The sequence below is a fragment of the Pandoraea apista genome, from assembly GCF_001465595.2.
Classification (GTDB): domain Bacteria; phylum Pseudomonadota; class Gammaproteobacteria; order Burkholderiales; family Burkholderiaceae; genus Pandoraea; species Pandoraea apista.
Genome location: NZ_CP013481.2, coordinates 1145493 through 1376178 on the forward strand (window position 1 = coordinate 1145493; position 230686 = coordinate 1376178).

Annotated in this window: 201 protein-coding genes, 1 tRNA gene, 5 pseudogenes and 1 riboswitch (2 of these 208 only partly in view); of the genes and pseudogenes, 95 read left to right on the forward strand and 112 right to left on the reverse strand. The window is 63.2% G+C overall.

All coding sequences use genetic code 11. The features are described 5' to 3' along the window. Nucleotides 1–197, forward strand: the 3' end of a protein-coding gene (garD, locus tag AT395_RS05340; RefSeq protein WP_048627935.1) for a galactarate dehydratase. The gene continues 1336 nt to the left of window position 1, outside the view; only the last 197 of its 1533 coding nucleotides appear in the window; its start codon lies beyond the left edge, outside the window; the stop codon is at nt 195–197. A gap of 38 nt (nt 198–235) precedes the next feature. Here the strand turns inward: garD and AT395_RS05345 are convergent, their stop codons facing one another. Together AT395_RS05345 and AT395_RS05350 are read right to left on the reverse strand one after the other, a co-directional pair. Beyond that, a complete protein-coding gene (locus AT395_RS05345; protein ID WP_042117328.1) occupies nt 236–712 on the reverse strand; it encodes a nitrate reductase associated protein in 477 nt (158 codons plus the stop codon). A 69-nt stretch (nt 713–781) separates the two neighbouring features. Continuing rightward, the gene (locus AT395_RS05350) at nt 782–2386 is read right to left on the reverse strand and encodes an AbgT family transporter (RefSeq protein ID WP_048627893.1); all 1605 of its coding nucleotides are present in this window, start codon (nt 2384–2386) and stop codon (nt 782–784) included. A 525-nt stretch (nt 2387–2911) separates the two neighbouring features. On the opposite strand from AT395_RS05350, the gene AT395_RS05355 reads away from it, so the two are divergent. The 3 genes from AT395_RS05355 to AT395_RS05365 all read left to right on the forward strand — a co-directional run bounded on the left by AT395_RS05355 (nt 2912) and on the right by AT395_RS05365 (nt 5207). Continuing rightward, nucleotides 2912–3205: a hypothetical protein gene (locus AT395_RS05355; RefSeq protein ID WP_048627892.1), complete on the forward strand. Its 294-nt coding sequence runs from the start codon at nt 2912–2914 to the stop codon at nt 3203–3205. 80 nt (nt 3206–3285) lie between these two features. Continuing rightward, entirely contained in the window at nt 3286–4212 is a 927-nt protein-coding gene (locus AT395_RS05360; RefSeq protein ID WP_058375293.1) for a hypothetical protein, read from the forward strand. Nucleotides 4213–4313: 101 nt separating this feature from the next. Next, nucleotides 4314–5207, forward strand: a complete 894-nt coding sequence (locus AT395_RS05365) for a DMT family transporter (protein ID WP_042112773.1) — start codon at nt 4314–4316, stop codon at nt 5205–5207. Between the two features lie 35 nt (nt 5208–5242). Here AT395_RS05365 and AT395_RS05370 read toward each other — a convergent pair whose 3' ends face one another. From AT395_RS05370 to AT395_RS05395, 6 genes are all read right to left on the reverse strand, one after another. After that, nucleotides 5243–6070: a DUF4088 family protein gene (locus AT395_RS05370; RefSeq protein WP_042117326.1), complete on the reverse strand. Its 828-nt coding sequence runs from the start codon at nt 6068–6070 to the stop codon at nt 5243–5245. A 556-nt stretch (nt 6071–6626) separates the two neighbouring features. Then, entirely contained in the window at nt 6627–7610 is a 984-nt protein-coding gene (egtD, locus tag AT395_RS05375; RefSeq protein ID WP_042112772.1) for an L-histidine N(alpha)-methyltransferase, read from the reverse strand. Continuing rightward, complete coding sequence (gene egtB / locus AT395_RS05380; protein WP_082164652.1) at nt 7610–8950, reverse strand: ergothioneine biosynthesis protein EgtB; 1341 nt, start codon at nt 8948–8950, stop codon at nt 7610–7612. Before egtB ends, egtD begins: the two co-directional genes overlap by 1 nt. Nucleotides 8951–9083: 133 nt before the next feature. Continuing rightward, nucleotides 9084–9608, reverse strand: coding sequence for a chromate transporter (locus tag AT395_RS05385; RefSeq protein WP_042112771.1), 525 nt, complete (start codon nt 9606–9608; stop codon nt 9084–9086). Further along, the gene (locus tag AT395_RS05390) at nt 9605–10183 is read right to left on the reverse strand and encodes a chromate transporter (protein ID WP_048627890.1); all 579 of its coding nucleotides are present in this window, start codon (nt 10181–10183) and stop codon (nt 9605–9607) included. The genes AT395_RS05385 and AT395_RS05390 overlap by 4 nt, the downstream gene beginning before the upstream one ends. 201 nt (nt 10184–10384) lie before the next feature. Beyond that, nucleotides 10385–10582: a hypothetical protein gene (locus AT395_RS05395; RefSeq protein WP_042112769.1), complete on the reverse strand. Its 198-nt coding sequence runs from the start codon at nt 10580–10582 to the stop codon at nt 10385–10387. Between the two features lie 92 nt (nt 10583–10674). On the opposite strand from AT395_RS05395, the gene AT395_RS05400 reads away from it, so the two are divergent. Next, nucleotides 10675–10759: transfer RNA gene (locus AT395_RS05400), tRNA-Leu, on the forward strand. A gap of 150 nt (nt 10760–10909) precedes the next feature. Here AT395_RS05400 and AT395_RS05405 read toward each other — a convergent pair. Next, the gene (locus tag AT395_RS05405; RefSeq protein ID WP_042112768.1) at nt 10910–11785 is read right to left on the reverse strand and encodes a cation diffusion facilitator family transporter; all 876 of its coding nucleotides are present in this window, start codon (nt 11783–11785) and stop codon (nt 10910–10912) included. 211 nt (nt 11786–11996) lie between these two features. Between AT395_RS05405 and AT395_RS05410 the strand changes: the two genes are divergently transcribed. Beyond that, entirely contained in the window at nt 11997–12554 is a 558-nt protein-coding gene (locus AT395_RS05410; protein ID WP_042112766.1) for a cytochrome b, read from the forward strand. A 386-nt stretch (nt 12555–12940) separates the two neighbouring features. On the opposite strand, the gene AT395_RS05415 is transcribed toward AT395_RS05410, so the two are convergent. Both AT395_RS05415 and AT395_RS05420 read right to left on the reverse strand, forming a co-directional pair. Further along, on the reverse strand, nt 12941–13852 hold the full coding sequence (locus tag AT395_RS05415; RefSeq protein WP_042112765.1) for an alpha/beta fold hydrolase: 912 nt from the start codon (nt 13850–13852) through the stop codon (nt 12941–12943). Between the two features lie 180 nt (nt 13853–14032). Then, complete coding sequence (locus AT395_RS05420) at nt 14033–14377, reverse strand: c-type cytochrome (RefSeq protein WP_231606051.1); 345 nt, start codon at nt 14375–14377, stop codon at nt 14033–14035. Nucleotides 14378–14744: 367 nt separating this feature from the next. On the opposite strand from AT395_RS05420, the gene AT395_RS05425 reads away from it, so the two are divergent. Then, a complete protein-coding gene (locus AT395_RS05425; RefSeq protein ID WP_048627889.1) occupies nt 14745–15266 on the forward strand; it encodes a DUF6622 family protein in 522 nt (173 codons plus the stop codon). A 123-nt stretch (nt 15267–15389) separates the two neighbouring features. Here AT395_RS05425 and AT395_RS05430 read toward each other — a convergent pair whose 3' ends face one another. Genes AT395_RS05430 through AT395_RS05445 form a run of 4 tightly spaced genes read right to left on the reverse strand, consistent with a single transcriptional unit; the run spans nt 15390 to nt 18389 of the window. Continuing rightward, nucleotides 15390–16196: a transporter substrate-binding domain-containing protein gene (locus tag AT395_RS05430; RefSeq protein ID WP_042112764.1), complete on the reverse strand. Its 807-nt coding sequence runs from the start codon at nt 16194–16196 to the stop codon at nt 15390–15392. 42 nt (nt 16197–16238) lie between these two features. Then, a complete protein-coding gene (locus AT395_RS05435) occupies nt 16239–16967 on the reverse strand; it encodes an amino acid ABC transporter ATP-binding protein (RefSeq protein WP_042112762.1) in 729 nt (242 codons plus the stop codon). Further along, nucleotides 16951–17604, reverse strand: coding sequence for an amino acid ABC transporter permease (locus tag AT395_RS05440; RefSeq protein ID WP_042112760.1), 654 nt, complete (start codon nt 17602–17604; stop codon nt 16951–16953). Before AT395_RS05440 ends, AT395_RS05435 begins: the two co-directional genes overlap by 17 nt. Next, nucleotides 17601–18389, reverse strand: a complete 789-nt coding sequence (locus AT395_RS05445) for an amino acid ABC transporter permease (RefSeq protein WP_048627888.1) — start codon at nt 18387–18389, stop codon at nt 17601–17603. Before AT395_RS05445 ends, AT395_RS05440 begins: the two co-directional genes overlap by 4 nt. A gap of 526 nt (nt 18390–18915) precedes the next feature. Here AT395_RS05445 and AT395_RS05450 point away from each other — a divergent pair. The 6 genes from AT395_RS05450 to ubiA all read left to right on the forward strand — a co-directional run bounded on the left by AT395_RS05450 (nt 18916) and on the right by ubiA (nt 24041). After that, the gene (locus tag AT395_RS05450) at nt 18916–19377 is read left to right on the forward strand and encodes an Lrp/AsnC family transcriptional regulator (RefSeq protein WP_039367097.1); all 462 of its coding nucleotides are present in this window, start codon (nt 18916–18918) and stop codon (nt 19375–19377) included. A 213-nt stretch (nt 19378–19590) separates the two neighbouring features. Further along, nucleotides 19591–20214, forward strand: coding sequence for an iron transporter (locus AT395_RS05455; RefSeq protein ID WP_042112756.1), 624 nt, complete (start codon nt 19591–19593; stop codon nt 20212–20214). A 64-nt stretch (nt 20215–20278) separates the two neighbouring features. Then, entirely contained in the window at nt 20279–20635 is a 357-nt protein-coding gene (locus AT395_RS05460) for a cupredoxin domain-containing protein (protein ID WP_094069172.1), read from the forward strand. Nucleotides 20636–20694: 59 nt separating this feature from the next. Further along, nucleotides 20695–21531 (forward strand): FTR1 family iron permease, encoded by an 837-nt coding sequence (locus AT395_RS05465; RefSeq protein WP_042112755.1) that lies wholly within the window; start codon nt 20695–20697, stop codon nt 21529–21531. 152 nt (nt 21532–21683) lie between these two features. Then, nucleotides 21684–23078, forward strand: coding sequence for a 4Fe-4S binding protein (locus AT395_RS05470; protein ID WP_174554638.1), 1395 nt, complete (start codon nt 21684–21686; stop codon nt 23076–23078). Between the two features lie 96 nt (nt 23079–23174). Next, nucleotides 23175–24041 (forward strand): 4-hydroxybenzoate octaprenyltransferase, encoded by an 867-nt coding sequence (ubiA, locus tag AT395_RS05475; protein WP_048627886.1) that lies wholly within the window; start codon nt 23175–23177, stop codon nt 24039–24041. Nucleotides 24042–24148: 107 nt separating this feature from the next. Here ubiA and proC read toward each other — a convergent pair whose 3' ends face one another. Further along, on the reverse strand, nt 24149–24961 hold the full coding sequence (proC, locus tag AT395_RS05480; protein WP_042112752.1) for a pyrroline-5-carboxylate reductase: 813 nt from the start codon (nt 24959–24961) through the stop codon (nt 24149–24151). A gap of 82 nt (nt 24962–25043) precedes the next feature. Continuing rightward, entirely contained in the window at nt 25044–25757 is a 714-nt protein-coding gene (locus AT395_RS05485; protein WP_048627885.1) for a YggS family pyridoxal phosphate-dependent enzyme, read from the reverse strand. Nucleotides 25758–25987: 230 nt separating this feature from the next. Between AT395_RS05485 and AT395_RS05490 the strand changes: the two genes are divergently transcribed. Then, entirely contained in the window at nt 25988–26485 is a 498-nt protein-coding gene (locus AT395_RS05490) for a glutathione peroxidase (protein WP_042112750.1), read from the forward strand. Between the two features lie 49 nt (nt 26486–26534). Here the strand turns inward: AT395_RS05490 and AT395_RS05495 are convergent, their stop codons facing one another. Then, nucleotides 26535–26999, reverse strand: coding sequence for a hypothetical protein (locus tag AT395_RS05495; RefSeq protein ID WP_048627884.1), 465 nt, complete (start codon nt 26997–26999; stop codon nt 26535–26537). Nucleotides 27000–27157: 158 nt separating this feature from the next. Here AT395_RS05495 and AT395_RS05500 point away from each other — a divergent pair, with 158 nt between their 5' ends. Next, nucleotides 27158–28714, forward strand: a complete 1557-nt coding sequence (locus AT395_RS05500; RefSeq protein WP_224787412.1) for an aminotransferase-like domain-containing protein — start codon at nt 27158–27160, stop codon at nt 28712–28714. A gap of 10 nt (nt 28715–28724) precedes the next feature. Here the strand turns inward: AT395_RS05500 and glcE are convergent, their stop codons facing one another. Genes glcE through AT395_RS05520 form a run of 4 tightly spaced genes read right to left on the reverse strand, consistent with a single transcriptional unit; the run spans nt 28725 to nt 33642 of the window. After that, nucleotides 28725–29807, reverse strand: coding sequence for a glycolate oxidase subunit GlcE (glcE, locus tag AT395_RS05505; protein ID WP_048627883.1), 1083 nt, complete (start codon nt 29805–29807; stop codon nt 28725–28727). Further along, the gene (locus AT395_RS05510) at nt 29807–30676 is read right to left on the reverse strand and encodes an ion transporter (RefSeq protein WP_042112748.1); all 870 of its coding nucleotides are present in this window, start codon (nt 30674–30676) and stop codon (nt 29807–29809) included. Before AT395_RS05510 ends, glcE begins: the two co-directional genes overlap by 1 nt. A gap of 1 nt (nt 30677) precedes the next feature. Continuing rightward, a complete protein-coding gene (locus AT395_RS05515) occupies nt 30678–32213 on the reverse strand; it encodes an FAD-linked oxidase C-terminal domain-containing protein (RefSeq protein ID WP_224787413.1) in 1536 nt (511 codons plus the stop codon). Nucleotides 32214–32220: 7 nt separating this feature from the next. Then, a complete protein-coding gene (locus tag AT395_RS05520; protein WP_042112747.1) occupies nt 32221–33642 on the reverse strand; it encodes an FAD-binding oxidoreductase in 1422 nt (473 codons plus the stop codon). Between the two features lie 341 nt (nt 33643–33983). Between AT395_RS05520 and AT395_RS05525 the strand changes: the two genes are divergently transcribed. After that, nucleotides 33984–34547 carry a cob(I)yrinic acid a,c-diamide adenosyltransferase gene (locus AT395_RS05525; RefSeq protein WP_058375294.1) on the forward strand — a complete coding sequence of 188 codons (564 nt, stop codon included), beginning with the start codon at nt 33984–33986 and terminating at the stop codon, nt 34545–34547. Between the two features lie 137 nt (nt 34548–34684). On the opposite strand, the gene aroG is transcribed toward AT395_RS05525, so the two are convergent. Then, nucleotides 34685–35758 (reverse strand): 3-deoxy-7-phosphoheptulonate synthase AroG, encoded by a 1074-nt coding sequence (gene aroG, locus AT395_RS05530; protein WP_042112744.1) that lies wholly within the window; start codon nt 35756–35758, stop codon nt 34685–34687. Between aroG and AT395_RS25495 the strand changes: the two genes are divergently transcribed. Next, nucleotides 35757–36227, forward strand: coding sequence for a hypothetical protein (locus tag AT395_RS25495; protein ID WP_156219652.1), 471 nt, complete (start codon nt 35757–35759; stop codon nt 36225–36227). The genes aroG and AT395_RS25495 overlap by 2 nt on opposite strands. 33 nt (nt 36228–36260) lie before the next feature. On the opposite strand, the gene tldD is transcribed toward AT395_RS25495, so the two are convergent. The 3 genes from tldD to AT395_RS05545 all read right to left on the reverse strand — a co-directional run bounded on the left by tldD (nt 36261) and on the right by AT395_RS05545 (nt 43156). Then, complete coding sequence (tldD, locus tag AT395_RS05535) at nt 36261–37721, reverse strand: metalloprotease TldD (protein WP_042112742.1); 1461 nt, start codon at nt 37719–37721, stop codon at nt 36261–36263. A gap of 53 nt (nt 37722–37774) precedes the next feature. Beyond that, the gene (locus AT395_RS05540) at nt 37775–38557 is read right to left on the reverse strand and encodes a carbon-nitrogen hydrolase family protein (protein WP_048627881.1); all 783 of its coding nucleotides are present in this window, start codon (nt 38555–38557) and stop codon (nt 37775–37777) included. Nucleotides 38558–38734: 177 nt separating this feature from the next. Further along, complete coding sequence (locus AT395_RS05545; protein WP_048627880.1) at nt 38735–43156, reverse strand: YhdP family phospholipid transporter; 4422 nt, start codon at nt 43154–43156, stop codon at nt 38735–38737. 240 nt (nt 43157–43396) lie between these two features. Here AT395_RS05545 and glnE point away from each other — a divergent pair, with 240 nt between their 5' ends. Next, a complete protein-coding gene (gene glnE / locus AT395_RS05550) occupies nt 43397–46213 on the forward strand; it encodes a bifunctional [glutamate--ammonia ligase]-adenylyl-L-tyrosine phosphorylase/[glutamate--ammonia-ligase] adenylyltransferase (RefSeq protein WP_048627932.1) in 2817 nt (938 codons plus the stop codon). A gap of 147 nt (nt 46214–46360) precedes the next feature. Here glnE and recN read toward each other — a convergent pair whose 3' ends face one another. Continuing rightward, entirely contained in the window at nt 46361–48025 is a 1665-nt protein-coding gene (gene recN / locus AT395_RS05555) for a DNA repair protein RecN (RefSeq protein ID WP_048627879.1), read from the reverse strand. A gap of 23 nt (nt 48026–48048) precedes the next feature. Then, a complete protein-coding gene (locus AT395_RS05560) occupies nt 48049–48999 on the reverse strand; it encodes an NAD kinase (protein ID WP_224787414.1) in 951 nt (316 codons plus the stop codon). Between the two features lie 75 nt (nt 49000–49074). On the opposite strand from AT395_RS05560, the gene hrcA reads away from it, so the two are divergent. The 4 genes and pseudogenes from hrcA (at nt 49075) to AT395_RS05580 (ending at nt 54426) form a co-directional block, all read left to right on the forward strand. Further along, nucleotides 49075–50106 (forward strand): heat-inducible transcriptional repressor HrcA, encoded by a 1032-nt coding sequence (hrcA, locus tag AT395_RS05565; protein WP_042112736.1) that lies wholly within the window; start codon nt 49075–49077, stop codon nt 50104–50106. Nucleotides 50107–50324: 218 nt separating this feature from the next. Further along, nucleotides 50325–52727 carry a DUF6600 domain-containing protein gene (locus AT395_RS05570; RefSeq protein ID WP_156219650.1) on the forward strand — a complete coding sequence of 801 codons (2403 nt, stop codon included), beginning with the start codon at nt 50325–50327 and terminating at the stop codon, nt 52725–52727. A 110-nt stretch (nt 52728–52837) separates the two neighbouring features. Further along, nucleotides 52838–53869 (forward strand): annotated as a pseudogene (gene hemH / locus AT395_RS05575) (ferrochelatase); the annotation flags it as partial. A 161-nt stretch (nt 53870–54030) separates the two neighbouring features. Next, entirely contained in the window at nt 54031–54426 is a 396-nt protein-coding gene (locus tag AT395_RS05580) for an RNA-binding S4 domain-containing protein (protein ID WP_042117302.1), read from the forward strand. Between the two features lie 192 nt (nt 54427–54618). On the opposite strand, the gene AT395_RS05585 is transcribed toward AT395_RS05580, so the two are convergent. Next, nucleotides 54619–54807 (reverse strand): hypothetical protein, encoded by a 189-nt coding sequence (locus AT395_RS05585; RefSeq protein ID WP_269156039.1) that lies wholly within the window; start codon nt 54805–54807, stop codon nt 54619–54621. Nucleotides 54808–55106: 299 nt separating this feature from the next. On the opposite strand from AT395_RS05585, the gene grpE reads away from it, so the two are divergent. From grpE to AT395_RS05635, 10 genes are all read left to right on the forward strand, one after another. Continuing rightward, entirely contained in the window at nt 55107–55652 is a 546-nt protein-coding gene (gene grpE / locus AT395_RS05590) for a nucleotide exchange factor GrpE (protein WP_072632783.1), read from the forward strand. Between the two features lie 143 nt (nt 55653–55795). Then, nucleotides 55796–56224 (forward strand): thioredoxin family protein, encoded by a 429-nt coding sequence (locus tag AT395_RS05595; RefSeq protein ID WP_231606048.1) that lies wholly within the window; start codon nt 55796–55798, stop codon nt 56222–56224. Nucleotides 56225–56320: 96 nt separating this feature from the next. Beyond that, on the forward strand, nt 56321–58246 hold the full coding sequence (gene dnaK / locus AT395_RS05600; protein ID WP_042112734.1) for a molecular chaperone DnaK: 1926 nt from the start codon (nt 56321–56323) through the stop codon (nt 58244–58246). Between the two features lie 127 nt (nt 58247–58373). Next, a complete protein-coding gene (gene dnaJ, locus AT395_RS05605; RefSeq protein WP_042112732.1) occupies nt 58374–59519 on the forward strand; it encodes a molecular chaperone DnaJ in 1146 nt (381 codons plus the stop codon). Nucleotides 59520–59523: 4 nt separating this feature from the next. Continuing rightward, a complete protein-coding gene (locus tag AT395_RS05610) occupies nt 59524–61467 on the forward strand; it encodes a chorismate-binding protein (RefSeq protein ID WP_048627877.1) in 1944 nt (647 codons plus the stop codon). 351 nt (nt 61468–61818) lie between these two features. Beyond that, a complete protein-coding gene (locus AT395_RS05615; protein WP_197685668.1) occupies nt 61819–62889 on the forward strand; it encodes a collagen-like domain-containing protein in 1071 nt (356 codons plus the stop codon). A 158-nt stretch (nt 62890–63047) separates the two neighbouring features. Then, nucleotides 63048–64043, forward strand: coding sequence for an adenine nucleotide alpha hydrolase family protein (locus AT395_RS05620; RefSeq protein ID WP_042112729.1), 996 nt, complete (start codon nt 63048–63050; stop codon nt 64041–64043). Nucleotides 64044–64048: 5 nt separating this feature from the next. Further along, nucleotides 64049–64606 carry a DUF6445 family protein gene (locus AT395_RS05625; RefSeq protein WP_048627876.1) on the forward strand — a complete coding sequence of 186 codons (558 nt, stop codon included), beginning with the start codon at nt 64049–64051 and terminating at the stop codon, nt 64604–64606. A gap of 32 nt (nt 64607–64638) precedes the next feature. Continuing rightward, nucleotides 64639–65001 (forward strand): hypothetical protein, encoded by a 363-nt coding sequence (locus AT395_RS05630; RefSeq protein WP_048627875.1) that lies wholly within the window; start codon nt 64639–64641, stop codon nt 64999–65001. Nucleotides 65002–65019: 18 nt separating this feature from the next. Then, a complete protein-coding gene (locus AT395_RS05635) occupies nt 65020–66180 on the forward strand; it encodes a radical SAM protein (protein ID WP_042112724.1) in 1161 nt (386 codons plus the stop codon). Nucleotides 66181–66236: 56 nt separating this feature from the next. Here the strand turns inward: AT395_RS05635 and AT395_RS05640 are convergent, their stop codons facing one another. The 3 genes from AT395_RS05640 to AT395_RS05650 all read right to left on the reverse strand — a co-directional run bounded on the left by AT395_RS05640 (nt 66237) and on the right by AT395_RS05650 (nt 69076). Next, nucleotides 66237–67265, reverse strand: a complete 1029-nt coding sequence (locus AT395_RS05640) for an ABC transporter substrate-binding protein (RefSeq protein ID WP_042112723.1) — start codon at nt 67263–67265, stop codon at nt 66237–66239. A 91-nt stretch (nt 67266–67356) separates the two neighbouring features. Then, nucleotides 67357–68265, reverse strand: a complete 909-nt coding sequence (locus tag AT395_RS05645) for an ABC transporter permease (protein WP_231606039.1) — start codon at nt 68263–68265, stop codon at nt 67357–67359. 10 nt (nt 68266–68275) lie between these two features. Further along, nucleotides 68276–69076, reverse strand: a complete 801-nt coding sequence (locus AT395_RS05650; RefSeq protein ID WP_042112722.1) for an ABC transporter ATP-binding protein — start codon at nt 69074–69076, stop codon at nt 68276–68278. Between the two features lie 228 nt (nt 69077–69304). On the opposite strand from AT395_RS05650, the gene AT395_RS05655 reads away from it, so the two are divergent. Both AT395_RS05655 and AT395_RS05660 read left to right on the forward strand, forming a co-directional pair. Next, nucleotides 69305–69967 (forward strand): response regulator transcription factor, encoded by a 663-nt coding sequence (locus AT395_RS05655; RefSeq protein WP_039367175.1) that lies wholly within the window; start codon nt 69305–69307, stop codon nt 69965–69967. Further along, nucleotides 69964–71334, forward strand: coding sequence for a sensor histidine kinase (locus AT395_RS05660; protein ID WP_048627874.1), 1371 nt, complete (start codon nt 69964–69966; stop codon nt 71332–71334). The genes AT395_RS05655 and AT395_RS05660 overlap by 4 nt, the downstream gene beginning before the upstream one ends. A 135-nt stretch (nt 71335–71469) precedes the next feature. On the opposite strand, the gene panB is transcribed toward AT395_RS05660, so the two are convergent. The 6 genes from panB to hda are packed head-to-tail and all read right to left on the reverse strand — an operon-like array spanning nt 71470 to nt 76458. Next, nucleotides 71470–72288 carry a 3-methyl-2-oxobutanoate hydroxymethyltransferase gene (panB, locus tag AT395_RS05665; RefSeq protein WP_042112718.1) on the reverse strand — a complete coding sequence of 273 codons (819 nt, stop codon included), beginning with the start codon at nt 72286–72288 and terminating at the stop codon, nt 71470–71472. Between the two features lie 53 nt (nt 72289–72341). Then, entirely contained in the window at nt 72342–72998 is a 657-nt protein-coding gene (locus tag AT395_RS05670) for a deoxynucleoside kinase (RefSeq protein WP_042117293.1), read from the reverse strand. Beyond that, complete coding sequence (gene folK / locus AT395_RS05675; RefSeq protein WP_042112716.1) at nt 72995–73507, reverse strand: 2-amino-4-hydroxy-6-hydroxymethyldihydropteridine diphosphokinase; 513 nt, start codon at nt 73505–73507, stop codon at nt 72995–72997. Before folK ends, AT395_RS05670 begins: the two co-directional genes overlap by 4 nt. Beyond that, nucleotides 73504–75039, reverse strand: a complete 1536-nt coding sequence (gene pcnB / locus AT395_RS05680; protein WP_048627873.1) for a polynucleotide adenylyltransferase PcnB — start codon at nt 75037–75039, stop codon at nt 73504–73506. Before pcnB ends, folK begins: the two co-directional genes overlap by 4 nt. Then, nucleotides 75036–75716, reverse strand: coding sequence for a histidinol-phosphatase (locus AT395_RS05685; protein ID WP_042112714.1), 681 nt, complete (start codon nt 75714–75716; stop codon nt 75036–75038). Before AT395_RS05685 ends, pcnB begins: the two co-directional genes overlap by 4 nt. Before the next feature lie 31 nt (nt 75717–75747). Beyond that, the gene (gene hda, locus AT395_RS05690; protein WP_042117292.1) at nt 75748–76458 is read right to left on the reverse strand and encodes a DnaA regulatory inactivator Hda; all 711 of its coding nucleotides are present in this window, start codon (nt 76456–76458) and stop codon (nt 75748–75750) included. A gap of 146 nt (nt 76459–76604) precedes the next feature. Here hda and purM point away from each other — a divergent pair, with 146 nt between their 5' ends. After that, complete coding sequence (purM, locus tag AT395_RS05695; protein WP_042112712.1) at nt 76605–77651, forward strand: phosphoribosylformylglycinamidine cyclo-ligase; 1047 nt, start codon at nt 76605–76607, stop codon at nt 77649–77651. Between the two features lie 171 nt (nt 77652–77822). Here the strand turns inward: purM and AT395_RS05700 are convergent, their stop codons facing one another. The 9 genes from AT395_RS05700 to mutL form a co-directional block, all read right to left on the reverse strand. Further along, nucleotides 77823–78740, reverse strand: coding sequence for a LysR substrate-binding domain-containing protein (locus tag AT395_RS05700; protein WP_048627872.1), 918 nt, complete (start codon nt 78738–78740; stop codon nt 77823–77825). A 39-nt stretch (nt 78741–78779) separates the two neighbouring features. Further along, nucleotides 78780–80021: a metal-dependent hydrolase family protein gene (locus tag AT395_RS05705; RefSeq protein WP_042112708.1), complete on the reverse strand. Its 1242-nt coding sequence runs from the start codon at nt 80019–80021 to the stop codon at nt 78780–78782. Between the two features lie 67 nt (nt 80022–80088). Beyond that, a complete protein-coding gene (locus AT395_RS05710; protein WP_048627927.1) occupies nt 80089–81285 on the reverse strand; it encodes a M24 family metallopeptidase in 1197 nt (398 codons plus the stop codon). A gap of 112 nt (nt 81286–81397) precedes the next feature. Further along, nucleotides 81398–82318, reverse strand: coding sequence for an ABC transporter permease (locus AT395_RS05715; RefSeq protein ID WP_042117289.1), 921 nt, complete (start codon nt 82316–82318; stop codon nt 81398–81400). A gap of 26 nt (nt 82319–82344) precedes the next feature. After that, nucleotides 82345–83409, reverse strand: a complete 1065-nt coding sequence (locus AT395_RS05720; protein ID WP_042117288.1) for an extracellular solute-binding protein — start codon at nt 83407–83409, stop codon at nt 82345–82347. 71 nt (nt 83410–83480) lie between these two features. After that, nucleotides 83481–84533, reverse strand: coding sequence for an ABC transporter ATP-binding protein (locus AT395_RS05725; RefSeq protein ID WP_042112707.1), 1053 nt, complete (start codon nt 84531–84533; stop codon nt 83481–83483). Between the two features lies 1 nt (nt 84534). Then, complete coding sequence (locus tag AT395_RS05730) at nt 84535–85392, reverse strand: ABC transporter permease (protein ID WP_048627871.1); 858 nt, start codon at nt 85390–85392, stop codon at nt 84535–84537. 224 nt (nt 85393–85616) lie between these two features. Then, nucleotides 85617–86564 (reverse strand): tRNA (adenosine(37)-N6)-dimethylallyltransferase MiaA, encoded by a 948-nt coding sequence (gene miaA, locus AT395_RS05735; protein ID WP_048627870.1) that lies wholly within the window; start codon nt 86562–86564, stop codon nt 85617–85619. Between the two features lie 7 nt (nt 86565–86571). Then, complete coding sequence (mutL, locus tag AT395_RS05740) at nt 86572–88650, reverse strand: DNA mismatch repair endonuclease MutL (protein ID WP_414813075.1); 2079 nt, start codon at nt 88648–88650, stop codon at nt 86572–86574. 237 nt (nt 88651–88887) lie between these two features. On the opposite strand from mutL, the gene AT395_RS05745 reads away from it, so the two are divergent. Further along, complete coding sequence (locus AT395_RS05745) at nt 88888–89556, forward strand: VTT domain-containing protein (protein WP_042112702.1); 669 nt, start codon at nt 88888–88890, stop codon at nt 89554–89556. 86 nt (nt 89557–89642) lie between these two features. On the opposite strand, the gene AT395_RS05750 is transcribed toward AT395_RS05745, so the two are convergent. Both AT395_RS05750 and tsaE read right to left on the reverse strand, forming a co-directional pair. Further along, entirely contained in the window at nt 89643–91115 is a 1473-nt protein-coding gene (locus AT395_RS05750; protein ID WP_042112700.1) for an N-acetylmuramoyl-L-alanine amidase, read from the reverse strand. Next, nucleotides 91109–91633 (reverse strand): tRNA (adenosine(37)-N6)-threonylcarbamoyltransferase complex ATPase subunit type 1 TsaE, encoded by a 525-nt coding sequence (gene tsaE / locus AT395_RS05755; protein ID WP_048627868.1) that lies wholly within the window; start codon nt 91631–91633, stop codon nt 91109–91111. Before tsaE ends, AT395_RS05750 begins: the two co-directional genes overlap by 7 nt. 8 nt (nt 91634–91641) lie before the next feature. On the opposite strand from tsaE, the gene queG reads away from it, so the two are divergent. Both queG and xerD read left to right on the forward strand, forming a co-directional pair. After that, nucleotides 91642–92925 carry a tRNA epoxyqueuosine(34) reductase QueG gene (gene queG / locus AT395_RS05760; RefSeq protein WP_082117640.1) on the forward strand — a complete coding sequence of 428 codons (1284 nt, stop codon included), beginning with the start codon at nt 91642–91644 and terminating at the stop codon, nt 92923–92925. Between the two features lie 182 nt (nt 92926–93107). Beyond that, nucleotides 93108–94001: a site-specific tyrosine recombinase XerD gene (gene xerD, locus AT395_RS05765; protein ID WP_042117284.1), complete on the forward strand. Its 894-nt coding sequence runs from the start codon at nt 93108–93110 to the stop codon at nt 93999–94001. Between the two features lie 28 nt (nt 94002–94029). Here xerD and AT395_RS05770 read toward each other — a convergent pair whose 3' ends face one another. After that, nucleotides 94030–95595: a class I adenylate-forming enzyme family protein gene (locus AT395_RS05770; RefSeq protein ID WP_042112698.1), complete on the reverse strand. Its 1566-nt coding sequence runs from the start codon at nt 95593–95595 to the stop codon at nt 94030–94032. 111 nt (nt 95596–95706) lie between these two features. Here AT395_RS05770 and ybaK point away from each other — a divergent pair, with 111 nt between their 5' ends. Continuing rightward, the gene (gene ybaK / locus AT395_RS05775) at nt 95707–96201 is read left to right on the forward strand and encodes a Cys-tRNA(Pro) deacylase (protein ID WP_042112696.1); all 495 of its coding nucleotides are present in this window, start codon (nt 95707–95709) and stop codon (nt 96199–96201) included. A 150-nt stretch (nt 96202–96351) separates the two neighbouring features. Beyond that, nucleotides 96352–96954, forward strand: a complete 603-nt coding sequence (gene plsY, locus AT395_RS05780) for a glycerol-3-phosphate 1-O-acyltransferase PlsY (protein WP_042112695.1) — start codon at nt 96352–96354, stop codon at nt 96952–96954. A 104-nt stretch (nt 96955–97058) separates the two neighbouring features. On the opposite strand, the gene AT395_RS05785 is transcribed toward plsY, so the two are convergent. Further along, nucleotides 97059–97544, reverse strand: coding sequence for a YajQ family cyclic di-GMP-binding protein (locus AT395_RS05785; RefSeq protein WP_042112694.1), 486 nt, complete (start codon nt 97542–97544; stop codon nt 97059–97061). Between the two features lie 233 nt (nt 97545–97777). On the opposite strand from AT395_RS05785, the gene murB reads away from it, so the two are divergent. Continuing rightward, entirely contained in the window at nt 97778–98794 is a 1017-nt protein-coding gene (gene murB, locus AT395_RS05790) for a UDP-N-acetylmuramate dehydrogenase (protein WP_042112693.1), read from the forward strand. Here the strand turns inward: murB and AT395_RS05795 are convergent. The 3 genes from AT395_RS05795 to argF form a co-directional block, all read right to left on the reverse strand. Then, on the reverse strand, nt 98784–100217 hold the full coding sequence (locus tag AT395_RS05795; RefSeq protein WP_104927882.1) for a patatin-like phospholipase family protein: 1434 nt from the start codon (nt 100215–100217) through the stop codon (nt 98784–98786). The genes murB and AT395_RS05795 overlap by 11 nt on opposite strands. A gap of 87 nt (nt 100218–100304) precedes the next feature. Further along, nucleotides 100305–100628 (reverse strand): pyrimidine/purine nucleoside phosphorylase, encoded by a 324-nt coding sequence (gene ppnP / locus AT395_RS05800; protein ID WP_042112691.1) that lies wholly within the window; start codon nt 100626–100628, stop codon nt 100305–100307. A 412-nt stretch (nt 100629–101040) separates the two neighbouring features. Next, a complete protein-coding gene (gene argF / locus AT395_RS05805; protein WP_048627867.1) occupies nt 101041–101967 on the reverse strand; it encodes an ornithine carbamoyltransferase in 927 nt (308 codons plus the stop codon). A 352-nt stretch (nt 101968–102319) separates the two neighbouring features. On the opposite strand from argF, the gene AT395_RS05810 reads away from it, so the two are divergent. Together AT395_RS05810 and AT395_RS05815 are read left to right on the forward strand one after the other, a co-directional pair. Then, nucleotides 102320–102634, forward strand: a complete 315-nt coding sequence (locus AT395_RS05810; protein WP_010807145.1) for a DUF3579 domain-containing protein — start codon at nt 102320–102322, stop codon at nt 102632–102634. A 342-nt stretch (nt 102635–102976) separates the two neighbouring features. Further along, nucleotides 102977–103621 carry an outer membrane beta-barrel protein gene (locus tag AT395_RS05815; protein WP_048627866.1) on the forward strand — a complete coding sequence of 215 codons (645 nt, stop codon included), beginning with the start codon at nt 102977–102979 and terminating at the stop codon, nt 103619–103621. A gap of 108 nt (nt 103622–103729) precedes the next feature. Here AT395_RS05815 and rpsT read toward each other — a convergent pair whose 3' ends face one another. Continuing rightward, a complete protein-coding gene (gene rpsT / locus AT395_RS05820) occupies nt 103730–104002 on the reverse strand; it encodes a 30S ribosomal protein S20 (protein WP_010807144.1) in 273 nt (90 codons plus the stop codon). A gap of 179 nt (nt 104003–104181) precedes the next feature. Between rpsT and murJ the strand changes: the two genes are divergently transcribed. Continuing rightward, nucleotides 104182–105732 carry a murein biosynthesis integral membrane protein MurJ gene (murJ, locus tag AT395_RS05825; protein ID WP_042117282.1) on the forward strand — a complete coding sequence of 517 codons (1551 nt, stop codon included), beginning with the start codon at nt 104182–104184 and terminating at the stop codon, nt 105730–105732. A gap of 46 nt (nt 105733–105778) precedes the next feature. After that, entirely contained in the window at nt 105779–106645 is an 867-nt protein-coding gene (locus AT395_RS05830; RefSeq protein WP_042112686.1) for a SirB1 family protein, read from the forward strand. Between the two features lie 129 nt (nt 106646–106774). On the opposite strand, the gene AT395_RS05835 is transcribed toward AT395_RS05830, so the two are convergent. The 8 genes from AT395_RS05835 to AT395_RS05870 all read right to left on the reverse strand — a co-directional run bounded on the left by AT395_RS05835 (nt 106775) and on the right by AT395_RS05870 (nt 112444). Beyond that, nucleotides 106775–107269: an Mpo1 family 2-hydroxy fatty acid dioxygenase gene (locus AT395_RS05835; RefSeq protein WP_042112685.1), complete on the reverse strand. Its 495-nt coding sequence runs from the start codon at nt 107267–107269 to the stop codon at nt 106775–106777. A 180-nt stretch (nt 107270–107449) separates the two neighbouring features. After that, nucleotides 107450–108208, reverse strand: a complete 759-nt coding sequence (locus tag AT395_RS05840) for an SDR family NAD(P)-dependent oxidoreductase (RefSeq protein ID WP_042112684.1) — start codon at nt 108206–108208, stop codon at nt 107450–107452. Nucleotides 108209–108336: 128 nt separating this feature from the next. Continuing rightward, entirely contained in the window at nt 108337–109002 is a 666-nt protein-coding gene (gene adk, locus AT395_RS05845; protein ID WP_042112682.1) for an adenylate kinase, read from the reverse strand. A gap of 305 nt (nt 109003–109307) precedes the next feature. Further along, nucleotides 109308–110099 (reverse strand): 3-deoxy-manno-octulosonate cytidylyltransferase, encoded by a 792-nt coding sequence (gene kdsB / locus AT395_RS05850; RefSeq protein ID WP_125347919.1) that lies wholly within the window; start codon nt 110097–110099, stop codon nt 109308–109310. Further along, nucleotides 110096–110302, reverse strand: coding sequence for a Trm112 family protein (locus AT395_RS05855; protein WP_010807137.1), 207 nt, complete (start codon nt 110300–110302; stop codon nt 110096–110098). Before AT395_RS05855 ends, kdsB begins: the two co-directional genes overlap by 4 nt. Further along, complete coding sequence (gene lpxK, locus AT395_RS05860) at nt 110283–111356, reverse strand: tetraacyldisaccharide 4'-kinase (RefSeq protein ID WP_231606037.1); 1074 nt, start codon at nt 111354–111356, stop codon at nt 110283–110285. The genes AT395_RS05855 and lpxK overlap by 20 nt, the downstream gene beginning before the upstream one ends. Further along, nucleotides 111353–111814 carry an ExbD/TolR family protein gene (locus AT395_RS05865; protein WP_048627865.1) on the reverse strand — a complete coding sequence of 154 codons (462 nt, stop codon included), beginning with the start codon at nt 111812–111814 and terminating at the stop codon, nt 111353–111355. Before AT395_RS05865 ends, lpxK begins: the two co-directional genes overlap by 4 nt. Before the next feature lie 15 nt (nt 111815–111829). Further along, nucleotides 111830–112444 carry a MotA/TolQ/ExbB proton channel family protein gene (locus tag AT395_RS05870; protein WP_042112680.1) on the reverse strand — a complete coding sequence of 205 codons (615 nt, stop codon included), beginning with the start codon at nt 112442–112444 and terminating at the stop codon, nt 111830–111832. Nucleotides 112445–112891: 447 nt separating this feature from the next. Between AT395_RS05870 and xseA the strand changes: the two genes are divergently transcribed. From xseA to AT395_RS05885, 3 genes are all read left to right on the forward strand, one after another. Next, complete coding sequence (gene xseA / locus AT395_RS05875) at nt 112892–114265, forward strand: exodeoxyribonuclease VII large subunit (protein ID WP_042112679.1); 1374 nt, start codon at nt 112892–112894, stop codon at nt 114263–114265. Nucleotides 114266–114468: 203 nt separating this feature from the next. Then, nucleotides 114469–115047 (forward strand): superoxide dismutase [Fe], encoded by a 579-nt coding sequence (gene sodB / locus AT395_RS05880; RefSeq protein ID WP_042112677.1) that lies wholly within the window; start codon nt 114469–114471, stop codon nt 115045–115047. Between the two features lie 241 nt (nt 115048–115288). After that, nucleotides 115289–116074 (forward strand): HD-GYP domain-containing protein, encoded by a 786-nt coding sequence (locus tag AT395_RS05885; protein WP_048627864.1) that lies wholly within the window; start codon nt 115289–115291, stop codon nt 116072–116074. A gap of 47 nt (nt 116075–116121) precedes the next feature. Here AT395_RS05885 and AT395_RS05890 read toward each other — a convergent pair whose 3' ends face one another. The 4 genes from AT395_RS05890 to AT395_RS05905 all read right to left on the reverse strand — a co-directional run bounded on the left by AT395_RS05890 (nt 116122) and on the right by AT395_RS05905 (nt 117941). Further along, nucleotides 116122–116601, reverse strand: a complete 480-nt coding sequence (locus AT395_RS05890) for a DUF192 domain-containing protein (protein WP_125347921.1) — start codon at nt 116599–116601, stop codon at nt 116122–116124. A 135-nt stretch (nt 116602–116736) separates the two neighbouring features. Next, complete coding sequence (locus AT395_RS05895) at nt 116737–116943, reverse strand: hypothetical protein (protein ID WP_042112676.1); 207 nt, start codon at nt 116941–116943, stop codon at nt 116737–116739. Nucleotides 116944–117070: 127 nt separating this feature from the next. Further along, nucleotides 117071–117298, reverse strand: coding sequence for a hypothetical protein (locus AT395_RS05900; RefSeq protein WP_042112675.1), 228 nt, complete (start codon nt 117296–117298; stop codon nt 117071–117073). Nucleotides 117299–117350: 52 nt separating this feature from the next. Beyond that, nucleotides 117351–117941 carry a pseudouridine synthase gene (locus AT395_RS05905; protein WP_048627863.1) on the reverse strand — a complete coding sequence of 197 codons (591 nt, stop codon included), beginning with the start codon at nt 117939–117941 and terminating at the stop codon, nt 117351–117353. 284 nt (nt 117942–118225) lie between these two features. Between AT395_RS05905 and icd the strand changes: the two genes are divergently transcribed. Then, nucleotides 118226–119479, forward strand: coding sequence for an NADP-dependent isocitrate dehydrogenase (icd, locus tag AT395_RS05910; protein ID WP_042112673.1), 1254 nt, complete (start codon nt 118226–118228; stop codon nt 119477–119479). Nucleotides 119480–119571: 92 nt separating this feature from the next. On the opposite strand, the gene AT395_RS05915 is transcribed toward icd, so the two are convergent. Further along, nucleotides 119572–120000: a hypothetical protein gene (locus AT395_RS05915; protein WP_048627862.1), complete on the reverse strand. Its 429-nt coding sequence runs from the start codon at nt 119998–120000 to the stop codon at nt 119572–119574. A 184-nt stretch (nt 120001–120184) separates the two neighbouring features. On the opposite strand from AT395_RS05915, the gene AT395_RS05920 reads away from it, so the two are divergent. Next, the gene (locus tag AT395_RS05920; RefSeq protein WP_048627861.1) at nt 120185–120544 is read left to right on the forward strand and encodes a VOC family protein; all 360 of its coding nucleotides are present in this window, start codon (nt 120185–120187) and stop codon (nt 120542–120544) included. 88 nt (nt 120545–120632) lie between these two features. Here the strand turns inward: AT395_RS05920 and AT395_RS05925 are convergent, their stop codons facing one another. Next, nucleotides 120633–121556: a LysR family transcriptional regulator gene (locus AT395_RS05925; protein ID WP_042112670.1), complete on the reverse strand. Its 924-nt coding sequence runs from the start codon at nt 121554–121556 to the stop codon at nt 120633–120635. A 105-nt stretch (nt 121557–121661) separates the two neighbouring features. Here AT395_RS05925 and AT395_RS05930 point away from each other — a divergent pair, with 105 nt between their 5' ends. Beyond that, nucleotides 121662–122405, forward strand: coding sequence for an SDR family oxidoreductase (locus AT395_RS05930; protein WP_048627860.1), 744 nt, complete (start codon nt 121662–121664; stop codon nt 122403–122405). A gap of 286 nt (nt 122406–122691) precedes the next feature. After that, nucleotides 122692–123807: a glycosyltransferase family protein gene (locus tag AT395_RS05935; RefSeq protein WP_042112668.1), complete on the forward strand. Its 1116-nt coding sequence runs from the start codon at nt 122692–122694 to the stop codon at nt 123805–123807. A gap of 17 nt (nt 123808–123824) precedes the next feature. Here the strand turns inward: AT395_RS05935 and AT395_RS05940 are convergent, their stop codons facing one another. Then, entirely contained in the window at nt 123825–124736 is a 912-nt protein-coding gene (locus tag AT395_RS05940) for a LysR family transcriptional regulator (protein WP_048627859.1), read from the reverse strand. Nucleotides 124737–124898: 162 nt separating this feature from the next. Between AT395_RS05940 and AT395_RS05945 the strand changes: the two genes are divergently transcribed. The 4 genes from AT395_RS05945 (at nt 124899) to AT395_RS05960 (ending at nt 128113) form a co-directional block, all read left to right on the forward strand. After that, complete coding sequence (locus tag AT395_RS05945) at nt 124899–125912, forward strand: 2Fe-2S iron-sulfur cluster-binding protein (protein WP_048627858.1); 1014 nt, start codon at nt 124899–124901, stop codon at nt 125910–125912. 190 nt (nt 125913–126102) lie between these two features. After that, entirely contained in the window at nt 126103–127299 is a 1197-nt protein-coding gene (locus tag AT395_RS05950; protein WP_048627923.1) for an aromatic ring-hydroxylating dioxygenase subunit alpha, read from the forward strand. A 12-nt stretch (nt 127300–127311) separates the two neighbouring features. Continuing rightward, nucleotides 127312–127785 carry an aromatic-ring-hydroxylating dioxygenase subunit beta gene (locus tag AT395_RS05955; protein ID WP_042112663.1) on the forward strand — a complete coding sequence of 158 codons (474 nt, stop codon included), beginning with the start codon at nt 127312–127314 and terminating at the stop codon, nt 127783–127785. 13 nt (nt 127786–127798) lie between these two features. Continuing rightward, the gene (locus AT395_RS05960) at nt 127799–128113 is read left to right on the forward strand and encodes a non-heme iron oxygenase ferredoxin subunit (protein ID WP_042112662.1); all 315 of its coding nucleotides are present in this window, start codon (nt 127799–127801) and stop codon (nt 128111–128113) included. 571 nt (nt 128114–128684) lie between these two features. Here AT395_RS05960 and cspD read toward each other — a convergent pair. Then, nucleotides 128685–128891: a cold shock domain-containing protein CspD gene (cspD, locus tag AT395_RS05965; protein ID WP_010807119.1), complete on the reverse strand. Its 207-nt coding sequence runs from the start codon at nt 128889–128891 to the stop codon at nt 128685–128687. A gap of 441 nt (nt 128892–129332) precedes the next feature. On the opposite strand from cspD, the gene clpS reads away from it, so the two are divergent. Together clpS and clpA are read left to right on the forward strand one after the other, a co-directional pair. Beyond that, nucleotides 129333–129647, forward strand: a complete 315-nt coding sequence (gene clpS, locus AT395_RS05970) for an ATP-dependent Clp protease adapter ClpS (protein WP_010807118.1) — start codon at nt 129333–129335, stop codon at nt 129645–129647. Beyond that, the gene (gene clpA, locus AT395_RS05975) at nt 129644–131941 is read left to right on the forward strand and encodes an ATP-dependent Clp protease ATP-binding subunit ClpA (RefSeq protein WP_048627848.1); all 2298 of its coding nucleotides are present in this window, start codon (nt 129644–129646) and stop codon (nt 131939–131941) included. Before clpS ends, clpA begins: the two co-directional genes overlap by 4 nt. 103 nt (nt 131942–132044) lie before the next feature. Here the strand turns inward: clpA and dut are convergent, their stop codons facing one another. The 7 genes from dut to AT395_RS06010 all read right to left on the reverse strand — a co-directional run bounded on the left by dut (nt 132045) and on the right by AT395_RS06010 (nt 140976). After that, complete coding sequence (gene dut / locus AT395_RS05980; protein WP_042112658.1) at nt 132045–132491, reverse strand: dUTP diphosphatase; 447 nt, start codon at nt 132489–132491, stop codon at nt 132045–132047. A 69-nt stretch (nt 132492–132560) separates the two neighbouring features. After that, nucleotides 132561–133601, reverse strand: coding sequence for an LLM class flavin-dependent oxidoreductase (locus AT395_RS05985; protein ID WP_048627847.1), 1041 nt, complete (start codon nt 133599–133601; stop codon nt 132561–132563). A gap of 54 nt (nt 133602–133655) precedes the next feature. Next, nucleotides 133656–134876: an MFS transporter gene (locus AT395_RS05990; protein ID WP_072632784.1), complete on the reverse strand. Its 1221-nt coding sequence runs from the start codon at nt 134874–134876 to the stop codon at nt 133656–133658. A 220-nt stretch (nt 134877–135096) separates the two neighbouring features. Further along, nucleotides 135097–136308: a bifunctional phosphopantothenoylcysteine decarboxylase/phosphopantothenate--cysteine ligase CoaBC gene (gene coaBC / locus AT395_RS05995; protein ID WP_058375296.1), complete on the reverse strand. Its 1212-nt coding sequence runs from the start codon at nt 136306–136308 to the stop codon at nt 135097–135099. A gap of 136 nt (nt 136309–136444) precedes the next feature. Next, complete coding sequence (gene lspA, locus AT395_RS06000) at nt 136445–136987, reverse strand: signal peptidase II (RefSeq protein WP_048627844.1); 543 nt, start codon at nt 136985–136987, stop codon at nt 136445–136447. After that, on the reverse strand, nt 136987–139824 hold the full coding sequence (gene ileS, locus AT395_RS06005; RefSeq protein WP_048627843.1) for an isoleucine--tRNA ligase: 2838 nt from the start codon (nt 139822–139824) through the stop codon (nt 136987–136989). The genes lspA and ileS overlap by 1 nt, the downstream gene beginning before the upstream one ends. A 159-nt stretch (nt 139825–139983) precedes the next feature. Beyond that, nucleotides 139984–140976 (reverse strand): bifunctional riboflavin kinase/FAD synthetase, encoded by a 993-nt coding sequence (locus tag AT395_RS06010; protein ID WP_042112648.1) that lies wholly within the window; start codon nt 140974–140976, stop codon nt 139984–139986. 220 nt (nt 140977–141196) lie between these two features. On the opposite strand from AT395_RS06010, the gene purN reads away from it, so the two are divergent. The 6 genes from purN to nadC all read left to right on the forward strand — a co-directional run bounded on the left by purN (nt 141197) and on the right by nadC (nt 148382). After that, nucleotides 141197–141847 carry a phosphoribosylglycinamide formyltransferase gene (gene purN, locus AT395_RS06015; RefSeq protein ID WP_042112647.1) on the forward strand — a complete coding sequence of 217 codons (651 nt, stop codon included), beginning with the start codon at nt 141197–141199 and terminating at the stop codon, nt 141845–141847. Between the two features lie 194 nt (nt 141848–142041). After that, nucleotides 142042–143313: an RsmB/NOP family class I SAM-dependent RNA methyltransferase gene (locus tag AT395_RS06020; RefSeq protein ID WP_042112645.1), complete on the forward strand. Its 1272-nt coding sequence runs from the start codon at nt 142042–142044 to the stop codon at nt 143311–143313. Nucleotides 143314–143355: 42 nt separating this feature from the next. Continuing rightward, complete coding sequence (locus AT395_RS06025; RefSeq protein ID WP_072632785.1) at nt 143356–144750, forward strand: mechanosensitive ion channel family protein; 1395 nt, start codon at nt 143356–143358, stop codon at nt 144748–144750. Nucleotides 144751–145054: 304 nt separating this feature from the next. Further along, nucleotides 145055–146251: a DesA family fatty acid desaturase gene (locus AT395_RS06030; RefSeq protein ID WP_042112644.1), complete on the forward strand. Its 1197-nt coding sequence runs from the start codon at nt 145055–145057 to the stop codon at nt 146249–146251. 95 nt (nt 146252–146346) lie between these two features. Next, nucleotides 146347–147480 carry a quinolinate synthase NadA gene (gene nadA / locus AT395_RS06035; protein ID WP_048627842.1) on the forward strand — a complete coding sequence of 378 codons (1134 nt, stop codon included), beginning with the start codon at nt 146347–146349 and terminating at the stop codon, nt 147478–147480. After that, nucleotides 147480–148382 (forward strand): carboxylating nicotinate-nucleotide diphosphorylase, encoded by a 903-nt coding sequence (nadC, locus tag AT395_RS06040; protein ID WP_042112641.1) that lies wholly within the window; start codon nt 147480–147482, stop codon nt 148380–148382. The genes nadA and nadC overlap by 1 nt, the downstream gene beginning before the upstream one ends. Before the next feature lie 116 nt (nt 148383–148498). Here nadC and nadB read toward each other — a convergent pair whose 3' ends face one another. From nadB to radC, 4 genes are all read right to left on the reverse strand, one after another. Further along, nucleotides 148499–150103: an L-aspartate oxidase gene (nadB, locus tag AT395_RS06045; RefSeq protein ID WP_042112639.1), complete on the reverse strand. Its 1605-nt coding sequence runs from the start codon at nt 150101–150103 to the stop codon at nt 148499–148501. Nucleotides 150104–150343: 240 nt separating this feature from the next. After that, nucleotides 150344–150511 carry a 50S ribosomal protein L33 gene (rpmG, locus tag AT395_RS06050; protein ID WP_010807102.1) on the reverse strand — a complete coding sequence of 56 codons (168 nt, stop codon included), beginning with the start codon at nt 150509–150511 and terminating at the stop codon, nt 150344–150346. A 15-nt stretch (nt 150512–150526) separates the two neighbouring features. Beyond that, the gene (gene rpmB / locus AT395_RS06055) at nt 150527–150760 is read right to left on the reverse strand and encodes a 50S ribosomal protein L28 (RefSeq protein WP_010807101.1); all 234 of its coding nucleotides are present in this window, start codon (nt 150758–150760) and stop codon (nt 150527–150529) included. A 225-nt stretch (nt 150761–150985) separates the two neighbouring features. Continuing rightward, nucleotides 150986–151660 carry a RadC family protein gene (gene radC / locus AT395_RS06060; RefSeq protein WP_048627841.1) on the reverse strand — a complete coding sequence of 225 codons (675 nt, stop codon included), beginning with the start codon at nt 151658–151660 and terminating at the stop codon, nt 150986–150988. A 159-nt stretch (nt 151661–151819) separates the two neighbouring features. Between radC and AT395_RS06065 the strand changes: the two genes are divergently transcribed. The 7 genes from AT395_RS06065 (at nt 151820) to AT395_RS06095 (ending at nt 159009) form a co-directional block, all read left to right on the forward strand. Beyond that, nucleotides 151820–152275, forward strand: a complete 456-nt coding sequence (locus AT395_RS06065) for an FKBP-type peptidyl-prolyl cis-trans isomerase (protein ID WP_042112635.1) — start codon at nt 151820–151822, stop codon at nt 152273–152275. Nucleotides 152276–152283: 8 nt separating this feature from the next. Continuing rightward, nucleotides 152284–153258, forward strand: a complete 975-nt coding sequence (gene ispH / locus AT395_RS06070) for a 4-hydroxy-3-methylbut-2-enyl diphosphate reductase (RefSeq protein WP_042112634.1) — start codon at nt 152284–152286, stop codon at nt 153256–153258. Nucleotides 153259–153978: 720 nt separating this feature from the next. Then, nucleotides 153979–155187, forward strand: coding sequence for a branched-chain amino acid ABC transporter substrate-binding protein (locus AT395_RS06075; RefSeq protein WP_042112633.1), 1209 nt, complete (start codon nt 153979–153981; stop codon nt 155185–155187). A 211-nt stretch (nt 155188–155398) separates the two neighbouring features. Beyond that, on the forward strand, nt 155399–156349 hold the full coding sequence (locus AT395_RS06080; RefSeq protein WP_042112632.1) for a branched-chain amino acid ABC transporter permease: 951 nt from the start codon (nt 155399–155401) through the stop codon (nt 156347–156349). Between the two features lie 18 nt (nt 156350–156367). Beyond that, nucleotides 156368–157501 carry an ABC transporter permease subunit gene (locus AT395_RS06085; RefSeq protein ID WP_042112630.1) on the forward strand — a complete coding sequence of 378 codons (1134 nt, stop codon included), beginning with the start codon at nt 156368–156370 and terminating at the stop codon, nt 157499–157501. Nucleotides 157502–157522: 21 nt separating this feature from the next. Next, nucleotides 157523–158296, forward strand: a complete 774-nt coding sequence (locus AT395_RS06090; protein ID WP_039367441.1) for an ABC transporter ATP-binding protein — start codon at nt 157523–157525, stop codon at nt 158294–158296. Continuing rightward, on the forward strand, nt 158296–159009 hold the full coding sequence (locus AT395_RS06095; RefSeq protein WP_042112628.1) for an ABC transporter ATP-binding protein: 714 nt from the start codon (nt 158296–158298) through the stop codon (nt 159007–159009). Before AT395_RS06090 ends, AT395_RS06095 begins: the two co-directional genes overlap by 1 nt. A 151-nt stretch (nt 159010–159160) precedes the next feature. Here AT395_RS06095 and AT395_RS06100 read toward each other — a convergent pair whose 3' ends face one another. The 4 genes from AT395_RS06100 to AT395_RS06115 all read right to left on the reverse strand — a co-directional run bounded on the left by AT395_RS06100 (nt 159161) and on the right by AT395_RS06115 (nt 162825). Further along, nucleotides 159161–159640, reverse strand: a complete 480-nt coding sequence (locus AT395_RS06100) for a GNAT family acetyltransferase (protein ID WP_048627840.1) — start codon at nt 159638–159640, stop codon at nt 159161–159163. Beyond that, the gene (locus AT395_RS06105; RefSeq protein WP_042112626.1) at nt 159637–160134 is read right to left on the reverse strand and encodes a GNAT family N-acetyltransferase; all 498 of its coding nucleotides are present in this window, start codon (nt 160132–160134) and stop codon (nt 159637–159639) included. The genes AT395_RS06100 and AT395_RS06105 overlap by 4 nt, the downstream gene beginning before the upstream one ends. Before the next feature lie 106 nt (nt 160135–160240). Then, on the reverse strand, nt 160241–161509 hold the full coding sequence (locus tag AT395_RS06110; protein ID WP_224787418.1) for an acetylornithine transaminase: 1269 nt from the start codon (nt 161507–161509) through the stop codon (nt 160241–160243). A 281-nt stretch (nt 161510–161790) separates the two neighbouring features. Continuing rightward, complete coding sequence (locus AT395_RS06115) at nt 161791–162825, reverse strand: CDP-6-deoxy-delta-3,4-glucoseen reductase (RefSeq protein WP_042112624.1); 1035 nt, start codon at nt 162823–162825, stop codon at nt 161791–161793. 15 nt (nt 162826–162840) lie between these two features. On the opposite strand from AT395_RS06115, the gene AT395_RS06120 reads away from it, so the two are divergent. Further along, nucleotides 162841–163935 (forward strand): Rossmann-fold NAD(P)-binding domain-containing protein, encoded by a 1095-nt coding sequence (locus AT395_RS06120; protein ID WP_048627839.1) that lies wholly within the window; start codon nt 162841–162843, stop codon nt 163933–163935. 23 nt (nt 163936–163958) lie between these two features. On the opposite strand, the gene AT395_RS06125 is transcribed toward AT395_RS06120, so the two are convergent. From AT395_RS06125 to AT395_RS06140, 4 genes are all read right to left on the reverse strand, one after another. Beyond that, a complete protein-coding gene (locus AT395_RS06125) occupies nt 163959–165440 on the reverse strand; it encodes an efflux transporter outer membrane subunit (RefSeq protein ID WP_167370717.1) in 1482 nt (493 codons plus the stop codon). 107 nt (nt 165441–165547) lie between these two features. Then, the gene (locus tag AT395_RS06130; protein ID WP_048627837.1) at nt 165548–167620 is read right to left on the reverse strand and encodes a MacB family efflux pump subunit; all 2073 of its coding nucleotides are present in this window, start codon (nt 167618–167620) and stop codon (nt 165548–165550) included. Next, nucleotides 167617–168777, reverse strand: a complete 1161-nt coding sequence (macA, locus tag AT395_RS06135) for a macrolide transporter subunit MacA (protein ID WP_042112620.1) — start codon at nt 168775–168777, stop codon at nt 167617–167619. The genes AT395_RS06130 and macA overlap by 4 nt, the downstream gene beginning before the upstream one ends. Nucleotides 168778–168900: 123 nt before the next feature. Next, nucleotides 168901–169395 carry a hypothetical protein gene (locus AT395_RS06140; RefSeq protein ID WP_052765406.1) on the reverse strand — a complete coding sequence of 165 codons (495 nt, stop codon included), beginning with the start codon at nt 169393–169395 and terminating at the stop codon, nt 168901–168903. 417 nt (nt 169396–169812) lie between these two features. On the opposite strand from AT395_RS06140, the gene AT395_RS06145 reads away from it, so the two are divergent. The 3 genes and pseudogenes from AT395_RS06145 to AT395_RS06155 all read left to right on the forward strand — a co-directional run bounded on the left by AT395_RS06145 (nt 169813) and on the right by AT395_RS06155 (nt 172252). Then, nucleotides 169813–170034, forward strand: coding sequence for a hypothetical protein (locus AT395_RS06145; RefSeq protein WP_048627836.1), 222 nt, complete (start codon nt 169813–169815; stop codon nt 170032–170034). A 17-nt stretch (nt 170035–170051) separates the two neighbouring features. Next, nucleotides 170052–170780, forward strand: a pseudogene (locus tag AT395_RS06150) (response regulator); the annotation flags it as partial. Nucleotides 170781–170908: 128 nt separating this feature from the next. Next, on the forward strand, nt 170909–172252 hold the full coding sequence (locus tag AT395_RS06155) for an ATP-binding protein (protein ID WP_048627835.1): 1344 nt from the start codon (nt 170909–170911) through the stop codon (nt 172250–172252). 103 nt (nt 172253–172355) lie between these two features. Here the strand turns inward: AT395_RS06155 and ppk2 are convergent, their stop codons facing one another. Next, nucleotides 172356–173276 carry a polyphosphate kinase 2 gene (gene ppk2, locus AT395_RS06160; RefSeq protein WP_048627834.1) on the reverse strand — a complete coding sequence of 307 codons (921 nt, stop codon included), beginning with the start codon at nt 173274–173276 and terminating at the stop codon, nt 172356–172358. Between the two features lie 323 nt (nt 173277–173599). Here ppk2 and AT395_RS06165 point away from each other — a divergent pair, with 323 nt between their 5' ends. Beyond that, complete coding sequence (locus tag AT395_RS06165; protein ID WP_048627833.1) at nt 173600–174616, forward strand: transporter; 1017 nt, start codon at nt 173600–173602, stop codon at nt 174614–174616. 40 nt (nt 174617–174656) lie between these two features. Here the strand turns inward: AT395_RS06165 and AT395_RS26070 are convergent. From AT395_RS26070 to AT395_RS06180, 3 genes and pseudogenes are all read right to left on the reverse strand, one after another. Next, nucleotides 174657–174752, reverse strand: a pseudogene (locus AT395_RS26070) (VOC family protein); the annotation flags it as partial. Further along, entirely contained in the window at nt 174737–175999 is a 1263-nt protein-coding gene (locus tag AT395_RS06175) for an autotransporter strand-loop-strand O-heptosyltransferase (RefSeq protein WP_048627832.1), read from the reverse strand. The pseudogene AT395_RS26070 and the gene AT395_RS06175, both read right to left, overlap by 16 nt. 131 nt (nt 176000–176130) lie before the next feature. Beyond that, nucleotides 176131–177093, reverse strand: coding sequence for a LysR family transcriptional regulator (locus AT395_RS06180; RefSeq protein WP_042117263.1), 963 nt, complete (start codon nt 177091–177093; stop codon nt 176131–176133). Between the two features lie 205 nt (nt 177094–177298). Here AT395_RS06180 and AT395_RS06185 point away from each other — a divergent pair, with 205 nt between their 5' ends. Next, nucleotides 177299–179587: an NADP-dependent malic enzyme gene (locus tag AT395_RS06185; protein ID WP_048627831.1), complete on the forward strand. Its 2289-nt coding sequence runs from the start codon at nt 177299–177301 to the stop codon at nt 179585–179587. A 148-nt stretch (nt 179588–179735) separates the two neighbouring features. Here the strand turns inward: AT395_RS06185 and AT395_RS06190 are convergent. The 5 genes and pseudogenes from AT395_RS06190 to AT395_RS06210 form a co-directional block, all read right to left on the reverse strand. Further along, nucleotides 179736–180455, reverse strand: a pseudogene (locus AT395_RS06190) (amino acid ABC transporter permease); the annotation flags it as partial. Between the two features lie 36 nt (nt 180456–180491). After that, complete coding sequence (locus AT395_RS06195) at nt 180492–181214, reverse strand: amino acid ABC transporter permease (protein WP_048627830.1); 723 nt, start codon at nt 181212–181214, stop codon at nt 180492–180494. A gap of 80 nt (nt 181215–181294) precedes the next feature. Next, nucleotides 181295–182140, reverse strand: coding sequence for an ABC transporter substrate-binding protein (locus AT395_RS06200; RefSeq protein ID WP_042112610.1), 846 nt, complete (start codon nt 182138–182140; stop codon nt 181295–181297). 221 nt (nt 182141–182361) lie between these two features. Then, the gene (locus tag AT395_RS06205; protein WP_042117260.1) at nt 182362–182730 is read right to left on the reverse strand and encodes a YXWGXW repeat-containing protein; all 369 of its coding nucleotides are present in this window, start codon (nt 182728–182730) and stop codon (nt 182362–182364) included. Between the two features lie 193 nt (nt 182731–182923). Further along, complete coding sequence (locus tag AT395_RS06210) at nt 182924–183325, reverse strand: tautomerase family protein (protein WP_048627829.1); 402 nt, start codon at nt 183323–183325, stop codon at nt 182924–182926. Between the two features lie 124 nt (nt 183326–183449). Between AT395_RS06210 and AT395_RS06215 the strand changes: the two genes are divergently transcribed. Then, on the forward strand, nt 183450–184334 hold the full coding sequence (locus AT395_RS06215) for a LysR family transcriptional regulator (RefSeq protein ID WP_048627856.1): 885 nt from the start codon (nt 183450–183452) through the stop codon (nt 184332–184334). Here the strand turns inward: AT395_RS06215 and AT395_RS06220 are convergent. Then, the gene (locus AT395_RS06220) at nt 184321–185190 is read right to left on the reverse strand and encodes an MBL fold metallo-hydrolase (protein ID WP_042112608.1); all 870 of its coding nucleotides are present in this window, start codon (nt 185188–185190) and stop codon (nt 184321–184323) included. The two genes, AT395_RS06215 and AT395_RS06220, sit on opposite strands and share 14 nt — an antisense overlap. Before the next feature lie 123 nt (nt 185191–185313). Here AT395_RS06220 and AT395_RS06225 point away from each other — a divergent pair. The 3 genes and pseudogenes from AT395_RS06225 (at nt 185314) to AT395_RS06235 (ending at nt 186666) form a co-directional block, all read left to right on the forward strand. Then, nucleotides 185314–185676: pseudogene (locus AT395_RS06225) on the forward strand (ArsR/SmtB family transcription factor). Between the two features lie 124 nt (nt 185677–185800). Continuing rightward, a complete protein-coding gene (locus tag AT395_RS06230) occupies nt 185801–186247 on the forward strand; it encodes a YeeE/YedE family protein (RefSeq protein ID WP_042112606.1) in 447 nt (148 codons plus the stop codon). After that, the gene (locus AT395_RS06235; RefSeq protein ID WP_048627828.1) at nt 186244–186666 is read left to right on the forward strand and encodes a DUF6691 family protein; all 423 of its coding nucleotides are present in this window, start codon (nt 186244–186246) and stop codon (nt 186664–186666) included. Before AT395_RS06230 ends, AT395_RS06235 begins: the two co-directional genes overlap by 4 nt. Nucleotides 186667–186743: 77 nt before the next feature. On the opposite strand, the gene AT395_RS06240 is transcribed toward AT395_RS06235, so the two are convergent. Next, nucleotides 186744–188078 (reverse strand): MFS transporter, encoded by a 1335-nt coding sequence (locus AT395_RS06240; protein ID WP_048627855.1) that lies wholly within the window; start codon nt 188076–188078, stop codon nt 186744–186746. A gap of 124 nt (nt 188079–188202) precedes the next feature. Continuing rightward, nucleotides 188203–188811 carry a GNAT family N-acetyltransferase gene (locus AT395_RS06245; RefSeq protein ID WP_082164648.1) on the reverse strand — a complete coding sequence of 203 codons (609 nt, stop codon included), beginning with the start codon at nt 188809–188811 and terminating at the stop codon, nt 188203–188205. Nucleotides 188812–189692: 881 nt separating this feature from the next. Here AT395_RS06245 and AT395_RS06250 point away from each other — a divergent pair. Next, complete coding sequence (locus AT395_RS06250; RefSeq protein ID WP_042112604.1) at nt 189693–189983, forward strand: H-NS histone family protein; 291 nt, start codon at nt 189693–189695, stop codon at nt 189981–189983. A gap of 392 nt (nt 189984–190375) precedes the next feature. Here the strand turns inward: AT395_RS06250 and AT395_RS06255 are convergent, their stop codons facing one another. Both AT395_RS06255 and AT395_RS06260 read right to left on the reverse strand, forming a co-directional pair. After that, nucleotides 190376–191650: an ATP-binding protein gene (locus tag AT395_RS06255; RefSeq protein WP_042112603.1), complete on the reverse strand. Its 1275-nt coding sequence runs from the start codon at nt 191648–191650 to the stop codon at nt 190376–190378. Nucleotides 191651–191771: 121 nt separating this feature from the next. Further along, nucleotides 191772–192491: a response regulator gene (locus AT395_RS06260; protein ID WP_036663232.1), complete on the reverse strand. Its 720-nt coding sequence runs from the start codon at nt 192489–192491 to the stop codon at nt 191772–191774. A 592-nt stretch (nt 192492–193083) separates the two neighbouring features. On the opposite strand from AT395_RS06260, the gene AT395_RS06270 reads away from it, so the two are divergent. From AT395_RS06270 to AT395_RS06290, 5 genes are all read left to right on the forward strand, one after another. Next, nucleotides 193084–194442: an MdtA/MuxA family multidrug efflux RND transporter periplasmic adaptor subunit gene (locus tag AT395_RS06270; protein ID WP_231586139.1), complete on the forward strand. Its 1359-nt coding sequence runs from the start codon at nt 193084–193086 to the stop codon at nt 194440–194442. A 79-nt stretch (nt 194443–194521) separates the two neighbouring features. Then, entirely contained in the window at nt 194522–197698 is a 3177-nt protein-coding gene (locus AT395_RS06275; RefSeq protein ID WP_048627827.1) for an MdtB/MuxB family multidrug efflux RND transporter permease subunit, read from the forward strand. Continuing rightward, nucleotides 197695–200859: a multidrug efflux RND transporter permease subunit gene (locus AT395_RS06280; protein WP_042112597.1), complete on the forward strand. Its 3165-nt coding sequence runs from the start codon at nt 197695–197697 to the stop codon at nt 200857–200859. Before AT395_RS06275 ends, AT395_RS06280 begins: the two co-directional genes overlap by 4 nt. 124 nt (nt 200860–200983) lie before the next feature. After that, the gene (locus AT395_RS06285) at nt 200984–202594 is read left to right on the forward strand and encodes an efflux transporter outer membrane subunit (protein ID WP_414813074.1); all 1611 of its coding nucleotides are present in this window, start codon (nt 200984–200986) and stop codon (nt 202592–202594) included. Between the two features lie 505 nt (nt 202595–203099). Next, nucleotides 203100–203738, forward strand: a complete 639-nt coding sequence (locus AT395_RS06290; protein ID WP_042112595.1) for a response regulator — start codon at nt 203100–203102, stop codon at nt 203736–203738. A gap of 50 nt (nt 203739–203788) precedes the next feature. Here the strand turns inward: AT395_RS06290 and AT395_RS06295 are convergent, their stop codons facing one another. Then, nucleotides 203789–206011: an FUSC family protein gene (locus tag AT395_RS06295; protein WP_042112593.1), complete on the reverse strand. Its 2223-nt coding sequence runs from the start codon at nt 206009–206011 to the stop codon at nt 203789–203791. 255 nt (nt 206012–206266) lie between these two features. On the opposite strand from AT395_RS06295, the gene recC reads away from it, so the two are divergent. Genes recC through recD form a run of 3 tightly spaced genes read left to right on the forward strand, consistent with a single transcriptional unit; the run spans nt 206267 to nt 215657 of the window. After that, entirely contained in the window at nt 206267–209689 is a 3423-nt protein-coding gene (gene recC, locus AT395_RS06300) for an exodeoxyribonuclease V subunit gamma (RefSeq protein ID WP_048627824.1), read from the forward strand. Continuing rightward, nucleotides 209686–213531 (forward strand): exodeoxyribonuclease V subunit beta, encoded by a 3846-nt coding sequence (gene recB, locus AT395_RS06305; protein WP_072632787.1) that lies wholly within the window; start codon nt 209686–209688, stop codon nt 213529–213531. The genes recC and recB overlap by 4 nt, the downstream gene beginning before the upstream one ends. Continuing rightward, nucleotides 213528–215657, forward strand: a complete 2130-nt coding sequence (recD, locus tag AT395_RS06310; RefSeq protein ID WP_048627823.1) for an exodeoxyribonuclease V subunit alpha — start codon at nt 213528–213530, stop codon at nt 215655–215657. Before recB ends, recD begins: the two co-directional genes overlap by 4 nt. Here recD and paeA read toward each other — a convergent pair. Beyond that, nucleotides 215629–216966 (reverse strand): polyamine export protein PaeA, encoded by a 1338-nt coding sequence (gene paeA, locus AT395_RS06315; protein ID WP_042112589.1) that lies wholly within the window; start codon nt 216964–216966, stop codon nt 215629–215631. The genes recD and paeA overlap by 29 nt on opposite strands. 443 nt (nt 216967–217409) lie before the next feature. Here paeA and AT395_RS06320 point away from each other — a divergent pair, with 443 nt between their 5' ends. Continuing rightward, nucleotides 217410–218558: a hypothetical protein gene (locus tag AT395_RS06320; protein WP_048627822.1), complete on the forward strand. Its 1149-nt coding sequence runs from the start codon at nt 217410–217412 to the stop codon at nt 218556–218558. 143 nt (nt 218559–218701) lie between these two features. Here AT395_RS06320 and thiC read toward each other — a convergent pair whose 3' ends face one another. Then, nucleotides 218702–220618, reverse strand: a complete 1917-nt coding sequence (gene thiC / locus AT395_RS06325; RefSeq protein WP_042112587.1) for a phosphomethylpyrimidine synthase ThiC — start codon at nt 220616–220618, stop codon at nt 218702–218704. Nucleotides 220619–220691: 73 nt separating this feature from the next. Continuing rightward, a riboswitch (TPP riboswitch) is annotated at nt 220692–220790 on the reverse strand. A 123-nt stretch (nt 220791–220913) separates the two neighbouring features. After that, a complete protein-coding gene (gene pdxR, locus AT395_RS06330) occupies nt 220914–222455 on the reverse strand; it encodes a MocR-like pyridoxine biosynthesis transcription factor PdxR (protein WP_082164647.1) in 1542 nt (513 codons plus the stop codon). A 251-nt stretch (nt 222456–222706) separates the two neighbouring features. Between pdxR and AT395_RS06335 the strand changes: the two genes are divergently transcribed. After that, nucleotides 222707–223162: a carboxymuconolactone decarboxylase family protein gene (locus tag AT395_RS06335; protein ID WP_052765404.1), complete on the forward strand. Its 456-nt coding sequence runs from the start codon at nt 222707–222709 to the stop codon at nt 223160–223162. A 54-nt stretch (nt 223163–223216) separates the two neighbouring features. On the opposite strand, the gene AT395_RS06340 is transcribed toward AT395_RS06335, so the two are convergent. Then, entirely contained in the window at nt 223217–224887 is a 1671-nt protein-coding gene (locus tag AT395_RS06340) for a hypothetical protein (protein WP_048627820.1), read from the reverse strand. Between the two features lie 231 nt (nt 224888–225118). Here AT395_RS06340 and AT395_RS06345 point away from each other — a divergent pair, with 231 nt between their 5' ends. Next, the gene (locus AT395_RS06345; RefSeq protein WP_048627819.1) at nt 225119–225988 is read left to right on the forward strand and encodes an OXA-62 family carbapenem-hydrolyzing class D beta-lactamase OXA-153; all 870 of its coding nucleotides are present in this window, start codon (nt 225119–225121) and stop codon (nt 225986–225988) included. Nucleotides 225989–226109: 121 nt separating this feature from the next. Here AT395_RS06345 and wrbA read toward each other — a convergent pair whose 3' ends face one another. From wrbA to AT395_RS06360, 3 genes are all read right to left on the reverse strand, one after another. Then, the gene (wrbA, locus tag AT395_RS06350) at nt 226110–226742 is read right to left on the reverse strand and encodes an NAD(P)H:quinone oxidoreductase (protein WP_048627818.1); all 633 of its coding nucleotides are present in this window, start codon (nt 226740–226742) and stop codon (nt 226110–226112) included. A gap of 222 nt (nt 226743–226964) precedes the next feature. Continuing rightward, nucleotides 226965–227258 (reverse strand): hypothetical protein, encoded by a 294-nt coding sequence (locus tag AT395_RS06355; protein ID WP_048627817.1) that lies wholly within the window; start codon nt 227256–227258, stop codon nt 226965–226967. A 232-nt stretch (nt 227259–227490) separates the two neighbouring features. After that, nucleotides 227491–228432, reverse strand: a complete 942-nt coding sequence (locus AT395_RS06360) for a LysR family transcriptional regulator (protein ID WP_048627816.1) — start codon at nt 228430–228432, stop codon at nt 227491–227493. A 211-nt stretch (nt 228433–228643) separates the two neighbouring features. Between AT395_RS06360 and AT395_RS06365 the strand changes: the two genes are divergently transcribed. Both AT395_RS06365 and AT395_RS06370 read left to right on the forward strand, forming a co-directional pair. After that, complete coding sequence (locus AT395_RS06365) at nt 228644–229711, forward strand: bile acid:sodium symporter family protein (protein ID WP_042112583.1); 1068 nt, start codon at nt 228644–228646, stop codon at nt 229709–229711. 266 nt (nt 229712–229977) lie between these two features. Continuing rightward, nucleotides 229978–230686 carry the 5' portion of a DEAD/DEAH box helicase gene (locus tag AT395_RS06370; protein WP_042112581.1) on the forward strand. Its footprint extends 782 nt past the window's final position, so 709 of the gene's 1491 nt are visible here — the first part of the coding sequence; its start codon is at nt 229978–229980; the stop codon falls past the right edge of the window.

Below are 230686 nucleotides of genomic sequence, written 5' to 3' on the forward strand. Positions count from 1 at the left end.
CCGATCTGGCACGCCGCTGGCACGATCTGATGGATGTCGACGCGGGCCGCATTGCCACGGGCGACGCCACGATCGAAGACATCGGCTGGCAACTCTTTCACCTGATGCTCGCCGTGGCGAGCGGTGAGAAGACCTGGGCCGAGCGATGGGGGCTGCACAATGCGCTAACGCTGTTCAACCCGGCGCCGGTGACCTGATGCCGTGACGCCGGCCACTGCCACTGGCGGCGTGTGCTTCAGAGTTCGGCTTGCGTTTGCGCCAGTCCGAACTCGAGCATGGCGGGCACGAAGCAGTGATTGAGCGTATCGCGTCGCGAGAGCTTCGCGAGCACATAGCGACGAAATGGCGTGAGCGTGGCCCAGTCGCCGACATCGGGCGGGAGCAGGTCGGCCAACTCGCATTGCCGGAGCAATCCCGGCGGTAGCGCATTCACGTCTTGCCAGGCGGTGGACGCGGGATCGACGCTGCGCTCGACCGCTTGCCCGAGATGGTCGCGGGCAATCTCGTCGAGACGCGCCGAGAAATCGTCGTCGCCCGGCATGCACGACGCCAGCGTTTCACGCGCTTCCTGCGGCAGCCGCTGCCAATCGGCCAGCGACACATGCTGGCCGTTGCGATCCAGGTTGAAGCGAATCGCCATCGTGATGAACTTCAGGTTTTCGCAGGCTTCGATCTCGAAAACGAAGATAGGCAGACGCTGATAGAGATGCATGAGAGTCGCTCCCGGGAGCACCATCGGAAACATTGATGGTACTTCAAGTGAGCGACCTCATCGCGGCATTCATGGGGTCGTGTAACGAAGCTGTGCGTTTGGCCCGACCGGCAACTCCAGACCGAAGACCCAGAGACAGAAGAATGCCGTCCACGCAATGGTGAATACGATCGCGTAGGGCAACATCAACGCGAGCAACGTGCCTACGCCGGCATCGCGTTGGTAGCGTGTCGCTACCGCGAGAATGAGCGCGAAATAGCTCAACATCGGCGTGACGATGTTCGAGACCGAATCGCCGATCCGGTAAGCGGCCTGCACGACTTCCGGCGCATAGCCGAGCAACATCATCATCGGTACGACGATAGGGGCCATGAGCGCCCATTGCGCCATGCCGGAACTGATCATGAGATTCACTGCGGCGCATAGCAAGATGAGTCCGATAAACAGCAGCGGCCCGTTTTCCGCTACGCCGCCAAGCCAGCCTGCGCCCTTGATCGCGAGTATGGTGCCCAATCCGCTGCGTCCGAACAGGGCGACGAACTGCGAAGCGAAAAACACGAGCACGAGATATTGGCCGAGGCTGCCCAAGGTCTTCGACATGGCGGCGATCACGTCGCGATCGTTTCGGTACGTACCGGTCATTGCGCCGTAGACCAATCCGGGCAGCGCGAAGAAGATCACGATGAATGCCACCACACTGGCGAATAGCGGCGCGCGGCTGCCATATTCGCCGTTTGCGTCGCGAAGCGGCGATGCGTCGGGCCACGCGATCGCGAACAGGGCGACACCGAATACCAGCATGCAGCCGAGTGCGGCCCACAAGGCGCGCCGCTCCGCAGACGCGATGGGGCGATGCGTGTGTGTGTCCGGCGACAGTGCCTCGGGGTCGCCGTCTTGCGGATGCCACGCCCCCAGGCGCGGTTCGATGACACGCTCGGTGACCCATGTGGCGGCCAGTATGACGAGTACCGAACTGGCGGCCATGAAGTACCAGTTGGCGACGGCGCTGACGCTATATTCCGGCGCGAGCAGCTGCGCGGCTCCTTGCGTAATGCCGCCCAGCAATGGGTCGGAGGTGCTTAGCAGCAGATTCGCACCGTAACCGCCGGATACGCCTGCGAAGGCCGCCGACAGCCCGGCGAGGGGATGCCGCCCCATTGTCGCGAAGAGCATGGCGGCCAGCGGCAGCACCACGACATAGCCAAGATCGGAGGCCACGTTCGAGATCACGGCGGCGAAAACGATCGCCATCGTGATGCACCGGCGCGGCGCCGCAACCACCAGCGCCCGGAGCGCAGACGACAGCAAGCCGGAATGCTCTGCGATCGAAATGCCGAGCAGGGCGACGAGGACCGTGCCCAACGGGGCGTAGCTCGTGAAGTTGGTAGTCACGGTGCTGGCCCAGCGCACGAGCTCAGTGCCGGTCAGCAGGTTTGTTACGCGCATGACGTCGCCCGCATTGGCCGGACGCGGGTCGGCCGCCGAAATACCGATCCATGCACTGATCGACGACAGGACGACAACCGTCATCGTCATGAGCGCAAAGAGCGTGACCGGGTGCGGCAGTGCGTTGCCCAGCCATTCAACCAGGCCGAGGGCGCCGCGAAGGCGGGTTTTGGCATGAGGCCTGGCGGTGCCGGGCGCTTTTGCCGAGTTGGGAGTGGCGTCGGGCATACGTAACATCTCTGCGTCTGAACTCGGAATGCCCTAGCGTAGGTGCGATTTCGGGTGGGGGTACTCAACGAGGCACATTTTTGGGGTAACCCTTGGTTCACTTTGCGCCTCGGGCTGAAGGTCCGAGGCTCGCGTGCTTCAGCGCGGATACGAGAAGCGCGTCCTGGCGTTGTCGCGTATCGCCGCCGTGATGCTTCTGGTTCTTGGGAATAGTCTCAAAATCGCTCGTCGGAGCGCGAATGTGGGCATTTGCCGTTCACGATGGCGACCGAAGCTGAACGTTCGCCATCTCTCGGGGCGCTACCGGTGGTCGCTGTCAAGCGGGCGCGATGACGGAGTCCGATATGACAACGTTATGACAACGCTATCCGCGTGCTTCTCGAAACGGCGCTCGTTTTCGACCCCGTGGGGGATTCCTAATGTAGATGTTTGACCCGCAGGTGTCTGCGTTCATGCCCGGCATGGCGTGCGCGGCCTGCGCGGCAGTCTTTGCACCCCGTTATGCGTATTTCGAAAGGAGCCGACATGCCGTCCAATGCGCCGCCGTCACCTTTTCCTTTTCTCCCCGTCGTGCTTGAGTCGCCGACAGGCACGCAAGGTCGCGCACGGCCCATCGCCAAGCGCATGGGCCGTTCCTCCGACACGACGCCACGCGAGTTGTCGCGCGGCAAAGGCCGTGCCACATGCCGCAGTAGTGCCGGCGTCGTGCAGAGCGTGCCCGGTTTGTCTCTTGACGACGGAGCGGCGGCGCTTCGCGTGGAGATCGTGCGACGCATCGATCCCGCGTGGGTGACGTTGCTCGGGGCCATCGTCCGATGAGTGCGTCGCTTATGTCATCGGTCGCTTCCCCGTCTTCCGCCACGTCCCCCACGTCCCCCACTTCCCCCTTGCAAACGCCCGTGCTGGATGCCTCGTCCAAAGCGGTATGGGTCATCTTGTCGCCGCACGGGCGATGGGCGAACGATGCGCAGGCTGTCACCGTCTCGTCGCACGAGGTGTCGTGCACGTTGCACGGCGCGCCGGCGGACATTGCCGTCTGGCTCGACCGTCTGCGGCATGGTTTGTTGCTCGCCGAAGCACCGGTGCCGGGCACCTGGCTTGCAACGCTCGTGGACGAATCGCTCGCGCATGTGCTGCCGGCGACACGTCCCGATATCGTCCCGGCATTCGGAAAAATCTGCGACGACTGGGTGCGCGGCATTTTCGCGGCGCCGTTCTGGGCCCGCTTTCTGGCGGGCGAGTCGAGTGACATTCAGGTGCTGGCGTTTCTGGCGCAGCATTACCATCGCGCCGCCGGGGCAGACGTTCACAATCGCATCGCCGTCGAGCGGTGCACCGACGCGGCGCTGCGGCCGCTGCTGCTGCGTCAGTATCGCGAACAGCGCGGGCAGGCGACGATGCTTGCCGCCGGATTGTTGCGTTGCGGCCCGACGGCACGCACGTTCCTCGACAGCGGCGCGTTCGACGCAACCCATGCATTGATCGATTTCATCATCGACGCCGCGGGCGACATGCCGACTTACGTCGGTTGTTGTGCGCTCAGTCAGGCGCCGGCAACGGTGCGTGCCGCCAGCGAGATCGAAGCGCAATTCGACGCCATGGCGAAGCGCTATCCGTCGGCAGCCGAAGGGTTTGCGGCGGTTTGTGCTCATGCGCGGCACGATGCGAGTGTTTGCGGTGGCACGTCGCTACTCTCGCAATGGGTGGAGGAGGCCGGCGAGCCCGACGTTGCGGCTCGCTTGCGCATGCTGCGTGGGGCCTATGGGGTGGCGGCAGCCTACCGCGTCATGTTCGACGCGTTGCATCGTCTGGACGAAGATTTCTGAAGTCTGCGCCCGGGCCGTGCCCCCGAATGGGGCATGTGACTCGTATAATGGCGTCCCAACGGCGGGGGCGGTTGCGGCCCCGCGCCGTCCGCCCCCAGACCATGACAACCCAACTCGCTTACCTCGCCGCGCTCGGCGCCGCCCTTTGCTGGGCCTGTAGCGGCATGATCGCCATTACGCCTGTGCGCCAGGCGGGTTCTTTCCCCTTCAATTACGCCCGCATGTTGCTTGTCTTCGCGATGCTGCTCGTCGCGCTGGCGGTGTTGCGCGGTTGGCCGTCGCTGACACTGGAGCAATGGCTGCGGCTTACGGCGTCGGGGCTGATCGGCATTCTCGTGGGCGACACGATTCTCTACACGTCGCTGGGCCGTCTCGGGCCGCGCCGAAACTCCATCATCTTCGCAACGAATGCGCCGATGACCGCCGTGCTCGGTTACTTCTGGCTGGGCGAGGCGCTGGGTTGGCGTGCCGTGGCCGGCGTAGCCCTCGTAACGGCAGGCGTGGCGCTGGCCATCGCATTTGGGGGGCGTCGAGAGGACGCGCACCACTGGGAGTCCGTGCGCGGCGACGTGCGTGTGGGTATCGCCATTGGCCTGACGGCGGCGTTGTGTCATTCCATTGGCACATTGATCGCCAAGCCGGTCATGGCGGCCGGTGTCGATCCGGTGGGGGCGTCGGCCGTGCGGGTAGGGGTGTCGGCGCTAGGGCTCACGCTGGTGGCCGCACGGCGCGGGCGCGCCATCTTCTCGGCATTCACGCCGGGCACGCTGGCCCTCACGGCCGCGTCCGGCTTTGTTGGCGTAGCGGTCGGCATGACCCTGCTGCTCTACGGCATGGGGCACGGCAACACGGGCGTCATCGCGACGCTTTCGGCGACCACACCGGTCATGGTGCTGCCCTTGTTGTGGCTGCGCACCCGGCAGCGTCCGGCAGCTGGGGCCTGGTGGGGCGCGTTGATCGCGAGCGCGGGTGTCGCGCTCATCTTCAACCGGTAAGTGTTGCGTGGGAGGACAGCCGGGCGGCCCGGCCGTCAGCGCGTGAGCGGCGGTTGCAGGGTGTCGGCGTTCGGATGCGAAGCATCGACGCTCGCACTAGGCGAGGGGGCTTCCTGCACGACTGCCGGGCGCGGCATGGCCGGTGTCAGCAGACGTCGCAGCCACGCGGCAAATCGCTCGAGCACACTCGGATCGTCGTTGAACAACTCGGGACGCAGCACGCGCAGATAGTCCAGAATCTGTTCGGCCTCCTGAGCACCGACGGAACCATAGATCACCGCGAGATCGAGGAGTGCGCGCAACTCGCCGAGCCGTTCGCGCGCTTGCAATGACCGTGCCGTCTCCACGCTGCGCTTGGCGTCGAATACGCGCTCGCGCAGCACCGACGCGGTGCGCCATGCCGGTGTCTGCAAGGTCGCTTCGAGCGTGCGCAGGTCTTGCGCCGAACTGACGATCTGTCCGGCGAGCGACTCCACGATACGTTCTTCACCCTTCGCTTCGCGCACAATGCCTTCCGCCCAGCGGCTCGCCTGACGCGACATATCCTCGCGCGTCCATTCGGGGCGGGACACGAAATAGAACCCATGCTGACGCGCCTGATTCAGGATGATCGAGACGACATCCGGAAACTGCTTGTCGAACGTGCGCTTGGCCCATGCGTAGTGACCGCCCGCGAGCAACTGCGCCACGGCGGCCTCGGTCAGCGGCACGGTGCTGTCGAGCAGGCGGGCGCGCAGGAAGTCGTCGAAGGGTGGGGGCGTGAAGTGACGATCGACGGCGGCGGAGATTCGCACGAAGGCGTCGAAGTCCTTTTGCAGGTCCGCCAGTGCGGTGTCGGAGAGGGTTAGCGAAATGCGGCTCATCGTGGCGGGCTCCCAGGCATGACGACGATGGCGCGAAGCCACGGCGCGTGCGAGCACACGCCTGCCAGTCGAGCGTCTGTGCGAGTGCGGCGAGCTGCGGGCGTTACCGCCGAAGCTCGTGCCACGTGCATCCCCATTGCGCGTGAAGTCATGTGCAGCGATACGTCGTGTCAACGGTGCGCTGCGGTCGTGGCCGCGCGCTGTGAAGATTGCCCGGACGGACCCTGCGCCGGCGCGCTTGATCCTCTGGCGTTTATGGCGGCGATTCTAGCGTATCCATTGCCAGGGAATCACCGCGCCGCCGCCGCGCCCGACAGAATTCACATTTCACTGGGCGGACAGCAGGACTCTGCATGCACCAACGGCACGACGGTGCAAAAACTTTAGCCGCACCGGCCAAAAATCCTTATTTCCGCGAAAGGCGGACGGCGCACCGGCATGGGGCGTGAGACGAAGCTGCGGCCCCGCGGTCACGCGCGGACGACGTCAGGCATAGCCAACGTCGTCCGTGCAGCGGGTGATGAGGTAGGAGGCAAGGCAGGTGAGGCGGCTTGGGTCAGCCGCCGACGGCGGGGCGCAGCAGGTAGACGGCGAAACGCGAGCGCGCATCGAGCCAGATGCGCTCGACGTCCCATCCGGCGGAACTTGCCAGGGCACGGAATTCCGCCTGACCGTACTTGTAGGAATTCTCGGTATGGATGGACTCGCCCGTCATGAACGTGAATCGATGGTCGAGCACGCTCGCCTGAAAGGCACGCTGCGCGACCAGATGCATCTCGATACGGCTCGCCGCCGCGTTGAAGCGGGCTTCGTGGCGGAAGGCGTCGAGCGGCAGGTCGCCGTCGAGTTCGCGGTTGATGCGTGCGAGTACGTTCAGATCGAACTGTGCGGTCACGCCGCGCGCGTCGTCATAGGCGGGCAACAGCACTGCGGGGTCTTTACATGCGTCGACGCCAACGACCATGCGCCGGCGCGGGCCAAGCATCTTGCCGACGTGCGCGAGAAACGCGGCGGCTTGTCCGGGGGCGAAGTTCCCGATCGTCGAGCCGGGGAAGAAGCCGAGACGCGGCCCCTGCGTAGCTTGTAATTGCGGCGGCAGGCGGAATGGCCGGGTGAAGTCGGCGCGCACCGGCAACATGGGAATACCGGGACAGCGTTGTGCCAGCGCCGCGACGGCATCGTCGAGGAAGTCGCCGGCAATGTCGACCGGCACGTAAGCGCGTGGGGTGACGAGAGCGTCGAGCAGCAGCGGCGTCTTGCGGCTGGAGCCGCTGCCAAATTCGACGACGACGGCGTCCGGGCCGACGACATCGGCAATCGCTGCGGCGCACTCGCCGAGCAGCGCCGTTTCGGTGCGTGTCTGGTAGTACTCGTCGAGGCCGGTGATCTCTTCGAACAGTTCGCTGCCGCGCTGATCGTAGAGCCAGACACTGGGGAGCGACTTCGGGGTGTGGCCGAGGCCGGCGAGCACATCGGTGGCGAAAGCGTTTTCCGGCAGTGACGGACAAACGAACGCCGAGGCTTGGGTAGCTTGCGACATCAGCGGTCCTCCGCGAGTCTCAGGCCGCAGAATTGCCAGCGCTGATGCGGGTAGAAGAAGTTGCGATACGTAGCGCGTGCGTGACCCGGCGGCGTGGCGAGCGATCCGCCGCGCAGCACGAACTGTCCGCACATGAACTTGCCGTTGTATTCGCCGACAGCCCCCGCTGCCGTCCGGAATCCGGGATAGGCGACGTACGGACTTGCCGTCCATTGCCAGACCGGGCCATAGCATTGCGTCATGGCATGCTGCGTTGGCGAGGCAGCGCTTGCCGCCACCTCCCACTCTTGTTCTGTCGGCAGTCGCTTACCTGCCCAGCGAGCAAAGGCGTCGGCTTCGAAATAGCTGACGTGCCGCACGGGCGCGTTGTCGTCAACGGGCTGCATGCCGGCGAGCGTCATCGACTGCCATTCGCCGTCGTGCAACTCCCAGTACAGCGGATGCCCCCAGCCCTCGCGTTGCACCGTTGCCCAGCCGTCGGACAGCCAGAGGCCCGCCATGCGATAACCGCCGTCTTCAATGAATGCCCGCCACTCGCCGTTCGTCACCACGCGCGACGCGATCGCAAAGGGGCGCAGCAACACATCGTGCGCGGGCGTTTCGCAGTCGAACGCGAAATGCCCGTTGGCATCGCCCGATTCGTCGGAGTCGCCGGAGTGCCCGATGCGATGCTGCCCGCCGTCGTGCGCTATCCAGTGCAGTGGCGCGGCAATTTCACGGGCAGACGATGGCGGCGCTCGCCGATGTGCCGGGCGAAGCGGATTCTGCGCAAAAAGATGCAACAGGTCGGTGTGCATCAGCTCTTGATGCTGCTCTTCGTGATGCAGCCCGAGAGTGACGAGTGCATGGACGTCTGCCGGCAGATCGGCGTGCAACAGGCATTCGTGCATGGCGGCGTCGACGTGCTGACGATAGCGCAGCACGTCGTCGAGCGTGGGCCGCGTGAGCAAGCCGCGTTGCGGGCGTGGATGGCGCGGGCCGGCGGCTTCGTAATACGAATTGAAAAGATAGGCGAAGCGCGGGTCGAAGGGGCGGTAGCGTCTGCCGGACAGGGTGCCTGACTCACCGAGCAGAAACGTCTCGAAAAACCAGGTGGTGTGGGCGAGATGCCACTTGATGGGGCTCGCGTCGGGCATCGACTGCACGGTGGCGTCGGCGTCCGAGAGGCCCTGCGCGAAGGCAACCGACGCCGCGCGCACAGTGTCGTAGCGGGCAGGCAGCGCTTGCGGCGCTGCCGGTACGTGAGGCGGCGGGCCATCGCGTGCGGTGCGCGAGCGAGGGGTGTTCTGAGAGGTGCCGGAGGGCGCCTCGGCTTGCGACGTACAACAGGGGAGGGTCATGGGACACACCGTGTTGTGAAACGTGCCGCCTATTGTAGACCCGTTGTCCGGCGGCGTCTGTGACGGTTCGTAACCGTGGCCGGACGGCCGGAATTCAGGGTAAGACGCCGGGGCGAGACGTCCTGATTGTGCGCTACATCAGCCAGCCGGTGAGCCCGAGCAGGCTGCCGGCGGCGATGAGCCACAGCGGGTTCCAGCGGGTGCGCAAGGTGACGGCAACGGCCACGAGCGTTACGAGCCCTCGTGCAACGTTGACGTCGATTTCGCGCGCGAGCAAAGCGCTGCTGGCGGCGAGCAGCCCGACGGTGATCGGTGCCAGTCCCCGCCGAACGGCGCGCACCCACGGGGATTGTTCGTGCCGGTCGACCCATCCGCCGACAAGATAGGCGAGCAGCGAGCTTGGCGCACATTTGGCGAATGTCGAGGTCAGCGCGCCGGGCAGCCCTGCGGCTTGCAGTCCGATCAGCGTAACGGCCATGCCGTTGGGCCCCGGGGCAGCCTGAGCGAGTGAAAAGAAGGTGACGAACTGGGCGTCGGTGATCCAGTGGCGGGTCTCGACGGCGTAACGGTGAATATCCGCCAGTGTGACGTTGGTGCCACCCACGGCCAACAGCGACCAGAGCGAGCCGTGCAGGAACAGGTCGATGAGTGTGTTCATGGGGTGGGTCGTTCCAGACGCGCCAATCGGTAGGCGGAGAGAATCGCGCAGGGGCCGAGCACGCCGAGCACGAGCAGCAGGGGCAGGCCGAACACGAAACTGCCGATGAAGGTTGCGGCGGCGAAGGCCAGGGTGGTCCAGTGGCGTTGCAGCCCGGCCAGCAGACGCAGCGCCGTGGCGATCACCAGCCCGGTGGCAGCCGGCATGAGGCCGGAGAGCAGATGCTGGACGAGAGCGGTTTGTCCCCATCGGGCATAAGCAAAGCCGATCAGAATGATGACGATGGTGGGGCAGAAGTAGAGGCCGGCGACGGCGGCGGCGGCGCCGCGCGGTCCACGGAAGCGGCGTCCCAGAACGGTGGCGATGTTGGCGACATTCGGCCCGGGCAGCAGTTGGGCGAGCGGCAATAGTTCGGCGAATTCACGGTCGGTGAGCCAGCGGCGTTGATCGACCACCATACGACGCGCCCATGGCAGCACGCCGCCGAAGCCTGTCGCACCCACGGTGCCGAAGGCCACGGCCAGTTGCCAGCAGGTGGGCCGATGTCCGGGGGACGCGACATCCGGGGATGCCATGGCGTCATCGGGAGCGTGAGGTGCCGAACTGGCGTGACTGGCATGACGAGGGGGATCGGCGGACATGGAGACTAGCGCGAGGCAGAGCCGGTGGAGTCGGTGTGGTGCACATTATGCGTGCATCGCAGCGTCACGGCGACAACGTCCGGCGGGGCGGCACGTGAACGTGTTTCATCGGGGGCGCCGGATAGGGCGCCGCGATTACCCGTTGGCGAGAGGGCCGTGGAGTTCGTGTTCGAGACGCACGACTTCCTGCGCGACGAGCGCGATGGCGTTGCGAATTTCCATGAGCGCGGTGTACAGGGCCTGCGCGGTCTGGGGGGATTGCAGGGCAACGTCGCGGGCGGCGGTTTCGATGGCGTCAAGCGACATCGCGATACGGTCGAGATTCTCCAGCATGAATCGATCTCCGTTGTTGCGCGCAGTGCGTGCATACTCCCATGATACCCAACTGACGTATTTCGGTGGGGGATGTTAGAATGCGTGCCCCTGCCGGGGTGATGAAATTGGTAAACATAGCGGACTTAAAATCCGCCGCCTTCGGGCTTGCCGGTTCAAGTCCGGTCCCCGGTACCACTAGCGCTCCTTCTGCTGTCGCAGTGGGCGCTGTTCTTGCCTTGCGCTGCCGCATCGGCCCCGTTGCAGACAACTGGGAGCTGGGAAGCGCATCTTCGATGAGATTGCCGGTGCTCACGGCACCCTTGAGAGCAATAGCCCCCCGTTCGTCTACCGAGTGAGCACCGGCACCGGGTCTACGTGCGTCATCACGTCGAGCACCTTGGGGATGGTTTTGACTTTGCGCTGGACCGATTCCGCGATCTGGTGTCCTTCTTTGACCGACAGCGATTCGTCCACCTCGATGTGGATATCGACCAGAACAAAATCGCCCACCGTGCGTGTACGAAGATCGTGGAATCCCTGCACCCCGCTCACGCCTGCGACAGCCAGTTCGATTGCCGAGATCTCCTCATCGCCTGCCGCGTGATCCATCAGATCGCTCATCGCCGACCAACCAATGCTCGCGCCCATGCGCGCAACGAGCGCGGCAACGATCAGCGAAGCGATGGGGTCACCGATCGGAAACCCAAGCGAATTCGCGGCAATACCGACTAGCACGACGAGCGACGAAGCCGCGTCCGATCGTGCGTGCCATGCATTTGCCACCAGCATTCCGGAACCGACTCGGCGACCCACGCCGAGCATGTAACGGAAGAGCAATTCTTTCGCGACTAATGCAAGTGCGGCCGTCCATACGGCTGAGGCGTGCACGACAGGAATCGAGGCGACATCCGACAAACGGACAATGGCGTTCCAGCCGATGCCGGCCGACACCGCGAGCATCAATAGGCCGAGAAACAGCGACGCCGCCGTTTCAAATCGATAATGACCGTACGGGTGATTGGCATCGGGCGCCAGCCGGCTTTGGCGATTGGCGGCAATGACGACAAAGTCGGATATCAGGTCGGAAAGCGAGTGAATGCCGTCCGCCACCAATGCCTGCGATCGGGCTAGAAGCCCGACTGCAATTTGAGCGATCGATAGACAAAAATTAACCCAAACGCTGACTAGCGCACTGTGCCTTGCGGCGGCATGACGATCCATGATTACCCCTCTTCCGGGGCTGGCTTCAACGTTGGCTACACGCCCGGTGACGCGAACGTTATTTTAAAATTGCATGCTCTGCAAGCATTTAATGTTGAAACATATACGATATTAATAATCATTATTGATACGGTTCTCATAACGGAATTATCGGATTAATCTAATTCCGTGCTAATTAAAGCGAGTCCATAATTCTCCATCGAACTGTTTAATGGATGGTATGGTGAAAAAACGGACGGAATTTGACCTTGTTGCCAAGGCGTTTCATTGGGGCATGGCCTTGCTCCTCGTGGTTCAGTACACGGTAGCCTGGACCATGCCGCACATTGGCAAGGGAACACTGCCGGTTGGACTGGTGGCGTGGCACTTGTCCATTGGTACCGCATTGCTGGCGATGTTGCTGGCCCGATTATTGTGGCGTTTGTCGCACCCGGTGAATCACGTATCGACATCACCCCTGCTGAACGCACTTGCGGGGGCGGGCCACATTTCACTCTATTTATTGTTGCTAGCCGTGCCCGTCATGGGATGGGTCAACGCTTCGTCGCGAGGGTACGACGCGCGCCTGTTCGGCAGTGTTCCGCTCCCTTCTCTGTCGACGACAGGGTCGGCTCTCGGCCACTCTATGGGAGACATCCACGTTTATGCGTCGTATGCGCTGATCGGGTTCGTTGCCCTTCATGTACTCGCGGCCTTGTACCACCATTGGGTGTTGAAGGACGGCGTCTTGCAACGCATGCTCCCGCTGCGTCGTTCAGGACAGCGGTAACGGCAACGGTAAGGGTAACGGTCGCGATCTCCGTCACGGCTGACGGAGATCCGGTTGTGAGAGGGTGCACGACTTGCCGAACTGAGCTACGGGGGCTCCGAACAGCCCTGGGGCGACGCTATCCAAAATGGTTCGAGTTTGCGGCAGCAAATTGCGCACACCGTCACGCAGTCATGCTGACAGGCACTGTCGATGGACGTCGAGGTACGTAAGATTCGCTGCCGCAGTTAGCACGAACCCGGCACCTGGCCGGCGCCGTGCCGCTTTACCATCATGCTCGAAGCGTTTGCATGTTATCGCACGCGGGACACCTCGTCGCTTACATCGCATGACGATGCTATCCGGTCATCCGCGCAATCCGCGGGGATCGTCACCGGCGATGTCAATTACTGAAGGAACGCCATAATGGCAGCCATGGTTGCTTGCGGTTGTTCTTCCATTAACCAGTGGCCGGCATTCGGAACTACAACGCCTTGCACGTTGCTCGCCGCCGCTTGGGCGACCGTCTCCATCATCGTGCCAAACGATTTCTCCCCTCCGATAGCGAGTACCGGCATTGGCAACGGTCCTTTGGTCAGGAACGCCCGATTGTCGATCGTGTCCTGATCGAAGGCGTGAAACTGCTCGAAGCCGGAATGCATGGCGCCGGGCAGCGCATAGAACTGTGTGTAATGCCGACGCGAAGCTTCATTGAAATGCTTCGGATCTGCCGAAAACTCGTTCCAGAAACGGTCGAGGTAAATTCGCTCGCGTCCCTTGACCAGCCGCTCCATATCCGGGCCGCCGAAACGGAAGTGCCAGAGCAACGGGCTCTTCAGGATTTCCTCCCAGGGGCCAACGCCGGGAATGGGTGCGTCCATGAGCACGAGCTTTGTCACGCGCTCAGGCTGCTCTGCGGCAAAGGCGTAGGCCACCATGTTGCCGATGTCGTGGGCCACCACATCGACCTTACCGATTTGCAGGGTATCCAGCACGCCGGCAATATCGCGTGCCTCGTTCCTCTTGTCGTAGCCCGCGGGGGGATGGTCGGAAAGCCCCATGCCGCGAAGATCGGGGACAACGACCGTGTGATTCGCAGCGAGCTTTGCAGCAAGTGGCGCCCACATGTCGCCGGTCTCCCCATAACCGTGCAGCAAGACAACTGCGGGTCCGTGACCGCCGACGCGCACATAAATATTGGCGCCATTGGTCGCGATGGTCTGATGTTTGAAATCGGCGGGGAATGAAAACGCGTCGGCCGCCGCCGGGAGCGCGTGAAGAGAGACGATCAACAAGAGAAACGAGAGAAGCTTCCGCATTTCCGACCCCCAAGGGTTGATCAAACCGATCTGTCTACCGCGCGGATAATCTCACCTTGATGCAAAAAAACAAAGCGCAACATTGACAGGCCGCCGGTGCGCGTCGAAGCCGCCCGCGCTTTGGCAGATCGCCCACCGATCGTACACCTGCACTCAAATACATCGCCGCGCCGCCGTGTCTTACTTGAACGTGTGCAAGTAAGCGATCAGATCGGCGACTTTGCGTTCGTTGCCAATCCCCCAGAAGCGCATTTTCGTACCGGGTACCGTCTTGCCGGGATTCGCAATGAAGGCGGCAAGCGTTTTGTCGTCCCATACAAGGCCAGACTGCTTCATCTCCTTCGAGTATTCGAAGTCCGCAAGACTGCCAGCGCGCCGGTTGGCCAGGCCGTTGAGCTGCGGCCCGAATCCCGACGCTGCCATCGGCCCGACCGAATGGCACGACGCACAACGCGACGCGAACAGCGCTTTTCCCGCCTCAATGTCCGGTGCGGCGACGACCGGTGCGACGAGCGTTGCGAGCACTAACGTCAGCGCGCCGATTCGGGCGCGTGCGGCGGGAGCAAAAGAATGAGCCGATACGAATAGGGGGAGAGAACGGGCAGTCATCGATGAGTGGGACGTCGGGGGCGTTTTGATGGCAAGCCACTAACTTACCGCTTTCCGCCGGGCACGGCCAGTGGTTCCCGCCAGCAGCGGTGCGGCATCCTGTCGCGAGCGTGCCAACGCCGTACCCGCATCGCCCGATGTCGATGCGGGTGGCCGCCTACTCCGCGGCGATCGCGGTTCACGCCGCTCAGCCACCGTTCGTCGCAGACCGCTCGCGCACCCGGGCGCACCGCGCGATGCTTCGGGCGTCGCATGCTTGCATGCCGGTTCACGGAGCCCAACCATGTCGTTTGCCTTTGTCTCTCACGTTCCCCTTTGGGTCTGGTGGCTGTTTATCGTGCTGGTCGCACTCGGACTGGCCGCGACACGCACGCAGCAAAAGCCGCTGTGGGCGGCACTCGCAATGCCGCTGGTCATGACGGGGGTGTCTGCCTACGGCGCGGCCACCACGTTCACGACGGCCTTGCCGGCATCGATCGCATGGGTGAGTGCCGTCGCCATTGCCGTCGCACTGCGCGCAGCGCTGGGGTGGCGGGGGAGCGTGAGTTGGATCCCGGCGACACGTCGCGTGCGAATGCCGGGCAGTTGGCTGCCGCTAGTCTGGATGCTGGCGATTTTCGTGTTGAAGTTCGCTGTCGCCGTCTCGATGGCGATTCATCCCGACCTGAAGTCGAACGGCGGATTCGCTGCGTGGATTTGCTTGTGGTATGGCGCGTTCAGCGGCATTTTCCTCGGACGTGTGCTGGCGATCCGGCGTGCAATACGCAACGCTAGCGTTGCCGGCGAGGCGTCGCTGGCGGTGTGAGTCGCATGTGGGGCACGCGGTCGTCACGGCAGGCCGTCAACGTCGCTCGCGTCGACGGCCCGATGGCCATCCGCGCTCGACGATCGCACGGCCTCGCCCGTGAGCGATCGCGTGATCAAGTGCTTACGCTGCACCCTTCGTCACGCTATCCGGCAGATCGCGGCCGTGGTACTTCTTGTAGATCGCGTTGAGCTTGCCGTTCTTCAGATTGGTCTTCACCCAGTTGTTGATCCAGTCCTTGAGTGCCGGCTGATTCTTGTTGAGTGCGATACCCAGATCGAATTCCTTCTGTGCAAACTTCAGTTCGAGGTTCTTTTCCGGAGCGCGTTTGATCATCTCGCCAAGGTTCGACGGCGTGCTCGAGAAGATGTCGACCTGCCCGGTCACCATCGAGGTAATCAGTGTGGCATCGTCTTCATAGCGGACGATCTGCGCGCCTTTCGCGTTCTGCGTCGTGAGCGTGTCGTTGACCGTCGCACGCGTGAGGCCGATGCGTTTGCCGTTGAGGTCTTCATAGCCCTTGATGTTCATGCTCTTGGGCCCGCCGACGATGATCGAAATGACTGCGTACGGAATCGAGAAGTCGATCACCTGCGCACGTTCCGGTGTGATCGAGAGGTCGGCCACTACGATATCGGCACGGTTCGCTTGCAGTGTGGGCACGCGCGCGGCGTTCGTCACGGACACGATGTCGAGCTTCACCCCGAGATCTTGCGCCAGCAGCTTGGCCGTATCGACGTCCGAACCTGCCGGTTGCAGATTGGCATCGGCAAACGAGTACAGCGGCGTGCCCATGGCGATCGCCACGCGAATCTTGCCCGCCTTCCTGATGTCGTCGAGCTGATCGGCAAAGGCGGCGTGCGCCATGGCGCCGAGCAGGACTGCGGCGCAGGTCTGGGTAAACAACGCCTTGAACGTCTTGAGTTTCATGCAATGGTCTCCTTGGAGTGATTTGTTGTCGCGACTTCGGGCTTACAACCCGTTGGCGAGGAACGCGCGCAGTTCCGGCGTTTGCGGGTTGTCGAGCATCTCGCCCGGACCGACTTCCCACACCTTGCCCTGATGCATGTAGATGATCTGATCGGCCACGCGTTTGGCAAACGCCATCTCGTGCGTGACAAGCAACATCGTCATACCGTCGGCGGCCAGGTCTTCCATCACGCGCAACACTTCGCCGGTGAGTTGGGGATCGAGTGCCGATGTGACTTCGTCGAACAGCATGACTTTCGGCGACATGGCGAGCGATCGCGCGATCGCCACGCGTTGTTGCTGGCCGCCCGAGAGTTGCTCGGGATAACTGTCGGCCTTGTCGGAGAGACCGACTTGCGCGAGCACTCGCTTAGCCACTTCCTCCGCTTCGCTGCGCGCGAGGCGCTTCACATGCCGCAGCGCAAGCATGATGTTCTCGCGCACGCTCAGGTGAGGAAACAGGTTGTAGCTCTGGAAGACGATGCCCACCTCGCGGCGCAGTTGGTGAAGGTCGATTTTCGGATCTTCCACGCGAATGCCGCACACCTCGATCGTGCCTTCGTCGATGGTCTCAAGGCGGTCGATGCAGCGCAGCGCGGTGCTCTTGCCCGAGCCGCTGGCACCGATGATGGCGACCATCTTGCCGCGCTCCACTTCGAACGACACGCCCTTGAGCACCGGGTTGTCGCCGAAGCGCTTGTGAATCTGGTTGACCTTAACGATTGCCGACATTGAGCCTGTCCTCCAGTGATGCGCTCCAGCGCGAGAGCGGGTAGCACAGCACGAAATAAAACACCCCTACCAGCGAGAACACGAGGAAGGGCTGGAAAATCGAGTTGTTGATGATCTGACCGGCGCGGGTCAGTTCCACGAAGCCAATCACCGACGCGAGCGACGTCATCTTGATGATCTGCACGAGAAAGCCGATGGTCGGCGGCAGCGACAGGCGCACGGCTTGCGGAATGATGACCAGACGCAGGGTCTGCCAGCGCGAGAGCGACAGGCACTCGGCGGCTTCCCACTGCGCGCGCGGCATGGCTTCGACGCACCCGCGCCAGATGTCGCCCAGATAGGCGCTGGTGTAGACCATCAGCGCGAGGGCGGCAGCCACGATCGCGGGCAATTCGAAGCCGTACACGGACAGACCGAAATAGACAATGAACAGCAGAATCAGCAGCGGTATGCCCTGAATCGCTTCGATGAACACCTGTGAGGGCAAGCGCAGCCAACGGCGCGGTGAAATGCGCGCGAGCATCACGAGAAAGCCGCCGGCACTGCCCAGCACGAACGCGATCAGCGACAGCACCAGTGTCCAGCCGATGGACTGCACCAGATATCCGAAATAGGTCCAGGAAAAGTTGCCGATCATGAGACGCTCCGTTGTGCGGTGTTGCCGCCCGAGCTGCCTGTCACGTTCGCGTTGGCCGCACGCGAAGCGGCGGCGCGGCGACGCGAGGCTTGTGCTGTTTGCGCGGCGGCACGTCGCACGACGCGGCGGCGCTTGAAGAAGTACTCGCCGGCAGCCCACGCCACGAGCTTCACCAGCAGCGACAGGCCGAGGTAGAGCGCGGCGACCACAATGTACGTCTCAAGCGAGCGGAATGTGTCCGACTGCACGGTGTTGGCGACGGCGGTGAGTTCTTCGGCGGAAATCTGCGAGGCCATGGCTGAGGCCTGCATCATCAGAATGAACTGGGTGGTGAGCGCGGGGTACACCTTCTCGATGGACGGTTGCAGCATCACATGCCACGCAATGCGCCACTTCGACAGCCCCAGACACTCGGCAGCCTCGATCTGACCGCGCGGCACCGACTCCAGCCCGGCGCGGATGATCTCCGCCGCGTAGGCGCCGATATTGATCACCATCGCGATCACCGCGGCGGCGAACGTCGGCATGTGTACTCCCAGGCTGGCGAGTCCGAAATACAACAGGAAGATCTGAACGAGGAACGGGGTGTTTCGCACCGACTCGATATAGATACTGCAAAGGCGAACGAGCCAGCGATGGCGGCTGCGCTTGGCGAAGGCGACCAGCGTGCCGGCAGCGGTGCCGATCACAACCGAGAGCGCGGTCATCTTGAGCGTGAGCCACGCACCTTCGAGAAAAACTGGCCAGTAAGGAAGCAGCGGGGCGAAATTCAACGAGAAATGCATGGCTGACGCCTGTCTCCGGTGACGTTCGGGGCCGACGCGCCAGGCAGCTTCCATTGCGGTGATGACTTCCGCAGTCGCCGTGGTGGGTCTTTCTTGTACGTCGTCATATAAGTGATGCGATTTTGCGCATCGGCAATCGGCATTGTCAATAGCCGGCCCTTGGGGGGATACCCTTGGCTATAGCCTTGGTAGCACAGGGGTTAAAAGGGCTGTGAGCCATGGGGCCGGGGCACTGCAGGGTGGGTGATGCGGCCTCAACGCCGGGTTGACGACGGCAAGTTCTCACCTGTGTCATCGTATCTCTTGTTGGGAGAAAGAGTGGGCCGCCGGGCGCAACGGCGTGGTTTTATAATCGCGCTTGGCCGACGCTGCGCTCGCTCGGTATTCGTATCTCTCGATGGAAGACCATGCAACAGATCAACGACTGCGGCGTGCGCGCGATATCGCACGATCCTGACATGCGGCATTGGCGCATTGACTGGCGCCCGGCCGGCGGAGCGAGCGACGACTTGCGAGGCAACGCCCGATGACGTTGTCCACGACAGCGCTCGACGAACTCGACCGTAACCTGCTTGCGTTGCTGCGCGTGAATGCGCGCGAGAGTACTGCCAATCTGGCGCGTCGCCTCGGCGTGGCGCGCACGACCGTGGTGGCCCGCATCGGCCGGCTGGAGCAGGCCGGGGTGATCGCCGGCTACACCGTGCGACTCGGGCAGGATGCGGCGGGAGGCGGGTTGCAGGCTTGTGTCGGCATCAGCGTGCAGCCGCGCTCCGGACGCGACGTGATGCGGCGTCTGAACAAGATGCCGGAGATTCACCTGTTGTGTACGGTCAGCGGCGAGTTCGATTACGTGGCCTGGTTGCATGCCGCGTCGCCTGACCAACTCGACGGGCTGCTCGACACCATCGGCGAGATCGACGGCGTGACCCGCACCACGACATCGGTGGTGCTGGCCCGGAAGATCGACCGGGGCGGTGTGCTGCCCTGAGCGCTCTGGGCAAATCGCACCATTCGGCTGCCGGTAATTTTCCGTAACTGGCAGCTAAGAATGGTTGCGCACCCGCACCGGTGCTCGCGGAAGCTGCAATTTTCCCGTTTATCCCCTTGCTGCCTTGACTTCGCGTGTTTGTCTGGCTGTGGCGAAGGTGCTAAACTTATTGAGAATTGTTTGCATTAACTTCTTCATCAATCTGGAGTGCGTATGCGCGTGAAATCCCTCGTGGCAGCGGTGTTGCTTGCCGGTGCGGCCACTATGGCTCAGGCCGCCGAGTTTCCTATCGGTAAACCGCTGAATGTGGCGGGCATGGAAATCAACACGGTGTATCTCCAGCCGATCACGATGGAGCCGGCCGGCATGATGCGCGATGCCGCCAAGTCGGACATTCACCTCGAGGCGGATATTCACGCGATCGCCAAGAACCCGAACGGCTACGCCGAAGGCGACTGGATTCCGGGTCTGGAAATCACGTACAAGCTGCAAAAGATGAAGAGCGACGGCAAGACCGCCGATGGCGCTGCCATTGAAGGTCTGATGATGCCGATGGTCGCGAGCGATGGTCCGCACTACGGCGACAACGTCAAGCTGGCGGGCGTTGGCAAGTACAAGCTGACGATGGTGGTCAACGCGCCGGGCACGCTGCCGGAATTCGGTTGCAAGATGGGCGGTACGCCGGCCGCCGGTGCGCACGCCGCGCATGGCGGCATGGGCCCGTGGTGCTTCGGTCGTCACGTGGATAAGGAAACGGGCGTGGGCCCGTGGTTCAAGCCGATCACGAAGGAAGTCGATTTCACTTTCTCGGGCGTTGGCAAGAAGGGTGGCTACTAAGCCCGCATAACTTTGATGCAGCGTTGGCCGATGAGCCAGCGCTGTTTTCGTTTGGAGCAGAAGGATGAATCAGCGCATCGCGCGCCTGTTGGCCACGATGGCGGCCTCGGTGGTGACTTTGTTGGCTTTGGGCGCAGCGCCGCTCGCGCGTGCCGACGACTTGCCCACCTTCAAGCTGGAAATGAATAACGGCAAACTCAACCCGGCGCGCATCGAGGTGCCGGCCGGCAAACGCATCAAGATCGAGGTGCACAACACCGGAACGAATGCCGTCGAGTTTGAAAGTCTGCAACTGCGCAAGGAAAAGGTGCTGGCACCGGGGGCGCAGTCGTTTGTGGTCATCGCACCGTTGCAGCCGGGCGAGTACAAGTTTTTCGACGATTTTCATCAGCAGGCGCAAGGCGTGATCGTCGCCAAGTAAGCCACGCGGAAGTCGGTTCAGTCACACGGTAAGACAGGCATCACGAGAGGAATCACACGATGGGTCAGGTCATGTTCATCGTCTGGCGCGAAAGCGTCGAGGCATTGCTGGTCGTAGGCATTCTCCATGCCTGGCTGGCCAACCCCGAGCACGGCGCCAAGCGCGGCCTTCCCTACCTTTGGGCCGGTGTCGTGCTGGGGATCGCCGCCGCAGTGGCGCTGGGTGCCGCGCTGGTCGGCTTCACCGAAGTGCTGTCGGGCGACGCACAGGATTACTTCCAGACCGCCATGGTACTGATAGCCAGCGTGCTGATCGTGCAAATGGTCTTCTGGATGAAGCGTCACGGGCGAACGCTCAAGCGCGACATGGAATCGTCGCTACAGAAAAATCAGGACCGGGGCACGTGGTGGGGCGTGCTTGTGCTGGTGGCGCTGGCGATTGCCCGCGAAGGCAGCGAGACGGCCATTTTTCTGTACGGCATCGGTTTCGGCCAGCAAGGCAGCGTGCCGTTATCGATGTGGCTCGCCGTGCTGATCGGCTTCGTGCTGGCGCTCGTCACGTTCTGGCTGTTGCAGTTGGGCGGAAAGATCTTCTCGTGGCGCCTGTTCTTCCGCGTCACTGAAATCATGCTGCTGTTTCTGGCGGCCGGGCTGCTTGAGTCGGGATTGGATCGCCTTATCTCGCTGGAGCTTGTGCCTACGTTGGTCGACCAACTGTGGGATACTTCCGCGATTCTCGACGACGCCAGCCCGTTTGGCAGCCTCGTTGCGACCCTGACCGGGTATCGCGCGCACCCGGCCGGTATGAATCTGCTGGTGTACGCCGTGTACTGGATTTTCATGTGGGCGCTGCTCAAGCGAGCGGGCGCTCCGGCAAAGCAGGTCAAGCCCGCCTGAGCGGGCTGTACGCACCGGCAGGGAATGCGTGTCCTTGCCGCTGCACATAACGGACTGAGCGGACGCGCCCGGCAGGATTCGCAAGATCCCGCCATATCGATAACGATAAGCGCCGTCAGCCGGAAGGTAATCCCCCGACGTACGAGTTGAGCATGAGCATCGCCATACCTGTCCCGAACCGACTGGCCCGAGTGGGCCTTTGGATGCAACGCCACGGCAAGTTGATACGTGGCGTGCAGTGGGGCGTCGTGCTGGTTTATGCGTTCCTCATCTGCGTACCGGTCATGATGCCGTTGCCCGACGAGACGGCGCACATTCTCGATAACCTCACTGTCTTTGCCCAGTTCACGTTCTGGGGCATCTGGTGGCCGTTCGTGCTCATCAGCATGGTGCTCATGGGCCGTGTCTGGTGCGGAGTCCTGTGTCCGGAAGGCACGCTTTCGGAATTCGCGAGCCGCCACGGACGCGGGCGTGCCATTCCCCGCTGGATGCGCTGGGGCGGCTGGCCGTTCGTCGCCTTCGCCGGCACCACGCTGTACGGGCAGATGGTCAGCGTCTACCAATACCCGAAGGCGGTGCTGCTGGTGCTCGGCGGCTCGACCATCGGCGCCATGGTGATCGGTTACTTCTACGGGCGCGACAAGCGTGTGTGGTGCAAGTATCTGTGCCCGGTCAACGGCGTGTTCTCGTTGCTCTCGCGCCTCGCACCGTTCCACTTCAAGGTCAACGAAGACGCCTGGCGCCGCTCGTATCACACCAACGGCCACAAGGTCATTCCGATCAATTGCGCACCGATCGTGCCGCTACGCAACATGAAGGGCGGGGCGCAGTGCCACATGTGCGGCCGTTGTGCCGGGCATCGCGACGCTATCGAACTCGCGGGCCGCTCGCCCAGCGAGGAGATCGTGAAGTTCGGGGCGACCGAGAACAACAGCGTGTGGGACAGCGTGCTCGTCATGTACGGCCTGCTCGGTGTGGCGATCGGCGCGTTCCACTGGACGGTGAATCCGTGGTTCGTCGCCACCAAGACCGTGCTGGCGACGTGGCTCATCGATCACAACATCATGTGGCCGTTCGAGACGAACGCGCCGTGGTACGTGTTCACCAACTATCCCGAGCAGAGCGACGTTTTCACCTGGCTCGACGGTGGCATGGTCGTCACGTACATTCTTGGCAACGGCCTGTTGCTGGGGCTGGCGTTCACGATCATTTTCGCGCTGGCCAACCGGGCGATGGGACCGTGGCAGACGTCACGATTCAACCATCTGGTGCAGTCGCTGATTCCGATTGCCGGGGCTGGTGTGTTCATCGGTCTGTCGGCCACGACGATCAGCCTGCTGCGTGCCGAGCATCTGCCGGTGTATTGGGCAAACGACGTTCGCGCGACCATTCTCGCCGCGACCACGCTGTGGAGTCTGTGGCTGGGTTGGCGAGTCACGGGGCGTCATGCCCAATCGTTGGGACGGCGACTGGCCGGCATGGCCGGTGTGGTGGCGGCGCTGGCGCTGGTCAACTGGCTCTGGCTGCTGATGTTCTGGATCTGGTGACCCCGAGGGGCGTCTGCGGTATTCGAGGCGCCCCGATTGGCGAGCATCCGGCGCGTGGCCTACAATGTCGCCACAAGTCTTTCTGTGTGACGCCCCATGTTGCTCGCTCAACGCCTTCCCCTGTATTTCCGCCTGGTTCGCCTCGACAAGCCGATCGGTACCGTGCTGCTGCTTTGGCCCACGCTCGCGGCGCTGTGGATTGCGTCGAACGGGCATCCCGATCCGTTACTGCTCGTGATCTTCACACTAGGCACGTTCCTGATGCGCTCGGCGGGGTGCGCCATCAACGATTACGCTGACCGCGACTTCGACAAGTTCGTCAAACGCACGAAAGAGCGTCCGATCACGTCGGGACGCATTCGCGCCTGGGAGGCGGTCGCCGTGGCCGCAACGCTCGCCTTGGTGAGCTTCCTGCTGATTCTGCCGCTCAACGCGCTGACCAAGTGGCTGTCGATTCCGGCGCTGTTCGTGGCCGGCACCTATCCGTTCACCAAGCGTTTTCTGGCGATTCCGCAAGCCTATCTCGGCGTGGCGTTCGGCTTCGGCATTCCGATGGCTTTCGCCGCTGTGCAGGATCAGGTGCCGGTGATCGCTTGGGTGCTGCTGCTCTCGAACGTGTTCTGGTCGGTGGCGTACGACACCGAATACGCGATGGTCGATCGCGACGACGACCTGAAGATCGGTATCAAGACGTCTGCCATCACGTTCGGACGTTTCGACGTGCTGGCGGTCATGCTTTGCTATGTGGCTGCGCTCGGCATTCAGGCGGGCGTCGGCGTGTATCTGGGTTTCGGCTGGCCGTTCTGGCTGGGGATAGCGGTAGCGGCGAGCTGCGCGATTTATCACTACTTCCTGATTCGCAGACGCGAGCGCATGCCGTGCTTCGCGGCGTTCCGTCACAACAACTGGCTGGGCGCGGCCGTGTTTGCGGGCATTGCCGGACACTATCTGCTGAGCGCCTGACTGACTGTGGCATCGCGCGTTCGCGTCTGATCGACGACGCCAAACAAAACGGCCCGCTTGCGGGCCGTTTGTCGTTAGTCGGTGCGCCGAAGGGCGTCTATCCGCTATCAGGCGTCGCCTAACTCGTCGCCAAGTTCCCTGGCGCGGAGGTTCGCCGCATGCACGCCGCGCACGATGGCGGCTTTGATCGCGTCGCGATCGAACGAGCTGAGGGCGGCAAACGTTGTACCGCCCTTGGACGTCACACGCTCACGCAACACGCTTGCCGGCTCGCTCGACTGCGCGGCCAGTTGCGATGCGCCGGTGAACGTGGCGATAGCCAACTGGCGGCCCTGCTCGGGCGTGAAGCCCAGTTCCTGAGCGGCTTGCTCCAGGGCTTCGATGAAATAGAACACGTACGCCGGGCCACTGCCCGAGATTGCCGTCACACCGTCGAGCTGGCTTTCCTTCTCGACCCAGACGATCTGGCCCGCAGCGCCCAGTACGTTCTCGGCACGCTTGCGCTGGTCAGAATCGACGCCCGAGAGCGCGGCCAGACCGGTGATGCCCATGCCGATCAGCGCGGGCGTATTCGGCATGCAGCGCACGATCTGGTTGTGGCCGCCGAGCCAACGCGCCAGGTCGGACGCACGAATGCCCGCTGCGATGCTGATGACCAACTGGCCGTTCAGATGTGGTTGCAGAGCCTGCGCGACATCCTTGAGGACTTGCGGTTTGACGGCCAGCACGAGCGTGTCGTAATCGCGCAGGCGATCGTTGGGCGCGCTGGCTGTCTCGACACCGTACTGCTTGACGAGGCCGTCGCGGGTCGATTCGTTGACGTCGATGGCGAGAATGTCGCGCGGGGCCGTGCCGCGCTTGACGAGTCCGCCGATCAAGGCGTTGGCCATGTTGCCGCCGCCGATGAATGCAATTCTCATAACCATCCTTTGCGTTGCGTATGTCATTACCTCTTGCTGCGGCGAGATACCACGAGGCGCTCGCCGCCGGGACACGCCGCGATTACGCCCGGGGGCCGTAATCGCGCGCGCCGAAAATCGCGGTGCCAATGCGCACCATTGTCGCACCCTCGGCAATCGCTGCCTCCAGATCGCCCGACATCCCCATCGAGAGCGTGTCGAGCGCCAATCCGTCGGCGCGCAGCGCATCGAACAACTCGCGCACTGCCCTGAACGGCGCACGCTGGCGCGCGGGATCGTCTTCGGGTTCGGGAATCGCCATCAGGCCGCGCAATTTCAGATTCGGCAGCCCGGCGACAGCTCGTGCGACGGCCGGTACGTCCGCAGGCGCGACGCCGCTCTTGCTCGCCTCGCCGCTGATGTTCACTTGCAGGCAGACCTGAAGCGGCGGGAGGTCTGCCGGGCGTTGGGCACTCAGACGCTCGGCGATCTTCAGTCGATCGACCGAATGCACCCAGTCGAAATGCGCCGCCACCGGCCGTGTCTTGTTGCTCTGTAATGGCCCGATGAAGTGCCATTCCAACGGTGCGCCGCCGACCGTCTCGCCGGTCAGTGCGGCGATCTTGTCCAGCGACTCCTGCACGTAATTCTCGCCGAAGGCCCGCTGCCCGGCGGCGATCGCCTCGCGCACGGCGTCGGCGCCGAACGTCTTCGAGACGGCCAGCAGATGCACGCTACCCGCCGGACGGCCGGCGTTGGCAGTGGCACGGGCAATCCGGGAGAGGACGTCGTCGAGATGTGCGGCAATGGTCGACATGAGGCGGGTTCGGGGGCGTCGGTCAGGCGGTGCCATTGCGCGCAGGACGTTGCAATGGCAGTGATTGGTCAACGATTATAGCCGTGCCCGTACGCGAGGTGCTACCCCGGAAAATACGAAGGTGCTACCCGTGCCAGTTGTGCCGTCAGACGGGCCCAACGTGCACCGAACGCTCATGTGGCGTGGCTTGTGGCAGACTTCGCGGTGCCAACATCCAAAGGGAGTCCGAGATGAGCGCAAATTCGCGGCAGGTGTACGACTTTTCAGTTCAGACGCTGTCAGGCGAGACCGTCAGTCTGTCGCAGTACCGCGGCAAGGTGCTGCTGATCGTCAACACGGCGAGCGAGTGTGGTTTCACACCGCAATACGCTGGTTTGCAGACGCTCTACGAACAACTCGGCCCGCGCGGCTTCGAGGTGCTTGCGTTTCCCTGTAATCAGTTCGGCAAGCAGGAGCCGGGGGACGCCGAGGCCATTCGCAGCTTCTGCGATCTGCGCTTTCACGTGACGTTTCCGATGTTCGCAAAGATCGACGTGAAAGGGCCCGATGCGGCTCCGCTCTACACCTACCTCACGCAGGAAAAGCGCGGAGTGCTGGGCACGAAGGCGATCAAATGGAATTTCACGAAATTTCTCGTCGACGCGCAAGGAAACGTGGTGGCGCGATACGCGCCGACGGCGAAGCCCGACGCCATCCGCGCCGACATCGAAGCGTTGTTGCCCGCCTGAACGAGAGACGCCACCGTTCGTCCCGGACCAGGCTGACGGGCGCAGCGACTCAGGATTCCAGCGATGCGCGAACGATCTGCCACAAACGGGCGGCGTACGAGCGCAGACCGAAAGAACGGTGCATTTCGGCGACGCCGTCACGCAAGGTGAGGCGTGCGCCCGCCTCTGCGCTCAGCGTGAGCCAGCCCGACGTTTGAGTGACGTAGACCTGCCCGGCCGTCAGCAAAACGGTGTTTCGCCAGAAGCTCGCCGCCAGCCAGCGCGGTGCGGTGGTGAGCACCACGCTCCCGCGTTCGATATGGATCACCGTGCCGCGGCAGGCATAGGCATGAAACGATTGCCCGCAGGCCAGCGTGAGGTGTGACGACAACAGGGCGGGCATGCCGCCTTCGGGCCGGGCAAGCAAGGCCGTGGCTCGCGGGCTTGCCCGCCGCTCATCGAGGCGTGTCGCATCGCAGGTGTCGCGTGTCAGTATCGAATCGGGCGGCAGGAGGGGCGAAAGGGGCTTTGCCATGACAGACTCCGGGGCGTTGAACAGATGGGGACAGCGTATCGGCCGCCCGCATCTCCCGGTAGGCACACAGATGTGCTGTTTCGCCAATAACAGAGCCGCTTACGGTGATCTGTTACGATGCCGATTCAACGAATCTGTATCTGTTATGGTCTTGCCCAATGCCCGATCATCTGCGCATGGACGCCGTCACTCCCACTCTCGCTGCCCGTGAGACCGCGCCGCTCGCTGCGGCCGACTCGCAAGTCTCTTCCGCCGCCCCAGCGGCCCCGGAGGAACGCACGCCGCTTTACCGTCAGCTTGCCGATCATTATCGTCACGCCATCGAGGCCGGCACGCTCGCGCCGGGCGATCGCATGCCGAGCGTGCGCACGTTGATGGAGCGGCATCAGGTGAGTCTGTCGACAGCCTTGCAGACCTGTCGTCATCTGGAGGCGCAGGGGATTCTGGAGGCGCGTCCGCGTTCGGGCTACTTCGTGCGCACGCCCGCCCGGGCGAGCCTTGTGCCTGTGGACGAGCCGCGTCCGTGGGTGCCCGACCTGAAGCAATACGTGGGCATCAATCAGCGCGTGTCGTCGATCCTTGCCAGAGGGCTCCAGGCGAACGTCAAAGTCAATTTAGCGGTCGCGCATGGCGCTCCGTCGCTCTACCCCGTCAACGAACTGCGGCAGGCCACCCTCCGGGCGTTGCGCGAGAACCCGTTGCTTTACGGCACGCCGCCGCCCGGTGGCGGCGAGGCGCGTTTCCGCTCGGCGATCGCCCGCCGGGCGCTCGAAGCGCGTATGAATATCAATCCCGACGAGATCGTTGTCACACACGGTTGTATCGAGGCGATCAATCTGGCGCTGCGGGCAGTCGCGTCTGCGGGCGACGTGGTCGCAGTCGAATCGCCGACGTATTACGCGTTGCTGCAAACGCTGGAGAGCATGGGCATGCGGGCGCTCGAAATTCCCACGAGTCCGCAGACCGGGATTTCGCTTGAGGCGCTGCAACTGGCGAGCGAGACTTACGACAACATCAAGGCAGTCATCGTTGTGCCGCACTTCCAGAATCCGCTCGGGTCGGTGATGCCGGATTCCCACAAGGCGCAGCTCGTGAGGTGGGCAGAGTCGCGCGGCATTGCGATCATTGAAGACGACACTTACTCGGCGCTCGGCGATGACGGCAACATTCCTGCTGCCATTCGCTCCTGGGACACGACGGGTAACGTGATCCACTGCGCATCGCTGCATAAAACGCTGGCGCCGGGCATGCGGCTCGGCTGGATTGCGGGTGGCAAATGGCAGGGGCGAGTCGAGATGTTGAAGTACGCGCAGACGCGTCCGAACGAAGCGCTCGCCCAGATTGCGATGGGCGAGTTCATGGATTCTCCCCGTTACGATCGGCATTTGCGCCGTTTGCGCACGCAGTTACGCGAGCATCGCGCAGCAATGGCCGAAGCGATCGCGACCCATTTCCCGGCAGGCACCCGTTTGACACTGCCCGCGGGCGGCTTGAGTCTGTGGGTGGAGATGCCGGGCAGTGTCAGCTCGGAGCAATTGTTCGATGCGGCGCTTGCGAAAGGAATTCGTGTTGCGCCGGGCAGTCTGTTCTCGAACTCGTCGCGCTACGATCACTTCCTGCGTATCAACGGCGGACAACCGTTCACGCGAGACGTCGAGAAGTCAGTACGCGTACTGGCTACGGAAGTGTTGCGCTTGCTCGACACGACCGGCTGAGCGACGGCGATCAGAATTCGGGATACATCCGTCCAGGATTGAAAATTCCCGCCGGATCGAACACCGACTTCAGGTTGCGATGGATGCGCATGAGTGGCGCGGGCAGAGGAGTGAAGACACCCACGCCGGGCTCACCATAGCGGAAAAGCGTGGCATGTCCGCCGTCTTGCCGTGCCGCCGAGCGTACGATTTGCGCATCGGCGTCGGTAATCCACCAACGCTGTGCACCGCCCCACTCGATAAGCTGCTTGCCCGGCAGGCGATGCGGTTCGGCGGTCGACGGTACGGCCAAACGCCATAGCGCCTGCCCCGGCCCTGCATCGGCGAAGAAGTTGTCCGTCTGTTCGCGGATCGCATGCCAGAATTTGGCAGCGTGAATCGCATCGACCAACTCCCCCCCCATCTTCACGCGTGCGGCCTTGATGGCCGCCGACGCGCCCGCCAGACGAATCACCAGCAAATCGCTACGCCACGCGCTCCCCGTGATCGGCAGCGGTTGGCCGCCCCATTCGTTGAGTTTGCGCACGGCATCGACGGCGTTCATTTCGAATTGCAGCGTTAGCTCGGCAAACGGTTGCGGCAACACCTTGATCGACACTTCAAGCACCAGACCCAGCGTGCCAAGCGAGCCGGCGAGCATGCGCGAGACATCGTAACCGGCGACATTCTTCATGACCTGACCGCCGAAGTTCAGCACATGTCCGCGTCCGTCCATCAACTTGGCGCCAAGCACGAAGTCGCGTACGGCGCCCACGGCACTGCGGCGAGGGCCGGCGAGGCCGGCAGCCACTGCACCGCCGATCGTGGCGGCGGGTCCGAAGTAGGGCGGCTCGAATGGCAGCAGTTGATTCCGCTCGGCGAGTGCGGTCTCGATATCGGCCAGCGACGTGCCGCAGCGCGCCGTGATGACCAGCTCCGCCGGGTCGTAAGCCACGATGCCGTTGTAGGCGCGGGTGTCGAGTACGTCGCCCACGCGTTGCTGGCCGTACCACGCCTTGGTGCCGCCGCCACGAAGCTGGAGCGGCGAACGGCGTGCCGTGGCATGTTCGATGACGGCGCGGAAGTTCTCGAGAGTGTCGTTCGTGTCGGTCATCAGCTCGGTTCTGGCGGCGGTGTCGTGTCGGATTGATAAGGCGCAAGCTCACTGCCGCAATGTTTGCAGTAGGCCGCATCGGCGTCGTGCCCTTCGGTGAGGCATTGATGACAGGTGCGCGTAGTGACGGGCTTCGTGCGCATGGCCAAATGAATTTCCGCACCCATGATGCCCGTGGGGATCGCAATCACGCTGTAGCCCAGCAGCATCACGAAGCCGGTGATCGCTTTACCGAGTCCGGTGACGGGCACCACGTCGCCATAGCCGGTCGTCGTGAGTGTGACGATGGCCCAATAGATGCCCACCGGAATGCTCGTGAAGCCGTGCTCCGGCCCCTCGATAATGTGCATGAGCGTGCCGAAGATCACCACGATGATCGAGATGAACCCGAGGAACACGAGGATCTTCCGCCGCGCATTGTAGAGCGCAATGCTGAGCACGCCCGCTTCGTTCACATAGGCGGTGAGCTTGAGAATCCGGAACGCACGCATGAGGCGCAGCAGCCGCACGTCGATTAACCCGTGCAGTTCGGGCACGAGTATCGCAAGATACGTCGGCAGAATGGCGAGCAGATCGATAATGCCGTAGAACGACAGCGCGTAGCGCAATGGCCGATGTGCGCTCAGCAGTCGCGCAATGTACTCGGCCGTAAAGAGCAGCGTGAAGAACCACTCGAGGATCGCCATCGGCACGGGGGCCGCGGCCTGTACGGCAGGCACGCTGGAGACCACCACCGTGAGCACTGACAATACGATGGCGACGAGCAGCGCAATGTCGAACAGCCGCCCTTCGCGCGTATCGGCCTCGAAGATGATGATGTACAGCCGCTGCCGCCAATCGTGCGGCATCCAATCTGACAGCGGACGCATATCAGAACCTCGGCAGATCGGGATGCGGTAACAGGCCGCCGCGTACGTGCAGCTTGCCGTATTCTGCGCAACGCGCTCGCGTGGGAATTCCCTTGTCCGGATTGAGCAACCCGACCGGATCGAACGCGCGCTTTACGCCGAAGAAGGCATCGCGCTCTTCGGCCGAGAACTGCACGCACATCGAGTTGATCTTTTCGATGCCCACACCGTGCTCGCCCGTGATCGTGCCGCCAAGTTCGACGCACGCTTCGAGAATGTCGCAGCCGAACGCTTCGGCGCGGTGCCACTCGTCGAGGTCGTTGCCGTTGAAAAGAATGAGCGGATGCATGTTGCCGTCTCCCGCGTGAAAGACGTTAATACAGCGCAATCCGTACTGTTGTTCCAGACCTTCGATGCGTTTGAGTAACGTCCCAATCGCCCGGCGAGGAATCGTACCATCCATGCAGTAATAGTCCGGCGAAATACGTCCGGCTGCCGGAAACGCATTTTTGCGCCCCGACCAGAAACGCAGACGCTCTTCTTCGCTGCGGGAGATTTGCAGCCGTGTCGCGCCCGACGTGCGCAGCACGTGGGAAATTCGCATGACTTCCTCGGCGACTTCTTCCGGTGTGCCGTCCGATTCGCACAGCAGAATCGCGGCCGCCTCCAGGTCGTAACCGGCATGAACGAATTCCTCGACGGCTTGCGTGGCCGGCTTGTCCATCATTTCCAGCCCGGCGGGGATGATGCCCGCGGCGATGATCGCGGCCACGGCGTTGCCGCCGGTTTCTACGTCGTCGAAGCTCGCCATGATGACCTGTGCCGTCTGTGCCTTGGGCACCAGCTTGACGGTGATTTCCGTCACCACGCCGAACATTCCCTCACTGCCGATGAAGACCGACAGCAGATCGAGTCCGGGGGCGTCGGGGCCGAGCGAGCCGAATTCGATCGCTTCGCCCGACATCGTGATGGCGCGCACACGCAGCACGTTGTGCACCGTCAACCCGTACTTCAGGCAGTGCACCCCGCCCGAGTTCTCCGCCACGTTGCCGCCAATGGTGCAGGCGATCTGCGACGACGGGTCGGGGGCGTAATACAGCCCATAGGGCGCCGCCGCTTCCGAGATCGCGAGATTGCGAACGCCGGGCTGCACGGTTGCCGTACGCGCATACGGGTCGACTTCGATAATCTTCTTGAACTTGGCAAGTGAGAGCACCAGTCCGTCGGAGATGGGCATTGCACCGCCTGACAGGCTTGTGCCGGCACCCCGTGGCACGACCGGAATGCCTAACTGATGGCATGCCTGGAGAATGCGCTGCACTTGCGATTCGGACTCGGGCAGCACAACGGCGAGGGGCACGCGGCGATAGGCGGCGAGGCCATCGCACTCGTAGGGCGTGGTGTCTTCGCGGCGATGCAGAATGCAATGCGGCGGCAGGATCTGGGCGAGCGCGTCGAGCAATTGACGCTGACGCGCCAGGAGAGCGTCGGCGCCATCGGGCGCGACGCCTGCCTGGGGCGGGCCGGATTGACCTTGCGGGGTGACGGGCGCGTTCATGCGGCGCTCAGCCCGCCGAGCGCAACCGGAAAATCTTGCCCGGATTGAGCAGGTTGTGCGGATCGAGTGAGGTCTTGATCGCGCGCATCACATCGATGGCGTCTTCCCCGTGTTCGGTCACCAGGAACCCCATCTTGTGCAGGCCCACGCCGTGCTCGCCGGTACACGTGCCGCCCATGCGGATCGCGCGCTCGACAATGCGCTCGTTGAGCTGCTCGGCCTCTTCGATCTCTTCGGGCTTGGCCGGATCGATCAGGATTGCCACGTGGAAGTTACCATCGCCCACGTGTCCCACGATCGGGCACGGCAGGCTCGACGCCCGCAAGTCCTCTTCGGTCTCGCTCACACATTCGGCCAGACGCGAGATCGGCACGCAGACGTCTGTCGTGACTGCGCGGCAGCCCGGCTTGAGCTGGAGCATCGCAAAGTACGCGCTGTGACGCGCGCCCCACAGCCGGTTGCGATCTTCAGTGCGCGTGGCCCATTCGAATCCCGTGCCCCCGTTTTCCTTGGCCAGTTCCTCAACCGTTTCCGCCTGCTCTTTCACGCCGGCATCGCTGCCATGGAATTCGAAGAACAACGTTTGCGTCTCGGGCAGTTCCATCTTCGAATGTTTGTTGATGGCACGCACAGCCAGCGCATCGACGAATTCAACGCGCGCCACCGGCACGCCCAACTGAATCGTCTGGATAACGCAGTTCACGGCATCCGTCATGCTGGGGAACGAGCAGATTGCGGCCGACACGGCCTCCGGCTGCGGATACAGACGTACGGTCGCTTCGGTGATAATGCCCAGCGTGCCTTCGCTGCCGACGAACAGGCGCGTGAGGTCGTAGCCGGCGGAAGACTTGCGTGCACGCGTGCCGGTGTGAATCACACGGCCGTCGGCGAGTACCACGGTAAGCGCCAGCACATTTTCGCGCATGGTGCCGTAACGCACGGCATTGGTACCCGAGGCCCGCGTGGCGCACATGCCGCCGATGCTGGCGTCGGCGCCCGGGTCGATCGGGAAGAATAGGCCGGTGTCGCGCAGCGCTTCGTTGAGCGCCTTGCGGGAGATACCCGGTTGTGTGGTGACGGTCAGATCTTCCGCGTTGATCGCGACGACCTGATTCATCTCCGAAAGATCGAGCGACAGACCGCCCTCGACGGCCAGCAGATGGCCTTCGAGCGACGAGCCTGCACCATAAGGAATGATGGGAACGTCATATTTGGCGCACAGCTTGACGATCTGCGACACTTCCTCGGTGCTGTGCGCGAAGGCGACGGCGTCAGGCAGCATGGGGTCGAACGGAGACTCGTCCCGGCCGTGATGTTCGCGCAGCGCCTCCTTCGTGCTCACGCGCTCGCCCAGCAGGGCTTGCAACTCGGTGAGCAGGGCGTCCGGAAACGGACGCTTGGCGGCGAACGGCAGATGGGGGTGATTCACGGCTTTCTCCTTCGGGTCTCCGGGCGGCCAGCGCCGGCAGGCGATGACTGACTCCATATCGGGGTGGGGTCTCGGGCATGAGCCGACAAGTCCGAACGCGCAATGGTCCGGCGGCGCACTCCCTGACACCTCATGAGCGGGGATTTTACGCTGTGACGGCGTTTTTCCCCACCCTTTGCGTCATATCATACGGACTTGCCGCCACGGAGCGCCATCGGAATTGCCCGAAAAACGGGCCGCGAGGGCGAAGGCGGTCAATTTCAATCTAAGAAGGCAGGTCGTCCGGCAGCCGAACGAGGCGCCGGTGGGCAAGATGTGCCGCAAGGGGTAGGTGTCAGAAGATGGGTAATCGTTTGAGCAAAATCGTTACACGTACGGGCGACGGCGGTAAAACCGGCCTCGGGGACGGCGCGCGCGTCGACAAATTCAGCCTGCGTATCGTCGCCATCGGTGAGATCGACGAAACCAATTCGCACATCGGGGTATTGCTGTGCGAAGACCTGCCGCCGGACGTGCGCGCGCTGCTGCTCGACATTCAGCACGATTTGTTCGATCTCGGCGGGGAACTGAGCATGCCGCGCCACACGTTGCTCGGCGACGCTCAGGTCGCCAAGCTCGACGACTGGCTGGCGCGCTACAACGCGGATCTGCCTCCTCTGAAGGAGTTCATCCTGCCGGGCGGCACGCGCGCGGCGGCGCTGGCGCATGTGGTGCGCAGCGTGTCGCGCCGGGCCGAGCGCGCCATGGTGGCGCTGGGCGCCGAAGAGACGGTAGCCCCCGCGCCGCGGCAGTACGTCAACCGCCTGTCCGACCTGATGTTCGTGCTCGCCCGGGTACTGAACCGTGCGGGCGGCGGAACCGATGTGCTGTGGCAGCGCAATCGCGCCGAGGGCGGGGCGCAATAACGTCGTAAGTCACGTCGCACGTCACGTCGCAATCTTGCCGCTTTGTTCCGCAAGGGAGGAGCGTCGGCGTGCGGGCCGCTGGCCTTGCTGCGGCCCCGCCGTGGAAAAGTCGGGGCGGCCTCGCGCCGCCCCCGACATCAGTTGCCAGCGCCGCGAGCCAGACGGCGTGCACGTACGGCATCGGCCAGCGTGTCGAGCACCTTCAGGCTGTCTTCCCAGTCGATGCAGGCATCGGTGATGCTCTGACCGTAGGTCAGCGGCTTGCCCGGCACATGATCCTGACGGCCTGCCACCAGATGCGACTCGACCATCACGCCAATGATGCGGTCGTCGCCACCAGCGATCTGGCGCGCGATGTCCTCGCACACCGGGATCTGGTTCTCATGCTTCTTCTGGCTGTTGGCATGCGACGCGTCGATCATCACGCGTGCGGCCAAACCCGACTTGGCGATGTCGTCGCAGGCGGCCTGCACGCTGGCAGCATCGTAGTTCGGTGTCTTGCCGCCGCGCAGAATCAGATGGCAGTCTTCGTTGCCCGATGTCGACACGATGGCCGAGTGGCCGCCCTTGGTCACCGACAGGAAATGGTGCGGTTGCGACGCGGCCTTGATGGCGTCGACGGCGATCTTCACATTGCCGTCGGTACCGTTCTTGAAGCCGACCGGGCACGATAACCCCGAAGCCAGTTCGCGGTGCACCTGCGATTCGGTGGTGCGCGCGCCAATGGCGCCCCATGACACGAGATCGGCAATGTACTGCGGGCTGATCATGTCGAGGTATTCCGTACCGGCGGGCAGTCCCAGCGCGTTGATCTGGGCGAGCAGCTCTCGCGCCAGGCGCAGGCCGTCGTTGATCTTGAAGCTATTGTCCATGTGCGGGTCGTTGATGAGACCCTTCCAGCCCACGGTCGTGCGTGGCTTCTCGAAGTACACGCGCATCACGATCTCGAGTTCGCCCTTCAGACGTTCGCGCTGTTCGACCAGCCGTGCAGCATATTCCAGTGCTGCTTTCGTGTCGTGAATTGAGCACGGGCCGATGATGACGACGAGACGGTCTTCCATGCCGTGCAGCACGCGGTGAATGGCGCCGCGCGAGCGATGGATGAGGTCCGCGCTCTGCTCGGAGCAGGGGTATTCGCGAATCAGATGCGCCGGCGGCGTCAGTTCCTTGAGTTCACGAATACGGACGTCATCGGTGTTGTGGGGAGGCATGGTTTTTCTCCTGGGCAGTTCGGACTGCGGTTCGATTCTCGGGATGCGGGTCAAAAAAAAACCGCCAGATTCTCTGGCGGTTTTTCAGGATTCGTTTCGGTGCTTACTGCTGCAACTGCCCCTCTCCTTCCGCCAGCGGTGTGAGATTCGCAAAAAAGTAAAAATAAAACTTATTGGCGGTCATGAGGGATGTCATCGATATTGCATTGCAGGCGTTCGCCGTGCACAGAAACCACTTTATACGCCTAATCGAATGACGCTGCAACCGTGCGAGACCGCTGAATGGCGGGAAAACGCGCGGAAACAGTGCATTTTTTCATTTTGTTTTGCGCTAAAAATACGTGGTTTTGGAAATTCATGCGAAAACGCCCGGTTTGCGCCGGGCGTTTTGCTATGCTTTACGCATTTTTTTGCGGTGCGCCATCCAACGTGTGACGCTCGACGGTGCCGTTTGCCAACCATCGCCTGAGAACTTTGCCGGCCCCGACCGGCGTTACCGTTTTCAGGCCGTACCGCCGACGGTCATGTTTTCCATGCGCAGCGTCGGCTGGCCAACGCCCACGGGCACGCTCTGGCCTTCCTTGCCACACACGCCAACGCCCGAATCCAGGGCCATGTCGTTGCCGATCATCGTCACGTCCTTGAGCGATTCCGGTCCGTTGCCAATCAGCGTGGCACCCTTGACCGGGTACGTGATCTTGCCGTCTTCGATCATGTAAGCCTCGGACATCGAGAACACGAACTTGCCGTTGGTAATGTCGACCTGACCGCCGCCGAAGTTCACGGCGTAGAGGCCGCGCTTGACCGATGCGATGATTTCCTCGGGGTCTTTGTCGCCACCCAGCATGTAAGTGTTGGTCATGCGGGGCATCGGCAGTGCGGCGTAAGACTCGCGACGGCCGTTACCTGTGACCGGCATCTTCATCAGGCGGGCATTCAGGCTGTCCTGCATGTAGCCCTTGAGAATCCCGTCTTCGATAAGCGTGGTGCATTGCGTGGCATTGCCTTCGTCGTCGATGTTCAACGAACCGCGGCGGCCCGACAGCGTGCCGTCGTCGACCACAGTGACACCCTTGGCCGCCACCCGCTCGCCGAGGCGGCCGGAAAAGGCCGACGAGCCCTTGCGGTTGAAGTCGCCTTCCAGGCCGTGGCCGACGGCTTCGTGCAAGAGCACGCCGGGCCAGCCCGGGCCAAGAACCACAGTCATTGCGCCAGCCGGCGCCGGGCGGGCGTCGAGCTTGACGATGGCGCCGTCGACCGCTTCCTTCACGTACTTTTCGAGCAGATCGTCTGTGAAGTAGGCGTAGTCGAGGCGGGCACCGCCGCCACTGTTGCCGACTTCGCGGCGACCGTTGGATTCGACGATGACGGTGACCGATACGCGAACGAGCGGGCGTACGTCGGCGGCGATCACGCCGTCGCTACGTGCCACCAACACGACATCGTACTCACCGGCCAGACCGGCCATGACTTGTTGCACGCGCGGATCGCGCGCACGGGCGAGTTTTTCGATGCGCTCGAGCAACGCCACTTTGCCGTTGGCGTCGAGCGAGGCCAGCGGATCGGCCGGCAGATAGAGTCCGTGACCGGTCGCATTGGCGAGTTTGTTGCCGACTTTCACACGTCCGCGCCCGGCCGTGGCGATGCTGCGAGTGGCAGCGGCCGCGTCCTTCAGTGCAATCTCGGAGATGTCGTCGGAGTAGGCAAACGCGGTGCGGTCGCCCACGATGGCGCGCACCCCGACGCCCTGATCGATCGAGAACGAACCCGATTTGACGATGCCTTCCTCGAGGCTCCACGCTTCGCTGCGCGTGTACTGGAAGTACAGGTCGGCGTAGTCCACGCGGTGCGTAAAGATGTCGCCGAGTGCGCGTTGAAGGTGGCTTTCGTCGAGGCCATACGGCGTGAGCAGTAGTTCGCGGGCCGTAGCCAGGTTCTCGATGCCGGTGTCGATGATTTTCATGCGGTGTCAGGCCAAGGAAATGTATTCGGTAGATGAGGGCGAATTCGTGTAAATCAACCTTGCAGCACGCGATGCCGCCACGCGGGCAGGCTCTGACGCACGGCGGCCAGCCGGGCCGGGTCGATGTCGCCGATGACCACGCCGGCGCCTTCCGCTTCTCGCTGGGCGACGATATCGCCCCATGGGTCGATCAGCATGGAATGCCCCCAGGTGCGCCGCCCGTTTTCGTGATGTCCGCCCTGCGCGGACGCCAGGACATAACACTGGTTCTCGACGGCTCGCGCACGCAACAGCAGTTCCCAATGCGCGCGGCCCGTGGTGTAGGTGAAGGCGGCGGGTACGACCATGAGCGTACAGTCGCCCATGGCACGGTACAACTCGGGAAAACGCAGATCGTAGCAAACTGACAGGCCCACACGTCCAAACGGCGCTTCAAACGTGCGTACGGCATCGCCGGGGCGAATGGTGCGCGCTTCGTCGTAGGCTTCTTCCCCTTTGACAAAGTTGAACAGGTGAATTTTATCGTAGCGTGCGGCCAGCGTGCCGTCGGGGCCGAACACCAGCGTGGTATTGAGCACGCGTTCCGGCTCGGGCGCCGCCAGCGGTAGCGTGCCGCCGATCAGCCACACGCCGTGACGGTGGGCCGTCTCGGCGAGAAAGTCCTGAATCGGGCCATGGCCCGGGGTCTCTCGCAAAGCCAGCTTGTCGGTATCGCGCTGGCCCATGTAGCAGAAATACTCGGGTAACAGCACCAGCTGCGCACCGTTCTGCGCCGCCTCGGCGATCAGGCGGCCCGCCTCGCGGAGATTGCGCTCGACGTCGGGGGCACTCACCATCTGGACCGCCGCAACCCGCACCGGGCCGTCGGTGGGCGTAGTGAGAGTCGTGGGGGCGGGGGAGGCCGATACGGCGGCTGGCTTTGTGTCGGGACTCGTCATGTAATGGCTGGATTCGGAGCGGATTACCGGGTCGGGCTGCGTTTCAAGCGAAGCGTTTCGGAAGCGCCCATGCGCTCAATTGCCGCGCATGCCGACTGGCGGGACGCTATTTTGCGCCTCGGGGCGATCAACCGGGGATGCATTGATCTTACTCTTATTGTCGTTGCCCTGTCCGATGACCGGATTGTCCCAGGAGCCGGTCACATGGTAGGTCGTCGAGAGCGTGCGCGAGAGCTGTTCGCCCAGCGCCAACTGCGCGAAGAAACTGCCGATGCCCAGCGCCGGGTTGACGATGGCCCACGCGAGCGACGCCGACGCGGCGTTGATTTTCGGCAGCACCAGCACATTCAGGTCCTGGGTCTCGCGGGCGAGATCGGTATGGCCGTCGATCTTGATCGTCGCCGTGCTGGAGTTGATCGTCAGATCGTTGGTGTTTGCCACACCGGCTTGCATGGTGGCGTTTCCTTCGATGCTGTCGAATGGCAGACCGCTGCCGATCACGCTATTGAAGTCGAACGTCAGAATCTTTGCGAGGGTCTGCACCGACAGAATCCCCAGCAGCTTGGCCAGTCCCGGGTCGGCTTTCAGGATCTGACCGCGCTTGAGGTCGACCGCGACCTTGCCGCCAAGCGTCGGGTAATCGATGGCATCGGGGCCGCCGCGCCAGCCGAAGCGGCCCGAGATCGTGCCCGAGCCGTCTTTGAGGGTTTTGGGCTGGCCCAGACGATCGAGCAGTCCGCCTGCGTCCTTCACGTCGAGATTGAAGTCGAGCACGGTGCGTCGCGGCACGTCGTCGGCGCCGCCTGCCACGGCTGCGGCTGCCGCGCGGCGGCGCGACGTGCGCCAGTTGCCCTTCACGTCGAGTGTGGCCGCGCTGTTGCTGAGTTCCAGTTTGGTCAGTTGCCATACCGGCACGCCGTCTTCGACGTCGTTGTGCGCATTTAACTGCAAGCGGCCCAGTGGTTTGTCGCGCAGCACGAAATCGTTGGCGACCACATCGATGGCAGGGAATTCGTCGCTCGGCTCGTCGAGGACTTGCGTGAGCACATCGCTGCCGTGGTCTTCGCGCGGGATCACGAGTTTCGCCAGACGTGCGCGAATGGTGCCCGACGGGTTTTTCGCGTCCGGCGCATGCCATTCGGCGAAACCGGAGACCAGGTCGGACGCCAGACTCACTTGCCAGTCGCGGTCGTTGCGCTGCGCCCCCACGACCAGCTCCGGCCACTGCCGCGACATCAGCCGCACCTGCTTCGCATGCAACGCCAGACGCGTTGGCAGGTAGGGCGTCAGCGCGCCGAACTCGTCGCGCGCGGCGGCCGCCGGAGCGGGCGGGGTGCCCGGGGCGCCGGGCGTGACGGGCGCGATGGGCGTGACGGGCGTGACGGCGTCGCTGCTCAGCGATGCGATTACGCCGCGCCAGGCGTCCACGTCGAGCGTGTCGAACATGGCGGCGGCTTGCACGCCTTCGCGCGGTGCCGGCACCGGCTGGTTAATGCCGATGCCGCCGCGCAGCACGTCGATGTGGCCGCCGTTGCCGGCCGCGTGCTGCTGTACGTAATTGCCCTGCACACTGCCGATGGCGAAGTCGAGCGTATCGATGCGTCGGCCCCCCGGATTCGCCTGAGGGCGCAGCGTGAAACGCGCGGGCAACGACGTCTCGGCGCTCTTGCCGAGCGGGGCGGGCAAGTTCACGCCAAGCCCGGCGAGTGTGGATTGCACCGCCACGTCGGTCATCTCCTGATGCACCGTGACCGTTGCCGTGTAGGGGGTGCTGCCTGTCATACGCTTGGCCAGTTGTGCGAGCGTGGCGTTTTCACGGTTTTCGCGCAGTCCCTGCGCACTCATCGTGCCGTTGATGTTCAGGGCGATGGTGCCGTCGTCGCGGCTGCCGCCCGAGGCGCGCACGTCGCCGCCAAGGAACGTGCCGCGCAGATTGTCGAGCGAGATGCCGCGTTCCGTGAACGCCAGTTCGCCATCTACCGCACCGAAGGTGGGCAATCCGCTCAGCAGTGTGACGTCGTTACGCAGGAAGCGCGCGCGTCCCGTGACCTTGGAGCGGTCGGTGTGCTCGAGCGGCATGGCCAATTGCAGGGCCAACTGCGTGGTGCCGTTCGCGCGCGTTTCCTGCGTGAAGTCGCCGATCCAGTGCCCCACCGGGCTGCTGTTCAGGTACTTGACAAAGTCGGCGGCCGGGCCGCGGGCGTCGCCCTTGAGGGTGAGCACGGAACTGTCCTGGCCGATGTCATTGATGTCGCCCAGCACTTGTGTGAGCGTCACGCCGAAGATCGACCCGCTGTCGATGGCGATGTGCAGCTTGTCGGCGTCGAAGCGCAGATTGCCGCGCACTTTCTCAAAGGCGGGCCAGACCTCGGTGTGACCCGGGCGCAACGGCGAAGGGTTGAACGTCACGTCCGCAAGCGGGATATCGATGCGGAACTTGCCGCCGCCCTTGCCGTACGGGAAATCTTCGAGATCGCCCTGCACGGCGAACGGGGCGTTCTGCACGGTGCCCGCGATCAGGGCGCGTTGCAGATAGTCGCGCACGCTCGCGCCGATATCGGTGGGCAGATAACGCGGCACCGAATTGGCGTTCGCCCGCACGATGCTGCCCTTCAGATCGACGATGCCGTTGCCCTTGCCGCCGCTACGCCACGTGCCGTTCACATCGCCCGTCAGCTCGGCGTTTTGCAGATGCAGGGCGTCGACATGCACCTGCACGTTTGCCGGGGCGTCCGGCTTGGTCACGGCGTGGGAGACACGCCACGACGTGCGTGCCGTGAGGGTGTCGAGGTCGATACGCGGCTGGTCGAAGCGGCCGGGGAAGTCGAGCGTGGCGTTCCTGGCGTCCAGTGTCAGGCTGCCGCGCGACTGATCGGCGTCGACGTGGCCGTTCAGGTTGGCGAAGCCGGGGCGTCCCGCATTGGGAGAGCCGGCATGCGCCGGCGGATGCTGGCTCGGCGCGCTGTCGACGCCCAGCGCTTCGAAGTCGGCCACGACCCGGTAGCGGTCGCGCTCGGGCGGAAGTTGCTTGATGCCGGGCAGATCGCGCCAGTTGCCCGGGCGCCGGGGCGTCGGGGCCTGATAGTTGATGTCGAAATTGGCCAGACGGCCGCGCGGACGAAAACTCGCGAGCGTGTCGCGCGTTTGCGAATCGATGGGTAGTGCCGGCACGAGCGCCATGGCGGCGCCGATGTCGAAGCGCGGGCCGGAGAGCGCCACATGCAGCCCTTGCGTCTGGGTGCCGGGGGTGTACGTGCCGCGCAGATCGGGGACATCGAGCGTTGGACGCCCCGCGGCCAGCAACGTCAGATCGCGGGCGCGCAGATTCCAGCCGGCGTCGGGTTGCGCCCCGATGCGTGTGACGTCGATTCGACCCTGAGTCGCGTCGAAGGTCAGCGGGGGCAGGTCGTCGGCCAACTGTACCGAGGTGTTTTCGCCGGCGGTGCGCAGCGTGGCGCCTGTGAGCACACCGCTGTCGAAGTCGACCCAGGCGCGGGCGGCAACACGGCCACGAGACTCCTTGCCCGGCAGATCGACGTAGCGGGCCAGTTCGGTGAGATCGAGCGTACCGACGTCGGCGTAGATCTGACCTCGCCAGCGTTTGACTTCGCCGGGCCGGGCGAACAGCGGATTGGTGAAGCGCGCGCGAATGTCGAGCGGCGCGACGATGCCCTGCGGTGGCGTCGCCTGCAGGCCGAACCGGTGCTCGAAGCCGCGATTGCGCAGCATGGCGTTGACCTGAGAGACAACGACTTCGGGCGCATTACGGGTGGTGTCGCGCCAGCGCACGGTGCCATTGCGAATGACGATACGGGCCTGCCGCATCAGCCAGTCGGCCCCCGTGGTATCCGTGGCGCCACTGTTGCCGGCGACCGGTATGCCTGCAACGAGGACCGTGCCGTCGGCGAGTCGCTCGACTGTGAGGTCCGGTTCATACAGGGTGAGGCTCGACAGACGCAGATCGAAATGGATCAGGCTGGTCCACGAGAGTACGGCATCGAGACGGTGAAGTGTCAGGCCGGTTTCGGCGGGCAACGGCGCGCCGGGCGGCGCGTAACTCACTGCCGGGGGATTGTCGGATGCCGCAGACGCCGATGCCCCCGATGCTGCGGACGGTGTGGTCTGCCGTTCGGCCTTCACCGCGGCGACCACCCGGGCAACCGTGGAGGCTTTGGGGTTCGCGCTGGGCGTGGCGCGCATAATGCGCACGTCTTCGAGCGTAAGGTAAGGGTGCCAGCCGCGCCAGACGGCGTCGACGTGGCCGATGGTGACGGGCAGACCGATGGCGCGCGTCGCTGCCGCTTCGATTTGCGGGCGATAATCCGAGACACGCGGCAAAACGATGTACCGGGTCGCGAGAACAACGGCACCCAGTCCGAAATAACCGATGACGATAAGCGCCAGCAGCCATTCCAGGCCTAGGCGCAAGCCACGCGGCAGTGACGAGAACCAGGACCGGGTCGCAGTCGGCGAGGCGGGCGGCTTACGGTCGGTCATGCTGCGCGTCTACGAGGGAATGTGGTAGTTTCTGTGGCAAAGACTGTAACACAAGCCCACGACCCTCCGATGGCCCGGCCGTAGGAGAAATAGACATGTGATCCGGCGTTTGATCGCGCATCGGTAAGCATGCGAAAGTCTCCTCATTCTTCTTCATTCTCATTGCTGACCGGAACCCCGCCAGTGAGTTCACCCGAAAATCCGATCGAAATCTCATCGTACTCGCGCTACGCAGCGCGTATGCTCGCCAGCCGTCCGGCGCTTGCCGAGGCGTTGCCTGAACTGGCGGCGCACCCTGTCGATGCACGCTGGCTCGCCCGTCGCTTCGAAGCGATTACCGGCACCGTACTCTCGCCGCCCGAGCAGGCTTCGGGGGTGTCGGGCGTTGACGAAGCGGGCCTCGCACGCGCATTGCGAGTGTTGCGGATCGAAGCGCTGTGCGCTGTCATGCAGCGCGATCTGGACGGTCGTGCCGAGTTGTCCGAGGTCACGGAGGCCATGACTGCGCTGGCCGAATTCGCCGTGCAGGCGGGCATTGCAGTGCTGTCGCGCGAACTCGAAGCCATTCACGGCGTGCCGCGCAATGCCGAAGGCGAGCGTCAGACGCTGGGCGTGGTGGGCATGGGCAAGCTTGGCGGGCGCGAGCTGAACGTCTCGTCGGACATCGATCTGATCTTCCTCTATGAAGACGACGGCGACACGTCGGCCCCCGACGGTGCCGATCCGGCCGCCGCGAGCCATCTGCGCCTGTTGTCGAATCACGAGTTCTTCACCAAGCTTGGCCGTAAGCTGATCGGCCTGATTTCCGAACTCACGTCGGACGGTTATGTGTTCCGCGTGGACATGCGCCTGCGCCCCAACGGCGATTCGGGACCGCTTGTTTGCAGCCTGCCGATGCTCGAAGAGTATTTCTACGTGCAGGGGCGCGAGTGGGAGCGCTACGCGTGGATCAAGGGGCGTCTGGTCTCCGAATTGGCAAGCGAGCCCGGCAAGCGCATCGAGCGGTTGCTGAGCGCGCTGGTTCAGCCGTTCGTGTTCCGTCGCTATCTGGATTACGGCGTGATCGGTGCGATTCGGGCACTCCACGAACAGATTCGCCACGAGGCGGAGCGCCGCGCCCGGGCCAAGCCCGCTCGCATCAACGACATCAAGCTCGGCCGTGGCGGGATTCGAGAGGTCGAGTTCTCGGCGCAGGTGTTCCAGTTGATCCGTGGCGGTCAGGAGCCGGAACTGCGCGTGCGCCCGACGTTGGCCGTGCTGGGCGTGGCGGCGCGGCGCGGCTGGCTTGCGCAGAACGTTGCCGACGAACTGGCGAACGCCTACGTCTTTCTGCGCAAGCTCGAACACCGGATTCAGTATCTGGACGATGCGCAAACGCATATCCTGCCGGGGCCCGGCGAGGATCGTCTTGCGGTTGCGCGGGCGATGGGTTTCCCGGACGAAGCGAGTTTCATGACGGTGCTCGACGAGCACCGGGAATTCGTGGCGGCGCAGTTCGACGAGATTTTTGCCGACAAGGCGGGCGGTAACGGACAGAAGGGCGGGAAGAAAGGGGCGTCCGGCGCGGGCGACTGCGAGTGCCCGCCGGAGTTGTGGAGCGAATGTCTGGCCGACGAGGCGCAGACGGGCGACCTCGGCAATCAGCTCACGCGACTGGGCTTCTCCGACGCCGAAGGCGCGCTCGACCGCCTGCGCGCGGTGTGGACGTCGTCACGCTACAAGGCGCTGGGCGAGATCAGCCGGCGGCGCTTCGATCAACTCGTGCAGCGCGCGGTGGAAGGCGCAGCAGGCACCGGTGAAGCCGACGCCGTGCTCGCGCGCATGCTCGATCTGCTTTCGACCATCAGCCGCCGCAGTTCGTATCTGGCGCTCCTCACCGAGTATCCGCGTGCGCTGGAGCGTGTCGTCAAGGTGCTGGCCGGCTCGCGCTGGGCGGCCGGCTATCTGATCAGTCACCCGCAACTGCTCGACGAATTGCTCGACGACGAAGCGCTCGCCGCGCCGTTCGATTGGCCGGCGTTCAAAACGCAATTGCTGCTGAGCCTGAACGCCGCAGGTGCGTCGGGTAATGTTGAAGTGCAGATGGATATTCTGCGGCGCGCGCATCACGCCGAGGTGTTCCGTATCCTGCTGCTCGATTTGCAGGGCACGCTGTCGGTCGAAGCGATTGGCGACCGGCTCTCCGAGTTGGCGGACATCATCGTCGACGTGACGATCTCGACGGTCTGGCCGCACGTGGCGACACGCCACCGCGAGGTGCCGCGGTTCGCCGTCATCGCCTATGGAAAGCTCGGTGGCAAGGAACTGGGCTACGCGTCCGACCTCGACCTGATCTTTCTCTATGACGATGACGACGACCGTGCGCCCGACGCTTATGCCGCGCTGGCCCGGCGGTTCGTGACGTGGCTCACCACGCACACGGGCGCGGGTATGCTCTTCGACGTCGATCTGCGGCTGCGGCCCAACGGCTTGTCGGGGCTGCTGGTAACGAACATCGAGAGCTTTCGTCAGTATCAGTTCCGCGAGGGCAATGCGAATACTGCGTGGGTCTGGGAGCATCAGGCGCTCACCCGGGCGCGCTTTTGCGCCGGTGACGAGACCATTGGCGCGGCGTTCGAGACCATTCGCGCGCAGGTGCTCGCCACGCCGCGCGAGGCGCTGCCGCTCGCGCAGGAAATCGTGGCCATGCGACGCAAGGTGCTTGAAGGGCACCCGAATCCCGGCAAGCTCTTCGACCTGAAGCATGACCGGGGCGGCATGGTCGACATCGAGTTCACCGTGCAGTATCTGGTGCTGCTGTATTCGGGCGCGCATCCGGCGCTGCTGCGCAATGCGGGCAATATCGCGCTGCTGCGCGAAGCGGCCCAACTCGGCCTGATCGACGCGAAGCTTGCCGACGATGCCGCCGCGGCGTATCGCACGTATCGCAAGCGTCAGCACAAGTTGCGGCTCGACGGTGTGGAAGCCGCGCGCGTGCCTGCGGCCGATATCGCGGCTGAGCGCGAGGCCGTGACGGCGTTGTGGGATTCGGTGTTTTCAGACGCGGGACCGGTCTGATATCGGCCCGCGGATGAGCTCGGGCGGTCGATGGTGCGCCGCCCGTGCGACGACTGTTTGTGACGGAGACGATGGACGCAACACGTCGTGCATTGCGCGGGCAGGGCGGGCTGGGCGGCCCCTGGAAGGCTAGGCAGCCTCAGCGCCTCAGAGGGCGAGCATCTCCCGCGCGTGCTTGCGTGTCGTTGCGGTAATCTCGACACCTCCCAGCATCCGCGCAATCTCCTCGACACGCTCCGTGCGGCCAAGCGGCTCGATTTCACTCATCGTCGTATCGCCGTCGCTGCGCTTCTTCACGCGCAGATGCTGGTGGCCGAGCGCCGCGACCTGCGGCAAGTGGGTGACGCACAACACCTGCCGTCCCTGACCGAGTTCGCGCAGCAGACGGCCGACCACTTCGGCCACCGCGCCGCCGATACCGGAATCCACTTCGTCGAAAATCAGCGTCGGGGTGAGGCTGGCGCTGCTGGCAATGACCTGCAAGGCGAGACTGATACGCGCCAGTTCGCCCCCCGATGCCACTTTAGCCAGGGGCCGCGTCGGCACCCCCGGATGGCCGGCCACGAGAAACTCTACCGTTTCCAGACCAAACGATTGCGGCTCCGACGTTGCGCTGAGCGTGACTTCGAAGCGTCCGCCCGGCATGGACAGATCCTGCATGGCGCGCGTGACTTCGCGTGAGAGCGACGCCGCAGCTTTCGCGCGTGCCTTCGACAACTCCTTTGCCAGCTTGTGGTAGGTGGCGTGGGCAGCGTCGGCGGCAGCCTGCATGGCGGCGGTGTCTTGCGATGCCGTCAACTCTTCGAGCTGGGCGCGTCGTTCGGCATGCTCGGCAGGCAGTTGCTCCGGCGTGACACGGAATTTGCGCGCCGCCGAATGCAGCGCGTCGAGCCGCTGCTCGACCACGGCAAGACGTTCCGGATCGAGGTCGACCCGTTGCGCGTAGTGCGTGAGCGAATGCACGGCCTCGCGCAACTGAATCTCCGCAGGCTCCAGCGCGGCCAGCGTGTCCGCGAGTCCGGCGTCGATCTCGGCCAGTTCGCGAATTTGATGCACGACGTGGCCCAACGACGGAACGATGGCGCCGTCGGCTTCCGCGAGCGTATCGAGGGCGCCTTGCACCCCGTTGATGAGGCTGGCGGCGTGCGAGAGACGCCGATGTTCGGCACTCACTTCGTCCCATTCCCCTTCCTGGGGATTGAGCTTGTCGAGTTCCGACGTCTGCCATTCCAGGCGTTCGCGCTCCAACTGCAATTCGCGGTCGCGGCCATGTGCTTCTTCACATCGTTTGACGAGGCGCCGCCATTCCTTGTGGGCCGCGGCAGTGTCGGCGCTAAGCTGCGTAGCGCCGGCATGCGAGTCGAGCAGACGGCGTTGCGCGTCGGGACGCAGCAATTGCTGATGCGCGTGCTGGCCGTGAATATCGACGAGCATCTCGCCGAGTTCGCGCAATTGAGCGAGGGTGGCGGGTGTGCCGTTGATGAAGGCGCGCGAGCGCCCGCCCGAGTCGAGCACGCGGCGAAGCAACACGCCGCCGTGCTCTTCGAGCGTGAGCGCCTGCGCCTGCAACCAGGCTTCGAGATCGGGACGCGCTTCGGCGTCGGCGGCGAATTCAGCGGTAATGTCGGCCCGCGCCTGGCCATTGCGCACCATACTGGTGTCGCCGCGCTCGCCCATTGCCAGCGCCAGCGCATCGATCAGGATCGATTTGCCTGCGCCGGTTTCCCCCGAAAACACGGTGAAACCGGCGGAGAATTCCAGGTCGAGACGATCGACGATTACGAAATCGCGAATCGAGAGACTGCGTAGCATGGGATATCGGGTGAGGCTTGAAGTCAGTTCTGGGGCGTATCTTCGTCGGAGATATGCTCGTTCCAGTGCAGTTTGCGGCGCAGCGTCGCGTAGTAGTTGTAGCCCACCGGATGCAGGAACGTCACCTGATGTGCGGAGCGGCTCACCAGAATCCGGTCGCCCTGACGCAGTTCGGCAAACGACTGCATGTCGAAGTTGGCGCCGACTTCGCGTCCGCCGGTAATCGTGATGACGATATCGCTCGAATCGGGCAACACAATCGGGCGGTTCGAGAGGGCGTGCGGCGCGATCGGCACGAGCACCACTCCGCCAAGGCGCGGGTGCAGGATCGGGCCGGAGGCCGAGAGTGCATACGCGGTGGAACCGGTCGGCGTGGCGACGATCAGGCCGTCCGAGCGCTGCTTGTACATGAAGCGGCCGTCGACATCGACGCGCAACTCGACCATGCCCGAGATCCCCGAGCGGTTCACGACGACGTCGTTGAACGCGAGCGTTTCGAAGAGCGTCTGGCCGTCGCGCTCGATGCGGGCGGCCAGCAGCGTGCGCTGCTCGCCTTCGAAATGTCCTTCGAGCATGGCCGGCACGACCTGGCGCATCTCGTCGAGCGGAATATCGGTGATGAAACCGACGCGTCCGTGGTTCACGCCGATCAGCGGCACCTTCGACGCCGCAAGCTGGCGGCCGACGCCAAGCATCGTCCCGTCGCCCCCAACGACGACGGCCACATCGACCTGCGTGGCGATTTCCTGGATATCGAGGGTCCGGTACGGATCGGCCGCAGCGCCGATGTTGTGCGCCGTGTCGCGCTCGAAGACGACGTGATGCCCGCGCTGGGCAATACATGCCGCCAGCGTGAGCAGAGGTTCGGCAACGCCGTCGGCATGATATTTCCCGACGAGCGCTACGGTCTTGAAAGGGCTCCCTGTTTTCATGCCGCCATTACACCATAAGTCGATGACAGCAACCATCGGCATCCGCCGCCTGATGCGGTTCTCGCCTCGGGGTTTGCCGCACGCCGCGTATGCACATTTCGCGTTACAATTTTTGCCATGCTAGATCAACGTGCGCAAGCTCTCCTCAAAACCCTGATCGAACGGTACATCGCCGATGGCCAACCGGTCGGTTCGCGCACGCTTTCCCGGTACTCGGGGCTCGACCTCTCCTCGGCGACGATCCGCAACGTGATGGCCGATCTCGAGGCACTCGGCTTTGTGTCCAGCCCCCATACGTCTGCCGGTCGCGTGCCTACCCCGCGTGCTTACCGTCTGTTCGTCGACACCATGCTGACGGTGCGTCCCCTTGAGAAAGAGGCCGCCAATCTTCTCGCGTCGCATGTGCAGAACCGGTTACAACCGGCAGGGCCGCAGCAACTCGTTGCCTCGGCGGCACAGGTGCTCTCGAACCTCTCGCAATTCGCGGGCGTGGTGCTCACCCCGCGTCGCAGCCAGACCTTCCGTCAAATCGAGTTCCTGCGGCTGTCGGACAAGCGAGTGTTACTCATCATCGTCACGCCCGACGGCGACGTGCAGAACCGCATCATCCTGACGGAAAAAGACTATTCACCGGCGCAACTGGTCGAAGCGGCGAACTATCTGAACGCCCATTTCGGCGGCCATAGCTTCGACGACGTACGTGCTTACTTGCGCGGTGAACTCGATGCCCTGCGCTCCGACATGAGCGCCTTGATGCAGGCCGCCGTTCAGGCAGGCAGCGACGCCATGGCCGACAACACACGCGAGAGCGTGCTGATTTCGGGCGAGCGGAACCTGCTGGGTGTGGAAGATCTGTCATCGAACATGGAACGCCTGCGCAGGTTGTTCGACGTGTTCGAGTCCAAGACCGGCCTTTTGCAACTGCTCGACGTGTCGAGTCGCGCGCAGGGCGTGCAGATCTTCATCGGCGGCGAATCGAGTCTCGTGCCGATCGAGGAGATGACGGTCGTGACGGCACCGTACGAAGTCGACGGCGAGGTTGTTGGCACACTGGGCGTGATCGGCCCGACACGCATGGCTTACGAGCGCGTGATTCCGATCGTCGACATCACGGCCAAGCTGCTTTCCAACGCGCTCAGCCAGCATTGACCTGCGCTCGCGCTGCCCGCGTGCTATCGCTTCGCCTGCTTTACGTTACAACTCCGTAGCATTCCTTTACACGCTGTCACATACGGCAGGCTTACGCTCGAAGTGTCACTTATGGCGAAGTTGCGAGCATCGCCTTCGTCAAAGGATTCGGACAGAACGACACGGTAACGCACCCGGCGCAGCGGTGGGTGCGTGAACCTGAAGGGCCCGGAGTGTCTATGAAATCCCTGATTTCCTGGCGGACGATGGTCCGTTATCTCGGCGTCGGGCTTGCGCTCGGCGCGTTAGGCGCCGTGGGCTTACCCGCGCTGGCGCAGGCGCAAAGCGCCGATCCGCCGGGCCGGGTGGCCCGGTTGAACGAATTCGACGGCACCGTTACGTACGCACCCGCAGGCACTGGCGACTGGCGCTACGCCGACCGCAACCGGCCGCTGACCACCGGCGACGCCCTCTGGGTCGATCGCAACAGCCGCGCCGAGATGCATGTCGGCGGCACGGCGGTTCGCATGGGGGCGTCCACGAGTGTCGCGCTGTCTGCCGTGACCGATCAGAACGTGCAACTGAACGTAACGCAGGGCACCGTCGGCCTCCGGCTGCGAACCTACGATCCGAATCAGCCGTACGAGATCGATACGCCGAACCTGGCGTTCGTGCCGCAGCAGGCAGGGGAGTACCGTGTCGATGTCGATCCGAATGGCGTGACGACGGTCAGCATCTGGCGCGGCGCGGCCACCGTGTATGGGCAGGGCGCCTCGGTGCCGCTGCAACAGGGGCACCGCGTGGCGTTCGTCGGTCAGAATCTGACGCAGCAGCCAACGAGCCCGCTCGTGGCGGACGCATTTGACCAATGGGTACGCCAGCGCGACGCCCGCGAGGACGCCTCGGTGTCCGCCCGCTACGTGCCGCGCGACATGACCGGCTTTGAAAGTCTGGACGATTACGGTACGTGGCAGGAAACGCCGAACTACGGCGCCGTATGGGTGCCGTCGAGCGTGCCGTCGGGCTGGGCGCCGTATCGCACTGGCCACTGGGTCTGGGTCGATCCGTGGGGCTGGACGTGGGTTGACGACGCACCGTGGGGCTTCGCGCCTTATCACTATGGCCGGTGGGCCTATGTCGATGCGCGCTGGTGCTGGGTGCCGGGGCCGGTTGCCGTACGGCCGGTGTACGCACCGGCGTTGGTCGGCTGGGTGAGCGGCAGCAGTGGCGGCAATCAGTGGGGCATTTCGTTCGCGGCAGGCGGGGTGGGCCTCGCGTGGTTCGCGCTCGGCCCGCATGACCCGTATCGTCCGGCATATCGCGCCAGTTCGTCGTACGTCACGAACATCAATCGGTCGACGGTGATTCAGACGACCAACATCACCAACATCAACAATGTGTACGTGAATCGCAATGTGCGGGGCGCCGTATCGACGATGCCGGCACAGTCGTTCGTGCAAGGGCGTCCGGTGGGTGCGCCGGTGGCCTTGGCGGCGCCGCGCGCGGGGCAGTCGTGGCGAGTGGCGAATACGCCGGGTGTGGCGCCGGTGCAGCAGAGCGTGTTCGGCAATAGCCGTCCGGCGGCCGGGGCGCCGCCGACGGGTGTGTTCAGCCGGCAGGTGCTCGCAACGCGCGCACCCGCAGCCCGGGCTATGCCGTCGCGTGAGCTGACCAGTCAGTTGCACCCGGTGCCGAACGCCGGCGGCGCGCCGTTGGCTTTCGTTCAGAATGCGCAACAAGTCCAGAATACGCGGCCGGGAGCCTCGAACTCGCAGGGGCGCGTGCAGCCGCGTGTGACGGTCGTGAGTACACACGGACCGGTCGGTGCGCCGATTGGAGTGAATGGCGCAACGCCCGCACGGCCTGCGATGGGCGCGGCCGGTGCGGTGGGCGCTACCCCGGCGCACGGTGCGCTGCCGCCGACGGGCGCTGTGCCTCCGATGCATGGTGCGCCGGGCGTCCCCGGTCAGCCGGGGGTGCCAGGGGTTCCGGGAGCGCCGGGGCGGCCGGGCGTGCCGGGGGAACCCGGTGTGCCGGGTGAGCCGGGCTATGGCGGGCGTGGCGTTTATCAGAATCGTCCGGGGCAAACCGCGCCGCAAGCCCAACCGTCGGGGCGTGGCGAACAAGGGGCGCCGTCCGGTGTCCCGCATCCGCCGGGCGTGAGCGCGGCGGGGCAGCCCGCTTTGCGCGGCGAGGGGCAGCAGGCAGTGCCGCAGCCCGGGCACGACGCCGCACAGCGCGATATGCAGATGCGCCGCCCGTCGCCGCCGGAGACACGAAATGCGCCCCCGGCTCCGCAGCGTGGTCAGCCGGAAGACGGTGAAGCCGCCCGTCGGCCGCAGCAGTGGCAGTCCCACGCACAGCCTCAGGTGCCGCAAGCCCAGCCGCGCCCGCAACCGCAGGTCGAGCGTCCTCAGCCGCGCCCGGAGCCGCAGGCCGAGCGGCAGCCGATGGCGCCGAGACCTCAGCCCGCGCAAGAGCGCCCGCAGACGGTGCCCCATCCGCAACCGCAGGAGCATTCGCACCCGCAAACGGCGCCGCGGGAGAACAAACCGGAAGGCGCCCGCGCACCGTCGCACGAGGCGGAGCATCCGAGCGCAGCGCATCGCCCGCAGAAGGAAGACGAGCATCCGCACGGCTGAGCGTTGACTCGCCCGCCCCTGCGTCAATCGTGGCTGACGCAGGGGCGGGCGGGGAGTCATGCCGCCTGCCCTCGCCGGATGTCGGCCAGGTTTGCGGTAAAGTACGATCCATGCGCTTCGATCCTGAACCCATTTCGCATGGCCAGTCCGGCAAGACAGCCGTTCTGCTGATCAACCTTGGCACGCCCGACGAGCCGCGTCCTGCGGCCGTGCGTCGCTATTTGCGCGAGTTCCTGTCGGACCCGCGCGTCGTGGAAATCCCCTCGTTCGTGTGGCAGCCGTTGCTGCGGCTGGTGATTCTGCCGTTTCGCTCGCGTCAGTCCGCGCAGAAATACGCGACGGTCTGGACCCGCGAAGGCTCGCCGCTCAAAGTGAACACCGAGCAACAGACGAACGCTTTGCGCGCCTTGCTGCATGCGAACGACTACGACGTGGTCGTCGACTACGCCATGCGCTACGGGAATCCGTCGATTCCCGAACGTATTCGCGCGCTGCGGCAAAACGGCGTGGAGCGTATTCTCGTCCTGCCGCTTTATCCGCAATACTCGAGCAGCACGACTGCCACGGCCAGCGACGCCGTGTTCCGGGTGCTCGGCCGCCTGCGCAATCAGCCTGATGTGCGCACGGTGCGCGACTACCACGATCATCCCGCCTATATCGAGGCGCTGCGTCAGCAGGTCGAGGGCTATTGGCAGCAGCACGGCCGACCGGATTTTGCGGCCGGCGAACGGTTGCTGCTGAGCTTTCATGGTGTGCCGCGCCGCACGCTCGATCTGGGCGATCCCTACCACGATCAGTGCGTGAAGACAGCGCGCTTGCTGGCGGCCGCGCTGGGTCTCGACGAAACGACCTGCCGTCTTACGTTCCAGTCGCGTTTCGGCAAGGCGGAATGGCTTCAGCCCTACACGGCTCCGACGCTCGAAGAACTGGGCCGTGGCGGCACGCCGCGTGTCGATGTCTTCTGCCCCGGTTTCACGTCCGATTGTCTCGAGACGCTCGAAGAAATCAATATGGAAGGCCGCCACGCCTATCTGTCCGCAGGCGGCAAGGCGTTCCACTTCATTCCCTGTCTGAACGGCGCGGGCGCCTGGATTACGGCGCTGGGCGAGATTGCGGCGCGTCACCTGCAAGGGTGGCCGGTACTCTCGCCGGAGGGCACGGCGCAGGCGTCGGCGGCAGCGGTGGCGTCGACCCGTCAGCGGCAGGTCGCTGCCATGGCGGCATTTGACGAGGCGAGTGCGGCGGCTGCCGCCACCGCCGCCGCAGCGGCCGAGCAAAACCGGTCGGGAGCGAGCACGTGACGATCAAGGTCGACGATTCGCCGCAGGCCGCCACGCGCATCGACAAATGGCTGTGGGCCGCGCGCTTCTTCAAGACACGCTCGCTCGCGACCCAGGCGGTCGATCGCGGCCGCGTGCTGTGCAACGACGCTCGCGTGAAACCGGCGCGCGACGTGCGCCCGGGCGACATCGTGACGGTGGATAACGGCAGCACGCGCTGGGAAGTGCGGGTGAAGGCCATTGCGGAAGTCCGGGGGTCGGCGCCCGTCGCACAATCGCTGTACGACGAGACAGAAGCCAGTATTCGCGCTCGTGCTGACGAGAGTGAGCGCCGACGTCTATTCCAGGAGCCCGCCGCGCAGATGCACGGGCGCCCGACGAAACGGGACCGGCGGCGTCTCGGCGGCGTTGGCGAGTAGACTTACCGGTTGACGATCCCGATAAGCCGCTCATTTGCGGCTTTTTTCAACGCCTGAATGAACGCCGCCGCTGGCGAAATGCGCAGCGGCGGACGTGAGGTGGAGCGGAGTTTAGCTGTCCCGCGAGACGCGAAACGAACCGGGAGAGCGGCTTCGCGCGCGACGGCAGCGTGTCGCGCGCACCCGGGGCGATCAGCGCGAAGGGATTCCGGTGTTGGACGAATGCACCGGCACGCCCGGCATTTCCACGAAGTGATGCAGCACGGCCCGCACGCCACCATATTCGGTGTCGCGCCGCGTGACTGCGCCGGACAAGCAGATCGTAATCGTTACCGTCGTCACCAACGCAAGGATGAAGACAACAGCCAGTGGCAGCTTCATGATGCGCTCCTGAAAGAACACTACGCCAGACGGGGGGTGTCCGGCGAGCGGCCGGGTCCAGCACGGCACATCCATCAACTGGACCGTAATTCATGTTAGGTCGCAGCAACGGCCGATACAATAGAGGACTCGTAACGCGTGTAACCGGATATTTGCCGGCACGCCGCGCGCACCGACATGGCGCACAGAATGCCCGCCAGCTCTTGAAATCGGTGTGAACGCCCTTACTATCCAAAGGGATTTGAACCGGCGGCGCATCGTCGTGGTGCGCTGCAAGAACCTTTTGACGACTCAAGCTCATGACTGAACAGCAAAACACCCCCGACCAGCCGATTCCGTCTCAGGCCGAAGCGGCCCCGAACGACGCTGCGCTCGAGAACGAAGCGCTGCCCTCGGTCGAGGCGCAGCTTCTGGCGGCACAGGCCGAAGCGGCCAGCCTGCGCGACGACGCGCTGCGTGCCCGCGCCGAGATGGAGAACGTGCGCCGCCGCGCGGAAGACGAAGTGGCCAAGGCTCGCAAATTTGCCGTGGAAAGCTTCGCGGAGAACCTGTTGCCGGTGATCGACAGCCTGGAGGCTGCGGCGGCCGACAAGAGCGGCGACGTAGCCAAGTTGCAGGAAGGCGTTGCCCTGACCCTGCGCCAGTTGGTCTCGGCGCTCGAGCGCAGCAAGGTGACGGTCATCGACCCCGCTGGCGCGAAGTTTGATCCGCATCAGCATCAGGCGATCTCCATGGTGCCGGCCGAGCAGGAGCCGAATACGGTGGTATCGGTGCTGCAGAAGGGGTACCTGATCGCCGATCGCGTGCTGCGCCCGGCGCTGGTGACGGTAGCCGCCGGCAAGTAAACGTGTTGCCATGACATCATGGCAAGCTTAGGTGATTTCAACGACGCAATGGTGGGCGTGCAAGACGTGGAAAGCTGCCGACGTCGGCATCGACGGGGCGGCCGGGTAACGGCAAGCGCAGGATCAGGCAAGGATCAGCGACCATGGCAGGCGAACTTCCGGGCATGACGGCAGTAGACGGCACGGCATTCGAGGTGTTTTCGATGCGCGAGCTAACGACCGAAACGTTCGATGAAGGCCTTCGCGAGGCAGGCGACGCGCTGGCGGTAGTGTTTTTCTGGGGCGTCGATTGTTTCAACTGCGACGTCGCCAAGAAAACCATGCTTGCGCAGCGCGAGGCCATTGAGGCGTTGGGGCTGCGCTGGTTTCATGCCAACGTGTATGCCGATACGGCGCTGGGCAAGCGCTTCGGGCTGCACGGCGTACCCACGTTTTTCTTCTTCCACGAAGGCAAGAAACTGGGCCGGGCGACCGGCTGGCAGGGCCTGCCCCAGTTCCGGCTGGCGGTGGCCGCCGCCCGCGAGAAAATCGCGGCGGCGGGGGGCAAAACCGGACGGCAAGAAGGGTCTTGAAATGCACCGGGCTGCACCCATATGTCGTGCAGATCAATGAGTTGAATGGGCCTCGGGCCCGACAGAAAGACGCAAAGGACGCTAGGAGAAATTCAAATGGGCAAAATTATCGGTATTGACTTGGGCACCACGAACTCGTGCGTGGCCGTCATGGAAGGCAATCAGGTCAAGATCATCGAAAACGCGGAAGGTGCGCGCACCACGCCGTCGATCATCGCCTACATGGACGATGGCGAAATCCTGGTCGGCGCACCGGCCAAGCGCCAGGCCGTGACCAACCCCAAGAACACGCTGTACGCTGTCAAGCGCCTGATCGGCCGTCGCTTCGACGAAAAGGAAGTGCAGAAGGACATCGGCCTGATGCCGTACAAGATCGTCAAGGCTGGCAACGGTGACGCCTGGGTGGAAGTGCGCGACCAGAAACTGGCCCCGCCGCAGATTTCCGCCGAAGTGCTGCGCAAGATGAAGAAGACCGCCGAAGACTATCTGGGCGAGCCGGTCACGGAAGCCGTGATCACGGTGCCGGCATACTTCAACGACAGCCAGCGTCAGGCCACCAAGGATGCCGGCCGCATCGCCGGTCTGGAAGTCAAGCGCATCATCAACGAGCCGACCGCTGCCGCACTGGCTTTCGGTCTGGACAAGAAGGAAGGCGGCGACCGCAAGATCGCGGTGTATGACCTGGGTGGCGGCACGTTCGACATCTCGATCATCGAAATCGCGGATGTGGAAGGCGAGCACCAGTTCGAAGTGTTGTCGACCAACGGCGACACGTTCCTGGGCGGCGAAGACTTCGACCAGCGCATCATCGACTACATCATCGCCGAGTTCAAGAAGGAACAAGGCGTCGATCTGTCGAAGGACGTGCTCGCGCTGCAACGCCTGAAGGAAGCTGCCGAAAAGGCCAAGATCGAGCTGTCGTCGAGCCAGCAGACCGAAATCAACCTGCCGTACATCACGGCCGACGCCTCGGGTCCGAAGCACTTGAACCTGAAGATCACGCGCGCCAAGCTCGAAGCCCTGGTCGAAGAGCTGATCGAGCGCACGATCGAGCCCTGCCGCCTGGCCATCAAGGATGCCGGCGTGAAGGTGAGCGAGATCGACGACGTGATTCTGGTCGGCGGTATGACCCGCATGCCGAAGGTGCAGGAGAAGGTCAAGGAGTTCTTCGGCAAGGAACCGCGCAAGGACGTGAACCCGGATGAAGCCGTGGCCGCAGGTGCCTCGATTCAGGGTTCGGTGCTCTCGGGCGACCGCAAGGACGTGCTGCTGCTCGACGTGACCCCGCTCTCGCTCGGTATTGAAACGCTGGGCGGCGTGATGACGAAGATGATCGCGAAGAACACCACGATTCCGACGAAGCACTCGCAAGTGTTCTCGACGGCGGACGACAACCAGCCGGCCGTGACGATCAAGGTGTATCAGGGCGAGCGCGAGATGGCCGCCGGCAACAAGTCGCTGGGCGAGTTCAACCTCGAGGGCATTCCGCCCGCCGCACGCGGCACGCCGCAGATCGAAGTGACCTTCGACATCGACGCCAACGGTATTTTGCACGTGGGCGCGAAGGACAAGGCGACGGGCAAGGAAAACAAGATTGTCATCAAGGCGAACTCGGGCCTGTCGGACGCCGAGATCGAGCAAATGGTGAAGGACGCCGAGCTCAACGCCGAAGAAGACAAGAAGGCCCGCGAGCTGGCCGACGCCCGTAACCAGGGCGATGCGCTGGTGCACAGCACCCGCAAGGCGCTGACCGAGTACGGCGACAAGATCGAAGCTTCCGAGAAGGCATCGATCGAGGCAGCGATCACGGCGCTGGAAGACGCACTGCGCGGTTCGGACAAGGCAGATATCGATGCCAAGGTCGAAGCGCTGGGTACCGCGAGCCAGAAGCTCGGCGAGAAGATGTACGCCGACATGCAGGCGCAAGCCGGTGCTGCGGGTGCCGCAGGTGCCGAGCAGAGCAAGCCGCATGACGATAACGTCGTCGACGCCGAAGTGAAGGAAGTGGGCGACAAGAAGTAAGGTGTGCATGGCGCGCGGTGCACACCGATGTGCGCCGCGTGTAGGCCGGGTATCGAAGTTCTCTGCGAAGGGAATCTCGACCCGGCTTTTTGCCTGATGGCGACATGCGCCAACATTGGAAAGACTTATGGCCAAACGTGATTACTACGAAGTCCTTGGCGTCGCCAAGAACGCCACCGACGATGAAATCAAGAAGGCGTACCGCAAGCTGGCGATGAAGTACCATCCGGACCGCAATCCGGACAGCAAGGACGCCGAAGAGAAGTTCAAGGAAGTCAAGGAAGCCTACGAGATGCTCTCCGAGGCGGAGAAGCGCGCTGCGTATGACCAGTACGGTCATGCAGGCGTCGACCCGAACATGGGCGGCTTCGGCGGTGCGGGCGGTCAGGGCTTCGGTGGCTTCGCAGATGCGTTCGGCGACATCTTCGGCGACATCTTCGGTCAGGGCGGCCCCGGTGGCGGGCGCGGTGGCCGGGCGGGCCCGCAGGTGTATCGCGGCGCGGATCTTCGCTACAACATGGAGATCACGCTGGAGCAGGCGGCGAACGGCTTCGACACGCAGATTCGCGTGCCGAGCTGGGAAGAGTGCGAAGTCTGCCACGGCAACGGTGCGAAGCCGGGCACGAAGCCCGAAACCTGCCCGACCTGTAACGGTTCGGGTTCGGTGCGCATGTCGCAGGGTTTCTTCAGCATTCAGCAGACCTGTCCGAAGTGCCATGGCACCGGCTCGTACATTCCCGAGCCCTGCACGAACTGCCACGGCTCGGGCAAGATCAAGAAGACCAAGACGCTGGAGATCAAGATCCCGGCAGGTATCGAAGACGGCATGCGTATCCGTTCGTCCGGCAACGGCGAACCGGGTGTGAATGGCGGCCCGGCGGGCGACCTGTATGTGGAAATCCACATCAAGGCGCACAACGTGTTCGAGCGCGACGGCGACGATCTGCATTGCCAGATGCCGATTTCGTTTGCGACAGCGGCCCTTGGCGGCGACATCGATGCCCCTACGTTGCACGGCAAGGCGACCTTCGAGGTACCGGAAGGCACGCAAACGGGCAAGACGTTCCGCTTGCGCGGCAAGGGCATCAAGGGCTTGCGCGCGAGCTATCCGGGCGATCTGTACGTGCATGTGCAGGTGGAAACGCCGGTCAAGCTCAACGACACGCAAAAGCAAATGCTGCGTGACTTCGATGCATCCCTCAAGGAAGGCGGCGCGCGTCACAGCCCGCAGTCGAAGGGCTGGTTCGATCGCGTGAAGCAGTTCTTCGAGTAATTTCATGCAAAGTGAAGCGCCCTTGGCCGCATTCGCGCTGTTGGACGACAGCGCGGACCCGGCCGGCGGGGCGCGTCTGTATACCGGGCTCGTACGCGAGGTGACTTGCGACGAGCCCGGTGTGCTTTCCGACGCGCTTCGCGAAGTGGAAGATGCCACGCGTCACGGTCTGCATGCCGTGCTGCTGACCGACTACGAATTCGGCGTGCGTCTGGGGGGCGTGCATACGGTGACGACGCGTCGCGCGCCGGGCCAGTTTCGTGCACTGCTGTTCCGTGAGTTGCAGCGGCTTGACGCCACGCAGACACAGGTGTGGTTGTCGCAACAGGAAGCCGCATGTGCCGGGGAGGGGGCGTTGGCTGCGAGTGCGACGCGCGTGCCAGGCGGCAGCAGCAACGGCATTCGCCCGCCCGGCGTTGCCGGCGTGGCGGCGCTGCAAAGCGATGTCAGCGACGCCGCATTCGACGACGCCATCGCCCGGATTCACGAGTGGCTCTCGCAGGGCGAGTGCTACCAGATCAACTACACGTACCGCCTGAATTTCGACGCCTTCGGCTCGCCCGTCGCGTTGTATCGCCGTTTGCGCGCGCGTCAGCCGGTGCCGTACGGTGCCCTCGTGATGTTGCCCGGTGCCCGGAACGTGGCGGGCCGCGCCATCCTCTCGCTTTCCCCTGAGCTGTTTCTGCGTCATTCTCGCGGACGAATCGAAGCGCGGCCGATGAAGGGTACGGCCCCGGCCTGTGGCGACGCGTCGGAAGACGCCAAACGTAGCGCTGCGCTCGCTGCCGATGAGAAGAATCGCGCCGAGAATCTGATGATCGTCGATCTGTTGCGCAACGATCTCGGTCGTATTGCGACATCGGGTTCGGTCAAGGTGCCGAAGCTCTTCGAGGTGACGCGCTTCGCGAGCGTGTTGCAGATGACGTCGACCGTCACGGCGATGCTGCCGTCGGCAACGTCGTTGGCCGACGTTCTGCGCGCGCTGTACCCCTGTGGCTCGATCACCGGCGCGCCGAAGCACCGCACCATGCAACTGATCGGCGAACTTGAATCGTCGCCGCGCGGGTTGTACACGGGCGCTATCGGCTGGCTCGATGCGCGTGAAGACGACCCGCAAGCGCTTGGCGACTTCTGTCTGTCCGTCGCCATTCGAACGCTGGAACTCGATGCTCCCGGGGCCGGAGGACTGCGGCGCGGCCGACTCGGTGTCGGCGCAGGGATCGTACTCGACAGTAAAGCCGAAGAGGAGCGCGAAGAGTGCAAGCTCAAGGCACGGTTCCTGAGCGCGCTGGATCCGGGCTTCGAACTCTTCGAGACGATGCAGGCGACGCGTGGCGGCGGTGTGGCACATCTCGAGCGTCATCTCGCACGTCTGGCAGCCTCGGCGACGTATTTCGGCTTCCGTTTCGACGGCGCGGCGTTACGCGCACAACTCGATGCCGTTCTCGCCGCCCTTGTGGATGACACCGTTTACCGGGTGCGTTTGGCGCTTTCGCACGATGGCACGGCGGCCATTACGCATGCCGTATTGGCGCCGCTGCCGCATGCAAGCGTGACCGTGCTGCTCGCCGACGATGCCAGTGTCACGCGAGCGGCAGCTTTGTTCCTGCGTCACAAGACCACCGTGCGTGCGCAATACGACGCCGCGTGGCGTGAGGCAGAAACGAAGGGCGCCTTCGACGTGCTGTTCTTCAACGAGCGGGGTGAGTTGACCGAGGGCGGGCGCAGCAACGTATTCGTCAAGCGCGGCGGAATCTGGATGACGCCGCCATTGTCGTCCGGCGTGTTGCCGGGGGTGATGCGCGGTGTGATCCTCGACGATCCGGCATGGGCGGCGGTGGAGACTGTGCTGACGCGAGACGATGTCGCGAACGCGCAGGCGATTGTCGTGTGCAACGCTTTGCGAGGCGCACTTCCTGCGATCGTCGCGCCGGCCGCAGACGCATAACGCCGGTCAGGTACGAGCGTCAGTCATCTTCCCGGAGGGAAACCGCGCCACGCGGTTTGTGCATTGGACCGCACAGCGCTCCATTGGGAAAATTCTCAATGGAGCGTACTTCTACCCCTCCGCGTCATGCGGGGTTTTTCACGTCTTTCGCCATCGGTCGTGGTTGCCTGAGCGGCCCGTATTTCACAGATTTGCGTGGCAGTCTTGCCGGGAAAATAGATCCCTCTCAAGTGAAAGTCGACTTCCTTCCACAGTCATTGGCGCGTCGGGGAGTCGGCGTGACCACCCATTTTTCGCACAGAATCCTTTGAGCCGGCGTCCGATGTTTGTTTGACTCTAGGAGCGAAAAACATGAACGAGAACGATCTGGAACTGCAGCTTAACGAAGACCAGATTCGCCATATTCAGGCGATGACCGGACAGCGTATCGGGGCGATTCGAGTGGTGTCGAATTTCCCGGGACTTCAAGGAATACAGGGTGCGCAGGGCGTGCAAGGTGTTCAGGGCATGCAAGGCGCGCAAGGTATGCAGCCTCAGGGTGTGCAAGGCCCGCAGGGCGTGCAGGGGGTTCAGGGGATGCAAGGCCCGCACGGTATGCAGGGTGCTCAGGGCATGCAAGGGCCCCAGGGATATCAGCACGCGCAAGGCATGCAAGGCGTTCAAGGCATGCAGGGTCCGCAGGGATACCAGAACGCCCAAGGTGTGCAAGGCCCGCAAGGCATGCAAGGCGTTCAAGGCATGCAGGGCCCGCAGGGATACCAGCACGCCCAAGGTGTGCAAGGCCCGCAAGGCATGCAAGGCGTTCAAGGCATGCAGGGTCCGCAGGGCTATCAGCACGCCCAAGGAGTGCAAGGCCCGCAAGGCATGCAAGGGGTTCAAGGCATGCAGGGTCCGCAGGGATATCAGCACGCCCAAGGAGTGCAAGGCCCGCAAGGCATGCAAGGCGTTCAAGGCATGCAGGGTCCGCAGGGATATCAGCACGCCCAAGGAGTGCAAGGCCCGCAAGGCATGCAAGGCGTTCAAGGCATGCAGGGTCCGCAGGGATATCAGCACGCCCAAGGAGTGCAAGGCCCGCAAGGCATGCAAGGCGTTCAAGGCATGCAGGGTCCGCAGGGATATCAGCACGCCCAAGGAGTGCAAGGCCCGCAGGGCATGCAAGGGGCTCAAGGCATGCAGGGCCCGCAGGGATACCAGCACGCCCAAGGTGTGCAAGGCCCGCAGGGCATGCAAGGCGTTCAAGGCATGCAGGGTCCGCAGGGATACCAGCACGCCCAAGGTGTGCAAGGCCCGCAAGGCATGCAAGGGGTTCAAGGCATGCAGGGCCCGCAGGGATACCAGCACGCCCAAGGCGTGCAAGGCCCGCAAGGTGTTCAGGGCCCGGAGCAGGTTCAGGGCATTCAAGGCGCCCAGGGACTGCATTGATCGTAATGCCGCCGTCTGCGGCGCGAGAGTGTGTAGAGGGTTTGCGCGCGCTCGCGGCCGTTGACTAATGGTGCGGCTCGGCGGTCGATTCGCCGGGCCGCAAATCCCATGATCCTGATGAGGTATCGCTTTCGATAGCTCGTACTGGAGTTGCGATCATGTCGTCAACCCTCATGAACCTGTCGGCGGAGCAACGCGCAAAGCTGTTCGACGCCACAGGCGCGCCATTGCGCAGACTTCGTATCGATGCGGTTAGCGGCACTGCGCAGGCGATCGACGGCCATTGCCACCGGTGTCTGCTCACCGAGGACTTGCCTGGCGTTCATATCGCCCCGGACGGCATCTGCGATGCTTGTCACGCGTTCGCAGAGGAATCCGCGCGCGGCGATTACACGCAGCGCAAACTGCTCGATGTGGTGGCCGCATGCCGGGGCTCGGGCACACCGGATTGCGTGCTGGCGTACTCGGGAGGAAAGGACAGCGCTCTGACGTTACTGCTTGCCGTGAAGGAGCTGGGCCTGCACCCGATTGCCGTGCTCGTCGACAACGGATTCATCCCCGATGAAGTCAAGACCAATGCGTCGTCGTTCTGTGCTCAGTTCGGCGTCTCGCTCGTGATCGAACGGATCGATATTCGCAGGATTGCCCGCGAATCGCTTCAGTCGAGTTCAGGGCGTATTCCCTGTTCCTCGTGTATCAGCGGAGTCTTTGCCGCGATGGCGAAAACCTGCCGGTCGCTCAATCTCCGCCTCATTCTCAGCGGGCATCGATTCCCGCCGCTTGCCTATCCCGTAAGTGGTTTCACGAAGCGCGAAGCGGACAACGGCTTCATCTGCGCTTCGCCGCTGCTCGCCAGACAACTCACTGAAGCAGAGCAAATGCAATGGATTCGGGAGGCGGGCTGGAAACCGGTAGCGATGGCCGGCAACACGTCGAACTGCAAGCTGATCGGTGTGGTGGAGCAGCATCTCTACGACGTCCAGGGCTTTAATCCGCACATCTACGAGGTTTCGAAGGAAATTCGAGCCGGCTTCTATGACCGCCGTGTGGGTTTCGGGAAAGTCGAACGTCCGGAGATCACGCCGGAGCATCGGCAATGGGTGCTTGACCGGATGCAAGCCGATACCCCAGAGGTCTCTGATAAACCAGAGTGAGTCACATGCACGATTCCATCATTGTTACCGACAACTTCTATCGCGACCCGAACGATGTCCGGACGTTTGCACTGGATCAGGCGTTCACGGTAAAGGGAAACTATCCCGGCGCCCGCACTGGGCCATTCCTGCATGACGGCGTGATGGACGCTATCCAGCATATCGTCAAGTCGCCGATTACGTATTGGCCGCCGGACACGTACAACGGCGCGTTTCAATACAGCGTCAAGCAGGACACGACATGGGTGCATGCGGATCACACCACCGTATGGTCCGGCGTGGTCTACCTTACACCGGACGCCCCCCCTCAGGCCGGAACAGCGTTCTACCAGCATAACGAAACGGGCTTCGATCTCTACCCAGACGACGAAAGGCAGCGCGCGTCGTGCGATGCCGACGCCACCGCCTGGGAGCGCTGGACGGTGACCGACCGGATTGCCAACCGCTTCAATCGCCTGATCTTGTTTCGGGGGCGTCGCTTCCATGCGAGTCAGGGACATTTCGGCGACTGCAAGGAGAACGGTCGTTTGTTTCAGACATTCTTTTTCAACACGCACTCCTAATTCGTATCTTCCCACCTGAAGGAGGCAATGAGATGGCAGCTTCGGAACTGTTTTTCCCAGTGGGGTCGCTCGGTCTGAGCAAGGAGCAATCGGCGAAGATCAAGACGGCGTTCGGACATGAGGTCGAGAGCGTGCCGTTGTATCGCGTGGTGCCTGTGTCATCCGAAGACCGCTTCGTGCCGTTGGCCGACGTGCCGGGATTGCCGGGCATACTCGTTCATTACGGCAACGCGGCGGCACCGGCCGGCACCAACATCATTGCGTCGGTGATTTCGGATATGGCAAGGGGAACCGATGACTCGGCGGTATTCGCCGCGCATACAAAGCTCATGGCGCCGCATCCGGACGACGGTGTCGCCAAAGCGCGCGCGCCTGCGGCCGGTAAAGCGAAGTGAATTGACGCCCCCGTCTCGATGACCACGCACAGTGGCGATAAGGACGATGTCGCGTCAGGCGGTGCGGGCGATCTTCTGGTGATGGTCAAGGTCGCCGAGCGCTGCAATATCGATTGCGACTATTGCTACATGTACCGGGGTGTTGATCAAGGTTGGCGGCAGCGCCCCAAATTCCTGAGCGAACCTCATCTCGACCAGTTGGTCGAGCGTCTGATCGAGCACCGCCACGCGTTCCCCGCGGCAAGAATGACGTTGGAGATTCACGGAGGAGAGCCGCTGTTGCTCGGCAAACGCCGCACGGCCCGATTCTTCGAACATTTGCGAAATCGATTGACCGAAGCCGAGTTGGCCATCGTGACGCAAAGCAACGGTGTGTTAATAGACACGGCCTGGCTGGATCTGTATGCCGAGTTTGGCGCCACACTCGGAATCAGCTGCGATGGCCCTCCCGCGCTGCATGATCGGCATCGATACGATTTCGAGAAGCAAGGAACTGGGGCGCGTGTCGAGCAGGCGATTCGCCTGTGCCTCTCCTACCCGCAGTCGCGGCGCGTGTTCAATGGCGTGCTGGCTGTCATCGATCCCAACAACGATCCGGTCAGAATCCTCGACTACTTTCGCGCATTGGGGTTGAGCGACGTGGACTTTCTCTTGCCCGATGCCAACTTTGCCGCCCCTCCACGGCACATTCAGGCGTATACGCACGCGCGTCTGCTGGCTTTCCTGTGTCGAGGGTTCGACGCGTGGTGGGCTCTCGACGACCCGGCGTTTCACGTGCGCATCTTTGAAACGTTCATCCGGGGGGTACTGGGCCGTCGTTCCGAACTCGATGCATTTGGTGGCGCGTTGGCGCCGATCGCCGTGGTCGAGAGTGACGGCGGATATCGGTTGCTGGACGTACTTTCCATCTGCAAGACCGATGCGAGTTACACGGGACTGGGTCTCGAGACGCATGCGCTTCAGGACTTCGTCGACCTCGCGCGCACTCGCTATCCAGAGGTTCACGCGGCCTGTCGTCAGTGTGATGCGTTTGTCGCGTGCGGTGGCGGCTACGTCGCCCATCGCTTCGATGGCGAAAGTTACGACAATCCCAGCTTCTATTGCAACGCGTTAGTCGGCTTCTATCGACATGTGCGTGCACGCGTGAACAACCTCTCGAAAGCAACGCGGCTCAAATAAGCCGGGGACATTCAACGACGGGCGCGACATCCACGCGCCCGCGATGTGCCGAATTTTCAGCTTCCCTGGCGCGCCGCCATCTGCGGCACGAACAGATCGCTCCACTTTGCCGGACGCGTCTTGATCGTGCCCGCACGGCCCATGAACTCCACGTACTGCATCAAGCCGTTCGGGGTTGTGGTGAATTGCAGGCCCGGATCGGCGAGCATCTGCTCGATCTCGGCTTGCGGCAGATTCATCTTCGATACCCGCAGGAACGTCTTCGCCGCGCCCACGCGATCTTTCGCGATGTAGGCGGCCGCCTCTTCCTGTGCATCCAGAATCGCCTGTACCAGCTTCGGATTCTGCACGGTGAACTGCTTCGGCGCGAAGACCACGTCGATGGTGATATTGCCGAGCACATCGGTGGAATTCAGCACGCGCTTGATCCGCGGGTCCTTCAGTTCCTGATACGAGAACGGCGGCGAGGTGAAGTGCGCGGTGATTTCCGTTTTGCCCGAGAGCAACGCGCTCAGGGCTTCCGGGTGGCTCAGGCTAACCGTCTGAGGATCGAGTTTTGCGTAGTTCTCGATGCCGAACGTCTTCGCCACGGCCATTTGCAGCAGCACCGCAGAGAGCGACGTCTTGATGCCCGGAATCGCGATCTTGTCCTTCGGCGTGAAGTCCTTGAGCGACTTGATGTTCGGGTTGTTCGTATTGAGCCAGAGCGGGCCAGTCGAGAGCGCCGACAGCCCGATCACTTCCGAGCGCGGAATGCCATGCGCCTTCGACCAAAGCGTGACGAAGCCCGGCGCGCCCGTACCGGCGACATCGAGATTGCCGGCGAGCATTGCGTCGTTGATCACGTTGCCGCCGTCGAGAATCGTCCACGTGGTCTTCACGTCGCCCAGCCCCAGCGCCTTCGCATGCTTCTCGACGAGTTGCTGGTCGCGCATGACCATCAGCGGCAGATAGAGAATGCCGTAGCCATGCGAGAGGCGCACAGTGTTGGCTTCGGCGTGGGCGGTGTTGCCGAGCGTGGTGAGGGCCGTGGTGGCGGCGAGCGTGAGGGCACTTGCCCAGCGAGCAAAATGGCGTCGGTTCATGGTGTTGTCGTCTCCGGATAGTTCGAATTATTCATGCCCCCGCAGGGGCGTCAATCAGACGCGGCCGCAAATTTGCGCGTCAGCGCGGCGATCAGTGCTGCATTCCCCAGCGATGCAGCGTGCGTTTCTCGATGCGGGCGAACAGCAGATTCTCGACGGCAAGCCCGATCAGAATCACGAAGAACAGTCCCGCGAAGACGTTGGCCGTCTCCAGCGAGTTGCGGTTCTCGAAGATGTACCAGCCGAGGCCACCCGAGCCCGAGGACACCCCGAACACGAGTTCTGCCGCGATCAGCGTGCGCCACGCAAAAGCCCAGCCCACTTTCAGGCCGGTGAGAATGCTCGGGAACGCGGCCGGAATGAGCACATGCTGAACCAGGGCGAAGCGCTTGAGCCCGTAGTTCTGACCGACCATGCGCAGCGTTTTCGACACGCCGCGAAAGCCGCTGTGCGTGTTGAGCGCCACGGCCCACAGGACCGAATGCACGAGTACGAAGATCACGCTGCCGTTGCCGAGCCCGAACCAGATCAGGGCGAGCGGCAGCAGCGCAATGGCCGGCAGCGGGTTGAACATGGCGGTCAGCGTCTCGAGCAAGTCGTTGCCGATTTTCGAGCTGATGGCCACGGTGGTGAGCACCGCGGCGAGTGCAATGCCAATGCCGTAGCCGACGAGCAGTGTCTTGAGCGAGATCGCGGCACGCAGCAGCAGCACACTGCTTGTCAGGCCGCTCGCGAATGCGCCAACGGTGTCGGTGAAGCTCGGGAACAGCAGCGCGTTGTCGAGCCAGCGGCCGTAAATTTCCCAGATGATGGCGAGCACGCACAGAATCACGGTCTTGCGCAGCCAGCTAAGACGGTAGAGCGTTTCGAAGGTCGAGAGCGGACGCTGGATCGACGACAGTTCGGCAGGCGTGGGCTCCAGTACGATTTCTGGCCGGTACACTGGCTCGATGGGCGCTTGCGCAGACGACGTAGGGTGTTGCGAGGCGATGGCGTTCATGAGCGTCTCCTCAGTGGGCCGCGAACAGCAGTTGATCGATGCGCGTCTCGAGCGCGCTCTGGTGGGCCGTGCCGAGCTGCTCGGGCGAAATGCTGTTGAGTTCGGCCTTGACCTGACCGGGATGGGGCGAGAGCAGCAGAATGCGCGTGCCGATACGGATCGCTTCGTCGATACCGTGCGTGACAAACAGCACGGTAAAGCGCGTGTCGTCCCACAGGCGAAGCAGTTCGTCCTGCATCTTGCGGCGCGTGAGGGCATCCAGAGCAGCGAAAGGCTCGTCCATGAGCAGGACATCGGGCTCCATCGCCATGCCTCGCGCGATGGACACACGTTGCTTCATGCCGCCGGAGAGCGTATGCGGATAACTGTCGATGAATTTCGCCAGCCCGACTTTCTCGATGTAATGGGCGGCACGCTCGGCAGCGTCACGCCCCTTCAGGCGGCCGCTCGCGGTGAGTGCGAATTCCACGTTCTGACGCACGGTCTTCCACGGCAGCAACTGATCGAACTCCTGAAAGACCATCATGCGATCGGGGCCAGGCTCGGTGATCGTGCGGCCCTTGAGGCGGATCTCGCCGTGCACCGGGGGCAAATATCCGCCGATAGCCTTGAGCAAGGTGGATTTGCCGCAGCCGGACGGGCCAAGCAGCACGAACCGGTCGCCCGGGTAGACATTGAAACTCACTTGCTGCGCGGCGGTGACGAGGTAGTCGTCGGTCTTGTATTGCAGCGTGACGTGGTCGATTTCGAGCAATGGCGGCACTGCGGGCGCAATTGTCCCGGCAGCGCCCGCAAGGGGGGCGTTTTGCATTGCGTGTCTCCTGATGGATGCTTTTATAATCGGCTCGATACTAAGCAGCGAAGCTGTAACGAAGCTGACACGCTGCTCAGGTGGCCCCCCAATTCAGGGGAAACACCGAGGAAGTTGCCGGCGATTTCCGAGAGAATCGCGGGCAGGCGCCGGGAAATTCGCGGCGGTGCGGTGTACGGGGAAAACGCCTCGCGTCCGGCGACAGGCGAAGAAGGAGACTCAGGAACCATGCGCATCATGCTGGTGGAAGACACCGCCGATGTCGCCGAAGCGATTGCCACCCAGTTGCGCAGGCTTGGCCATGCGCTCGATTGCGAGTCGGACGGTGCGGCTGCGGCGGCACGCATCGGTGACGATTACGACCTGCTGATCCTCGACGTCATGCTGCCGCACGTCGATGGTTTCGAGTTGCTCAAACGTGTGCGTGAGCGCGGCCTGTCGACTCGCGTGCTGATGCTTACGGCTTGCGCCGAGATCGAAGAGCGCGTGCGCGCGCTCGATCTCGGGGCAGACGATTACCTTACCAAACCCTTCGACTTCCGCGAGTTGGAAGCGCGCGTGCGTGCGCTCATGCGCCGCACCGGGCAAGACGCGACGAACCGGCTGACATGCGCCAATCTCTCGCTCGATCGCAAGAGTCGCGGCGTTGAAATCGACGGACAACCGATCGAACTCACGCGCCGCGAAGTCACCCTGCTGGAGATCCTCGCGGCGCGACCGGGGCGCATCTTCGGCAAGGACGAACTCATGGATCGCCTCTACGGCGACGAGCCCGCGCCGAACGCAAACGCCATCGAGCAATATGTCGCCCGGCTGCGCAAGAAGCTCGCGGCAGCGCAATTCCAGATTCGCACGTTGCGCGGGCTGGGCTACCAACTCGTGCTGTCATGATCGTTCCCGGCCGGTCACTGTATCTGCGGCTGGTGGTGCGCATGGGCGCCGTGCTGGCGTTCGCGGTGGCGGCGGTGTTGCTCGGTATCTGGTTCTCGACACGCTCGGCCGTCGACCGGGCGTATGACCGCTGGCTGCTCGGCAGCGCGCTGCAAGTGGCGGAGAACACCTGGTATCAGAATGGCGAAGTGAATGTCGACGTGCCGCTCGCGGCGTTTTCCGCACTCGCGCCGGGCGATCAGATCTTCTACACCGTGCTCGATCCGAATGGCCGGTCGGTGGCTGGCGATTCCGAATTCCGTCCGGTTATTCCCTGGGACAAACTGGCCGATGGCCCTGTCGTTGTCGACGGTACGTATCAGGAGATGCCGATCCGCATCGCCATCGTCGGACGTCGCATGCCGGTGGCCGCCCCGCATCCGTGGGCCGTGGTGGCGCTTGCGCATACCCAGAACGCCCGGGTGCGATTCACGCGCGGGCTGGCCGACAATACGCTACTCATCACCATTGCCACCGGGGGGCTGACAATGCTCGCTGCACTATGGACGCTGCGTCAGGCGCTGCTGCCGCTCAAGCAGATCGAGGCGGCGCTTCGGGCGCGCGACTCGAACGATCTTGCGCCACTGGCGGTGACCGTGCCCGCCGAAACGCTGGCACTCGTGGGGGCGATCAACGACTTCATGCATCGGCTCGCGGCATCGCGCGCGCTGATGCGTCGCGTGATCGGCGACGCGGCCCATCAACTGCGCACGCCCGTGACGGCGCTTACCGCGCAGGCGGAAATGCTGACGCAGACGCAGGATGAAACCGCCCGCGAGATACACCTTGCACGTATTCAGAAGCAGGCGCGCGGGCTTGGCGGCCTTATTCATCAACTGATCAATCACGCGATGGTGCAGCACCGTGCCGACAGCGTGGCGCCTGTACCGGTCGATCTGAACGAGTTGTTGCAGGCCGCGATGCGTGAGACGCTTTCCTACGCGACGCGCGATATCGATGTCGCCCTGAATGCGCCGGACACGCCTTGTATGATCCTGGGCGATCCGCTGAGCCTGCGCGAAGCGATCAAGAACGTGCTGGTCAATGCGCTGGCCTATGGCGCGCCGCATCGGCTTCATGTCGACGTGACGAGTGCGGAAGATCGATGGCGTTTGCGCTTTTTCGATGACGGGCCGGGCATTCCGGAGGCGGAGTGGCAGCGCGTACGCACCCCTTTCTCTTCTCGCGCGGACGGTCGCGAAGGAGCAAGTCTGGGGTTGGCGATGGTTGCCGAAGTGATTCATGCGCACGGCGGCAAGATGGGGTTCGAGCGCGTGGAAGGCGAAGGCTTTGCCGTGGTGCTGACCCTGCCGATGGCAGCAGGCTGACCGCTCGACGAGCGGCTCGCAGGGACCTGCGCGGATTTCACGGTGTCGCGAGACGGGACTGAGCCCACTCACCAATGAAAAAGCGGTTCGTCTCCGAACCGCTTTTTTGTCACCGCACGGTGTTCAGCGCAACGCTCAGAACGAATGCTCCTGCGTCGGGAACGTGCGGTGCTTGACTGCCTGAACATACGCTTCGATGGCCGCAGCAATGCTCGGCTGGCCGTCCATGAAGTTCATCGAGAACTTCGGCGACTTGCCCGGGAACACGCCCAGCATGTCCTGCAACACGAGCACTTGTCCATCGCACTCGGGACCGGCGCCGATGCCGATGGTCGGCATTGTCGGCAATTCGGGTGTCACGCGAGCCGCGAGGGCGGCCGGAATCGCTTCGAGCACGACCAACTGCGCGCCGGCCGCTTGCAGCGCACGCGCGTCGTCGAGCAAACGCGCCTGTGCGGCGTCTTCCCGTGCCTGAACCTTGAAGCCGCCGAACGCGTGCACCGATTGCGGCGTGAGCCCGAGGTGGGCGCACACGGGAATGCTGCGTTCGACCAGAAAGCGCACGGTCTCCGCGAGCCATTCGCCGCCTTCGATCTTCACCATTTGCGCACCGGCCTGCATGACGGACACGGCGCTCTGATAGGCCTGTTCCTTCGTGCCGTACGTGCCAAACGGCAAATCGGCGAGCACCACCGCCTTGTTGACGCTGCGCGCCACGCACTCGGTGTGATAGCAGATGTCTCGCAGCGTGACGGGCAGCGTGGTGCGCTGGCCCTGAATCACGTTGCCGAGCGAGTCGCCAACGAGAATGGCATCGACGCCCACACGGTCGAGCAGTGCGGCGAAACTCGCGTCGTAAGCGGTGAGCATGGCGATCTTCTCGCCACGTTCGCGCATCTGGGCAAGTCCGGGAACGGTCACGGCCTTGCGATTGGATTCTTGCAGATAACTCATGTCAGCCTCGGTTCAGGAGGGTCCGCTGGCGCAACGTGCGTGGCCAGAGATGGTCAGGGGCGCGCACCCTTGACGAAGACTTCCTTGCGTCCGCGCATCTGATCGATGCGTTCGACCAGCAAGGCGAAGTCGCTGTCGTTGTGTGCCGGGTCGAATTGTTCCGTGTCGACAGTCAATACCGGCGCAGCGGCGTAATGATAGAAGAATTCACCGTAGATGTCGCACAGTGCGCGAAGATAGGTGTCGGGAATCTGTTGTTCCATCGGGATCGCGCGCTTCTGAATGCGCGCGAACAACGTCTCTGGACTCGCTTGCAGATGAATCACGAGATCGGGCGCACGGTGCGGCCGCTCGATATGCGCGACGAGCTTGTGGTACAAGGCCAGTTCGTCGGCGGCGAGCGTAAGTCGTGCAAACAGCCCGTCCTTCTCGGGAAGGAAGTCGGTGAAGATCGGCTTGCCGTCGATATCGCGTCGCGCGATTTCCGTTGCCTCGTCTACGCGTTGCAGGCAGAAGGACAACTGCGCGGGCAGCGCAAAGCGCGCACTGTCGCGATAGAAACGTTCGAGAAAGGGATTGAGTGCCGGCTGCTCGAGCATCAGATCGGCGCCGGCGGCATCGGCCAGGCGACGCGCGAGCGATGTTTTGCCAACCCCGATCGGACCTTCGACGGCCAGATAGCGGAAACGCCCGAGAACGGGCGATCTCATGAGGCGTAGGCCCGCTTCGTCGGGCAGCAGCACTGCTCGACACGCTCGATGCGCTGGTCGGCGACATCGGCCAGCAGAGCGCTCACGCGCCCCACGCCGGGAATTTCAAGGTCGGGAGCAAGATCCGCGAGCGGGCGCAGCACGAAGGCGCGCAGCGCAATGCGCGGATGCGGCACAACCAAATCGGGCTCTGCAATGCACTCGTTACCATATAGCAGCAGATCGAGGTCGAGAGTGCGCGGCGCATTTTTATATGGCCGCTCACGCCCGAAATGCAGTTCGATCTTCAGACACAGCGTGAGCAATTGGCGGGCGCTCAGACTCGTCTCGACGGCGACGGCGCAGTTGAGATAGTCGTCACCGCTCGACTCGACGGGGGCGGTGCGATACAAGTCGGATTTGGCCGTGATAGTGACGCCAATCTGCTGTGCGAGACAGACAATGGCGTCCTTGATCGCTTGGCGGGCGTCGCCGAGATTTGCGCCGAGCCCGATATAGGCAACAGTCATGAAGCACCTTCGGAACCATGCTGTCGCGATGATACCCGCTTGCCCTGATTCTCGCTGGTAGCGTTCTCATTACCGCCACCGCCGTCTCCACGTTCGCCGCCCGAACCTTCACCGCTGCCGCCGCTACCCGACGGTTTGCGACGACGCCGACGGCGCTTCGCGGCCGGCGTGGTGCTGCCCGAGCCGCTGCCCTGCGTGAGCAGTGCGTCGCGCGTGGCGCCGTCGCCTTCGAGGAAGTCCGTCCACCACTGACCGACTTCGGCCGGGACTTCACCCGACTCGCAACGCAGCAGCAGAAAGTCGTAACCGGCGCGCAGGCGCGGGTGCTCCAGCAGACGCAGCGGCGTGCGGCCCACGCGCTTGTCCAGCCGCACCTGCAAGCCCCAGATTTCCTTCATGTCGGCGACGAAACGGCGCTGGATCGCCAGCTTGCCGGTTTGCGCGTCGAGCACGTCGTCCATTGCAAGATGCAACGCCGGAATCGGGTACTCGCCCGCACTTTGATAGGCCTGCCACTTTTCCAGCACCAGATGCCACAGGAGTGCGGCGAACAGGAAACCCGGCGAAACCGGTTTGCCTGCGCGGATGCGTGCGTCGGTGTTGGCGAGCGCCAGCGTGACGAACTTCTCGCCCAGCGGTTGCTCCAGCACCACGTCGAGCAACGGAAGCAAGCCGTGATGCAGCCCCTGCGTGCGCAGTTGCTGCACACATGCCCAGGCATGGCCCGAGAGCAGCAGCTTGAGCATTTCGTCGAACAGACGCGCCGCCGGCACGTTGTCGATGAGCGGCGCCAATTGCGGAATCGGTGCTGCCGTAGCGTCGTCGATCTTGAAGCCGAGCTTGGCCGCGAAACGCACCACGCGCAGCATGCGCACAGGGTCTTCGCGGTAGCGCGTGGCCGGATCGCCGATCATGCGCAGCACGCGCTTCTGAATGTCTTCCCAGCCGTGGTGATAGTCGTGCACCGTCTGGGCCGCCGGGTCGTAGTACATGGCGTTGACGGTGAAGTCGCGCCGCGCCGCGTCTTCGTCCTGCTCACCCCAGACGTTGTCGCGCAGCACACGGCCTGATTCGTCGGTCACGTGCGTCTTGCGGTCGAGTTCGCCTTTTTTCGGACGACGTGTGCCGATCTGCTCGCTGTCGACCGCTTCGACCAACGCCCGGAACGTGGAGGTCTCGATGATCTCCTGTCCGAACTGCACATGCACGATCTGGAAGCGGCGGCCGATGATGCGCGCGCGGCGGAACAGGCGCTGGACCTGTTCGGGCGTGGCGCTCGTCGCGACGTCGAAGTCCTTCGGGGCGATGCCCAGCAGCAGGTCGCGTACGGCGCCGCCAACGATGAAGGCCTTGAAGCCGGCTTGCTGGAGTGTGTCGGTCACGCGAACGGCATTCTTCGAGAGCAGGCTCGGATCGATGCCGTGGACCTTGACGGGAATGACGACCGGCACACCGGTGGCGGGCGGGTTGCCCGCACCGCTATCGGTCTGGCCGTCTTTGCCCAGCAGTTTCTTGATGAGTTTGCGGATCACTGGAACAACTCGAGAATGGGCCAGCGACGCGACAGCGCGATGCCGCGCAGCGCCTCATCGGGGTTCGTTGCCACCGGATGGTTCACTTTCTCCATCAGGGGGACGTCGTTGGCGGAATCGCTATAGAAAAATGCGTGGTCGAAATCGCTCCACGTCTTGCCCAGGCTTGCAAGCCAGGCTTCGGTGCGTGTGATCTTGCCCTCGCGGAAGCTCGGTGTGCCGACGTATTCGCCGGTATAACGCGCGTTCGGATCGCCGCCGGCAGTGGCCGGTTCGGTGCCGATCAGGTGATCGATACCGAACGCCCTGGCGATCGGGCGTGTGACGAACGTGTTGGTCGCCGTCACGATGGCGCACAGGTCGCCCGCGTTGCGGTGCACGTCGAGCAGTTCGAGCGCTTCGGGACGGATATGCGGCAGGATCGACTCTTCCATGTACTGCGCATGCCACGCATCGAGCTGGTCGCGCGGGTAGCGTGCGAGCGGCGCGAGACAGAAACGCAGATAGGCCGGCATATCGAGCCGGCCTGCACGGTAGTCCTGATAGAAGGCCTCGTTGGCCTGCGCGTACGAGTCACGCTCGACCGCGCCCTGGCGCACGAGGAAACGGCCCCATTCTTTGTCGCTGTCGGTAGGCAGCAGGGTGTGGTCGAGATCAAAGAGAGCTAAATTGGTCATTGCGCGAATTTTACCTGAAGCCAGGGGTTGCCTAGTTTTTACCGTCGGGGGTGGCAGGATCGGTGTGGGTGAGCATCTGGCGCAGCAACGGTAAGGTGACCGCGCGCTTTTGCTCCATCGAAAAGCGGTCCAGGCGGTCGAGCAATGCCATCAGACTCGACATGTCGCGCTGGAAGTGAGTGAGCAGGTAAGCCGGCACGTCGGCCGCCAACTGCAAGCCGCGCTCACGGGCGGCGTTCTGCAACGCCTGTTTCTTGCCGTCGTCGTCGAGTCCCACAATGTGAAATACGAGACCCCAACCGAGTCGGGTGCGCAAATCTTCGCGCAGCGGCATGTCGACCGGAGGCTGCGAACCCGCCGCCACGAAGGCGCAATGCGGGCGGGCGCGTGTCTCGTTGAACAGGTTGAACGCGGCAATCTGTTGCGTGGGCGAGAGATTGTCGCAATCGTCGACGCAATAGACCGTACTCGCTTCGTCGAACGTGAAGGCTGCCAGCGGGCTGTTCGGACGCAGATAGCGGGCGCTTGGGCCGACGGCATGGCACAGCGCCTCCATCAGGTGGGTTCGGCCGGACCCGGCAGCCCCCCAGAGGTAGATGCCGCGGTCGCGTGCCGTGCCGGCCGAGAGTTCGGCATTCAGGCCGGCGAGCGTCATCGCCGGCTCGCGATTCGGCCCGACAATGAAATTGTCGAACGTGGCGGGCGGCGGTGTGCCGAGGTCGAGATACAGTTGCTGGATCACGAACGAAGAAAGCCGGCGGAAGGCCGGCACAGAACGGTTTGCAGGGCACGACGGCCTTCGCCGGCGTCCGATATCCGGTTTGCGTGCCGAAAGGACACGCGCATCGGGTAAAATCGCATTTTACCGAACCTTGATGCATTCCCGTCATGTCACACCCTAACGAAACTTCCGGCCTTTCCTATCGCGACGCTGGCGTCGACATCGAAGCGGGCGACGCATTGGTCGAAGCGATCAAGCCGTTTGCCAAGAAAACCCTGCGCGACGGCGTGCTGGGCGGCATTGGCGGCTTTGGCGCACTGTTCGAAGTGCCCAAGCGCTACAAGGAGCCGGTACTCGTTTCGGGCACCGATGGCGTGGGCACCAAGCTCAAGCTGGCCTTCACGCTGAACAAACACGACACGGTCGGCCAGGATCTGGTGGCCATGAGCGTGAACGATATTCTGGTGCAGGGCGCCGAGCCGCTGTTCTTCCTCGACTACTTCGCCTGCGGCAAGCTGGATGTGGCCACGGCTGCCACCGTCGTCAAGGGCATTGCCCAGGGCTGCGAGCTGGCCGGTTGCGCTCTGATCGGCGGCGAAACGGCGGAAATGCCGAGCATGTATCCGGACGGCGAGTACGATCTGGCCGGTTTCGCGGTCGGTGCGGTCGAAAAGAGCAAGATCATCGACGGCACGACCATCGTGCCGGGTGACATCGTGCTGGGTCTGGCCTCGTCGGGCGCCCACTCGAACGGCTATTCGCTGGTGCGCAAGATCATTGAAGTTGCCAAGCCGGATCTGGACGCCGATTTCCACGGCCAACCGCTGCGCGACGTGCTGATGGCGCCCACGCGCATTTACGTCAAGCCGCTGCTGGCGCTGATGGCGACGCTGCCGGTCAAGGGGATGGCGCACATCACCGGCGGCGGTATCGTCGAGAACATTCCGCGCGTGCTGCAAGACCACCTGACGGCCGATATCTCGAAGGACGCCTGGACGCTGCCGCCGCTGTTCCAGTGGCTGCAAGCGCACGGCAAGGTGGCCGACGCCGAAATGCACCGCGTGTTCAACTGCGGTATCGGCATGGCGGTCATCGTGTCTGCCGCTGACGCCGATGCGGCCGTCAAGCACCTCGAAGCGTCGGGCGAGACGGTCTACCGTCTGGGCAAGATCCGCGAGCGCAAGGAAGGCGAGGCGCAAACGATCGTGTCGTAAGACAGGGGAGGGCGCGGCCCTCCCGGCGCAAGGAATGCAAGCAAAGCCCGCCGGGGATTCCCTCGGCGGGCTTTGCTTTTTGGCCAGCGCCGGCGATTCAGGGAAAGGCGGGGCCGGTTGACGGCAGAGACCGCGTCGGCTCATCACGTTTCATGGCGATGTGTGCGGCTTTCATGCGGCTTTCATGCGGGTCTCGACGGCACGCATGACATCCTCAAGCGTGGTCTCCATCACCCGCACGAGATCGTCGAGTTGTGCGCTGGGTGCGGCGGCGCGCGGCGTGATGCGCAGGGTGTGGAACGGCATCGAGGGTTCGAAGCGGCGCAATACGAGATCGGAGTCGAGAAAATCGTAGGCAGACACGGGATGCAGCAACCCGATGCCGACATTCTCCTTGACCATCGTGCCGATGTTGACGGAATAGCGGGCCGTGGCGACAACCTGCTGATGCAGATTTCCCTCGGCGAAGAGCTGATCCATGCCCCAGCGCACCATGTCGGTGGGCTCGTAGGAGAGGATCGGCTGTCCCTTCAGATCGGCCAGACGGATCATCTTCTTGCGAGCGAGCGCGTGGCCCGACGGCAGAGCGCAGATCGCGTCGAGCTTGGCGAACGAGACGGCGTCGGTCGCGGCCACATCGATGGTGTCGGTCACGAGACCCAGCGCGAGTTGATGCGTGACGACCTGATCGCGAATCAGATCCGAGGCCCCCGTGGTCAGCGCCAGTTGGACGCTGGGGTGCAACGCCCGGTAGCCGGCCATCACCCGCGCGAAGAACCCGAGGCCGAACGACACCACGGACCCCACACGAACGACGGCCTTGTCCGGGTTGCGCAGATTGAGCGCAAATTCACGGATGTTATCGAGCCCGGCGTAGCGGCGCTCCACTTCTTCGAAGAGCGCGAACGCCTCGGCCGTAGGCTCGAGACGGCCGCGCGCGCGGTCGAACAGCGTGAGACGCGTCGAGCGTTCGAGATCGGCCACAAGACGGCTGACCGCAGACTGCGACGTGCCGAGCACCTGCGCCGCTTTGGTGGTCGTGCGCGTAAGCATCAGCGCACGAAAGGCGTCGACGTGCCGAAAATCCATCGATTCTCCACGGAAGGGTTTGCGCGTGCGGCACTCGCCTTACAGCGCGAAAGCGTGGATTCTACCGCCCTTCATCACCATCGGAATGCGCTCCCCCTGACCAAGCAGACAGTCGATGGACGCGAGCGGATTGCCGTCGACGATCAGCACGTCGGCGTGCGCGCCGGGCACGATTTCCCCCAACTGTCCCGACTGACCGAGCACTTCGGCACCGATGACCGTGGCACTTCGCAGAATCTCTGCCGGGGAAAGCACTTCGGCACGCAAACGGAATTCGTCGCTTTGCAGGCGCTGCGATTCGCCCAGCAGATCCGAGCCGTAACCCATCTTCACGCCTGCCTCGCGGAAGATCTCCAGCGAGCGCAAACCGGCCGCGTGCACGTCGGCGATCTTTGCGACGCTGTCGTCGGGCAGGCCGAGCGACTTGCCTTCGTTGGCCAGCGCGTCGTAAGTCACCAGCGTGGGCACGGCGTAAGCGCCCTGATCGGCCATATAGCGAGCAGTGGCGGCGTCGACGAGATTGCCATGCTCGATAGTGCGCACACCGCAACGCACGGCTCGCTCGATCGCCTGTGCCGTGTAGGCGTGGGCGAGCACGTAGGTGCCGCGTGCGCGTGCTTCGGCGACGATGGCGCGGATCTCGTCCTCGGAGTAGCCCCACGCGCCCACGGGATCGGTGGGCGAGGCCACGCCGCCCGAGGCCATGATCTTGATCTGATCGGCCCCCATCTGCAATTCTTCGCGCACGGCACGACGCACTTCGTCAACACCGTCGGCCACGCGCGACAGCGCACCGACGCGCACACAGCATGGGCACGGGCCGTCGGTGCCGATGTAATCGGTGCGCGCGCGTCCGTCGCCGTGTCCGCCGGTCTGGCTGATCGCGCGGCCCGACACGAACAGGCGCGGCCCTTCGGCGAGCCCGCTGTCCACCGCCTGTTTGATGGCGTATCCGGCACCGCCCGCGTCGCGCACGGTGGTGAAGCCGCGACGCAGCATGCCCTGCAAAATGGGTACCGACTTGAGCGTGACGAGCACGTTCGGCAGATGCGCCTGCGCTGACAGATTGAGTTGCGTCGCGTGAACGTGCACATGCAAATCGATCAGCCCCGGCATGACCGTGCGCCCGCGCGCGTCGATCTCTCGCGCGGACTGCACGCGAATCGGCTTATCGGAGACTTCCTTGATGCGCCCGTCCTCGATCAGGACGGCGTGGTCTTCGCGCAACTCGCCCTTGACCGGGTCGAGCAACGCGCAATTCGACAGCAGAATCGACTCCATGACCTCTCCTCCGGGATGATACGTCTGGTGTTCTATGCCGGCCGTTCCGACATCGCGTGCCGCGTGTTCAATTGATCGTGGCGTGAGCGAGCGTGCGGGGCGTGTTGGTGAGCATCACGGGGGTGTCGCCGGTCACGACCGAGTCGTCCAGCCGGAAGCCGCCGAGGCCGTAGACGTAGATCCCCGGCTCCGCCGAATAGACCTCGTTGGCGAGCAGCGGCCGGTGGCTGAACGCCATGTCGTCCGGGTATTCGTGGCCGATGATGCCCATGCCGTGTCCCGTGCGGTGACGGATGTACTCGCCGCAACCGGCTTTCTCGATGACGGCTTGCGCCGCGGCGTCGATGCCCGACACCGGTTTGCCCGTGACGGCGGCGTTCACGGCGGCCTCGTTGGCCGCGCGCGCGACTTCGTAGAAGCGCGCCTGCTCGCTCGACGGTTTGCCGCAGAACCAGGTGCGCTCATTCTCGATGACGAGGCCGTTCAGGCGCGGAATCACGATGTTGACCATGCCGTCGCCCTCGCTGATGCGCGCGCCGCACGAGGCGCCATCGCCGTGGGGCGAGGCCGATGCGGGGCCCGAGAGTGTCCAGCAGCGCATCACTTCGAGGTTCTCGCCGGGGAAGCGCTTCGCGCCTTCGGTGACCATCAACGCGGCCATCGAGTAATCGAGTTCCTGCACGAGACGCCCCGGACGGATATTCTCGCGATAGCGATCCTGCACCCAGTCCGCCAGTTCGGCGGCGGCGCGCATGATGGCGATTTCTTCGTCGTGCTTCACCCAGCGCAACGCGCGCATCTCGGCAAGCATCGGCACGAGCTTTGCATCGGGCAGCAATGCGCCGGCTCTCGCCAACGGACCACCGGCGGCGTCGACACCAATGCGCGAACCCGCAAGACCGGCCGTGCGCATCGTGTCGGCGATCAGCGCAGGAACTTCGGCGAGCAGCGGCTGGCGTTGCGTCACGCGCGGATGCTCGGCATAAAGCGTGACACGATCGAGATCGAGCCACAGATGACCACGCTCTCGCGCCATCATCAGGTGATGCGTGGACAACTCGTTCATGACCGCGAAAGGCTCCCCGTTACGCGGCACGCAAATGGCGATCGGGCGCTCCCACGTCTGCACATCGACGTGAAAGTTGGTGGCCCACTGAAAGAAGTCGGCGGCGGTGAACACGAGCGCGTCGACACGCGTGCGGTCCATCAGGTCGTTCATCAGATTGCGGCGGTACTGCCGTGTGGCATGAGAGAGGGTCGGCATGGCGAAATCCTTATCGGCAAAAATGTTGCGCAATGTCAGGAAGCGCAGGCGCGGCGCACGGCACGGCATGACACGGGCAGACCGGACGGGGCGGCAAGCGCAGTCGGGGAACTCAGGTCATCATCGTCTTCGCATAACGGCGGTGAATGACCCAGTGCGAGGCGATGGCCAGCGCGAACGTCACGACCATCGACACAATGGAGAGCACCGCGCCGAACGGCCAGTTATTCGCTTTCGCGATCTGGTCGTAGATCGTGGGCGTCATCATCGTGATGCCGGTGCCGCCGAGCAGCACGGGGGTGGCGTAGGCGTTCATGCAGAGAATGAACACGAGCATGGTGCCCGCCGCGATACCCGGCGCCGCCATTGGCAGGATCACTCGCGTGAGTGTCTGACGGAACGTGGCGCCCAGATTGCGTGCGGCTTCCTCGACGGAGAAGTCCATGCCTTCGAGCACGCTCTGTAACGTGAGAATCATGTACGGCAGCACCACCGCCGTCGTGCCCACAACGACAGCGAACGGCGTATAGAGCAGTCGAACCGGTTGCGGCACGATACCCAGCGACACGAGCAGCGAATTGACGAAACCGGCGTTGCCGAGCATCACCATCCAGCCTGCCGCGCGCACGACATTTCCCACGAGCAGCGGGAAGACCAGCAACATCACGAGCAGGCTCTTGAAGCGGCTTTGCGTGCGGGCGAGCACGTACGCCACGGGAAAGCCGAACACGAGCGCGAGCACAGTACACAACGAGGCGACCTTGATCGTCGTCCACAACACCGAGAGGTAGTACGGATCGGTGAAGAACTTGAGATAGTTTGCGCCGGTCAGTGCCGCCTGCATCATGTCGACGGGGTCGTACCGGTTGAAGCTGTAGCGCACCAGTTGCAGCCCGGGGAACACGATGACGAAGAGCACGACGAGCGTGGCGGGCGCGGCGAGCGAGCCGCCGGTGAACGCGCGGCGAACCGCACGCGCGGTGGCGGCCCGCGAGGCGTGAGTCGCTTGAGCGGGCGGCGGGCGCGAGGTCATGGTGGGCTCCGGCGTGTCGGCAACGTTCACAGCCCCACCTTGAATTCCTTGTTCCAGAAGTCGAGCAGCGCGGGCTTGTCGGCAGTGAATTTCGCGTAGTCGAGTTTCACCATCCGGTCGAGTTCGGCATTGGTAAAGCCCACGCTCTGTTGCAGCGACGGCGGCAGGTTGGCGTTCTTCACGGTTGGCGCATAGCCCATGGTTTCCGCAAAGCCGATCTGCGCACGCGGGTCGAGCATAGCGTTCAGATAGTTGAAGCCGCACGGCTTGGACTGCGAGTTCTTCGGCACGGCGGCTTCGAAGGTCACCGGCACGGCGCCTTCCTTGGGCACCACGTAGTCGATGGGCACACCGGCCTTCTTCCACTGAAGCGCGCGCGCCTTCCACATGCAGGTGAACCAGATGTCGCCGCTCTTGAGCGCGGAGGCCACGGCCTCGTTCGACGGATAGACCTTCGGCTGCTGCGACTTGCGCAACTCGCGCAGAAACTGCATGCCACCGGCGGTATCGCCATCCTTATGACCCGCGGCGAGCGAACTGCTCACGACGTTGAAGTTGTAGAGAATGTCGGAGAAGCCGACCTTGCCCTTGAGCTTCGGGTCGAGGGCAGCCGAAAACGAGTCGGGCTTCGTGCCGAGCTTTTCCGGGTTGTACACGATCACCATCGCGCTGAAGATGTGCGGAATCGAATACGGACGGCGCAGCGCTTCGAGCGTGTTGCCGAGGTTGGGCACGAGCTTCGCATCGACGGCTTCGAGAATGCCCGAGCGGTTGATGTCGTACATATCGAGATCGGCCAGACACGCGACGTCGAGCGAGCCACGGCGCGACGCTTTCTCCGCGCGCAGTTTGGTCATGCGAGCGACCTGATCGGCCGAGTCGTACGTGACCTTGCCGCCCGCCGCTTCGATGATCGGCTTGCCGATATTCTGTTCGAGCAGGTTCAGGTAGTCGCCGCCCCAGGTGCCGACAACCACGTTCGGGCAAGCATCGGCCGCGTACGCCGAAAGCGCGTCGAGGCCTAGCGCGGGAGCGATCACCAGACCGGAAGCGGTCTTCAGAAACAGGCGGCGGTTCAGGGCGTGCGTCATGTCGTCATCCTTCAAAACGTTGGCCACGAGGGTGGCCGATACATGGGCCGAAGCGAGGGGGTAAGGCGTCGTCAGGCGTTAAAAAACAGACAGTCGGTACTGGCGAAACAGGCGTTGAGTGCACGGCCTGGCGCATAGCGGCCGGCGTCGTCGCGTGCGGTGTTTTGCACGTGCGCCACGAGCATCTCACCTTGCGCGCTCTTCAGGCGAAGTTCGAGCGTGGAGCCCAGATAGATCGTCTGATCGACCGTGACCGGTAGCGCTGTTTCGTCGCGCGCCGGGGTGTCTGTCAGGCGCAGGCGCTCGGGGCGGATACCGAGTGTCGTGGCGTCCGGCGACGCGGCGGGCAAGGCCAGGCGCTCTCCTCTGGCGGTCACGAAATGGCCATCCGTCATTCGGCCCGCGAGGAAATTCATCTTGCCGAGGAAGTTCGCGACGAACGGATTGGCGGGACGTTCGTACAGCGTGTCGGCGGTGCCGATCTGTTGCACGCAACCGTCGTGCATCACGGCCAGACGGTCGGCAATCGCCAGCGCCTCTTCCTGGTCGTGGGTGACGAAAATCGTTGTGAGTCCGAGCCGGCGCTGCAATGCGCGGATCTCTTCGCGCACTTCGGTGCGCAGCTTGGCGTCGAGATTGGAGAGCGGTTCGTCGAGCAGGAAGACGTCGGGACGAATGGCGAGTGCGCGGGCAATCGCCACGCGTTGCTGCTGACCGCCGGAGAGTTGGCGCGGGTACCGATCCGCCAGCGCCGTGAGACGCACCATATCGAGGGCTTCGCGAATGCGCGTGGCGCGATCGGCGCTCGATACGTGTCGCATTTCAAGGCCGAACGCCACGTTCTCGGCCACGGTCATGTGCGGAAAGAGCGCATAGCGCTGGAACACCATGCCGGTATTGCGACGGTTCGGCGGCAAGCGCGAGACTTCTTTGCCGCCGATCCAGATTTCACCGGCCGTCGGCTCGACGAAACCAGCGACCATGCGCAGCGTGGTTGTCTTGCCGCAGCCGCTCGGGCCCAGAAACGCCACGAGTTCGCCCTCGGCGATCTCCAGCGAGAAGTCCGCCACGGCAGCGGCGTTGCCATATTGCTTACGCAGTCCGCGAAGGGATACGTTGGCCATGTCAGATCACCTGGCTGAGTTTGACGAAGCGATCGGTGATCAGCATGACGATGCCGAGCAGCACGATCTGCGCAGCGGAGACGGCTGCAATCGTCGGGTCGAGGTTGAATTCGAGGTACTGCATGATCGCGATGGGGAGCGTGGTCTTGCCGGGTCCCACGAGCGGCAACGTGAGTTCGAGGTTCTCGAACGACACGATGAAGCTGAACAAGACAGACGCCACAATGGCCGGGCGCAGCATCGGCAATGTCACGCGCCACAGTGTTCGCCACGGACCTGCGCCGAGGTTGCGCGCGGCCTCTTCGATGGTGTCGTCGATCTGCGCGAGACTCGCGCCGACGAGGCGCATCGTCCACGGAATGGTCAGACAGATATGCGCGACGACAAGGCCGCCGAAGGTGCCCACGATGTCCACGTCGAGCGTGTTTTCGGCGCGCAGATAGAAGAGGTACGTGGCAATGCCCGCGACGATGCCCGGCACCACCAGCGGCAGCAGCAGAACGTTGCCCAGCGTGCGGCGGCCCGGAAAGCGATAGCGCGCGAGGGCGAGCGAGGCGGCCACGCCGAGGATCACGCCGCCGATGGCCGCACAGGCGGCGAGTTGCAAGGAGAGGAGGAAGCCGTTGGCGAATGCGGCATTACGCCACGCATTCAGATACCACGACACGGTGTAGCCGCTCGGCGGGAACGTGATGATCGCGTCTTTGAAGAAGCTCAGCCAGACAACGAAGATCAGCGGGCTGAGCATGAACAGATAGATCAGCGTGACCCCTGTGCGTACCGCCCATTTGGCGACCGGTGCCGGCAGCCGCAGCACATCGCCCGTCACCCCACTTGGCTCCATCGAAGTCTGCGTCATTGGCGTCCTTCCCGGTATCGTGGATTCGATGCAATTTTGCATTGATCGAAACGTTGATATGCAAATTAGCATATCAAAATCGTCATGCAAACCGGAAAGCTGTCAGGGTTTGAACGGAGGCGGGCGCGGCACTTGTGACCGGCTCGGCGCGGCGCGTGTGGCCAGGGGGGAGGGACAACAACGCTTCGCTGCCTTGGCGGCGAAGCGTCGGGCATCGGCAGGGCTCAGCTCTGCCAGAGCGTGCGTACAGTGGCGAGCGCCCGTTGCGGGGCGTCGGCCGCAGCGCAGTCTACGATGTGGCGCTCCGGCATCGAACGCAGCCACGTGAGCTGACGCTTGCACAACTGACGGGTGGCGAAGATGCCCTTGTCTCGCATGGTGTCGTAGTCGGTCTCGCCGTCGAGGTATTCCCACACCTGCCGGTAGCCCACACAGCGCATCGACGGCAGCCCGGGGTCGAGATCGCCCCGTGCGCGCAGACGTTCGACTTCTTCGATGAAACCGGCCGCGAGCATCAGACGAAAACGTTCGGCAATGCGCGCATGGAGCACCGATCGGTCGCCGGGCTCCAGTGCGACGGGCACGAAAGTGTGTGTCGATGGCGTGTCCGGAGTCTGTGCCTGCTCGGCCAGCCATTGCGACATGGGCTTGCCCGACAGTTCGAAAATTTCGAGGGCGCGCTGAATGCGCTGCGAGTCGTTCGGCGCGAGGCGGGCGGCCGTCGCGGGATCGACGCCGGCGAGTCGAGCATGCATCGCAGGCCAACCGTTGCGAGCGGCGTCTGCGTCGAGTCTGGCGCGCACCTCGGCGTTGGCGGATGGCAGCGGCGAGAGGCCCTGCGTGAGCGCCTTGTAATACAGCATGGTGCCGCCAACGAGCAGCGGACGTCGCCCGCGCGCGGTGATTTCGTCGATAAGTCGCAGCGTGTCGTGACGAAATTGTGCGGCCGAGTAGGCATCGCGCGGATCGATGATGTCGATCAGGTGATGCGGCACGGCGGCCAATTCGGCGGCGCTGGGCTTGGCCGTGCCGATATCCATCTCGCGATAGACGAGGGCGGAATCGACGCTGATGATCTCGAGCGGTGTGTCCTGTGCCAGCGCGAGAGCCGCGGCGGTCTTGCCGGAAGCCGTCGGGCCCAGCAGACAGACGATCGGGGGATTTGCCTTCATGAACCGCTCAACGTCCGCGCATGAACAATTTGTCGAGGTCGCCGAGCGTGAGCTGGTACCAGGTGGGCCGTCCGTGGTTGCATTGATCGGCGCGCTCGGTCGCTTCCATCTGACGCAGCAATGCGTTCATTTCCTCATGCGTCAGGCGACGGTTGGCACGTACCGCCGTGTGGCAGGCGAGCGTGCCCAGCAGTTCGTGCTGACGTTCCGTGAGCACGCGCGACCCGCCGTACTGACGCAGATCGGCCAGCACGGCGCGCGCGAGTGCCTGCGCATCGGCACCGTCGAGCAGCGCAGGAATGGCGCGCACGGCGAGCGTGGTCGGCGACATGACCGCGAGGTCGAAACCGAGGGCGGTGAGCGTTTCCTGATGCTCTTCGGTCGTGCCGATCTCCACCGGGTCGGCGAAGAACGTCACCGGAATGAGCAGCGGCTGCACCGGCACGCTGCGCTCGACCAGCGCCTGCTTGAAGCGCTCGTACAGAATGCGCTCGTGCGCCGCGTGCATATCGACCAGCACGAGACCGTGAGCGTTCTGAGAGAGGATGTAGATGCCGTGTAACTGGCCCAGCGCAAAGCCCAACGGATGCTCGAGGGACATAGCGCCGGCGTTGCCGCTGGCGCCTGCGGGCAATGCGTCGAATCCGGTGGCAAGCGCCGCGCCGTCCTGGGGGGCGCCAGTGTTGCCGTAAGCAGGCGAGGGCGCGTCGGTCACGCCCGGCTGACCGTAGGGGCGAGGGGCGGGCGGTGCGGTGCGTCCGAACAGATTGTCGTAGACGGACATCGGCTGCACCATCGGCAGCGAGCCTTGCTGCATGCGCGGGTTCCAACTGCTACCGCCCGGCGTGCCGAAACCGGCGGCCGGACGTGCTGCCATGAGGCCGTTCCCGTTTCCATTTGCCCCGCCAGCGGCAGCCCCCGGCCCGGCGGCGAGACCGCCGCTATCGGTCAGGTGTGCCGAGTGCGTGGCGCCGCCGCTGCCCGCCGCGCGTGCCAGCGCACGCTGCACGACGTGGAACACGAACTGGTGGACGCTGCGGGCATCGCGGAACCGCACTTCGATCTTCGACGGGTGAACGTTCACGTCGACCAACTGCGGCGGCAATTCGAAATACAGCACGTAAGCGGGGTAGCGGTCGCCGTGGAGCACATCTTCGTACGCGGCGCGAACCGCGTGGGTGAGAAGCTTGTCGCGCACGAAACGCCCGTTCACGAAGAAGAACTGCTGGTCGGCGCGGCCCCGGCTGGCGGTCGGCAAGCCGACGAAACCGGACAGGCGCAGCTCGGCTGCGCCTTCGTCGAGCGCGAGATGGGCGCCGGCGAAATCGTTGCCGAGCACGCGCGAGACGCGCGTGGCGGCGTCAGACGCGTTCCAGTGCTCAACCGCACGGTTGTTGTGCAGGATCGAGAAGCCGACATCCGGGCGCGCGAGCGCACTGCGCCGGATGACGTCCATGCAGTGACCGAATTCGGTTTGCTCGGTCTTCAGGAATTTGCGGCGCGCGGGGGTATTGAAATACAGATCGCGCACGTCGACCGTCGTGCCCACAGGGCCGGCTGCGGGTGTCAGGGTTCCGGTGTTGCCGTCGATCGCCGTGGCATGCGGCGCGTCGGCCTGCCGGCTCGACAAGGTGAGCTGCGCGACGGACGCGATAGAGGCCAGCGCTTCGCCCCGGAACCCGAGCGTGAGTACCGACTCCAGTTCGTCGAGCGTACGAATCTTGCTCGTGGCGTGACGTGTTAGAGCAAGTGGCAATTGCTCGGCAGACATGCCGCCGCCGTCGTCGGTAATCGCAATGCGGCGCACGCCGCCTTCCTCAAGCTTGATCTGGAGCGCACGCGCGCCGGCGTCGAGCGCATTTTCGAGCAATTCCTTGACGACGGACGCCGGGCGTTCAACGACCTCGCCAGCGGCAATCTGACTAATCAACTGATCCGGGAGGACCTGAATGGCGCGAGCCGGCGCGAGGCCTGCCGGCATAGGGCCGGGGCGGCGCTCGGGGGCGTGGGTGCTGGCGCTGCCGGGCAAGGCGCCCGGGTCTTGCGCCTCGGAGGCGGAGGTCGGGGTGGCAGACATGGGAACCATTATAAAGGTTGCCCTCAAAGACATAGATCGATCGACGTTTCAGCCCGCAATACCCATGAGAGCGCAGCCGCTTCCCATGATGGGAATGGCCGGGGCGAGAGGCGGCGACCGATGCTCCTGGCAAGTCGGCGCCGACTGTCACGGGGACTTAACGACGCCCGATGGTTGCGCTGGTATGATGCGACACGTCGCGCGCCCGCAGGGACGGGCCGGCGTCCTTCATCTTGAGGAATCGTCTTGGATACTTTGTTGCAATTGCTGGAGATGGTGCTCCACATCGATAAACATCTGGGGGTGTTCATCGATCAGTACGGAAACTGGGTGTATCTGTTCCTGTTCACGATCGTGTTCGTGGAAACAGGATTGGTGCTCTTTCCGTTCCTTCCGGGCGATTCCCTGTTGTTCATCGGCGGCGCTTTCGCCGCGACCGGGGCTATGGATCCCTGGCTGCTCGGCGTGCTGTTGTTCATCGCTGCCGTGACCGGTAACACGCTCAACTACTGGATCGGCTCGAAGATCGGCACGCGCGTGTACGAGAAGAACTGGCGTTTTCTCGATCGCGACGCCTTGCGCAAGACCCATGATTTCTACGAACACCATGGTGGCAAGACGATCGTGATGGCGCGCTTCGTGCCGGTTGTGCGTACGTTCGCGCCGTTCGTGGCGGGCGTATCGGCCATGTCGTGGACGCGCTTCCAGCTCTACAACGTGATCGGTGCGCTGATCTGGGTGGTGCTGCTCGTGGGCGGCGGCTACCTGTTCGGCAACTTGCCGATCGTCAAGCAGTACCTGAACGTGATTGTGCTGGTCGGGATCTCGGCGGCCGTGGTGCCGATCGCCCTCGGCGCCGTGTGGAAGCTCTTCTCGCGGGGTCGCCGTCGCGTAGCGCCGGGTCAGAGCGAGTAAGCTCCACCTCGTCAGGTAATGAAAAATGGCGCGTCCCGTGATCGGGGCGCGCCATTTTCATTGGTCGCGTTATCGGCTGCTGGCGATCAGGCCGTGCGATTCTTCGCGAGCGGGGGATTCTTGGCGAAGTAAGCCTTGATGCCCTTGAGCAGTGCGTTGGCGAGGCGGTCCTGATAGGCCGGATCGTTCAGGGACTGCTCTTCCTTGGGGTTGCTGATGAACGCCGTCTCGACCAGCACCGACGGAATGTCCGGTGCCTTGAGCACCGCGAAGGCAGCCTGTTCGACGTTCTTGCTGTGCAGCCGGTCGGCAACCGTGCCGATCTCGGCAAGCAGTGCCGATCCGAACACCTTGCTGTCGCGGATCTGCGCGGTCGTCGACATATCGAGCAGTGCATGCGCCACGGCACGGTCGTTGGTTTTGATGTTGACGCCGCCGATCAGATCCGACGCGTTTTGTGTCTTTTCCAGCAAACGGGCCGTCGCGCTCGTGGCGCCTCGCTCGGACAACGCGAATACCGACGCACCGTTTGCCGATGGCGAGGTGAACGCGTCCGCGTGAATCGACATGAACAGATCGGCATCCACGCGGCGAGCCTTCTGCACGCGCACGCCGAGCGGCACGAAGAAGTCGGCGTCGCGAGTCATCATCGCGCGCATATTGGGCTGCGCATCGATCTTCTCGCGCAGCCGCTTGGCGATCTGCAACACCACCACTTTTTCATACGTGCCGCTGCTGCCGATGGCGCCCGGGTCTTCTCCGCCGTGGCCGGGGTCGAGCGCAATGGTCAGCAGGCGGGCCGTTTTCGGGCCGCGCGAGGGCAGCGGCGAGGACAGGCCGTCGTCATCGTCGCCTTTGCGCTGGGCAAGCGGCGGTGTCTTGTCGGGGGCCGGTGTCGGTGTGGGAGATGGCCGCGAGGGACGCGGCCCTTGCTCACGCTGTGCATAACGCTGGAAGAACGCCTCGCTTTCTTCCGTACTCGGCGTGCCCGTGCCCGGCGAGGGCGAAGCCGGTGACGGGGGCGGGGTGTTTTGCGCCAACGCCTCGGCCTTGTGCCCGGACTTGGCGAGCAGTTCCATGAGCGGATCGGGTTCGACGGCGGGATACAGATCGAACACCGTGCGGTACTTGTAGCCCGCGACCGGCGGCAACGTGAAGGACTGCGGCTTTACGCCGGCCTTCAGGTCGAAGACCATGCGTACAACGCCGGGTTTGAACTGTCCCACGCGCACTTGCATGATCTGCGGGTCGTTCGGCTGAATCTTCGAGACGAGGTCGCGCAGCGCGGGGTTCAGATCCACTTCATCGAGATCGATGACGAAGCGGTTCGGGCTCTCCATCAGTTGCTGCTGGAATTTGACCGGATTGTCGGTCTCGAGCGTGACGCGAGTGTAGTCCCTGGCCGGCCAGACACGCACCGCCACAATGGCGTTGGCGAATGCGAAGCGGGGGCCTGTGAGGGCGAGAATCAGTGTCGATGCACCTGCGCGCAGTGCGCGGCGGCGGCCGGCATTGGGCGATGAGGCGTCGTCGGTACGGGCGAAGCGTTTGATCAGCATGAGTTCAGGCAGGCAAGACCGGCAGGCGTGTAGGCGCTCGTCGTCAGACGGCGGCTATCGCCCACAGGTTCCAGCCAAAGGCTCAAATCGGGGGTGCCCAGGAGACCTTCGGCCTTCTCCGGCCACTCGACGAGGCACAGGGCGTTGCCTGCAAAGTGCTCGCGAAAGCCCGTGTCGTGCCATTCGGCCGGATCGGCAAAGCGGTACAGGTCGAAATGATAGACCGGCAACACGCCCTGTGGTGTGTCGATGTTGTATGGTTCACACAGTGCGTAAGTGGGGCTTTTGACGCGCCCTGTGTGCCCGAGTGCGCGCAGCAGCGCACGCACGAGCGTGGTTTTGCCCGCGCCGAGGTCGCCCGAGAGCTGAACATGCAGCCCCGCGTGCGCAGCATCGGTATGTGCCATACGTTCCACAATGGCGCGCGCAAGCGCTGCGGCGAAGGCGCCGGTGGCGTCTTCGTCCGGCAGCGCGAAGATGCGCTCGCCCAGCGGTGATGGCGTCGATGGATCGGGCATTGCGTAAAATGGAGTCGATGAAAGCTTCCGTGATTTTCCCCGCTACCGCCGCACAAGTCGAGCTATCGACAGGTCCGAATCCTTCGGAAGTGTCGCCCTCGCGCGACAAAGCGACACTTCAGACGCTCGACCCCGAGCGCCTGAACGCGCTTGCGCGTCAGATCCGGGAGTGGGCGAGCGAGCTGGGTTTCGGTCGCGTTGGCATTACCGATACCGATCTCTCGCACGCCGAAGCGGGCTTACAGCAATGGCTCGACGACGGCTGCCACGGCGATATGGACTATATGGCCGCGCACGGAATGAAGCGCGCGCGGCCTGCGGAACTGGTTCCGGGCACGGTGCGCGTCATCAGTGCGCGCATGAACTATCTCCCCCGTGACACCGATATGGCGAGTTGGCGTCAGCGCGAAGCGGCGCGCGTGGCAATGCCCGCGGAGGCGGTCGTCTCGCTCTATGCGCGCGGACGCGACTATCACAAGGTCATGCGCAATCGGTTGCAGCAATTGGCCGATCGCATTACGCAGGCGATCGGGCCCTTCGGCTATCGCGCGTTCACCGATTCGGCCCCGGTGCTCGAAGTTGAACTCGCGCAGAAGGCCGGGCTGGGCTGGCGAGGCAAGCATACGTTGCTGCTTTCGCGCGACGCCGGTTCGCTCTTCTTTCTCGGCGAGATCTTTGTCGACCTGCCGCTGCCGGTGGATATCGATGCAGGGACTGCGACCGATACTGGCACTGAACCCACGCCGGACGCCGTCGCAGCACGCGGCATGCAACGTGGCGAGCACTGCGGACAATGCCAGCGATGCCGGGATGTCTGTCCCACGGGCGCGATCACCGAAGCCTTTCGTGTCGACGCGCGGCTGTGCATCTCGTATCTGACAATCGAGCACAAGGGGGCGATTCCCGAGGCGCTGCGTGCAAAGATGGGCAATCGCATCTATGGGTGCGACGATTGCCAGCTTTACTGCCCGTGGAACAAATTCGCTCAGCCATCGCCGCTCACCGATTTCGCGCCGCGCAACCGGCTCGACTGCGCCTCGCTTGTCGAACTCTTCGCATGGAGCGAGGCGGATTTCATGGACAAGCTGGCAGGGAGCCCGATTCGGCGCATCGGCCACGAACGGTGGCTGCGCAATCTGGCTGTCGGGCTCGGCAATGCACTGCGCGAAACGGTGGACGCCGCCGCACGCAAGCCACTGCGCGACGCCTTGCTGGCACAACGCGACCATCCCTCCGCGCTGGTGCGCGAGCACGTCGAGTGGGCGTTAGCCCAGGAAGGAGTTACGGTTTGAGTACGCGCGCACGCAAGACTTCCGGCAACGACGCGTCGCAGGATGAGTTCGACAAGTTAAGCGAGACCATCGACGGTTGCGACGACGCCGACGAGCCATTCGAACAGGCCGCACTCGATGCGGTTCATGACGACGCCCGCCAGGATCCGTCGGTCCCGCTCGCGTTCGATCCCGAGAGCTCGGTGTTCGTGCGCAGCGCCACCCTCATCGACCAGTTCTGCGACACGATCTGGCTCGAAGACGGGCTCTCGCGCAACACGCTCGACGCTTACCGTCGCGATCTGCGCCTGTTTGCAGAGTGGCTTGCGGCCAAGCGCGAGATTGCTCTGGATGGTGTGAACGAGGCGGCGCTCTCCGCCTACCTGGCGTGGCGTCGAGACAGTCTGGCGAGCAGCGTGAACCGCCGTCTCTCCGTCTTCAAGCGCTTCTACCAATGGGCGCTGCGCGAGCATGTCGTGCAGCAGGACCCGTGCTTGCGCATTGCCTCGGCCAAGCGCGCGCAACGATTGCCTTCGACCTTGTCCGAAGCGCAAGTCGAAGCGCTGCTCGCCGCTCCCGACCTGACGCAGCCGCTCGGGCTGCGCGATCGCGCCATGCTCGAATTGATGTACGCGAGCGGCTTGCGCGTGTCGGAACTGGTCGCGCTCAAGACCATCGAAGTGGGATTGAACGAAGGCGTGCTGCGCATTTTCGGCAAGGGCGCAAAGGAGCGGCTGGTGCCATTCGGCGAAGAGGCCAATGGCTGGCTTGCACGCTATCTGGCCGAGAGCCGGGGAGTGTTGCTGAACGGCCGCGCCTGCGACACGTTGTTCGTCACGCAACGCGGCGAGGGCATGACGCGCCAGGCGTTCTGGTATCTGATCAAACGCTATGCGTTGCAGGCCGATATTCGTGCGCCGCTCTCGCCGCACACGCTTCGCCATGCGTTCGCAACTCATTTGATCAATCACGGCGCCGATCTGCGCGTGGTGCAGTTGCTGCTCGGACACTCCGATATTTCCACCACACAGATTTACACGCACGTCGCACGCGAGCGTCTCAAATCGCTGCATGCGCAGCATCATCCGCGCGGGTGATCGTTCTGCGCGGCGATGCGCTGCGCCTTCAGAGCAGTGCTTTCAGCTTGTGTTTGAGTACCTTGCCGGTCGACGCGGCGGGCAGGGTGTCCAGCACACGAATCTGTGCCGGTCGTTTGTAGGGGGCGAGGCGTGTCGCCGCCCAGGCGGCCAGCGACGGCACATCGATGGTGTGACCGGGGCGCGCCTCCACAAATGCGACAACCTGCTCGTTACCTTCTTCGGCACGGCCGAGAACGGCGGCCTGAAGCACATCCGGATGGCTCGTCAGCGCTTGCTCGACTTCGAGCGGGTAGACGTTGAAACCGGAGTGAATGATGAGTTCCTTGGCACGTCCGGCAAGGAAGAGCGCGCCGTCCGGCGCGCGACGGGCGAGATCGCCCGTGCGTAACCAGCCGTCTGCCGTCACGGTTGCCGCAGTGAGGTCGGGCGCCCGGTAGTAGCCGAGCATCACATTCGGGCCGCGTACCCAGAGTTCGCCCACTTCGCCGTCGGGTACATCCTGTGCGTCGTGGCCTACGATACGCACCGCCACGCCGGGAATTGGCGGGCCGACGGCGCAATCGTCGCGCGGTGCATCGAGCAGCGTTTGCGAGACGGTCGGGCTGCTCTCCGTCAGTCCGTAGCCGTTGTGGATCGGCAGTCCGTAGAACGCTTCGACACGGGCCTTGAGCGCGGCGTCGAGCGGCGAGCCTCCCGAGTAGACGAACCGAAGACGCGGCGCGACGAGCGTTGCCCCGTGCGTTGCGACGTAAGCCATCAGGCGCGCGTGCATGGCAGGCACGCCTTGCAGGATCGTCAGCCCGTCGTGGGCGAGCGAATCGAGCACGGCCTCGGGGGTGAAGCGCGCGGCGAGTCGCAGCGTGGCGCCGGCATACAGCGTTCCGAGGCACACCGACGTCAGGCCGTAGACGTGAGAGATCGGCAGGACACCGTAGGCGATATCGTCGGCACCGACATGGCGCAGCGTGCTGGAGACTGCCGCAATGAACATCAGATTGCGATGCGAGAGCTGAACGCCTTTGGGCGTGCCAGTCGTGCCGGTGGTGTAGATGAGCGCCGCGCATTGCGCCGCCGGATCGGTCTGCACGGGTTCGGCGAGACTGCCGGGATCGATGTCGGACGCCGCAATGGCCCCCAGCGCAAGTTCGGTCCAGACAACTTTGGCGGCGTCTGCACGCGCATGGGCGGCGGCGTCGGGCGAGGTGTCGACCGTGTAGATCGTGCAGCGTGGCCGTGCATGGTCGCGGATAACGCCCAACTCCGTTGGCGAGAGCCGCGCGTTGCACAGCAGCGGCCAGGCGTCGAGCGACGCCGCGGCGAGCAGCAGCACCACATAGGCGATGCCGTTCTCGCCCACGATCATCACGCGGTCGCCCCCTCGCACGCCATGCGTGCGCAGGCGCTCGGCGCAGGCGGAGACGGCACCGGCCAGCTCGCCATAGGTCAGACGGCGGAAATCGTCGATCAGCGCGATGCGGGCGGGCGTTTGCGCGGCAATACGCGCGGGCAGGGTGTCGATGCGTGCGGGCAGATTCGCCAGCAAGGTGGCGGCGAAAGTGTCCGTGCGAGAAGTATCGGTAGGGGAAGACATGGCCGCATTGTAATGCGCGCGCCGTTCAAAGGCAGCCGACTGGCGTGCCGGTGCGGCCCGGCGCGCATTCCGGGACCGCAGCGCAGGGGTGTTTCATTACAATAGGCGCCCATGAGCAAGTCCAAACACGTCTCGGAAACGCCGGCCACGCAGTTTCTGAAGCAAAAGAAAGTGGCCTTTACGGAACATGTCTACGAGTACGTCGATCATGGCGGCACCGGCGAATCGGCACGCCAGTTGGGCGTAGACGAGCATGCCGTCGTCAAGACCCTCGTTATGGAAGACGAAAAGGCCCGGCCGTTGATCGTGCTCATGCACGGCGACCGGACCGTCTCGACGAAGAATCTGGCGCGTCAGATCGGCGCCAAGCGCGTGGAGCCCTGCAAGCCGGAGGTCGCCCAGCGTCACTCCGGCTATATGGTGGGCGGCACGTCGCCGTTCGGCACCAAACGGGCGATGACGGTGTATGTCGAGGCGTCGATTCTCGATCTGCCGCAGATTTTCATCAATGGCGGCCGGCGCGGCTACCTCATCGGCATCGCCCCGTCCGTACTGCTCAATACGTTGGCGGCCAAGCCGGTGTCGTGCGCATTGAGCGACGAGTAACACCCGTCATCCCACCGGTCGAATGGCCGCTTGCCCGGCACTTTGCGCCCCGGCGCAACCCCGTGTTTGCCAGAATGGGGTGACCGGGCCGCTCAAGTAGAATGGCGGCCAACGCAAATCCTGCTCATCAACGAAGTTCTTGGGAAGTTCATGGCCACACTGGTTTTTATCGTTCTCGCGTATCTGATCGGCTCGGTGCCGTTTGCGGTGATTGTCAGCCGTACGATGGGGCTTGCCGATCCACGCAGCTATGGCTCGGGTAATCCGGGCGCCACGAACGTGCTGCGCTCCGGCAACAAGAAGGCCGCCGTGCTCACGCTGATTGGCGACGCCTTCAAGGGCTGGTTCGCGGTATTCCTGGCAGAACGCTTTGCCGACGCCTGGGGCGTGGGCGACTTCGGGCTGGCGGCCGTGGCGCTCGCGGTCTTCGTCGGCCATCTGTACCCGATCTTCCTGCGCTTCAAGGGCGGGAAGGGCGTGGCGACGGCGGCCGGCGTGCTGCTCGCCATCGATCCGATTCTGGGGCTGGCCGTGCTCGCCACGTGGCTCATCATCGCGATCTTCTTCCGCTATTCGTCGCTTGCGGCATTGGTGGCTGCGGTGTTCGCGCCGCTTTACTACGTGTTCATGTTCGGCTTTGGTTTTTATGCGCCGGCGGTGATCGTCATGGCGATTCTGCTGATCTACCGGCATCGCGCGAACATCGGCAAGCTGATTGCCGGCAAGGAAAGCCGCATCGGGCAGAAGAAGTAAGGCCCGGCCGGCAGCCATATCGGCCCGGTACGGGCCTGAGAGCCGGCGTCGGAAAATAAAAAACCCGCAGCGAGTCTGCGGGTTTTTTGTGCCTGCCGCGCGTATCAGTCGCGGAAGTTGTTGAAGTCGAGCGGGGTGTCGGTCACATCCTTACGCAGCAGCGCCATGGCGCTTTGCAGATCGTCGCGCTTCGCGCCCGAGACGCGAACGCTGTCGCCCTGAATGCTCGCCTGCACCTTCATCTTGCTGTCTTTGATCAGACGCACGATCTTCTTGGCCAGATCGCCTTCGACACCCTTCTTCACCTTGACGACCTGCTTGACCTTGTCTCCGCTGATCTTCTCGACCTTGCCGTAGTCAAGGAAACGCACGTCCACGTTGCGCTTGGCCATCTTGCTGACGAGTACCTGCGTGACTTGTTCGAGCTTGAAGTTATCGTCGGCGAAAAGTGTGAGTTCCTGATCCTTGTGCTCGACACGCGAGTCCGATCCCTTGAAGTCGAATCGCGTCGAGATTTCCTTGTTGGCCTGCTCGATGGCGTTCTTGACCTCTACCATGTTGGCTTCGCTAACCACGTCAAACGATGGCATCTGGCTCTCCTGAAATGCAAAGGGTTCGTGAAAATGGCACGCCGGGCGTGCCGGGGTGATTCGGCGGCGGTGGCGCGTTCGTCCGGGGCTACCGAACGGCGCGGAGTACGGCCGCGCGGCCGGTATAATGATGCGCAAAATTCTTTCGCCCGACATTGTAATTCAGCCGTCGGTCCCGCGTCCCTTCCAGACGACGCCCGGCACGGCGGCGCCCACTGACTTCTCCCTATTCCATGCTCCAGTTGCAACGCAACGTCAGTCTACGCGACCTCAATACCTTCGGCCTGCCGGCGACGGCACGCTTCGTCGTGACGATCGACAGCGAGGCGGCACTGATCGAGGCGCTCGCCATGCCGGCGCTGGCAGGATTGCCGCGTCTGGTGCTCGGTGGCGGAAGCAATGTAGTGCTCACGCGTGACTTCGACGGCGTTGTGTTTCGCATGGCCATTCGCGGGCGCGAGCGGCTTGCCGACGATGCCCACGCCCGCTACGTGCGAGGCGGTGCGGGCGAGGTCTGGCACGATTTCGTCGACTGGACACTGACGCAGGACTGTCCCGGTCTGGAGAACCTCGCGCTGATTCCGGGTACGCTTGGTGCGGCGCCGATTCAGAACATCGGGGCCTACGGGCTGGAACTGGCCGAACGCTTCGCCGAAGTGCGGGCGCTCGATACGGCCACGGGCTCGTTCGTCACGCTCACCCGTGAGGCTTGCGCGTTCGGCTATCGCGATTCGCTGTTCAAGCGTGAGCCGGGGCGTTACATCATCGTTGCCGTCACGTTACGCCTGCCGCAGCCTTGGCAGCCTGTTACCGGCTACGCCGACGTGTCGCGTACGCTCGCTGAGGCGGGCATCGATCGGCCGGACGCCCGGCAGATCTTCGACGCGGTGGCGGACATTCGCCGTCGCAAACTGCCCGATCCGCTCGAACTCGGCAACGCGGGGAGTTTCTTCAAGAATCCCGTGGTGGACGGCGCAACGTTTAACGCGCTGCGCGAGCGCTTTCCGCAGACGGTCGGTTACGCCCAGCCGGACGGCTCGTGGAAGGTCGCGGCCGGCTGGTTGATCGACCAATGCGGGTGGCGCGGCAAGTCGCTCGGCCAGGCGGGCGTGCATGAACGTCAGGCGCTGGTGTTGGTGAATCGCGGCGGTGCGAGCGGTGCCGATATCGTGGCGCTCGCGCGCGCCGTGCAAGCCAGCGTGCAGGCGCGCTTCGGCGTGACGCTCGAACCCGAACCGCTTATGCTTTGATTGCGGTGGCGTCGGGGAGCCGCTGCAAGTAGTCGCGTCGCAGGTCGACGGTGGAGCGCACGCCGACGTCTGCGAAATGGGCGTCCAGCCATCGGCTCGCCGCGTCGCGGCCACGGTCTCGCAGCGTTGTGAGGAAATTCCAGTCGGTGACGAATTTCGTCGACGAGGACAAGTCGTATAGCTCCTTGTCCGCACGAATCGAGTGAATCAGCGGGTACTTCAGGCGTTTGCGAAACTCCGGCTTGAGCCAGCCCTCGTCGAGCAGTTTATGCACGAACGAGATGGCGCGGAATTCACGCTGCAGCGACGCGTTGAATGTGATTTCATTCACGCGGTTCATGATCTGCCCCGGCAATACCGGCTTTTCCTTGCGCTCGATCGGGTTGATGTGAACGATCAGAATGTCGCTCGTGAGCGTTTCGTAATAGAACGGATAAAGCGCAGGGTTACCCAGATACCCGCCGTCCCAGTAGAAGTCCTCGTCGATCTTCACCGGTTTGAACAGCCACGGCAGACAGGCCGACGCCATTGCCACGTCGAGCGTGATTTCGTGCGTGCGGAAGATGCGGATGTTGCCCGTACGGATATTGGTTGCCGATACGAACAGGTGCGTTGCCGTGCTCTCGCGCAGGCGCTCGAAATCGACCTGCGCTTCGAGTACGGTACGCAGCGGGTTGATCTCGGCCGTCGGCTGCGAGAACGGCATCATCCATTGCTGCATGCTCTGCATCCAGTCATGCCAGACCGGATACTCGGTCGGACGGCCGTTGAGCCAACTGAAGACCGTCTGCGCCCACGCCGTGGCCGACGAACCCGCCTGGGACACGCCGAGCCAGAAGCTGTGCAGGGATTCACGCGCTTTCTCGCGCGGATCGACGCCCGGGCGGTCGAGCAGGCCGTGTGCGAGCACCACGGCGTTCATCGTTCCGGCTGAGGCACCACTGATGCCTTCGAACTCAAGGCGTCCGTCTTCGAGCAATTTGTCGAGCACTCCCCACGTGTACGCGCCATGCGCGCCACCACCTTGCAGACCGAGATCGATGCCTTTTCGCTTCGCATCGCCACGGCGATTGCGTGCGGATTTCGTGGCTTTGCCGGAAGCGGGTGGGCGAGTGTCTTCGGAGGACGCTGTGCTGCCTTTGGCGGCAACGGTGTCGTCGGCGTTGGCGTCGGTGCGTTTGCGGGCGCGAGGTGTGGTGGTTTTTCCCGATGCCTTGCCGGATTTCGCGGGCCGGGTGAGGCCGTCGGGGGGGAGCAGTGGTACGTCCGTTGGCTCGAGATCCGTACTTGAGCCGTTTTCCTGCGCGGCGTCGGCGTCGGACGCCATTAGTGAGCGCTGGAGGGTGGCCCGCTCGTCGGCAGGCGTTGCAGAAGGGATGTCACCGGCAGCATCGCCGGCAGATTCGGGGGGCAGACGCGACATAGTGAGTAGCGGCGCCGGGCCGCGCTGAACCGGCCGAGAGGGCGATGGCGCGGGAGATACCGCGCCGTCGCGATGCAGGCCAGTCGGTTAGCCGTAGTGGCAGACGTAATCGAGCGTCTCGACGACCTCGATATCGAACTTGCTATTGCCCGGCACGGAGAACTGCTGACCGGCGGCATATTCTTGCCATTCGGTCTGATCCGCCAGGCGGATGCGGCAACGGCCGCCGGTGACTTCCATGATTTCCGGTGCATCGGTACCGAACTGAAGCGTGGCCGGGAAGATCACGCCCAGTGTCTTGCGCGTGCCGTCCGGGAACAGCACGGTGTGCGAAACACACTTGCCGTCGAAATAGGTGTTGGCGCGCTTGATTACGGAAACGTTGTCGAACTGCGTTGCGTTTTGCGTCATGACCGAATGCGGTGTCGAATGCGATGGAAAGTCGCGATGGAAGGTCGATATGCCCGCCCCTGACAGGGCCGGCGTGAATTCATGCTAGCACGTTTCGGGCGTCCACCCAGAGCACTTTTGTGCGATGCACAACGAATTTGCCCCGATATGGTGCAAATTGCGAAATGTTCTGACGGACGATCCGAACTGCGGCGTGCCGCTATGAAACGCGCGTCAATGAGCGACGGCGGCGCGTCAGCGATGATAGCGGAACGTTGATCGCGGTGGGCGACCGCAGTGTCGAGGGGAGCTGGGGGAGCTAGGGGAGTCGGCGGAGCAGGAAGGGCGAAGCAGGTACGGCGCGAGAGGTGCCGCCCGGGACGACGTTGCGCTTGGCGCTTGACGTTGCCCGGGCGTGGCTGAGCTTGCGGTATTACACGCGGCCCAGCATCAGGTACTCCATGAGCGCCTTTTGCACATGCAGACGGTTCTCGGCTTCGTCCCAGACGACGCTTTGCGCGCCATCGATCACATCTGCCGAGACTTCCTCGCCGCGGTGAGCGGGCAGGCAGTGCATGAACAGGGCGTCGGCCTTGGCTTGTTGCATCAGGTCGGCGTTCACACACCATTGAGCGAAAGCGGCCTTACGCGCTTCGTTTTCCGCTTCGTAACCCATGCTTGTCCACACGTCGGTCGACACGAGATCGGCGCCTTTGCAGGCCTCGCGCGGATCGTCAAACTCACGCACGAACGGGCGGCTCGATTCGGCCACCATTGCCTGATCGAGGCGGTAGCCTGGCGGTGTCGAGATGTGGAACTGGAAGCCGAAAATCTCGGCGGCCTGAATCCACGTGTACGACATGTTGTTCGCGTCGCCGATCCACGTCACGGTCTTGCCCTTGATCGGGCCGCGATGCTCGTAGTAGGTGAAGATGTCGGCCAGCACCTGACAGGGGTGGTACTCGTTGGTCAGGCCATTGATCACAGGCACGCGCGAGTGTTGCGCGAAGCGCTCGATGATCTCCTGACCGAACGTGCGGATCATGATGATGTCGGTCATGCGCGAGATGACCTGAGCGGCATCCTCGATCGGCTCGCCGCGGCCGAGCTGCGTGTCGCGCGTGTTCAGGAACACGGCGTGGCCGCCCAATTGGTGAATCCCGGCTTCGAACGACAGACGCGTGCGAGTCGAGCTTTTCTCGAAAATCATCGCAAGCGTGCGGTCGTGCAGCGGATGGTAGGTCTCGTAGTTCTTGAATTTCTTCTTGAGGATGCGGGTACGTTCGAGCACGTAGTCGTACTCGTCGAGCGTCAGATCCGAGAACTGCAGGTAATGCTTGATGGGTTTGGCGGTGGTCATTTGGATGTTCTGCTGGAGGCCGATATCGCGGGAATTCCACGGGAACTCGCTCGCTTACGGCACGACGAACAAGCCTTGAGGCCTGTCCCCCGGTCAGGCTCGTGAAGGTGTTCTACCGGTTGCTGGCTTCAGGGGAACAGGTCCTAGTCTACCAAATCGTTTCGGCGTCACATGAAAAGCGTATGATCGAGCCCGCTGCTGCACAGCCGGAAATGGCTGGCAAGACCGAAAAAAACATCTGCAGCAATGGAGGGGGACGGGTTTGAGTCTTATATAAGATATAATACTGTCTCTGTCGGCTGCGCTACCCGCGGTATGGCCGTCCAGGTGTTTTTTGAGGTGATTGAGCGATATGACCGACCAGGTTTCCGCGCGCGAGTATTTCATCCAGGGGCTCACCCGGGGTGGCAAGAAGTTCCGGCCGAGCGATTGGGCCGAACGTCTGTGCGGCGCCGTGTCGTTCTGCGGCCGGAGCGATACCGGCCCGAACGCATACATGCAGTACTCCCCCTATGTGCGCCCGATTATGGTAGGGGACATCAAGTGCGTCGTGGTTGACGAGCGACTGCGCGACATCGAGCCGATGGCTTTCGATTTCGTGATGAATTTTGCCCGCGACAACGATTTGCAGTTGACCGAAGCCTGCTTCGTCCCCGACGTCAAGTAATCCCCCTTGGCCGTTTTCGGCCAGACGTGAGTGCCGGGCCTTTGGCCCTGACTCACCGTCCATCGCTCGACCTCCTTTCGTACCTCTCCGAAGTTCCCCCCCCCAGCGTTTTTCCAGACTCGCGACTGTGTTGTTACGACACCACGTCACGTTGTTTAGACGCTGCGAATGCGTGTTCGCGATCGACCGCTGAGCCCCTCATGACAAGGGGTTCGAGGAAATGAGTGATTGCCTTGACGCTTATGTGAATACGCTTGCATCGGACGATCCCCTCTTGCTTCAAGCTGTTTCAGGCCGCGCGATGGCGTTGGCATAACCGCTCTAAATGAACTGAGGGAATCGATGAAGCAAGCATTATTGCGTGTGGCGAAGGGCGCACTGGGATCGTTATGTCTGATGGGCGTATCTGCCGGCGTGTCGGCTAACACGGGCGTTTATATCTATGGCGATTTGAGTGCCAATGTGGCGCCGGTGAGCGGTGGCGAGCCAGCGGGCGGTAACTGGACAACGACGGCAGACAACGTGAATTTGCCCTCCGGAACGGAATTTGGTGTCGGATACCGTGCGGGACCGAATCTCGGTTTCGAACTGGGCTATTCGTATCTGGGACGTTCCGGAAACCGTTGGATCGAGCGTCAGAGCGCGGGTGCGACGGGCGAGTTGGCGACGGGGGCGAGAAATGTACGGATGCAGGGGGTTCGTCTCGCGGTGCTCGGTATCTATCCCATCTCGAATCGATTCGAACTCTTCGGCTCGGTGGGCCTTTTCGGAGTGTCGTACCGTGCGGATTCGGCGGGCAACAATAGGGCGTTCAAAGTGCGTCCGGCCGTGGGAGCCGGGGCGACGTACCGCATCACAAACGCGTTTCACGTGCGTGGGCAATATCAATACACCAACACCAAGCTAGCCAGACCGGCAAAGTCTGTCGATGCGTGGGGAATCGGCAATACACATGCGGTTCGTGTCGGCCTCGTCTACGCGTTTTGACCGGATCGGTGCGACAAAAGAAAAAAGCCCGCATGAAGCGGGCTTTTTAGTGTTCCGACCGGAGTCGGAACCGGCAAGCAACTTGTTCTGCCAGCAGCTTCTGCTGTCTTAGGCAGCAGCCGACATCGCCTTGATAGCGGCCGACAGGCGGCTCTTTTGACGAGCAGCGGTGTTCTTGTGAACGATCTTCTTGTCAGCGATGATGTCGATCGTCTTGGCCGACGTGCGCAGGACTTCCTTCGCAGCGGCTTGGTCGCCCGTGGCGATTGCCTTGCGAACGGCCTTCACAGCCGTGCGCAGGCGCGAACGCAGCGCCGAGTTGTGAGCGTTGATCTTAACGGTTTGACGCGCGCGCTTGCGTGCTTGTGCTGTATTTGCCATGTTCGGTGAATTCCTTGAATTGCTCCGCCTGATGCGGCTTCTATGCAGTTTGGCTCGGCTCCCTGGGAGACACGGTGGCCAGGAAGCAATCCATTGACTTCGAAACCGTCGATTATAGCCGAAGGCCAACGGAAATTGCAACTTCTTTGCTGCAATGCTGTGCGTATAATACGCGCAACATGAATTTGCTCAAAGCTCTCGCTACGGTCAGCGGTTTTACGATGCTTTCGCGCATCACCGGTCTGGTCCGTGAAATTCTTATCGCGCGCATGTTTGGCGCCGGTCCCATGACCGACGCCTATAACGTCGCGTTCCGCATTCCCAACCTGCTACGCCGCTTGTCCGCCGAAGGGGCATTTTCGCAGGCATTCGTGCCAATTCTGGCCGAATTCAAAACCCAGCGTAGCGAAGAGGAGACGAAAACCCTCGTCGATTCGGTCACGACGGTCCTGTTCTGGGGCCTGCTGTCGATCACGATTGCCGGGGTGCTCGGGGCGTCTGGCGTGGTCTACGCCGTGGCCACCGGTCTCGCGCATGAGAACGGCACGTTCGACGCAGCGGTCTTCATGACCCGTGTGATGTTCCCGTACATCACGCTTATTTCCATCACCACGCTTGCCGCGGGCGTGCTCAACACCTGGCGTCAGTTCTCGATGCCCGCGTTCGCACCGGTACTGCTCAACGTCAGCTCGATCATCGCGTCGCTGTGGGTCGCCCCGCATCTGGAAACGCCGGTGTACGCGCTGGCCTATGCCGTGATCGTTGGCGGCGTGCTGCAACTGGTGATTCAACTCCCGGCACTCGCGCGAATCGGCATGATCCCGCGCATCACGATCAATGTTGCGGCAGCCTTGCGCAACGCCGGGGTGAAGCGGGTGTTGGCAAAGATGGTGCCGGCAACCCTTGCGGTGTCTGTTGCGCAGGTGAGTCTGATCATCAACACCAATATCGCGTCGCGTCTGGCACAGGGCAGCGTGTCCTGGCTGGCGTACGCCGACCGATTGATGGAGTTTCCGACGGCATTGCTGGGCGTGGCGCTGGGGACGATCCTGCTGCCGAGCCTGTCGCGAGCGAATGCCGACGGTGACGCCGCAGAATATTCGGCGTTGCTGGACTGGGGGCTGCGTCTGACGTTTCTGCTCGCAATGCCAAGCGCCGTGGGGCTCTTCGTCTACGCCGAGCCGCTGACCGCCACGCTTTATCAATATGGCCGCTTCGATGCGACCGACGTCACGATGACAGCCCACGCTCTCACCGCCTATGGCGTGGGGCTGGTCGGCCTGATTCTTATCAAGATTCTGGCGCCGGGGTTCTACGCCAAGCAGGACATCAAGACGCCGGTGAAGATTGCCATTGTCGTGCTGATTGCCACGCAGCTCTCCAACCTGCTTTTCGTGCGCTGGTTCGCCCATGCAGGACTGTCGCTGTCGATCGGCGTCGGAGCGTGCATGAATGCAGCGCTCCTGTTCGCCGGGCTTTACAAGCGCGGCATTTATCGACCGGCGCCGGGCTGGCGCCTGTTCTTCGTGCAATTGCTGGCCGCCTGCCTGATTCTGGCTGGCGTGCTGTTGTGGTTCACCCAGAGTTTCGACTGGGTCGCGCTCGGCGAGCGTCCGCTCTCGCGCATTGCCCTGCTTGGCGCCAGTCTGGTGCTATGCGCCGTGGTGTATTTCGGGGCATTATTCCTCATGGGTTTCAACTTCTCGTTCTTCCGTCGACGCACTCGCTAGGCTTTCATCGGCGAGCCACCGACACGGCTGGATTCACGGATACCGCATGGCAAATCGAATTCTCGAGTATTTTGCTGCGCTGGTTGCGTCCGACGATGGTCTGCCGCTGACCGAAGCGGCAATCGCAATCGCGCAAGACGTCTATCCGGATCTCGACGTGCAGGACACGCTGACCCAGATCGATGCGCTTGCCGCACGTCTGGCCAAGCGCCTGCCGCCAGACGCCGGGCCGCTGCAAAAGCTCCAACTGCTCGACCATTACTTCTTCCGCGAACTCGGGTTTTCCGTCAATCAGAACGACTATTACGATCCGGACAACAGCCATCTGCATGTTGTGCTGGATCGTCGTCGCGGTATTCCCATCTCGCTGGCGGTGCTTTGCATGGAAATCGGTCATCAGATCGGCCTGCCGTTGCGCGGCTTGTCGTTTCCCGGACATTTCCTGCTGCGGCTTGCCGTGCCGGCTGGCGACGTCGTCATCGATCCGCTCTCCGGTAACTCGCTCTCGCCGCAACGCTTGCTCGAAATGGTCGAGCCCTATCTGAAGCACTATCGCGACGAGAGCGCCGAGCCGATTCAGGAACTGGCGTTGTGGGCGCTGTTGCATCCGTTTCTGGAGCCCGCGACCCCGCGAGAAATCCTCGCCCGGATGCTACGAAACCTGCGTGCGATCTACACACAGAGTGAGCGATGGGAGCGTTTGCTCGCGGTGCAGGAGCGCATGGTGCTGCTCTTGCCCGACCAGCCTGTCGAGAGGCGGGATCGCGGGCTGGCATACGCCCGTCTCGGACTCGTGCGGCCGGCGCAGGACGATCTCGAACTCTATCTGGGCAAGCGCCCCGATGCGGACGACGCAGACGCTATCCGGCAGGTGCTCGACGATCTTAGCCGTCGTCCGGGTAGCCACGGATAGCCACGGGTAGCAAGAGGCGCCACCGCGCCTACCGGCCAATGGGCCCTGCCGGGTTCGTTGGATAACAAAACGCCAGCCCTCCCGGCTGGCGTTTTGATTTTCGTGCCGATGACCGTTGCGCTTCAACGCTCACACCGACTGCGCGGCAAGCTCTTGAACACGTCGCTGCAAGCCCGGTTTGTAACCGAAATGGAAGAACACTTCGGCCATCAGGAACATCGGTGCGATGAATATCTGGAACAGGTTGTCGAGCAGAGCAGGCTTACGGCCCTCGAAATGATGCCCGATCAGTTGAACGATCCAGCCGCCGACGAACAGCACGCCAAAGACGGTCAGCGCCCAAGGCCACGGCAGTCTGGCCAGATGCTGCGTCACGGCCAGCAATGCGGCGAAAAACGCGGTCATGGCCAGCGCCAACGGGACATCGAGCAGGAAGTAATACATCAGCAGCACCAGCACGATCACATGCGTGGCATTCAGCCCGCTGGGGCCGAGCGGTACCCACGAGAATGCTTGCATCACGGCAAGAATGATCATGGGAACGCCAAAGAAATGGGTGAGACGATTCTTGGGACTGCGGTGATAGCGCTGGTAAAACGACATCTGTTGCGCCAGTGATTTCATGCCAGCCTCCTGCCTCGGGGACGGGGACACTGCTTGGGCGCCGGTGACGGAACCGGCGTCTGAGCCGACCGCAGGTTGCGGTCGGCATTCCATTGTAGTCACAGTCGGAGTGACATTTTGTTGCGCCGCGTCAAAGTGACTCGCATGCCGCGCAAATCACTCTCCGACGGTCGGTCAGTCCTATTTCGGCTGCATACGAATCGCGCCGTCGAGCCGGATGACTTCGCCATTGAGCATCGGGTTACGGAGAATCTGTTCCACGAGCATGGCGTATTCCGCCGGTTTTCCCAGCCGGGGCGGGAACGGCACCATTTGCCCGAGCGACGCCTGCACTTCGGCCGGCATCGCGAGCATCATGGGTGTCTCGAAAATGCCCGGTGCGATGGTCATCACGCGGATTCCGCTGCGCGACAGATCGCGTGCCACCGGCAATGTCAGGCTCGCAACACCGCCTTTTGAGGCCGCGTACGCGGCCTGTCCCATCTGACCGTCGTATGCGGCGACCGAGGCGGTGTTGACGATCACGCCGCGCTCGCCTTCGCCGTTCGGCTCGCCCTGACTCATCGCCGTAGCGGCGAGTCGAATCATGTTGAACGTGCCGATCAGGTTGATCTGAATCACGCGGGAGAAAGTGTCCAGGGGATGCGGCCCGTCCCGGCCAACAGTCTTGCTGCCAATCGCGATGCCCGCGCAATTGACCAGGCCGCGCAGTGTGCCGAGCGCGCTTGCCGCTGCTACCGCAGCCTTGCCGTCGTCTTCGCGTGTGACGTCGCATTTGACGAATTTGCCACCGAGTTTCTCGGCGAGCGCTTCGCCCTCATCGACATTCACGTCGGCGAGCACGACCTTCGCGCCGAGTCCGGCAAGCCAGCGCGCGGCGGCCGCGCCCAGGCCCGAGGCGCCACCGGTGATCAGAAACACATTGCCCTGAATTTCCATGCGTCATCCTCCTTTGGCAAAAAAGGCGGCACAGTGTGAACTGGCCGCCTTTTTCTAAAGCGTCATGAATGTCGGCGGGACCCAGCGCACGCGCGTGCCGCCGGGTCATGCGCGCGACACTCGCGTGCTTACTTCAGTGCTTCGAACACGCGCGCGCGGATTTCGTCCACGCTGCCCTGGCCCGAGATCTTGCGATACTGCGGCGCTTCGACGATCGCGCCCGGGCTGCCGTGCTTTGCCCAATCCGAATAGTAGGCGACCAGCGGCTTGGTTTGCGATTCGTACACGGCGAGGCGCTTCTTGACGGTTTCTTCCTTGTCGTCTTCGCGTTGCACCAGCGGCTCGCCGGTCACGTCGTCCTTGCCGTCGACCTTGGGCGGATTGAACTTGACGTGATACGTACGGCCCGACGCCGGGTGCGTACGACGACCGCTCATGCGGGTAATGATCTCGTCGAACGGCACATCGATTTCGAGCACGAAGTCGATTGCGACACCGGCGTCTTTCATGGCTTCCGCCTGAGCGATCGTGCGCGGGAAACCGTCGAACAGATAGCCGTTCTTGCAATCGTCGGCGGTCAGGCGCTCACGCACCATGCCGATGATGACGCCATCCGGCACGAGGTCGCCTGCGTCCATGAAGCGCTTGGCTTCGAGGCCGAGTTGGGTGCCTTCCTTGATCGCGGCGCGCAGCATGTCGCCGGTCGAAATTTGCGGGATGCCGAATTTTTCTTTGATGAAAGTGGCTTGGGTGCCCTTACCGGCCCCGGGTGCCCCCAACAAAATCAGACGCATTGATGACTCCTGAAAGTTTGTGATTTGTGAATGCTGTGCGTGCGGCAGGCAGGTGTGTCTCCGGCAATCTGCGGCGGTTGCGGGTCCTGTGACCGGCCAACCGTGCTGCGCGCAGACGACGCGCTCGGCAGGGCGCGACGCGCGCGACCGGGGGTCTGCTCGCGAGAATCAGAGCGATTATGCCACGACGTGCCCGCCCGGCGGCGTTTTGCCGAGTTGCGAGAATCGTGGCGTTGCGATTTCCGGGACGCCCCAATGCGCCTGCCGCTAACGCACCGGCCTCGCACTATGCCGGGTATGGGACGTCAGTTTTGCAGCAGTGCGCGAACGCGTTCGAGATCTTCGGCGGTGTCGACACCCGGTAGTGGCGCGTCGTCGGTCACCAGCACCGCGATGCGTTCGCCGTGCCAGAGCGCGCGAAGTTGCTCAAGCGATTCGGCGGTCTCGATCGGGGCTTGCGGCAGGCTCGGATAGCTACGCAGAAACTTGGCTCGATAGGCGTAAAGCCCAATGTGACGGAAGATCGGTGTCGTGGCTGCCGGCAGGGACGCCATATTGACAAGCCCGGCGGACCACGCGTCGCGCGACCACGGGATAGGCGCGCGCGAGAAGTAAAGTGCCCGGCTGTACACGTCGAGCACGACCTTAACGACATTCGGAGAGAAGATCTCCGCGTTGTCGGTGATCGGGTGTGCGGCCGTCGAGAGCGCGCATTCCGGATGCTCCGCCAGATGTGCGGCGACAGCGTGCACGAGACGTGGATCGATGAGCGGTTCGTCGCCCTGCACGTTGACGACGATAGTGTCGTCGGTCCACTGCTGCTGAACGGCCACCTCGGCCAGCCGGTCGGTTCCCGTCGGGTGATCGGCGCGCGTCAGCATGACATCGAAGCCGTGCGCCGAGACGGCGTCTACCACGCTCTGCGCGTCGGTCGCGACTACGACCTGGCGCGCACCCGACTCACGCGCGCGCTCGGCCACGCGCACCACCATGGGCTTGCCGCCAATATCGGCGAGCGGTTTGTTGGGCAGACGCGTCGACGCGAGGCGCGCAGGCACCACCGCGACGAAGTCGACGGTACGGATCGAATCGCTCACGATGCGGACTTGTCGTCGTTCAGCGGGACGGGCGTACCCTCGACGGACTGGCGTGCTTCATCGGCCAGCATGACGGGAATGCCGTCGCGAATCGGATAGGCGAGCTTGTCTGCGTGGCAAATCAGCTCCTGGGCTTTCTTGTCGTACTCCAGGGGGCCCTTGCACAACGGGCAGACGAGAATCTCAAACAGTCGGTTGTCCACGCAATTTCTCCACTACCAGTGATACGAGGCGCGCATCGAGCGCTGCCTCGGCAGGTACGGCCCACACTCGCGGGTCGGACCAGGTGACGCATTTTACTGCATCCTTTTCGGTGATCAGGATGGCGTCGGCCGCAACGCCGTCGAACGGATTCGTCGCAAAGTCGTAATGATCGGGCAATGCCAGCGTCTCGATTTGCAGGCCGGCAGCCCGCAGCGCCGCGAAGAAACGCTCAGGTGCGCCAATGCCTGCCGCCGCCAGCACGCGCTTGCCGGCGAAATGCGAAAGCGTTCGGGTGAGGGCTGGCTGGCTGACACACCATGCATCGCCCAGTGCGAGCGTCAGCCGCCAAGTGTGCGACCACTCGGGCAGCGTTCTGCCGTACGGATCGTTGATGAGATTGGCGTCGCGCGCGCGCGAAAGCGGCTCGCGCAACGGCCCGGCAGGCAGCAGGAATCCGTTGCCGCCCAATCGATGGTCGAAGACGGCGATCTCGACATCACGTGAGAGCGCGTAGTGCTGGAGACCATCATCGCAGACGATGACGTCACACGCCGGATGGGCGGCGAGCAGCGCACGGCCACCCTCGACCCGCGACGGCCACACCCACACCGGGGCACCCGTGCGTTTGGCGATCAGCAGCGGTTCGTCGCCAACGTCTTCCGGCCGTGAGGCATCGCCGACTTCGGTTGGACGAGACAGGGTTGCACCGTACCCGCGCGAGAGGACGCCGGGTGTATAGCCGTGCGCACGCAGTGCACCCACGAGCGCGATGACGGTCGGCGTCTTGCCTGTGCCGCCTACGGTGAGATTGCCAACCACGACCACCGGCACCGGCAAACGTGTAGATGTTCTCCAGCCTTGGCGAAAGGCGAGACGCCGCCACGCGGCAACGGCCCCGAAAACCCACGACAGTGGCCATAACAGCCACGCAACGAGTCCTCGCCGTTGCCATTGCGCACTCACCCAATGCACGAGTGAGCCCGACAAGCGTGGCACCAGTGCGCGAGAACGCGCGCCGTCGGTCTGGCCGGAACGTGACGAGGGCGTCGTCATCGAGAGCGAGGCGCCGCCTCACCATGGGCGGCAGTCGAGCGGGCAGCGAAGGTCAGTCGCGACAGACCGGCCTCGCGGGCAGCCTCCATCACGTTAATGACCGCCTGGTGAGTACTCTTGGCGTCGGCGTTGATGATAATGACCGGAGACTCGGCGCCGCTATTGGCAGGGCCCGCAGCCTGACGCAACGCTGCCGTAAGACTGGCGACATCGCGCTGCCCGAGCGCATGCCGGTCAATGGCATAACTGCCGTCCGCACCGACGGAAACCACGATCTGACGCGGCGGTACGACCGCCTTTTCGGCATCGGCCGTTGGCAGATTGACCTTGAGCGCGGTGTAACGCGTATAGGTCGTAGTGACCATCAGGAAGATCAGGATCACGAGCAGCACGTCGATGAGCGGGATCAGATTGATCTCCGGCTCGTCGCGTGTGGAGAGGCCTCGACGGAAATTCATCGTGCGTCTCTCGGATCAGTGCCGCGGGAGCGTGGCATCGAGAAAGTGGACCGCTTGCGTCTCAAGTTCGACCAGAAACGCATCGACGCGCGTGCGGTAGTAGCGATAGAAGATCATCGCGGGAATCGCGATCATCAGACCGAAGCCGGTGTTGTACAGCGCCACGGAAATGCCATGCGCCAGTTGCGCCGGGTCGGTGCCCGTGGCGTCTTGTGCACCAAAGATCTCGATCATGCCGATGACCGTGCCGAACAGTCCCATTAGCGGGGCGACGGAGGCAATGGTTCCGAGTGCCGGCAGAAATCGCTCAAGTTCGTGGGCGACGGCCCGCCCGGTTTCTTCGAGCGCTTCCTTGGCGCTTTCGCGTGGCCCTTGCGGGTTGTGTGCAACGAAACGAACGCCGGTCGCAAGCACGCGCCCGAGCATCGAGCCACGCGCCAAGGCGTCGGTGGCGTCTTGCTTGGCCGAGCCTCGGCGAGCCAGTGTGATCGCGTTTTCGAGGACACCGCTCGGGAGTACGCGCGCGCGACGCAGCGACAGGGCGCGCTCGACGATCAGGGCGAGGGCGATAACGGAAGCGATGAGAAGTGGCCAGATGGGCCAGCCGGCGGCCTGGATGACGGCGAACAAAGACGACCTCTTGCTTGTTGCGGGGATGGGCAAACGAGTCCGAACTGTAGCGTGCAGGGGGGGGATGGGCAAGCACCGTTTTCCACACCATCCGAGCACAAGGATGTGGACAACCTTGGGATACGTTCGGCAACTCTTTGACCCGACGGTACTTTTTAGTTCGTGATGAAAAAATAAGCAATCCGGTGTTTCAGAAATGAACACCGCCGCAAGCTCACAATTCCCACGAAATCCCGCGTTGCCTGTGGATAACTATGTGCACATGTCGCCGCCGGAGCATATATCTTGGCGATACGCTGGGAATGGCCTTGCGACATGCCTGCGACGACGCCTGCAAAGCCTGATAAATCAAGGGTTTGGCGTCTCGATGCAGGAAATATAGGGCGCCCGGGCGCGAAAACCCTTAAATTAGCGGGCCTGTGGACAGTTTTTCGCCAGCGAACACGCATGAATCTATCTTTCGACGACGCCCGTCCCACCGGTGGTGCGGATCGCGTGCTAAGTGTTTCGGATTTGAACAAAGCCGTTGCCGGTGTGTTGGAGCGGAGCTTTCCGCTGGCGTGGGTCAGCGGCGAAATCTCGAACTTCACGCGCGCGGCAAGTGGCCATTGGTATTTCTCGATCAAGGATGCACAAGCGCAAATGCGCTGCGTGATGTTTCGCGGCCGTGCGCAGCACGCCGATTTCTCGCCTAAAGAGGGAGATCGCGTCGAAGTTCGTGCGTTGCTCTCCATGTATGTACCTCGCGGGGAGGTTCAGCTCAATGTCGAGGCGATCCGCCGCGCAGGGCAGGGCAATCTGTACGAAGCGTTCCTGAAACTCAAGGAAAAGCTCGCCGCCGCAGGGTTGTTCGACCCTCAGCGCAAGCGTGCCTTGCCGAGATACGCCCGCCGTGTGGGCGTTGTCACGTCGTTGCAGGCAGCGGCGCTGCGCGACGTGCTGACCACGCTCGCCCGGCGTGCGCCACACGTCTCGGTGGTCGTCTATCCGGCGCCCGTGCAAGGGGCCGACGCCGCTACCCGGCTGGCGGCGGCGCTCGATGCGGCCAACGCCCGTCGCGAGGTCGACGCCATTCTGCTATGCCGGGGCGGTGGTTCCATCGAAGACCTGTGGGCGTTCAACGAGGAAGTCCTCGCCCATGCCATTGCGCGCAGCGAGCTACCCGTTGTCTCCGGCGTGGGGCATGAAACCGATTTCACGATTGCCGATTTTGTGGCCGACGTGCGCGCGCCCACGCCGACCGCGGCCGCCGAACTGATCAGCGCGGCCCGCGACGAGTGTCTGCGCGAGGTCGACCGCGAGCGTCAGCGGCTGAGCCGCGCGATGTGGCGCATGCTGGAGCAGCGAGGCCAGCAGCTCGACAGCCTGTCGCGCGGCCTGGTGTCGCCTCGTGAGCGTTTGGCGCGTCAGCGCGGCGAGCTGGCACACCTGAGCGACCGCATGCGTCATGCGCTGGAACGACCGCTGGCCCAGCGCCGCGGACGATTCGAAATGTTGCGCCTTCGTCTGGCACGCGCCGTGCCCGATGTCGCGTCGCAGCACGAACGCGTGTCGCTACTCTCGCAGCGCATGCAAAACATCATGTCGCGCCGCGCGGAGCGCGCCGGCGAGCGACTCGCCGATGCCACGGCCCAACTCGAGTTGCTCAATCCGCGTCGCACGTTACAGCGCGGCTATGCCGCAGTGCTCGACGGGAAAGGCCAGCCGGTTCGCGACCCGAGAAAATTGCAGCGAGGCCAGCAAGTGACGATGCATTTGGCCGAAGGCGCCGCGGACATCGGCATTGGTGATGTTCAGGTTAGGCTTGACGATACTTTTTAGCGGGGTCCGGGTCTGCAATCCTGACAAATCGCAGGCATCGTGCGTCGATTAGCCGGGATTAGCAAACAATCGTCACATGAATATCGGATAGTGCGGTAAATCAAGTAACCGTGCGGTTTGCGGGGTTTTCGCATCTGCCCTAGAATCGATGGCTCCGGATAATGCAAAATCGGGTTCCCCTCAGAGCACAAAGGACAATTGCCATGGAACACAAGCTCCCTGAACTGCCGTACGCCATCGATGCACTGGCGCCGACCATCTCCAAAGAAACGATGGAGTATCACTACGGCAAGCATCACCAAGCCTATGTGACCAACTTGAACAACCTGATCAAGGGCACCGAATTCGAAAACGCCAGCCTCGAAGACATCATCAAGAAGTCGTCGGGCGGCGTGTTCAACAATGCAGCACAGGTTTGGAACCACACGTTCTTCTGGAACACCCTGTCGCCGAAGGGCGGTGGTGCTCCGTCGGGCGATCTGGCCAAGGCCATCGACGCCAAGTTCGGTTCGTTCGACGCTTTCAAGGAAACGTTCTCGAAGTCGGCCGTGGGCAACTTCGGTTCGGGCTGGACGTGGCTCGTGAAGAAGGCCGACGGTTCGGTCGACATCGTGAACACCAGCAACGCTGCCACGCCGCTCACGGGCGCCGACAAGCCGCTGATCACCATCGACGTGTGGGAACACGCCTACTACATCGACTACCGCAATGCTCGTCCGAAGTTTGTCGAGGCATTCTGGAATCTGGTTAACTGGGAATTCGCTGCGAAGAACTTCGCGTAATCGAGCCTCCCGGAATTTGCTGGCCGATCATATCGACTTCGGCGGCGTTTGCCGAAGAGAACGTCAGGTGCCTAACCCGAGCGTCTGACGTTGCCGCAAAACAAGAAACCCACCGCATGCGGTGGGTTTCTTGTTTTCAGCAGTTACAGGACTGTCGCCTTCTGCGTGTCCGTTGATTAACGTCAACATTTTCGTGCGTTCCCGTCGTTAGAGTGAACGCTTCTCATTGAACGGACAACGTATGCCTGACCCTGCGCCATCGCGCGATATCCGCGCCGCGACCCTTTCTTTCGCCCCGGGCGCCTTGCGCCATGCCGGTACCCCCGAAGTTTGTCGCGATACCGCCCACACTTCTGAGGCGCCCGGCAGCACCGACTCCGTCGACGGCCGTGCCGGTTTCTCTCACCGCTACGGGCTCGCCGACGCCCGACTGATGCGCAGTCTGCCACCGGCCACGTGGACACTCTTTCGCCTGGCCGAGCACAAGCGCGGCGGTACGGCCACACACATGTGGCGTGTCGGCACGCTGGCCTGGCGTTTCGCGCAGGCGCTCGGCATGCCCGCCGTCGAGGCGCAGGCGCTCGGGTGGGCGGCGGCCTTGCACGACACCGGTAAGTTGTGTATTTCGAACGCGATACTGGAGAAGCCGGGCAGGCTGACACCCGATGAGATGGGTGTCATGCGCATGCATCCGCAGGTGGGGGCCGATATGTTGAATGCCATCGGCGGTGCAGCATGCGAGTTGGCGGCAATCGTCGCCTGCACGCACCATGAACGTTATGACGGCGGCGGCTATCCTTACGGGCTTTCAGGCAATCGCATTCCATTGGCGGGACGGATCGTCGCTCTGGTCGACGTATTCGATGCGCTGGCAAGCCACCGTCCGTATCGTGCGGCGCTCAGTCCGGCGCAGATCGTGGGGGCGATGCTCGCCGAGCGCGGACGACACTTCGATCCGTGGTTGCTGGATCGCTTTCTCGAACGTTCGCTGGGGCCTGCGTTGGAGATATCGAGCGGCGCGCGCTGAGCGAACGCCGTCGCAGGCCGCAAAGCCGGAGGGCTGACGGCGGAGGGTCAGCGCGGCAAGCCTGAAATCTTGGCGCCCGGGCCGATGTTCTTGCTCTTGAACCAACCCTGATTCATTTCCAGGGCATACCGCACTGCCGCGCGCGGGCAGTGGTTGTCTTCGGTTTGCGGCGCCATCTCTTCGATGTTTACAATCGTACCGTCGTCGGCGAGAAACGCGATGGACAACGGAAGATTGGTGTTTTTCATCCAAAAGCAGTGACCGGCTTTATCTTCGAACACGAAGAGCATGCCAGCGTTGGCGGGCATCGTTGTGCGATACATCAAGCCTTGCTCGCGGTCGGCTTCATTGGCAGCGACTTCGGCCTTGATGAGGTACATGCCGGCGGAGAGCTGGACGGTCGGAAACTGCCCGGGCTGCTTGATTTGTGCAGTAGCGCTCGCTGGCACGAGTGCCACGACGGCTGCGGCGGCAGCAAACGTGGCGCTGGCGGCGAGCGCGGTCAGTTGACGTGAAATCCGGATCACAAACGGCTCCTGAGAAGATCGGGGGAACGTCAGATAAGTGGCGGATCATTGTAGCCGCCGGACGAAAAAAAAGCAGGTTGCATAAGCAACCTGCCTATTACCGTACGTTGCGCGGCGAGCCGCGCAGCGCGGTACTTACTTGCTGGCAGCGGCCGGCGCTTCAGCAGCCGAAGCCTTCTTAGCCGACTTCTTGGCCGACTTCTTGTGCGACGACTTCTTCTTGGCAGCCGGCTTGCTAGCAGCGGCCGGAGCGGCAGCAGCGTCCGTGGCCGGAGCAGCAGCTTGAGCGAACACGCCAGTTGCGAAAAGGCCAGCGACCAGGGCAGCGATCAGTTTTTTCATGAGATTCCTCGTTGAAGCTCGATGTTGGGGTGGTGTACTCGTTGACCCGCGAAGTGAGTCATCTCCTTTAACGTCCGTTCAGGACATCGGTTGACAACCCATCCGCGGTTTTTTTGCAAAGCAAGTATTACGGCTTGTTACCGACGGGCGGCTGGCTCATCGCCTTCTTGCCCGACTTCTTGTGATGATGATGCTTCTTGTGGCTGGCCTTCTTCGCCGGGGCAGCATGGTCAGCAGGCGCTGCTGCTGCAGGCGCCGCCGGGGCGACAGGCGCCGTAGCCGGCGCCGATTGTTGGGCCATCGCGGCGCCGGACACAATCAGGCCGGCGGTCAGTGCGAGCAGCAGTTTGTTCATGACTTGGTTTCCTCGATTCAGTTAGTGGTGCGTATGTTGCGCACCTGTTCCCTCAACGAGGTGGACGACCGCGCGGTTGACCCGAAAGTGTAAGTAATTGTTGCGGTAACTCGCACCACTGGCCCGGCGAGAGGTTCAATGAAAAGACGTCGACCGGGCCGATGGCGACACGTACCAGCCGCAGTGTGGGCTTGCCCACGGCGGCGGTCATGCGTCTGACCTGGCGATTCTTGCCTTCCACGAGGGTGATCTCGAGCCAATGTGTCGGGATGCTCGCCCGAAAGCGAATTGGCGGATGGCGCGGCCAGAGGTGCGCCGGCTCGGGGATCTCCCGCGCTTCGCACGGCAGCGTGACGAAATCGCCCAGATCGAGGCCGCTCCGCAGCCGTGCTACGGCCGTTTCATCGTATGGACCTTCCACCTGCGCCCAATAGGTCTTCGGCAGTTTCCTTTCGGGCTCCGCAATGCGCGCTTGCAGGCGGCCATCGTCGGTCAGCAGCAGGAGCCCTTCGCTGTCCGCGTCGAGGCGTCCCGCCGGATAGACGTCCGGAAGGTGCACGCACTCGGCAAGCGTGGGGCGCGTCGGATGTGGCGAAAACTGGCAAATCGTACCGAAGGGTTTGTTGAGGGCGAGAAGTGTCATACCGGGGGAAGAAAATCGGAAATTGCCGAGGCAGCGGTGCGCGATATTGCGTGGCGCCGCCGAATACGTGAACGCATGACGCGGTGACCCACTCTGCTGTCCTCTGTTCAGCCTCGTCATGTTAATGCATAATCGAAAGCATTGGTCTTATGTCTTATATAAGACTAAATTCGGGTCACGCGCACTCTCTGGCGCTGTGACTACAATAGGGCGGAAATGCGTCGAGCGGTCATCCCTCATCCGGCTCGATGCGCGCAGTCCGATCCATCCATTGGAGCCCCACCATGTCGTATCAGCACATCAAGGTCCCGGCAGGCGAGAAGATCACCGTCAACAAGGATTTCTCACTGAACGTGCCGGACAATCCGATCATCCCGTACATCGAAGGCGACGGCACGGGCGTGGATATTACGCCGGTGATGCTCAAGGTCGTCGATGCTGCCGTGGAAAAGGCATACGGTGGCAAGCGCAAGATCCGCTGGATGGAAATCTATGCGGGCGAGAAGTCGACCCGTATTTACGGCCCGGACGTGTGGCTGCCCGACGAGACACTTCAGGTCGTGAAGGACTACGTCGTGTCGATCAAGGGTCCGCTGACGACGCCGGTGGGCGGCGGCATTCGCTCGCTCAACGTGGCGTTGCGTCAGCAACTCGACCTGTACGTTTGTCTGCGTCCGGTGCAGTACTTCAAGGGCGTGCCGTCGCCGGTGCGCCAGCCCGAGAAGATCAACATGGTGATCTTCCGCGAGAACTCCGAAGACATCTATGCAGGGATCGAGTGGGAGGCGGAGTCGGCGGGCGCGAAGAAGCTGATCGCGTTCCTGCAAAACGAGATGGGCGTGAGCAAGATCCGTTTCCCGGAGACGTCGGGCATTGGCGTCAAGCCGGTGTCGCGCGAGGGCACGGAGCGGCTGGTGCGCAAGGCGATTCAGTACGCGATCGACAACAATCGCGATACGGTCACGCTCGTGCACAAGGGCAACATCATGAAGTTCACGGAAGGGGCGTTCCGCGATTGGGGCTATGCGCTCGCCAGGAACGAATTCGGCGCGACGGAGATCGACGGCGGTCCGTGGTGCAAGGTGAAGAACCCCAAGACGGGCAAAGACATCATCGTCAAGGACTCGATTGCCGACGCCTTCCTGCAACAGATCCTGCTGCGTCCGGCCGAGTACGACGTGATCGCCACGCTCAACCTGAACGGTGACTACATCTCCGATGCACTCGCGGCACAAGTGGGCGGTATCGGTATCGCACCGGGCGCGAATTTGTCCGATTCGGTAGCAATGTTCGAAGCGACGCACGGTACCGCACCGAAGTATGCGGGCAAGGACTACGTGAATCCGGGGTCGGAAATTCTCTCGGCAGAGATGATGCTGCGACACATGGGCTGGACGGAAGCGGCGGACCTGATCATCGCGTCGATGGAAAAGTCGATTCTGTCGAAGAAGGTGACTTACGACTTTGCGCGCCTGATGGAAGGCGCCACGCAGGTGTCCTGTTCCGGCTTCGGTAGCGTGATGATCGAGAACATGTAAATCACTACGGCTTTCGCGCCGGATGTCTCTAGTCGTCATCCTGCCCCGGGGTAGCGAAGCTCCCCGGGGCTTTCCATTGCCGGGGGTCTCCGCTATCGCACCACGATGATCGTGGTTACCCGATGGTCTCCCGAGCTTGGCACACGGCTGGTGAGTTCGCGCGGGAATCCGACCGTCCAGACGACGATATCGGTGCCCGGTGCCTGCCCCGCCTGATACCAGATGATGAGGCCGGGAAAACGCATGGTCTCGCAGCGCTGGCCGTCGGGCACCGTGTAATCGATCCATTCCGGCGAGACTTCGCCGAGCGCAGGTGCCGAATCGAGTTGGAATGTCGGCTGGCCCAGCGAGCGGCAAAGCACGCTGTAGTTAGGCTGCACCCAGATCGCCACCTTCTGGCCCACGGCGACACTGATCTGAAGGGTCGGTGGAGGGTATGCCGGTTGCGCCTGTGCGGCGCCCGCACTCAGCACGCACGCAATGAACGCCATCGTGCGCCGCGCGATTCCTGTGGTGTCCATGACGGACCTCCCGCCCCCTCTGGCGGCCGACGCAACAGCCTTCTCCAGGCCCGAACAAGCCATCGGCACGACGCTTTCATTACAGTGCATGCGCAGGGACAACGCAAGGCGCCGGCGCGTGAGTCCGACGTGCTACGCTTGGCCGCGTTTATCTGGCTCACATGTCATACGCGGGAGGAGGCAAATGAAGGTCAATCGCATCGTTGCCAACATCGCGGCACCGACCGCGCAAGCGTTGCAGGCGGCGCAACGCTTTTACGGGGAGCTGCTCGGGCTGGATCTGCTGATGGATCATGGCTGGATTGCCACCTACGGCAATGCGTCGAAGATGAGTGTGCAGGTCAGCGTTGCCACGGAGGGCGGCAACGGCACGCCCGTACCGGATCTTTCGATCGAGGTGGACGACGTGGACAGCGCACTCGCACGCATGCAAGACGCCGGCGTTGCCATTGAGTACGGGATTGCCGACGAACCGTGGGGCGTGAGGCGCTTCTATGTGCGCGACCCGTTCGGGCGTTTGCTCAATATCCTCTCGCACCGGTAGACGCTGTGCACCGGTCGCCAATCTGCGATGGTGTGCGCTGCTCCGTCGCGCCGTCAAAGTGCAATCACGGTGCAATCACGGTGCCCTATCAACGTCCGTCGAAACAGGCCGCGAGGCGCTGCTGTTCGAACGCCTGGACAACGTGATCCACGAACACGCGCGTTCGCAGCGGCAGCAAAGTCTTGTTCGAGTAGTAGATGGACACGCCGCCATATTCCTCGAACCACCCGGGCAGCAAACGTTGAATTCGGCCATCTGCCAGCAGCGGCGCAGCATGGGGCATGGGTAGCAACGCCACGCCGTAGCCCAGCGCAACGGCGTGTGCCATGGCTTCCGGATCGTCGAAAATCATGCGGGTTCGCGCTTCGATGTTCACGCGTTCGCCAATGGCGTTGCGCAAGTCCCATGCGCGCAGACGCCCTGATGTGCCGGAGCGCCGGATCACGGCGTCGTAGGAGGCCAGCTCAGAAGGATGCTTCGGCACTTTGCGCCCGGCCATATAGCCGGGCGATGCGCAAATCACGGCATAGGTCGGCGCAAGCCGCCGTGCGATCAGGCCGGGCGTGAGTTCTATCCCGCCGCCGATCGCCGCGTCGAAGCCTTCGGCCACCACATCCACGCTTCGGTTGTCGAATCGCCAGTCCGGCACGATGTCCGGATACCTTGCAAGGAAATCACCGAGTAACGGCACGAGGTACTGACGGCCGAACGCATGCGCCACGCTAACTCTCAGCACTCCGGACGGCTTGCCTTCACCTTCGGCGGCGCGCGAGAAGGCGTCGGTCAGCGCTGCGAACGGCCCGTCGACGTCGAGCAGGAATCGCTCTCCGCCCGCTGTGAGCGTGAGGCTCCGGGTGCTCCGGTGGAACAGGCGCAAGCCGAGCTTCGCCTCCAGACGAGCCACATTCTTGCTGACTGCCGCAGGCGTCATCCCCAGTCGCCGCGCAGCTGCCGAAAAACTCCCAGCACGTGCGCTGAGGACGAAGGACTCGATCAGAGGCAGCGCGTCCATTTCATCTGTTCCATTGAGTTGAAATTGATGATCGATATTATGGTCTAGTTGCGATGTAATTCGGCGCCGATACTAGTTTCACTTCTTAACCAGTGGAACAACATCATGGCAACGAGTTTTCAAGGCAAAGTGGCATTCGTGACGGGCGGCTCGCGCGGTATCGGCGCCGCCATCGTGCAGCGACTGGCCGACGACGGCGCGACGGTCGCCTTCACTTACAAAGGCTCGAAGGCGGCAGCGGAGGTGCTTGTCGCGCGCATTCAGGCGTCGGGTGGTCGCGCCATGGCGCTGCTCGCCGACGCGAGCGATGCCACCGCGCTGACCCGGGCGGTGAACGACGCCGCACAGCAATTCGGCAAGATCGACATTCTCGTGAACAACGCCGGCGTGTTCACGCTGGGCTCGGTGGCCGATCTCGCGCTGGAAGACTTCGACCGCATGCTCAACGTGAACGTACGCGCCGTGTTCGTCGCGTCGAAAGCCGCGCTCGCTCACATGGGCGAAGGCGGGCGCATCATCAACATCGGCTCGTGCAACGCGGAACGCATTCCCTTCGAGGGCGGCGCGACTTACGCCATGAGCAAGGCGGCGCTGGTCGGGCTCGTCAAGGGCATGGCTCGCGATGTCGGTCCGCGAGGTATTACCGTCAACAATGTTCAGCCGGGACCGACGAACACCGATATGAATCCGGCCGAGGGCGATTTCGCCAAGTCGATGCATGACCTGATGGCGCTCAAGTACCACGCTCGCCCGGAGGACATTGCCGCGATGGTCGCCTACGTCGCCAGCGAGGAAGCCAGCTTCGTGACCGGTGCGAGCCTGACCATCGACGGAGGCTACAGCGCTTAAGCTTCGTCTGAATTCGTGACGAACGCGGTGTGACCGCAATCGTAAGAAATGCAACGGGGCGAGGGGGCGAATACGATGGCGCCGAGAGGCTTGTGACGTTGGCAAGCTCAGGCAAGGCGCCCGATCTCCCGCGCCGTTGCTGCATGACGGGCATTTCGCGTCATCCCGAGTTATCTCGCAGACGCGGCCGACATTGCCATGCGGCGTATTACCGGCGTAACGCCGTGTAAGGCGCGCGTCGTGCTCGTGTCTACCCGCGCGCAATGCTGCGGCATAGACTGCGCGGATGAAGGTCGTTCACCTCTCCCATACGCCGGTGGCCGGCAGCCCGGGCAACATTGTCTCGGCGCTTAACCGGCATACCGATATCGCGGCGCGGCATGTCGTCTGCAACGCGGCGGCGTATGCATCGCGCACCTTCGCCGTCGACCTCGACTGGCAACGTCATCGCGAAGAGGCCCTCGATGTCATCGCGCAGGCCGACGTCATCCACATCCATCAGGTGTTCTCGTTCGAGGACACGTTTGGCGCCGACCTTCTGAGCCGCTTCGGTAAGAAGCGCTTGATCCGCCAGTTTCATTCCGCACCGGAGTTATGGTGTCGCGAGAATGCCGCCATGCGCGAGCGCATCGTCAACGACCCCATGCCTCAGTTGGTCATCGGCCAGGGCCCCGAGCGCTTCTACCCCTTCGCGCGCGTGGTGCCGAACATTGTGCCGATCGACGACGAGCGTTATCTGCCGCAACCCGAAACCCCGGGCGAGACCGGGCGTCCTGTAGTCGTGTTTTCGCCGAGTGGCGGATCGTCCGGCTGGCGCAAGCGCTGGGAGACGAAGGGGGCGCCACAGACATTGCGCTTGTTACGTCGGCTGGAGCGGCGCGGGCTGTGCGAAGTGCGCCTCATCATGGGCGTGCCGCACGACGAGTGTTTGCGATTGAAGCAACGCGCTGCCGTTGCACTGGACGAATGCGTGACAGGCAACTATCACCTCTCGGGACTCGAAGCGCTATCGCAAGGCAAGCCGACACTCGGTCACCTTGACAATCGCGTGCAGGCGCAACTTCGTCGCCTGACCGGTGCTTGCGAACTTCCCTGGGTCGACGTACCGCTGGAGGCGGCCGAGGCGCCGTTGGTGGCGTTGCTGGAGAATGCGCCGCTACGCGCGCAGATCGGCGCTGCGTCGCGCCGCTGGATGGAGACTCACTATCGCGATTCGGCAATGGTGCAGTACTACCGGCAAGCCTATCTGGACCTCTTCAACGCACCGTACCGTTTTGGCGAGCGGCGCATCGACGCCGCCGAGCAGTGGCTTGCAGTCTCGCTGCCGAATCTGCGCTGGCGTGCGCGTCGCAACGCCAACGCGTTCTGGCGGGGGCTATGGGAAACGTGGCACGGGCGCTGAGCGGGCAGCGGCGAGCGTTACTCCGAAAACAGATCGAATAGCAGCGTGCGCATCCACTGACTCGCCGGTTCCTGGTGATAGCGTGCGTGCCAGAACAGATTGATCTGCACGTCCGGCAAATCCAGAGGATGGTCGACGTAGCGCAATCCGAAGTGCTGCGCACTACGCTGGGCGAACTTTTCGGTGACGGTCGCAATGAGATCCGTGGCGTGCAGAATGTCGGCGAGCGCCACGAAATGGGGTACGCGTAGTCGGACATTGCGTTGCACGTGAGCGCGCGCCATGAAGTCGTCGACCTGTCCATGCCCCGTGCCGGCAGCGATTACCATGACCTGTTCCGCCTGCTCGAAATCCTCGCGCGCCATGCGCGTCTTCTTCGGTCTGTCGAGCGGATGCCCCGGACGAAACATGCACACATACTTCTGCCGGAACAGCCGTCGCTGGAAAAACTCGGCTGTGAGATCGGGCAGATGCCCGACGGCAAGATCCACCTGACCCGCCGCCATCTCCTCGCGCAAATTGACAGCCGTGTTGCGCACCGTACTGACCGTAATGCCCGGTGCTTGCTCGCCGAGGGCGTGCATCAGCTTCGGCAGAAAGTGCACTTCGCCGATATCCGTCATGGCGATCTGAAACGCGCGCTGACTCGTGGCCGGATCGAAGGCGAGCTGACGATTGAATACGCCGTGCAAGGCGTCTAGCGCACTTGCGACCGGTTCGGCCAGTTCGATCGCCATCGGCGTTGGCAGCATGCCCCGTGAAGTGCGGATGAATAGCTCATCGTTGAACAACTTGCGCAGGCGCGCGAGCGAATTGCTCACAGCGGGCTGTGTCACACCCAGCGCTTCGGCGACGCGGGAAACGCGTCTCGCGTTGTACAGGTGCTGGAAGACCACCAGCAGGTTCAGGTCGACGGAATGCAGGTCCATGAGTGACGCGTCTCGGCGATCAGTGAAATCACTAGAATTTATGGTCGATATAAATAAGATTCTATTGGTTTATATCGCGGGTTGCGCGATGCTTCTTGCAAACGGCGTCTGAACGCCAGAGGCAGTGCCCGGCGGGCTGCTGTCATCACGGAGACAATCCCCATGCAAGTTCATGTGCAGCCACTTGGCGAGCGCCTGGAGGTCGCGCCCGGCGATAACCTGCTGAAAGCGCTCACCGATCGTCAGATCCCGGTTTCGTACAGTTGCCTGTCCGGGCGCTGTGGCACTTGCCGCTGCCGGGTGATTTCCGGGGACGTGCAGGAAGCCGCAGGCGTCGAATATCGTCATCACGACGACGACACCGGCCCGGCGCGATATGTGCTCGCTTGCCAGTCCACCGTGCAGGGCGACTGCGAGATCGAATTGCCGGAGATGGACGAAGTCGTCGTGCACCCGGCCAGGATCCTCAAGGCGACGGTGCTTGCCATCGAGCCGCTCACGCACGACATCAAGCGTCTGGTGCTCAAGCCCGCGAAGCCGCTCAGCTTCTCGCCGGGTCAATACGCCACGCTGCAATTCACGCCCGAACACATTCGCCCGTATTCGATGGCCGGACTGGACGCTGACGACACGCTCGAGTTTCACATCCGTCGAGTGCCGGGCGGCGCCGTGACTGGTTACGTTGACGCGCAGCTCAAGGTCGGCGACACCGTGCGTGTGTCCGGGCCGCTCGGCACGTCTTACCTGCGCACGCGTCATGACGGCCCGATGCTTTGCGTGGCGGGCGGGACCGGGCTCGCGCCAGTGCTGTCGATCGTGCGCGGCGCACTCGCTCGTGGCATGCGCAATCCGATCGATATCTATGTCGGCGCACGCTCGCCGGCGGACGTATATGGCCTGGCGTGGCTACGCGAGCTCGCGTTGCAGCATGACGGTATTCGTCTGCATGTCGTGACCACAACCGATGCGTCGGGGCACACGCCAGACGCGTTCCGCGTCGGACACGTCACAGAAGCCCTCGCCGCGGACTACACCGCCCCCGATGCACTCGTTGGCTGGCGCGCGTATCTGTGCGGCGCACCGCCGATGGTCGAGGCCGCCACGCGATTGCTGCGCGCGCGCGGCATTGACGGCGCGCATATCTACGCCGACGCGTTTTACGCGAAGGCCGCCTGACGAAACGGGTTTTCCCGTGCGCCGGTGCGCTTGCCGCTCGCTTGTATCCCGCATTGCCCGCATTCCCAGAGTTCCCCGCATTCCCCCTCAGGAGACGACCGTGAGTACAACACCGCAGACCGGCTTCGACCCGGCGCAGTCCGCCGGCGCTGAACCGTCGAACCTTTGGCCCGCCGAGGGCTCCAGCCGGATTCCCTTTCGCGTCTATACCGACGAGCAACTCTATCGGCGCGAGCTGGACGAGTGCTTCTATCGCCGTCATTGGAACTACGTCGGGCTGGAGGCCGAAGTGCCGGCGCCGGGCGACTTCAAACGTACGGTGATTGGCGAGCGCTCCGTCATTGTGACGCGCGATACGTCGGGCGGCATCAATGTCGTCGAGAACGTCTGTGCCCATCGCGGCATGAAATTCTGTCGCGAAAAGCGGGGCAATCGCACGGACTTCCATTGCCCGTATCACCAGTGGAACTACGACCTCAAGGGCAATCTGCAAGGGGTGCCGTTCCGCCGCGGAGTGAAGCAGGACGGCAAGGTCAACGGGGGGATGCCGAAGGACTTCAGGCCGGAAGATCACGGCCTTACCCAATTGAAGGTCGCCACGCGCGGCGGAGTGATCTTCGCGTCGTTCGATCACGAAATCGAATCGCTCGAGGCCTTTCTCGGACCGGAGATTTGCGCGTACTTCGACCGCTTGTTCGATGGCCGCAAGCTCAAACTCCTCGGCTACAACAAGCAGCGCATTCCGGGGAACTGGAAGCTGATGCAGGAGAACATCAAGGACCCGTATCACCCAGGCCTGCTGCATACGTGGTTCGTCACGTTCGGCTTGTGGCGTGCGGATAACAAATCGCGCCTGGTGATGGACGAACACGGGCGTCACGCCGCGATGATTTCCACGCGAGGGCAGGGCGGTGGCGGGGAGGTGACGTCGGGCGTATCGAGCTTTAAGGAATCGATGTCGCTCAATGACGCGCGCTTTCTCGACATCGTGCAGGAAGATTGGTGGAACGGGCCTACGGCCGTGCTCATGACGCTCTTCCCCAGCGTGATCCTGCAACAGCAGGTCAATTCCGTGTCGACGCGTCATATCCAGCCGCGCGGGCCCGATTCGTTCGATTTTGTCTGGACACATTTCGGCTTCGAAGACGACACCGAAGACATGACGCAGCGCCGGTTGCGTCAGGCGAACCTGTTCGGCCCGGCCGGTTTCGTGTCGGCGGACGACGGTGAAGCCATCGAGTGCTCGCAGGAGGGGTTCACCCAAAAGCCGTGGCACCGCGTGATCGCCGAATTGGGCGGCACCGGCGTGGAAAACACCGAACACATGGTGACGGAAACCTTGATTCGCGGCATGTACGCCTACTGGCGCCGCGTGATGGGCGTTTGAGGAGACAACACGATGGTGGATTTTGCAACGTTTCAGGCCGTAGTCGAACTTAACGCGGCCTATGCGGCGGCGCTCGATACGCAGCAATGGGACGCCTGGCCCGAGTTTTTCCTCGAAGCGTGCGTCTACCGCATTCAGCCGCGCGAGAATTTCGAGATGGGGCTGCCGCTGGCCACGCTGTCCTTCGAAAGCCGCGGCATGCTGCGCGATCGCATCTACGGGATTCGCGACACGCTGTTTCACGATCCGTATTACCAGCGCCATGTGATCGGACTGCCTGCTATCCGGCAACTCGACCACGACACGCTGCACGTGGAAGCCAACTACGCCGTGTTTCGCACGAAGCCGGATCAACTCACTGACATTCTGTCGGTCGGGCGCTATCTGGACATTTTGAAACGCACCGGCGAGGGGTGGAAGTTCGCCTCGCGCCAATGCATTTTCGACAGCGAGATGATTCCCAACTCGCTGATCTACCCGATCTGAAGCGAGGAACATCATGAGCGGTAACTGGATTGAGGCGGCGTCGCGCGACGCGATTCCCGAGGACGACGTGATCGGCCTGATCGTGGGCGGCCGCGATATTGCCTTGTATGGCGTAGATGGCGAGGTTTTCGCGACCGATAACGCATGTACTCACGGAAACGCGCGCCTGTGCGACGGGTTTCTGGAGGGGCACGAGATCGAGTGCCCGCTGCATCAGGGCAAATTCGACGTCCGTACGGGGGCCGCCATGTGCGCGCCGCTCACCGAGGCGGTCAGAACCTATCCCATCCGGATCGAGGCCGGCAAAGTGTACGTGGATCTGGGGTGACGGCGCTCCCACTTTAGGAGGTGTCATCCAAACGGGCTACCTGACGGGCGATAGGTCGCCCGTCGCATTTCGGCGACAGGAACGCCCGCCTGGGAGGGGGCTCGCCAAGGGGCGCCTTCGGGGCTTTGAAGGGGGCGGAGCAGCCGCATCATCTGGGCGCCGGATGAAACAAATGATCTACTCTCGCATGTCCCTGAGCGGCGTCGGCTTCGCTTTAGGAATCGTTAAAAACCTGTTTCTTTCCGAAGCTTGACGAATGATTTCGGCATGCCGAATGAACATGGAGCTGCGTAGGAATACTTAGTCAATTAAGGAAGTTGCGTAATTGATTTCCGCAGTCGGGAGTTCCGGAGTTATTTTAATAACTGAGTGGAATATTGCGGTAAAGGAAACTTTATAAGAGATTAAACGCAGTTAAATTTCGAGAAGCTTCGCACCCGGAGTGGAAAGTTGCGTTATCTTTTGCATTCAAAAAAGGATCCAAAATGTTTCACTATGGTGCGTGTATTGTTGCGGCGCAATAAAAAACCCGGCCGAAGCCGGGTTTCCAATGCGTCGAACGGCGCTACTCTCAGGCAGCCGCCTGGATGTTCGAAGCCTGCTTGCCCTTCGGGCCTTGAACGACCTCGAACTGCACCTTCTGACCTTCCTTGAGGGTCTTGAAACCGTTCATCTGGATCGCCGAGAAGTGAGCGAACAGATCTTCGCCACCCTCATCCGGCGTGATGAAACCAAAACCCTTGGCATCGTTAAACCATTTGACCGTACCGGTTGCCATACAAACTTCCCCTAAACAATTACGACTACTACATATCACCGCAACAACGAGCACATCTGAAAAACCCGCCGGCTGGCGGCGGCTTCTTAGGCTCACCCAGGCATCTTTTCTTTTAAAACACTTATAGAGGAAAAGCGCCACGATGATTGTTTTCGCTAACTGCCAATAGTGTCAAGCCCTTTTTGAACGATAGAAGTTGTGTTCGATCAGGTTTTACCCTTATATCTCGGAGGGTATAAGGGGTGCTGAGACACGCTCTTGAAATTTGGGTTAAGCTGACTCATATGGGTGTGGCACCCCCGATGGTCGGGGCTGCGGCGCCTTGCTGGACAACGCACGCGCTAAACGACGAGTGTTGGCATTCCGGTGGAGAACCGGACGGCAGGCGGCAATAGGGGCTCCGATTGCTTCCTGCACCCGGGAGTTGTTTAGAATCCACGTATGGCAACCTTACCGACAACGCATGACGACACCGTACAGGAGCGGCAAGAGCAGCAGCTCAAGCCGCCATCGATGTACAAGGTGGTACTGTTGAACGACGATTTCACCCCGATGGAATTCGTGGTGATGGTCATTCAGGAATATTTTAATAAGGACCGGGAGTCTGCAACGCAGATCATGCTCAAGGTTCACCGTGAGGGCAGGGGAGTTTGTGGGGTCTTTACGCGCGACGTCGCGGCGACCAAAGTTGAGCAAGTTGTTAGCCATGCAAGGCAGTCCGGGCACCCGCTGCAGTGCGTGATGGAGGAAGCATGATTGCCCAGGAATTGGAAGTCAGCCTGCACATGGCGTTTATGGAAGCGCGCCAGGCACGACATGAATTCATTACGGTCGAGCACCTGCTGCTGGCCCTTTTGGATAACCCGACCGCTGCCGAAGTGCTGCGCGCCTGCGCGGCAAATCTCGACGATTTGCGGCAGAACCTGCGCAACTTCATCGCCGACAATACGCCGACGGTGCCAGGTAGCGACGAGGTCGACACACAGCCCACGCTCGGTTTCCAGCGTGTGATTCAACGTGCCATCATGCATGTGCAATCCACTTCCAACGGCAAGAAGGAAGTCACGGGTGCTAACGTGCTGGTCGCCATTTTTGGCGAGAAGGACTCCCATGCCGTCTACTACCTGCAACAGCAGGGCGTGACGCGTCTGGACGTTGTCAATTTCATCTCTCACGGCATTACCAAGACCGGTGCGTCCGGCGAGTCGGCCAAGGCCGGCGAGGGCAGTGCCGAGGGCGAAGAGGGCGCCAACACCAAGGAAAGCCCGCTCGCGCAGTACACGCAGAACCTCAACCAGATGGCGCGCGACGGCAAGATCGATCCGCTCATCGGGCGCGAGTCGGAAGTCGAGCGCGTGGTGCAGGTGCTGTGCCGCCGCCGTAAGAACAATCCGCTGCTCGTCGGCGAAGCCGGCGTGGGCAAGACGGCCATCGCCGAGGGGCTCGCCTGGCGCGTTACGCGCGGCGAAGTGCCCGAGATTCTGCAAGACGCCACGGTCTACTCGCTGGACATGGGCGCGCTGCTCGCCGGTACCAAGTATCGCGGTGACTTCGAGCAACGCCTGAAGGCCGTGCTCAAGGAACTCAAGGAGCGCAACAACGCGATCCTGTTCATCGACGAAATTCACACGCTCATCGGAGCGGGTGCAGCGTCGGGCGGCACGCTCGATGCCTCGAACCTGCTCAAGCCGGCGTTGTCGTCGGGGCAGCTCAAGTGCATTGGCGCCACGACCTTCACCGAGTATCGCGGCATCTTCGAAAAGGATGCCGCCCTGTCGCGCCGCTTCCAGAAGATCGACGTGAACGAGCCGACCGTCGAGCAGACGGTGCAGATCCTGCGCGGTCTGAAGTCGCGTTTCGAAGAGCACCACGGCGTGAAGTACTCGTCGAGCGCGCTCTCGGCAGCGGCCGAGCTGTCGGCGAAGTTCATTACCGACCGTCACCTGCCGGACAAGGCGATCGACGTGATCGACGAAGCCGGTGCCGCTCAGCGCATTCTGCCGAAGTCCAAGCAGAAGAAGACGATCGGCAAGGGCGAGATCGAAGAGATCGTCTCGAAGATTGCCCGTATTCCGGCGCAAAGCGTGTCGGCAGACGATCGCGGCAAGCTTCAGACACTCGACCGCGACCTCAAGAGCGTGGTGTTCGGGCAAGACCCGGCCATCGACGCGCTGTCCGCCGCGATCAAGATGTCGCGTGCCGGGCTGGGCAAGACGGACAAGCCGATCGGCGCGTTCCTCTTCTCGGGACCGACCGGTGTCGGCAAGACCGAAGTTGCCAAGCAACTCGCGTTCACGCTGGGCATCGAACTGATTCGCTTCGACATGTCGGAGTACATGGAGCGCCACGCGGTAAGCCGTTTGATTGGCGCGCCGCCGGGCTATGTCGGTTTCGATCAGGGCGGTTTGCTGACCGAGGCCATCACGAAGAAGCCGCACTGCGTGCTGTTGCTCGACGAAATCGAGAAGGCGCATCCGGACATCTTCAACGTGCTGCTTCAGGTGATGGACCACGGCACGCTAACCGACAACAACGGTCGCAAGGCAGATTTCCGTAACGTCATCATCATCATGACGACCAACGCGGGCGCCGAAACGATCAACCGTGCGAGCATCGGCTTCACGAACGAGCGTCAGGCCGGCGATGAAATGGCCGACATTAAGCGCATGTTTACGCCGGAGTTCCGCAACCGCCTGGACTCGATCATCAGCTTCAAGCCGCTCGACGAGCAGATCATCCTGCGCGTGGTCGACAAGTTCCTCATCCAGTTGGAAGACCAACTGCACGAGAAGAAGGTCGAAGTGGTCTTCAGCGACAAGCTGCGCGCTTTCCTGGCGAAGCGAGGCTTCGATCCGCTCATGGGCGCGCGTCCGATGCAGCGTCTGATTCAGGACACGATTCGTCGTGCACTGGCCGACGAATTGCTGTTCGGCCGTCTGACCAGCGGTGGCCGTGTCACGGTGGATCTGGACGAGAACGATCAGGTGCAACTGTCCTTCCCCGAGGACGGCAATACCCGCGCGCAGCCGGAAGCTGCCGAAGTCGAGTAAGCGTCGGGACATCTCGTTGTCCCAATGTCTCGCTGCAATAAAAAAGCGCCGCTTCATGCGGCGCTTTTTTCATGGGGGTGGGTGTTGAACCCGCCGGGTGACCTCAGTGCTTGCCGGTGCTGCCGAACCCGCCTGCACCACGATCGCTTTCGGGGAATTCATCCACGACATTGAATTCGGCTTGCACGACCGGCACGATCACCAATTGGGCGAGCCGCTCGAACGGGTTCAGCACGAAGGGCTCGTTGCCGCGGTTCCAGGTCGAGACCATCAACTGGCCCTGATAATCCGAGTCGATCAGCCCGACCAGATTGCCCAGCACGATGCCATGCTTGTGACCCAGGCCCGAGCGCGGCAGGATCAGCGCGGCGTAGCCCGAATCGGCCAGGTGGATCGCCAACCCCGTGGGTACGAGCACGGTCTGGCCCGGTGCGATGGTCAGCGGTGCGTCGAGGCACGCGCGCAGATCGAGCCCGGCGCTGCCCGGCGTGGCGTAGGCGGGCAACTGCGAGCGCAGGCGTTCGTCGAGAATCTTGACGTCGAGTTTCATGGCGTTATGGCGTTGGAAAGGGCGTAATCGGTCGAAAATTCGGTCAGGTATGCAGGAAGTCCGGCGCGCTCAGGCGCTATCGTCGGCGCGCAGCGAGAACGCCTGCGCGAGTAATTCGTGGGAACGCAAACGGGCGCGGTAGCTGCCGGCCACCGTCAACACGACGATTTCGTCGGCCTCGAACTGTTCCTGCAATGCCATCACGCGCTCGGTGACGCGCTCCGGGGTGCCGATGATACTACGCGGCTTCTCGCGCGCAATGACCGACAACTCCCGCTCGCGATACTGTGGCTTCGCCTCGGCACCCTGTTCGATGCTCGGGATCGGCTCGTTCATACCGTATGCCATCTGCACGCGGCGTAAATCGACACCGGCCTCGAGCGCTTCGGCCTCGGCATCGGTATCGGCGCAGATGACGAAGAGCGCCACCGAGCAGTAGGGCTTCTCCAACTGGCCCGGCGTGAAGCGCTCGCGATACGCCTGCGTGACCCGATGGCCGTAATGCGCGTTGATGAAGTGAGCAAAGCAGTAGCGCAGGCCAAGCTGCGCGGCGAGCAGGCCGCCGAACTCGCTCGAACCCAGCACCCACAACTCCGGACGCGTTTGTACTGCCGGTTGCAGCAGCACGCCGCGATACGGATGATCGTCGGCCAGCGTGTCGCCAAAGAGTCCCGCCAATTCGGCGACTTGTTGCGGGAAGTGCTCGCCGGCGTCGTAAGGCCCTTTCGCGACGGCGCGTGCCGTGCGCATGTCACCGCCGGGGGCGCGGCCGACACCGAGGTCGATGCGATTCGGAAACAGCGCTTCGAGCATCAGGAATTGTTCGGCCAGCTTGAACGGGCTGTAGTACGGCAGCATCACGCCCCCAGAGCCGACCCGCAGGCGCTTTGTTACGCTGGCCAGCCGTGCAATCATCACTTCCGGCGCGGGGTTCGCCACACCGCGCAAGCCGTGGTGCTCGGCGCACCAGTAGCGCGTATAGCCGAGATCGTCGGCGGCTTGTGCCAGCTCAACGGTTGCCGCGATGGCGTCTGCCACGCTATGGCCGTGAATCACTGGCGTCTGATCGAGGACAGACAGTTTGATGCGTGCAGAAGACGTTTGCGCCATGAGTGCAATGCTCCAGATCGACGATGACCTTCCGTCGACACATAGTCTTGAAAATCAGTGGCCGCTTCCGGCAGACGTGTCTGCCGGTGCTGTGCCCGGGCCTGCATGCGGCAGGCGCGCAATCATCAGAATGGCCACGATGCCGCCTAGCGCACCACACAGGAAGATCGAGGCATAGCCAAAAAAGTTGGCGACGAGTCCGGCCATCGGCCCGATCAGCCCGAGCGCCAGATCGAAGAACGCCGAGTAAGCGGCCAGCGCCGCGCCGCGATTCTGCGGCGGCACCTGTCGCAGTGCCTCCACGCCCAGGGCGGGGAAGACGAGAGAGAAGCCCACGCCGGTCAGCCCCGCGCCGGCGAGGGCCATCTGCGGGCTTATCGCACCCCACAGCAGGAATTGCCCCATGGCGCTGAAGACCAGCGAACACATGGCGACGCGGCGTCCACCGAAGCGATCGACCGCATGCGCGAGCAAAATCCGCATGCCGATGAAGCAGGCGCTGTAAAGCGTGAGCGCATACGCGGCACCCGTCCAGCCGTGACTCGCATAGTAAAGCGTGATGAACGCTGCGATGACAGCGTAGCCGATGCTTCCCAGCGTCATGGCCAGACCCGGACGCCACACCAGGCCCACCACGCGCAGGAACGGCAGACGATGCCCGCCCACCGGGGCGGCTGCCGGCAGACGCAGCGCAATCGCAAACGCCACGGCGGGCAGGCCGATGTTCACGAGCGAGACAACGGTAAAACCCGCCGATTCCAGCAAGTAGGCGCCGAACGGGGCGCCGGTGGCGAGCGCGGTGTACATCGACACGCCCTGCCACGAAATGGCCTTGCTCGCGTGCTTGGCACCGAGCAGCCCAATGCCCCACGACATGCCGCCGGTGAGCATCAGGCTTTCGCCGAAGCCGAGCACCACACGCCCGGCGATGAGGATGCCCAGTGCGAGTGTAGGGTCAGGCACCATCGACGCCACGAGATACAGCACACCTGCCGCAGCGCAGCCGCAAAGGCCGGAGAGCACTGCGCGGCGCGGGCCACGCGTGTCGACGGTGCGCCCGGCGTAGGAGCGCAGCAACAGCGTGACGACCGATTGGATACCAATGGTCACACCGACCACGAAAGACCCGAAGCCGAGCGTTTCATGGACGTAGACCGGCAGCACGGGCAGTGGCATACCGATCGTCATGAAACCGAAGAACATGATCGCCGCGAGCATGCTCAGTGTTCCGTAGACACTGACGGCCGGCCGGGCGGTCGTAGGAGGTTGCGTCATCTTGATTGTTATCGTGTGCGATGGCCCAAGGGCCGAAAGGCTGAAGGCGCCGGGTCATGACGCCGTGATGCCGTGATGCTTCGATGCTGTGAGGCCGCTACGCGCCGATTCGGTCGGGTAGCGAATCGGCCATTCCAGTCATTCCTGCCAGTCTGCCAGCGTTGCCGGACAACAACGATGACAGACGGAACGCCGAGGGGGCTATGTGCCGCAGCGTGTGTCAGCCGGGCGCACGCGAGGGGAGCCGCGCGGCGATTTCGACGATCAGGCTGCGGGCGAGCGATTGCTTGTCGGCGCGTGGCAGACGTTTCTGTCCGGCAGCGTCGAAGAGAATGACTTCGTTGTCGTCTTGCCCGAAGGTGGCGGGACCGAGATTGCCGACGAGCAGCGGCACTTGTTTGCGCTGGCGCTTTTGCGCACCGTGCGTTTCCAGATCGCCCGACTCGGCGGCAAAGCCCACGCAATACGGCGGCTTCGGCAACTGGGCCACGGCGGCAAGAATGTCGGGATTCTGCACGAACGCCAGCGTCGGCACGTCGGCGTCGCCGGTCTTCTTGATCTTGTCGCGCGCCACTTCGCGCACACGCCAGTCGGCCACGGCGGCCACCGCGATAAAGATGTCGTTGTGCGCCACGTCGGCCATCACGGCGTCGTACATCTGCTGCGCCGTCTGCACGTTGCTGCGCGTCACGCCGTAGGGCGTGGCGAGCGATGTCGGGCCAGCAACCAGATGTACGTCGGCACCCGCCTGCGCGGCGGCACGCGCGAGCGCGAAACCCATCTTGCCGCTGGAAAGATTGGTCAGGCCGCGCACCGGGTCGATCGGCTCGAAGGTCGGGCCGGCGGTGATCAGCACACGGCGTCCGGCGAGACGTTTCGGTTGGAAGAAGCCTGCGAGGGCTTCGAAGAGATCTTCCGGCTCGAGCATGCGCCCGTCGCCGATTTCGCCACACGCTTGGTCGCCGCTGTCGGGGCCGAGGATCGTGACACCGTCGCCGCGCAGCGTTGCGGCATTGCGCTGGGTCGCCGGGTTGGCCCACATCTGACGGTTCATCGCGGGTGCCACCAGCAGCGGACAGTCGCGTGCCACACACAGGGTGGAGAGCAGGTCGTCGGCCATGCCGTGCGCGAGCTTGGCGAGGAAGTCGGTGGAGGCGGGCGCGATGACGATGGCGTCGGCCTCGCGCGAGAGGTCGATGTGCGCCATGTTGTTATCGACGCGATTGTCCCACTGGCTCGTGAACACCGGCCGCCCCGAGAGCGCCTGCATCGTGAGCGGCGTGATGAATTGCGTGGCGGCCTCGGTCATGACGACCTGCACCGTCGCGCCGGCTTTGATGAGCAAGCGCGTGAGTTCAGCCGACTTGTAGCAGGCGATGCCGCCCGTCAGGCCCAGAACGATGGTCTTGCCCGCCAGTTCACCGCGTTCCATAGGGAAATGCCTCCTCCAAAGTACCGCGCGGCGCCTCAGGGGCGCCGCGACGGTGTGTGCCTGCGAATTCGCAACACGCGCCGTGGCAGCGTGGGGCGAATCGCGCCGCAGATGCTGCGGCCGGTTGCCGGGTGCGCTATTTACCGCGCCGCACGCGTCGCAGCTCGTCGATCACCAGCAGCACCGCGCCCACACAAATGGCCGAGTCGGCCACGTTGAACGCCGGCCAATGCCAGCCGCCGACGTGAAAGTCCAGAAAGTCGACCACGTGACCGTAGATCACCCGATCGATCACGTTGCCCAGCGCGCCGCCGAGAATCAGCGACAGCGACAGGCAGAACATCTTCTGGCCGTTATGACGCTTGAGCAGCCAGATGATGACGGTTGCCGCGACAATGCCAAGCAGCGTGAAGAACCAGCGCTGCCAGCCGCCTGCGGCCGCCAGAAAGCTGAACGCCGCGCCCTTGTTGTACACCAGCACCAGATTGAAGAACGAAGTCAGCGGACGGAATTCGCCGTACTGGAACGTCTTCAGAATCGTGAGCTTGGTGACCTGATCCAGCAGGATTGCAACGATCGCGATCCCGAGCCACGGCGTCAGGCCGTATGCGGCGCCCCCGCGAGCGCCGCCGTTGTTGCTGCGTCGTGCGCCCGTACGGGCGCCTGCTTTGCTTGCCATTATGCCGCGCTCCGGTGTTCGCCGCTGCCGAACAGATTCGACACGCAGCGCCCGCAAAGGGTCGGGTGGGCGGGGTCTGCACCCACGTCCTCACGATAGTGCCAGCAGCGCTCGCACTTCTGATGCGACGACGGGGTGACGACCACGCCTTCCTCGGCCTCGGTTGCGACTTGCGTGACCTTGGCCGCCGACGTGATCAGCACGAAGCGCAGATCGTCGCCGAGGCTTGCCAGCACGTCGAACTTGCGGCCGGAGACACGCACGTCGACTTCCGCCTGCAACGACGAGCCGATCTGTTCGGCGGCCCGTGCCTCTTCGAGCGCCTTGGTGACGTCGCCGCGCACCGCGCGCAGCAGATACCACTTCTCGAGCAAACGCGTGCCTTGCGCAACCTCCGGATAGGCGTAGTACGTCTCGGTGAAGATCGTGTCGTTGCCCGGCTGGAACACTTGCCACGCTTCTTCTGCCGTGAACGACAGGAACGGTGCCATGAGCTTGAGCAGGCCGTGCGTGATGTGATAGAGCGCGTTCTGCGCGGCGCGGCGTGCCGGGGCGTCCGGCGCACTCGTGTACAGGCGGTCTTTCAGGATATCGAGATAGAAACCGCCGAGATCTTCTGAGCAGAACGTCTGGAGCTTGGCCACGACCGGGTGGAACTCGTAGCGGTCATAGTGACCCAGCACTTCGGTTTGCAGCGACTGTGCCAACGCCACGGCGTAGCGGTCGATTTCCAGCCATTGGTCTGCCGGCAGCGCATGCTTCGCGTGGTCGTAATCGGCCAGATTCGAGAGCAGGAAGCGCAGCGTGTTGCGGATACGGCGATAGCCTTCGGTCACGCGCTTGAGGATCTCGTCCGAGATCGACAACTCGCCCGAGTAATCGGTCGACGCCACCCAAAGGCGAATGATTTCGGCACCGAGTTTGTCGGCAACGTCCTGCGGCAGAATCGTGTTGCCGATCGACTTCGACATCTTGCGGCCCTGACCGTCGACCGTGAAGCCGTGCGTGAGCAGCGCCTTGTACGGCGGGCGGCCATCGATCATCGAGGCCGTGAGGAGCGACGAGTGGAACCAGCCGCGGTGCTGATCCGAGCCTTCCAGATACAGGTCGGCCGGGAAGCCCAGCTCGTGCGCGTGCGAGCCGCGCAGGACGTGCCAGTGCGTGGTGCCCGAATCGAACCACACGTCGAGCGTGTCGCGGTTCTTCACGTAATCCTTGGCTTCGTCGCCGAGCAGCTCCACCGGGTCGAGCGTTTGCCACGCTTCGATGCCCTCGGTTTCCACGCGCTTTGCAACGGCTTCGAGCAGTTCCAGGGTGCGCGGGTGCAGCGCGCCGGTTTCCCTGTGCACGAAGAACGCCATCGGCACACCCCATTGGCGCTGACGCGAGAGCGTCCAGTCCGGGCGGTGCGCGATCATGTTGTGCAGACGCTGCTTGCCCCACGCCGGGAAAAACTCGGTCGCCTCGATGCCGGCAAGTGCGATCTCGCGCAGCGTCTTGCCGTCGCCGGGTGCGTCATCGGCGGGCTTGACGTCCATGCCGGCGAACCACTGGTTGGTGGCGCGATAGATGATCGGCGACTTGTGGCGCCAGCAATGCATGTAGCTGTGCGTGTACTTGAACGAGTGGAACAACGTGCCGGCCTCGCGCAAGGCTTCGACGATCTGCGGGTTGGCGTCCCAGATCGACTGCCCGCCGAACAGCGGCAGGCTGTCCTGATAACGCCCGTCGCCCAGCACCGGCATGCGGATGTCGGCGTCTGCCATGCCGTGCGCCTTGCACGACACGAAGTCTTCCACGCCGTAGGCCGGGGCCGAGTGGACGATACCGGTACCGGTGTCGGTCGTCACGTAGTCGCCGAGGTAGATCGGCGAGGTGCGCTCGTAACCGGCGTCGGCCGTCGAGAGCGGGTGACGGAAGCGGATCAGCGAGAGCGCTTCACCCTTCGTGCGGGCGATGATTTCGCCATGCAGGCCGTACGTCTTCAGGCAGTCTTCCACGCGCTCGGTCGCGAGAATCAGCAGGCCGCGCTCGGTCGAGACCAGCGCGTATTCGACTTCCGGGTGGACGTTGAGCGCCTGATTCGACGGGATCGTCCACGGGGTGGTCGTCCAGATGACGATGTGACCGTCGTCACGCGGCAGTTTCGCCAGGCCGAAGGCCTTTGCGACCTTCTCCGGCTCGGCGAACGCGAAGCCGACGTCGATGGCCAGATCGGTCTTGTCCTTGTACTCGACTTCCGCTTCGGCGAGTGCCGAGCCGCAGTCGAAGCACCAGTTGACCGGCTTCAGGCCGCGGTAGACGTAGCCGTTCTCCATGATCTTCGCCAGCGCGCGAAGCTCGTTCGCCTCGTTCGAGAAGTTCATGGTCTTGTACGGATTGTCCCAGTCGCCGAGCACACCCAGACGCTTGAAGTTGGGCTTCTGGCGCTCGATCTGTTCGGCCGCATAGGCGCGCGCCTTTTCCTGCACTTCGCGCACCGGCAGATGCTTGCCGAACTGCTTTTCGATCTGGATTTCGATCGGCATGCCGTGGCAGTCCCAGCCCGGTACATAGGCAGCGTCGAAGCCCGCGAGGCTGCGCGCCTTGACGATCATGTCCTTGAGGATCTTGTTGACCGCGTGGCCCAGGTGAATGTCACCGTTGGCATACGGCGGGCCGTCATGCAGGATGAACTTCGGCCGGCCCTTGCTGGCGGCGCGGATTTTGTCGTAGATCTTCTTTTCCTGCCATTGCTTGACCCACAGCGGTTCGCGCTTGGGCAGATCGCCGCGCATCGGGAACGGTGTGTCCAGCAGGTTGACGGGATATTTGCTCGGTGCTTTCTTTTCGCTCATGGTGCGTCGCTACGAATTTGGAATGTCGGGTGTGGGGCGCTCGCGCCGGTGGCGTTGACGTCTGGCCTTGTGGGCCGCGAGGTGCAACGCCCGGGCAGGTGCCAGTGGCGCAGGCGGGCCGCGCGCGAGGCGCTGGGCGCCGGCGCACGCGGGCGAAGATCAACTAATTCGGTCGGTAGCCGAGGTGGCGAAGTCGCGTCGCGCGCTCGGGCCATTGGCGTCGAGCGCGTGGGCGAAGTAGGCGCGAGCCTCGCGCGTGTCCTGCGCGATGGCCGCTTCGAGTTCGGTCAGACCGTCGAATTTGGCTTCGTCGCGCAGCTTCTGCAAAAATTCCACACGCACCAGCTTGCCGTAGCAGTCGCCCGAGAAGTCGAGCAGATGCACTTCAAGCAGCACGCGCCCGGAATCGTCGACTGTCGGGCGCAGGCCCAGACTGGCGACGGCGGGCAGCGGTTTATCGGCCAGACCATGCACCTGCACCACGAAAATGCCCGTGAGGGCCGGATGTTTGTGGGCAATGCGCAGATTGAGCGTGGGGAAGCCCAGCTTGCGGCCGAGCTTCATGCCGTGCACAACGTGACCGGTAATGGCATACGGACGGCCGAGCAGCGCGTGGGCGCGCTCAAAGTTGCCGTCGGCAAGCGCGGCGCGTACTTCCGAGCTGGAAATGCGTACGCCGTCGTGCGCGATGGTCGGCATCTGTTCGACGACGAAGTCGAAACGGCGTCCGGCGTCGCGCAGATAGTCGATGTCGCCCGCGCGTTTCGCGCCGAAGCGGAAGTCGTCGCCTACGAGCAGCCAGCGAGTGTGCAGGCCGTCGACGATGATGTTGCGAACGAAGTCTTCTGGCGACTGACCCGCGAAATGGGCGTTGAAGTGCTCCACCACCAGCCGGTCGACCCCTTGTGAGCGCAGCGCCTCGAACTTGTCGCGCAGATTGGAAATGCGCGCGGGCGCCCGGTCGGGCATGAAGTACTCGCGGGGATGCGGCTCGAAGGTCATTACGCACACTGGCAGGCCGCGCGCAGCCGCTGCGGCGCGCACGCGCGCGAGCAGTGCCTGGTGGCCCAGATGCACGCCGTCGAAATTGCCGATCGTCAGCACGCAGGGCGCTTTGCTTTGCGCGTTGGGTAGACCCCGGAAGACTCGCACGATAAAGGAAGCGTCAGTACAGGACGTTGAGTGAGCGTTGGTGGATGAACCGTGCGGCACAGCCATGGGACCCGGCGGCCTGCGATGGCGGGCGGGGCCCGGTGCGCAGGACGGCCGATCCGACATTGCGGCGCCGCAGAACGTTGAATTATAAACGCTTCGGGGCCATCGCGGCGCGGATCGGGTGTCTGGTGCGCCGCGCCAATGATAAAATCCGGCGATGAAGAACATTGTCATCCTGATTTCCGGTCGAGGCAGCAACATGCAAGCCATCGTCCGGGCCTGTACCGCAGAAGGCTGGCCGGCCCGCGTGGCCGCCATCATTGCCAATCGCCCCGAGGCCGAGGGGCTTGGGTTCGCGCAGGAAAACGGTATCGCCACCGCCGTGGTGCCCAGCCGTGGCAAGTCCCGCGAAGCATTCGATGCCGAACTCGCCGCCGAGATCGACCGTCACCAGCCCGATCTGGTAGTACTCGCCGGTTTCATGCGCATTCTTACCCCGGAATTCACCGAGCGATACGCCGGCCGGCTCATCAACATCCATCCGTCGCTGCTGCCTGCTTTCCCAGGGCTGCAAACGCACGCCCGCGCACTGGAAGCCGGATGCAAGGTCGTAGGCGCCACGGTGCATTTCGTGACGGCCGAGCTGGATCACGGCCCGTACGTGCTGCAAGCCGCAGTGCCGGTGCGCCCGGGGGACACGCCCGAGACACTGGCCGAGCGCATTCTGCCGCTGGAACACGTTATTTATCCGCGCGCCGTGCGCTGGTTCGTGGAAGACCGTCTGGTCGTGGCCGATGGCCGCGTGACGGTGACTCCCGCGGCCGACGGCACGCCCGATCCGCAATGGCTTTTTGGTGAGGACGCATGAGCACCCGCCCGACACAGCGCCGCGATGGCGCCAATCAAACCGGTCACCGCTCCGGCGGCCGATCCACCGATAACCGCCAGCCGTCCAAGGGGGGGCAGCCGGGAGAGCGCCAGGAGCGCTACGTCCGGCCTGACCGCTACGACCGGTCCCGCAACGATCGCCGCCCGGAGGCCCCGCCCGCCGAGACGGCCCGCATGCGCGGCGAGCATCTGTCGCCGGCGCTCTTCGAACACACCCAACGCCTGCTGGGCAGTGTGCTGACGTTCAGCGGCCCGGCCGACACGCTTGTTAGCACGTACTTCCGTGCCAACGCCAAGCTGGGCCACCGCGAGCGGGGTGTGCTGGCCGAGACGGTTTTCGCCATTCTGCGCCGCAAGCTCGAATTCGGTCAGCATGCCGGGAGCGGCTCCGGGCCGCTGGAACGCCGTCTGGCGCTACTCGGGCTGGCGTTCACGCGCGGTCTGGCGTCGGTGCAACTGGTGGCAACGCCCGATGAAGTCACATGGCTCGAACACGTCGGTCAGATCGATCCGGCAAGCCTGTCCGCACGCGTGCGCACCAATTTGCCGGAATGGCTCTACGAGCGGCTGGCCGCGCGGTTCGATGGCGCCGAACTCGAGGCGCTCGCCGCCGCGCTGAATCAGCCCGCGCCGCTCGATTGCCGCGTGAACCTGATCAAGGCCAATCGCGACGATGTCCTCGCGAAGCTGCGCGAAGACGGTTTCTCGGCCGAAGCGACGCCGTTTGCGCCCAATGGCATTCGTCTGTCAGGCAAGCCGGCGCTGCAGAAGCACCCGTTGTTCATGTCGGGGGCCATCGAGGTGCAGGACGAGGGCAGTCAGTTGCTGTGCCAACTGGTCGCACCGCGCCGTGGCGAGATGATTGTCGACTTCTGCGCCGGGGCTGGCGGCAAGACGCTCGCGCTAGGGGCGCAAATGCGTTCCACGGGCCGCTTGTATGCGTTCGACATTTCGGAGAAGCGTCTGGCCAAGCTCAAGCCGCGTCTGGCGCGCAGTGGCCTGTCGAACGTCTATCCGGTAATGATCGACAGCGAGAACGACAGCAAGATCAAGCGCCTCGCGGGCAAGATCGATCGCGTGCTGGTCGATGCACCGTGCAGCGGGCTTGGCACGCTTCGCCGCAATCCGGATCTGAAGTGGCGTCAGTCGCCGCAATCGGTTCAGGAACTCACGCAGAAGCAGGCGTCGATTCTCGCCAGCGCAGCCCGGCTGGTGAAGGTGGGCGGTCGTCTCGTGTACGCTACGTGCAGTCTGCTGACCGAAGAGAACAGTGCCATTGCCGAGGCGTTTGCGGCTGCGCATCCCGATTTCGTCCTGTTGCCGGCGAACGAGTTGCTTGCTGCGCAGAAGATCGACCTCGATACGGGCAAGTATCTCGAACTGCTGCCGAACCGCAATGCGACCGACGGCTTTTTTGCCGCCGTGTTCGAGCGTCGTCCGGCCTAAGTCGATTCTGGGCGTCAGCTAACAACAAGAAGAGAGATAGCGATGCAGGAAAGTCCGGCTTTCGCGAAGTTGGTGCGGGATGTCGTTCGCGACTTCGGCGACCCGCAGATCATCTGGCAGATTGTGGCGCTGGTGGCGGCGCTCGCCGTCGCCTTGGTGCTGCGGCGCTGGATGATCGGCCGGCTCGACCGTCATTTCGAGCGTGTCGCGCCATCACGCCGGGCGGGCTCTTCGAGCCTGCGCCGCTCGTTCTTCCCCATGTTCGGCTGGATGTGCGTGGCACTCACGCGTGTGGTGCTTCAGGAGCACATGCGTGTTTCGCTGCTGCGGTTGGCCGAAGTGCCGCTATTCGGCACCGCGCTGATTTATCTGGCGTTCTACTTCGCGCGGCGGCTGTTTGCGTCGTCGCCGCAAGCCTACGGGCTGCTGAAAGTCTTCGAGCGCGTGTTCACGGCGTTTGCCTGGTTGTCGATGTTCGCCTACGTGCTGGGCGTGCACGACGATATCCTCAATTGGCTGGCCAGTGTGCGTTTTGCGGTCGGCTCGAGCCATCTCACGTTGCTGTCGATTCTCTCCGGCCTGCTCTGGGTCGGCGTGACGCTCGTGTTGGCGATGTGGGTCGGATCGCTGATCGAAGATCGGATCATGCGCACGACCACGCTCGACGGCAATCTGAAAGTCGTGATGTCGCGGCTGGTCAAGGGCGTGCTGACGCTGATTGCCGTGCTCGCGACGCTGTCGTTCGTCGGCATCGACATTACCGTACTCGGGGTGTTCGGCGGTGCGCTGGGCGTGGGGTTAGGTTTCGGCTTGCAGAAGATTGCATCGAATCTTGTCTCGGGCTTCATTATCTTGCTCGACCGTTCGGTGCGCATCGGCGACCTGATTACGATCAGCCCGTATCACGGCACCGTTTCACAGATCAACACACGTTATACGGTCGTTCGTGGGCTGGACGGCGTGGAAGCGCTGGTGCCGAATGAGCAACTCGTGACGAATGTGGTGCAGAACCACTCGTTCACCGAGACGCGCGGGCGGGCCAAAGTGAATGTTCAGGTGGCCTATAGCGCCGACGTGGAGTTGGCGATGTCGCTGATGCTCAAAGCGGCAGAGGACATTCCCCGGGTGTTGACGGACCCGGCACCGTCAGCCTTGCTGCTCAACTTCGGTGCCGATGGGATGGATCTCGAAATGGGTTTTTGGGTGCAAGATCCGGCCCAAGGCAGCGGGGCTATCCGATCAGCGATAAATATGCGGATTTGGCGCAGTTTTCGCGAACATGGTATTGAAATTCCGTATGCACAGCGCGAAATACGCATTCTGAATGATTGGGCTGACGGCGTCCCCGTCGCAAGCGTTGATCGTCCTGATTTGCCGGCGGAAACCCCGAAACCCCCGCTACCACAGGCAGAAGACAGTGAGAAGAAGCCTTCGTAGACCGTTTTGCCCAGTGCTGAGGGTTGACCTGCGACAAAATGCGTGGCGGACAGGCGACACACGGGCGACAGTCCGTCAGGTAAAATGCTGGGCAAACCAATAACAAACCGACGTTCACCGGCACGTTTTCCGCCTATCTCGCCCCGGCATTCAGCAACTTGCCGATCTCCAGCGAATCCAAGCGTCAAGCGAGCGTAAGAACGAGACCTGACGCGACGGCTATCGATGCCGCATCGGCCCGACAAGACAAGACACGGCAGTGTTGCCGTGATTGCTACCGTATTGATTAGTTTGGAGTGATATTTTGCTGGACAGTCTCCTTGGATTTATCTCTAACGGCCTGCTCGACTGGAGCGGCTGGGAGATCACGTTGTTCACGCTGGCCGTCACCCATGTGACGATTGCCGCCGTTACGATCTACCTGCACCGTTGCCAGGCGCACCGCGCCCTCGACGTGCACCCGATCGTTGCCCATTTTTTCCGTTTCTGGCTGTGGATGACCACGGGCATGGTCACCAGCGAGTGGGCTGCCATCCACCGCAAGCACCACGCCAAGTGCGAAACGCCGGAAGATCCGCATAGCCCGCAAACGCGCGGTTTGTGGAAGGTGCTCGCCGAGGGCGCCGAGCTGTATCGCGCCGAAGCGAAGAACGAAGAAACGATTCGCAAGTTCAGCCACGGCACGCCGAACGACTGGCTCGAGAATCACGTCTATCGCCGTTACCCGATTCTGGGCGTGAGCTTGATGATGATCATCGATATCGCGCTGTTTGGCGCTATCGGGCTGACCGTCTGGGCCGTGCAGATGGTGTGGATTCCGTTTTGGGCTGCAGGGGTCGTCAACGGTCTGGGCCACTACTGGGGTTACCGCAACTTCAACTGCGCAGACGCGTCAACGAACCTGCTGCCGTGGGGCATCATCATCGGTGGTGAAGAGTTGCACAACAATCACCACACCTACGCTACGTCGGCCAAGCTGTCGAACAAGTGGTACGAGTTCGATATCGGCTGGATGTACATTCGTTTGTTGTCGATGGCGGGGCTGGCCAAGGTGAAGAAGATCGCGCCGACGCCGAAGCTTGCGAAGAACAAGGCCGCTTGCGACGAGGACACATTGCAGGCCGTGCTCTCGAACCGTTATGAAGTCATGGAGCGTTACGCCAAGACCTTCAAGCGTGCATATGGTCAGGAGCTGGCGCGCTTCAAGGATAAGCGTCAGCATGGTGAGTATCAGTTGTTCCGTGGCGCGCGCAAGTGGCTGCATCACGACGAAGCCTCGCTGCAAGAGCCGCAAAAGCAACAACTGGGCGAGATTTTTGCGCACAGCAATGCGGTGAAGACATACTACGAACTGCGTCGCGAACTGGCCGGTATCTGGGAGCGTTCGAACGCCTCGCGCGAGCAGCTTCTGAGCCAGTTGCAGAACTGGTGCCACCGTGCGGAGCAAAGCGGCATTCACGCGTTGCAGGAATTCGCTTCGCGTTTGCGCCGCTACGCGTGAACGGGCTAAGCCGGAAATCCGTTTTTGACGCATAATCGAAACCCCGCCACGGCGGGGTTTTGTCATTCCCAGGCCTACCCACGGGCCAAGCGAAAATGAATGCCTCACTCAAATCCGTAGAATTCGAGCGCCCCGCACCCAGCGGCGCCACGTGCGTTGCCCATGCCTGGGCGCGTGTCCCGGATGCGCCGTCGCCGGAGGAGCGAACCGAGCTCAAGGCCCGGATCAAGCGTCTGCTCGTGGAGCAGAACGCCGTGCTGGTGGCCCATTATTACGTCGACGCCGATTTACAAGACCTCGCCGAAGAGACTGGCGGCTGCGTGGCCGACTCTCTGGAAATGGCGCGTTTCGGTCGCGATCACTCGGCCAAGACGCTCGTGGTGGCCGGTGTGCGCTTCATGGGCGAGACCTCGAAGATTCTCAGTCCCGAAAAACGCATTTTGATGCCGGATCTTGACGCGACCTGTTCGCTCGATCTGGGCTGCCCCGCCGACGAATTCGCCGCATTCTGCGATGCGCACCCCGACCGGACGGTCGTCGTCTACGCGAATACGAGTGCCGCAGTGAAGGCCCGCGCCGATTGGATGGTCACTTCGTCCATCGGGCTCGAAATCGTGGCTCATCTGCATGCGCAGGGGAAGAAAATTCTCTGGGCGCCGGATCGCCATCTGGGCAGTTACGTCCAGAAACAGACGGGCGCCGATATGTTGCTGTGGCAAGGCGCTTGCCTGGTGCACGACGAATTCAAGGGCACTGAGCTAGCGTTGCTGCGCCGCGAGTTTCCGAATGCCAAGGTGCTGGTGCACCCAGAGTCGCCCGCTTCCGTCGTGGAGCAAGCGGATGTGGTCGGTTCGACGTCGCAGATGATTGCGGCCGCGCAGACGATGGACGCCACCGAGTTCATTGTTGCCACGGACAACGGCATTCTGCACAAGATGCGCGCCGCTGCGCCGGGCAAGCGTTTCATTGAAGCGCCAACGGCTGGCAACAGCGCCACGTGCAAGAGCTGCGCGCATTGCCCGTGGATGGCGATGAACAGCCTTCAGAATCTGGCGGACGTGCTGGCGTCGGAGCGTAATGAAATTCATGTCGATGCAGAGATCGGCCGTCGTGCCCACACCTGCATCGACCGTATGCTGAAGTTCGCTGAAGCGCGCAAGCAGAACGTGCGCGCCAGCGGTGATTTCGCGCGCGACGGCGCGCTGTTTGCCGGTGTAGGTCCCGCATAATGACGCAACCCAAAACACTGAGCACCGACGAGGCGCTCTCCCCGGATTTCGCCGCGTTCGGTGAACCGCTCGAAGCGGCGCTCTCGCGCAACGTGCGTGATGCGCTCGCCGAAGACATCGGCAGCGGTGATCTGACTGGCCTTCTCGTGCCGTCCGACGAAATGGCGCATGCACGCATCATCGTGCGTGAATCGGCGGTGCTGTGCGGTGTGCGCTGGTTCGAGCGCTGCATGAAGGGCGTGAGTGCGGAAGTCCGTGTGCAATGGCACTACCGCGAAGGTGACCGCATGTCGCCCGATTCGGCCGTATGCGATATCTACGGGCCGGCGCGCGCGTTGTTGACAGGCGAGCGCACGTCGATGAACTTCCTCCAGTTGCTCTCCGGTGTGGCGACGGCGGTGCGCCGCTATGCCGATATCGTTGAGGGGACGAAGGCGCGCGTGCTCGATACCCGCAAGACGCTGCCGGGACTGCGTCTCGCGCAGAAGTTCGCGGTCCGTGTGGGCGGTGGGGCGAACCAACGCCTTGCGCTCTACGACGGCATTCTCATCAAGGAAAATCACATCGCTGCCGCCGGAGGCATTCGTCAGGTGCTGGCGAACGCCGACCGTCTCTCGGAGGGTGCACCGGTGCAGATCGAGGTGGAGTCGCTGGAGGAACTGGAAACGGCGCTTGAGTGCGGCGCGACGTCGATTTTGCTCGATAACTTCACGTTGGAAATGATGCGTGAAGCAGCCCGCGTTGCCGATGGCCGGGCTGTGCTGGAGGCGTCGGGCGGCATCAATCTGGAAACGCTGCGTGCGATTGCCGAGACGGGTGTTGACCGGATTTCCGTGGGCGGACTCACCAAGGACGTTCGTGCCACTGATTTCTCCATGCGGATTCTGGAGACGGTCGGCTAAGCGAAGCGATTCGTTCACGCCGGTGAGCAGAAAATCAAAGGCCGCGGGGTAAAGCCCGCGGCCTTTTGTTTGCCTGAGTGATGTGCCGCCGGCGCCGGATTGCCGGCGATCGGAGATTAGCGAACGCGTCGCGGCAATGCGGGCGACAGCACTGTCGGCAGTGCCTTCGGCAGGGTGTCCGGAAAGTCTCGTGAGAAGTGCAGCCCTCGGCTCTCATGACGATCCAGCGCGCTGTCGACGATCAGCGACGCTACGTCGACGAGATTTCGTAACTCGAGCAAGTCGCGGCTTACGCGGAAATTTGCGTAGTACTCGGCGATTTCTTCGCGCAGCAGGGCAATTCGATGCTGGGCACGCTCGAGCCGCTTGGTCGTACGCACAATGCCGACGTAATTCCACATCATGCGGCGCAATTCGTCCCAGTTATGCGCGACCACGACTTCCTCATCGGCGTCCGAGACGCGACTCTCGTCCCATGCGGGAACGTCGGTGGCGCCGGGATGCGCCGACTCGCCGTGCTGAATATCCTCCGCAGCGGCTTTGCCAAGCACGAGGCATTCGAGCAACGAATTGCTGGCAAGCCGGTTGGCGCCATGCAGACCGGTATAGGTGGCTTCGCCCACCGCGTAGAGTCCGGGCAAGTCGGTGCGGCCATGCATATCGGTGACGATGCCACCGCACGTATAGTGCGCAGCCGGCACGACCGGGATCGGCTGCTTCGTGATGTCGATGCCCAGTTCGGCGCAGCGCGCCAGAATCGTAGGGAAATGCTCCCGCAGGAATTCAGGGCTTTGATGACTGATGTCGAGATACACACAGTCCAGGCCGTGCTTTTTCATCTCGAAGTCGATGGCGCGGGCGACGATGTCGCGCGGTGCCAATTCGGCGCGCGGGTCGTGTTGCAGCATGAAGCGCGTGCCATCCGGCAACACCAGACGTCCCCCTTCGCCGCGCACGGCTTCCGTAATCAGGAAGGATTTGGCATACGGGTGATAGAGGCAGGTCGGGTGAAACTGTATGAACTCCATGTTCGCGATACGGCAGCCGGCGCGCCATGCCATGGCGATTCCGTCGCCAGTCGCGGTGTCGGGGTTCGTGGTGTACAGATAGACTTTGCCCGCGCCACCGGTGGCCAGCACAGTATGCCGGGCCGTCATGGCGTGGACTTCGCCGGTGCCGAGATCCTGAACATACAGCCCTTGGCAATGACGTCCGGCAGTCGGCGCGGCGTCGGCACGATCCGAGGTGATCAGGTCGACCGCAAAATGATTCTCGAAGAGCGTGATGTTCGGGTGCTGGCGAACGCGCTCGGTGAGCGTGGCGATCACGGCGTGTCCGGTGGCGTCGGCCGCGTGGATGATACGCCGGTGGCTGTGACCGCCTTCGCGCGTCAGATGGAAGCCGAGTTCGGCGGCGTCGTCACGCGTGAACGGCACGCCTTGCGCAATGAGCCACTCGATGGCTTCACGGCTGTGTTCGACGATGAATCGCGTGGCCGCTTCGTCGCACAGGCCTGCGCCGGCAATGAGCGTGTCGGCAACATGCTCGTCGACGCTGTCGGTCGAGTCGAGTACGGCGGCGATGCCGCCTTGCGCCCAGTCGCTTGCGCCTTCTGGCATTGGACGTTTGGCGACCAGTGCCACCCGGCAGGTACTGGCCAGATGCAGGGCAACCGATTGGCCGGCTAGCCCGCTGCCGACAATGACGACATCGAAATTCATGATACGCGCTGTCTCTGGAATCGCCTCGCAAGGTGGACGCGATTCTTGTTATGGAGGTGAGCCAGTATAGCGAGTCAATACGCGCGTGACACACGACCCTATGCGCACTTCGATGAAATTGTGTCTTGCGTGACTACGCATAGCGTAGCGCCGCAGATTTCGGGACGCCCAAATGAAAAACCCCGCCATTGGCGGGGTATCGAACGCAGCAGCGGACTGCTACGAGAAAACCTGTTGATCTTATTTGATCTTGGTTTCCTTGTAGGGCACGTGCTTACGAGCCACCGGATCGAACTTGCTGATTTCCATCTTTTCCGGATGGGTACGCTTGTTCTTGGTGGTCGTATAGAAATGACCCGTACCTGCGGTCGATTCCAGCTTGATCTTGTCGCGAGCGCCTTTTGCCATGATGAGCTCCTAAACTTAGACTGCGTTACGCGAACGCAGATCTGCCAGAACGGCATCGATACCGTTCTTGTCGATCAGGCGCAGGCCAGCTCGCGAAATACGAAGACGAACAAAGCGGTTTTCACTTTCAACCCAGAACCGGCGATTTTGCAAGTTCGGGAGAAAACGGCGCTTGGTTTTGTTGTTGGCGTGGGAAACGTTGTTGCCGACCATCGGCGCTTTCCCGGTCACTTGACATACGCGTGCCATGAAGCACTCCTAACCCAGAATTCTGTGTAAAAAAAGGTGAGTCGAAAAGACAGACCGCGATGATACCACAAAAATCCCAGACAAATCAATCGCTTTAGTGATTAGGATGCGAGTCCCTGGCGGGAAACGTCTGTCGGAGATTCGGGGAAGGGACGGATTATAGCGCAAGCAATACGCGAACGCGACCCGAACGCCGAAATCTTGGGCAAATGTTGTTGTAAGCCATCACAGACCGCCGTTCTCGGCAAGCGAGTACACGCTATCGCCGGCCACGATGAAATGGTCCAGCAGACGAATCTCGAGCAAGGCGAGGGCGTCGCCCAACTGCCGGGTCAGCGCCAGGTCCGCTGCACTCGGGGTAGGGACCCCGGAAGGATGATTGTGCGCGACGATGACGGCTGCGGCATGGACATCGAGTGCGGCGCGCACGATCTCCCGGGGATACGCGCAGGTTTGCGTCAGCGTGCCCTCGAACATCACCCGGGTACTGACAAGCCGGTGGGCGGCGTCGAGAAACAGGCAGGCGAAGCGCTCGCGGGAGCGGTCCTGTAATGTGAGACGCAGATAGTCGCGTACTCGGGCTGGGGAATCGAGCAGGCTGCCCGACTGCAATCCTTCCCCGAGCATTCTGCGCGCGACTTCGAGCGCGGCCTGAAATTGCAGGCATTTGGCCTGCCCCAGTCCGGGGATCTGGCGCAAACTCTCGAAGGGCATGGAGAGCAACCGGGCGAGCGATCCGCTGCGGGCAAGTAATTCGCGCCCAAGATCGACGGCATTGCGGCCTTGCGAGCCGGTGCGAAGCAAAATTGCCAGCAATTCGGCATCGGACAGTGCGTTGGCGCCTCGGGCCAGCATTTTTTCACGGGGGCGCTCGGCGAGCGGCCATTGAGCGATGGACATGACGACTCCTGAACCGGGCACAGCCACGCGCATGATCGCGGGTGCCACTAATATGGAACACTGCCGCCGACCGAAAAAATCGGGGCGGCTTTGCCGGGGAGCCGGACGCGCAACGCGACGTCATTTACAATATTAGCTTGACCTTGCTGTGAGACCCCCATGAGTTCTGTTGCAACCCCCGTGGTTCAAGACGATTCCTATCTGACGCTCCACTATCGGATCGCTGCGCCCGACGGCGCGGATATTGTCAACACGTTTGAAGGCACACCGGCGACGCTGCAACTCGGTGGCGGCCAGATGGCCCCGACACTGGAGCAAGCGCTGCTGGGCATGGCGGTGGGGGAGAGGCGCCGGGTCGAACTGGCGCCCGAGCAGGCCTTCGGCCCGCGCAATCCGGAACTGTTGCAACGTGTCTCGATGAAGACGCTGGAGGAAAACAGCAACTTCGGCGAAGCATATAGCGTTGGGGATCTGGTCGAGTTCAACGCGCCAAGCGGTGGCCGCTATGCGGGCATCCTGCGCGAACTGGGCGACGGCTGGGCATTGTTCGACTTCAACCATCCGCTGGCCGGCCAGCCGATCGTGTTCGAGGTTCAGATTATCGGCATTCTGTAGGAATCGAAATGAGCGCCACCCAAGTCGTAGCACCGACATTGTCGGATGCGGAAATTCTGCTGGCTCAGCCGCGTGGCTTTTGCGCGGGCGTTGACCGTGCCATTGAGATCGTCGAGCGCGCACTGACGATGTACGGCGCGCCGATTTATGTGCGCCACGAGATCGTGCACAACGCGTACGTGGTCGAAAACCTGCGCAAGAAGGGCGCGATTTTCGTCGAGGAACTGACGGACGTGCCGCCGGGTAACACGCTGATCTTCAGCGCGCACGGTGTGTCGCAAGCGGTGCGTACCGAGGCAGAAGCTCGCGGTCTGCGTATTTTCGATGCGACCTGCCCGCTCGTCACGAAGGTGCACGTCGAAGTCGCGAAGATGCGCAGCCAGGGGCTCGAGATCATCATGATCGGCCACAAGGGCCACCCGGAAGTGGAAGGCACGATGGGCCAGTCGGGCGAGGGCATGTTCCTCGTCGAGACGATTGAGGACGTGCTGGCACTACAGGTCGCGAACGAGGATAAGCTTGCCTACGTGACGCAGACCACGCTGTCGGTCGACGACGCTGCCGAAGTTATCAACGCGCTCAAGAAGCGTTTCCCGCGAATTACCGAGCCGAAGAAGCAGGACATCTGCTACGCGACGCAGAACCGCCAGGACGCCGTGAAATTCATGGCGCCGCAGTGCGACGTGGTTGTGGTCGTTGGCAGCCCGAACAGTTCCAATTCGAATCGCCTGCGTGAAGTCGCCGAAAAGATGGGCGTGCCGGCCTATATGGTCGACTCGCCCGATCAGCTCAAGCCGGAGTGGTTCGACGGCAAGCGCCGCATCGGTGTGACGGCGGGCGCCTCGGCGCCGGAAGTGCTGGCGCAATCGATCGTGTCGCGTTTGCGCGAACTGGGCGTCAATCAGGTCAAGGTACTCGACGGCGTGGAAGAAAACATTGCTTTCCCGCTGCCCAAAGGGCTCGTACAGGTCGCAGTCGGCTAAGCGCCGTCCGCGCAACCAGACCAACAGGCCAGCGGCAACGCCGCATGGCTCACAAACCGGGTGTCGCATCGTGCGGCCCCGGTTTTTTTATTGCCTCATTCCCGTTCCTGCCCTTTTGCGCATATCTCCCGTCGCCGCCTGACCTCACGCCGGCCATGCAACGGATCTCCGGTCTCCTTCCCAGTCACTTCATGCAGCGAAATTGACTGCGGCATTTGTGCATTTGTTTGTAGTTTTTTGCTAAAAATACGCATACCAATTTTCCTTCTTTTTGATGTCTTATCAGTCAAAACCAATGGCATCAATTATTAATTCAACGAATAAAGAATTGGGTTGAAGCTGGGCTTTCCGGTTTTCCGGAATCTAATTATTTATATACCCACTTAATTAGAATAACTGCTCAAATTGGTACAGGCACGCTAATTGCTTATTAGCTTGATGTGGCGGTAAAGCCCATTAATGGTGCATCGGTTGCACCATGAGGCCGCTCGGGCTGGTGCGCCCGAGTGCGTAAAACTTTTAACAAATCCGGGGTTGCGCTTTTGAAAAGTTAGGGTTGCACAAGTCGGTATAAAACCTTAGTCCTCCATTATGGAAAACCCTGTGGCGTCGGGCGTCGCAGCCGCAAAGAATGGAGTTACAATGCGCGCGTTTCGCATACGAAACATCGAATTGGCGTTTTTGGCGTTATTAAACCGCCGACAATCAGGAGATAATCAAATGCAACTCAAGTTCGCGAAGGTACTGCCCGTAGTCGCCGCAGTGACGCTGTTGGCGGCCTGCGGTCAGAAGGAAGAAAAGCAGGCCGATTCGGGTGCCGCTTCTGCACCTGCCGCGACGACTGCCGCCAGCGGGGGCGGCGATGCGGTTGTAATTAAGATCGGGCACGTTGCACCGCTGACGGGCCAAATTGCTCACTTGGGCAAAGATAACGAAAATGGTGCACGCCTGGCCATTGAAGAGGCCAATAAGGCTGGCCTGACCATCGACGGCAAACCGGTCAAGCTGGAACTGGTGGCCGAAGATGACGCCGCCGATCCGAAGACCGCAACGCAGGTTGCCCAGAAGCTCGTCGACGAAAAGGTCGTCGCTGTGGTGGGTCACTTGAATTCCGGTACGACGATTCCGGCATCGAAGATCTATAGCGATGCGGGCATCGTGCAGATCTCGCCGTCGGCAACCAACCCGGCATACACCCAGCAGGGCTTCAAGACTGCCTATCGTGTAGTCGCAACCGACGCTCAGCAGGGTCCCGCACTGGCCAACTACGCCACCAAGGCGCTGGGTGCCAAGTCGGTGGCCATCGTCGACGACGCAACGGCCTACGGCAAGGGCCTGGCCGACGAGTTCGAGAAGACCGCGAAGGCCAACGGCCTGAAGGTGCTCTCGCACGATGCGACCAACGACAAGGCGACGGATTTCCGCGCCATTCTGACGAAGATCAAGGGTGAGCGTCCGGACATCATCATGTACGGCGGTATGGATGCGACCGGCGGCCCGTTCGCCAAGCAGTCGAAGGAACTGGGTATCGGTGCCAAGGTGCTCGCCGGCGACGGCGTGTGTACTGACAAGGTGGCCGAACTGGCCGGCGACGCCATCGACAACATCGTTTGCTCGGAAGCGGGCATGGCGCTGTCGAAGATGGAAGGCGGTGCGGACTTCTCGAAGCGCTACGAAGCCCGTTTCAACCAGCCGATCCAGATCTACGCCCCGTTCACGTATGACGCTGTCAACGTGATCATCGACGCCATGAAGCGTGCCAACTCGACCGATCCGGCGAAGATTCTCGCAGCGATGCCGGCGACCGACTACAAGGGTGTTATCGGTCACATCGCGTTCGACAGCAAGGGCGACATGAAGGAACCGGTGATCACGCTCTACAACTACAAGGACAAGAAGAAGAGCGTGCTCGACGTGGTGAAGATGTAACTCCCGGGCGCTTGCGCCATGAAACGGCACCGGTGCCTACCCGTTCGGTGCCGTTTCTTTATCTGCGGAACGATGCCGTGCCTGCATGACGGGCACGGCCCCCCTCCTGACACAGGATTACGCCTCATTACCCGCAGTTCTCTCGACCCCCTCGCACGCCCTATCGGGCACGCGTGTCGAGAGCCCGTTTTCGGGACAAGGAGTTAGCTTCATGGATATTTTTATCCAACAAATCTTGAACGGCCTCGTGCTTGGTAGCGTGTACGCGATCATTGCGCTGGGTTATACGATGGTCTACGGCATTCTGGGCATCATCAACTTTGCCCACGCCGATGTGATGATGATTGGCGCGATGGTCGCGCTATCTACCATCAACCTGTTGTTGAAAGTCGCGCCGGACATGAACCCGGCGCTTATGCTGGCCATCGCCACGCTGGTGTGTATGCCCGTGTGCGCGCTGACCAACTTCGTGATCGAGCGCGTGGCTTACCGGCCGTTGCGCAATGCGCCGCGTCTGGCGCCGCTGATCACGGCCATTGGCGTGTCGCTGCTGTTGCAGACGATCGCCATGTTGATCTGGTCGCGTAACCCGCTGTCGTTCCCGCAACTGCTGCCCACCGACGCCATGACGATCATTCCGCAGCGCGGCGATCATCCGGGCGCCGTGACCAACGGCACCGGTATCGTGATCGTGGTGGTCGCATTCCTCGTGATGTTCGGCCTGACGCAGCTCGTGAACCGCACCAAGCTCGGACGCGCCATGCGCGCGACGGCGGAGAACCGCAACGTTGCGGGCCTCATGGGGGTGAATCCCAACTTCGTGATCTCGGCCACGTTTGCACTGGGGGGGGCTCTCGCAGCGCTCGCGGGCGTCATGATGGCGTCGAATTACGGTAATGCCCACTTCTACATGGGCTTCATTCCCGGAATGAAGGCGTTCACGGCGGCGGTGCTCGGCGGTATCGGCAACCTGCAAGGCGCCATGGTCGGCGGCGTGCTGCTGGGCCTCATTGAAGCATTGGGTGCGGGCTACATCGGCGATCTCACCGGTGGCGTGTTCGGTAGTAACTATCAGGACGTGTTTGCTTTCGTCGTTCTGATCATCGTGCTGGTGTTCCGTCCGAGTGGTCTGCTCGGCGAACGCGTGGCCGATCGTGCATAAGCGGGAGGTCGTCACATCATGAATCAACCTGTGCAAACCTCCGCGCCGGCCACGCAGATTTCTGCGGCGGCGGCCACACGCAAGGCCTATCGCGGCCTTGCGTTCTTCCTGATCGCAGCCGTTATCGCGCCTGTGCTCGTCGGCTATGCCGGCGGCAACTACTGGGTGCGCGTGCTCGACTTTGCGCTGCTCTACATCATGCTCGCGCTGGGCCTGAATATCGTGGTGGGCTTCGCCGGCCTGCTCGATTTGGGTTACATCGCGTTCTATGCGGTGGGCGCGTACGTCACGGCGTTCCTCAGCTCGCCTCACCTGACCACGCAGTTCGAGTGGATCGGGCATATGTTCCCGGGCGGTCTGCATGTGCCTGTGTGGTTCACCATACCGATCGGGGCGGCGGTCGCGGCGATCTTCGGCATTTTGCTCGGCGCGCCGACGTTGCGACTGCGCGGGGACTATCTGGCCATCGTGACGTTGGGCTTCGGCGAGATCATCCGTATCTTCATGAACAACCTCGACCGGCCGGTGAATATCACCAATGGCCCGAAGGGGATCACCGGTATCCAGCCCGCGTCGTTGTTCGGCTTTGACTTCTCGAAAGCGCATGAATTCTTCGGGTTCAAGGTCAACTCGGTGTACATGTACTACTACCTGTTCGTGTTCCTCGCGCTGGTCATTGCGTTCGTCTGCGTACGCTTGCAGCACTCGCGTATCGGCCGCGCCTGGGTGGCGATTCGTGAAGACGAAATCGCCGCCAAGGCCATGGGGATCAACACGCGCAACATCAAGTTGCTTGCGTTTGCCATGGGGGCGTCGTTCGGCGGCGTGGCGGGTGGCATGTTCTCCGCGTTCCAGGGCTTCGTTTCGCCTGAGTCGTTCACCTTCTGGGAGTCGATCGTCGTGCTCTCCATGGTGGTGCTCGGCGGCATGGGTCATATTCCGGGCGTGATTCTGGGCGGTGTGCTGCTCTCGGCCTTCCCCGAGATCCTGCGCTCGACCATGGGCCCGTTGCAGATGAAGTTGTTCGGTAGCGTCATCGTCGATCCCGAAGTGATCCGGCAGTTGCTGTACGGTCTGGCCATGATTCTGATCATGCTGTACCGTCCGGCCGGCCTGTGGCCGTCGCCGCGTCCGGAAGAACGGACTCTGTAAGCCGAGGGAGATGACCTGAATATGAGCGAACAAATTCTTCTGTCCGTCAAGGGCGTGAACAAGCGCTTCGGCGGTCTGCAGGCTCTCACGGATGTGGGGCTGGAGATCAAGCCGGGGCAAATCTATGGGCTGATCGGCCCGAACGGTGCGGGCAAGACCACGTTTTTCAACGTGATCACCGGCCTCTACACGCCGGATTCCGGCGAATTTACGCTCGACGGCAGTACCTACAAGCCGACCGCCGTGCACGAAGTGGCGCGCGCGGGGATTGCCCGCACGTTCCAGAACATTCGCCTGTTTGGCGGCATGACCGTTGTTGAGAACGTGATGGTGGGTCGTCACGTGCGCACGAAGATGGGCGTGATCGGTGCGATTGTGCGTTACCCCGGCGCGAAGGCCGAGGAGCGCGCCATTCGCGATCGCGCGATGGAGTTGCTCGAGTACGTGGGCGTGGCGAAATACGCCAACTACACGGCGGCGAATCTCTCGTATGGCCACCAGCGCCGTCTCGAGATTGCGCGTGCGTTGGCGACCGATCCGAAGCTGCTCGCGCTCGACGAGCCGGCGGCCGGCATGAACGCCACGGAGAAGGTCGAGCTGCGCGGGCTGCTCGACAAGATCCGCAGCGACGGCAAGACGATCCTGCTCATCGAGCACGACGTGAAGCTGGTGATGGGCTTGTGCAACCGCATGACGGTGCTCGATTACGGCAAGGTGATTGCCGAAGGTTTGCCGCAGGATGTGCAGAAAAATCCGGCGGTGATTGAAGCGTATCTCGGTGCAGGAGGCCATTGATGAGCGCAATGTTGACGATCAAGGGCCTGAAAGTCGCTTACGGCGGGATCAAAGCGGTCAAAGGAATCGACCTGCATATCCAGCCGGGCGAACTGGTCACGCTAATCGGCGCGAACGGTGCGGGCAAGACGACCACCATGAAGGCGATCACGGGGCTGTTGCCGTGGGCCGAGGGTGACATCGAGTATCTGGGCAAGTCGATTCGCGGCGTGAAAGCGTTCGATCTGCTCAAGCAAGGTCTCGCCATGGTGCCGGAGGGGCGCGGCATTTTCACGCGCATGACGATCCTCGAGAACATGCAAATGGGCGCGTATTTGCGCAACGACAACGCGGGTATCAAGCAGGACGTCGACAAGATGTTCGGCATTTTCCCGCGTCTGAAAGAGCGTAAGGATCAGCTCGCCGGCACGCTCTCGGGCGGTGAGCAGCAGATGCTGGCGATGGCGCGTGCGCTGATGAGCCAGCCCAAGCTGTTGCTGCTCGACGAGCCGTCGATGGGCCTCTCGCCGATCATGGTCGAGAAGATCTTCGAGGTGGTGCGTACGGTGTCGGGCGAAGGCGTAACGGTGCTGCTCGTTGAGCAGAACGCGCGCTTGGCGCTGCAAGCCGCGCATCGTGGCTATGTGATGGACAGCGGACTCGTCACCATGACCGGTGATGCGAAGGACATGCTCGACGACCCGAAGGTGCGCGCCGCGTATCTCGGGGAGTAAGCACTCAGCGAGCATGAACGTCCGACGCAAGCCGGACGTTAAGCCAAGGGCGCCGGAGGCAACTCCGGCGCCCTTGGTGTTTTTGCGTCGCACGACGGCGTGAGGTTGAAGCGTGAGGCGCCGCTCCGGTGCGACGCACGATGGCGCCCCGCTATTGCAACACCGAGACGTTGGCGACCGAGGCGAGCGGCAACCGTTTGCCGAGGCTCACGACATCGTCCGCCGCATAACCGTGCGCGGTATAGAACGCCAGCGCATCGCGCGATTGCGTGAGCACTTGCAGATTGAGCTTCAGGCAACCGCGTTCGGCCAGTGCGATTTCCGCGTGACGCAGCAACGCGCTCGCCACGCCGCGACGGCGTAATACGCGCGCAACGGCCAGCGAGTAGACCCAGCCGCGGTGCCCGTCGTAACCCGCCATGACCGTGCCTGCGATTTTGTTGTCGCGCACGGCGACGAAGAACAGCCCGTCGCGCATGGCCATCTTGTTGGCAATCGAGCGTCGCGGCTCGCGATGCGGCTTGTCCGGCGAGTTGTACTCCGGGAACGCCTCGCGCCAGAGTGCGATCACGGCGTCGGTATCGGTGTTATCGAATGTCCGGATGTGAATGTCGGCGGGCGTGGCGATCATGACGCTTCCTGTTTGTCTGTGTAGATGTCGGGACGATGGATTTGCATCATTTTGTTCACCGGGCCGAGTGGCTCGAAGCCGTAGCGGGCATAGAGACCTGCGGCGTCGGTGGTGGCGAGCAGAAAGCGGCGTAGCTGTTGCAGCGCCGGGTGTGCGAGCACGTTCTCGCACAAACGCTTGCCGATTCCCAGCCCTCGCATCGACGGGTCGACGAAGACGTCGGCCAGATAGGCGAACGTTGCGCGGTCGGTAATCACGCGCGCGAACCCGACCTGATGCGCCGGGCCGCCTTCCACCTGCGTCGCATAGGCGCCGAAGCACAATGAGTGGGAAATGGCGCGCATAAGGGTGTCCTTGGGAATGTCCTTGGCCCACTGCGTCTGCGTCGAGAGCGCGTGATGGATGAACCCGATGTCGAGCCGCGCCGGATCGGTGGAAATTTCGACGATGGCGTCGCCGGGCGGCGTCGGGCGCCCTTGACTGAGATCGTTCATGGAAGGTGTCTCCTGTGCGATAGCGCCCGCATTGCGCGGCCCGGGAGTCGCCGGGCGCGCGGCAGGCGTCGGTCCGGCGTGTCAGCCGGATGTCCTCATGGAATCGTCAAACGTGTTTGGCGAGCAGCGTGTCGAGCATCGAAAGCATCTGGTCGATCTCGTCGCGGCTCACATTCAGCGCAGGCATGAAGCGCAGCAGGTGGGGGCGCGGCGAGTTGAGCAACAACCCGTCCGGCGTTGCTTCGCGCGCGGCTTCAACCAGTTGCGGGCCGATGTCGCGCCCAAGCATCAGCGCGCGCAGCAAGCCGGCCCCGCGTTCGCCCTCGCCGCCGTAGCGCGACGACAGATGCTGCAAGCCGGCGCTCAGATAGTCCGCCTGTGCGCGCACGAATTCGAGGAAGCCCGGCGCGCTGAGCGTGCGCATGACCGCAAGGCCCACCGCACACATGAGCGGGTTGCCGTTGTATGTGCCACCCTGATCGCCCGGCTGGAACACGGCGAACTCGTCGCCGCAGAGCATGGCGGCCAGCGGCACGCCGCCACCGATGCCCTTGCCGAGCGTCATGATGTCCGGCACGATGCCAGCCTGCTGATGCGAGAAGAGGGTGCCCGTGCGCCCGCACCCTGTTTGCACTTCGTCGACGATCAGCAACAACCCGCGCGCTTTCGTGAGTTCGCGCAATGCCTTCATAAACGCCTCGGTGGCCGGCACGACGCCGGCTTCGCCCTGAATCGGCTCAAGCATCACGGCGACGGTGTCCGGGCCGATGAGTGCTTCGACCGACGCGATATCGTTCATCTCGGCCTTCGGAAAGCCCGGCACTTGCGGCGCGAAGATGGTATCCCAGCCCGGCTTGCCGCTTGCGGACATGGTGGCAAGCGTGCGGCCATGGAAGGCATTTTTGAAGGTAATGATCTCGAAGCGGGCGTTGCCCGAGGCGCCCGGATGCAACTGGCCCCACTTGCGCGCGAGTTTGATGGCGCTTTCGTTGGCTTCGGCGCCGCTGTTGGCGAAGAAGACCTTGCCGAGTCCCGAGAGGTTGGCGAGCAGGTCGGCCAGCTCGATCATCGGCACGTTGTAGTACGCGGGGCTGGGGTTGAGCAGCATCGCGCCTTGCGTGGCGAGGGCGTCGCGCATGACCGGGTGGCAATGCCCGAGGCTGTTCACGGCCCAGCCCTGAATGAAGTCGAGATATCGCTTGCCGTCGTGGTCGTACAGCCAGCCCCCCTTGCCGTGCGTGAATACGAGGTCCGGGCGCGAGGTGATAGGCAGCAACGCCTGGGTGGCGAACTCCGAGAACTTGGCGTTGCGTGTCGATTTGGGCGCGGTCGACGACGGGATGGCGGAAGAGGCTGACGAATTGGCAAGCGACATGAAGGTCTCCGAAGGGCGAAGGTGAGAGAGACGGGAAATAAAAAAAGCCACGGGGGTTGCCCGTGGCTTCGCTGTGCTTGAGAACCTGCGTGTTATCGCAGTCGATAGCGTGCCGCGCGGCATCCCGGTTGGGGCAGCGTACGGCGACGTCGGATCGAGGCGATGGCAATCAGGTTCATGTCGGCAAGCATAAGGGGCTCACGCGGCGCTTGTCAAAGGGTATGCACGGACTGTGGCGTGCGTGCATCTTTGCGGGCGGCATGTGTCTCCCGTCTCACTGATTACTGACCGCCGCCGGGGTTGTCGGCTTCGGTCGTGAAGGCGTCGGCGAAGAACGCGTCTTCCGGCAAGTGGTGATGCGCGATGAAGTCGCGGCGCGCCGCCTCCACCATCACTGGCGCACCGCAAGCGTAGACTTCGTAGCCCGACATATCCGGCAGGTCTTCGGCCACGGCGCGATGCACGAAGCCTGTACGGCCCTGCCACTGGTCTTCCGGTGCGGCCTCCGAGAGTACCGGCACGAACCGGAAGCCGGGAATGTCACGCGCCCACTGTTCGGCCAGCTCGCGCAGGTAGATGTCCTTCAACTGTCGCGCGCCCCAGTAAAGCGTCATCGGGCGATCGAGGCCCTTATGGACGGCGTGCTCGACAATGGCTTTGATCGGTGCGAAGCCGGTGCCCGAGGCGAGCAACACAATGGGCTTGTCCGAGTCTTCGCGCAGGAAGAATGTGCCCAGCGGCCCTTCGAAGCGCAGGATCTCGCGCTCCTTCATGTGGTTGAAAACGTGATCGGTGAACGCGCCGCCGGGCATGTGGCGCAGGTGAAGTTCGAGGAAGCCTTCTTCGTGCGGCGCCGTCGCCATCGAATAGCTGCGCCGTTTGCCGTCTTTCAGGATGAACTCGATGTATTGGCCGGCGAGGTACTGGAAGCGCTCGTTGGCAGGCAATTGCAGACGCATCACGATGACATCGTCGGCGCGCCGCTCAAGAGCGTTCACGCGGCACGGCAGGCGTTTGACCGGAATGTCGCCGATGCCTTTGACTTCGCGCGATTCGATGACGAGATCCCCTTTGGCATGGGCACAGCACAGCAACGCAAAGCCGCGCGTTTCTTCGTCTTTCGTGAGCGCCGAGGCGGAGTGCGCACCGTGTTCGACGCTGCCTTCGACCAGCTTGGCCTTGCAGGAACCGCAGCCGCCGTTCTTGCAGCCGTAAGGCAGGCCGATGCCCTGACGCAACGCAGCGGAGAGCACGGCCTCGCCGTCTTCGACCTGAAACTCGCGCCCGCTCGGCACGAGAGAAACGTTGTAAGCCATACTACAATCCGAAAAATGAAAAATTCGTCGAAATCCTTCGGTCGCCCGCGCCTGCTGGTCGTAGGCTGCGGCGACGTCGGCATGCGTGCGCTGCCGGCCCTCGTCAAACGTTTTCGCGTTTTTGCCGTGACGTCCAGCAACGCCCGTCATGCGGCGTTGCGCGCGGCGGGGGCTGTCCCCGTCGTCGCGAATCTGGACGATGCGGCGAGCCTGCATCGCATAAGCCGTCTTGCCCCGCGGGTGCTGCATCTGGCTCCCCCGGCGGGGGTTGCCGGCAGTGGCTCGCTAGACCTGCGCACGCGCCGTTTGCGCGCGACGCTGGCACGTCCGCCGAAGCCCGTCATTGTACCCGAGGGGGGGCAACGGGCCTTGTCGCACCTGCCACGAGCCCCCCGTCGCGTGCTGGTCTACGCGAGCACCAGCGGCGTGTACGGCGACTGTGGCGGTGCGCTCGTAGATGAGACCCGCACGCCGCAGCCGCGTTCGCCACGCGGGCAGCGCCGCGTGGATGCCGAGGCGACGATACGCGCCCTCGGCCGTTCGTCGACCCATTCTCGTTCGGTTCGCCGGTGGCTGGCCGCCGGACCGGGCCGCAGCAGGGCGCCAGCGGCAACGGGCACGCGCGCCGCGTGGCGGCACACCGAGCACGCCCGAGCCCCCTGGCGGGCCTCTATCGTGCGAATTCCGGGCATTTACGCGGCAGACCGTCTCCCTGTCGCGCGTTTGCAGCGCGGCACGCCGGCCTTGCGGGCGAGCGACGACGTTTTCACCAATCATATTCACGCCGACGATCTCGCTGCGATCCTGATTCGCGCGATGTGGCGCGGCAAGGCACAGCGGGTGGTGCACGCGAGCGACGATACCGAGTGGCGCATGGGGGAGTATTTCGACCATGTGGCCGACGCGCTGGGGCTGGCCCGCCCGCCGCGCATCTCGCGCGACGAAGCCGCCCGCGTGCTGGAACCGACGCTGCTGTCGTTCATGTCGGAGTCGCGTCGGCTCGCCAACACGCGTCTCAAGCGCGAGTTGGGATATCGGCTGATGTACCCCGACGTGGCTACGCTGCTGGCGACGTTACCTCCCGCACCACCGTCGAGCGAGGCCGCCTGAGCCTCGCCGAGGGTGAGTCATCGTCAGTCATCGGTTCCCAGCGTACCGCCCAGCGCCTTGACGAGCGAGAGTGTCGCGTCGATCTGACCCAGCCGCGACTGCGCCGTGTTGCGGCGCGCCTGACGGGCAAGCCGCTGCGCGTCGAGCCAGCTTTGCAGATCAATGTCCCCGGCACGGTAGCGGGCGCTGGACAGGTCCGCCGCGCGCTGCGCCAACGTCGCGGCGCTGGCGAGCGACGCGTACTGCACCGACGTGCGCTCGCGTGCCGAGAGCGCGTCTTCGACTTCGGTGAGCGCCGTGAGCAGGGTGCTGCGGAACGTGGCGACCGCTTGTTCGTAGTCGTTGCGGGCGAGCGCGGTAGTGAAGCGCGCCGTCTGGACTTGCAGGAACGGCATGGTCAGCGTGGCCGCGAGCGTGCCCACGGGGTTGGCCAGCAGGCGCGAGAGCGAATCGCTCCCGGTGGTGGCTGCGCCGTTGAGCGTGATCGACGGATAGAACGAAAGCCGCGCGGCATCGACATCGGCCAGACGCGCACGCACACGGGTCTCGGCGGCGGCGAGATCGGGGCGTTGCGCCAGTAACGACGCGGGCAATCCCGGCGCAATGTCGGGCAGATGTGCGGGGGCGAGCGTGGCGCTTTCGGCAAAGCGTGTCTGTGCGGGAAGGCCCAACGCGTTGGCGAGCGAATGACGTGCCGTGTCGCGCAGCCGCTCCCATTCCGCCAGCGTGCCTGCCAGGGCATCGCGATCCTGCTGTGCCTGTACCGCATCGATTGCCGAGACGGCCCCGGCGCGCCGGCGGGCGTCGACCAGCGCCACGGTCCGCTCGGCGGCGGTGAGATCCTCGGCGGCGCTGCGCACGTTCTCGTTCAGATACGCCACCCGCCAATAGAGCGATGCGACCTGACTCGACAGCGAGAGCGCGGCTGCGCGCCGATCCCATGCACTGGCGGCGGCTTGCCACTGGGCCGCGTCGCGTTGCGCAGCGAGCTTGTGCCACAGATCGATCTCGTAGCTGATGCCAATGCTGGCGCCCGACATCGTTTGTGTCTGCCCGCTGTAGGCGAGCGCGGCCTGGCCGCCGTCCAGCGCGCGCGATTTGGCGCCGGTCACGGTGCCGGAGAACTGCGGCCAGCGATTCGCGCCGGTCAGCCCGGCTTGCAGCGCGTCGCGATCCGCCTGCAATGCCTTGAGAGCGAGCCCGGGGTTGGTCGCCAGCGCCTGTCTGACGAGTGTGTCGAGTTGCGGGTCGCGGAACGCTTGCCACCAGGGATCGATAGTGTTGTCGTCGCGTAGAGGCGCGTTGTCGGTGGTGCTGTGCGCGCCATCGAGCGGCGTGCCGAATTGTGCGGGGACAGGCAGCGCGGGGCGTTCATAGTCCGTGCGTGTCAGACTGCACCCGGCGAGCATGGCGGCGACGGCGACGGCTGCGGCGCAGAGCGACAGCAGCGTCGGCATCTCGGCCAGTGTGCAGCGTGCGTGAAGACGTCTGGAAAAGCGAATCATCGAATCCGTCAAAAAGACCCCCGCGCGCGACACCGAATCGCGCGCGGGGTATAAAGCCATCCCGAGCCAGAGGGGGGCGCTGCGGGACGGTTGGGGGTAAATCAAAATCACTCGCGCGCCAGGGCGTCGACCGGGTCGAGCCGCGCGGCACTGCGCGCGGGCCACCAGCCACTCACGACACCGATGGCGCATGAACACATCACTGCGGCGGTAACCGTGCGCACCGAAAACACCACGGCGACTTGCGGCACGAGGGCCGCCACGAGCCAGCCGATCGCGCAGGACAGCGCGACACCGACGGCGCCGCCCATCAGGCAGACGAGCACCGCTTCGATCAGGAACTGCCGGAGAATGTCCTGACGGCGCGCGCCGATGGCGCGTCGAATGCCGATCTCACGGGTGCGTTCTGTGACCGATACCAACATGATGTTCATCACGCCAATGCCGCCCACCACGAGCGAGATCAACGCCACGAACGAGAGCAGCAGTGTGAGCATCTGGCTCGTGCGCGAGATCGACTTCACGATGGTGTCCATGTTGAACGTGAAGAAGTCTTTCTGACCGTGCGCCCGCGTGAGCGCGCGGATGATGCCGACCTCGGCCGCCGCCGGCGGATGCCCGTCGAGAATCCGCACGGTGATCGACTCGAGATGCTGCTGCCCCGCCAGACGGCTCGCCACCGTCGTCCACGGAACATAAACGTTGAGCGAGCGGCTCACGAACATCGACGAGCGATCGCGCACCACACCGATGATTCGCAATGGCAGGGACCCTGCGAGCACGGTCTGACCGATGGGATCGCCACCATTCGGCATGAGCTTCCTCAGCGTGTTTTCGCCGAGAAGCGCCACTTGCGCCTGACGCTCGACTTCCGCAGCATCGAAGCTGCGCCCGCGCGCGAGCTTCAGGCCGTTCGCCCGCAGGAAATCGGCGCCTTCGCCATGCACCTGCGCGTCGGTGTCGAGACGCCCGAAACGCATGCGCGCGGTACGCGGCCCGACTTGCGGTGTCACGCTGTCGGTGTACGGCTGGGCCGCGAGCAGGGCGGCGTCGCGCGGCAGCAGCGTGCGAATCTCGGCGGCCTTGTCGTCGTTGAAATCCTTGCCGCGGATCACGGTGATCGTGTTGGGCGCGATATTGCCGATGTCGTTGAGCACGCGTTGCTTCGTGCCCTCGCCGATGGCCGAGAGCGACACGACCGACGTGATGCCGATGACGATGCCGAGCATCGTCAGTCCGGTGCGCAGCCGGTGCGACGCCAGCGCATGCCACGCCATCGACAGGCTTTCCGAGAACGTCGGCCAGCCACGTAGCCAGCCAGTGAGAGATCCGGCGCGAGGGCGGCTCGCGGCGGCCGCCGGGTCCCGCTCCCGGGCGCTTTTGCGCGATGTCTCGTATCGCTTCGTGTCGACTGGATCGGAGGGCGGCCGGTGACGCGTATCGCCTGGGTTGTCTGGTTCGTCCTGCGCGCTCGGCGCGATCGGATCGTTCAGGCGATCGCGCACGATCCGGCCGTCGGCAATCTCGATGATGCGTTGCGCCCACGCCGCCACGCCGGGATCGTGGGTCACGAGAATGATCGTATGCCCGCGTGCATGCAATTCGCGCAGGATCTGCATGACCTCATGGCCGCTCCGGCTGTCGAGCGCGCCGGTCGGTTCGTCGGCGAGTATGATGTCGCCCCCGTTCATCAGCGCCCGCGCAATGCTCACGCGTTGCTGCTGCCCGCCCGACATTTGCGATGGCCGATGCGACAGATGTTTGCCGAGTCCAAGGCGCTCCAGCAGTGCTGCCGAGCGTGCAGCGCGGCGCTCCTTAGGCGAGCCGGCGTACACGGCGGGCACTTCGACATTACCTTGCGCCGTGAGATGCCCCATCAAATGGTAACGCTGGAAGATAAAGCCGAAGTGCTCGCGCCGACGTGCGGCGAGTGCATCGTCGCTGAGCGAGGCGACGTCGTGGCCGTCGATTTCGTAGCGTCCGCTGCTGGCCCGGTCGAGGCAGCCGAGCACGTTCATCAGTGTCGACTTGCCGGAGCCTGACGGCCCCATGATCGCCACCATTTCGCCGCGCCCGATCTCGAGTTCCACGTCGCGCAGTACGGTGACGGCGCCTACGCCCTCGCCGAACGTGCGCGAGATGCCCGTGAGGCGCAGCAACGGGGCGGCGGTGCGGGTCACAGCAGGCTCCCGGTATCGCCGCCGCCGGGCGGTGCATCGGTCGGATCGGCGGTCACGACCCGATCGCCTTCGGACAAGCCGTCGAGCGCCTGCGCCGTGAGCCGGTTATCGAGCCCGATCTTGACCCAGCGCGCGTGCGCGTCGCCGTGCTTGTCGAGCACGCGTACGCGATAGCGGCCGTCGGCGCGCTTCTCGCCGAGGGCGACCGACGGAAACGTCAGCGCATTGGCAATGCGCGCGCGCACGATCGAGACCTGCGCAGTCATGTCGGGACGCAGTACGCCGTTCGGGTTCGGCACGTCGAAGAGCGCGTTGAAAAAGATCGCGTTGTTGATCTTCTCGGGCGAGGGCTGAATGACACGCAGCCGGCCTTCATAGCGCGTTTCGGGAGCGCCGAGAATCGTGAAATACACATGCTGGCCTTCGCGGATACGCACGACGTCGGCCTCGGACACCTGCGCGCGAATGGTCATCATCGTCAGATCGGCGACCTTCAGTATGGTCGGGATCTGATAGATCGCCGTGACCGTTTGACCTTCTTGCGTGGTGATGGCCGTGACCGTTCCGCTGATCGGTGCGGTGATGCGCGTGTGCGACAGGTTCGTGCGGGCTTTGTCGACCTTCACGTTCTGCTGACGGATTTGCGAGTCGAGCGATGCCAGTTCGGCCGTCAGGGCGTCGGACTCGGTGCGCGCCTTTTCCAGATCGCGTGGCGAAGTGGCGTCGTCGCGGGCCAATTGGCGCTGGCGTGCCAACTCTCGCTGGGCCTGCGCCTGACGAATCGCCTTGGCGCGACGATCCGCCACCAGCGTGGTGAGCCCGGCGCTCGCTTCGCGCAGATCGTTGTCGCTCGATGTCGGATCGATTTCCGCGAGAAGTTGCCCCTTGGTGACGTGATCGCCGAGCACCACCTTGAGCGAGCGCAACTGCCCGTTGGCCTGCGAGCCGACCTCCACCTGCCTGATGGGTTGAAGCACGCCCGTGGCAAGCACGGCGTCTTCGAGATCGCCGCGCGTGACTTTCGCGCTGAGATACGCGGGCGGCTTTGGGTGCGGCCACAGCCAGATAGCGAGACCGCAAATAGCAACGAGCGCCGCCACGCCGAACTTGCGACGGCGCGTAAGACATGCAAGGGGGAACACAGTGAAACGCTTCATCGATCGGAAATCAGCCCATGGATTCCGCAATGTGCGGACCTGTGGCGATCCTAATCAATGGGGGCGTTGCAAACTGTTTTCAGTTGTTGGGACTTTGTGAACAGAGTTGACCTGCGCGCGAGGTCACGGCAAGGGACGGGCGCCAGCGGGCAAGTCGGGATGTTCGGGCGTTGGATAAGTCAGACGCGGCAGGGGCGCGCCCGGACGTCGCACCACCACCTGGTCGACCACCGCTTCCACATCGGCGGTCTCACCCAGCGCCTTGAGGAATTTCGCCAGGGCAAAGCCGGGGGCGATACACCCCTGTACGACGACGATGCGGCGTTGAAATGTCAACCAGAGCGATGTTTGCGTGGCCCACGGAATATCGGCGGCAATGCTTGAGAGTCGTCGCTGGGCGGCTTCGGCGATCTCCGCGTCGTAGCGATAACTGTTCGACAGCCGGCAGCGTCCTTCGAGCCAGCAGTGATTCCCCTTTTCGATACGGTGATGCGCGTCGGCCAGCCAGTCGGATTCGCGCATGGCGGGGCCAAGTGGAATGGGACAGTCGGGGATGGCTGTGGAAATATGGAGAAAGGGATCGTGGCCGAAATTCTGCACGGTCGCGGCGGCCGGCATACCGGAGACCGGGCCCGATGCCCCGCCGGCCCCGTCTGACAAGGCGTTCGGGGCGGCCGGGGCAGAGGCGTTTAACGAGAGCGCCGTCATCAGGACGATTGCGCTGCGACTGCACAGTGTGAAGATTGCCCGGCACATGCTGCCTCCCGTGCGACATGCAAGCAATGTGGATAATGCCGTGGTATCGGCGCGCACGCGGCGAAATGGATATAATTGCACGCTATATCGCTTAACGTCGCCTAAATATCTGGCTTCTCGGTATTTGACGGCTTGCCACGCCGATATCCGGGGGCGATCGACCTTACCAATCCTTTCTGAAATAAGGATTAGGCGCCATTTTATAAGATGCTTCGGCCAACGCGAGACTGGACGGGCGGGCAAACTGCGGTGTATCTCGACACCGAAGGAGCATCAGTCATGTCCATGGGGATTGGCGCGCCGGGTGCGGCGCTGCATCGCGCCTGGCGTTTGCCGGGGCAGGGATCTGCCGCGACGGTCGGTACACACCGGGCAACGTCGTCGCCGGATCGATTTACGAATGCGCTGCGGGCGCTCTCCAGTACGCCGGAGCCACCCGCCGTGACGCAAGACAGTGCCGTGCAACTGTCGCAAGACGCGCGCGCACCGCGTCAAACTTAAATTACCGAGAGAATTTCATGAGTCTGCATGTTCTGCTGGTCGATGACGATCCTGTCGTTCGCGACCTCTTGCGCGAATTGCTGCATGCCAATGGCATGCAGGTCTCGGTGCTTCACAACGGTGCGTCGCTGCTGCGCCGGCTCGAACTCGAGCGGCCGTCGGTGATTCTGCTCGACATCATGATGCCGGAGCGCGATGGCCTGCGGGCGTTGCAGGATCTGCGCGCCGCCGGCGAAGACATCCCGGTCATCATGCTCTCGGCGCGCGGCGGTCCGCTCGACCGGGCACTCGGGCTGGAATTGGGCGCGGACGACTATCTCGCCAAGCCCTTCGATCCGCGCGAGTTGCTGGCCCGCATTCACGCGGTGCTGCGCCGTCGCGGGCCGGTGGCCGCCAGCGCGCCCGATGCACGCGCGCCGTACCGTTTCGGCCCGTTCGAACTCGATTTCTCGCTGCGCACATTGCAGCGCGAGGGCGAGCGTCTGCCGCTGCGCGATACGGAATTCGCCATGCTCAAGGCGTTCACGCAGCATCCGATGCAGGTGCTGCCGCGCGTGAAGCTGCATGCCATGCTCTACGGCGACGGAATTGCGTTCCGCGATCGCAGTCTGGACGTGCCGGTGTGGCGTCTGCGGCGTCTCATCGAAACCGACCCGTCGGAGCCGCGTTACATCCAGACGATTCGCGGCAAGGGCTACGTGTTCGTGCCTGGCGGCGAATTGTCCGAAGGTGCGACGTCCGACGCGCGTGAGCGATCCGGTGGTGAGGACGTTGGCGATGGCGAGAACCACAGCGACAGTGGCAGCGCGTTGTCGCTCGCTCCGTCGGCATCGGTCAACAAGCGAACGGTGCGCGGCTGGCGGGAGTCGGTTGCGTGAATCTGCGCTGGCCGCTGCGCGACTCCCTGTTCGCGCGCATGGCATGGCTGGGCATTGCCGTGTTGCTGGTGATGCATCTGGTGTGGAGCGCGCTGGTGTTTTACCAGCGTCCGCGCCAGCAGGTGGACGGCTTCGCCCGCGGTTTGCTGGTTGCGATTCAGAGCGTGGACCAGCGGGCGGTCGCCCCCGGTAGCCTTGCACCGCCGCACGGGCTTCGGCGCGTGCCGCTGGCGCAAGCCCCGGCCTTTGCCGATGGTGCGGACGACGAGCGTGCTGCCCGACTACGTCAGGAACTGCTCTCGCGATTGCCGCCGGGTACGCAGTTGCACATGGTCAACGAGCGCAAGCGAGGCAGCCTGTGGGTCTTGCTGCCGCAGCACACCGAGTGGATCGTGATCGGCCTCGACTTGCCGCCGATGCCGCCGTTCGTGCGCGAGACGGTAGGCATTCTGATCGGCGCGGTGTTGCTGGCGTTGCTGATGGCATGGCAAATGCAGCGGCCGATTGCGCGAGTGGCGCAAGCGGCGCGCGTGATTGCGCGGGGGCGCCGCCCGGCGTTGTTGCCCGAGCAGGGGCCGCATGAGTTGCGCGACCTCACGCACGCCTTTAACGACATGGCCAAGCGGCTTGCCGAAGCCGAAGACAATCAGGCAATCATGCTCGCCGGCATTGCGCACGATTTGAAGTCGCCGCTCACGCGGTTGCGTTTGCGCGCCGATCTGATCGACAGCGAGAGTTCGCGCGACGGGTTCGTGCGCGACATCGCATCCATCGATCACATCGTGCAGCAGTTTCTCGCTTACGCGCGCGACGAAGCCGATACGAGTCCGCAGGTGGGTGTCGACGCGTTTCTGCGCGAGCAATTCCCGGCAGACGAAGACGAAGGCAACGGCGTTGCGGCTGCACCGGCCAGTGCAGACCCGGAAGCGGACGCCTCGCTGTTCGTTTGTCATTTGCGTGCCGGCCCGGGCTTCACGTTGCCGCGAACGCTGCTTGACCGGGTGATGTCCAATCTTGTCGACAACGCGCTGGAGCACGGTGAGGCGCCGGTGCGTCTGGCAACGTGGTGCGAGGGTGCCGAGGGATATATCGAAGTGAGCGATTGCGGGGCCGGAATCCCCGACGATCAGGTGGCGCTGGCGATGCGGCCGTTCGTGCGGCTGGACGCATCGCGTGGCGGGGAAGGCCATTGCGGACTGGGTCTGTCGCTGGTCGGGCGGTTGGTCGAGGGACTGGGCGGCACCGTGCGTCTGGACAAGGCGCAGGGCGGTGGTCTGCGGGTCACGCTGCGTTTGCCGCTGACTTCGGCGAACGGGCCGGCGGGCGCTCAGGCCGCCTGAGCGGTTCGAACGCTTGCCGGATTATCCGGCTCGAAGGGCTCAGGCGCTGCAATGTGCCGTCCGAGCCGTCCGAGCCGTCTGAATCGTCATCACGCAACCGACCTCAGTAAATCTCCGGCACGATCATTTCATCCGCCACCGGGTGACGAATGTAATCCTCGCTGCGCGCACGCTCGGGCAGTACGACGGGCGAGCGCTCTACGTCGTGATACGGCACTTGCGCCAGCAGGTGATGAATGCAATTCAGCCGCGCGCGTTTTTTGTCGTCTGCCTGCACAATCCACCACGGCGCTTCCGGAATGTGGGTGCGCTCGAGCATCACTTCCTTGGCGTGCGTATAGCTCTCCCAGCGACGACGGCTTTCCAGATCCATCGGGCTGAGCTTCCACTGCTTGAGCGGGTCCTGAATGCGAGCGAGGAAGCGCGCCTCCTGCTCTTCGTCGGAGATCGAGAACCAGTACTTGACGATCTGGATACCGCTGCGCACGAGCATCTTCTCGAACTCGGGCACCGAGCGGAAGAACTCTTCGTATTCGCCTTCCGTGCAGAAGCCCATCACGTGTTCCACGCCTGCGCGGTTGTACCAGCTACGGTCGAACAGCACGATTTCGCCGGCGGCGGGCAGGTGCTGGACATAACGCTGGAAGTACCACTGCGTGCGCTCGCGATCGTTGGGGGCGGGCAGGGCTGCCACGCGGCACACACGAGGATTCAGGCGCTGTGTAATGCGCTTGATCGCACCGCCCTTGCCGGCGGCATCGCGACCTTCGAAGATCACCACGAGCCGATGACGGCTGCGCATGACCCAATCCTGCAACTTGACGAGTTCGCCTTGCAGACGGAACAGTTCGCGGAAATATTGCAGGCGATCGCTGCGTGCCGCGTCGGTCAGATCGTTGAGGCCGGGCAGACGAAGGTCGTCGATCTCCATCTCGATCTCTTCGTCGTAGCTGTCGATCAGATCATCTTGGAGGCGACGCGCTAGCGAGGCGTCGTGGTCGGCGTCGGAATCGAATTGGGTCATGGCGACGATCTCTTACGGGCCAGAAAACACAAAAGGCACCCTTGTATCCTGGGTGACGGCAGGCAGACGTTGCGCGATATCGCATGCAAGGTATGCCCGAGAATCCGTTCCGAGTATGCGACGATTTTATGACACCCGCATGGCGTTGATGAACACGGTTCGGCCGGATTTGCCGTCGAAGCCCGCTGGGCGGGCGTGAGCGGCCTTGGCAGTGTGGGGTTTGATTGTCACGAAAATGAAATGTGACATTGTCATGATGTCCGATCCCACCGCGCTGCGGTGCGGGTCAGGCCATTCCCCACGTTCGTTCAGACACAGCGCGCATGTTCGCCGACCTAGTTCACAACGCTTATGGCTGCGATCAGGCTGGCCTGATCTACGGCTACCGCTTTACCGATGGCGCGCCGCCCGAACCGATCGATTCGGCCGAGGCGCTCGGGTGGCTGGCGCAAGGTGCGCGCGCGGAGGGCTTCCTCTGGCTGCACTTCAATTTCGCGCACGCCGCGTGCGAGAAGTGGCTGCAACAGCACCTGAGCCTGCCTCACGAATTCTACGAGAGCCTGAGCGAAGGTTCGCGTTCCACGCGCATTGAACATTCGGACGACTGGCTGCTTGCCGTGATCAACGACGTTATTTTCGCCTTCGATATTGCGCAATCGGAGATCTCGACGCTACGTGTCGCCGCTAACGCCCGCCTGCTGGTGACCGGGCGCGTGAAGCCGCTGCGATCGATCGACAAGCTGAGGGCGTCGGTCAAACGCGGCGAAGCCTTCCGCTCGCCGCTGGCGTTGCTCGTGCATTTGCTGCGCGATCAGGCGGATGTGCTTGAACGTATCGTGTGTGAGACGAGTCGTCGTGTGGATACCGTTGAAGATCGCTTGTTACAGCAACGTATCGAGAGCAATCGCGCAGATTTGGGCTCGTTGCGCCGGGTGCTGGTGCGATTGCAGCGGCTGCTGGCGCCCGAGCCCGCGGCGCTCTTTCGACTGCTGAGCCGCCCTCCGGTGTGGGGGCATGCCGAAGATGTGCAGGAGTTCCGTCAGGCGACGGAAGAGTTCGCGGTGGTGCTCAGCGACCTGTCTGCACTGCTGGAGCGGATAAAACTGCTGCAAGAAGAGATCGCGGCGATGGTCAGCGAGCGCACCGAGCGCACGATCTACACGCTCACGGTCGTGACCGTACTCGCCTTGCCCATCAATATCGTGGCAGGTTTTTTCGGCATGAACGTGGGGGGTATTCCGCTCTCGGATCATCCGCACGGCTTCTGGGTGCTGGTCGCCATTGTGGCGACCGGAACTGCCGCTGCCGGCGGGTGGGCGTTCCGGCGCCGCCCGGATTGAGTGACGCGAAGCGCGAGACGAGAGACGAGAGACGAGAGACGCCGGCGGGGGCGCGGAATCCGGCGTCGATGCTGCCATAGCGCTCGACCGGCGCCTGCGCGAGCTCAACGCCGCAGGCCTTCAGCCGGGTATCCGATCCACTGCGGCCAGTACGTCCTCCGGGCGAATCTCCCGGGAGCATTCGAACGCCCGCGCGGTGCCCTTGTGCCGTGGACACCAGTGAAAGTCGTTGTGATCGTAGCGCAATGCCGGGTCGTGCCAGCAGCCGGTACAGACGTTGCGCGCAATCACGCGGTATGGTGTGGTGAACTCGTTGTGCGGCAGCGTAAAGCCCGAAATCAGCACCGTGGGGGTGCCCATCGTCCACGCCAGCCACGCCAAGCCGCTCGACAAGCCGATGAACGCGTTCGCGTGCATCAGCCAGCGTGCGCGTTCGGTCAGCGGCAGATTGCCCGTTGCATCGATCGCGCCCTGAGGAACCGATTGCCAGAAATCGCCTTTGCCGTGCCGGGCCTTCTGATCGATGCACACCACCTGCACGCCGCGTTCGCGCAAACCGGCCACGACGGTATTCCATCCGTCGGGCCGGTTCCAATACTTGCATTGCGCCGTGCTCTGGACGGCGATACACACATACGGTTCGGCCATTGGCCGCGACACGTCCGGCAACGCCGTTTTTGCCGGTGCCTCGGCGTCGTCGACACCGAGAATGTGCGCGGCCGTACGATGCAACCCCGTCTCCCGGAAGTCGCGCGGTTGCTGGGTGAATCCGTGATCGTCGAAGAACAGGCCCACGTTGTACGTTGCGTAGTACTTGCGCCGCTCGACTTTGTCTTGCGCAACGAAGTCCACGCCGGGATACGCGTCGCGGAACAATGCCGCCACAGCAGGGGTGACCACGCAGGCCAGACGGCAAGCGTGGGTATCGGCGAACCGCAGGGCATAGGGCAGCCAGCCGAGCACGTCGCCCAGCGCCGCGACCGGGAATTGCACGAGCACGTCCTGATCGCGCGCCTCGTAGCGATGCTCGAAGACCACCACGTCGTTCAGCCAGATCGTGATGCCATAGGGCACGAAGTACTTCACGGGGCTACGCACAACCCCTGAGGACAGCGATACCTCGGCGAGCGTGGTGTCATCGCGCAAATCGCTGATGCGCACGCGCCACGGCAGCGGTTGACCGAAATCGGGAATGACCACGCGTGCGCCGTCGTTGAAGTCAAAACGCAGGCCGGCGGGACCCACTTGCGTGGGCAACAGGGCGGGCGCCAGAAAGATCTGGTGTGGCGACGCGACAAACGGTGTCACCACCGGCGCGGGATCGGGCGATGTTGCGCCGGTCGTTGCGTCGGGTTGTGAGGGGGTAGAGACGGCATCGTTCATGCACGACACCTTACGCCGGACGGCTCGCAGGCAATTGTGCGGCAAACGTGCCGAAAGGGGCCCAATTCACGAAATTGGCCGGTTTTGCCGTCATGATCCCTTTCGGAGCCTTTCTGCGGGAAGGAAAACGCTCAGGTCGTGCCGGTCATCGTCTGGTATTGCGCGCGCAGGGCCTGCGTGAAAAGCCGATGCGTCTCGCGCGGGTTCTCACGACGCGTGAACATCGCCACGGGGGGCAGGGTCCAGGTCAGCGACCACGGCACGACGGCCACGCCCGCCACGCGCACCAGCTCCTCGGCAATGTCGGCGGGCAGCAGCGATACCGCGCGCTCGCTGCTCGCCAGCAATTCCCCGGTCAGGCGCGACGAGAAGCTCTCGACCACAGGCACCGGCGGCACCACGCCCGCATGCAGGAAGAGGTCGGAGAGTTGATCGCGCATCGGCGTGTTGGGCGCACCCATGACCCAGTCAAGCTCGGCCAGTTGCGACCACACGGGAGCGCTGCGTCCGAGCCGGGCGGCCAGACGGCGGCTGGCCACCACCCGTGGCATCTGGTGATGCAGGACTTCGAACTGCACCTGCGAGAGATCAACGCTGGCGGCGGCGCGCCCGATCACGACGTCCAGCGTGTGATCGCGCAGTTGCGCCATGAGCGCTTCGCTAGTGCCTTCGTGCAGGGTGACAGTCAGCCGCTGGGGAATCTGGGCGAGGGTCTGCTGAATGGCGGCGGCGAGCGTCTTGCCGGAGATGTAGGGGATCACACCCACCTGAAGCCTTGCGGCGTGACCGGCCATCACCGCCTCGATGTCGCGGGTCAGATGGTCGAGATCGTGCACCATGGCTTGCGCCCGGGCCAGCACCACGGCGCCCAGCGGCGTTGGTGTCATGCCGCGCGGGGTGCGGTCGAACAATGCGCCGCCCAGCATGCTTTCCAGCTCCGCGAGGGCGCTCGTGACCGCCGGCTGACTTGTCGCCATATGCTCGGCCACCCGAGTGAGCGAGCCGTGTTGCTGGATTTGCAGCAACAGCACGAGATGACGCATCTTGAGCCGGGTCGTCAGCCGCCGAACCGCTTCCCCCGTATCGAATGGCACCGCCCCCATCTGTCCTCAATCCCCCTGAAACCCCCGATGCTCGGGGCTTATACCGAAAATATGATGCCCCCATAGTAATTCAGAATCGCCCCCCGCTGGCGTCTGCCTAGAATGGCCTGACATCTGATGCGCCAGGGCGGCAACCGTCTTCGGAACGGTCCGCAGCGCCACGCAGAGCCGAGACATTCACCGAGGACGACACGCCATGAGCAACAACAACGATCACCAGGCCGCCCTGGAATATCACCAGTTCCCGACGCCGGGCAAGATCTCCGTGACGGCCAGCAAGCCGCTCGTCACCCAGCGCGATCTGGCGCTCGCCTACACCCCGGGCGTTGCGATCCCCTGTCAGGAAATTGCAGCCGATCCGGCGCAGTCGTTCAAGTACACGGCGCGGGGCAATCTGGTCGGCGTGATCACGAATGGCTCGGCTGTGCTCGGTCTGGGCAATATCGGTGCGCTCGCGTCCAAGCCTGTCATGGAAGGCAAGGCCGTCCTGTTCAAGAAGTTCGCCGGGATCGATGTATTCGACATCGAAATCACCGAGAGCGACCCGGACAAGCTCGTTGAGATCATTGCCAGTCTCGAAGCCACGTTCGGCGGTATCAATCTGGAAGACATCAAGGCTCCCGAGTGTTTCACCGTCGAGCGCAAGCTGCGCGAACGGATGAAGATCCCTGTCTTCCACGATGACCAGCACGGCACTGCCATCACGGTCAGCGCCGCGTTCATCAACGGCCTGAAGGTGGTGGGAAAGGACATTCGCGACGTGAAGGTCGTGACCTCGGGCGCGGGCGCTGCCGCACTCGCCTGTCTGGACCTGATGGTCGATCTGGGACTGCCGGTCGAGAACATCTGGGCGACGGACATCGACGGCGTGGTGTACGAGGGCCGTGCCGTCGGCATGGATCCGGACAAGGCCCGTTTCGCGCAGAAGACCGACAAGCGCACGCTGGCGGAAGTGATCGAGGGCGCCGACGTGTTCCTCGGCCTGTCTGCCGGCGGTGTGCTCAAGCCGGAGATGCTCAAGACGATGGCGGCGCGGCCGCTGATTCTGGCGCTCGCCAATCCGACGCCGGAAATCTTCCCGGAAGAAGCGCGTGCTGCCCGCGACGACGTGGTGCTCGCGACGGGCCGTTCGGACTTCCCGAATCAGGTCAATAACGTGCTGTGCTTCCCGTACATCTTCCGTGGTGCGCTCGACGTGGGCGCCACCACGATTACGCGCAGCATGGAGATCGCCGCCGTTCACGCGATTGCCGGTCTCGCTCAGGAAGAGCCGAACGACTCCGTGGCGAGCGCATACGGCGCTTACGACCTGTCGTTCGGACCGGAATACCTGATTCCGAAGCCGTTCGACTCGCGCCTGATCGTACGCATCGCACCGGCGGTGGCGCGTGCTGCGATGGAAGACGGTGTGGCCACCCGCCCGATCGCCGACTTCGACGCATACGCCGAGCAATTGCAGCAGTTCGTGTACCACTCGGGCGCGTTCATGAAGCCCATCTTCTCGGCCGCCAAGCAATTGGTGCGCGACGGCGGCAAGGCCCGCATCGTGTTCGCGGAAGGTGAGGAAGAGCGCGTGCTGCGTGCCGTGCAGGTCATCGTCGACGAGAAGCTGGCTCGTCCGATTCTCGTGGGCCGCCCGGAAGTGCTGCTCGCCCGCATCGAAAAGTTTGGTCTGCGCCTGCGTCTGGGTGAAGACGTGGAAGTGACCAACCCGTACTACGACGAGCGCTTCCATCAATACTGGACCAGCTACTGGGAACTGCGCTGCCGCGACGGCATCACGAAGGAAATGGCGCGTGTCGAGATGCGCCGCCGTCTCACGCTGATTGGCGCGATGATGGTGCGTCTGGGCGATGCCGACGGCATGATCTGCGGCACGGTGGGCGCTTACCACGATCACCTGCGCTTCGTTGACGAAGTCATCGGCAAGCAACCGGGCGCGAACACCTATGCAGCGATGAACATTCTGCTGCTCGACAAGCGCACCGTGGCGCTGGTGGACACGCACGTCAACGACGATCCGACGGCCGAGCAGATCGCCGAGTTCACGCTGGCGGCGGCCCGGCAGATGACGTGGCTGAACCTTAACCCGAAGGTCGCGCTGCTCTCGCGCTCGAACTTCGGTTCGGGCAGTGCGGCGTCGGGCACGAAGATGCGTCGCGTGCTGGAGATGGTCACGGCGCAAGCGCCGGAACTTGAGATCGACGGCGAGATGCACGGCGACTGCGCGCTCGACGAAGGTCTGCGCAGCCGTATCCTGCCGCACTCGCGTCTGAAGGGCGCGGCCAACCTGCTGGTGTGCCCGAATGTGGATTCGGGCAACATTGCCTTCAACCTGCTCAAGACGGGCGCGGGCAGCAATGTGGCGGTGGGGCCGTTCCTGCTGGGCGTGGGCGCACCGGTCAACGTGCTGACGTCCAGCTCGACGGTGCGACGCATCATCAACATGACGGCCCTCACCGTCATCCAGGCCAATCGTGACTGAAATCCACGCGGCGCTCGCGCTCGGGTAACGTTCCCGGCGCGGGATGCCGGTCGTGGCGATTCAGCCGATTCCGCCGATTCAGGCGGCCGAGAACGCTGACAAGCCCCGGCAGGTTCGGCAGACGCATCGACGCGATGCGCCGCCAGCCGCGCCGGGGCTTTTCCATGGTCGCCGTTTCCGTTGTGGCCTCCGGCCGCAACGGCTTGCCGAGCAGCGTTGTGCACAGCCATTCGAGCACGCTGCACATCGCGAAGTAGATCAGCGCGACGAACGCGAACACTTCGGCCGGATAGACCATCAGGCGGCTGTTGACCTGCGTGGCGACGAAAGAGAGTTCCGCCACGCCGACGATGTACGCAAGCGAGGTGTCCTTGACGAGCGATACCCATTGATTGATGAACGACGGCGTCATGATGCGCAGCGCCTGTGGCAGCACGATGTGACGCAACGTCTGCGCGCGCGTGAGTCCGAGCGACATCCCCGCTTGCCACTGTGCGGTGCCCACGCCGCGAATTCCCGCGTAGACCGTATGCGAGAGGTAGGCGCCGCCGATCAGCGCGAGCGCACAGGCCACGGTAGCGAGTCCGGGCACGTTCACGTTGAACAGAATCGGCAGCAGAAAGTACGTCCAGAAGATCAGCATCAGCACCGGAATGGCGCGGAAGAAGCCGATCGCGAAGGTGAATATCCAACGCGCCGGACCGCCGAGCATGGCGAGCGCGATGCCGCCCGCCAGTCCCAGCACACCGGAGGCCGCCGCGCTGATCGTGGCGAGCACGAGGGTGAGCGCGGCCCCCGAGAGCGGGCCGTCGGGAAAATCGCCCCAGAGCAGATAGGGCAGGTTGTCGAGTACGGCGGAGAAATGCATGCGAGGCTTTCCGGGAGGAGTCTCTGTCGTTCGCCATCAGCGCGATGGCGCCGTTGCGTGACGATGCGTGGTGGCGATGCTCACGGCCTCGATCAGCGCAATCGCACCGACGTAGAGCAGCGTGGCGATGCCGAACGCCTGAAACGTCTTGAACGTTTCCGTTTCCACCTGCCGCGACGCATACGACAGTTCGGCCAGCCCGATGGCCATCGTGAGCGACGAGTTTTTCACCACATTCATGTACTGGCCGAAGAGCGGCGGCAGAGCGATGCGCACGGCCTGCGGGAGCACCACATGACGGAAGACGGCGAAGCGGCCAAGACCCAACGCGGCCGCGGCGTGTGTCTGCCCGGCAGGTACACCGCGCAGTCCGGCGCGAATTTCCTCGCCGATGAATGCGGTCGTGTAGATTGTGAGGCCGATGAAACCGGCGAGGGTCTCGAGCGTAGGCCAGCGAATATCGAACAGCACGAGATGCCAGCGATGGGGTTGCGAGAGCCACAGCACGGTGTCGGCCGGTAGCAGCGCTGCCACGCCGAAGTACCAGAAGAACAACTGCACCAGCAGCGGCGTGTTGCGCATGAGCGCGACGAAGGCGGTGGCGGGGCGCGCAAGCAGCGCGTTACGCGAGGCGCGGGCGAGAGCCAGTCCGAAGCCGAGTGCCGTGGCGGCGGCGCTGACGGCCACCGCAAGGGCGAGCGTGACACCGAAGCCTTGCAGCAGCCAGCCGACATATTTCGGGGCGAGCCAGTCGATCATGACGGGAATTCCAATGCAAAACGCCGGGTGCGCACGAGGCAGTGACCTCGTGCGCCCCGGCGAGGCCGACGGGGCAAGCGTCAGGCCTTGTCGCCGATCTTGAACAGACGCGGCAGCGGCTGAGCCGTGTTCGGGCCGAACCAGCGGTCGTAGATATTCGCCGCGGTGCCGTCTTTTTCGAGTCCGCGCAGCGTGTCGTTCACGAATGCCGTCAGGCGCGCTTCGCCCTTGGGAACGCCCACGCCCATGTAGTCGTTCGAGATCGTGAACGCGGGGATCTCATAGTTCTGCTTGTCGGGCACATTGGCCAGCAGGCCGACGAGCTTCGGACCGTCCTGCGTGATCGCCTGGACTGTGCCGGTGCGCAGTGCGGCGAACGCGAACGGCGTGTCGTCGAACGCGACGATCGTTGCCTTCGGGAATTTCTCGCGCAGCGTGATTTCGTTGGTGGTGCCCTTGTCGGCGCCGATGCGCAGTGCGTTCAGTTGATCGGGCGAGGACAACGTGCCCTTTTTCGCGAGGAATTGCTGACCTGACGAGAAGTACGGAATGCTGAAGTCGATCTGCTTGGCGCGCTCGTCGGTGATGGTGAAGTTCGCCAGCACGAGGTCGACCTTCTTCGACGTGAGGAACGGAATGCGATTGGCTGGATTCGTCGGCTGAATTTCGAGCTTCACGCCGAGCTTGTCGGCCAGCGCCTTGGCGTAGTCGACATCGAGGCCGACGATCTTGTGCGACTTCGCGTCGACATAGCCGAACGGCGGATTGCTGTCGAACGTGGCTACGCGAAGCACGCCGGCCTTCTTGATGTCGTCGAGTTTGTCGGCATGCGCGGCGAGCGGCGCCAGGGCCGCCACCGAAAGGAGTGCGGCGGCGAGGGTGGAAACAGTGAGTCGTGCGCGTGATTGGCGAGTCTTGTTTTGCATGGCCTGTTGGGCTCCGTTTTGCGTAGATCCGTCTCGGGTCCCGGTCTCGCCAACGCAAACGGCGGACAGTCATTGGCGGGGACCGGCTGCGGGTAGCAGCGAGCGGGTTCTCTACGATAACGGCGCACCTGCGCGCGCCCAACCAATCGATTTTCCTTAGCAAAACGCCGGCGCTGATAAGCGCCGGCGTTCGTGTCGATCAGAGACGGCTGTGAAGCGGATCAGCCGTGGTGATCGTAGCCGCGGTGATCGTCATGATGGTCGGGGCCCCGGCCGTGATCGCCATGATCCCAGCCGCCACGGTTCAACTCCCAACCGTGCGGCCCCTGATGCCAGGTCGGTGCGCGATACGCGTAGCCCGGACGCTCACGTTCCCAGTGGCCGCCACGCCACACGTGGTGGTGGCCGTCCCAGTCCCAGAAGCCCGGCGCCCAAACGTACCCGACGCGCGGCGGCGGCACCGGCTCATAACGCGGCGGCGGCGGCGCGCCGATGCTGATGGAAACGCCTACCTGAGCGTGGGCCGGCGCCACGGCAATCCCGCCGAGCGTGGCAGCCACGAGCGCAATGGTCAGAGTCAGTTTTTTCATATTCGCCCCCTTGAAAGCGATGTCTTGGTACATCTTCATCCTACGAGGGGACGGAGCAATGACGAAGCAAATAGTCGTAAAAAAGTGTTGGAAATGTTTCGTTTCATTCGCCGAAAAGCCGCACGAACGGCCGTTCGCACTGATTGGCCGATAGTCGGGATTGCTTGCCGAAAGTCAGTGCGAACGCCGCACGTCACGCCGTCGATGCGTGCTGATGACGATATTCCTGCGTGCGTCCGCCGTAACCGTAAGCGGCGGCGCGAGCGTCGATCACATGAATGTACGAGCACGCATGCACGTTACCGAGCAGGCCCGACACGGTTTCGAAGACCTGCGCGATGAACTGCGCTTTCTCCGCTTTCGTGTTCGTCTCGTCTGTCACGCTGATATCCAGATGAAAGGCGTTTTTCCCCTGTTCCGAGAGTGGCGCGCCACCGATGAACCAGCGTTCGTGCGGCACATAGTCGACGGTCACGGCAATGACTTCCGGCGCCTTGTGCAGCGTGTCCACAGTCAGTTGCGACACGGCGCGCACGGCCTCGCGCGAGAGCGCGTCGTTGGGCGTACCGGAGAGTTGAAGAACGATGTGCGGCATGGTGTGACTCCCAAATGTTGAGCGATGTATGACGACAGCCATTGCAGTGTAGGGAGATGATTGACATCGGAAAAGCGGGAATTTACGATTTGATCCATCGGTTTCTTCAATGGATGTAATCATGGTGGCGGGATTCGATTTCGATCAGTTGCGTACCTTCGTCGCTGTGGCCGAGGCGGGTAGCCTGTCGGCGGCGGCGCCGCGTGTCTTCCTGTCGCAGTCGTCAGTGAGCGAACAGGTTCGCAAGCTGGAGGAGCGCGTTGGCGTGACACTGTTCACGCGCGGCAAGCAAGGGGTCGCAACAACGCCCGCGGGCGAGCGGCTGCTGACCCATGCGCGGCAATTGATCGCTCAGTCGGAACGGGCCTGGCACGATGTGCGCGGGTTTTCGCTCGCTGGCGAGCTGCGGCTGGCGATCACCGACTACTTCCGTCCCGGCGATGTGGCGCGCATGCTGCGGCACCTGAGTGTGGCGTATCCGTCACTGCGCATTCATGTGACGATTCTGAAGAGCGGCGTGATCGAGTCGGGTTACGACAGCGGCGACTTCGACATTGGCTTGTCGATGCGCGTGCTTGGCAAGTCCCTCGGCCGCGACGCCGTCGCGGGCAGCCGCACGCTCGGGCGAGAGTCGCTCGACTGGGTGGCGTCGCCGGATTTCGTGCTTGAGGAAGGGGTGCCGCTACCGCTCCTGGTGCTGCCAGACACCTGTGCGCTTCACCGCTTCACCACGCAATGGCTCGACGAGCATCGCGTGCCTTACACGATTGCCCATGTGGCGTCGGGGGTGGCAGGGTTGCAGTTGGCGTTGAGCGCGGGGCTCGGGGTGGCATGTCTGAATACATCGGCGGCGGGCCCGGCGCTCGCGCGCATCGAAACGTTGGTGCCGGGGCGACGTTTGCCGTCGTTACCGGACGCCGAGTTTCATCTGTTGCCCGCGCGCCGCGGCGAACCCGAATGGGTGACGCAGGCGCGCGACGCGTTGGCGGGGCAGCTTACAGCGCGTTGAGCGGAATCTTCAGGTAGCGCGTGCCGTTGGCCTCCGGCGGGGGCATGTCGCCCGCGCGGATGTTGACCTGTACGGCAGGCAGGATCAGCGTGGGCATGTCGAGCGTGCGATCACGGGCTTCGCGCATGGCGACGAAGGCGTCTTCGTCGATGCCGTCGTGTACATGAATGTTCGCGCGGCGCTGCTCGCCAACCGTCGTTTGCCAGTTCGCTTCGCGTCCGGCCGGCGGATAGTCGTGGCACATGAACAGGCGTGTCGACTCTGGCAGCGCCAGCAGGCGGCGGATCGACCGGTACAGCGTGTGCGCGTTGCCGCCGGGAAAGTCGCAGCGCGCGGTGCCGACATCGGGCATGAAAAGCGTGTCGCCCACGAACACGGCGTCGCCCACGCGATAGGCCATGTCGGCCGGCGTATGCCCTGGCACGAACATCGCCTCGGCCTGCAACGTGCCAATGGCGAACGTCTCGCCGTCTTCGAACAAGTGGTCGAACTGCGAGCCGTCGGGTGGTACGTCGGCCCCCAGATGGAACAGCTTCTTGAAGACGTGCTGGACATCGCGAATGTGCGCGCCAATGGCAATGCGCCCGCCCACGCGCTCCTTGAGCCAGCGGGCCGACGACAGATGATCGGCGTGCGCGTGCGTTTCGAGAATCCAGTCGACCGTGAGCTTTTGCGCGGCGACGAACTCGAGAACACGTTCGGCCGACCCGGTATGCGTGCGCCCCGCCTTGGGGTCGTAGTCGAGCACCGGGTCAAGGATCGCGGCGTGACCGCCTGGCGCATCGAACACGACGTACGTCACCGTGGCGGTGGCGGTGTCGAAGAAGGCTTCGATGTGTGCTGGCGTGGCTGACATGACCGGCTCCTGCAAAAATTTATCGATTCATATATTATAAATCAGTAAAGTGTCCGTAATCGACGCGTCGCGCGTGACATCGTGTCGCGTCGCCGTGACTTTCTGATTTGCATCGATCCTGCCATGCCCCGAGTGACTGCGCTATCCCCTGTCGGCCGGGCGAGTGTCTCCACAGACGTCGCGCCGCTCGATATTGCGCGCCTGCGAACCGCCGCACGCGACGCCACGGCGCTGCTGCGTGCGCTTGCCAATGAAGACCGCCTGCTGATCTTGTGCTAGCTCACGCAGGGAGAGTTGTCAGTGGGCGAACTGGAGGCGCAGCTCGACATCCGGCAACCGACACTCTCGCAGCAACTCGCTGTGCTGCGCACCGAAGCGCTGGTGACCACGCGCCGGGACGGCAAGCGCATCTATTATTCGGTCGCGGATGGGGCTGTACTGGCGGTGCTGGCTTGTCTCTACGATCAGTTTTGTCCGAGGCCCTGATGGGGCCCAATGGCCGTCGATCCCTCTGATCCCACTGATCGCGTTTGTCGTCGCTATTGTTTCTGTCGTTTGATTTCTCACCGCGCCTTGCCGGTCGTCCAATGCCTAAGGAGACGCTCCGCTCATGACTCTCGACACGCTTCACTTCACCCCCTGGACAGCTTTGGCCGGTGGGGTGCTGATTGGACTCGCCGTTGTCTGGCTGATGCTGTCGGCCGGGCGCATCGCGGGCATCTCCGGCATCGTCGGCGGCCTGTTGCGGCCTCGCGCCGGCGATGTGGGCTGGCGCGTTGTCTTCATCGCCGGCATGATGGCGGCGCCCTGGGTGTACCGCGCCGTTGCCGTAGTCCCCGAAGCGCAGATCGATGCCGGCACGGCCATGCTCATCGCGGCTGGCTTGCTGGTGGGCTTCGGCACGCGGCTTGGATCGGGCTGCACGAGCGGGCACGGTGTTTGCGGCCTGTCGCGTTTGTCGTGGCGCTCGCTCGTTGCCACGCTGTGTTTCATGGCAACCGGCGTCGCGACAGTGTTTGTCGTGCGGCATGTCCTGAATGTAGGAGGTGCCGCGTGAAGAAGTTGCTCTTCGCATTCATCGGCGGTCTCGTGTTCGGGCTTGGGCTGATTCTCGCGGGCATGGCCAATCCGGCAAAGGTGCTGGGCTTCCTTGACCTTGCGGGGCAATGGGACCCATCGCTGGCGTTCGTGATGGGCGGGGCTGTTGCCGTGGGGCTGCTGGGCTTCCGTCTGGCGCATTCGCGCCCGGTCGCGTGGACGGGCGAACCGCGTGTGTGGCCAGCTTTGCACGGTCTGGACAAACGGCTCGTGCTCGGTGCGTTGCTGTTCGGTATCGGTTGGGGGATCGCGGGTATTTGCCCGGGCCCGGCGCTGGTGCTGCTTGGCGCGGGTTCCGGCAAGGCGCTGCTGTTCGTTGCGGCGATGGTCGGTGGTATGGCGCTGCACGCAATGGTCTTCCGCGCAGGTACGAAATAAACGGCGCGACGGAACGTGGAGCGAAGCGTGAGGCGCGGTCCGAGACATGAAGCAAGACACCGCGCCGTGTCTGCGATTCAGTGCTTGCCTGCCAGCTCCGTGCCGGCGTCTGCGGGGAGTTGCCGGGTGACGGGGATCGACAGCCACGAGAACAGCCCGATCACGAGGAATGCCGGGAGGAAGTCGCTGGCCGTCAGTTGCTCGTGACCAGCGAGCCGGCTGCTCGCCTGTAGCACCATCCCTGAAATCGTCACGCCCAACCCGAGCGATAACTGTTGTACAACGCTCGCGAGGCTCGTTGCGCGGCTGGCGTCGGCACTCGCAATGTCGGCGTACACGATCGAGTTCAGGCATGTGAATTGGAGCGACGGGAAGAAGCCGCCGAAGGCCACCACGGCCAGCATGACAAGTACCGGCGTGTTGTGCGTGAACAGCCCGTAGGACGAGAGCGCCAGTCCGGCCAGTGCCGCGTTGACGATCAGCACCCGGCGGAAACCGAATCTTGCCAGCACCCGTTGCGCAATCGCCTTCATGAAAATGGCACCGAACGCCGACGCACAGGTGATCATGCCGGATTCGAACGGGTCCATATGCAGCCCCTCCTGCAGCGCCAGCGGCAGCAAAAATGGCACGGCGCCCAGACCGATGCGAAAGAGCGAACCGCCAACGACGCTGGCGTGGAACGTTGGAATACGCAGAAGGCGGAAATCGAGCAGAGGCGCTTCTACACGATTCGCATGCCGCCAGTAGGCGTAGACGAATACGGCGCCCAGTGCGCACATGGTGAACACAACGCTGTCGGCGACCTGGTGTTCACCGATCATGGCCAGCCCGAGCATGAGCAGGCCGCTGCCCAGCGCGGAGAGCATGAAGCCGAGTGTGTCGAGACGTCCGGCGTCGCCGCCGCGCTCGTTGTCGATGTACTTGCCCGCAAGGTAAATGCCGAGCAGGCTGACCGGAATGTTGATGAAGAAGATCCAGCGCCAGTGCAAATAGGCCGTAATGGCGCCACCGAGCGGCGGCCCAATGACCGGGCCGAGCAACGCGGGCATGGTCAGGTAGCCAATAGCCTTGACCAGATCATGCTTGGGCACCGCGCGGAAGATCACGAGACGGCCGACCGGCACCATCATCGCGCCGCCAACCCCCTGTAGGAAGCGCGCGAATACAAACGTCGGCAGCGAGAACGACAGCGCGCACAGAATCGATCCGGCCATGAAAATGCCGATCGCGGTACGAAAGACGTTGCGCGCACCGAAACGGTCCGAGACCCAGCCGCAGATCGGAATGAAGATGCCCAGTCCGACCACGTAGGCGGTGAGCGCCATCTTCAGTGAGATCGGGTCCTGATGAAGATCGCGTGCCATGGCGGGCAGCGAAGTCGTGATCACCGTGGCGTCGATGTTCTCCATGAACAGAGCGCAAGCGATGATGAGCGGAATAATGACGGCGCGCGACACGATGGGGGGGACGGCTGGCGCAAAGACTCGGATTCTCCCACGATTTAAGCGTACGCTTCAATCGCGAAGGCGACGCTCACCGCTTGCCGGACGCCAATTCGTCGGCACCGAGCCGATACAGCACGTGGCGACGCAGTCGATGGCCCAATGGTATCAATGGGTGCAGAAAGTCCTCGTCGGGGCAGTGGCGCATGCCGATGCGCTGCATTACTGCGCGCGAGCGCACGTTGGCGGGCACGGTAAACGAGACAAGTTCGTCGAGGCCCAGTGTCCCGAACGCGAACTGCGCCGCCGCGCGTGCCGCTTCCGTTGCATAGCCCTTCGACCACCACGCTGTCGCCAGCCGCCAGCCGATCTCCACCGCCGGCACGAAAGGGGCGTCGAAACCCACACGCATCAGGCCGACGAAACCGGCAAACGGCGTCACGCCTGGAATCTCGAGTGCCCATGGGCCGTAACCGTGCGTCTCGATGTGTTGCGCCAACCGGTGGGCGACGGCGTCGCTTTGGGCACGATCGAGCGTCGTAGGAAAGTGGCGCATGACTTCCCGGTCGGCGTTGAGCGCGGCGAAAAGCGGCAGGTCTTCCAGGCGCCACTGACGCAGAATCGTACGCTCGGTCGTCAGCGTCTGAGCAGGCGTGCCGAAAGGAGCATGTGAATTCGTGGCAATGGTCGACGTCGTCATGCAGTAAAAATTCCTGTTGAATCAGTTCGAATTCGGACGGCAATTGCCGATCGGGTCAAATCAGGATTTGCTTAATTTCGGCGGCGCGAATATCTCATTCTCCTTGGAAAGCCTTGTGGCAGGGCCTCCGGCGGGAATTTGCGTACGGATGAATTGTCTCATCTTACGAAATCTCTTTCGATTCGAGAAATGACTTCGGCGCATGAGAGTGACGTATACGTCAACAAATCGGAACGGGCGTCGCTTTGTCCCGATTTATCGGAATCTCGTCTCCCGGAAGGTCATCGAAGACCTATTGCGGGCGATATCGGTAAAAGGCACATTCCGGGCTGCGAGCCGAGCGGTATCCGCCGATATCCGTCGTGCTTCGGACGAAAGCAGTCTAATTCTCTGGGGAAATTCTCAACCGTGGATATTCGTAATTCTTGCCGTCTGATGCGAAAAATCCGAATGAGCAGAGTGCTTCGGATCACAGAATGATTGGATTGCGCTTAAATATTTGTGATCGTATATCTTGAGGTGCCGAACGATCAAAACGTCGATGCCACGGGCGAGGGAACCCGAACCCGGTAAATACTTACCAAATCTTGCAGGAGGAGGCGTGGACCCATAGTGCCGCGTGGAGTCCTGATCACTGCGCGGAGAATTCGGTTCATCTTACAAGGCGATTGGCACCGATTATCGAGTGATATCGTCTTCGCGAGCGCAGTGGTAATCCCGGATTCATGCCCTGATTCTGTGCATTTTCTGAAGTGTCGCTAGGACAATTCAATGAAATTTGTGCGTGCACAGACTCATTTGATGGAAATGCCGTTTTCCAATTATTAAAACTCGTGCTATTTTAAGTGGCGATCCATTTTAACAACGTAAGGACACGCCAGATGGCAAGCTATAAGGAACTCGTCGCGCAACGCGAAAAGATCGAAAAGCAAATCGAAGAGGCCCGGACCCGCGAAGTGGCCCAGGTCATCGCCGAAGTCAAACAGAAGATCCAGGAATATGAACTGACGGCAAAGGATCTGGGACTTGCCACGACGGACGGTCGTCGTCGCGCCGCTCGCGCACAGATTGCGCCGAAGTATATGAATCCGGCCACCGGCGAAACGTGGTCGGGCCGCGGCCGCGCGCCGAAGTGGGTTGGGAAGAACAAAGAGAAGTTCTTGATCAAGTAATACGCCGGCGAAAGCCGGACTGGCGTTGCCGGTCACATGCCAGGGAGGTTGGGGAGCCGGCGGTCGCTGTGACGCGCTAAGGTCACAGCGCTTTGCCATCTCCACCGTGTCCCTGAGAGCAGTAAAGCAGCAGCCTAGTAATAGTCGTTTTGCCCCCCAACCTCGGATCGCCTGGCTGTGGCTTGATGTGATGCAGTGCCTGAAAAGTCAAAACCCGCCGTTCGTTTATCGACGGCGGGTTTTTTCATTGTGTGGGAATGAGAGGGCGGCGACTGAGGCAAGAGGCAACGCCGTCCGCCCGAATCGGCCGATGGGCCGCCCCAGCACCGCAAGCCGCTTATCGACGCCTATCGGCACTTATTCCGCGCTTCCCTCCGCGCTTCTCTTCGCGCTTACTCCGCACCGGGATCGTCCGGTGGAAACATCAGGGTGACCTGCAATCCGCCCGTAGGACGATTGGTGAACGAGACTCGCCCGCCCAATTGCTGGGTCAGTTTGTCGACGATGGCCAGCCCAAGTCCGCAGTGGGCGTTGCCACCGCGAGCCGGATCAAGGCGCACGAAAGGTCTCACGATACGATTGATGTCTTCGTTCGGAATGCCCGGGCCGCTGTCTTCGATGACAAGGCGCCAGCCACTGGCGTCTCGCGATGTGCGGATCGCGAGCGGCGCCCGCCCGTAGGTGACCGCATTGTCGAGCAGGTTATTCACGATGCGCTCGAGGTAGGTCTGGCGCAGCCTGAAGCCCGGCCCGGCTTGTAAGTCCAGTTCGATGGCATAGCCCTGATCGAGGAACGGCGCAATCAGCGAAGGAATCCGTGCCTCCACCGGCGACGCCGCGCCGTCCATTTCGACACCTCGGGCAAACAGCAGGAACTGGTCGACGATCCGGGTCATCGATTCGGCGTCGCGCGTGATGCCTTCGCTCATCTGCACGTCGTCGAGCATTTCGGCACGCAGACGCAAACGTGCAAGCGGCGTCTTCAGATCGTGGGCGATCCCGGCGAGCATCGTATTGCGCTCGCGGTCGGTCTGCACGATATCGTGACTCATGCGATTGAAACGCTCGGTCAGTTGACGCAGCTCCAGCGGGCCGCGCTCCTTGACCTGTGTTCGAACGCGATGGGTCGCGAGTTGCTCGGCTGCGGCGGCCATATCCCGCACTGGCCGCTGCAATTGCCAGGCGGCAAACAGCGCAAAGATGACCGTAATACCGAGTACGGCGGCCAGGCCCGGCAGAATCGTGGCGGTGCCCGGCGGGTTGCGCACCGATAGTACCGGCGTGGCGATCCAGTAGTCGCGCCCCGGCAGGCGTGCCCAGATGCGCGGCGGTGGTGTGCGTTCCACGCGCAGTTGCGTGCCGGCCGGCAGACGCCGGGCAAGTTCGGTCGTCAGGCGAGCGTTCTTGCTGGTCGGCTCGAACACGTCGCCATGGGCGAACGAGACCGGTACGACCTGGACGAGATCGGGCAACGTGAGCGTTGAGTTGCCTTCATGCACTTCCGACGCGGACTTGATGATGAACGCCATTTGCTCGGCGGCGTTCTGCACGCGCGTGTCGTCATGATCGCTGCGCAGGATCGTGAGATACGAGAAATGGCTGATGACCAGCGCCGCGATGATGAGCAGCGCCAGCCGGCCAAACAGAGTGTCGAAACGGCCCTTCATGTCATGCTCCGCATGGGGGCCGGGGGCAGCAGTATCGGCGTCATGCCGGAGTCCTTCTCAGACCGGAAGAGGATACCTTCGTACAGGACGTCGGTAAAAGGGCGAGTCCGGTGCCGGTCGATCAACCGGTCGCCATATCGGCGCGTTGGCCGTCGGGAACGAAGATATAACCACGCCCGCGCACGGTCTGGATAAAGCGCGGGCTCTGCGCGTCTTCGTCGAGCAAACGGCGCAGGCGCCAGATTTGCACGTCGATGCCGCGGTCGTTGACGTCGCTATCGGCGCCGTAAAGCAATTCGATGATGCGTTCGCGCGAGAGCACCTGCATGGCGTGGTTCACCAACAGGCGCAGCAAGCCATATTCACCGTCCGAGAGCGTAAGCAACTGGGCATCGCGGGTCAGCGTGCGGCTGCGGAAGTCGAGTACGAATGGGCCGAACGTGTAGTTCTCGCGTTGCTCGGGCACGGCGGCGTCGGGTGTCTTGCGACGACGCAGCACGGCGTTGATGCGGGCCAGCAGCTCGCGCGGGCTGAACGGCTTGCCGAGATAGTCGTCGGCGCCGATTTCCAGTCCCACGATGCGGTCGATCTCGTCGCTGCGCGCCGTGAGCAGGATCACCGGCACATCGTCGTTGCGCGCTCGCAGGTCACGCAACGCCGTGAGGCCATCGACCTTGGGCATCATCAGGTCGAGCACGATCAGGGCGGGACGCTCACGCTCGAGGCGTGCGGCCAGCCCATCGCCGTCATGCATGACGGCGACCGAGAAGCCGTGGCGGCTCAGGTACTCGCGCAGCAGATCACGCAGATCGGGATCGTCGTCGACAACAAGAATTTTCATATTCGTTCGGACGGGTGGTGTCGTCATGATAGTGGTCTCCCCGCGCGGCCAGACACGCGTTTTGTTTCCGGACATTACAGTCTTGGTTGTCTGTAACGATGCGTAATAATAGAGCCAGCTTCGATTTCGCACGAATTTCCCCCGCTTCACGTAAGCTTTGCTCTGCTCAATACGTCGCGGTTTTGCCGCAGTTTCGCTGCAATTTCGCAGCCGTTTCATCGCCGTTTGAGCGGCAAATTTCGCACACCCAATCGCACATCTCGCGTTGCGAGAGCGCTGCGACAAGGCATTGCAGGGTTCGGCGCGACGCCGGCAGATATTGCGCACCGGGCACGACGCGAACCATCGGCAGCCCAGCCGGTCTTTCAGCAGCAACGCTTTCGCTTGCCCGCAGGGAAAGCTGCTGTAATCGGCGATTGCGCCAGGCTTTCACAACGGTCTGCTATGCTGATCAGCCGAAACCGGCACAAGGCGCGGTCCGGGGCGATTCCAGCCGCTGCCGCCCAGTTTGCCGCACTGCAGCAATCAGACAAAAAAGTACGTCGTCCGCATTGGACGAATCCGCTAACTACTCCGCTGTTACGAGGAAGTCATGACCGAGCACGGTCCCCACGGTTCGGAACAACCGAACGGTTCTGATCGGCCCACGCCCGCTAACCCCGGGGCGCAACGCAACGCGGGGCCAGTCGAGGCGCCTTCGCGTGCGCGCCGCTGGCTCGTGCCCGGTGTCATCGGGCTGGTCGTCGTGCTCATTGCGGGCGGTGTTTATTACCGTCTGCACGCTCAAAATGCTCAGGGACCCGCCCAGGCGGGCGGGCGGCGTGGCGGTCCGCCCGCCGGTGCAGCCGGGGCCGGCGCTCCGGCCACGCCGGTCACGGCGGTCGAGGCCAAGACGGGCGATCTGCCGGTCTTCCTCAATGCACTGGGCACCGTCACGCCGACACGCAGCGTTACGGTGCATTCGCGGGTCGACGGTCAGCTCATGAAGGTGCACTTCAAGGAAGGCGACATGGTCAAGGAAGGCCAGTTGCTTGCTGAGATCGATCCGCGTCCGTTCCAGGTGCAGGTCACGCAGATGGAGGGGCAGCTCGCTCACGATCAGGCGCTGCTCAAGAACGCCCAGCTCGATCTGGCCCGGTACGAGACCCTTCTCAAGCAGGACTCGATTGCCGGACAGACCGTCGATACGCAGCGTGCGCTCGTCAAGCAGTACGAAGGGACGGTCAAGTCCGACGAAGGTCAGCTTGGCAATGCCCGTTTGCAGTTGAGCTATGCGAGCGTGACCGCACCGGTCTCAGGACTCGCGGGGCTGCGTCTGGTCGATCCGGGCAATATCGTTCACGCTTCGGACACCAACGGTATCGTGATCATTAACGAGGTCTCGCCGATTACCGTCGTCTACACAATTCCCGAAGACAATCTGCCGAAGGTGGTCAAGCGCTCGCGCAGCGGCGAGACGCTGCTCGTTGAAACCTTCGACCGTGCCGGCAAGATCAAGCTCGCGAGCGGCAAGCTCGCCTCCATCGACAACCAGATCGATACGACGACCGGCACCGTGAAGCTCAAGGCCGAGTTTGCCAACAGCGAGGGTTTGTTGTTCCCGAATCAGTTCGTCAACGTGAAGATGCTCGTCGACACGCTCAAGAGCGCCACGCTGATTCCGAGCGCGGCCGTGCAGCGCGGCACGCAGGGCAGCTTCGTTTATGCCGTGCAGCCGGATCAGACCGTCAAGCTCAAGACCGTGAAGCTCGGGCCGACCGATGGCACCAATGTGGCCGTGGAGTCGGGCATTGCGCCGGGCGAAAGACTCGTGATCGACGGCATGGACAAGCTGCGCGACGGCGCCAAGGTCGAAGTGATCACGGCCGAGAGCCGCGCGGCGGCCGTCGCACCGCGCGCCCCCGGCGAGAAGCGCAACGGCAACGGCGGGCATCGCCGTTCGGCGCAATAGGACGACGTCGCGTGATTTCACGCGACGCCACCGCGCTCATGCCCGACCACGCCCCCAGAGACGCCCTTCGACGTAGCCAATGAATCCGTCCCGCCCGTTTATTCTTCGACCGGTCGCCACATCGTTGCTGATGCTGGCGATCCTGCTTGCCGGTTTCGTCGCCTACCGGTTGCTGCCGGTGTCGTCGCTGCCGGAGGTCGACTATCCGACCATTCAGGTGGTCACGCTCTATCCGGGGGCGAGCCCGGACGTGATGACTTCGTCGGTCACGGCCCCGCTGGAGCGTCAGTTCGGCCAGATGCCGGGCCTGAACCAGATGTCCTCGACCAGCTCGGGCGGCGCGTCGGTGATTACATTGCAGTTCTCGCTGGACCTTGGACTCGACGTTGCCGAGCAGGAAGTGCAGGCCGCCATCAACAGCGCCAGCAACCTGTTGCCGAGCGATCTGCCGATGCCGCCGATCTACAGCAAGGTCAATCCGGCCGACACGCCGATCCTGACGCTGGCGATCATGTCGAAGACCATGCCGTTGCCCAAGCTGGAGGATCTGGTCGACACGCGCGTTGCCCAGAAGATCTCGCAGTTGCCCGGCATCGGTCTGGTGAGCATCTCGGGCGGCCAGCGGCCCGCCGTGCGTATTAAGGTCAATCCGCGCGCGATCACGTCGTATGGGCTGAACATCGAAGACGTTCGCACGTCCATCGCGGCGGCGAACGTCAATCAGGCGAAGGGAAGTTTCGACGGGCCGCAGCGGGCTTCGACCATCGACGCCAATGACCAGCTTGCCTCGGCCGACGAGTACCGCAATCTCGTGATCGCCTATAAGAATGGCGGCCCGATTCGTCTGTCCGACATCGCCGACGTCATCGACGGCGCGGAGAATACCAAGCTCGCCGCGTGGGCCGACACCACGCCGGCCATTGTGCTGAATGTGCAGCGTCAGCCTGGCGCGAACGTGATCGAGACGGTCAACAAGGTCAAGGCGCTCCTGCCACAGTTGCAGGCCGCCCTGCCGGGCAGTATCGACGTGAAGTTGCTCACCGACCGCACAACGACGATTCGCGCCTCGGTCTCCGACGTGCAGTTCGAACTCATTCTCGCCGTCGCCCTCGTGGTGATGGTGATCTTCCTGTTCCTGCGCAACGTCTCGGCGACCATCATCCCAAGCGTGGCTGTGCCGCTCTCGCTGGTTGGCACCTTCGGCGTGATGTATCTGGCCGGCTTCTCGATCAATAACCTGACGCTCATGGCGCTCACCATCGCGACCGGCTTCGTGGTGGACGACGCCATCGTGATGATCGAGAACATCGCGCGCTACATGGAGCAGGGGGAAAAGCCGTTGCAGGCGGCGCTCAAGGGCGCGGAGCAGATCGGCTTCACAATCATTTCGCTCACGTTCTCGCTGATTGCCGTACTGATTCCGCTGCTGTTCATGGGCGATGTCGTTGGCCGTCTATTCCGCGAATTTGCCATCACGCTGGCGGTGTCGATTCTCATCTCGGCCGTGGTGTCGCTTACGCTGACGCCCATGATGTGCGCGAAGCTGTTGCGTCACGTGCCGGAAGAGAAGCAGGGCAAGTTCTATCGCAAGACCGGCGAGATTTTCGATCGCATCATCGCGAAATACGGCGAATGGCTCACGTGGGTGCTCGATCGTCAGCCGGCAACGCTGCTTGTCGCCCTCGGCACGCTCGTGCTCACGGTGCTGCTGTACATATGGGTGCCCAAGGGCTTCTTCCCGGTGCAGGACACTGGGGTGATTCAAGGCATTTCCGAGGCGCCGCAGTCGATCTCGTTCGCCGCCATGGGCGAGCGTCAACTGGCGCTGGTGGCCAAGGTGCTGGAAGATCCGGCGGTCGAATCGGTGTCGTCGTTTATTGGTGTGGACGGGGTGAACGCCACGCTCAACAGCGGGCGTCTGCTCATCAACCTGAAGGACAAGGCCACGCGCGGGATCGACGCCTCGGAGGTCATCCGCCGGATTCAGCCCGAGGCGGCGAAGGTGCCCGGCATCGCGCTCTATATGCAGCCGGTACAGGATCTGACCATCGAAGACCGCATCAGCCGCACGCAGTATCAGTTCACGCTGCAAGATCCGAGTCTGGATACGCTTGGCATCTGGGTGCCGAAGCTCATTGACCGGTTGCAACGTGTGCCGCAACTGGCAGACGTCACGAGCGATCTGCAAGTCAATGGGTTGCAGGCTTACGTGGAGATCGACCGCGATACGGCGAGCCGTCTCGGCGTTACGCCGTCCGCCGTCGACCAGACGCTCTACAGCGCGTTCGGCCAACGGTTGATTTCGACGATCTACACGCAGGCGTCGCAATACCGCGTGGTGCTCGAAGTCGCAGACGACTTCCAGCGCGGCCCCGACGCGCTCAAGGGCATTTACGTCGCGTCGTCATCGGGGGTACAGGTGCCGCTCACGTCGTTTGCGAAGATCGTGGAGAAGCCCACGCCGCTGGCGATCAACCATCAGGCGCAGTTCCCGGCCGCGACGATTTCGTTCAATCTTGCCAAGGGGGCGTCGCTGGGCGATGCGGTGAAGGCGATCACTGCGGCCGAGGCGGACATCGGCCTGCCAGTGAGCACCCAGACGACGTTCCAGGGCGCGGCGCAGGCGTTCCAGGCGTCACTGTCGAACACCCTGTGGCTCATTCTCGCGGCGGTCGTGACGATGTACATCGTGCTCGGCGTGCTGTACGAGAGCTATATTCATCCGATCACCATTCTCTCGACGCTGCCGTCGGCCGGGGTGGGCGCACTGCTGGCGCTCATGGTCTCCGGCAACGACATCAGCATCATCGCGATCATCGGCATCATTCTGCTGATCGGTATCGTGAAGAAGAACGCCATCATGATGATCGACTTCGCCCTCGAGGCGGAACGCGAGCACGGCATGGCGCCGCGCGAAGCGATCTACCAGGCGTGTCTGTTGCGTTTCCGCCCGATTCTGATGACGACGATGGCGGCCGTGCTGGGGGCACTGCCGCTCATGCTGGGCTCGGGCGTGGGCTCCGAGTTGCGCCAGCCGCTGGGTATCACGATGGTGGGCGGGCTGATGGTCAGTCAGGTGCTGACGCTCTTCACCACGCCGGTGATCTACCTGTGGTTCGACCGCTGGGCCGCACGGGTGCGCGCCTGGCGTGAACGGCGCTTCGGACCGTCGGATGACCACGAGCACGGCGATCATGGCGATCCCGGTAACCCGGGCGGCGGCGCCCCGGTCATTACGGACGGCCCGGCACGATGAACCTGTCGGCCGTCTTCATCAGGCGCTCGGTCGCGACCGTTCTGCTCACCATCGGGGTGACGCTGGCGGGCATCGTCGCGTTCGGATTGCTGCCTATTTCGCCGCTGCCGCAGGTCGACTTCCCGACAATCTCGGTTTCGGCGTCGCTGCCGGGCGCCAGCCCCGAGACCATGGCGGCGAGTGTGGCAACGCCGCTTGAACGCTCGCTCGGCCGGATTGCCGGCGTGACGGAAATGACGTCGAGCAGTTCGCTGGGTTCGACCCGCATTACGTTGCAATTCGACCTCTCGCGCGACATCAACGGCGCGGCGCGCGACGTGCAGGCGGCGATCAACGCCGCGCGCAGCCTGCTGCCGTCGGGGCTGCCGAGCAACCCGACCTATCGCAAGGTGAATCCGGCGAGCGCACCGGTGATGATCATTGCGCTGACCTCGGAGAGCATGACGCGCGGGCAGATGTACGACGCCGCGTCGACCATCCTCGCGCAGAAGATCTCGCAGCTCGAAGGCGTGGGCGATGTGACGGTGGGCGGCAGTTCGCTGCCCGCGGTGCGCGTCGAACTCAACCCGACGGCGCTCAACAAGTATCAGATCCCGCTGGAAACGGTGCGCACGGCGATTCAGGCGGTCAACGCAAACCGCCCGAAGGGGGCGCTCGAAGACGGCGACCGGCGCTGGCAGATTCTCGCCAACGATCAGGCGAAGACGGCGAAAGAATATCTGCCGGTCATCGTGGCTTATCAGGACGGCCGGCCGGTGCGTCTGGCCGATATCGCCGACGTGGTCGACTCGGTGCAGGATTTACGCAATGCGGGGTCGGCCAACGGCAAGCCGTCGGTGCTGCTTGTCATCACGACCCAGCCTGGGGCGAACATCATCGAGACGGTCGACGGCATCAACAAGATATTGCCGAATCTGCGCGCTTCGATTCCGGCTGCGATCAATCTCGATGTGGTGATGGACCGAACGCCGACGATTCGCGCGTCGCTCAAAGAAGTCGAACGCACGCTGTTGATCTCGATCGCGCTCGTGATCATGGTGGTGTTCCTCTTCCTGCGCAATTGGCGCGCGACGCTGATTCCGAGCGTGGCCGTACCCGTCTCGCTGATCGGCACGTTCGGGGTGATGTACCTGTGCGGCTTCAGTCTCGATAACCTGTCGCTCATGGCGCTCACCATTGCGACGGGCTTCGTGGTCGACGACGCCATTGTGGTGCTGGAGAACATCTCCCGTCATATCGAAGAGGGGCTGAGCCCCTTTGCGGCAGCGCTCAAAGGCACGCGAGAAGTGGGTTTCACTGTGCTGTCGATGAGTATTTCGCTGGTGGCGGTGTTCATTCCGCTGCTGTTGATGGGCGGCATTGTCGGACGGCTGTTCCGCGAATTTGCGGTCACGCTCTCGGCAGCCATCATGGTCTCGCTGGTCGTCTCGCTCACGACCACGCCGATGATGTGCGCACGCTTGCTCAAGGGAAAGGCCGCACCGGGCGTGCCGGCCGGCACGGCGCCCCTTGCGCCGGAGCCGCCGCCGCGCCCGTCCATCTGGACACGCCTGGGCAACTGGACCGAGCGCGGCTTCGACGCCACGCTGCGCGAGTACGAACGCTCGCTGTCATGGGCGCTGCGCCACGGGCCGCTGATGTTGCTGATTCTGCTGGCGACGATCTGCCTGAACGTCTGGCTCTACACGGTGGTGCCGAAGGGGTTCTTCCCGCAGCAGGACACGGGGCGGATGATCGGCTTCATTCAGGCCGATCAGGCGATCTCGTTCCAGGCGATGGAAAAGAAGCTGGCCGACTTCATCAGGATCGTGCAGGCCGACCCGGATGTGGCGACTGTTACCGGCTTTACCGGCGGGTCGAACCGCAACGGCGGCTCGATGTTCGTCACGCTCAAGCCGCTGGGCGAACGCAAGCTTTCGGCCGATCAGGTCATTGCACGTTTGCGCGGCAAGCTGGCCAAGGAGCCGGGGGCCATGCTCTACCTGCAATCGGTGCAGGACATTCGCGTGGGCGGCCGCTCCAGCAACGCACAGTATCAATACACATTGCAGGCGGACGATCTTCAGCAGTTGCGTGATTGGGAGCCGAAGGTGCGCAATGCGATCTCGCGGTTGCCGAACCTCGTGGACGTGAATACCGATCAGCAGGACAAGGGATTGCAGACGACGCTCGACGTCGACCGCGATCAGGCGTCGCGGCTGGGGCTAACGATGAGCCAGATCGATAACGTGCTCAACGACGCCTTCGGGCAGCGTCAGGTCTCCACCATCTACAATCCGCTCAACCAGTACAAGGTCGTGATGGAGGTGGCGCCGCAATGGTGGCAAAGCCCCGAGTCGCTCAAGGACATCTATGTGGTGACCTCGGCGGGCGCACAGGTGCCGCTCTCGGCGTTTGCACGCTACCGGCCGACGAATACCGCGTTGGGCGTCTCGCATCAGGGCCAGTTCGCAGCGAGCACGATTTCGTTCAATCTGCCGCCGGGGGTCTCGCTCTCCGAGGCGCAGGCGTCGATCAACGACGCTGTGAGCCGGTTGGGCATGCCAACGTCTGTGCAGGGCAGCTTCCAGGGCACGGCGCAGGCTTTCCAGTCGGCGCTGTCGTCGCAACCGATTCTGATCCTGACGGCGCTGCTCACGGTGTATATCGTACTGGGCGTGCTCTACGAGAGTTACATCCATCCGCTCACCATTTTGTCGACGCTGCCGTCGGCGGGCGTGGGGGCATTGCTGGCGTTGCTGCTGTTCAATACCGAGTTCAGCATCATTGCGCTCATCGGTGTGATTCTGCTGATCGGTATCGTGAAGAAGAACGCGATCATGATGATCGACTTCGCGCTCGACGCGCAGCGGCGTTTGAATATGCCGCCGCGCGAGGCCATTTACCATGCGTGCGTGTTGCGCTTCCGTCCGATCATGATGACCACAATGGCTGCCATGCTCGGGGCGATTCCGCTGGCGCTCGGCACCGGCGACGGGGCGGAGTTGCGTCAGCCGCTGGGTATCTCCATCGTGGGCGGCCTGCTGGTGAGTCAGATGCTGACCCTCTACACGACGCCGGTGGTGTACCTGTATCTCGACCGTGTGCGCCTGCGCTGGGCGCGATGGCGCGCACGGGGCCGGAGCGGCCATAGCGACGTCGGGGAGGTGGGGCATGGCTGATGCCGTTCGCCGAGTGCACCGCCTGCGCGGCGTACTTTCCCGCGCGCTTCCGGGAGGACTTCCCGGCGTGTTTTCCGATATGCGTTCCGAAACTTCTGTCCCGGCCGATGGGCCGATGTCTGCCATGTCCCGACCCCTGAATCGCCAAGTCCTCACCGTTCGTTCTCATGCGGGAACTGCCGCGGCAGCGGGGCAAGGGCGGGGCGTGGCCCGCTCACCCCGTGCGCGCCGCACGGCAACGTTCCTCGCTGCGAGCGCCGTGTTGTGGCTCGCCGGCTGCGCGGTGGGGCCGGACTATGTGCGCCCGGACATCGATACCCCGGCCGCGTTCAAGGAAACCGGCGACTGGAAGCTCGCCGAGCCCAGCGATGCCGTGTCGAAGGGCGATTGGTGGGCGATCTATCAGGACCCCGTGCTCTCCGAGTTGATGGCGCAGGTCGACGTCAACAATCAGAACATCAAGGTGGCCGAGGCGAACTATCGGCAGGCGCTGGCCGTGGCCTCGCAGGCGCGTTCCGCCTTTTTCCCCACGATTGGCGCCGACGCGGGTCTCACGCGCGCCAGTTCGCGTGTGAGCAGCTCGGCGGTGAGCGGATCGGGTGTGGGGGGTATTTCGAACAGCTACAGCCTGTCGGGCACGGCAAGTTGGGAGCCGGACATCTGGGGCAGCGTGCGACGCTCGGTCGAGGCGGGCAACGCCAGCGCCGAGGCGAGTGCAGCCGATCTGGCCAATGCACGTTTGTCGGCGCAGGCGCTGCTTGCGCAGAATTATTTCGACCTGCGGGTGACGGACGCACAGCGAGCGTTGCTGGATCGCACGGTCGCGGCGTACGAGCAGACGCTCAAATTGACGCAGAACCAGTACGCCGTTGGCGTGGCGCAGCGCTCGGACGTGATTCAGGCGCAAACGCAGTTGCAATCGGCACAGGCGTCCGCCATCGATATCGAAGTGACCCGCGCGCAACTGGAGCACGCGATTGCGTTGCTCGTGGGCAAGGCGCCGGCCGCTTTCTCGTTGCCGGTGTCGCCGTTGCGCGCCGCACTGCCGCCGGTGCCGGTGAGTCTGCCGTCGACATTATTGGAGCGCCGGCCCGACATTGCGGCGGCCGAGCGTTCGGTGGCGGCCGCCAACGCGAAGATCGGTGTCGCCAAGGCGGCATTCTTCCCGACCCTCTCGCTCGCGGCGACAGGCGGTTTCCAGAGCAGCAGCTTCGCCAACTGGCTAACGCTGCCGAGCCGCTTCTGGTCGGTTGGCCCGGCGCTGGCAGCCACGCTTTTCGACGGTGGCTTGCGCCGCGCACAGACCGACGCGGCCATTGCTGCGTACGACGCGCAGGTCGCCACTTACCGTCAGACCGTGCTGACGGCGTTCCAGTCGGTCGAAGACAATCTCGCCGCGCTGAACTATCTGGGACGTGAGGCCGTCGTGCAAAACCAGGCCGTTCAGTCCTCGCGTGAAGCGCTGCAACTGATCCTCAATCAATACAAGGCGGGCACGGTCAGCTTTCAGAACGTGTTGACGGCGCAGGCGACCGCGTATGCCACGGAGCGTACGGCCCTGACGATCCTTGGCCGTCAATTCACCGCCAACGTTCTGCTGGTGACCGCCCTGGGCGGCGGCTGGCATGGCTTGCCGTCCGACGGCGAGCCTCGCGATGCAACGCGCGGAGCAACGCAGCCTGCGACGGTTGCCGATACCGCGAGTCCCGCCAAAAACGGCGGCATGCAAGAGTAACGCGCCTCCTCGGTCTTGCTCGCGACTGACCGGTCGAAATCCGCTTCGACCGGTCGCACCTCTGCATCTTCCGTTCTCCCGCTACGCATTTTCCGACGCTCGCGCCGCGTGGATCACTAAATTCGATCCCGGTGTTTAAGATAATTCCGAACTTCACAATCGGACTAACGGAAACCCCTGTTGCGATTCCTCTGAAGGCCCGTGACGCAAGTAGCACGAAAGGTCCTGGCGTACGGCCAAGTAATTTCACCTCTGAGCGAGTCTCGTCAAGCCATTGGGCAGCAGTGCCCGCTCTATCGGGCAGCATGCGGGCGTCTCGCCCATTGACCACACTGCGTAGCAAGAATGCCCGTCCGAATCGAGTATGTGACGTTTCCCATCCGGTCTGCACGATTCCTTTTTGCCAGAATGAACGCGCTTCGATGCGATGACAGGCGCGAAGCACCGTGCGCAGCTTGCGGCGGTGACGGTGCTGTCAGATCACGAAAAAGAGAGGGGGGGAACGATGACGATCAATGTTGTGGTCGCGGACGACCATCCGATTGTGCGTTATGGAATACGACGGTTGCTGGAAGAGCGGGAAATGATTCATCTGGTCGGCGAGGCGGCCAATTCGTCTGAACTCGTGACCTTGTTGGCCAAGTCGCCGTGCGACATTCTGGTGACGGATTTCTCGATGCCCGGAGGGAATTTCAAGGACGGGCTTTTTCTTATCGGTTACGTGCGCCGGTACTTTCCCAACATCAAGATCATCGTAGTGACGATGCTGGAGAATCTGGCGATTCTTCGCGGCATGCTCAAGCTAGGTGTGCATTCGATTCTCTCGAAGCTCGACGAGCAGAGTTCGATTGCCGACATCGTATGCGTGGTGGCTGACGGTAGCCGCTACATTCCGGCAGGGCTGGCGACACGGCTGCACGACTCGGTGGTTGACGAAACCGAGATCGATGCGTCGAAGCTCTCGGGGCGCGAGGTGGAGGTCGTGCGATTGTTCGTCTCGGGTCTCACGATCAGCGAAATCGCGTTTCAGCTTAGCCGTAGCGTGAAGACGGTCAGTTCGCAGAAGACCAACGCCATGCGCAAGCTCGGGCTGGAGCGTGACGTCGATCTGTATCACTACGCCACCCGGACTGGCATTACCTGATGTCGTCCGGCATTCCGTGAGGAACGGTTGCCGGCCGGATGCATCCGTCATCAGGCCGGCAATCGAATACCCCGCATGTCGCGCAGGATCAATTCGCCTGCGCGAAGCATCTGCTTGAGTTGATGCACCACCTGCTTGATCTCCTGAACCTGACTCTCCGGCGCATCGGGTTGCTGCTCCTGCGCAACGACCAGCGCGTCCAGACGCCGCGTATAGTCGCGCATTGCCTCGGTCGCGGCCTGTGCGTCGGTCGGCACCGACGCGGCAGGTGCCGCGACTGCCTGCGAGAGCAGATCGCTGATCGCCGCAACGACCTGTGCGAGCTCGCCACTCTTGTCGGCGGCAATCTGACGCGGCAGTACATCGGCCATGCCGGTGATATACGACGCCATCACATGGTTCTGCACCAGTAGATCGTTGAGTTCGCCAACGCAGACCTGTTTGGACTTCGGCTCCAGCATCATGCGTTTGAAAGCCGCACCGAAATTCCCGAAAGCGATATGCATGTCCTTGCGCGCCATGCGATAAGCGAAGTCATCTCGTTTTCCCTCGCGCCCGGCGCTCGACTCGAGATAGGCGCGCGTCGACTGCACCGCTTGCCGGATGAGCGGCCCCATCAGCCGGTATTCCCAATACGGGAACAGATACGAGCAGACCAGTGCCACGGCCGACCCGATGAGCGTGTCGATGGCACGCTCGCCGATCACGGAAAGTGAGCCTGGCAACAGGAAGTGGAACAGCAGCAGCACGTAAGACGACATGAACACGACCGACAGGCCGTAGTTGAACAGCGACAGACTGTTGCCCATGACCATGCAGAAGAACATGAGCGCAAGCAGTATCCAGGGCTTGTGCACGAACGACAGAATGACCAGCACGCTCACACAGCCGAGCAGCGTGCCCGTCAGACGCTGGGCGTTCTTCTGCTTGGTCAGGCTGAAGCCCGGCTTCAGAATCACGATGATCGTGAGCAACACCCAGTAGCTGTGTGCCTGACCGGCCAGCAGCGACCAGTTCTCGCAGATGATGAGGCCGGCGGAGATGGCGATCGTTACCCGCAACGCATGGCGAAAGCTCGGAGACGAAAACGTCAAATTCTTCCAGAGCAATTTCGGAGAAAAGCTCTGCCGTGACGTGAAGCGCTGGAGCGCCTGATCGATCTGCACCTCGGTGGCGGTGCCCGCCGTGGCGAGATTCGTGTTGCGGTGCATGCGTTCCACGATCCGGGTGCTGCTCCACACACGGCGGAAGGTGCTGGTGAGAGCCTGATACGCCTCGGGGGCGCGTTGCGGGAGCGACTGCTTGCGCATGAGCTCGATCTCATACTCAATGGCGCGGAACTCCGCGCGCCAACTGCGCTGTGCGCGAGACGCTTCGTTGGTGGCAATGGCGTAACCGATGGCGTCCACTTCGTGCGCAATCTTGCGGATCATATCGCGGAAGAACACGAGCACGTCGTTATCGGCGAACTCCCGGCGAAGCATCGGATAGTCGGTGTGTACCGACACTACGACCTCGTGCAGATCGACGATGTTGATGAACAGATTGAACAGCATGGTGCGGCGTGGTTCGAGCGTGCCCGTACGCAAGCGCGGCAGATTGCGCAGAATGATCTCGCGCGCGGCCTGCTGCTTCTCGACCACGTTGACCTGGGCGGCGATCAGACGCCGGTAGCAATCGTCGATGTCGGTCGACGTGTCGTAGAACGCCGCTTTGGCTTCGAGATACTGCGCGGTAACGAAGAAACACTCGGCGAGGGTCTGCTGTTCGATGCGAAACCACCAGACGCGACAGACGACGAGGCTGAAATAGGTGTACCAGAGACCGCCTGCGAGAACGGCCCCCGCGTCGAGCACCGCCTGATGACGTGTCAGATCGGCTTCGACGTTGAGCACCATCATCATCAGACAGGCGAAGCTCACGAGCGACGCGCGGTAGCCGTAGACCACGAGCATCGACAGACCGAAGGTCAGAATCAGGGAGGTGATCCAGAGTTGCCACGGCTGCGCGGCGGTGGCCATGCCGGTGATCAGCACCGTGAGGGCACCGAGCAGTGTGCAGCTAAGCAGTTCCGTGTGCTTGTGGCGCAGCGGCCCATTAATGTCGACCACGCTCGCGCACAGGGCGCCCGAGGCAACTTCAATGCCGAGCAGGTGCTGATCCATACCCCAGAAGAGCACGAGGGCGGGCAGCACGACACCTACTGCCTGACGGGTGCCGCTGAAAAAATAATGGCTATATAGGAATTTCTTGATATCGGTCTGGTAGTCCATGCGTCGGGTGCGAGTGGTCCGCAGCAAAGCCGGCCGCGCGATGGGGTAGGGCGCGGCGCAGTGAGAGTCTAGCCGAAGGCCCGGGCGCCGCGAAGGGGGGATACCGCCGGTTACATACGGCCCGCGGACGTGCTTGTCATCAGATCCCAATCGGTTGGCACTCAAGACGGGGCAGGATTTCGGATCTGTCCGATCGGCTTCGCTACGGGGCATTTGTTATGCTTGCGAACAGACTCGCTTAGCCGCCACGCCCGCATGCTCCATCTATTCTTCTCCAATCGGTTCACCACGCTCGAAGCCGCGCTGCTGCGAGATATCGCTCAAGCGCCCGGCAGCGCGGGTGAAGCGGAAAATCCGTTCGAGACGGAAACCATCGTCGTGCCAAGTGTGGCGGTGCGGCGACGGCTCGAACTGGACTATGCCGATGTCTTTGGGGTGTGCGCCAACGTCCGTCTGACCTATCTCGCCCAATGGCTGTGGGACATGGCGGGCAAGTTGCTCACGGTGCCGGAAAGTTCGCCGTTTGCGCCGGACCGCCTCGTCTGGCCGCTGTACCAGTGTCTGGCGCAACCCTGGGTGGAGACCTCGCCGCGTCTGTCGGGCTATCTGTCGGGAGCGGACGATGTCATGCGCTTCGAACTAGCCGATCGTCTGGCGCATATTTACGACCAGTACCTGACCTACCGGCCGAACTGGCTCGAAAGGTGGCAATCCGGTGAGGTCATCGAGCCGGGGGCTGCTGCGGGCTGGGGCGAAGTTCAGCGCGACGACGAAGCCTGGCAGAGCGCGTTGTGGCGGCAGGTGCTGGCTCATCTGGAGATTCGTGAACGTCACCCGACACTGCGGGCGATCGACCGGATCGAGCAATTGACGCCCGAAACAGTGCCGGCCGGATGGCCGTCGCGTGTTTCCGTGTTTGCGCTGTCCTCGATGCCACCGCTGTCGATGGCGTTGCTCAAGGCGATGTCTCGCTTGATCGACGTCCATCTGTATGTACTCAATCCGTGCGAAAGCTATTGGTTCGATATCGTGCCGCCGTCGCGTCTGTCGTATCTGACGCGCCGTGACGGCGTTGCACATCGGGAAGTGGGGCATCCGTTGCTTGCCGAATGGGGGCGTCAGACGCAGTCGCACATCGATGCGCTGTATGCGGACCTTGCCCCGCAAGCCGTGGAGGATCGGGCGCTGTTTCAGCCGAATCCCGCGCCGACGCTACTCGCCGCCTTACAGAACGGCATTCTTACGCTCGACGACGGCCGGCATGGGGCGCCCGACGGTGTGGGTGCCGACGGATCGGTGCAGGTGCATGTCTGCCATAGTCTGGCGCGACAAATCGAGGTGCTGCACGACAGATTGCTCGCGTGCTTCGACGAGATTCCCGATCTGCGCCCCGATGACGTGCTGATTACCGTGCCGGATCTGGGGCGCGCGGCCCCGCTGATCGACGCGGTATTCGGTACCGCAACGCCTCGTATTCCCTATCTGGTGACCGGGCTGCCGCCAACGCGGACCAACCCCGTTGCCCGCGCCTTTGCCGCGATTCTGGCATTGCCGCAACAGCGCGTGGCGGCGTCGAGTCTGGTGGAGCTGGCGCGAACGGAGGCCATTGCGCAACGCTACGATCTGGGCGGCAACGTACTCGACGCGATTCAGAACTGGCTACACGCCGCCGGTGCCCGGCGCGGCTGGCGTGGCGATGCGCTGTTGCGACTCGACGCCCCGCGCACGCCGACGGCGCCGGCCGCTGTGGCGGGGGGCGCGCCCGCGCTGGAGCGGCATACGCTGGGCGACGCCATGATGCGGTTGTTCCTCGGCTATGCGTTGCCGGACGAGTCGATGCCCGTGGACGATTGGCTTCCGGTCGGGGGCATCGAAGGCGGGCGTGCCGAATTGCTGGGACAACTGGCGCGACTGATCGACGATCTTGATGCGACCGCCGTGGCATTGCAAACCGAGCGTACCGGACTCGCGTGGCGTGATCAGTTGCTGGCGATGCTGGAGCAGTTTTTCTCTGACGAACCACGCTTTGCCGACGATGTCGCCGAAGTGCGCATGGCCATCGAGCAGATCGGTTCCGCCATCGCCGATGGCGCTCCCGAGGTGCAGGTGCCGGTCGAAGTGGTGGCGCGTGTGCTCGCCGATGCGCTTGACGATCCGACGCGTGGCGGTGTGCCGTCGGGCCGGGTGACGTTCGCGGCAATTCCAAGCTTGCGTCTGCTGCCGTACCGCGTGGTGTGCATGATCGGTATGGACGACGGCGTATTGCCCGGGCGTGTGCGTGCCGACGAGTTCGACCTGATGCGTGCGTTGCCGCAGCGTGGCGATCGCCAGCGTCGCGACGACGAGCGCAATCTCTTCCTCGATCTGATGCTGAGCGCGCAGGATCGATTTTTGCTGACCTATACAGGGCGAAGTGTGCGCGATAACGCGCCGCTGCCACCCTCGACTGCCGTCGATGAACTGCTCGACTTCACCGGGCAGTTGCTTGCCCCGGTGTCGCAGGGGTATGACCTCGACGATCAGCGCAAGGCACGGGAGCGTCTCGTGGTGTTGCATCCGTTGCAACCGTTTTCTCCCGCCTATTTCGACGGGCGCGATGCGTCGCTCTTCAGCTACGACGTATCCAATGGCGAGGCCGCCCGGCAGTTGGCGGACCAATTGGCGTCTCCCGCCCCCGAGGCGCATGCTGCGCCCTTTGTGCGCGAGCCGTTGCCTGCGGTCGCGCAAACCCATCTGACCCTCGACGACCTGCTTCGCTTCTGGCGTCACCCGGGCAGAGCGTGGGCGCGCGACCGGCTGGGTCTGTCGCTCGGCGAGATGCTGACGGAGGTAGACGACGAAGAGCCCTTCGCGCTCGACTGGGCCGGACGCGATGCGTTGGCGGCACGGCTGCTGCCGCGGCTCCTGCATCACGACGGACGCGATATGCGCACGCACGTCGACGCCATCGAACGCATCGCGAACGTGAGCCACGAGTTGCCGGGCGGAGCAACCGGCGCGGTCTGGCGTCGAAGGGAATTGGGCGGTCTGCGCGCGCTGGCGACGCAGGTGCGAGAGGCGCAAGCCGAAGGCACGCAGGAGCTTCTGGTGACGCTGCCTTTGAAGCCCGCGTTGCCGCCGTCATGGCGCGAGTCGACGGAGGCAGCCTGGCACGGTGACGCGACCTTGTCTGCGGATTGCCTGTTGCAAGGGCGTCTGGCGCCCGTTTCCCGTTACGGGTTGGTGATGTATCGATATGGCAGCATGCGCCCGAGCGATCTGCTGGCGGCGTGGCTGGCCCATCTCGCGCTTTGTGCGCATCTCCAGCAGCCCGAACATGCCGGTCTGGATGTCGTGGCCAGAACCCTGTGGTACGGCGAAGACGAGACGTTTGCCTTGCGTCCGGTCGACGACGCGGCAACGCTGCTGGGGCAATGGGTGGCGTTGTACCGGCTGGGGCAGACCCGGCCGCTGCCGTTCTTTGCCCGCAGCGCCTGGAAGCTGGCGAGCACGGGCAAGCCGGGCGAGGCAGAGAGCGCGTGGCAGGGTTCCGCCTTTGCGCGCGGCGACGCAGACGATCCGTACACACGGTTGATCTGGCGTGGCATAGAAGACCCGCTCGCGTCGCCGTTCGATTTGCTCGCCAACACGGTGTTCGGCCCGGTGGTGCAGCACCTTGAAGTCGTGGAGGGCGCATGACTCAGCTCATCGACCTCGACGTCTTCCACTGCAATCTCGACGGCATTTGCCTGATCGAGGCGTCGGCCGGCACCGGCAAGACATGGAACATCTGCGCGCTGTACGTGCGCTTGCTGTTGGAAAAGCAGCTAACGGTCGAGCAAATTCTCGTCGTCACCTTCACCAATGCGGCTACCGCCGAGTTGCGTGAGCGCATTCGCGGGCGGTTGGCCGGACTGGTCGCCGCCATGGCGCCGGTGTTCGGCGAGGAAGGTGACGAACCGAACGAAGACCCGGAAATCGCGGAAGACGAATTCCCCGACTTCGATCCCGATGCCAGCGACGACCCCCTGTTCAACGTGATGATCGCGGGGTTGGTCGAGCGCGGCGAGATGACGCCGAAGGCCATCCGCGACTGCCTTCAAACGGCACTGCGTGCGTTCGATCAGGCGTCGATCCATACGATTCACGGTTTCTGCCAGCGGGCGCTCTCCGAGGTGCCGTTCGCCGCCGGATTGCCGTTCGCTTATGAACTGGTGCCGGACGACAACGGGGTGCGCCACGATCTGGCGGTCGAATTCTGGCGCCGGGTGGTCGAACCCATGGCGGCACAGGACGATGGTTTCGCTGCGTGGCTCGTTGATCGCAAGCGGTCGCCGGGTACGCTCACTGACCAGTTGGCGCGTCGTCTGAAGAAGCCGATGTCGGCATTGCGCTGGCCGCCGGCGGTTGAGACCGATGTGCAAACGTCGCCCGATTCGGCCTTGCTCGCGACCTATGCGGCGGCGGCCGATTGCTGGGAGGCCGAGGCTTCGGCGATTGCCGATCTGATGCGCACGGCGTTGCCGTCGTACAAGAAGAACATTTACCACGAGACGTCGCTCGCTCAGGCCGTATCGGCATGGCAGCGCTATTTGCGGGCAAATGATGTGGGGGCGTTGTTGAGTCCGAAAGCGGAGTTGCTCACGACGACGCGTCTGGCCAAGGACATCAAGAAGGGCGAGACTCCTCCGGATCACCGGTTCTTCGACATGGCCGAGGTTCTTGTGCGTGCGCGCGCCGATGCCGACGAGCGTTACGCAATGCAGTGGTTGCGGATTCTGCGCGAGTGGTTGAGGTACGCGCCCGATCAACTGGCGCTTCGCAAACGTGAATTGCGCGTGGTGTCGTTTGACGACCTGCTTGGCAACATCGCACGTGCGCTGACCCAGCATCCCGATTTGGCCGATGCTCTGCGCACGCGTTATCCCTGCGCGTTGATTGACGAGTTTCAGGATACCGACCCGCTCCAGTTCGCCATCTTCAACGCGGTGTACGGCGCGCGGGAATCCGCTGCACCGGATGATGCGCCGGGACCGATGTTCATGGTCGGCGATCCCAAGCAGGCGATTTACAGCTTCCGGGCTGCGGATCTCCATACGTATCTGGCGGCACGCGAGAACGCCGACGCGGCGTATACGCTCGCCGTCAACCAGCGCTCGACGCCGGCCATCATCGAGGCGGGCAATCGCCTGTTCGGTGCTAACGACCGGGCGTTCGTACTCGACGGACTTGAGTATCCTCCCGTGCGTCCGGGGGTACGTCGGCGTGAGCCGTTCTCGGATGTGCGAGAGGTGGCCGACTTCACCGTCTGGTGGTTGCCGGACGACGACGAACCGCTGTCGAAGGACGATGCACAGCAGGCCTGCGCGCGAGCCACAGCCGCCGAGGTAGCACGCTTGTTGGCGGGCGCATCGCGCGGCGACGTGCGGGTAGGCGAGCGCCCGCTTGCACCGGCCGACATCGCCGTGATTGTGCAGACGCACCGGCAGGGCGCGTTGATGAAAGCGATGCTCGCGGAACATGCCGTGGGGAGTGTGGAGCTGACGCAGGACTCGGTGTTTGCGAGTGACGAAGCCGAGACGCTGTTACGGGTGTTACGTGCAGTGGAGTCGCCCGGCGACGTGCGAGCGTTGCGGGCGGCGCTTGCGACGGAGCTGTTCGGGCTCGACGCCACGGCCCTGTATCGCATGCAGACCAGCGAGGCCTCCGATGCGGAAGCGATCGCATGGATCGAGCGGTTGCAACGGTATCGTCAGTTATGGACCGAGCGCGGTTTCTCGGCCATGTGGCGCACGCTCATGCGCGAGTTAGGGTTGGCCGCGCGTCTGGTGGCGCAGTCGGGCGGCGAGCGTCGTCTGACGAACTTCATGCACCTCGCGGAGCTTGCGCAGTCACGTTGGGCCGAGCAGCCGGGCATGCCTGCGCTGCTGCGATGGCTGGCGTCGCAACGCAACGCCAGTGGCGGCGAGGAGGCGCAATTGCGTCTGGAGTCGGATCAGAATCTGGTGCAGATCGTGACCGTGCACAAGTCGAAGGGACTCGAGTACGGCGTAGTTTTCTGTCCATTCCTGTGGGACGGGGCGGTGCGCGACGGTGGCAGCCTCGATGGCCTTGAGTACCACGACGGTCCCACGGCGGTGATCGACTTCACGGATGCCGCGGGCAAGGGTTCACCGGCGGCGGCCGCGCTACGTCGGGAGCAGTCGGCAGAGCAGGCGCGACTGTTATATGTCGCGCTCACGCGCGCGGTCTATCGATGCTATCTGGCCGCAGGAATTTATACATCTCGCCGGAGCGTGAAAGAGGCGTGCGGTGGCATGCTGAACTGGTTAGCCGCCGGGCAAGGTATTTCGTTCGATGCGTGGATGACGTCGAGCGTGGATACCGACGAGCGGGTCGCCACCATCCGGTCGGCATGGACTGCGCTCGCCGGTGGCCCGTTAGCCATTGTGCCGCTACCGACAGGCGATGCACTCGATGCCGGCACCCGTGTCGCCCACGAGGCGCCGCCTGAAATCGCTACGCGTGCCAGCACACGGGCGTTGCGCGAAGTCTGGCGCATCGGCAGCTTTTCGGGGCTGCTGGCGGGCATGCACACGGGGCCGCAGTTGGGGGGAGGGCAATTGAGTGCGCCGGAGCGCACGCGTCCCGATTACGACGCGCAGGCGAATGCCGGCCCCACGTTTGCGTTGCCGCCGGAGGGCGACGACACCTGGCCGCCGATCGACGACATTCTTCGTTTCCCGCGAGGGCCGGCTGCTGGCGAGAGCCTGCACCGTGTGTTCGAACTGGCCGACTTCCAATCGCGCGCACAGTGGCCGCATGCGGTCTCGCGAGCGTTGCGAGAGCGTCCGCCGGGACGAGGCGCCGAGCAAAACGATACGTGGCGGGCCATGATGATGAACATGCTCGCGGGTACCCTCGCGACACCGCTGCGTCCCGGTCTGCATTTGGCGGACGTGGCGTTGACGGAGCGGCTTACCGAAATGGAGTTCACGTACCCCGCCGATGCCGTGTCGCTCGATGCGTTGCGTGGCTTGTTGCGTCAGTTTGGATATCCGGATCTGCCGCTCGATGCCACGGTGCTGCGCGGCTATCTCAAGGGCTTCATCGATCTGGTGTTCCGGCACGGCGGTCAGTGGTGGATTCTCGACTGGAAGTCGAACTATCTTGGCACGGCACCGGAGAACTACGGCGCCGACGGCTTGCGCGAGGCGATGGCCGAGCATGGCTATCACCTCCAATATCTGCTCTACACGCTGGCGCTGCACCGGTACTTGCAGCGGCGTATGGCGGACTACGATTACGAGCGCGATATGGGCGGCAGCCTCTATCTCTTTGTCCGGGGCGTTCGGCCCGATTGGGCCAGCGCGCATCTGGCCGGCGACGACGTGCCCGGTGTCTTCTTCGACAAGCCGTCGCGCGAGATGGTCGATGCACTCGATCGACTGTTCGCCGCAGGCGAAAACGCGGCACTCGCAGAGGCGCTGTCGCTGGACGCACGCAATGCCGACGCAACCCCCGACGGGGAGGGCGCATGAGCGACATCCGTCTCGCGGGAGAGTCGTCAAGCGCACCGTTGGCCGATAGCGGCGTAGTACGGCTGGCGCAGGGGTTCGCGCGCCGAATGGCACTGCTTGCACGCGGGCATGGCGCAGATGACGTAACGTGCCGCTACGTCTGGCGTGCCGCGCTTGCCGTGAGTCTGGCCACGGCCGAAGGTCACGTCTGCGTGCCGCTCGATCACCTGCTGGAAGCGCAGGCCAGCGGCGAGCTGTTTCCCGGCGATGCGCCCGCCCTGTCGGTTTGGCGCGAGGCGCTTTTTGCCAGCGGGCTGTGCGCCCCCGCCAGTCTCGCGATAGCGTTGAGGGGCGATGCGCAGGCCGAAGCTTTTCCGCTACTTCTCGACGATCAGGACCGGCTCTATCTCGCCCGCTACTACGGTTATGAAGCGCGTCTCGCAGCGGCGCTCGGACGCAAGTTGTCGTCGAGTGCACGCACGGCGGTGACGTCTGAGGACCGCGCGCGTTTGCGGCGCTACTTCGGCGAAGGCGTACTCATCTCGCCGGAGGGGAAACCGGAGCCCAATTGGCAGATGGCGGCGGCGGCGCTCGCGTTGCAACGTCCGTTGGTGGTGCTCAGTGGTGGTCCGGGCACGGGCAAGACGACCACGGTGGTTGGTTTGCTCGCGTGCCTGCTCGAGCGCGACGCCAACTTGCGGGTGGCACTCGCGGCGCCCACGGGCAAGGCGGCGCAGCGTATGCAGGAGGCCCTGACCGCGCGGCAAGACCTTCCGGAAACCGTGCGGCAAGCGTTGCCCGAGGCGGCGGTGACGTTGCACCGCCTGCTTGGCGTCTTGCCCGAATCGGCGGAGCAGGTCGGCCGTCGCTTCCGTCACCATGCGGGGAACCCGTTGCCCTACGATCTGATCGTCGTGGATGAGGCGTCGATGATCGATTTGTCGATGGCGACGCAACTTCTCGAAGCGGTGCCCGATGGCGCTCGTCTGATCCTGCTGGGAGACAAGGACCAATTGGCAGCGGTGGAAGCGGGCGCCGTATTCGGCGAATTGAGCGCGCAACGGGTATTTTCGCCTGACATGCGCATGCGCTTGTTGTCTGCCCTCGCATGGCCCGCAGACGAGCCGCCTCGCACGGGGCCGCTGGCCATTGGCGGCGGCCACCAGGGCATTGCGGGAGGTAATGCCCGTAGGGTGCAAGGTCTCGAAGACGCCGTGGTGTGGCTTGAGCGCACCTATCGCTTCGGAGCGCATTCTGCGATTGGCCGGCTCGCTACCGCCATCAAGTCGGGCAAGGTGATCGAGGCGCGCAAGGAGTTCACCCTCCCGGATACCTCGTCCGCTTCCGGATCGGCGGAGGTTGGTGCGCAGGGAGGTGCCAATGAGACCAAGTGCGCAGACCGCGTGATGCTTAGCGAGGATGGCGGCATACAACTGTCGCCGGCCAATCTGAATTCGCTGGCCGATGGCTATTCGGCATATCTCGATGCGTTGACCGAAGCCGTGACGACGATCGGGCAGCTTGGCGACCCGGCGGCGGCCACCACGGCGGATATCGCCATGGTGGCGCAACCGGTATTCGCTGCGTTCGGTCAGTTCCGTGTGTTGTGTGCCACGCGTGGGGGGCGGCGCGGCGTTGAGTTTCTCGGTGCGCAACTGACGGCGCTGTTGGCGCGTCGTGCGGGCGTTGCGCTAGGCGCGGGCGGTGGCGCATGGTTTGCGGGGCGTCCGGTGTTGGTGACACAGAATGAGTACGCGCTAAACCTGTTCAACGGCGACATCGGTATCGCGCTGCCGCTCGGCCCCTCCGGTACGCTGCGTGTGGCGTTCGCGACGCCGGACGGCGGGTATCGTCTCTACTCGCCGGCCAGTCTGCCTGCGCATGAGACCGCATTCGCCATGACGATCCATAAATCGCAGGGGTCTGAATTCGAGCGCGTGGCGATGGTGCTGCCGGAGCAGTCGAGCCGCGTGCTGTCGCGCGAGCTGATCTATACCGGCGTGACGCGGGCGCGTCGCCAGGCATGGCTGTATGCGCCGTGGCCGGTGATTGCGTCGGCCATCGCGCGGCCGACGCAGCGCGATGGCGGGCTGACCGACCGGTTGAGGGAGGTGCTGGCTACGGCGCCGGATTCGATGCCGCAATAGTGGCCTCGGCCGCTGAGCCGAGGCGCGTAACGAGTAACTGGTCGATCTTGTAGTTATCGATGTCGACCACCTCGAATTTGTAACCCGCCGCTTCGGTCGCTTCCGATTTTTTCGGAATGCGCTTGAGCTGATAGATCATGAACCCGGCGATGGTTTCAAACTCGCCTTCGCCGGGAAGCTCGTCGATATCCAGGGCCTTCTTCACATCTTCGACCGACGTGACACCGTCGACGAGCCACGAATGATCGTCGCGTTGCACGATCTGATCTTCGTCGGCGGGGTGAATGACGTCGCCCATGAGTGCGCCCACGATGTCGTTGAGCGTCACCACGCCAACGACGAGACCGTATTCGTTGATGATGACGGCAAAACCCTCGCGCGTTTCTTTGAAGCGGGCCAATGCCTCGGACAAATTCAACGTGTCGGGAATGACCAGCAGCTTCTTTGCATAAAGGCGATCCAGATTGCGGATCACGCTCGACAGATCTTCGCTGGCAATGCGCTGAAGCAGATCTTTCGAGTCGACATAGCCGAGCACGTTGTCGATTTCGTCGCGGCACACGAGATATTTCGAGTGCGGGCTTTCGATCATCTTCTGGCGAATGCTGCGCTCTTCTTCGGCGATGGTGAAGTACACCACATCGTCTCGAAACGTCATGACCGAGCCGACCGTGCGCGACTCCAGCTCGAACACGTTCTCGATCAGATGGAGTTCCTGCTTACGGACCACGCCCGCTTGCGCGCCTGCGCCGACCATTGCGGCGATGTCCTCGGAAGTAATGTTCTCGATGGCATGCGTGGGCAACTTGAAGAGGCGAAGGAATATGTTCGCCACCCCGTTGAACAGGTAGACGAGCGGGCGCAGGATCTTCAGGCACAGCAGCATCGGATCGATGATGGCCGTGGCAACGCGCTCGGGATTGACCATTGCGAGACGCTTGGGAATCAGATCGGCGAACTGGATGAAGGCGATCGTAATGAACAGGAACGAGCCGATGCCGGAGAGTCGCAGGGCTAACGCCTGATCGGTGATTCCCGAGAGCCATCCGAACAGGTAGCTGGTCAGGAAGCTCTCGCCGAGTACGCCGCCAAGCACGGCGACGGCGTTGACGCCAATCTGTACGACAGTGAAGAAATTGCCGGGCTGCTCCTTAAGGGCGAGCACCTTCACGGCCTGAGGATCGCCTTTTTCCATTAGCACCTGAAGCTTGGTGCGTTTGGCGGCAGTCAGTGAGATTTCGGCGGCGGAGAAGAACGCGCTCACCAGAACCAGCAACAAGATACTGAAAAGAAAACCGTAACCACTCATATTGTTATCCCTGTAAGTGCGAGAGCGGGTACATTGCCGCGACGCAGGCCGGACGCGTTTGCACGGGGAAGCGTCCGGTAGCAGGGAAACATTTCAAAACAAGGCCGGCGGGCCGTCATTTTGAGATGCCTTCGGGCTGGAGCGCGGGAAGCGCGCCCCCGGTCGGGTGCCCGCGACAAGGAAGATATGCCGCGTATGCACCGTCTGGCGGGGGCCGCGTTGGCCGCGTCGGCTGTACCGCTGTCCGATAGCATGCCATAAGTTCGGGGCGGGCCGACAGCGGTTCCCGCTGCGCCGGGCGTACGCCCGGCGCCACTGTCTACCTCCGGACGGTGCCGTGCCCCAGGTGCGAGACCCCGCGTACAGAACCGACAATGGGCGTTCCCCCCTTCGGGCATCGTGAACGCTGCTTCGACGCAGTGTCGGGGCCGTGGCGACAGGCCATGTTTCTCTTTCCTGAGGACAGCACAACGATGAACGGCTTACAGGCATTCCACTACTCGCCCGGCTTGGGCAACCTTGCGACCACGACACCGATCGCACTCGATCCGACCGCAGGCATTGTCGATGTCGCCAGTTTTCCGCTGGCGGGTATGACGAACATCCGGACCAGTGATCTGGCTGCGTATCCCCGGGCGCTCAGCGCTTCGCACGCCGCTGCCTTGCCACAGGAGACGGGCAAGGTGTTCGGTAACGATCTCCACGGCGTGTCGGCAGACGGCAAAGTCTCGACAGAGATACCCCTCGGCCCGGGCATGGTGACGACGACCGGTGCTGACTGTCCGGGCATTGCTGACGGGCAGCAGACACTGAGCATGGCGCCGTCGAGCGGTGGCACACGAAGCACGCAGTCTGTCCTAAGCGCGTCTTCCGTGGAGACGCTTCATATCTGCACCAGTGCGCAGAACATCGATCCGCGCATTACATCGCTGGACGGTCGTAATCATCCAGTCCATATGCCCGACGACCGCAGCGAGCGCGCGCAGATTTGCCGCGACATCGTGCGCGGTTCGTTACTTGGCACGGGCGGACGCAACGGCACGGTGCCATTCGAAACAGGGCGTGAAGACGTGACGGCGATCGTTGCGGATACCGCCCGGCGCTGGACGGGCCACCCGGCGCTGGCGGGCAAGAAAGAGTGGTCGCGAGCCTGTGACGAGCAGGAGTCGCCGGTGAAATTCATCGAGAAGGTGTGTGAGCGCCTGCAGCAGGGATCTCGTGTCCTGCCAACGGGCGCAAGCACCGAATGGATGCTTCGCGTGGGATGCGCCAACGGCATGCCGATGCATCAGGCGATGGTGCGCGCCGATCTGCCGTCCTCCGTTGGGCTGGGCACGTACGAGTGGGCCAAGCTGAGTCTCGGTATCGAGCAACTCGGCGAACGTCACTGGGAAATGCGCCATGCGGACGTCATGGACGCGGCAGCCCTGCCGGCATCGAACACGCGGTCCTTTACGGCACTGGCGACGTTGATGTCCTCGAAGCCACCGCATATCGCAGCGCAGCGGCTGCGTAACCAACTCACCATGCGTGGCCTGCCGACGGCGCCGGCCGATACCGATACCACCACCGATGCGTCGACGCAGCGCTAAGCGCGAGCCGCCGGGCCAACGCCTGATCGATGGCTGTCATCCATGAAAAAACGCGCCCGGTATGACCCGGGCGCGTAGGTGTTTCGTCTGGACGATCGGCCTGCGCGCGGCGCGATCGACACGCCGCACCCATTAGCGCCGCATCAGGTGCGACGGTAGATTTCGGCGCCGCTCTTGACGAACTCGACTGCCTTGACTTCCATGCCCTGCTTGAGCGCCGCTTCGTCGGTAATGCCTTGCTTGGCGGCGTAATCGCGCACGTCTTGCGTGATCTTCATCGAGCAGAAATGCGGCCCGCACATCGAGCAGAAGTGCGCCACCTTAGCGGAGTCCTTCGGCAGCGTTTCGTCGTGGAATTCACGCGCCTTATCCGGATCGAGGCCCAGGTTGAACTGGTCTTCCCAACGGAATTCGAAACGTGCCTTGGAAAGCGCATTGTCGCGAATCTGCGAGCCCGGGTGGCCCTTCGCCAGATCGGCGGCGTGCGCCGCGAGCTTGTACGTGATGATCCCTTCCTTCACGTCGTCCTTGTTCGGCAAACCAAGGTGCTCCTTCGGCGTGACGTAGCACAGCATGGCCGTGCCGTACCAGCCGATGGTTGCCGCACCGATGCCCGACGTGATGTGGTCGTAGCCGGGGGCGATGTCCGTCGTGAGCGGCCCGAGCGTATAGAACGGGGCTTCGTCGCAGTACTCCAACTGGAGATCCATGTTCTCCTTGATGAGCTGCATCGGCACATGGCCCGGGCCTTCGATCATGACCTGCACGTCGTGCTTCCAGGCGACTTGCGTGAGTTCGCCCAGCGTCTTCAGCTCGGAGAGTTGCGCTTCGTCGTTGGCGTCGTAGATCGATCCTGGGCGCAGACCGTCGCCAAGGGAGAACGCGACGTCATACGCCTTCATAATTTCGCAGATCTCTTCGAAGTGCGTGTACAGGAAGCTTTCCTTGTGATGGGCGAGGCACCACTTGGCCATGATCGAGCCGCCGCGGCTCACAATGCCGGTCATGCGGTTGGCCGTCATCGGCACGTAGGCGAGGCGCACGCCGGCGTGAATCGTGAAGTAATCCACGCCTTGCTCGGCTTGTTCGATGAGCGTGTCGCGGAACATTTCCCACGTCAGTTCTTCGGCCTTGCCGTTCACCTTTTCGAGCGCCTGATAGATCGGCACCGTGCCGATGGGCACCGGGCTGTTGCGCAGAATCCACTCGCGCGTCTCGTGAATATGCTTGCCGGTCGAGAGATCCATCACCGTGTCGCCGCCCCAGCGGATCGCCCACGTCATCTTGTCGACTTCTTCGCCGATCGACGACGTCACGGCCGAGTTGCCGATGTTCGCGTTGATCTTCACGAGGAAGTTGCGGCCGATGATCATCGGCTCCGATTCCGGGTGGTTGATGTTGTTCGGGATGATGGCGCGGCCGCGCGCGATTTCGCTGCGCACGAATTCCGGCGTGATCTCGGCGGGAATGCTGGCACCGAAGTGCTGACCGGGGTGCTGGCGCGAGAGCAGCTTGGCCAGACGCTCGCCCTGCGGGCCAGCATTGCGCACGCTTTCGATGTATTCCTGACGGCGCAGGTTTTCGCGAATCGCGATGTATTCCATCTCGGGCGTGATGATGCCCTGACGCGCGTAGTGCATTTGCGTCACGTTCTTGCCGGCCTTGGCGCGGCGCGGCGTGCGATGCAGGCCCGGAAAGCGCAGATCGGCAGTGGCGGTGTCGGCGGCGCGCTCGCGGCCGAAGGTCGAGGTCAGGCCCGGCAGCGCTTCGGTGTCGCCGCGTTCTTCGATCCAGCCGGCGCGCAGGGCGGGCAGGCCGGAACGGATGTCGATGCGGGCGTCGGGGTCGGTGTACGGACCGGACGTGTCGTAGACGTAGATCGGCGGGTTCTTCTCGCCGCCAAAGCTCGTCGGCGTGTCGGATTGCGAGATTTCACGCATCGGAACACGGATGTCGGGGCGCGAGCCGGTGACGTAGATCTTTCGGGAATTCGGCAGCGGTGCGATCGCGGCTTCGTCCACGCGCGCGTTGGCTGAGAGGAACTTCGGATTGGCGTTCATGCAATGTCTCCTGGCGGGGCACGTGTTGACGCCGATAAATTCGGCGCAAAGCGGCTCAGGAGCATGAACGGGGGCGAGGAACTTCTACGCTCCCTGCGCTGGCATTATCCAGATCAGGTTCTAAGGGTATTTCTCACCCACAACTCACGTTGCAGGACCCCTGCGCTAGCTTTGCGGCAACGATACACCGACATGCCCGCCAAACACAAGCACGATGTGTCCCGAAAAACGTGAACGGATGATGGTGCGATGCGACATGAAAAGGTCGATGAAAACCGTATGTGAGACGCCATCGTCACCGGGCGGCGAGGGTTTTGTCATCGTCGTCGAACACGCGGGCGAGGCGTTGGGCAACATCGTCTGCAAGCGTTTCGGGCACGTTGGTGAAGCTCATCACGAGCGCAGGTGGCAATGGGCGGGCAACGCTGAAGAACGATAGCGCGCCCGGCGCCAAGCCGTGACCGACGGCCGTGCGGCACAGCGCGCGATCCTGGCGATGCGCCTCAATCCAGCCGAGCAGATGCATGCCGCCAGCCTGCTGCGCGAGTTCCATGCGTTCCGGCAGGTGTTGGCGCAGTGCTTGCGCAAGCGCTGCGCGACGCTCGCCGTAAAGCTGACGCATGCGTTTGATATGGCGGCTGAAATGGCCCTGAGTGATGAAGTCGGTGATGGTGGCTTGTTCGATCCACCCCTGTGCGGGGGAGGTAAGCGAAACGTTGGCGACGAACGCATCGCACAGCGCGGGAGGGACCACCAGATAGCCGAGACGCAGGCCAGGAAACAGCACTTTGCTGAACGACCCGGCGTAAAGCACCCGTTCCCCGCCATCCAGACTCTTGAGCGCGGGCAACGGCGCACCGGTGTAGCGGAATTCGCTGTCATAGTCGTCCTCGACGATCCAGCCGTCGTGCGCCTGCGCCCACGCCAGCAAGGCGAGACGGCGCGCCAGCGGCAGCGTGACGGATAACGGCGACTGGTGCGATGGCGTTACCACCGCGAGCCGTGCATCAGGGGCGGCCCGCTCGCCTGCGGCGACGTCGAGTCCGTCTTGGTCCACAGGCACCGGCACTAGCGTGGCGCCGGTCATCCGAAGCCCGGCTTGCGCGCGGAAATAGCCCGGATCTTCGCACCACACAAGGTCGCCCGGGCGCAGCAGCACGCGGGCGATCAAGGCGAGCGCCCCCTGATAGCCCGCCGTGACGATGATTTGTCCGGGGTCGCAGTGGATACCGCGCGAGATCGCCAGATAGCCGGCAATGGCTTCACGCAACGGGGCCCAGCCGATGGCGTTTTGGTAATGCAGTCCGTCGGGGGAAAGATGCCTCGCATGGCGCGCCGCGAGCCGTGCCCACAATTTGCGCGGGAATTCGTCGAGGGCGGGCATGCCGTTTTGCAGCGGGAGCGGCATGCCGAACGCGTTGAGCGGAATGCTGCTGGGGTTATCCGGCAAGTCTCGCACAAGCACTTGCGAGGACCGGGACGTTTCGTCCCGGCCCAGCTCGGAACGCCCCGCGCTGCCGGCGACCGCTCGCGCGGCGGCCTTGAGGCGCGTGCCTGCCAACTGCGGATTGACGCGGCTCCCGGCGGCGCCGTGTCCGATCACGAAGCCTTCCGCGACCAGTCGTTCGTAGGCGGCTTCGACCGTACCTCGCGCCACGCCCAGTTCGCTCGCGAGCGCGCGCGTCGACGGCAGCCGGCTGGACGGCGCGAGCTTGCCGGAGAGAATGCCCTCGCGGATTCGCTCGTACAACGCCCGATAGGTCGGCACGCCCGTAGCGTGCGCAGCATCGCTCAGATGCAGCGCCGCAAGCGCGGGCGGGATAGGGTTGTCGGACATGCGCAATGCCTCGCGTGGCTCGATGGTGGCGTGATGATGGCCCGATGGGCGAACCCCAAACCGCCCGGCACTCTCCGTTCCGGTCGCTGGCTTGGCTCATTTTGGCCTAACGATTCTATTCGGTTTTGGCTCTTCTGAATGAGACAAGGGGTGCGTATCTTCCGGGGTGTCTGGTGTGAGCGCATCGTATGCGTGACGACGGCATGCCCTTGTTATCCCGGCACTTTCCAACCTGAACGGAGACTCGATTCATGCAACGCCTGAATTTCATCAAAGCTTCCTCCCGTCCCTACGAACACCTTGGCATGTTGAGCCACTATTTCCACGACTGCGGCTTGCCGGACGGACTGGTCGAGCTGGTCTGGCTGCGCGCGTCGCAACTCAACGGCTGCGCGTTCTGCATCGACATGCATGTGACTGACGGGCTGAAAGTCGGTATTGAACCGCGTCGTTTGCATCTGCTCTCGGCCTGGCGCGAGACCGAGCTGTACTCGCCGGCAGAGCGTGCGGCGCTGGCGTGGACGGAGGCGGTCACCAATGTTCAGGACGGTCACGTGCCGGACGCCGTTTTCGATGCGCTGCGAGCGCATTACGACGAGAAGCAGATGACCGATCTGACGTTCGCCATCGCTACGATCAACGCGTGGAACCGGGTCGCGATTTCGTTCCGCTCACCGCTGCCGAAAACACCGCAAGGCGTGCGTTGAGGCCGGTGTTCCGCGACTCTCGGACCAGACGCGAAGCACTCTCTGACGCCAATGTCACTGCGCCAGACGGACTTCGCGTTGAAACTCTCGCGGCATGAGCCGTAGCGCGTCGCGGAAGAACCGCCGGTCGGGCGGCGGCAGCATCGGCAACACGCGTCCTAACGAGCGGGCAGCGTGCAACGCCTGCGGCGAATCGCCGTCCTGATGCAAGGCAAACCACAACATTTCGAACCACAGGTTGGCGAGCTGCAATGGCTCGAAGCGAACGCGGCCCTCTTCGTGATCGGCGAGGGTCGTGGCGACCACCTCCGTCCACTGCGTAAAACCTTTGGCTCGTGAGAAAGGCGCGCCAAACGGTTGCACGGCGTCGAGGAAGGCGTCGACGGCCAACGGCGTGCTCGCCCGCAACGTCGCCAGATCGGGGTCGCGTCGCACTGGCACGGCGCCTCGTGCGATACGCAGCAGGAAGACGGTATTCCAGACTGAATTGCCGCCCACCCCGAAGCGGTCGCAGATCCATTCCGACAGACCGATCCAGCGCAACGCCTGACGTTGCACGTCGGCAGCGGCAAGACGCCTGCCGGGGTCGATGAGCGCCCCCTGCCAGAACAGCCACAACGACAGTCCGATGTTAGCCGCGACGTGCTGAGCGAGATCGATGGAGTCGGCTTCGAAGGCGGCCTGCAAGGCGTCGGAGAAGGCTGCCAGCGCATTGGCGGCCGACTGTGCCCGTGCGGGCATCGGGCCGGGGCGCGCAGCGTGCGACTTGTACAACAACGCTTGCAAGTTGCGGCTTTCGAAGCGGATGCGCGGGTTGTAGACGAGGCATGGCGTGAGCGATGCGTCGTCGCTAATGCGTTGCAGGTGCGCAAACGCGCCCGCTTCATCGCGCAACGCATAGGCCTGCCAGGCCTGCACGATCCAGTGCATGGCGCGTAACGTGGGCGAGCCGGGCGGATTCGCGCCAAACGTTGCGGCGAGTGTCGCAAGCGTTTGCTTTGTGCGCGCAGCGTCGCCCATGCGACGCCACACAATTGTCTCGGCAAGCAGGGCGATGCCGCGTTGCACGTCGTCGACGGCGCATACCTGCGCCGCATGGAACGACGGAATCGCGCCGGTGCGCTGACGTCGCGCCTCGCCCGGCGCGGGCGCTTGCGGCGGCGCGAAAAATACCCCGTCCTGCATATCGCGCTTGCCGAGCGTGAGGTGATGCCAGAACGCAATGTCCTGCATGACGTAATCGAGTGCAGGCGATTGGGTATCGGGCAGGGTGTCTTGCGGCAGGCCAAGGAATGCGGCCACAGCGCGGCGCGGATCGTCGAGTGCCTTGTCGCCGATGGTCACCACGATGCGCGACATCTCTTGGCGGGCCAGCCAGAACGGTCCCTTGCCACGGCCGCGCGTGGGCAGCAACCGCACGTCGGCGTGTTTGTCATCGCCCCAGCCGACGGCCACGCCCCAGCGCGCGAAGTCTGAGAACGCGCGACTGATCAGCATGCGCAAATCGCCTGCCACCCCAGACTGACCGAAACGGATTTTCAGCGACGCCAGCGACACGGGCGATGCTTCGTAATGCGCCGCGTAATACACCCGCATCAACAGCCAAAGGCTCTGGTAGCGCACCGGATGCGCGTCGACCATTTGGGGGGCGTCGAGGCGCACGACGAGCGCAGGCGCGCTGGTGGCCGAGGCGGGCGTGAGGTCTGGAACAGAGGTGTCGGGCATGGCATCGAGGGTATCGAGTCGCACCGGGCAGCGGACGACATCCGCCGCATTTACGGAATTTTCTGAGGGTGCACCGATGATACGGCGGTTACGTCGGTTACGGTAGCTTTGCTTTGCGCCTGTCGAAACGCACACTATCCTGCAAACGCTTCCGGTAAGCCGGCGCCAGGCCAGCGCCATTGCCAACGTTCTTGCCATCTCCATGGCATCCCATGCAATAAGGATAACGAAATGAAAAAGATAATTTCTCGCTGGCGGCGTGGTGTCTTCGGGCTGCGGGTTGCGCTCGCGGTCGTGTCTCCCATGGTGTTCGCCGTTCCGGCGCATGCGACGGAAGCGGCGGGCGGGGCCGCGGGGACTAAGGCCGCTGCGGTGCACATGAAGGAGCGTGCCGATTGGGGCAAGTTCTTCGATGCGGAAGGTGTTAAGGGAACGATCGTGGTGCTCGACGGACGCACGCAAACGTATCAGGCGTTCGACACGGCGCGCGCCGAGCGGCGGATGTCGCCTGCATCGACGTACAAGATCTTCAACAGCCTGCTGGCGCTCGAGTCGGGCGCCCTCGATAACGAACGCGAGATCATTCCCTGGGACGGCAAGCCGCGACGCGGGAAGTACTGGAACGCGGCGATGGATCTGCGCACGGCGTTTCGCGTGTCGTGTTTGCCGTGCTATCAGGTGGTCTCGCACAAGATTGCGCGTCAGTTTGCACAGAGCAAACTCAATGAGGCCGGGTATGGGAACCACACTATCGGTCGTGCCGCAGACGCCTACTGGGTCGACGACAGCTTGCAGATCTCGGCACGCGAGCAGGTCGATTTCCTGCAACGTCTCGCGCGAGGGACGTTACCGTTCTCTGCACGCTCGCAAGACATCGTGCGTCAGATTTCGATTGTCGAGGCCAATCCTGATTACGTGTTGCATGGCAAGACGGGCTGGTTCGTCGACAAGAAGCCGGACATCGGCTGGTGGGTGGGCTGGATTGAGCGCGACGGCAACATCACGAGCGTAGCGTTGAACATCGATCTGAAGGACGATGCCGATGCGCCCAAGCGCGCCCGTATCGTTCGTGCCGTGCTCAGTAGTTTGCAGTTGATCTGAGTGCGGTGGCGAATCTGAACGGGCCTTGAACAAGTATTGCGCGGCGCGCACGCCGATCGGCGCCGCTTCCGCGCAATACTCGGAACTGATGGCGTTACAGCGTATTCAATGCGCTCAGCATTTACAACGCGCGCCCGTGTTTGAGCGCTGCCGCGATTTCCGCGACGTGCCGGCCCTGCGTCTTTGCGATCTTCAGTTCGTTCTCGCTGGGTTGACGCGAACCGTCGCCGGCGGCAAGTGTGGTCGCCCCATAGGGGGTGCCGCCGGTAATCTCGCCCATGTTGGTGAGCCCGGGCTCGGTATACGGCACACCGACAATGACCATGCCGTGGTGCAGCAGTGTGGTGTGAAAGCTCGTGATCGTCGTTTCCTGCCCGCCATGTTGCGTGGCCGTGCTGGCGAACACGCTACCGACCTTGCCCACGAGTTGGCCTTTGGCCCACAGGCCGCCGGTCTGGTCGAGGAAGTTGCGCATCTGCGCGGTCATGTTGCCGAAGCGGGTCGGGGTGCCGAAGATAATCGCGTCGTAGTCGACAAGCTGGTCGACGCGCGCGACAGGCACATTCGCGAACGCTGCGCGTGCGGCTTTCGCACCGCTCTTCTCGAGAATGTCATCGGGTACCAGTTCGGGGACTTGCATGACGGTGACGTCGGTGCCGGCAACGCTGCGCGCGCCTTCGGCGACGGCTTCCGCCATCTTGTAGATGTGCCCGTACATGCTATAGAACACCACCAGGATCTTGGCGTTGGCCATGGGAATCTCCTTTCGGGTCGAGAGATGCCGGCGCCGCGGGCGGTTTGCCACGCGAGGCAGCCGTTCCATGATAGTCGACGCTCGTGACGAAACGCCGAATCCGTCACGCGATAAGCACAAGACGAGACGATTTGCCGCAGCAGCGTGCGGTGGCGCGGGAATGATCGGCGGAGACACCCGGACCCCGGGGCGGGGCTGGGTGCGACTTCGCGCGGCTGTTCTCTAGCGTAGACGTGAGCCGATGAGGCAGCCGAGGGCGAGCGCCGCCATCAACACGGTGACACTCGCCGACACGCCACCGACCAGCGCGAGCCCGGTGGCCGCAAGACCATGGGCCAGGACCGCTGCGGGCACAAGCAGCATGGCGCTAATGACACACCAACGCATGACATAGCGCCACATGAAGCGGCTCACGATACGCATCCGGGCGTCGAGTTGATGCCGCTGCCAGAAAGACAGATCGGCGGCCGCGTGGAAGAGCCACAGCGGGCTGAAGTATTTGATGAACAAGTCCATGACGCCACATCGGAAACACAATGCCCGCAGGACGCGGGCATGTCGTCGAGGCACGACGGCGAGACAGATACCGGCTGGCATTGTCGCGCACTTGGGCGCGTCGACGTATCAGGATTGTAGCAGGCACTCACTCACTTTGTGGTGGCGGCAGCGGTCAATAACTGCGCTTATTGTGCCGAACATCACTCAATGACCCCGGAAGTTTTGACATCGTTTGCTATCTCCCATGGTGTCAGGGTCTGTGCGCTGTCGCGGAATCAGGCGCGTGCGGCGTGTTGGCGGTGATCTGTTGGATCAATTCCCAGACCGACTGGGCGGCGGGAGAGAGCGTACGGTTCTTGCGGCGCACCAGCATGATGGTGCGATCGAGTTGCGGCACTAGCGGCAGGGCGACGAGGCGTCCGCCGTTCTCCGGCAGTCCCGGCATCGCGGGGAGCGCCAGTGCCGGCATGATGCTGATACCGATGCCCGCTTCGACCATCCGGAAGACGGTAATCGCGTGCCCGACCTCCTGCGCGACCTGGCAATAGGCGCCGTGCTCGGCCAACGCCCGGTCGATCAGCGGCCGGCTGCCCGAGGCGTAATCGAGCAGCACCAATTTCTCGCCATTGAGGTCTTTCCACGTCACCTGTGTCTGCTTCGCAAAGCGATGTGAGCGTTCGCATACCACGAGGAACGGCTCGACCATGATTGGCTCGCCGACCAGATCATCTGTGCCTTCCGAGGCCACGATGACCCCGAAATCGACTTCCCCGTGCCGCACGCTGTCGGTCGCGAGCGTCTGCACCTGATCGCGCAACATGAGCGTGATGTCCGGGTACCGGGCTGCACATGCCGAGATGCATTCGGGCATCAGATTGGCAGAGATCGTTGGCGCGCTGGCCACACGCACCCGTCCGCGACGTTCCTCGGCCAGGCCATGTGTATCGCGCAGTGCGCTCTCGAGTTCGTCGAGCACCCGGGCGAGTGTTGCCGAAAGGCTAGCGCCCACTTCGGTAAGCGTGACCTCGCGTGTGGTGCGGTCTACCAGCTTGAGCCCGAGTTCTTGTTCCAATTCACGGATGCAGCGGCTCACGGCCGGCTGAGTCAGGCCGATGTCCTCGCCGGCACGGCTGAAACTGCCGTGTTCGGCCACTGCGAGGAACACCTTGAGCTGGCGCAGTGAGATATTCATGCGTCTTTGGTATGAATGAATTTTTTAAATGAATTTGTATTTTAACTGCCCTTGCGTTCTAATACGTGAAAACCCGTATCGCGAGCGCACACTTCCGGTCACTTTTGATCGCCTGCCGATCGACTGACGACCTCGCTGGCGGCCGACATGCCGCCGCGTCCCGTGTCCTGGCGAACGGGCTTTGTCTTTTTTGACGTATTCGAGATCGACGATGGCCAGACCGCGTTTTCTTCCCGACAATTTCACGTTGATGCTGGTGGCGACCGTAGTGCTCGCCAGCTTCCTGCCGGCGCATGGCGAGGGCGAAGTCGCCTTCAACCTGCTCACCAACGTGGCAATTGCCGCCTTGTTCTTCCTGCATGGCGCGAAGCTTTCGCGCGAGGCGGTGCTCGCCGGTGCAACGCACTGGCGTTTGCACCTGCTGGTGTTCGCCAGCACATTCGTGATCTTCCCGATCGTCGGCGTGGCGCTCAAGCCGGTGCTCTCGTGGATGGTCACGCCGGAGCTGTATCTCGGCATTCTCTTCCTGTGCACGCTGCCCGCCACGGTCCAGTCGGCCATCGCGTTCACCTCGATTGCCCGTGGCAATGTGCCGGCGGCCGTGTGCAGCGCATCGGCGTCGAGCTTGTTCGGCATATTCATTACGCCGGTGCTCGTCGGCCTGATCGTCATTCATCACGACGGCAATACGGGCGCCTCGCCGTTCGACTCGATCGGCAACATCATGCTGCAACTGCTCGTGCCGTTCATCGCGGGCCAGCTTTCGCGCAAGGCCATCGGCAAATGGGTCGAGCGCAATCGTGCGGTGCTCAAGATCGTCGATCAGGGCTCGATCCTGCTGGTGGTCTACACGGCGTTCAGCGAGGCGGTGAATACGGGCTTGTGGCATCAGATCCCGCCGCTGGCGCTGCTGGGCTTGCTCGGTTGCTGCGCGGTGATTCTTGCGATCATGCTGGCCGTGACCACCTATTCCGCCCGCTGTCTCGGTTTTTCGCGTGAAGACGAGATCACCATCGTTTTTTGCGGCTCGAAGAAGAGCCTCGCGAGCGGTATCCCCATGGCCAAGGTGTTGTTCGCGACCGGATCGCTGGGCGCGATCGTGCTGCCGCTCATGTTGTTTCATCAGATGCAGTTGATGGTCTGCGCAGTGCTGGCGCAACGTTACGCCAGCCGTCAGCGCGCGGCGCAGGCGGGCAAGAGCGCTAAGGCCGGGGCTGCGAAGCCGGCTGTTCGTGACGGCAAGTCCGACGGCAGCGCCGAGGCAGGCGCCGGCCGCTGAAGTCAAATCCCCGTAAAACGCGGCCCCGCATGCGGCTGAGGGCCGCTGTCACACGCTGGTCGTGCGCAAGTGCTAGAATTGCGGTTGTTTCGCTTCTTGACGACCACCCCGGTCCGGCGGCGCCCGACGCATCTGTCCTTCGACAGGCCCTCTCGCGCTAGCCCCGAGCATGGCGCGCAGCGCCCCTTGAATCTTCGCGAGTGAGCTTTGATGCGGAATCCTTCCGCGTGGCGGCCCCCGTTTTTTAAAAGAGATGTCCCTTCATCATGGCTGATGTAAATGCTGTTCCGACCCCCGGCTTCGATAGCTTTGGGCTACATGCGGACATCTTGCGGGCCATCGCCGAGCAGGGCTACACCCAGCCGACACCGATCCAGGCGCAAGCCATTCCGGTCGTGCTGTCCGGTCGCGATGTCATGGGTGCCGCGCAAACGGGAACGGGCAAAACCGCCAGCTTCTCGCTGCCGATCATTCAGCGTTTGCTCCCCGATGCCAACACGAGTGCTTCACCCGCCCGTCACCCGGTGCGTGCGCTGATTCTCACGCCGACGCGTGAGCTTGCCGATCAGGTCGCCGACAACGTACGTGCCTACGCAACTCACACACCGCTGCGGAATACGGTGGTGTTCGGTGGCGTCGACATGAACCCGCAGAAGGACGCATTGCGACGCGGCGTCGAGATTCTGATTGCCACGCCAGGGCGTCTGCTTGATCACGTCGAGCAGAAGACGGTGAATCTGAGTCAGGTGAAGATGCTTGTGCTCGACGAAGCCGACCGCATGCTCGACATGGGTTTCCTGCCGGATTTGCAGCGCATTCTGAATTTGCTGCCGAAGCAGCGTCAGACGCTGTTGTTCTCGGCAACGTTCTCGAACGACATCAAGAAGCTCGCTTCGAGCTATCTCTCGAATCCGGTCACGATCGAGGTGGCCCGTCGCAATGCGACGGCCGATAACGTCGAGCAAGTCGTCTATG

What these genes read in the sequence shown, in the direction of transcription:
- AT395_RS05345 (WP_042117328.1), bottom strand. Translation starts at nt 712, where the DNA reads ATGCATCTCTATCAGCGTCTGCCTATCTTCGTTTTCGAGATCGAAGCC.
- AT395_RS05350 (WP_048627893.1), bottom strand. Translation starts at nt 2,386, where the DNA reads ATGCCCGACGCCACTCCCAACTCGGCAAAAGCGCCCGGCACCGCCAGG.
- AT395_RS05355 (WP_048627892.1), top strand. Translation starts at nt 2,912, where the DNA reads ATGCCGTCCAATGCGCCGCCGTCACCTTTTCCTTTTCTCCCCGTCGTG.
- AT395_RS05365 (WP_042112773.1), top strand. Translation starts at nt 4,314, where the DNA reads ATGACAACCCAACTCGCTTACCTCGCCGCGCTCGGCGCCGCCCTTTGC.
- AT395_RS05370 (WP_042117326.1), bottom strand. Translation starts at nt 6,070, where the DNA reads ATGAGCCGCATTTCGCTAACCCTCTCCGACACCGCACTGGCGGACCTG.
- egtD (WP_042112772.1), bottom strand. Translation starts at nt 7,610, where the DNA reads ATGTCGCAAGCTACCCAAGCCTCGGCGTTCGTTTGTCCGTCACTGCCG.
- egtB (WP_082164652.1), bottom strand. Translation starts at nt 8,950, where the DNA reads ATGACCCTCCCCTGTTGTACGTCGCAAGCCGAGGCGCCCTCCGGCACC.
- AT395_RS05385 (WP_042112771.1), bottom strand. Translation starts at nt 9,608, where the DNA reads ATGAACACACTCATCGACCTGTTCCTGCACGGCTCGCTCTGGTCGCTG.
- AT395_RS05390 (WP_048627890.1), bottom strand. Translation starts at nt 10,183, where the DNA reads ATGGCATCCCCGGATGTCGCGTCCCCCGGACATCGGCCCACCTGCTGG.
- AT395_RS05395 (WP_042112769.1), bottom strand. Translation starts at nt 10,582, where the DNA reads ATGCTGGAGAATCTCGACCGTATCGCGATGTCGCTTGACGCCATCGAA.
- AT395_RS05405 (WP_042112768.1), bottom strand. Translation starts at nt 11,785, where the DNA reads ATGGATCGTCATGCCGCCGCAAGGCACAGTGCGCTAGTCAGCGTTTGG.
- AT395_RS05410 (WP_042112766.1), top strand. Translation starts at nt 11,997, where the DNA reads ATGGATGGTATGGTGAAAAAACGGACGGAATTTGACCTTGTTGCCAAG.
- AT395_RS05415 (WP_042112765.1), bottom strand. Translation starts at nt 13,852, where the DNA reads ATGCGGAAGCTTCTCTCGTTTCTCTTGTTGATCGTCTCTCTTCACGCG.
- AT395_RS05425 (WP_048627889.1), top strand. Translation starts at nt 14,745, where the DNA reads ATGTCGTTTGCCTTTGTCTCTCACGTTCCCCTTTGGGTCTGGTGGCTG.
- AT395_RS05430 (WP_042112764.1), bottom strand. Translation starts at nt 16,196, where the DNA reads ATGAAACTCAAGACGTTCAAGGCGTTGTTTACCCAGACCTGCGCCGCA.
- AT395_RS05435 (WP_042112762.1), bottom strand. Translation starts at nt 16,967, where the DNA reads ATGTCGGCAATCGTTAAGGTCAACCAGATTCACAAGCGCTTCGGCGAC.
- AT395_RS05440 (WP_042112760.1), bottom strand. Translation starts at nt 17,604, where the DNA reads ATGATCGGCAACTTTTCCTGGACCTATTTCGGATATCTGGTGCAGTCC.
- AT395_RS05445 (WP_048627888.1), bottom strand. Translation starts at nt 18,389, where the DNA reads ATGCATTTCTCGTTGAATTTCGCCCCGCTGCTTCCTTACTGGCCAGTT.
- AT395_RS05450 (WP_039367097.1), top strand. Translation starts at nt 18,916, where the DNA reads ATGACGTTGTCCACGACAGCGCTCGACGAACTCGACCGTAACCTGCTT.
- AT395_RS05455 (WP_042112756.1), top strand. Translation starts at nt 19,591, where the DNA reads ATGCGCGTGAAATCCCTCGTGGCAGCGGTGTTGCTTGCCGGTGCGGCC.
- AT395_RS05460 (WP_094069172.1), top strand. Translation starts at nt 20,279, where the DNA reads ATGAATCAGCGCATCGCGCGCCTGTTGGCCACGATGGCGGCCTCGGTG.
- AT395_RS05465 (WP_042112755.1), top strand. Translation starts at nt 20,695, where the DNA reads ATGGGTCAGGTCATGTTCATCGTCTGGCGCGAAAGCGTCGAGGCATTG.
- AT395_RS05470 (WP_174554638.1), top strand. Translation starts at nt 21,684, where the DNA reads ATGAGCATCGCCATACCTGTCCCGAACCGACTGGCCCGAGTGGGCCTT.
- ubiA (WP_048627886.1), top strand. Translation starts at nt 23,175, where the DNA reads ATGTTGCTCGCTCAACGCCTTCCCCTGTATTTCCGCCTGGTTCGCCTC.
- proC (WP_042112752.1), bottom strand. Translation starts at nt 24,961, where the DNA reads ATGAGAATTGCATTCATCGGCGGCGGCAACATGGCCAACGCCTTGATC.
- AT395_RS05485 (WP_048627885.1), bottom strand. Translation starts at nt 25,757, where the DNA reads ATGTCGACCATTGCCGCACATCTCGACGACGTCCTCTCCCGGATTGCC.
- AT395_RS05490 (WP_042112750.1), top strand. Translation starts at nt 25,988, where the DNA reads ATGAGCGCAAATTCGCGGCAGGTGTACGACTTTTCAGTTCAGACGCTG.
- AT395_RS05495 (WP_048627884.1), bottom strand. Translation starts at nt 26,999, where the DNA reads ATGGCAAAGCCCCTTTCGCCCCTCCTGCCGCCCGATTCGATACTGACA.
- AT395_RS05500 (WP_224787412.1), top strand. Translation starts at nt 27,158, where the DNA reads ATGCCCGATCATCTGCGCATGGACGCCGTCACTCCCACTCTCGCTGCC.
- glcE (WP_048627883.1), bottom strand. Translation starts at nt 29,807, where the DNA reads ATGACCGACACGAACGACACTCTCGAGAACTTCCGCGCCGTCATCGAA.
- AT395_RS05510 (WP_042112748.1), bottom strand. Translation starts at nt 30,676, where the DNA reads ATGCGTCCGCTGTCAGATTGGATGCCGCACGATTGGCGGCAGCGGCTG.
- AT395_RS05515 (WP_224787413.1), bottom strand. Translation starts at nt 32,213, where the DNA reads ATGAACGCGCCCGTCACCCCGCAAGGTCAATCCGGCCCGCCCCAGGCA.
- AT395_RS05525 (WP_058375294.1), top strand. Translation starts at nt 33,984, where the DNA reads ATGGGTAATCGTTTGAGCAAAATCGTTACACGTACGGGCGACGGCGGT.
- AT395_RS25495 (WP_156219652.1), top strand. Translation starts at nt 35,757, where the DNA reads ATGGTTTTTCTCCTGGGCAGTTCGGACTGCGGTTCGATTCTCGGGATG.
- aroG (WP_042112744.1), bottom strand. Translation starts at nt 35,758, where the DNA reads ATGCCTCCCCACAACACCGATGACGTCCGTATTCGTGAACTCAAGGAA.
- tldD (WP_042112742.1), bottom strand. Translation starts at nt 37,721, where the DNA reads ATGAAAATCATCGACACCGGCATCGAGAACCTGGCTACGGCCCGCGAA.
- AT395_RS05540 (WP_048627881.1), bottom strand. Translation starts at nt 38,557, where the DNA reads ATGGTGAGTGCCCCCGACGTCGAGCGCAATCTCCGCGAGGCGGGCCGC.
- AT395_RS05545 (WP_048627880.1), bottom strand. Translation starts at nt 43,156, where the DNA reads ATGACCGACCGTAAGCCGCCCGCCTCGCCGACTGCGACCCGGTCCTGG.
- glnE (WP_048627932.1), top strand. Translation starts at nt 43,397, where the DNA reads ATGCTCGCCAGCCGTCCGGCGCTTGCCGAGGCGTTGCCTGAACTGGCG.
- recN (WP_048627879.1), bottom strand. Translation starts at nt 48,025, where the DNA reads ATGCTACGCAGTCTCTCGATTCGCGATTTCGTAATCGTCGATCGTCTC.
- AT395_RS05560 (WP_224787414.1), bottom strand. Translation starts at nt 48,999, where the DNA reads ATGCCGATGGTTGCTGTCATCGACTTATGGTGTAATGGCGGCATGAAA.
- hrcA (WP_042112736.1), top strand. Translation starts at nt 49,075, where the DNA reads ATGCTAGATCAACGTGCGCAAGCTCTCCTCAAAACCCTGATCGAACGG.
- AT395_RS05570 (WP_156219650.1), top strand. Translation starts at nt 50,325, where the DNA reads ATGAAATCCCTGATTTCCTGGCGGACGATGGTCCGTTATCTCGGCGTC.
- AT395_RS05585 (WP_269156039.1), bottom strand. Translation starts at nt 54,807, where the DNA reads ATGAAGCTGCCACTGGCTGTTGTCTTCATCCTTGCGTTGGTGACGACG.
- grpE (WP_072632783.1), top strand. Translation starts at nt 55,107, where the DNA reads ATGACTGAACAGCAAAACACCCCCGACCAGCCGATTCCGTCTCAGGCC.
- AT395_RS05595 (WP_231606048.1), top strand. Translation starts at nt 55,796, where the DNA reads ATGGCAGGCGAACTTCCGGGCATGACGGCAGTAGACGGCACGGCATTC.
- dnaK (WP_042112734.1), top strand. Translation starts at nt 56,321, where the DNA reads ATGGGCAAAATTATCGGTATTGACTTGGGCACCACGAACTCGTGCGTG.
- dnaJ (WP_042112732.1), top strand. Translation starts at nt 58,374, where the DNA reads ATGGCCAAACGTGATTACTACGAAGTCCTTGGCGTCGCCAAGAACGCC.
- AT395_RS05610 (WP_048627877.1), top strand. Translation starts at nt 59,524, where the DNA reads ATGCAAAGTGAAGCGCCCTTGGCCGCATTCGCGCTGTTGGACGACAGC.
- AT395_RS05615 (WP_197685668.1), top strand. Translation starts at nt 61,819, where the DNA reads ATGAACGAGAACGATCTGGAACTGCAGCTTAACGAAGACCAGATTCGC.
- AT395_RS05620 (WP_042112729.1), top strand. Translation starts at nt 63,048, where the DNA reads ATGTCGTCAACCCTCATGAACCTGTCGGCGGAGCAACGCGCAAAGCTG.
- AT395_RS05625 (WP_048627876.1), top strand. Translation starts at nt 64,049, where the DNA reads ATGCACGATTCCATCATTGTTACCGACAACTTCTATCGCGACCCGAAC.
- AT395_RS05630 (WP_048627875.1), top strand. Translation starts at nt 64,639, where the DNA reads ATGGCAGCTTCGGAACTGTTTTTCCCAGTGGGGTCGCTCGGTCTGAGC.
- AT395_RS05635 (WP_042112724.1), top strand. Translation starts at nt 65,020, where the DNA reads ATGACCACGCACAGTGGCGATAAGGACGATGTCGCGTCAGGCGGTGCG.
- AT395_RS05640 (WP_042112723.1), bottom strand. Translation starts at nt 67,265, where the DNA reads ATGAACCGACGCCATTTTGCTCGCTGGGCAAGTGCCCTCACGCTCGCC.
- AT395_RS05645 (WP_231606039.1), bottom strand. Translation starts at nt 68,265, where the DNA reads ATGAACGCCATCGCCTCGCAACACCCTACGTCGTCTGCGCAAGCGCCC.
- AT395_RS05650 (WP_042112722.1), bottom strand. Translation starts at nt 69,076, where the DNA reads ATGCAAAACGCCCCCCTTGCGGGCGCTGCCGGGACAATTGCGCCCGCA.
- AT395_RS05655 (WP_039367175.1), top strand. Translation starts at nt 69,305, where the DNA reads ATGCGCATCATGCTGGTGGAAGACACCGCCGATGTCGCCGAAGCGATT.
- AT395_RS05660 (WP_048627874.1), top strand. Translation starts at nt 69,964, where the DNA reads ATGATCGTTCCCGGCCGGTCACTGTATCTGCGGCTGGTGGTGCGCATG.
- panB (WP_042112718.1), bottom strand. Translation starts at nt 72,288, where the DNA reads ATGAGTTATCTGCAAGAATCCAATCGCAAGGCCGTGACCGTTCCCGGA.
- AT395_RS05670 (WP_042117293.1), bottom strand. Translation starts at nt 72,998, where the DNA reads ATGAGATCGCCCGTTCTCGGGCGTTTCCGCTATCTGGCCGTCGAAGGT.
- folK (WP_042112716.1), bottom strand. Translation starts at nt 73,507, where the DNA reads ATGACTGTTGCCTATATCGGGCTCGGCGCAAATCTCGGCGACGCCCGC.
- AT395_RS05685 (WP_042112714.1), bottom strand. Translation starts at nt 75,716, where the DNA reads ATGACCAATTTAGCTCTCTTTGATCTCGACCACACCCTGCTGCCTACC.
- purM (WP_042112712.1), top strand. Translation starts at nt 76,605, where the DNA reads ATGTCACACCCTAACGAAACTTCCGGCCTTTCCTATCGCGACGCTGGC.
- AT395_RS05700 (WP_048627872.1), bottom strand. Translation starts at nt 78,740, where the DNA reads ATGGATTTTCGGCACGTCGACGCCTTTCGTGCGCTGATGCTTACGCGC.
- AT395_RS05705 (WP_042112708.1), bottom strand. Translation starts at nt 80,021, where the DNA reads ATGGAGTCGATTCTGCTGTCGAATTGCGCGTTGCTCGACCCGGTCAAG.
- AT395_RS05710 (WP_048627927.1), bottom strand. Translation starts at nt 81,285, where the DNA reads ATGCCGACCCTCTCTCATGCCACACGGCAGTACCGCCGCAATCTGATG.
- AT395_RS05715 (WP_042117289.1), bottom strand. Translation starts at nt 82,318, where the DNA reads ATGACCTCGCGCCCGCCGCCCGCTCAAGCGACTCACGCCTCGCGGGCC.
- AT395_RS05720 (WP_042117288.1), bottom strand. Translation starts at nt 83,409, where the DNA reads ATGACGCACGCCCTGAACCGCCGCCTGTTTCTGAAGACCGCTTCCGGT.
- AT395_RS05725 (WP_042112707.1), bottom strand. Translation starts at nt 84,533, where the DNA reads ATGGCCAACGTATCCCTTCGCGGACTGCGTAAGCAATATGGCAACGCC.
- AT395_RS05730 (WP_048627871.1), bottom strand. Translation starts at nt 85,392, where the DNA reads ATGACGCAGACTTCGATGGAGCCAAGTGGGGTGACGGGCGATGTGCTG.
- miaA (WP_048627870.1), bottom strand. Translation starts at nt 86,564, where the DNA reads ATGAAGGCAAATCCCCCGATCGTCTGTCTGCTGGGCCCGACGGCTTCC.
- mutL (WP_414813075.1), bottom strand. Translation starts at nt 88,650, where the DNA reads ATGGTTCCCATGTCTGCCACCCCGACCTCCGCCTCCGAGGCGCAAGAC.
- AT395_RS05750 (WP_042112700.1), bottom strand. Translation starts at nt 91,115, where the DNA reads ATGCTGATCAAACGCTTCGCCCGTACCGACGACGCCTCATCGCCCAAT.
- tsaE (WP_048627868.1), bottom strand. Translation starts at nt 91,633, where the DNA reads ATGCCCGATCCATCGACGCCATCACCGCTGGGCGAGCGCATCTTCGCG.
- queG (WP_082117640.1), top strand. Translation starts at nt 91,642, where the DNA reads ATGGAGTCGATGAAAGCTTCCGTGATTTTCCCCGCTACCGCCGCACAA.
- AT395_RS05770 (WP_042112698.1), bottom strand. Translation starts at nt 95,595, where the DNA reads ATGTCTTCCCCTACCGATACTTCTCGCACGGACACTTTCGCCGCCACC.
- ybaK (WP_042112696.1), top strand. Translation starts at nt 95,707, where the DNA reads ATGAGCAAGTCCAAACACGTCTCGGAAACGCCGGCCACGCAGTTTCTG.
- plsY (WP_042112695.1), top strand. Translation starts at nt 96,352, where the DNA reads ATGGCCACACTGGTTTTTATCGTTCTCGCGTATCTGATCGGCTCGGTG.
- AT395_RS05785 (WP_042112694.1), bottom strand. Translation starts at nt 97,544, where the DNA reads ATGCCATCGTTTGACGTGGTTAGCGAAGCCAACATGGTAGAGGTCAAG.
- murB (WP_042112693.1), top strand. Translation starts at nt 97,778, where the DNA reads ATGCTCCAGTTGCAACGCAACGTCAGTCTACGCGACCTCAATACCTTC.
- AT395_RS05795 (WP_104927882.1), bottom strand. Translation starts at nt 100,217, where the DNA reads ATGTCGCGTCTGCCCCCCGAATCTGCCGGCGATGCTGCCGGTGACATC.
- ppnP (WP_042112691.1), bottom strand. Translation starts at nt 100,628, where the DNA reads ATGACGCAAAACGCAACGCAGTTCGACAACGTTTCCGTAATCAAGCGC.
- argF (WP_048627867.1), bottom strand. Translation starts at nt 101,967, where the DNA reads ATGACCACCGCCAAACCCATCAAGCATTACCTGCAGTTCTCGGATCTG.
- AT395_RS05810 (WP_010807145.1), top strand. Translation starts at nt 102,320, where the DNA reads ATGACCGACCAGGTTTCCGCGCGCGAGTATTTCATCCAGGGGCTCACC.
- AT395_RS05815 (WP_048627866.1), top strand. Translation starts at nt 102,977, where the DNA reads ATGAAGCAAGCATTATTGCGTGTGGCGAAGGGCGCACTGGGATCGTTA.
- rpsT (WP_010807144.1), bottom strand. Translation starts at nt 104,002, where the DNA reads ATGGCAAATACAGCACAAGCACGCAAGCGCGCGCGTCAAACCGTTAAG.
- murJ (WP_042117282.1), top strand. Translation starts at nt 104,182, where the DNA reads ATGAATTTGCTCAAAGCTCTCGCTACGGTCAGCGGTTTTACGATGCTT.
- AT395_RS05830 (WP_042112686.1), top strand. Translation starts at nt 105,779, where the DNA reads ATGGCAAATCGAATTCTCGAGTATTTTGCTGCGCTGGTTGCGTCCGAC.
- AT395_RS05835 (WP_042112685.1), bottom strand. Translation starts at nt 107,269, where the DNA reads ATGAAATCACTGGCGCAACAGATGTCGTTTTACCAGCGCTATCACCGC.
- AT395_RS05840 (WP_042112684.1), bottom strand. Translation starts at nt 108,208, where the DNA reads ATGGAAATTCAGGGCAATGTGTTTCTGATCACCGGTGGCGCCTCGGGC.
- adk (WP_042112682.1), bottom strand. Translation starts at nt 109,002, where the DNA reads ATGCGTCTGATTTTGTTGGGGGCACCCGGGGCCGGTAAGGGCACCCAA.
- lpxK (WP_231606037.1), bottom strand. Translation starts at nt 111,356, where the DNA reads ATGACGACGCCCTCGTCACGTTCCGGCCAGACCGACGGCGCGCGTTCT.
- AT395_RS05865 (WP_048627865.1), bottom strand. Translation starts at nt 111,814, where the DNA reads ATGAATTTCCGTCGAGGCCTCTCCACACGCGACGAGCCGGAGATCAAT.
- xseA (WP_042112679.1), top strand. Translation starts at nt 112,892, where the DNA reads ATGAATCTATCTTTCGACGACGCCCGTCCCACCGGTGGTGCGGATCGC.
- sodB (WP_042112677.1), top strand. Translation starts at nt 114,469, where the DNA reads ATGGAACACAAGCTCCCTGAACTGCCGTACGCCATCGATGCACTGGCG.
- AT395_RS05885 (WP_048627864.1), top strand. Translation starts at nt 115,289, where the DNA reads ATGCCTGACCCTGCGCCATCGCGCGATATCCGCGCCGCGACCCTTTCT.
- AT395_RS05895 (WP_042112676.1), bottom strand. Translation starts at nt 116,943, where the DNA reads ATGAAAAAACTGATCGCTGCCCTGGTCGCTGGCCTTTTCGCAACTGGC.
- AT395_RS05900 (WP_042112675.1), bottom strand. Translation starts at nt 117,298, where the DNA reads ATGAACAAACTGCTGCTCGCACTGACCGCCGGCCTGATTGTGTCCGGC.
- AT395_RS05905 (WP_048627863.1), bottom strand. Translation starts at nt 117,941, where the DNA reads ATGACACTTCTCGCCCTCAACAAACCCTTCGGTACGATTTGCCAGTTT.
- icd (WP_042112673.1), top strand. Translation starts at nt 118,226, where the DNA reads ATGTCGTATCAGCACATCAAGGTCCCGGCAGGCGAGAAGATCACCGTC.
- AT395_RS05915 (WP_048627862.1), bottom strand. Translation starts at nt 120,000, where the DNA reads ATGGACACCACAGGAATCGCGCGGCGCACGATGGCGTTCATTGCGTGC.
- AT395_RS05920 (WP_048627861.1), top strand. Translation starts at nt 120,185, where the DNA reads ATGAAGGTCAATCGCATCGTTGCCAACATCGCGGCACCGACCGCGCAA.
- AT395_RS05925 (WP_042112670.1), bottom strand. Translation starts at nt 121,556, where the DNA reads ATGGACGCGCTGCCTCTGATCGAGTCCTTCGTCCTCAGCGCACGTGCT.
- AT395_RS05930 (WP_048627860.1), top strand. Translation starts at nt 121,662, where the DNA reads ATGGCAACGAGTTTTCAAGGCAAAGTGGCATTCGTGACGGGCGGCTCG.
- AT395_RS05935 (WP_042112668.1), top strand. Translation starts at nt 122,692, where the DNA reads ATGAAGGTCGTTCACCTCTCCCATACGCCGGTGGCCGGCAGCCCGGGC.
- AT395_RS05940 (WP_048627859.1), bottom strand. Translation starts at nt 124,736, where the DNA reads ATGGACCTGCATTCCGTCGACCTGAACCTGCTGGTGGTCTTCCAGCAC.
- AT395_RS05945 (WP_048627858.1), top strand. Translation starts at nt 124,899, where the DNA reads ATGCAAGTTCATGTGCAGCCACTTGGCGAGCGCCTGGAGGTCGCGCCC.
- AT395_RS05955 (WP_042112663.1), top strand. Translation starts at nt 127,312, where the DNA reads ATGGTGGATTTTGCAACGTTTCAGGCCGTAGTCGAACTTAACGCGGCC.
- AT395_RS05960 (WP_042112662.1), top strand. Translation starts at nt 127,799, where the DNA reads ATGAGCGGTAACTGGATTGAGGCGGCGTCGCGCGACGCGATTCCCGAG.
- cspD (WP_010807119.1), bottom strand. Translation starts at nt 128,891, where the DNA reads ATGGCAACCGGTACGGTCAAATGGTTTAACGATGCCAAGGGTTTTGGT.
- clpS (WP_010807118.1), top strand. Translation starts at nt 129,333, where the DNA reads ATGGCAACCTTACCGACAACGCATGACGACACCGTACAGGAGCGGCAA.
- clpA (WP_048627848.1), top strand. Translation starts at nt 129,644, where the DNA reads ATGATTGCCCAGGAATTGGAAGTCAGCCTGCACATGGCGTTTATGGAA.
- dut (WP_042112658.1), bottom strand. Translation starts at nt 132,491, where the DNA reads ATGAAACTCGACGTCAAGATTCTCGACGAACGCCTGCGCTCGCAGTTG.
- AT395_RS05985 (WP_048627847.1), bottom strand. Translation starts at nt 133,601, where the DNA reads ATGGCGCAAACGTCTTCTGCACGCATCAAACTGTCTGTCCTCGATCAG.
- AT395_RS05990 (WP_072632784.1), bottom strand. Translation starts at nt 134,876, where the DNA reads ATGACGCAACCTCCTACGACCGCCCGGCCGGCCGTCAGTGTCTACGGA.
- coaBC (WP_058375296.1), bottom strand. Translation starts at nt 136,308, where the DNA reads ATGGAACGCGGTGAACTGGCGGGCAAGACCATCGTTCTGGGCCTGACG.
- lspA (WP_048627844.1), bottom strand. Translation starts at nt 136,987, where the DNA reads ATGGCAAGCAAAGCAGGCGCCCGTACGGGCGCACGACGCAGCAACAAC.
- ileS (WP_048627843.1), bottom strand. Translation starts at nt 139,824, where the DNA reads ATGAGCGAAAAGAAAGCACCGAGCAAATATCCCGTCAACCTGCTGGAC.
- purN (WP_042112647.1), top strand. Translation starts at nt 141,197, where the DNA reads ATGAAGAACATTGTCATCCTGATTTCCGGTCGAGGCAGCAACATGCAA.
- AT395_RS06020 (WP_042112645.1), top strand. Translation starts at nt 142,042, where the DNA reads ATGCGCGGCGAGCATCTGTCGCCGGCGCTCTTCGAACACACCCAACGC.
- AT395_RS06025 (WP_072632785.1), top strand. Translation starts at nt 143,356, where the DNA reads ATGCAGGAAAGTCCGGCTTTCGCGAAGTTGGTGCGGGATGTCGTTCGC.
- nadA (WP_048627842.1), top strand. Translation starts at nt 146,347, where the DNA reads ATGAATGCCTCACTCAAATCCGTAGAATTCGAGCGCCCCGCACCCAGC.
- nadC (WP_042112641.1), top strand. Translation starts at nt 147,480, where the DNA reads ATGACGCAACCCAAAACACTGAGCACCGACGAGGCGCTCTCCCCGGAT.
- nadB (WP_042112639.1), bottom strand. Translation starts at nt 150,103, where the DNA reads ATGAATTTCGATGTCGTCATTGTCGGCAGCGGGCTAGCCGGCCAATCG.
- rpmG (WP_010807102.1), bottom strand. Translation starts at nt 150,511, where the DNA reads ATGGCAAAAGGCGCTCGCGACAAGATCAAGCTGGAATCGACCGCAGGT.
- rpmB (WP_010807101.1), bottom strand. Translation starts at nt 150,760, where the DNA reads ATGGCACGCGTATGTCAAGTGACCGGGAAAGCGCCGATGGTCGGCAAC.
- radC (WP_048627841.1), bottom strand. Translation starts at nt 151,660, where the DNA reads ATGTCCATCGCTCAATGGCCGCTCGCCGAGCGCCCCCGTGAAAAAATG.
- AT395_RS06065 (WP_042112635.1), top strand. Translation starts at nt 151,820, where the DNA reads ATGAGTTCTGTTGCAACCCCCGTGGTTCAAGACGATTCCTATCTGACG.
- ispH (WP_042112634.1), top strand. Translation starts at nt 152,284, where the DNA reads ATGAGCGCCACCCAAGTCGTAGCACCGACATTGTCGGATGCGGAAATT.
- AT395_RS06075 (WP_042112633.1), top strand. Translation starts at nt 153,979, where the DNA reads ATGCAACTCAAGTTCGCGAAGGTACTGCCCGTAGTCGCCGCAGTGACG.
- AT395_RS06080 (WP_042112632.1), top strand. Translation starts at nt 155,399, where the DNA reads ATGGATATTTTTATCCAACAAATCTTGAACGGCCTCGTGCTTGGTAGC.
- AT395_RS06085 (WP_042112630.1), top strand. Translation starts at nt 156,368, where the DNA reads ATGAATCAACCTGTGCAAACCTCCGCGCCGGCCACGCAGATTTCTGCG.
- AT395_RS06090 (WP_039367441.1), top strand. Translation starts at nt 157,523, where the DNA reads ATGAGCGAACAAATTCTTCTGTCCGTCAAGGGCGTGAACAAGCGCTTC.
- AT395_RS06095 (WP_042112628.1), top strand. Translation starts at nt 158,296, where the DNA reads ATGAGCGCAATGTTGACGATCAAGGGCCTGAAAGTCGCTTACGGCGGG.
- AT395_RS06100 (WP_048627840.1), bottom strand. Translation starts at nt 159,640, where the DNA reads ATGATCGCCACGCCCGCCGACATTCACATCCGGACATTCGATAACACC.
- AT395_RS06105 (WP_042112626.1), bottom strand. Translation starts at nt 160,134, where the DNA reads ATGAACGATCTCAGTCAAGGGCGCCCGACGCCGCCCGGCGACGCCATC.
- AT395_RS06110 (WP_224787418.1), bottom strand. Translation starts at nt 161,509, where the DNA reads ATGTCGCTTGCCAATTCGTCAGCCTCTTCCGCCATCCCGTCGTCGACC.
- AT395_RS06115 (WP_042112624.1), bottom strand. Translation starts at nt 162,825, where the DNA reads ATGGCTTACAACGTTTCTCTCGTGCCGAGCGGGCGCGAGTTTCAGGTC.
- AT395_RS06120 (WP_048627839.1), top strand. Translation starts at nt 162,841, where the DNA reads ATGAAAAATTCGTCGAAATCCTTCGGTCGCCCGCGCCTGCTGGTCGTA.
- AT395_RS06125 (WP_167370717.1), bottom strand. Translation starts at nt 165,440, where the DNA reads ATGATTCGCTTTTCCAGACGTCTTCACGCACGCTGCACACTGGCCGAG.
- macA (WP_042112620.1), bottom strand. Translation starts at nt 168,777, where the DNA reads ATGAAGCGTTTCACTGTGTTCCCCCTTGCATGTCTTACGCGCCGTCGC.
- AT395_RS06140 (WP_052765406.1), bottom strand. Translation starts at nt 169,395, where the DNA reads ATGCCGGCCGCCGCGACCGTGCAGAATTTCGGCCACGATCCCTTTCTC.
- AT395_RS06145 (WP_048627836.1), top strand. Translation starts at nt 169,813, where the DNA reads ATGTCCATGGGGATTGGCGCGCCGGGTGCGGCGCTGCATCGCGCCTGG.
- ppk2 (WP_048627834.1), bottom strand. Translation starts at nt 173,276, where the DNA reads ATGACCCAATTCGATTCCGACGCCGACCACGACGCCTCGCTAGCGCGT.
- AT395_RS06165 (WP_048627833.1), top strand. Translation starts at nt 173,600, where the DNA reads ATGTTCGCCGACCTAGTTCACAACGCTTATGGCTGCGATCAGGCTGGC.
- AT395_RS06175 (WP_048627832.1), bottom strand. Translation starts at nt 175,999, where the DNA reads ATGAACGATGCCGTCTCTACCCCCTCACAACCCGACGCAACGACCGGC.
- AT395_RS06185 (WP_048627831.1), top strand. Translation starts at nt 177,299, where the DNA reads ATGAGCAACAACAACGATCACCAGGCCGCCCTGGAATATCACCAGTTC.
- AT395_RS06195 (WP_048627830.1), bottom strand. Translation starts at nt 181,214, where the DNA reads ATGATCGACTGGCTCGCCCCGAAATATGTCGGCTGGCTGCTGCAAGGC.
- AT395_RS06200 (WP_042112610.1), bottom strand. Translation starts at nt 182,140, where the DNA reads ATGCAAAACAAGACTCGCCAATCACGCGCACGACTCACTGTTTCCACC.
- AT395_RS06205 (WP_042117260.1), bottom strand. Translation starts at nt 182,730, where the DNA reads ATGAAAAAACTGACTCTGACCATTGCGCTCGTGGCTGCCACGCTCGGC.
- AT395_RS06210 (WP_048627829.1), bottom strand. Translation starts at nt 183,325, where the DNA reads ATGCCGCACATCGTTCTTCAACTCTCCGGTACGCCCAACGACGCGCTC.
- AT395_RS06220 (WP_042112608.1), bottom strand. Translation starts at nt 185,190, where the DNA reads ATGTCAGCCACGCCAGCACACATCGAAGCCTTCTTCGACACCGCCACC.
- AT395_RS06230 (WP_042112606.1), top strand. Translation starts at nt 185,801, where the DNA reads ATGACTCTCGACACGCTTCACTTCACCCCCTGGACAGCTTTGGCCGGT.
- AT395_RS06240 (WP_048627855.1), bottom strand. Translation starts at nt 188,078, where the DNA reads ATGGAGAACATCGACGCCACGGTGATCACGACTTCGCTGCCCGCCATG.
- AT395_RS06245 (WP_082164648.1), bottom strand. Translation starts at nt 188,811, where the DNA reads ATGACGACGTCGACCATTGCCACGAATTCACATGCTCCTTTCGGCACG.
- AT395_RS06250 (WP_042112604.1), top strand. Translation starts at nt 189,693, where the DNA reads ATGGCAAGCTATAAGGAACTCGTCGCGCAACGCGAAAAGATCGAAAAG.
- AT395_RS06255 (WP_042112603.1), bottom strand. Translation starts at nt 191,650, where the DNA reads ATGAAGGGCCGTTTCGACACTCTGTTTGGCCGGCTGGCGCTGCTCATC.
- AT395_RS06260 (WP_036663232.1), bottom strand. Translation starts at nt 192,491, where the DNA reads ATGAAAATTCTTGTTGTCGACGACGATCCCGATCTGCGTGATCTGCTG.
- AT395_RS06270 (WP_231586139.1), top strand. Translation starts at nt 193,084, where the DNA reads ATGACCGAGCACGGTCCCCACGGTTCGGAACAACCGAACGGTTCTGAT.
- AT395_RS06275 (WP_048627827.1), top strand. Translation starts at nt 194,522, where the DNA reads ATGAATCCGTCCCGCCCGTTTATTCTTCGACCGGTCGCCACATCGTTG.
- AT395_RS06280 (WP_042112597.1), top strand. Translation starts at nt 197,695, where the DNA reads ATGAACCTGTCGGCCGTCTTCATCAGGCGCTCGGTCGCGACCGTTCTG.
- AT395_RS06285 (WP_414813074.1), top strand. Translation starts at nt 200,984, where the DNA reads ATGTCCCGACCCCTGAATCGCCAAGTCCTCACCGTTCGTTCTCATGCG.
- AT395_RS06290 (WP_042112595.1), top strand. Translation starts at nt 203,100, where the DNA reads ATGACGATCAATGTTGTGGTCGCGGACGACCATCCGATTGTGCGTTAT.
- AT395_RS06295 (WP_042112593.1), bottom strand. Translation starts at nt 206,011, where the DNA reads ATGGACTACCAGACCGATATCAAGAAATTCCTATATAGCCATTATTTT.
- recC (WP_048627824.1), top strand. Translation starts at nt 206,267, where the DNA reads ATGCTCCATCTATTCTTCTCCAATCGGTTCACCACGCTCGAAGCCGCG.
- recB (WP_072632787.1), top strand. Translation starts at nt 209,686, where the DNA reads ATGACTCAGCTCATCGACCTCGACGTCTTCCACTGCAATCTCGACGGC.
- recD (WP_048627823.1), top strand. Translation starts at nt 213,528, where the DNA reads ATGAGCGACATCCGTCTCGCGGGAGAGTCGTCAAGCGCACCGTTGGCC.
- paeA (WP_042112589.1), bottom strand. Translation starts at nt 216,966, where the DNA reads ATGAGTGGTTACGGTTTTCTTTTCAGTATCTTGTTGCTGGTTCTGGTG.
- AT395_RS06320 (WP_048627822.1), top strand. Translation starts at nt 217,410, where the DNA reads ATGTTTCTCTTTCCTGAGGACAGCACAACGATGAACGGCTTACAGGCA.
- thiC (WP_042112587.1), bottom strand. Translation starts at nt 220,618, where the DNA reads ATGAACGCCAATCCGAAGTTCCTCTCAGCCAACGCGCGCGTGGACGAA.
- pdxR (WP_082164647.1), bottom strand. Translation starts at nt 222,455, where the DNA reads ATGTCCGACAACCCTATCCCGCCCGCGCTTGCGGCGCTGCATCTGAGC.
- AT395_RS06335 (WP_052765404.1), top strand. Translation starts at nt 222,707, where the DNA reads ATGCAACGCCTGAATTTCATCAAAGCTTCCTCCCGTCCCTACGAACAC.
- AT395_RS06340 (WP_048627820.1), bottom strand. Translation starts at nt 224,887, where the DNA reads ATGCCCGACACCTCTGTTCCAGACCTCACGCCCGCCTCGGCCACCAGC.
- AT395_RS06345 (WP_048627819.1), top strand. Translation starts at nt 225,119, where the DNA reads ATGAAAAAGATAATTTCTCGCTGGCGGCGTGGTGTCTTCGGGCTGCGG.
- wrbA (WP_048627818.1), bottom strand. Translation starts at nt 226,742, where the DNA reads ATGGCCAACGCCAAGATCCTGGTGGTGTTCTATAGCATGTACGGGCAC.
- AT395_RS06355 (WP_048627817.1), bottom strand. Translation starts at nt 227,258, where the DNA reads ATGGACTTGTTCATCAAATACTTCAGCCCGCTGTGGCTCTTCCACGCG.
- AT395_RS06360 (WP_048627816.1), bottom strand. Translation starts at nt 228,432, where the DNA reads ATGAATATCTCACTGCGCCAGCTCAAGGTGTTCCTCGCAGTGGCCGAA.
- AT395_RS06365 (WP_042112583.1), top strand. Translation starts at nt 228,644, where the DNA reads ATGGCCAGACCGCGTTTTCTTCCCGACAATTTCACGTTGATGCTGGTG.